At 72.5% G+C, this 225,645-nt stretch carries 200 protein-coding genes, 6 tRNA genes, 2 pseudogenes and 2 riboswitches (2 of these 210 only partly in view); of the genes and pseudogenes, 87 read left to right on the top strand and 121 right to left on the bottom strand.

From position 1 onward, the window contains the following. The 4 genes from OG309_RS12865 to OG309_RS12880 form a co-directional block, all read left to right on the top strand. On the top strand, positions 1-2,847 hold the 3' portion of the coding sequence (locus OG309_RS12865; RefSeq protein WP_329420671.1) for an ABC transporter permease. Its footprint begins 471 nt before the window's first position; 2,847 of the gene's 3,318 nt are visible here — the last part of the coding sequence; its start codon lies beyond the left edge, outside the window; it ends in the stop codon at positions 2,845-2,847. Next, on the top strand, positions 2,847-5,681 hold the full coding sequence (locus OG309_RS12870; protein ID WP_329420672.1) for an FtsX-like permease family protein: 2,835 nt from the start codon (positions 2,847-2,849) through the stop codon (positions 5,679-5,681). The genes OG309_RS12865 and OG309_RS12870 overlap by 1 nt, the downstream gene beginning before the upstream one ends. Beyond that, positions 5,678-6,625 (top strand): ABC transporter ATP-binding protein, encoded by a 948-nt coding sequence (locus tag OG309_RS12875; protein WP_329420674.1) that lies wholly within the window; start codon positions 5,678-5,680, stop codon positions 6,623-6,625. Before OG309_RS12870 ends, OG309_RS12875 begins: the two co-directional genes overlap by 4 nt. 71 nt (positions 6,626-6,696) lie before the next feature. After that, entirely contained in the window at positions 6,697-7,320 is a 624-nt protein-coding gene (locus tag OG309_RS12880; RefSeq protein WP_329420675.1) for a hypothetical protein, read from the top strand. Here the strand turns inward: OG309_RS12880 and OG309_RS12885 are convergent. The 8 genes from OG309_RS12885 to OG309_RS12920 all read right to left on the bottom strand — a co-directional run bounded on the left by OG309_RS12885 (position 7,292) and on the right by OG309_RS12920 (position 16,782). Then, positions 7,292-7,711 (bottom strand): GNAT family N-acetyltransferase, encoded by a 420-nt coding sequence (locus OG309_RS12885; RefSeq protein ID WP_329420676.1) that lies wholly within the window; start codon positions 7,709-7,711, stop codon positions 7,292-7,294. The two genes, OG309_RS12880 and OG309_RS12885, sit on opposite strands and share 29 nt — an antisense overlap. Next, positions 7,708-8,388 (bottom strand): hypothetical protein, encoded by a 681-nt coding sequence (locus OG309_RS12890; RefSeq protein ID WP_329420677.1) that lies wholly within the window; start codon positions 8,386-8,388, stop codon positions 7,708-7,710. The genes OG309_RS12885 and OG309_RS12890 overlap by 4 nt, the downstream gene beginning before the upstream one ends. Continuing rightward, positions 8,385-8,810 carry an acyl-CoA thioesterase gene (locus OG309_RS12895; RefSeq protein ID WP_329420678.1) on the bottom strand — a complete coding sequence of 142 codons (426 nt, stop codon included), beginning with the start codon at positions 8,808-8,810 and terminating at the stop codon, positions 8,385-8,387. The genes OG309_RS12890 and OG309_RS12895 overlap by 4 nt, the downstream gene beginning before the upstream one ends. Before the next feature lie 8 nt (positions 8,811-8,818). Further along, positions 8,819-10,483 carry an energy-dependent translational throttle protein EttA gene (gene ettA, locus OG309_RS12900; RefSeq protein ID WP_329420680.1) on the bottom strand — a complete coding sequence of 555 codons (1,665 nt, stop codon included), beginning with the start codon at positions 10,481-10,483 and terminating at the stop codon, positions 8,819-8,821. A 352-nt stretch (positions 10,484-10,835) separates the two neighbouring features. Next, complete coding sequence (locus OG309_RS12905) at positions 10,836-12,260, bottom strand: Cys-Gln thioester bond-forming surface protein (protein WP_329420682.1); 1,425 nt, start codon at positions 12,258-12,260, stop codon at positions 10,836-10,838. Positions 12,261-12,508: 248 nt separating this feature from the next. Further along, positions 12,509-13,021, bottom strand: a complete 513-nt coding sequence (locus OG309_RS12910) for a single-stranded DNA-binding protein (RefSeq protein WP_329420684.1) — start codon at positions 13,019-13,021, stop codon at positions 12,509-12,511. Positions 13,022-13,172: 151 nt separating this feature from the next. Further along, a complete protein-coding gene (locus tag OG309_RS12915) occupies positions 13,173-15,107 on the bottom strand; it encodes a GTPase (RefSeq protein ID WP_443067560.1) in 1,935 nt (644 codons plus the stop codon). A 4-nt stretch (positions 15,108-15,111) separates the two neighbouring features. Continuing rightward, positions 15,112-16,782, bottom strand: a complete 1,671-nt coding sequence (locus OG309_RS12920; RefSeq protein ID WP_329420686.1) for a dynamin family protein — start codon at positions 16,780-16,782, stop codon at positions 15,112-15,114. Between the two features lie 306 nt (positions 16,783-17,088). Here OG309_RS12920 and OG309_RS12925 point away from each other — a divergent pair. Next, positions 17,089-17,161: transfer RNA gene (locus tag OG309_RS12925), tRNA-Arg, on the top strand. Between the two features lie 250 nt (positions 17,162-17,411). Here the strand turns inward: OG309_RS12925 and OG309_RS12930 are convergent. Then, positions 17,412-17,948, bottom strand: coding sequence for a DUF5994 family protein (locus OG309_RS12930; RefSeq protein ID WP_329420687.1), 537 nt, complete (start codon positions 17,946-17,948; stop codon positions 17,412-17,414). A gap of 246 nt (positions 17,949-18,194) precedes the next feature. Between OG309_RS12930 and OG309_RS12935 the strand changes: the two genes are divergently transcribed. From OG309_RS12935 to OG309_RS12945, 3 genes are all read left to right on the top strand, one after another. Then, complete coding sequence (locus OG309_RS12935) at positions 18,195-18,461, top strand: hypothetical protein (protein ID WP_329420688.1); 267 nt, start codon at positions 18,195-18,197, stop codon at positions 18,459-18,461. A 140-nt stretch (positions 18,462-18,601) separates the two neighbouring features. Further along, a complete protein-coding gene (locus tag OG309_RS12940) occupies positions 18,602-19,810 on the top strand; it encodes a PP2C family protein-serine/threonine phosphatase (protein ID WP_329420690.1) in 1,209 nt (402 codons plus the stop codon). Positions 19,811-20,002: 192 nt separating this feature from the next. Beyond that, complete coding sequence (locus tag OG309_RS12945) at positions 20,003-20,560, top strand: DUF5994 family protein (RefSeq protein WP_329420691.1); 558 nt, start codon at positions 20,003-20,005, stop codon at positions 20,558-20,560. 368 nt (positions 20,561-20,928) lie between these two features. Here OG309_RS12945 and OG309_RS12950 read toward each other — a convergent pair whose 3' ends face one another. Continuing rightward, a complete protein-coding gene (locus OG309_RS12950; protein WP_329420693.1) occupies positions 20,929-22,998 on the bottom strand; it encodes an FG-GAP repeat domain-containing protein in 2,070 nt (689 codons plus the stop codon). A 469-nt stretch (positions 22,999-23,467) separates the two neighbouring features. On the opposite strand from OG309_RS12950, the gene OG309_RS12955 reads away from it, so the two are divergent. The 4 genes and pseudogenes from OG309_RS12955 to OG309_RS12970 all read left to right on the top strand — a co-directional run bounded on the left by OG309_RS12955 (position 23,468) and on the right by OG309_RS12970 (position 26,278). Further along, the gene (locus tag OG309_RS12955; protein WP_443067632.1) at positions 23,468-23,758 is read left to right on the top strand and encodes a bestrophin-like domain; all 291 of its coding nucleotides are present in this window, start codon (positions 23,468-23,470) and stop codon (positions 23,756-23,758) included. Beyond that, positions 23,716-24,093 (top strand): annotated as a pseudogene (locus tag OG309_RS12960) (hypothetical protein); the annotation flags it as partial. The gene OG309_RS12955 and the pseudogene OG309_RS12960, both read left to right, overlap by 43 nt. A gap of 65 nt (positions 24,094-24,158) precedes the next feature. Further along, positions 24,159-25,301, top strand: coding sequence for a serine hydrolase domain-containing protein (locus OG309_RS12965; RefSeq protein ID WP_329420695.1), 1,143 nt, complete (start codon positions 24,159-24,161; stop codon positions 25,299-25,301). A 68-nt stretch (positions 25,302-25,369) separates the two neighbouring features. Continuing rightward, positions 25,370-26,278 carry a hypothetical protein gene (locus tag OG309_RS12970; RefSeq protein WP_329420696.1) on the top strand — a complete coding sequence of 303 codons (909 nt, stop codon included), beginning with the start codon at positions 25,370-25,372 and terminating at the stop codon, positions 26,276-26,278. Here OG309_RS12970 and OG309_RS12975 read toward each other — a convergent pair. Beyond that, the gene (locus OG309_RS12975; protein ID WP_329420697.1) at positions 26,266-26,949 is read right to left on the bottom strand and encodes a TetR/AcrR family transcriptional regulator; all 684 of its coding nucleotides are present in this window, start codon (positions 26,947-26,949) and stop codon (positions 26,266-26,268) included. The genes OG309_RS12970 and OG309_RS12975 overlap by 13 nt on opposite strands. A gap of 140 nt (positions 26,950-27,089) precedes the next feature. Between OG309_RS12975 and OG309_RS12980 the strand changes: the two genes are divergently transcribed. The 3 genes from OG309_RS12980 (at position 27,090) to OG309_RS12990 (ending at position 30,398) form a co-directional block, all read left to right on the top strand. Beyond that, the gene (locus OG309_RS12980) at positions 27,090-27,746 is read left to right on the top strand and encodes an NADPH-dependent FMN reductase (protein WP_329420698.1); all 657 of its coding nucleotides are present in this window, start codon (positions 27,090-27,092) and stop codon (positions 27,744-27,746) included. Positions 27,747-27,762: 16 nt separating this feature from the next. Continuing rightward, the gene (locus tag OG309_RS12985) at positions 27,763-29,193 is read left to right on the top strand and encodes a DHA2 family efflux MFS transporter permease subunit (protein WP_329420699.1); all 1,431 of its coding nucleotides are present in this window, start codon (positions 27,763-27,765) and stop codon (positions 29,191-29,193) included. 131 nt (positions 29,194-29,324) lie between these two features. Beyond that, a complete protein-coding gene (locus tag OG309_RS12990; protein WP_329420701.1) occupies positions 29,325-30,398 on the top strand; it encodes a 4Fe-4S binding protein in 1,074 nt (357 codons plus the stop codon). Here the strand turns inward: OG309_RS12990 and OG309_RS12995 are convergent. The 7 genes and pseudogenes from OG309_RS12995 to crcB (OG309_RS13025) all read right to left on the bottom strand — a co-directional run bounded on the left by OG309_RS12995 (position 30,355) and on the right by crcB (OG309_RS13025) (position 36,426). After that, complete coding sequence (locus tag OG309_RS12995) at positions 30,355-31,044, bottom strand: potassium-transporting ATPase subunit C (protein WP_329420703.1); 690 nt, start codon at positions 31,042-31,044, stop codon at positions 30,355-30,357. The genes OG309_RS12990 and OG309_RS12995 overlap by 44 nt on opposite strands. Before the next feature lie 5 nt (positions 31,045-31,049). Continuing rightward, positions 31,050-33,155: a potassium-transporting ATPase subunit KdpB gene (gene kdpB / locus OG309_RS13000; protein WP_329420704.1), complete on the bottom strand. Its 2,106-nt coding sequence runs from the start codon at positions 33,153-33,155 to the stop codon at positions 31,050-31,052. Beyond that, positions 33,152-34,816: a potassium-transporting ATPase subunit KdpA gene (kdpA, locus tag OG309_RS13005; protein WP_329420706.1), complete on the bottom strand. Its 1,665-nt coding sequence runs from the start codon at positions 34,814-34,816 to the stop codon at positions 33,152-33,154. The genes kdpB and kdpA overlap by 4 nt, the downstream gene beginning before the upstream one ends. Positions 34,817-34,824: 8 nt before the next feature. Further along, positions 34,825-34,914, bottom strand: coding sequence for a K(+)-transporting ATPase subunit F (kdpF, locus tag OG309_RS13010; RefSeq protein ID WP_329420707.1), 90 nt, complete (start codon positions 34,912-34,914; stop codon positions 34,825-34,827). A gap of 245 nt (positions 34,915-35,159) precedes the next feature. Continuing rightward, positions 35,160-35,510, bottom strand: a complete 351-nt coding sequence (crcB, locus tag OG309_RS13015; protein WP_329420709.1) for a fluoride efflux transporter CrcB — start codon at positions 35,508-35,510, stop codon at positions 35,160-35,162. Positions 35,511-35,683: 173 nt separating this feature from the next. Next, positions 35,684-36,007, bottom strand: a pseudogene (locus OG309_RS13020) (DUF190 domain-containing protein); the annotation flags it as partial. Continuing rightward, positions 36,004-36,426: a fluoride efflux transporter CrcB gene (gene crcB, locus OG309_RS13025; protein WP_329420711.1), complete on the bottom strand. Its 423-nt coding sequence runs from the start codon at positions 36,424-36,426 to the stop codon at positions 36,004-36,006. The pseudogene OG309_RS13020 and the gene crcB (OG309_RS13025), both read right to left, overlap by 4 nt. A 352-nt stretch (positions 36,427-36,778) precedes the next feature. On the opposite strand from crcB (OG309_RS13025), the gene OG309_RS13030 reads away from it, so the two are divergent. Then, a complete protein-coding gene (locus OG309_RS13030; protein ID WP_329420712.1) occupies positions 36,779-38,005 on the top strand; it encodes an IS701 family transposase in 1,227 nt (408 codons plus the stop codon). 245 nt (positions 38,006-38,250) lie between these two features. Here the strand turns inward: OG309_RS13030 and OG309_RS13035 are convergent, their stop codons facing one another. The 5 genes from OG309_RS13035 to OG309_RS13055 form a co-directional block, all read right to left on the bottom strand. Continuing rightward, entirely contained in the window at positions 38,251-40,287 is a 2,037-nt protein-coding gene (locus tag OG309_RS13035; RefSeq protein WP_329420714.1) for a helix-turn-helix domain-containing protein, read from the bottom strand. 182 nt (positions 40,288-40,469) lie between these two features. Beyond that, positions 40,470-41,357 carry an AfsR/SARP family transcriptional regulator gene (locus OG309_RS13040; protein WP_329420716.1) on the bottom strand — a complete coding sequence of 296 codons (888 nt, stop codon included), beginning with the start codon at positions 41,355-41,357 and terminating at the stop codon, positions 40,470-40,472. 304 nt (positions 41,358-41,661) lie between these two features. Beyond that, positions 41,662-42,309 carry a ScbR family autoregulator-binding transcription factor gene (locus OG309_RS13045; RefSeq protein ID WP_329420717.1) on the bottom strand — a complete coding sequence of 216 codons (648 nt, stop codon included), beginning with the start codon at positions 42,307-42,309 and terminating at the stop codon, positions 41,662-41,664. Between the two features lie 311 nt (positions 42,310-42,620). Beyond that, positions 42,621-43,091, bottom strand: coding sequence for an anthrone oxygenase family protein (locus OG309_RS13050; protein WP_329420718.1), 471 nt, complete (start codon positions 43,089-43,091; stop codon positions 42,621-42,623). An 87-nt stretch (positions 43,092-43,178) separates the two neighbouring features. Continuing rightward, complete coding sequence (locus OG309_RS13055; RefSeq protein ID WP_402544249.1) at positions 43,179-44,693, bottom strand: vWA domain-containing protein; 1,515 nt, start codon at positions 44,691-44,693, stop codon at positions 43,179-43,181. A gap of 227 nt (positions 44,694-44,920) precedes the next feature. Between OG309_RS13055 and OG309_RS13060 the strand changes: the two genes are divergently transcribed. Continuing rightward, positions 44,921-45,631 carry a helix-turn-helix transcriptional regulator gene (locus OG309_RS13060; protein WP_329420720.1) on the top strand — a complete coding sequence of 237 codons (711 nt, stop codon included), beginning with the start codon at positions 44,921-44,923 and terminating at the stop codon, positions 45,629-45,631. Positions 45,632-45,648: 17 nt separating this feature from the next. Here the strand turns inward: OG309_RS13060 and OG309_RS13065 are convergent, their stop codons facing one another. The 7 genes from OG309_RS13065 to iolC all read right to left on the bottom strand — a co-directional run bounded on the left by OG309_RS13065 (position 45,649) and on the right by iolC (position 55,514). Further along, positions 45,649-46,497 (bottom strand): ABC transporter permease, encoded by an 849-nt coding sequence (locus OG309_RS13065; protein WP_329420721.1) that lies wholly within the window; start codon positions 46,495-46,497, stop codon positions 45,649-45,651. Further along, entirely contained in the window at positions 46,494-49,199 is a 2,706-nt protein-coding gene (locus tag OG309_RS13070) for an alpha/beta fold hydrolase (protein ID WP_329420722.1), read from the bottom strand. The genes OG309_RS13065 and OG309_RS13070 overlap by 4 nt, the downstream gene beginning before the upstream one ends. Before the next feature lie 150 nt (positions 49,200-49,349). Further along, positions 49,350-49,958 (bottom strand): DUF4291 domain-containing protein, encoded by a 609-nt coding sequence (locus OG309_RS13075; RefSeq protein WP_329420724.1) that lies wholly within the window; start codon positions 49,956-49,958, stop codon positions 49,350-49,352. 68 nt (positions 49,959-50,026) lie between these two features. Continuing rightward, a complete protein-coding gene (mmsA, locus tag OG309_RS13080; RefSeq protein WP_329420726.1) occupies positions 50,027-51,529 on the bottom strand; it encodes a CoA-acylating methylmalonate-semialdehyde dehydrogenase in 1,503 nt (500 codons plus the stop codon). A 22-nt stretch (positions 51,530-51,551) separates the two neighbouring features. Next, entirely contained in the window at positions 51,552-53,507 is a 1,956-nt protein-coding gene (gene iolD / locus OG309_RS13085; RefSeq protein WP_329420728.1) for a 3D-(3,5/4)-trihydroxycyclohexane-1,2-dione acylhydrolase (decyclizing), read from the bottom strand. Beyond that, positions 53,504-54,367 carry a 5-deoxy-glucuronate isomerase gene (iolB, locus tag OG309_RS13090; protein WP_329420730.1) on the bottom strand — a complete coding sequence of 288 codons (864 nt, stop codon included), beginning with the start codon at positions 54,365-54,367 and terminating at the stop codon, positions 53,504-53,506. The genes iolD and iolB overlap by 4 nt, the downstream gene beginning before the upstream one ends. 154 nt (positions 54,368-54,521) lie before the next feature. Continuing rightward, entirely contained in the window at positions 54,522-55,514 is a 993-nt protein-coding gene (iolC, locus tag OG309_RS13095; RefSeq protein WP_329420731.1) for a 5-dehydro-2-deoxygluconokinase, read from the bottom strand. A gap of 111 nt (positions 55,515-55,625) precedes the next feature. Between iolC and OG309_RS13100 the strand changes: the two genes are divergently transcribed. After that, on the top strand, positions 55,626-56,576 hold the full coding sequence (locus OG309_RS13100) for a sugar phosphate isomerase/epimerase family protein (protein WP_329420733.1): 951 nt from the start codon (positions 55,626-55,628) through the stop codon (positions 56,574-56,576). 214 nt (positions 56,577-56,790) lie between these two features. After that, a complete protein-coding gene (locus tag OG309_RS13105; RefSeq protein WP_329420734.1) occupies positions 56,791-56,988 on the top strand; it encodes a helix-turn-helix transcriptional regulator in 198 nt (65 codons plus the stop codon). Positions 56,989-57,077: 89 nt separating this feature from the next. Here OG309_RS13105 and OG309_RS13110 read toward each other — a convergent pair whose 3' ends face one another. After that, complete coding sequence (locus OG309_RS13110) at positions 57,078-59,333, bottom strand: MMPL family transporter (RefSeq protein WP_329420736.1); 2,256 nt, start codon at positions 59,331-59,333, stop codon at positions 57,078-57,080. A gap of 163 nt (positions 59,334-59,496) precedes the next feature. Here OG309_RS13110 and OG309_RS13115 point away from each other — a divergent pair, with 163 nt between their 5' ends. Further along, complete coding sequence (locus OG309_RS13115; protein ID WP_329420737.1) at positions 59,497-60,147, top strand: TetR/AcrR family transcriptional regulator; 651 nt, start codon at positions 59,497-59,499, stop codon at positions 60,145-60,147. Here OG309_RS13115 and OG309_RS13120 read toward each other — a convergent pair. Continuing rightward, a complete protein-coding gene (locus OG309_RS13120; protein ID WP_329420739.1) occupies positions 60,125-61,339 on the bottom strand; it encodes a cation:proton antiporter in 1,215 nt (404 codons plus the stop codon). The genes OG309_RS13115 and OG309_RS13120 overlap by 23 nt on opposite strands. Positions 61,340-61,448: 109 nt before the next feature. Here OG309_RS13120 and OG309_RS13125 point away from each other — a divergent pair, with 109 nt between their 5' ends. Both OG309_RS13125 and OG309_RS13130 read left to right on the top strand, forming a co-directional pair. Next, complete coding sequence (locus OG309_RS13125) at positions 61,449-61,748, top strand: heavy-metal-associated domain-containing protein (RefSeq protein WP_402544400.1); 300 nt, start codon at positions 61,449-61,451, stop codon at positions 61,746-61,748. Between the two features lie 75 nt (positions 61,749-61,823). Next, the gene (locus OG309_RS13130) at positions 61,824-64,031 is read left to right on the top strand and encodes a heavy metal translocating P-type ATPase (protein ID WP_329420741.1); all 2,208 of its coding nucleotides are present in this window, start codon (positions 61,824-61,826) and stop codon (positions 64,029-64,031) included. A gap of 380 nt (positions 64,032-64,411) precedes the next feature. Here OG309_RS13130 and OG309_RS13135 read toward each other — a convergent pair whose 3' ends face one another. After that, the gene (locus tag OG309_RS13135; RefSeq protein ID WP_329420743.1) at positions 64,412-65,701 is read right to left on the bottom strand and encodes a citrate synthase; all 1,290 of its coding nucleotides are present in this window, start codon (positions 65,699-65,701) and stop codon (positions 64,412-64,414) included. A 179-nt stretch (positions 65,702-65,880) separates the two neighbouring features. Next, positions 65,881-68,094 (bottom strand): SF1B family DNA helicase RecD2, encoded by a 2,214-nt coding sequence (gene recD2, locus OG309_RS13140; protein ID WP_329420745.1) that lies wholly within the window; start codon positions 68,092-68,094, stop codon positions 65,881-65,883. 134 nt (positions 68,095-68,228) lie between these two features. On the opposite strand from recD2, the gene OG309_RS13145 reads away from it, so the two are divergent. Further along, positions 68,229-68,687 carry a DUF937 domain-containing protein gene (locus OG309_RS13145; RefSeq protein ID WP_329420747.1) on the top strand — a complete coding sequence of 153 codons (459 nt, stop codon included), beginning with the start codon at positions 68,229-68,231 and terminating at the stop codon, positions 68,685-68,687. A 73-nt stretch (positions 68,688-68,760) separates the two neighbouring features. Here OG309_RS13145 and OG309_RS13150 read toward each other — a convergent pair whose 3' ends face one another. Genes OG309_RS13150 through OG309_RS13160 form a run of 3 tightly spaced genes read right to left on the bottom strand, consistent with a single transcriptional unit; the run spans position 68,761 to position 71,881 of the window. After that, positions 68,761-69,564 (bottom strand): sugar phosphate isomerase/epimerase family protein, encoded by an 804-nt coding sequence (locus OG309_RS13150; RefSeq protein WP_329420748.1) that lies wholly within the window; start codon positions 69,562-69,564, stop codon positions 68,761-68,763. Next, complete coding sequence (locus OG309_RS13155; protein WP_329420749.1) at positions 69,561-70,727, bottom strand: dihydrodipicolinate synthase family protein; 1,167 nt, start codon at positions 70,725-70,727, stop codon at positions 69,561-69,563. Before OG309_RS13155 ends, OG309_RS13150 begins: the two co-directional genes overlap by 4 nt. Next, the gene (locus OG309_RS13160; RefSeq protein ID WP_329420751.1) at positions 70,724-71,881 is read right to left on the bottom strand and encodes a Gfo/Idh/MocA family protein; all 1,158 of its coding nucleotides are present in this window, start codon (positions 71,879-71,881) and stop codon (positions 70,724-70,726) included. The genes OG309_RS13155 and OG309_RS13160 overlap by 4 nt, the downstream gene beginning before the upstream one ends. A 148-nt stretch (positions 71,882-72,029) precedes the next feature. Between OG309_RS13160 and OG309_RS13165 the strand changes: the two genes are divergently transcribed. Continuing rightward, positions 72,030-73,079 (top strand): LacI family DNA-binding transcriptional regulator, encoded by a 1,050-nt coding sequence (locus OG309_RS13165; protein ID WP_329420752.1) that lies wholly within the window; start codon positions 72,030-72,032, stop codon positions 73,077-73,079. A 316-nt stretch (positions 73,080-73,395) separates the two neighbouring features. On the opposite strand, the gene OG309_RS13170 is transcribed toward OG309_RS13165, so the two are convergent. Next, complete coding sequence (locus tag OG309_RS13170; protein ID WP_329420754.1) at positions 73,396-73,968, bottom strand: AAA family ATPase; 573 nt, start codon at positions 73,966-73,968, stop codon at positions 73,396-73,398. Then, the gene (locus OG309_RS13175) at positions 73,965-74,927 is read right to left on the bottom strand and encodes an EamA family transporter (protein WP_329420755.1); all 963 of its coding nucleotides are present in this window, start codon (positions 74,925-74,927) and stop codon (positions 73,965-73,967) included. Before OG309_RS13175 ends, OG309_RS13170 begins: the two co-directional genes overlap by 4 nt. 185 nt (positions 74,928-75,112) lie before the next feature. Between OG309_RS13175 and OG309_RS13180 the strand changes: the two genes are divergently transcribed. Together OG309_RS13180 and OG309_RS13185 are read left to right on the top strand one after the other, a co-directional pair. Next, positions 75,113-76,024 carry a LysR family transcriptional regulator gene (locus tag OG309_RS13180; protein ID WP_329420757.1) on the top strand — a complete coding sequence of 304 codons (912 nt, stop codon included), beginning with the start codon at positions 75,113-75,115 and terminating at the stop codon, positions 76,022-76,024. A 172-nt stretch (positions 76,025-76,196) separates the two neighbouring features. After that, entirely contained in the window at positions 76,197-78,044 is a 1,848-nt protein-coding gene (locus OG309_RS13185; protein WP_329420759.1) for a glycoside hydrolase family 3 protein, read from the top strand. A 96-nt stretch (positions 78,045-78,140) separates the two neighbouring features. Here OG309_RS13185 and OG309_RS13190 read toward each other — a convergent pair whose 3' ends face one another. The 7 genes from OG309_RS13190 to OG309_RS13220 all read right to left on the bottom strand — a co-directional run bounded on the left by OG309_RS13190 (position 78,141) and on the right by OG309_RS13220 (position 88,875). Next, the gene (locus OG309_RS13190; RefSeq protein ID WP_329420760.1) at positions 78,141-79,586 is read right to left on the bottom strand and encodes an aminopeptidase; all 1,446 of its coding nucleotides are present in this window, start codon (positions 79,584-79,586) and stop codon (positions 78,141-78,143) included. An 87-nt stretch (positions 79,587-79,673) separates the two neighbouring features. Continuing rightward, positions 79,674-80,099, bottom strand: a complete 426-nt coding sequence (locus tag OG309_RS13195; protein WP_329420761.1) for a hypothetical protein — start codon at positions 80,097-80,099, stop codon at positions 79,674-79,676. A 64-nt stretch (positions 80,100-80,163) separates the two neighbouring features. Continuing rightward, positions 80,164-80,493 carry a hypothetical protein gene (locus OG309_RS13200; RefSeq protein ID WP_329420762.1) on the bottom strand — a complete coding sequence of 110 codons (330 nt, stop codon included), beginning with the start codon at positions 80,491-80,493 and terminating at the stop codon, positions 80,164-80,166. A gap of 171 nt (positions 80,494-80,664) precedes the next feature. Continuing rightward, positions 80,665-84,438: an ABC transporter ATP-binding protein gene (locus OG309_RS13205; protein WP_329420763.1), complete on the bottom strand. Its 3,774-nt coding sequence runs from the start codon at positions 84,436-84,438 to the stop codon at positions 80,665-80,667. A 113-nt stretch (positions 84,439-84,551) separates the two neighbouring features. Beyond that, on the bottom strand, positions 84,552-86,234 hold the full coding sequence (locus OG309_RS13210) for a thiamine pyrophosphate-binding protein (protein ID WP_329420764.1): 1,683 nt from the start codon (positions 86,232-86,234) through the stop codon (positions 84,552-84,554). A 98-nt stretch (positions 86,235-86,332) separates the two neighbouring features. Then, complete coding sequence (gene speB / locus OG309_RS13215) at positions 86,333-87,310, bottom strand: agmatinase (RefSeq protein WP_329420765.1); 978 nt, start codon at positions 87,308-87,310, stop codon at positions 86,333-86,335. A gap of 83 nt (positions 87,311-87,393) precedes the next feature. Then, entirely contained in the window at positions 87,394-88,875 is a 1,482-nt protein-coding gene (locus OG309_RS13220; protein ID WP_329420767.1) for a sodium:solute symporter, read from the bottom strand. Between the two features lie 161 nt (positions 88,876-89,036). Between OG309_RS13220 and OG309_RS13225 the strand changes: the two genes are divergently transcribed. Further along, positions 89,037-90,629: a helix-turn-helix domain-containing protein gene (locus OG309_RS13225; protein ID WP_329428294.1), complete on the top strand. Its 1,593-nt coding sequence runs from the start codon at positions 89,037-89,039 to the stop codon at positions 90,627-90,629. Between the two features lie 9 nt (positions 90,630-90,638). Here OG309_RS13225 and OG309_RS13230 read toward each other — a convergent pair whose 3' ends face one another. Further along, positions 90,639-91,241, bottom strand: a complete 603-nt coding sequence (locus OG309_RS13230) for a hypothetical protein (protein WP_329420768.1) — start codon at positions 91,239-91,241, stop codon at positions 90,639-90,641. Between the two features lie 166 nt (positions 91,242-91,407). Between OG309_RS13230 and OG309_RS13235 the strand changes: the two genes are divergently transcribed. The 4 genes from OG309_RS13235 (at position 91,408) to OG309_RS13250 (ending at position 95,695) form a co-directional block, all read left to right on the top strand. Next, positions 91,408-92,613 carry a helix-turn-helix domain-containing protein gene (locus tag OG309_RS13235; RefSeq protein ID WP_329420769.1) on the top strand — a complete coding sequence of 402 codons (1,206 nt, stop codon included), beginning with the start codon at positions 91,408-91,410 and terminating at the stop codon, positions 92,611-92,613. 78 nt (positions 92,614-92,691) lie between these two features. Further along, complete coding sequence (locus OG309_RS13240; protein ID WP_329420770.1) at positions 92,692-93,849, top strand: acyl-CoA dehydrogenase family protein; 1,158 nt, start codon at positions 92,692-92,694, stop codon at positions 93,847-93,849. Next, positions 93,850-94,722, top strand: coding sequence for an acyl-CoA thioesterase (locus OG309_RS13245; RefSeq protein ID WP_329420771.1), 873 nt, complete (start codon positions 93,850-93,852; stop codon positions 94,720-94,722). A gap of 19 nt (positions 94,723-94,741) precedes the next feature. Next, positions 94,742-95,695, top strand: a complete 954-nt coding sequence (locus OG309_RS13250; protein ID WP_329420773.1) for a cation diffusion facilitator family transporter — start codon at positions 94,742-94,744, stop codon at positions 95,693-95,695. A gap of 105 nt (positions 95,696-95,800) precedes the next feature. Here OG309_RS13250 and OG309_RS13255 read toward each other — a convergent pair whose 3' ends face one another. Next, positions 95,801-96,583: a phosphatase gene (locus OG309_RS13255; RefSeq protein ID WP_329420774.1), complete on the bottom strand. Its 783-nt coding sequence runs from the start codon at positions 96,581-96,583 to the stop codon at positions 95,801-95,803. Positions 96,584-96,620: 37 nt separating this feature from the next. Beyond that, complete coding sequence (locus OG309_RS13260) at positions 96,621-97,229, bottom strand: SACE_7040 family transcriptional regulator (protein ID WP_329420775.1); 609 nt, start codon at positions 97,227-97,229, stop codon at positions 96,621-96,623. A gap of 123 nt (positions 97,230-97,352) precedes the next feature. Between OG309_RS13260 and OG309_RS13265 the strand changes: the two genes are divergently transcribed. The 10 genes from OG309_RS13265 to OG309_RS13310 all read left to right on the top strand — a co-directional run bounded on the left by OG309_RS13265 (position 97,353) and on the right by OG309_RS13310 (position 110,306). Next, positions 97,353-98,960, top strand: a complete 1,608-nt coding sequence (locus tag OG309_RS13265; protein ID WP_329420777.1) for a carboxyl transferase domain-containing protein — start codon at positions 97,353-97,355, stop codon at positions 98,958-98,960. 26 nt (positions 98,961-98,986) lie between these two features. Then, a complete protein-coding gene (locus tag OG309_RS13270; RefSeq protein ID WP_329428296.1) occupies positions 98,987-100,924 on the top strand; it encodes an ATP-binding protein in 1,938 nt (645 codons plus the stop codon). Further along, complete coding sequence (locus OG309_RS13275) at positions 100,921-101,856, top strand: hydroxymethylglutaryl-CoA lyase (RefSeq protein ID WP_329420779.1); 936 nt, start codon at positions 100,921-100,923, stop codon at positions 101,854-101,856. The genes OG309_RS13270 and OG309_RS13275 overlap by 4 nt, the downstream gene beginning before the upstream one ends. A 2-nt stretch (positions 101,857-101,858) precedes the next feature. Continuing rightward, positions 101,859-103,019, top strand: a complete 1,161-nt coding sequence (locus OG309_RS13280) for an acyl-CoA dehydrogenase family protein (protein ID WP_329420781.1) — start codon at positions 101,859-101,861, stop codon at positions 103,017-103,019. Positions 103,020-103,181: 162 nt separating this feature from the next. Then, a complete protein-coding gene (locus OG309_RS13285) occupies positions 103,182-104,234 on the top strand; it encodes an ABC transporter substrate-binding protein (RefSeq protein WP_329420782.1) in 1,053 nt (350 codons plus the stop codon). A gap of 3 nt (positions 104,235-104,237) precedes the next feature. Further along, on the top strand, positions 104,238-105,137 hold the full coding sequence (locus tag OG309_RS13290) for a siderophore-interacting protein (RefSeq protein ID WP_329420784.1): 900 nt from the start codon (positions 104,238-104,240) through the stop codon (positions 105,135-105,137). Positions 105,138-105,279: 142 nt separating this feature from the next. Next, the gene (locus OG309_RS13295) at positions 105,280-106,740 is read left to right on the top strand and encodes a pyridoxal phosphate-dependent decarboxylase family protein (protein ID WP_329420786.1); all 1,461 of its coding nucleotides are present in this window, start codon (positions 105,280-105,282) and stop codon (positions 106,738-106,740) included. Further along, complete coding sequence (locus tag OG309_RS13300; RefSeq protein ID WP_329420788.1) at positions 106,727-108,001, top strand: lysine N(6)-hydroxylase/L-ornithine N(5)-oxygenase family protein; 1,275 nt, start codon at positions 106,727-106,729, stop codon at positions 107,999-108,001. The genes OG309_RS13295 and OG309_RS13300 overlap by 14 nt, the downstream gene beginning before the upstream one ends. Beyond that, entirely contained in the window at positions 107,998-108,528 is a 531-nt protein-coding gene (locus OG309_RS13305; protein WP_329420789.1) for a GNAT family N-acetyltransferase, read from the top strand. The genes OG309_RS13300 and OG309_RS13305 overlap by 4 nt, the downstream gene beginning before the upstream one ends. Next, positions 108,525-110,306 carry an IucA/IucC family protein gene (locus OG309_RS13310; protein ID WP_329420790.1) on the top strand — a complete coding sequence of 594 codons (1,782 nt, stop codon included), beginning with the start codon at positions 108,525-108,527 and terminating at the stop codon, positions 110,304-110,306. Before OG309_RS13305 ends, OG309_RS13310 begins: the two co-directional genes overlap by 4 nt. A 62-nt stretch (positions 110,307-110,368) precedes the next feature. Here OG309_RS13310 and OG309_RS13315 read toward each other — a convergent pair whose 3' ends face one another. The 4 genes from OG309_RS13315 to OG309_RS13330 form a co-directional block, all read right to left on the bottom strand. Continuing rightward, complete coding sequence (locus OG309_RS13315; RefSeq protein WP_329420791.1) at positions 110,369-110,749, bottom strand: hypothetical protein; 381 nt, start codon at positions 110,747-110,749, stop codon at positions 110,369-110,371. After that, complete coding sequence (locus OG309_RS13320; RefSeq protein ID WP_329420793.1) at positions 110,746-111,630, bottom strand: JmjC domain-containing protein; 885 nt, start codon at positions 111,628-111,630, stop codon at positions 110,746-110,748. Before OG309_RS13320 ends, OG309_RS13315 begins: the two co-directional genes overlap by 4 nt. A gap of 66 nt (positions 111,631-111,696) precedes the next feature. Continuing rightward, complete coding sequence (locus tag OG309_RS13325) at positions 111,697-111,930, bottom strand: DUF397 domain-containing protein (RefSeq protein WP_329420794.1); 234 nt, start codon at positions 111,928-111,930, stop codon at positions 111,697-111,699. Positions 111,931-112,113: 183 nt separating this feature from the next. Further along, positions 112,114-112,548, bottom strand: coding sequence for a hypothetical protein (locus tag OG309_RS13330; protein WP_329420796.1), 435 nt, complete (start codon positions 112,546-112,548; stop codon positions 112,114-112,116). Positions 112,549-112,648: 100 nt separating this feature from the next. Between OG309_RS13330 and OG309_RS13335 the strand changes: the two genes are divergently transcribed. After that, the gene (locus tag OG309_RS13335; RefSeq protein ID WP_329420797.1) at positions 112,649-113,488 is read left to right on the top strand and encodes a helix-turn-helix domain-containing protein; all 840 of its coding nucleotides are present in this window, start codon (positions 112,649-112,651) and stop codon (positions 113,486-113,488) included. Further along, positions 113,485-113,694 carry a DUF397 domain-containing protein gene (locus OG309_RS13340; RefSeq protein ID WP_329420798.1) on the top strand — a complete coding sequence of 70 codons (210 nt, stop codon included), beginning with the start codon at positions 113,485-113,487 and terminating at the stop codon, positions 113,692-113,694. Before OG309_RS13335 ends, OG309_RS13340 begins: the two co-directional genes overlap by 4 nt. A 51-nt stretch (positions 113,695-113,745) precedes the next feature. Here OG309_RS13340 and OG309_RS13345 read toward each other — a convergent pair whose 3' ends face one another. Then, positions 113,746-115,359 (bottom strand): beta-N-acetylhexosaminidase, encoded by a 1,614-nt coding sequence (locus OG309_RS13345; protein WP_329420800.1) that lies wholly within the window; start codon positions 115,357-115,359, stop codon positions 113,746-113,748. Between the two features lie 184 nt (positions 115,360-115,543). Here OG309_RS13345 and OG309_RS13350 point away from each other — a divergent pair, with 184 nt between their 5' ends. Beyond that, positions 115,544-115,819, top strand: a complete 276-nt coding sequence (locus OG309_RS13350) for a hypothetical protein (protein ID WP_046907141.1) — start codon at positions 115,544-115,546, stop codon at positions 115,817-115,819. Between the two features lie 43 nt (positions 115,820-115,862). Further along, positions 115,863-117,680: a glutamine--fructose-6-phosphate transaminase (isomerizing) gene (gene glmS, locus OG309_RS13355; RefSeq protein ID WP_329420802.1), complete on the top strand. Its 1,818-nt coding sequence runs from the start codon at positions 115,863-115,865 to the stop codon at positions 117,678-117,680. 134 nt (positions 117,681-117,814) lie between these two features. Here the strand turns inward: glmS and OG309_RS13360 are convergent, their stop codons facing one another. Together OG309_RS13360 and OG309_RS13365 are read right to left on the bottom strand one after the other, a co-directional pair. After that, positions 117,815-118,378: a GPR1/FUN34/YaaH family transporter gene (locus tag OG309_RS13360; protein ID WP_329420803.1), complete on the bottom strand. Its 564-nt coding sequence runs from the start codon at positions 118,376-118,378 to the stop codon at positions 117,815-117,817. 152 nt (positions 118,379-118,530) lie between these two features. Next, positions 118,531-119,052, bottom strand: a complete 522-nt coding sequence (locus tag OG309_RS13365; protein ID WP_329420805.1) for a universal stress protein — start codon at positions 119,050-119,052, stop codon at positions 118,531-118,533. 318 nt (positions 119,053-119,370) lie between these two features. On the opposite strand from OG309_RS13365, the gene OG309_RS13370 reads away from it, so the two are divergent. The 5 genes from OG309_RS13370 to OG309_RS13390 all read left to right on the top strand — a co-directional run bounded on the left by OG309_RS13370 (position 119,371) and on the right by OG309_RS13390 (position 123,353). Further along, on the top strand, positions 119,371-119,712 hold the full coding sequence (locus OG309_RS13370; protein ID WP_329420806.1) for a hypothetical protein: 342 nt from the start codon (positions 119,371-119,373) through the stop codon (positions 119,710-119,712). Between the two features lie 307 nt (positions 119,713-120,019). Continuing rightward, a complete protein-coding gene (locus OG309_RS13375) occupies positions 120,020-121,192 on the top strand; it encodes a helix-turn-helix domain-containing protein (protein WP_329420808.1) in 1,173 nt (390 codons plus the stop codon). Between the two features lie 144 nt (positions 121,193-121,336). Continuing rightward, positions 121,337-121,939 carry an oligoribonuclease gene (orn, locus tag OG309_RS13380; protein WP_329420810.1) on the top strand — a complete coding sequence of 201 codons (603 nt, stop codon included), beginning with the start codon at positions 121,337-121,339 and terminating at the stop codon, positions 121,937-121,939. A gap of 105 nt (positions 121,940-122,044) precedes the next feature. Next, positions 122,045-122,117 (top strand) — tRNA-His (locus OG309_RS13385). Positions 122,118-122,603: 486 nt separating this feature from the next. Further along, positions 122,604-123,353, top strand: coding sequence for an alpha/beta fold hydrolase (locus OG309_RS13390; protein ID WP_329420811.1), 750 nt, complete (start codon positions 122,604-122,606; stop codon positions 123,351-123,353). Positions 123,354-123,506: 153 nt separating this feature from the next. Here OG309_RS13390 and OG309_RS13395 read toward each other — a convergent pair whose 3' ends face one another. The 3 genes from OG309_RS13395 to OG309_RS13405 all read right to left on the bottom strand — a co-directional run bounded on the left by OG309_RS13395 (position 123,507) and on the right by OG309_RS13405 (position 127,282). After that, positions 123,507-125,009 carry a cellulose binding domain-containing protein gene (locus OG309_RS13395; RefSeq protein ID WP_329420812.1) on the bottom strand — a complete coding sequence of 501 codons (1,503 nt, stop codon included), beginning with the start codon at positions 125,007-125,009 and terminating at the stop codon, positions 123,507-123,509. Positions 125,010-125,180: 171 nt separating this feature from the next. After that, the gene (locus OG309_RS13400) at positions 125,181-126,584 is read right to left on the bottom strand and encodes a HAMP domain-containing sensor histidine kinase (RefSeq protein ID WP_329420814.1); all 1,404 of its coding nucleotides are present in this window, start codon (positions 126,582-126,584) and stop codon (positions 125,181-125,183) included. Then, positions 126,581-127,282, bottom strand: coding sequence for a response regulator transcription factor (locus OG309_RS13405; RefSeq protein ID WP_329420816.1), 702 nt, complete (start codon positions 127,280-127,282; stop codon positions 126,581-126,583). Before OG309_RS13405 ends, OG309_RS13400 begins: the two co-directional genes overlap by 4 nt. Before the next feature lie 34 nt (positions 127,283-127,316). On the opposite strand from OG309_RS13405, the gene OG309_RS13410 reads away from it, so the two are divergent. Continuing rightward, complete coding sequence (locus OG309_RS13410) at positions 127,317-127,913, top strand: hypothetical protein (protein WP_329420817.1); 597 nt, start codon at positions 127,317-127,319, stop codon at positions 127,911-127,913. 203 nt (positions 127,914-128,116) lie between these two features. Here the strand turns inward: OG309_RS13410 and OG309_RS13415 are convergent, their stop codons facing one another. Both OG309_RS13415 and OG309_RS13420 read right to left on the bottom strand, forming a co-directional pair. After that, positions 128,117-128,992, bottom strand: coding sequence for a spermidine synthase (locus OG309_RS13415; RefSeq protein WP_329420818.1), 876 nt, complete (start codon positions 128,990-128,992; stop codon positions 128,117-128,119). A gap of 56 nt (positions 128,993-129,048) precedes the next feature. Then, positions 129,049-129,486, bottom strand: a complete 438-nt coding sequence (locus tag OG309_RS13420; protein WP_329420819.1) for a hypothetical protein — start codon at positions 129,484-129,486, stop codon at positions 129,049-129,051. A gap of 225 nt (positions 129,487-129,711) precedes the next feature. On the opposite strand from OG309_RS13420, the gene OG309_RS13425 reads away from it, so the two are divergent. Further along, positions 129,712-131,001: a tetratricopeptide repeat protein gene (locus OG309_RS13425; RefSeq protein ID WP_329420820.1), complete on the top strand. Its 1,290-nt coding sequence runs from the start codon at positions 129,712-129,714 to the stop codon at positions 130,999-131,001. 37 nt (positions 131,002-131,038) lie between these two features. Here the strand turns inward: OG309_RS13425 and OG309_RS13430 are convergent, their stop codons facing one another. After that, positions 131,039-131,632 carry a histidine phosphatase family protein gene (locus OG309_RS13430; RefSeq protein WP_329420821.1) on the bottom strand — a complete coding sequence of 198 codons (594 nt, stop codon included), beginning with the start codon at positions 131,630-131,632 and terminating at the stop codon, positions 131,039-131,041. Positions 131,633-131,772: 140 nt separating this feature from the next. Between OG309_RS13430 and OG309_RS13435 the strand changes: the two genes are divergently transcribed. From OG309_RS13435 to OG309_RS13465, 7 genes are all read left to right on the top strand, one after another. Continuing rightward, positions 131,773-132,654, top strand: a complete 882-nt coding sequence (locus OG309_RS13435; protein WP_329420823.1) for a phosphatase PAP2 family protein — start codon at positions 131,773-131,775, stop codon at positions 132,652-132,654. Beyond that, entirely contained in the window at positions 132,587-133,699 is a 1,113-nt protein-coding gene (locus OG309_RS13440; protein WP_329420825.1) for a hypothetical protein, read from the top strand. The genes OG309_RS13435 and OG309_RS13440 overlap by 68 nt, the downstream gene beginning before the upstream one ends. Next, positions 133,690-135,273 carry a hypothetical protein gene (locus OG309_RS13445; RefSeq protein WP_329420826.1) on the top strand — a complete coding sequence of 528 codons (1,584 nt, stop codon included), beginning with the start codon at positions 133,690-133,692 and terminating at the stop codon, positions 135,271-135,273. Before OG309_RS13440 ends, OG309_RS13445 begins: the two co-directional genes overlap by 10 nt. Continuing rightward, complete coding sequence (locus tag OG309_RS13450; protein ID WP_329420828.1) at positions 135,270-136,613, top strand: AAA domain-containing protein; 1,344 nt, start codon at positions 135,270-135,272, stop codon at positions 136,611-136,613. The genes OG309_RS13445 and OG309_RS13450 overlap by 4 nt, the downstream gene beginning before the upstream one ends. A gap of 169 nt (positions 136,614-136,782) precedes the next feature. Further along, complete coding sequence (locus OG309_RS13455; RefSeq protein WP_329420830.1) at positions 136,783-137,139, top strand: hypothetical protein; 357 nt, start codon at positions 136,783-136,785, stop codon at positions 137,137-137,139. Between the two features lie 155 nt (positions 137,140-137,294). Beyond that, the gene (locus OG309_RS13460) at positions 137,295-137,924 is read left to right on the top strand and encodes a bifunctional DNA primase/polymerase (protein ID WP_329420831.1); all 630 of its coding nucleotides are present in this window, start codon (positions 137,295-137,297) and stop codon (positions 137,922-137,924) included. Continuing rightward, positions 137,915-137,988 (top strand) — tRNA-Lys (locus tag OG309_RS13465). Before OG309_RS13460 ends, OG309_RS13465 begins: the two co-directional genes overlap by 10 nt. Before the next feature lie 56 nt (positions 137,989-138,044). On the opposite strand, the gene OG309_RS13470 is transcribed toward OG309_RS13465, so the two are convergent. Next, positions 138,045-139,322, bottom strand: a complete 1,278-nt coding sequence (locus tag OG309_RS13470) for a M6 family metalloprotease domain-containing protein (protein WP_329428297.1) — start codon at positions 139,320-139,322, stop codon at positions 138,045-138,047. A 355-nt stretch (positions 139,323-139,677) separates the two neighbouring features. Here OG309_RS13470 and OG309_RS13475 point away from each other — a divergent pair, with 355 nt between their 5' ends. Further along, the gene (locus OG309_RS13475) at positions 139,678-141,540 is read left to right on the top strand and encodes a putative bifunctional diguanylate cyclase/phosphodiesterase (protein ID WP_402544285.1); all 1,863 of its coding nucleotides are present in this window, start codon (positions 139,678-139,680) and stop codon (positions 141,538-141,540) included. A gap of 183 nt (positions 141,541-141,723) precedes the next feature. Here OG309_RS13475 and OG309_RS13480 read toward each other — a convergent pair whose 3' ends face one another. Beyond that, positions 141,724-143,433, bottom strand: a complete 1,710-nt coding sequence (locus OG309_RS13480; protein WP_329420833.1) for a glycosyl hydrolase family 18 protein — start codon at positions 143,431-143,433, stop codon at positions 141,724-141,726. A gap of 256 nt (positions 143,434-143,689) precedes the next feature. Continuing rightward, entirely contained in the window at positions 143,690-144,811 is a 1,122-nt protein-coding gene (locus tag OG309_RS13485; protein WP_329420834.1) for an LLM class flavin-dependent oxidoreductase, read from the bottom strand. A gap of 348 nt (positions 144,812-145,159) precedes the next feature. Between OG309_RS13485 and OG309_RS13490 the strand changes: the two genes are divergently transcribed. Then, complete coding sequence (locus tag OG309_RS13490) at positions 145,160-145,918, top strand: IclR family transcriptional regulator (protein WP_329420835.1); 759 nt, start codon at positions 145,160-145,162, stop codon at positions 145,916-145,918. Positions 145,919-146,006: 88 nt separating this feature from the next. Next, positions 146,007-146,080, top strand: a tRNA-Lys gene (locus OG309_RS13495). Between the two features lie 82 nt (positions 146,081-146,162). On the opposite strand, the gene OG309_RS13500 is transcribed toward OG309_RS13495, so the two are convergent. The 6 genes from OG309_RS13500 to OG309_RS13525 form a co-directional block, all read right to left on the bottom strand. Beyond that, a complete protein-coding gene (locus tag OG309_RS13500) occupies positions 146,163-146,816 on the bottom strand; it encodes a response regulator transcription factor (RefSeq protein ID WP_329420836.1) in 654 nt (217 codons plus the stop codon). After that, a complete protein-coding gene (locus tag OG309_RS13505; RefSeq protein ID WP_329420837.1) occupies positions 146,756-148,108 on the bottom strand; it encodes a sensor histidine kinase in 1,353 nt (450 codons plus the stop codon). The genes OG309_RS13500 and OG309_RS13505 overlap by 61 nt, the downstream gene beginning before the upstream one ends. Positions 148,109-148,342: 234 nt before the next feature. After that, positions 148,343-150,001: an AMP-binding protein gene (locus tag OG309_RS13510; RefSeq protein ID WP_329420838.1), complete on the bottom strand. Its 1,659-nt coding sequence runs from the start codon at positions 149,999-150,001 to the stop codon at positions 148,343-148,345. A gap of 26 nt (positions 150,002-150,027) precedes the next feature. Beyond that, positions 150,028-150,618, bottom strand: a complete 591-nt coding sequence (locus OG309_RS13515) for a lytic polysaccharide monooxygenase auxiliary activity family 9 protein (RefSeq protein WP_329420839.1) — start codon at positions 150,616-150,618, stop codon at positions 150,028-150,030. 131 nt (positions 150,619-150,749) lie between these two features. Next, positions 150,750-153,866, bottom strand: a complete 3,117-nt coding sequence (locus tag OG309_RS13520; RefSeq protein ID WP_329420840.1) for an SPFH domain-containing protein — start codon at positions 153,864-153,866, stop codon at positions 150,750-150,752. Positions 153,867-153,890: 24 nt separating this feature from the next. Then, positions 153,891-155,276 carry a peptidoglycan-binding protein gene (locus OG309_RS13525; protein WP_329420841.1) on the bottom strand — a complete coding sequence of 462 codons (1,386 nt, stop codon included), beginning with the start codon at positions 155,274-155,276 and terminating at the stop codon, positions 153,891-153,893. A 184-nt stretch (positions 155,277-155,460) separates the two neighbouring features. Here OG309_RS13525 and OG309_RS13530 point away from each other — a divergent pair. After that, positions 155,461-155,534: transfer RNA gene (locus OG309_RS13530), tRNA-Lys, on the top strand. 221 nt (positions 155,535-155,755) lie between these two features. Here the strand turns inward: OG309_RS13530 and OG309_RS13535 are convergent. The 13 genes from OG309_RS13535 to OG309_RS13595 all read right to left on the bottom strand — a co-directional run bounded on the left by OG309_RS13535 (position 155,756) and on the right by OG309_RS13595 (position 169,185). Beyond that, entirely contained in the window at positions 155,756-156,406 is a 651-nt protein-coding gene (locus OG309_RS13535; RefSeq protein WP_329420842.1) for a class F sortase, read from the bottom strand. A 4-nt stretch (positions 156,407-156,410) separates the two neighbouring features. Next, positions 156,411-157,034 carry a hypothetical protein gene (locus OG309_RS13540; protein WP_329420843.1) on the bottom strand — a complete coding sequence of 208 codons (624 nt, stop codon included), beginning with the start codon at positions 157,032-157,034 and terminating at the stop codon, positions 156,411-156,413. An 86-nt stretch (positions 157,035-157,120) separates the two neighbouring features. Beyond that, positions 157,121-157,900, bottom strand: coding sequence for an HAD-IIA family hydrolase (locus OG309_RS13545; protein ID WP_329420844.1), 780 nt, complete (start codon positions 157,898-157,900; stop codon positions 157,121-157,123). 82 nt (positions 157,901-157,982) lie between these two features. Then, entirely contained in the window at positions 157,983-159,554 is a 1,572-nt protein-coding gene (locus OG309_RS13550; protein ID WP_329420846.1) for an alkaline phosphatase family protein, read from the bottom strand. Positions 159,555-159,698: 144 nt separating this feature from the next. Beyond that, positions 159,699-160,766 carry a 2-aminoethylphosphonate ABC transporter substrate-binding protein gene (locus tag OG309_RS13555; RefSeq protein ID WP_329420848.1) on the bottom strand — a complete coding sequence of 356 codons (1,068 nt, stop codon included), beginning with the start codon at positions 160,764-160,766 and terminating at the stop codon, positions 159,699-159,701. Positions 160,767-160,780: 14 nt separating this feature from the next. Continuing rightward, positions 160,781-161,578: an ABC transporter permease gene (locus tag OG309_RS13560; RefSeq protein ID WP_329420849.1), complete on the bottom strand. Its 798-nt coding sequence runs from the start codon at positions 161,576-161,578 to the stop codon at positions 160,781-160,783. After that, a complete protein-coding gene (locus OG309_RS13565; RefSeq protein WP_329420850.1) occupies positions 161,565-162,500 on the bottom strand; it encodes a 2-aminoethylphosphonate ABC transporter permease subunit in 936 nt (311 codons plus the stop codon). The genes OG309_RS13560 and OG309_RS13565 overlap by 14 nt, the downstream gene beginning before the upstream one ends. Continuing rightward, the gene (locus tag OG309_RS13570; RefSeq protein ID WP_329420851.1) at positions 162,493-163,545 is read right to left on the bottom strand and encodes an ABC transporter ATP-binding protein; all 1,053 of its coding nucleotides are present in this window, start codon (positions 163,543-163,545) and stop codon (positions 162,493-162,495) included. The genes OG309_RS13565 and OG309_RS13570 overlap by 8 nt, the downstream gene beginning before the upstream one ends. Continuing rightward, on the bottom strand, positions 163,542-164,234 hold the full coding sequence (locus OG309_RS13575; RefSeq protein ID WP_329420853.1) for a phosphonatase-like hydrolase: 693 nt from the start codon (positions 164,232-164,234) through the stop codon (positions 163,542-163,544). The genes OG309_RS13570 and OG309_RS13575 overlap by 4 nt, the downstream gene beginning before the upstream one ends. A gap of 5 nt (positions 164,235-164,239) precedes the next feature. Beyond that, a complete protein-coding gene (locus OG309_RS13580) occupies positions 164,240-165,361 on the bottom strand; it encodes a TIGR03364 family FAD-dependent oxidoreductase (protein WP_329420854.1) in 1,122 nt (373 codons plus the stop codon). 155 nt (positions 165,362-165,516) lie between these two features. Then, positions 165,517-166,284, bottom strand: coding sequence for a GntR family transcriptional regulator (locus OG309_RS13585; RefSeq protein WP_329420855.1), 768 nt, complete (start codon positions 166,282-166,284; stop codon positions 165,517-165,519). Positions 166,285-166,509: 225 nt separating this feature from the next. Continuing rightward, entirely contained in the window at positions 166,510-167,496 is a 987-nt protein-coding gene (locus OG309_RS13590) for a hypothetical protein (RefSeq protein ID WP_329420856.1), read from the bottom strand. Positions 167,497-167,802: 306 nt separating this feature from the next. Continuing rightward, positions 167,803-169,185 (bottom strand): ROK family transcriptional regulator, encoded by a 1,383-nt coding sequence (locus tag OG309_RS13595; protein WP_443067561.1) that lies wholly within the window; start codon positions 169,183-169,185, stop codon positions 167,803-167,805. 56 nt (positions 169,186-169,241) lie between these two features. Here OG309_RS13595 and OG309_RS13600 point away from each other — a divergent pair, with 56 nt between their 5' ends. Continuing rightward, positions 169,242-170,324: a Gfo/Idh/MocA family protein gene (locus OG309_RS13600; protein WP_329420858.1), complete on the top strand. Its 1,083-nt coding sequence runs from the start codon at positions 169,242-169,244 to the stop codon at positions 170,322-170,324. A gap of 110 nt (positions 170,325-170,434) precedes the next feature. Further along, positions 170,435-170,902, top strand: coding sequence for a heme-degrading domain-containing protein (locus OG309_RS13605; protein WP_329428302.1), 468 nt, complete (start codon positions 170,435-170,437; stop codon positions 170,900-170,902). Here OG309_RS13605 and OG309_RS13610 read toward each other — a convergent pair. The 5 genes from OG309_RS13610 to OG309_RS13630 all read right to left on the bottom strand — a co-directional run bounded on the left by OG309_RS13610 (position 170,865) and on the right by OG309_RS13630 (position 175,284). Then, on the bottom strand, positions 170,865-172,343 hold the full coding sequence (locus OG309_RS13610; protein ID WP_329420859.1) for a choice-of-anchor A family protein: 1,479 nt from the start codon (positions 172,341-172,343) through the stop codon (positions 170,865-170,867). The genes OG309_RS13605 and OG309_RS13610 overlap by 38 nt on opposite strands. 124 nt (positions 172,344-172,467) lie before the next feature. Further along, complete coding sequence (locus tag OG309_RS13615) at positions 172,468-173,325, bottom strand: fumarylacetoacetate hydrolase family protein (RefSeq protein ID WP_329420861.1); 858 nt, start codon at positions 173,323-173,325, stop codon at positions 172,468-172,470. A 137-nt stretch (positions 173,326-173,462) separates the two neighbouring features. After that, the gene (locus OG309_RS13620; RefSeq protein ID WP_329420863.1) at positions 173,463-174,185 is read right to left on the bottom strand and encodes a YidC/Oxa1 family membrane protein insertase; all 723 of its coding nucleotides are present in this window, start codon (positions 174,183-174,185) and stop codon (positions 173,463-173,465) included. A gap of 124 nt (positions 174,186-174,309) precedes the next feature. Next, a complete protein-coding gene (locus OG309_RS13625; protein WP_329420865.1) occupies positions 174,310-174,612 on the bottom strand; it encodes a DUF6412 domain-containing protein in 303 nt (100 codons plus the stop codon). Positions 174,613-174,753: 141 nt separating this feature from the next. After that, positions 174,754-175,284: a winged helix-turn-helix transcriptional regulator gene (locus tag OG309_RS13630; protein ID WP_329420866.1), complete on the bottom strand. Its 531-nt coding sequence runs from the start codon at positions 175,282-175,284 to the stop codon at positions 174,754-174,756. Positions 175,285-175,388: 104 nt separating this feature from the next. Between OG309_RS13630 and OG309_RS13635 the strand changes: the two genes are divergently transcribed. After that, positions 175,389-176,783, top strand: a complete 1,395-nt coding sequence (locus OG309_RS13635; protein WP_329420867.1) for an MFS transporter — start codon at positions 175,389-175,391, stop codon at positions 176,781-176,783. A gap of 90 nt (positions 176,784-176,873) precedes the next feature. Here the strand turns inward: OG309_RS13635 and OG309_RS13640 are convergent, their stop codons facing one another. Genes OG309_RS13640 through OG309_RS38140 form a run of 3 tightly spaced genes read right to left on the bottom strand, consistent with a single transcriptional unit; the run spans position 176,874 to position 179,461 of the window. After that, positions 176,874-178,406 (bottom strand): sodium:solute symporter family protein, encoded by a 1,533-nt coding sequence (locus tag OG309_RS13640; RefSeq protein WP_329420868.1) that lies wholly within the window; start codon positions 178,404-178,406, stop codon positions 176,874-176,876. Then, positions 178,403-178,585, bottom strand: a complete 183-nt coding sequence (locus OG309_RS13645) for a hypothetical protein (RefSeq protein WP_329420869.1) — start codon at positions 178,583-178,585, stop codon at positions 178,403-178,405. The genes OG309_RS13640 and OG309_RS13645 overlap by 4 nt, the downstream gene beginning before the upstream one ends. Positions 178,586-178,594: 9 nt before the next feature. Beyond that, a complete protein-coding gene (locus OG309_RS38140) occupies positions 178,595-179,461 on the bottom strand; it encodes a class E sortase (RefSeq protein ID WP_443067562.1) in 867 nt (288 codons plus the stop codon). 63 nt (positions 179,462-179,524) lie between these two features. On the opposite strand from OG309_RS38140, the gene OG309_RS13655 reads away from it, so the two are divergent. From OG309_RS13655 to OG309_RS13670, 4 genes are all read left to right on the top strand, one after another. Further along, on the top strand, positions 179,525-180,541 hold the full coding sequence (locus OG309_RS13655) for an SEC-C domain-containing protein (RefSeq protein WP_329420871.1): 1,017 nt from the start codon (positions 179,525-179,527) through the stop codon (positions 180,539-180,541). Positions 180,542-180,632: 91 nt separating this feature from the next. After that, complete coding sequence (locus OG309_RS13660; protein WP_329420873.1) at positions 180,633-183,770, top strand: DUF3427 domain-containing protein; 3,138 nt, start codon at positions 180,633-180,635, stop codon at positions 183,768-183,770. 44 nt (positions 183,771-183,814) lie between these two features. Beyond that, entirely contained in the window at positions 183,815-185,032 is a 1,218-nt protein-coding gene (locus OG309_RS13665; RefSeq protein ID WP_329420874.1) for a DUF262 domain-containing protein, read from the top strand. 50 nt (positions 185,033-185,082) lie between these two features. After that, positions 185,083-185,664: a HEPN domain-containing protein gene (locus OG309_RS13670; protein ID WP_329420876.1), complete on the top strand. Its 582-nt coding sequence runs from the start codon at positions 185,083-185,085 to the stop codon at positions 185,662-185,664. A 62-nt stretch (positions 185,665-185,726) separates the two neighbouring features. On the opposite strand, the gene OG309_RS13675 is transcribed toward OG309_RS13670, so the two are convergent. Together OG309_RS13675 and OG309_RS13680 are read right to left on the bottom strand one after the other, a co-directional pair. After that, on the bottom strand, positions 185,727-186,194 hold the full coding sequence (locus tag OG309_RS13675) for an NUDIX hydrolase (protein ID WP_329420877.1): 468 nt from the start codon (positions 186,192-186,194) through the stop codon (positions 185,727-185,729). Between the two features lie 257 nt (positions 186,195-186,451). After that, positions 186,452-187,255, bottom strand: a complete 804-nt coding sequence (locus tag OG309_RS13680; RefSeq protein ID WP_329420879.1) for an ATP-binding protein — start codon at positions 187,253-187,255, stop codon at positions 186,452-186,454. Positions 187,256-187,509: 254 nt separating this feature from the next. On the opposite strand from OG309_RS13680, the gene OG309_RS13685 reads away from it, so the two are divergent. Next, positions 187,510-188,571: a Tat pathway signal protein gene (locus OG309_RS13685; protein ID WP_329420881.1), complete on the top strand. Its 1,062-nt coding sequence runs from the start codon at positions 187,510-187,512 to the stop codon at positions 188,569-188,571. 58 nt (positions 188,572-188,629) lie between these two features. Beyond that, a complete protein-coding gene (locus OG309_RS13690; RefSeq protein WP_329420882.1) occupies positions 188,630-189,115 on the top strand; it encodes a TrmO family methyltransferase domain-containing protein in 486 nt (161 codons plus the stop codon). A gap of 693 nt (positions 189,116-189,808) precedes the next feature. On the opposite strand, the gene OG309_RS13695 is transcribed toward OG309_RS13690, so the two are convergent. Further along, positions 189,809-190,540: an aspartate/glutamate racemase family protein gene (locus OG309_RS13695; protein ID WP_329428304.1), complete on the bottom strand. Its 732-nt coding sequence runs from the start codon at positions 190,538-190,540 to the stop codon at positions 189,809-189,811. 303 nt (positions 190,541-190,843) lie between these two features. Between OG309_RS13695 and OG309_RS13700 the strand changes: the two genes are divergently transcribed. Together OG309_RS13700 and OG309_RS13705 are read left to right on the top strand one after the other, a co-directional pair. Next, positions 190,844-191,695 (top strand): hypothetical protein, encoded by an 852-nt coding sequence (locus OG309_RS13700; protein WP_329420884.1) that lies wholly within the window; start codon positions 190,844-190,846, stop codon positions 191,693-191,695. Between the two features lie 77 nt (positions 191,696-191,772). Then, positions 191,773-192,075 carry a hypothetical protein gene (locus tag OG309_RS13705; protein WP_329420886.1) on the top strand — a complete coding sequence of 101 codons (303 nt, stop codon included), beginning with the start codon at positions 191,773-191,775 and terminating at the stop codon, positions 192,073-192,075. 11 nt (positions 192,076-192,086) lie between these two features. On the opposite strand, the gene OG309_RS13710 is transcribed toward OG309_RS13705, so the two are convergent. From OG309_RS13710 to OG309_RS13725, 4 genes are all read right to left on the bottom strand, one after another. After that, entirely contained in the window at positions 192,087-193,355 is a 1,269-nt protein-coding gene (locus OG309_RS13710) for a DUF445 domain-containing protein (RefSeq protein WP_329420887.1), read from the bottom strand. Positions 193,356-193,367: 12 nt separating this feature from the next. Then, positions 193,368-194,393 carry an ABC transporter ATP-binding protein gene (locus OG309_RS13715; RefSeq protein ID WP_329420889.1) on the bottom strand — a complete coding sequence of 342 codons (1,026 nt, stop codon included), beginning with the start codon at positions 194,391-194,393 and terminating at the stop codon, positions 193,368-193,370. Between the two features lie 9 nt (positions 194,394-194,402). Further along, positions 194,403-195,182: an ABC transporter permease gene (locus tag OG309_RS13720; RefSeq protein ID WP_329428306.1), complete on the bottom strand. Its 780-nt coding sequence runs from the start codon at positions 195,180-195,182 to the stop codon at positions 194,403-194,405. Between the two features lie 142 nt (positions 195,183-195,324). After that, a complete protein-coding gene (locus tag OG309_RS13725; RefSeq protein ID WP_329428307.1) occupies positions 195,325-196,125 on the bottom strand; it encodes an ABC transporter permease in 801 nt (266 codons plus the stop codon). A 114-nt stretch (positions 196,126-196,239) separates the two neighbouring features. On the opposite strand from OG309_RS13725, the gene OG309_RS13730 reads away from it, so the two are divergent. Beyond that, entirely contained in the window at positions 196,240-198,666 is a 2,427-nt protein-coding gene (locus tag OG309_RS13730) for a transglycosylase domain-containing protein (protein ID WP_329420891.1), read from the top strand. Here OG309_RS13730 and OG309_RS13735 read toward each other — a convergent pair. The 3 genes from OG309_RS13735 to OG309_RS13745 form a co-directional block, all read right to left on the bottom strand. After that, complete coding sequence (locus tag OG309_RS13735; protein ID WP_329420892.1) at positions 198,644-198,964, bottom strand: DMT family transporter; 321 nt, start codon at positions 198,962-198,964, stop codon at positions 198,644-198,646. The genes OG309_RS13730 and OG309_RS13735 overlap by 23 nt on opposite strands. Positions 198,965-198,998: 34 nt before the next feature. Beyond that, a riboswitch (guanidine-III (ykkC-III) riboswitch) is annotated at positions 198,999-199,070 on the bottom strand. Positions 199,071-199,137: 67 nt separating this feature from the next. Beyond that, entirely contained in the window at positions 199,138-199,476 is a 339-nt protein-coding gene (locus tag OG309_RS13740) for a GroES family chaperonin (RefSeq protein WP_046911984.1), read from the bottom strand. Between the two features lie 67 nt (positions 199,477-199,543). Further along, positions 199,544-199,864, bottom strand: a complete 321-nt coding sequence (locus tag OG309_RS13745) for a DUF3618 domain-containing protein (protein WP_329420894.1) — start codon at positions 199,862-199,864, stop codon at positions 199,544-199,546. A gap of 142 nt (positions 199,865-200,006) precedes the next feature. Here OG309_RS13745 and bcp point away from each other — a divergent pair, with 142 nt between their 5' ends. The 4 genes from bcp to OG309_RS13765 all read left to right on the top strand — a co-directional run bounded on the left by bcp (position 200,007) and on the right by OG309_RS13765 (position 201,858). Continuing rightward, entirely contained in the window at positions 200,007-200,474 is a 468-nt protein-coding gene (bcp, locus tag OG309_RS13750) for a thioredoxin-dependent thiol peroxidase (protein ID WP_329420895.1), read from the top strand. A gap of 139 nt (positions 200,475-200,613) precedes the next feature. Further along, positions 200,614-201,267, top strand: coding sequence for an HNH endonuclease signature motif containing protein (locus OG309_RS13755; protein ID WP_329420897.1), 654 nt, complete (start codon positions 200,614-200,616; stop codon positions 201,265-201,267). Further along, on the top strand, positions 201,264-201,770 hold the full coding sequence (locus tag OG309_RS13760) for an HNH endonuclease signature motif containing protein (RefSeq protein ID WP_329420899.1): 507 nt from the start codon (positions 201,264-201,266) through the stop codon (positions 201,768-201,770). Before OG309_RS13755 ends, OG309_RS13760 begins: the two co-directional genes overlap by 4 nt. Before the next feature lie 13 nt (positions 201,771-201,783). Then, a tRNA-Leu gene (locus OG309_RS13765) sits at positions 201,784-201,858 on the top strand. A 47-nt stretch (positions 201,859-201,905) separates the two neighbouring features. On the opposite strand, the gene rdgB is transcribed toward OG309_RS13765, so the two are convergent. From rdgB to OG309_RS13785, 4 genes are all read right to left on the bottom strand, one after another. After that, on the bottom strand, positions 201,906-202,508 hold the full coding sequence (gene rdgB, locus OG309_RS13770) for an RdgB/HAM1 family non-canonical purine NTP pyrophosphatase (RefSeq protein ID WP_329420901.1): 603 nt from the start codon (positions 202,506-202,508) through the stop codon (positions 201,906-201,908). A gap of 53 nt (positions 202,509-202,561) precedes the next feature. After that, positions 202,562-202,945: a hypothetical protein gene (locus OG309_RS13775; RefSeq protein WP_329420902.1), complete on the bottom strand. Its 384-nt coding sequence runs from the start codon at positions 202,943-202,945 to the stop codon at positions 202,562-202,564. 89 nt (positions 202,946-203,034) lie between these two features. Further along, entirely contained in the window at positions 203,035-203,766 is a 732-nt protein-coding gene (gene rph, locus OG309_RS13780) for a ribonuclease PH (protein WP_329420903.1), read from the bottom strand. An 87-nt stretch (positions 203,767-203,853) separates the two neighbouring features. Continuing rightward, positions 203,854-204,087: a glucose PTS transporter subunit EIIB gene (locus OG309_RS13785; RefSeq protein WP_018517946.1), complete on the bottom strand. Its 234-nt coding sequence runs from the start codon at positions 204,085-204,087 to the stop codon at positions 203,854-203,856. 246 nt (positions 204,088-204,333) lie between these two features. Between OG309_RS13785 and OG309_RS13790 the strand changes: the two genes are divergently transcribed. Together OG309_RS13790 and OG309_RS13795 are read left to right on the top strand one after the other, a co-directional pair. Then, positions 204,334-205,635, top strand: coding sequence for a PTS transporter subunit EIIC (locus OG309_RS13790; RefSeq protein WP_329420905.1), 1,302 nt, complete (start codon positions 204,334-204,336; stop codon positions 205,633-205,635). A 267-nt stretch (positions 205,636-205,902) separates the two neighbouring features. After that, positions 205,903-207,168 carry a PTS transporter subunit EIIC gene (locus OG309_RS13795; RefSeq protein ID WP_329420906.1) on the top strand — a complete coding sequence of 422 codons (1,266 nt, stop codon included), beginning with the start codon at positions 205,903-205,905 and terminating at the stop codon, positions 207,166-207,168. Positions 207,169-207,247: 79 nt separating this feature from the next. On the opposite strand, the gene OG309_RS13800 is transcribed toward OG309_RS13795, so the two are convergent. Next, on the bottom strand, positions 207,248-208,000 hold the full coding sequence (locus OG309_RS13800; RefSeq protein ID WP_329420908.1) for an MBL fold metallo-hydrolase: 753 nt from the start codon (positions 207,998-208,000) through the stop codon (positions 207,248-207,250). Between the two features lie 201 nt (positions 208,001-208,201). On the opposite strand from OG309_RS13800, the gene OG309_RS13805 reads away from it, so the two are divergent. After that, the gene (locus OG309_RS13805; RefSeq protein WP_329420910.1) at positions 208,202-208,720 is read left to right on the top strand and encodes a type II toxin-antitoxin system PemK/MazF family toxin; all 519 of its coding nucleotides are present in this window, start codon (positions 208,202-208,204) and stop codon (positions 208,718-208,720) included. Positions 208,721-208,744: 24 nt separating this feature from the next. Here the strand turns inward: OG309_RS13805 and OG309_RS13810 are convergent, their stop codons facing one another. The 7 genes from OG309_RS13810 to OG309_RS13840 all read right to left on the bottom strand — a co-directional run bounded on the left by OG309_RS13810 (position 208,745) and on the right by OG309_RS13840 (position 213,884). Further along, positions 208,745-209,695, bottom strand: a complete 951-nt coding sequence (locus tag OG309_RS13810) for a PLP-dependent cysteine synthase family protein (RefSeq protein ID WP_329420912.1) — start codon at positions 209,693-209,695, stop codon at positions 208,745-208,747. 5 nt (positions 209,696-209,700) lie between these two features. Next, entirely contained in the window at positions 209,701-209,979 is a 279-nt protein-coding gene (locus OG309_RS13815) for a MoaD/ThiS family protein (RefSeq protein WP_329420913.1), read from the bottom strand. Between the two features lie 110 nt (positions 209,980-210,089). Next, positions 210,090-210,206 carry a putative leader peptide gene (locus OG309_RS13820; protein ID WP_317852193.1) on the bottom strand — a complete coding sequence of 39 codons (117 nt, stop codon included), beginning with the start codon at positions 210,204-210,206 and terminating at the stop codon, positions 210,090-210,092. Between the two features lie 44 nt (positions 210,207-210,250). Further along, a complete protein-coding gene (locus OG309_RS13825) occupies positions 210,251-211,072 on the bottom strand; it encodes an ABC transporter ATP-binding protein (RefSeq protein ID WP_443067563.1) in 822 nt (273 codons plus the stop codon). Further along, positions 211,069-212,097 (bottom strand): FecCD family ABC transporter permease, encoded by a 1,029-nt coding sequence (locus tag OG309_RS13830; RefSeq protein ID WP_329420916.1) that lies wholly within the window; start codon positions 212,095-212,097, stop codon positions 211,069-211,071. Before OG309_RS13830 ends, OG309_RS13825 begins: the two co-directional genes overlap by 4 nt. Further along, positions 212,094-213,071, bottom strand: a complete 978-nt coding sequence (locus OG309_RS13835) for an ABC transporter substrate-binding protein (protein WP_329420917.1) — start codon at positions 213,069-213,071, stop codon at positions 212,094-212,096. Before OG309_RS13835 ends, OG309_RS13830 begins: the two co-directional genes overlap by 4 nt. Positions 213,072-213,129: 58 nt before the next feature. Then, positions 213,130-213,204: riboswitch (cobalamin riboswitch) on the bottom strand. Between the two features lie 41 nt (positions 213,205-213,245). Then, complete coding sequence (locus tag OG309_RS13840; protein ID WP_329420919.1) at positions 213,246-213,884, bottom strand: HD domain-containing protein; 639 nt, start codon at positions 213,882-213,884, stop codon at positions 213,246-213,248. A 72-nt stretch (positions 213,885-213,956) separates the two neighbouring features. Here OG309_RS13840 and OG309_RS13845 point away from each other — a divergent pair, with 72 nt between their 5' ends. Continuing rightward, positions 213,957-214,928 carry a GlxA family transcriptional regulator gene (locus OG309_RS13845; protein ID WP_329420920.1) on the top strand — a complete coding sequence of 324 codons (972 nt, stop codon included), beginning with the start codon at positions 213,957-213,959 and terminating at the stop codon, positions 214,926-214,928. Here OG309_RS13845 and OG309_RS13850 read toward each other — a convergent pair. From OG309_RS13850 to clpS, 4 genes are all read right to left on the bottom strand, one after another. Then, on the bottom strand, positions 214,919-215,344 hold the full coding sequence (locus OG309_RS13850; RefSeq protein ID WP_132914319.1) for a Mov34/MPN/PAD-1 family protein: 426 nt from the start codon (positions 215,342-215,344) through the stop codon (positions 214,919-214,921). The two genes, OG309_RS13845 and OG309_RS13850, sit on opposite strands and share 10 nt — an antisense overlap. Before the next feature lie 125 nt (positions 215,345-215,469). Next, positions 215,470-216,927: an amino acid permease gene (locus OG309_RS13855; RefSeq protein WP_329420922.1), complete on the bottom strand. Its 1,458-nt coding sequence runs from the start codon at positions 216,925-216,927 to the stop codon at positions 215,470-215,472. A 364-nt stretch (positions 216,928-217,291) separates the two neighbouring features. Next, a complete protein-coding gene (locus OG309_RS13860; protein ID WP_329420924.1) occupies positions 217,292-217,876 on the bottom strand; it encodes a DUF2017 domain-containing protein in 585 nt (194 codons plus the stop codon). Beyond that, complete coding sequence (gene clpS / locus OG309_RS13865) at positions 217,876-218,181, bottom strand: ATP-dependent Clp protease adapter ClpS (protein WP_329420925.1); 306 nt, start codon at positions 218,179-218,181, stop codon at positions 217,876-217,878. Before clpS ends, OG309_RS13860 begins: the two co-directional genes overlap by 1 nt. Positions 218,182-218,281: 100 nt before the next feature. On the opposite strand from clpS, the gene OG309_RS13870 reads away from it, so the two are divergent. Beyond that, on the top strand, positions 218,282-219,610 hold the full coding sequence (locus tag OG309_RS13870) for a nicotinate phosphoribosyltransferase (RefSeq protein WP_329420927.1): 1,329 nt from the start codon (positions 218,282-218,284) through the stop codon (positions 219,608-219,610). Between the two features lie 126 nt (positions 219,611-219,736). Next, positions 219,737-220,333: an isochorismatase family protein gene (locus tag OG309_RS13875; RefSeq protein ID WP_329420929.1), complete on the top strand. Its 597-nt coding sequence runs from the start codon at positions 219,737-219,739 to the stop codon at positions 220,331-220,333. Positions 220,334-220,384: 51 nt separating this feature from the next. Here the strand turns inward: OG309_RS13875 and OG309_RS13880 are convergent, their stop codons facing one another. Both OG309_RS13880 and OG309_RS13885 read right to left on the bottom strand, forming a co-directional pair. Continuing rightward, a complete protein-coding gene (locus OG309_RS13880; RefSeq protein WP_329420930.1) occupies positions 220,385-220,681 on the bottom strand; it encodes a hypothetical protein in 297 nt (98 codons plus the stop codon). Positions 220,682-220,825: 144 nt separating this feature from the next. Next, complete coding sequence (locus OG309_RS13885) at positions 220,826-223,243, bottom strand: immune inhibitor A domain-containing protein (RefSeq protein ID WP_329420931.1); 2,418 nt, start codon at positions 223,241-223,243, stop codon at positions 220,826-220,828. A gap of 338 nt (positions 223,244-223,581) precedes the next feature. Here OG309_RS13885 and OG309_RS13890 point away from each other — a divergent pair, with 338 nt between their 5' ends. Further along, positions 223,582-223,860, top strand: a complete 279-nt coding sequence (locus OG309_RS13890; RefSeq protein ID WP_329420932.1) for a hypothetical protein — start codon at positions 223,582-223,584, stop codon at positions 223,858-223,860. 21 nt (positions 223,861-223,881) lie between these two features. Here OG309_RS13890 and OG309_RS13895 read toward each other — a convergent pair whose 3' ends face one another. After that, positions 223,882-224,601, bottom strand: a complete 720-nt coding sequence (locus OG309_RS13895; RefSeq protein WP_329420933.1) for an RDD family protein — start codon at positions 224,599-224,601, stop codon at positions 223,882-223,884. A 182-nt stretch (positions 224,602-224,783) separates the two neighbouring features. On the opposite strand from OG309_RS13895, the gene OG309_RS13900 reads away from it, so the two are divergent. Continuing rightward, positions 224,784-225,645, top strand: partial view of a S1C family serine protease gene (locus OG309_RS13900; protein WP_329420934.1) — the 5' portion only. It continues 233 nt past the right edge of the window; only the first 862 of its 1,095 coding nucleotides appear in the window; the start codon lies at positions 224,784-224,786; the stop codon falls past the right edge of the window.

Consider the following 225,645-nt stretch of genomic DNA (forward strand, 5'->3'; position numbering starts at 1 on the left):
ATCCTCAAGATCGGCCCCGGCACCGTCCTCGACCTCACCGACCGGCTCGGCGGCAAGCCCCTCAAGGCCCGGATCAGCGGTATTTACCGGCCCGTCGACACCGCTGACCTGTACTGGCAGCTCGACGACGCCGCCGGCCGCGGCGTCAAGACGCTCGTCTTCACCACCTACGGCCCGCTGGTCGCCGACCCCGCCACCCTCGCCTCCGGCCGGCTCAGCACCGGCGGCGCCTCCTGGCTGGCCTCCGCCGACTTCACCGGCCTCACCACCGACCGGATGGCCTCGCTGCGCGCCGCCGCGTCCGTGACCCCCGACAAGCTGGCCGCCGACACCACCCCCTTCGGCACCAACGTCAGCGCCTACACGTCGCTGTCCCAGGTCCTGGAGCAGACCGACCGCGCCCTGCTGGTCTCCCGCTCCACCCTCAGCATCGTCGCCGTCCAGCTCGTGCTGCTCGCCGCCTACGCGCTGCTCCTCGTCGCCCGGCTGCTCAGCACCGAACGCTCCGGCGAGACCGACCTGCTGCGCGCCCGCGGCGGCTCCCGGCGCCGGATCGCCGGGCTCGCCGGCATCGAGGCGCTGCTCCTCGCCGTGCCCGCCGCCATCGCCGCCCCGCTGCTCTCCGGACCGCTCACCCGGCTCTTCGCCGACCGCTCCGCGCTCGACGCGCTCGGCGTCCGGCTCGACGCCACCGCCCCGCCCACCGTGTGGCTGGTCGCCGCCCTCGTCGCCCTGTGCTGCGCCGCCGCCGTCGTGGCGCCCGCGCTCGCCGCCGGCGACGGCGCCGCCGTCTCGCTGCGCAAGGGCCGGGCCGCCACCCTGCCCGGCTCCGTCCGCGCCGGAGCCGACCTCGGCCTGCTGCTCATCGCGGGCGTCGCCTACTGGCAGCTCGACCGGCAGACCGGCGAGGGCACCGGCGGCGCACTCACCGGCGAACGCTCCGGCGGGCTCGGCATCGACCCGCTGCTCGTCGCCGCGCCCGCCCTCGCCCTGCTCGCCGGCACCGTCCTGACGCTGCGGCTGCTGCCGCCCGCCGCCAAGCTGGCCGAACGGCGCGCCGCCGGCGGCCGGGGCCTGCCCTCCGCGCTCGCCGGCTGGCAGCTCAGCCGCCGCCCGCTGCGCGGCGCGGGCCCGGTGCTGCTGCTGGTGCTCGCCGTGGCGATGGGCATGCTGGCGATCGGCCAGAGCGCCTCCTGGGACCGCTCGCAGCACGACCAGGCCGACTTCCGCACCGGCGCGACCGTGCGGGTGCTCGGCGCGGGCCCCGGCGACCCGGCGCAGACCGAGCGGATCGCCGCCGTGCCCGGGGTGCGCGAGGCCGCGTCCGTGCACCGCGGCGGCGCCGACGTCGCCGGACACCTCGCCACCGTGCTCGCCATGGACACCCGGCGGGCCGGCGACGGGATGCTGTTCCGCTCCGACCTCACCGACGCCCCGGCCGCGAACCGGCTCGCCGCCCTCCAGCCCAAGGCGGGCCCCCGGCCCGGCCTCCCGCTGCCCGAGGGCGCCCGCACCCTGCTCGTCGACCTGCGGGACACCGCCCCCGCCGACGCCCCCGCCGCCCAGGTCACCGCCGTCCTGGAGGACCGCTACGGCGTCCCGTACCGGCGGCTGATCGGCAGCCTGCCCGGCGACGGACGCACCCACCGACTCACGCTGCCCCTCGCCGAACTCGGCGACCCCGAGAACTTCGGCCTGGCCGGCCTGGAGATCGGCACCCAGTCCGGGTGGGGCGAGGGCGGCGGTGGGCACCGACTCCTCGTCGAGCGCCTCTCCGTCGGGAACTCCGGCGGCGCCGAGCGGACCCTCGACGGCGGCACCTCCCTGACCGGCTGGGCCGGCGCGTACACGGCCGTGCTCGGCAACGGCCAGACCCAGAGCGTCCCGCTGCGCGGCCTGCCCGCGAAGAACGCCCTGCTCAGCCTCCCGTTCCACGTCGCCGCCGAGAACGAGGGCGAGACCGGCGGCACCAGGTCGTACACCCTCACGCTCACCGCCCCGCGCCCCGCGCCCCCCAGGACCGTCCCGGCGATCGTCACCGACGCCTTCCTCACCGCCGCCAAGGCCAAGCCGGGCGACCGCGTCGCCGTCACCTTCAGCGGCTCCACCCTGAACGTGACGATCGCCGAGGTCGTCCGCGAGCTGCCGACCACCGGCCCCGGCGCCCGGGCGGTCTCCGCGACCGCCCCCGCCGCCACCCCCGAGGACGGCGGCGCGGTCCTGGTGGACCTGTCCACCGCGAACCGGGCGCTGTCCGTCACGCCCACCGCGACCCTGCCGCCCACCGAGTGGTGGCTGACCACCGAACCCGGCCGCACCGCCGAGGTCGCCAAGACCCTCCGGGCGCGCCCCGACGCCGACCCCGCGCTCGTCCTCGTCCGGGACGAGGCCGCCGCCGACCTGCTCGGCGACCCGCTGGGCGCGGGCCCCAACTCGGCCCTGATGGCCGTGGCGGTGGCCGCCGCGACGCTCGCCGCCGTCGGCTTCGCGGTCGGCTCCGCCGGCTCCCTGCGGGAACGCCGGGCCGAGTTCGGGCTGCTGCGGGCGCTCGGCGCGCCCCGCCGCCAGCTGGCCCGGCTGGTCGCCGCCGAACAGGGCCTGCTCGTCGGCATCGGCCTGCTCGTCGGCGCCGCCCTGGGCACCGTCCTCACCCGGGCGGTCGTCCCGCTGATCGTCCTCACCGGCCAGGCGGAGCGGCCCGTGCCCGCGGTCCTCGTCGAACTCCCCGTCGGCCACGTGGCCCTGCTCCTCGCCGGAGTCGCCGCCCTGCCCCTGGCCGTCGTCGCCGCCATCGCCCTGCGCCGCGCCGACCCGGCCGTGACCCTGCGGACCCAGGGGGAGAACTGATGCCCTCCACCGCCCCGACCCGCGAAAAGGCGGACGTCATGCCCCGCAAGCCCGCCCGCGCCGTGGCCCCCTGGGTCCGCACCCGGCTGCGGACCGCCCCGGGCACGGCCCTCGCCTACGGGATGCTCGTGCTGGTGACGGCGTTCCTCGCGGCGGCGTTGCCGCGCGCGGTCGACACGTACGAGACCGAGGGGATGCGGCACGCGGTCGACTCGGCCCCGGCGCACCGCACCGTCGTCAGCCTCACCAACTCCGTGGCCAGCAGCCTGCCCCCGGCGCAGCAGCCCACCGCGTACCGCCCGGACCGGCTGAAGGCCACCCGCGACCAGCTCACCCCTCTGCTCCCCAAGCCGCTCCAGGCCGACCTCGCGAACTCCGCGTACGGCGCGCGCACCACCAAGCGGGTCCAGGGCCTGGACCGCTGGCTGCCGCAGCCCGACGGACTGCTGCCCGAGTTCGTCCTCGACGCGCTCTCCGACGTGCCCGCCCACTCCACCCTGGTGGCCGGGCGCGCGCCCAAGGTGGGGCCGGGCGGCGCGATGGAGGCGGCGGTCACCACGAAGACCGCCAAGGCCATGGGCCTGAAGCCCGGTTCCGTCGTCCACGTGCCGAGCAGCGACGGCGGCAGGACCCCCATCACGGTCACCGGCGTCATCGAGCCGCGCGAGCCCTCCGGCCCGTACTGGAACGTCGACCCGGTCACGCACACCCCGCTCTTCACCGCCCGCAGCGCCCTCGAGGTCAAGTGGTACTGGGTGGCCACCCTGCTGCTGGGCCCCGAGAGCGGGACCGCGCTGCCCCGCACCCTCGGCGAGCCCGAGCAGTACTGGCGCTACGCCCCCTCCGTCGGCCACCTCACCGCCCAGGACAGCGACACCCTGCGCGCCGCGCTCGACTCCGCCGACGCCGGCCCCGACCTCGTCGCGCTGCGGTCGGCCCTCGGCCCGAACGGACAGTTCGACACCGACCTCGACGAGGTCCTCGGCGAGTACGCCGGGATGCGGGACGCCATCGCCGCGGTCGTCGCCGTCGCCGCCGTCGGCGTCGGCGCCGTCGCCGCCGTCGTCCTCGGTATGACCGGCGGCCTGTTCACCGCCCGCCGGCACGCCGAACTCGCCCTGCTGCGCGCCCGCGGCGCCTCCCTGCCCGGCATCGGCCTGCGGCTGCTCGGCGAGACCACCGTCGTCTGCCTGCCCGCCGCCGCGCTCGGCCTGCTGCTCGCCGTGCCCCTCGTCGGCGACGCCGGCGGCGCCCGGATGGGGCCCGCCGTCATCGCCGCCGGGGCCTCCGCCCTGCTCGCCGCCCTCGTGCTGCCGCTGCGCGCGATGTTCCTGCACCGCCGCCCGCTGCTGCACGGCGGACGCGAGGACCTGGTCTCCGCACGGCCCTCCCGCCGCCGCACCATGGCCGAACTCACCCTGCTGGTCCTCGCGGTGGGCGCGGTCACCGCGCTGCGCCGGCGCGGCACCGGCGTCGGCGCCGGCGACTACCTGGTGAGCTGCGCGCCCGTGCTCGTCGGCGTGATCGCCGCCTTCGTCCTTATCCGGATCTACCCGGTGCCGCTGCGCTGGGCCGCCCGGCCCGCCCGCCGGCTGCGCGGCGCCATCGGCTTCCTGTCACTGGCCCGCGCGGGCCGCGCCTCGGCCTCCGGAACCCTCCCGCTGCTCGCCCTGCTGATGGCGCTGACCACGGCCGCGTTCGGCGGCTCCGTCCTCGCCGGCGTCTCCGACGCCCGGGACCGGGCCGCGTACCTGGCGACCGGCGCGGACGCCCGGATCACCCACGACGTGGGCTGGACGCCGCTGCCCGCCGGGCTCGCCGACACGGTACGGGGCTTCCGCGGGGTCCGCGAGGTGTCGCCGGTGCAGATCGAGTACGGCCTGGAGCTGCCGTCCCACCAGGGGACCACCGACAACGCCATGAGCGCCCCGCTGGTCGGCGTCGAGCCCTCCTCGTACGCCCGGCTCGCGGCCCGTACCGACTTCGGCCCCTTCCCCGAGACCCTGCTGAAGACCACCGGCAAGGGCGGCCCCGGCAGCGTCGGCGACACCTCCCGGGTCGTCCCGGCGATCGCCTCCCCGGACGTCGCCGAGCGGCTCGGCGACCGGCCCATCGAGATCCTCGCCGCCGCGGGCCGCTTCCACGTGAAGGTGGTCGCCGTGCGCACGATCACCCCCGCGCTGCCCGACGAGGACTTCCTGATCGTCAACGCGGCCGACCTGGTCAACCGGGCCCCCACCGCGCTGCTCGTCACCGGCGGCGGAGCCGGGGGCGGGGCGCTCGACGGCACGGCGCTGCGCGGCGAGATGACCGCCAAGGGCGGCAAGCTGCACGTGGCGCTGCGCCAGGAGGAGCGGTCCCGGTACGTCGACTCGCCCATGCAGACCGGCGCCGAGAACCTCTACCTCGCCGCCATCGGCGCGGGCGCGGGCTACGCGGTCCTGGCCGTACTGCTGTCGCTGCTCCAGGTCGCCCCCGAGCGCACCACGCTGCTGGCCAGGCTGCGCACCATGGGCCTGACCCGCGGGCAGGCCCGGCGGCTGCTGATCCTGGAGGCCCTCCCGCAGGCGCTGCTCGCCGCGGGCGGCGGTGCCCTGGTGGGCTGGGCGACGGTCCTGCTGCTCGCGCCCGGCGTCGATCTGGCCCGGCTCGCGCTGGCCGACGCCCCGGCGGAGACGCTGGCGCTCGGCGCGACGCTGCGGGCGGACGCCTGGTCGCTCGGACTCCCGGCGGCCGGGGTGGTGCTCCTCGCGGGCGCGGCGGCGACGGTACAGGCCTGGTGGGCCTCGCGCAGGGGCTCGATCAAGGAACTCAGGGCAGGAGACGCACGATGACGACAGCAGCCGAGACCTCTCTGGAAGAGCTGGAGCGGCGGGCGACGGCGCACCGCGACCGTCCCTCGTACGGTCATGACGCGCTGATCGCCTGCGACCGGCTGGTCCGCATCTTCACCACCGACGGGGTGGAGGTGCAGGCCCTCCAGGGCCTCGACCTGCTGGTCAAGGAGGGCGAGCTGATGGCCCTCGTCGGCGCCTCCGGATCCGGCAAGTCGACCCTGATGAACATCCTGGCCGGCCTCGACGTGCCCACCGCGGGCGCCGCGAAGGTCGCCGGCTGCGACCTGCTCGCCATGGACGGCAAGGCCCGGCTGCGCTACCGCCGCGAGGTCGTCGGCTTCGTCTGGCAGCAGACCTCACGCAACCTGCTCCCCTACCTGACGGCCGCCCAGAACGTGGCGCTGCCGATGCAGTTGGCGGGCCGCTCGAAGAAGAAGGCGCAGCGCGCCGAGGAGCTCCTCGCGATGCTCGGCATCACGGAGATCCGCGACCGGCGCCCGAACCAGCTGTCCGGCGGACAGCAGCAGCGCGTCGCCATCGCGGTCGCCCTCGCCAACAACCCCTCGGTCCTCCTCGCCGACGAGCCGACCGGTGAGCTGGACTCGGCCACCGGCGAGCAGGTCTTCGCCGCCTTCCGGCGGGCCAACGAGGAGCTGGGCACCACGATCGTGATCGTCACCCACGACCAGGCGGTCGCCACCGAGGTGCGCCGCACGGTCGCCATCCGCGACGGCCGCACCTCCTCGGAGGTGCTGCGGCGCACGGAGATCGACGCGGAGGGCCAGGAGTCGCTGGTGGCCCGCGAGTACGCGATGCTCGACCGGGCCGGGCGGCTCCAGCTGCCCGCGGAGTACACCGAGGCGCTGGGCATGGAGCACCGGGTGGCGCTGGAGCTGGAGCAGGACCACATCGGGGTGTGGCCGGACGACGCGGACCGCTGACGCGGACCTCTGTCGTCGTGCGGGGAAACCGTCCGGCCGTGGCGCGCGTCCCCCTACGGGGGTGATGACGGATGAGGAAGACCCTGCCGTACCTGGGCGCCGTGCTCGTACCCGTCGGCGCCGGGATCCTGCTGCACCTGTGGGCGGGCTGGAGCATGCACAGCCCGGTCCGCCTCCCGACCGTGCTGGCCCTGCTCGCCGGGCTCGGCCTGGCCGCCGCCGCCCTGTTCGCGCACAACGCCCTCTTCCACGAGGGCGGCACGATCAGCATCGTCGCCGCGCTGCTGCTCCTGGCGGGCCTGGGCTCGGTGTGGGTGGAGGCGCGGGACTCCCGGATCCGCGCCGAGGTCGTCGAGTGCCTGGTGTCGGGGCGGACCACGGTGACCCACCACCCGACCTTCGGCGAGGGCGCCCCCGGCGAGAAGACGCTGTACCACCACCCGCTGAGCTGCCCGGGCGGCTACCCGTCCGATTTCACGGCCGAACGCACGGTCGCGGAGCAGGGGAAGACGGTACGCATCGCCTACGACCCGGCGCACCGGATGGACCCGGTCCTGGAGAGCGACAACGTGGCGCACGGCTCGCTGGTGCTGCCGTCGGTCCTGCTGCTGCTCAGCGCGGCCCTGTCGGCCCTGGCGCTCGCGGCGGAGGACCGGGACGAGCAGGTCAGCCGTCCCCGTCGGCCAGCGCCATGAGTCCGGCGGCGGTGGGCCGGAAGCCGCACTCCTCGTAGAAGCGGGCGAGGTGCGGCTCGAAGTCGACGTGCAGCCAGTGCGCCCCGCGCTCCCGCGCGGCACCGGCGGCGGCCCGCACCAGCGCCACCCCGAGCCCCTTGCGGCGCTCGTCGGGATGGACGGTGGTGTCGAGCACGAAGGCGTGCGCGCCCCCGTCGCCGACGACGTTCACGTACCCGACGAGCCGCCCGTCCCGACGCGCGGTGACGTGCAGCAGCCGCCGGGCGAACACGGGACCGAAGTCGGTGTCCCGGTGGCCGGGCCAGGAGGCGTGGAAGAGCTCGTCGAGCTCCGCGGTGGGGAGGTCGGCGTCGATGGTGAGCTCGGCGTCCCCCGCGACCGCGGAGGTCACCGCGCCCCTCCGCCCGGAGTGACGCTCAGCGACATCGGCACGGTGCGCAGGGCGACCGAGCCGTACGGGGTGCGCAGGCGCAGCCAAGGGCCGGCGGCGAGCAGGGTGACCGGGAGGTCCCGGTCGGGCAGGTCGGGCAGGAAGCCGAGCGACTGGGCCGCGTGGACGGCCCTCAGCGGGAGCCCGGCGGGGGCCAATGTGCGGGACCAGATCTCGCGGCCGATGCGGTCGCGCTCGGCCCGGGTGCGCCGCTCCTCGCCGAGGGCCTCGTCGCGGGAGCGGAACTCGGCGACCGCCGCGGCGACCGCGCCCCGCAGGTCGGCGACGGACGGCACCCCGGCGACCGGCTCCCAGCCGGAGCGGGGCGGCAGGACGCCGGCCCACGGCGGGCCGGTGACGGCGTCGGGGACGACCGCCTTGCCCGCCGTCTCCTCGATGCCTTCGAGGAGTTCGCCCGCGGAGACGGTCACGTCCAGGTCGACGGCGTCGACCAGGCGCGCCGTACGGATCGCGAGCACCTCGAAGGAGGGCGGACGCCCGAAAACGGCGAGCGCGCCGGCGCCGGCCTGGAGGCGGACGGCGGCGGCGCGGTCGAAGTGCAGCAGCCGGCGCAGGAAGGCGGCGAGGCCCGCCGCCTCCCTGGCGTCGGCGAAATGCAGGGGCGCGAGGACGATCATGCGGCGGACGTCATCCCGTCGTCGACGTACTCCTGGAGGAACGAACGCTCCTCCTCGGTGATCCGGCGCGGTCGCTGCGCGGCCAGATCGAAGGGCACGACGACCGTCGAGGCCCGTACGTACGTGACGTCCGGGTCCTTGATCTCGTACGCGATCGTCAGCGACGCCGCGCCTATCTTCGTGACCCAGGACTCGACGGTCACCGGCTCGTGCCGGTGGACCAGCGGGCGTACGTAGTCGATCTCGTGCCGGGCCACGACGGACCCGCCGGAGAAGGACGGGCTCCCGTTCCCCGGCGCCAGCCGGAACATGAAGTCGATCCGCGCCTCTTCCAGGTACCGCAGGAAGACGACGTTGTTGACGTGCCCGAAGGCGTCCATGTCCGACCAGCGCAGGGGGCAGGAGTAGATGTGTCTCGCCATGGCGTCCGTCAGCCCCGGGTGAGCTTCTTGTACGTGGCGCGGTGCGGACGGGTGGCGTCCGGGCCGAGCCGCTCGACCTTGTTCTTCTCGTACGACTCGAAGTTGCCCTCGAACCAGAACCACTTGGAGTCGCCCTCGTAGGCGAGGATGTGCGTGGCCACCCGGTCCAGGAACCACCGGTCGTGGGAGACCACCACGGCGCAGCCGGGGAACTCGAGGAGCGCGTTCTCCAGGCTGCTCAGGGTCTCGACGTCGAGGTCGTTGGTCGGCTCGTCGAGGAGCAGCAGGTTGCCGCCCTGCTTGAGGGTGAGCGCGAGGTTGAGGCGGTTGCGCTCACCGCCGGAGAGCACGCCGGCCGGCTTCTGCTGGTCCGGGCCCTTGAAGCCGAACGCGGAGACGTAGGCGCGGGACGGCATCTCGACCTGGCCGACGTTGATGTAGTCCAGCTCGTCGGAGACGACGGCCCACAGCGTCTTCTTGGGGTCGATGTTGGCGCGGGTCTGGTCGACGTACGAGATCTTGACGGTCTCGCCGACCTTGATCTCGCCGGCGTCCGGCTCCTCGAGGCCCTGGAGCATCTTGAAGAGCGTGGTCTTGCCGGCGCCGTTCGGGCCGATGATGCCGACGATGCCGTTGCGCGGCAGGGTGAAGCTGAGGTCGTCGATCAGGACCTTCTCGCCGAAGGCCTTGGAGAGGTTGTTGACCTCGACGACGATGGAGCCCAGACGCGGGCCCGGCGGGATCTGGATCTCCTCGAAGTCCAGCTTCCGCATCTTGTCGGCCTCGGCGGCCATCTCCTCGTAGCGCGCCAGACGCGCCTTGGACTTGGCCTGACGCCCCTTGGCGTTGGACCGCACCCACTCGAGCTCTTCCTTGAGGCGCTTGGCGCGCTTCTCGTCCTTCTTGCCCTCGACCTTGAGCCGCTCGGACTTCTTGGTGAGGTAGGTCGAGTAGTTGCCCTCGTAGGGGATGGCGCGACCGCGGTCGAGCTCGAGGATCCACTCGGCGACGTTGTCGAGGAAGTACCGGTCGTGGGTGATGGCCACGACGGTGCCCTTGTACTGGGCCAGGTGCTGCTCCAGCCAGTTCACGGACTCGGCGTCGAGGTGGTTGGTGGGCTCGTCGAGGAGCAGCAGGTCGGGCGCCTCGAGCAGCAGCTTGCAGAGGGCGACGCGGCGCTTCTCACCACCGGAGAGGTTGTTGACCGGCCAGTCGGCGGGCGGGCAGCCCAGCGCGTCCATGGCCTGCTCCAGCTGGGCGTCCAGGTCCCACGCGTTGGCGTGGTCCAGGTCCTCCTGGAGCTTGCCCATCTCCTCCAGCAGCGCGTCGGAGTAGTCGGTCGCCATCAGCTCGGCGATCTCGTTGAACCGGTTGAGCTTGCCCTTGATCTCGGCGACGCCGTCCTCGACGTTCTCCAGGACCGTCTTGGACTCGTCCAGCTTCGGCTCCTGCATGAGGATGCCGACGGAGTAGCCGGGGGCCAGGAACGCGTCACCGTTGGAGGGCTGCTCCAGGCCGGCCATGATCTTCAGCACGGTGGACTTACCGGCACCGTTCGGGCCGACCACACCGATCTTCGCACCGGGCAGGAAGCTCAGCGTCACGTCATCGAGGATGACCTTGTCGCCGTGCGCCTTGCGCGTCTTGCGCATGGTGTAGATGTACTCAGCCAAGAGAAACCGTCCGGCAAGGAGTGAGTGGGCAGATACACCCCATCTTGCCTGACCGCCACCCTCTGACGGAAACCCGTTCCGCCGCAGGCCCGTGACCTGCCCCTTCGGACCGCCCCCCGCACGACCGCTCCGTCACCGTCCGTCGCCGACGGTCACCGGCAGGCGCCCCGACCGCTCGGAAATCGCCCGCTCCCGCCGGCGGCTCGACACCCCGCCCGGGTCACCCGGGAGCGGTCCGACGCGGCGGACGCAGAGGCCGACGGCGACGGCGGCCCCGGGCAACGGGACGGCCCCGCCGCGCGGTGCGCGGCGGGGCCGTCCGTCAGGTCACCCGTCGGGCGACCGTCGTGTCTTACTGACCGGCGGTCTTCTTCTTACGGAGGAAGAACACCGCGCCGCCGCCGACCACGACGAGCGCGGCGGCAACGCCGGCGATCATCGGGGTGGCGCTGGAGCCACCGGTCTCGGCGAGGTCGCCACCACCGGTGGTGGCGCCGGTGGTGCCGGTGCCGCCGGTGGCCGGGGTCTCGGACGGAGACGGGGTGCCGGAGGGGGTCTCAGAGGGCTTCGGGCCGGGGGTGGCCGTCTTGCAGTCGAGGACGCCCTCGATGACCTTCTTGAAGTCGTTCGGGCCCGTGATGGTGAAGTTGTACGTCTCGTCCTCGGCGACCGGGACGGTGATCGTCTCGGAGGCGCCGGGGGCGATCTTGTGGCTCTGGCCCTTCAGGTCGAAGGTCCAGTCCTCGTCACCCTTGTTGGAGACGGTGATGTCCACGCCGCCCTTGGCGCAGTTCTCCTTGAAGTCGACGGCCGGGACAGCACCCTGCTTGGCCCAGGTCGCGTCGATCTGAGCGGTGACGGTGGAGTCGCTGCTGCCCGCGAGGATCAGCGTCTGCTGACGCTTCTCGGTGGTGCTGGCGAACACGCGGCCGATGGAGACCTTGGTGGTGGACTGCAGGCTGACCTTGGCGGAACCGTCACCGGCACCGGCCGGCACGTCGACGTACAGCTCGTCGCCGTCGCTGACGGAGGTGATGGTCTTGCCCGCCTTGTCGACCACCTTGACGCCCTGGGGCGCGTCGGCGGACAGGGAGACCTTGGTGACGCCCGCGGCCGCGTTGGTGCTGACCTTCACGGGGCCGAGGCGGCTGCCGGACTTACCCGCGACGGAGGTCGGCGAGACGCTGAGGGAAGCCTTCGGCTCCTCCTGGTTCGGCGCCTTGTCGGCCTCGGCGACGAGGTACTTCGTCAGCGCGTTGGCGTCGGCGTCCTTGGGAGCCGTCTCGACGTTGTCCGAGAAGTGCCAGATCGCCGCCTGAGTGGCCGCCGCCGCGTCGTCCTTGGTCAGGCTCTTGGTGTCGGCCTTGTCGGCCAGCGCGACGAGGTCGTTCACCTCGGGGTACGAGTGCTGCAGGATCCAGCGGATCTTGCCGGCGTTCTTGTTGTTGTGGAGGGTCGACTCGTCCCAGCCGACCTCCTTGTAGGACGTGCCCGACTTGGTCTTGGTGAACAGGTCGATGCAGTAGGCCTTGAGCGAGCCGCCGCCCTTGACGTCGAGGTTGAACAGACCACCGTTGTAGGTCTCGGTCTTGTCCCCGACCTTGACGTCGATGCTGCCGCCGTCGACGACGGTGCCCAGCGTCGCCGCCGCGCCACCCGTGCTGATCTCTTCGGCCATCGCCGGACCGGCGATCGCTATGGTCCCGGCCGCGACGAGGCCGGAGACCAGAGTCGCGGCGGCAAGGCGGGCAACGCCGCGCCTCTGTACAGAAAACATGGATTTCCCCTCCGGGCAGGCGGCTCCGCGTCATCGATCGATACGCGTGGGGGGAGCACCTGCCAGCACACTCACTGACCCACTGAAAGCAAGCGCCTCATGAGTACTCGGAAATCCTAGGTAAGCGGAACCCCCCCGTGTCCACCCGTGCCATCTGATAACCATACCGACTCGAAATCGTTATCAGGGCCGGGAAGTTGACAGGGAAACCGCTGGTCACGGTATCGACATATCCCCACAACACAAGGTCAGGACGCCGTGACAAGATCGGCTGAAACCCCCTCAACCACGGCCTCCATGGAGGGCTCCAGCACCGGATCCACCGCCGGCTCCGGGGTCTGCCACAGGTCGGCCGGAGGTGACTGCGGAACCTTTGCTTCCGCTAGTGGGAGGTCAGGATTCTGGCGGGCCGTCCGGCGAAACGCCGCCGTGCCGCGGGTCAGATCGTGGCCCACGGCCACCGCGTCGATGTCCACGAAGGTCTTCCGGTGCCCGTCGCGCTCCTCCTCACGGACCTTCAGCCGGCCGTGTACCACCAGCGGTTCGCCCACCGAGACGGAGGCCGCCACGTTCATCCCCAAGGAGCGCCACGCGGAGACCGAATAGAAGCTGGTCGGACCGTCCGCCCAGAGCCCCCGCTCACGGTCCCAGCGACGGGCCGTCACCGCGAAGCGGAACCTGGCCACCCCGCCCGTCACCGTCTCCCGGTACTCCACGTTGGTCGCCACGTTGCCGACCAGCGTCACCGTCGTCTCGTTCATGTCCGTACCCCTCCCCCTTGCCGTTCGGCCGTGCCTCGGCCACGGAATCCATGCTGGCTCCCGGCGGCGAAATCCGCTGAAGCCTGTGGATAGGGGGAGGGTTGGGGACAACTCCGTCACTCGTGCGGGGGTGGCGGTCCGGGTCAGGGCGCTACCGCGCCCTCGCCACCCCCGCCTTCCTCGTCGGCCCCAGCCTCGTCGCCCCGATCCGCGTCCCGCCGATCCGGGCCGCCATCCGCGTCGCGCCCGACGCCGTGACGTACTGCTCGCGCACCTCCCGGTACCGCATCAGCTCCGCCGCGACGGGGTCGAGGACCCGGGCCCTGCCGCACGCGGCAGCCGCCTCGCGCAGGCGGCGTTCGGCGTCCTGGCCGTAGCGCCGGGCCGGGCCCCGTACCGCCGCCGCGCAGGCCCACTCGACCAGCGGGCCGCCGACGATCCCGGCGATCATGATCAGTACGGGCGGCCACAGCAACGGCTCCACCACGCCCACGATCTGGGCCACCAGCCACAGCGCGCCGAAGATCTGCAGGAACGTCATCACCACCTGCGCGAAGACCGCGGCCGGCCACCACGCGGGCCGCGGCGGCCGGGCCGCCGGGTCGCCCAGGGACACGGTCAGTTCGTCCAGCGCCTCCGGCAGTCCGCAGGCGCCCCGCAGCGCCGCCTCGCGCACGGCGTGCGCCCACGGTCCGGGCAGTCCGCGCGAGGCCTCGTCGGAGACGATCCGCACCGCCTGCTCCACCCGCTGGCGGGCGGTCAGCTCGTCCTCGACCGGGTTCTCCAGGCGGGGATCGGTACTGCCGTGCGCGCGGACCCGCTCGTACCAGCGGTACAGCCGCAGCCACGGCGTGCCGCAGGCGCGGATGGCGCCGCGCCGCCAGACGCGTTCGGCGGCCTCGCCCGCTGCCTGGGCGCCGACGGCGAGCGCGAGGCGGTCGGCGAACTCCTCCCGGGCCCGCTCCCCCAGACCGGGCCGGCCGTCCGCCACGTACACCGGCCGCAGCCGGGACGCCGCGGCGTCCACGTCGGCGGACAGGCGCCGTTCGGGCGCGGTGCGGTCCTGCACGAACCGTCCGAGGAGCTCGCGCAGTTCCGGCACGCCGTCCCCGGTGAGGGCGGACAGGGCGAGGACGGTCGCGCCGGGCTCGCCGTGCTCCCCGAGGGCCATGCCGTCCTCGTCGAGGAGGCGGCGCAGGTCGTCGAGGACGAGGTCGGCGGCCTCCGTGCCGAGCCGGTCGGTCTGGTTGAGGACCACGAAGGTGATCTCGGCGTGCCCGGCGAGCGGCCGCAGATAGCGCTCGTGCAGGGCGGCGTCCGCGTACTTCTCGGGGTCCACCACCCAGATCACCGCGTCCACCAGCCCGAGCAGCCGGTCGACCTGGTCGCGGTGGGCGGTGACGGCCGAGTCGTGGTCGGGCAGGTCGATGAGGACGAGGCCCTGGAGTTCGGCGTCGGCCGCGCCGCCCGCGAGCGGCCTGCGGCGCAGCCGCCCGGGGATGCCGAGCCGGTCGAGCAGGCCCGCGGAGCCCTCCGACCAGCTGAGGGCGATGGGCGCGGACGTGGTGGGGCGGCGCAGTCCGGTGTCGGACACGGGCACGCCTGCGAGCGCGTTGAAGAGGGTGGACTTGCCGCTGCCGGTGGCCCCGGCGATGGCGACGACGGTGTGGCGCGCGGAGAGCCGCTGCCGCGCGGCGGCCTCGTCGAGCACCCGGCCCGCCTCGGCGAGGGCGTCGTTCTCGACCCGGGTGCGGGAGAGGCCGACGAGTTCGTGGAGGGCGTCGAGCCGGGTGCGCAGGGCTCCGCCGTAGACCCCGCCGAGCACCGGGAGCCCGTCCGCGTCGTCGTCGCCGTCCCGCACCGCGCCGACGCCCTCCGCCCCCTTGGGAGCGGCCCGTTCGGCGGCCCGGCGCGCGATGAGCCCGTCGTCCCAGCGCGAGCCGCCGGGTCCGCGCCCGTCTCCGCGCTCCTGATCGGCACCGCGGGGCCCGTCGCTCCCAGGGGAGCCTCCGTTCCCGCCGCCCGCGCCCCGGTCCCCCGCCCCGTCGTCCACTCCACTTCCGGTGTCGCTCCCTGCGTCACTCACTGCGTCACTTCTCCTTCTGCAGTACGGAGAGCGCGGCGATCAGCTCGGCCTGCGGCTCGGGGGTCACGTCGAGGGCTTCGAGGGGGGCGAGGCGCCGGTCGCGTTCGGTGTGCAGGGCGCGGTCGAGGTACGTGCGGAGCAGTTCGCCGCCCTTGTCGCGGAGGAGCAGGGCGCCCTGGGCACCGAGGAGTTCGGCGAGGCGGTCGCCCGCGGCGCGGGTGCGGCGGCCGCCGAGGAGGACGGCGGCGAGGAGGGCGGTGAGGGTCTCGTTGTCGGGCGCGGAGGAGGAGGCGCCGCGGCCCCGGCCGGAGGTCCGTCCGGAGCCGCGTCCGGAGCCCCGGGTGGTGGCGGGGCGTTCCATCCCGCGCACCTCCTCCTCGACCGTCTCCTCCAGGACGCGCCGCCAGCGCCGTACGGTCATGGCGATCCGCTCGCCGGCGTCCTTGCCGGGGCCGGTCCGGTCGCCGGGGGCGAGCGCGCCGGCGGCGGGTTCGCGGTGCCAGGCGTCCCGTACCCGCTCGTCGGCGGCGGCGACGGCGCACTGGACGAGCGCGGCGAGGGACTCGACGAGGGCGTCGAGGAGCTCTTCGGCCGTGGTGTCGCGGGGGTAGCCGCGCCAGCGGGTGCGGGCGTCCCCGGCCAGGACGGCACCACGGCGCACCTGTTCGCGGACCCGCTTCCCCTGTTCCCCGTACGCGCCTTCGACGGCTCCGCCGAGGCGTACGGCCGCCGCGTACTGGGCGGCGACGGCGCCCGCGAGTTCGGGCATGCGGGTGTCGAGGGAGTCGATGACGCCGGCGGCGGTACGGCCCACCGCCTGCTGGCGGGCGGCCGGGTCCTGGGCACAGTGGGCGAGCCAGCCGCGCAGCGGCGCGACCGCGGTGTCGGGGAGCAGTCCGCTGCCGCCGCCCGTGGACTCGGGGAGCTCGGGGATGGTGAACCGGGGCAGGTGGCCGAGCCCGGCCTTGTCGAGGAGGGCCTCGTACTGGCGGGAGACCTCGCCGATGACCTGGTGGGGGACGCGGTCGAGGACGGTGACGAGGGTGGCGTCGTACTCCTTCGCCGTACGGAGCAGGTGCCAGGGGACGGCGTCGGCGTAGCGGGAGGCGGTGGTGACCATGACCCAGATGTCGGCGGCGCAGATCAACTCGGCGGCGAGGAGCCGGTTCTCCACGACGAGGGAGTCGATGTCGGGGGCGTCGAGGAGGGCGAGGCCGCGGGGCAGGGTGGCGGCGGTCTCGACGCGGAGGGAGTTCTCCTCCTCGGGTTCCTCGCGCTCCTCGATGGGGCGTTCCTCGTCCTGCTGGGGCAGCCAGACGCGGGTGAGCTGGGGCAGTACGCGCATCCCGGCGAACCAGTGGTGGTCCTCGGGGTGGCAGACCAGTACGGGGGTGCGGGTGGTCGGCCGCAGCACCCCGGCCTCGCTGACGCGGCGCCCCACCAGCGAGTTGACGAGCGTGGACTTGCCGGCCCCGGTGGACCCGCCGACGACGGCGAGCAGCGGGGCGTCGGGATCTCTGAGACGGGGCACCAGATAGTCGTCGAGCTGGGCGAGCAGTTCGGCGCGGGTCTGGCGGGCCCGGGGGGCGCCCGGGAGCGGGAGGGGAAGGCGCACGGCGGCGACACGGTCGCGCAGGGCGGAGAGTGCGTCGATCAGCTGAGGCCGTTCGTCCAAGGTCACCACATGTGAAGAATGCCCAATTTTGGAGGCTTTTTGAAGCGTATTGGGGCCCTACGCGCCGACCGAACGGATGTAGCCGGGAGACCTCAGGCATAACGAGTGCACAACACCCGGCCCGAGTGGCGCGAAAAGCGCTGCGCGAATCGCACCTGCCTGCGATTATCGGACCGCTTCACCGAACCTCCACATCGTGGCACGCAGGTGAAGCAACCGGGCCAGGGGGATCGGAGCCCTATCCTTGTCCCGTCAGGCCACACCCGCCCCACCCGCGGACCCCGGCCCACCACCGGGCCGCCGTCGGCCCCCGTAGCTCAGCGGATAGAGCAGGTGCCTTCTAAGCACTTGGCCGCAGGTTCGAGTCCTGCCGGGGGCGCATGGTTCAAGACCCTCCTTCGGGAGGGTCTTTTTGCCTGTCAGGGGCGGTTTCGGCCTACCGCGAGGGGATCAGGAAGGGGCGCCCCAGTGGCTGGATCCGTCCGGCTGGATCCGTCCGGCTGAAGCCGGTCGGAGGCGGCCCTGGTCTTCCCGAAGACTCCCGAAGCTTCAGGGCCGCCCGCAGCCCTGCCCCACTCCGGTCCGCGTGCAGACGTCATGCTCGGCCTCGACGTGAACGAAGCCCCAGGTCAGCGACCTGGAGCTTCGTCGGTCTCCAGGGTGGTACCGGCCGACGGGGCCGCGGGGTGGGGGAGTTCGGCGAGGAGGATCTCGGCGGCCTGGGTGACGTTGTCGGCGTGGACGGCGCGGGCCATGGCCGTGCGGGCGGCCTCGGACGCCGTGTCCGGCGGGACGACCATGAGGGAGAAGTGGTCGTTGTCGCCGCGGGTGATCAGGACGGTGTCGTCACCGACGGGGAAGGAGTCGAGGTGCACGACCCGGTCGTCGACGATGAGGCGGGCCGGGATGCCGTTCCAGGCGGAGGCGTCCAGGCCGACCCGGGTGACGGGCCCGAGGTGCTCGGTCAGGGCGGTGATCAGCGGCGGGATCTCCCGCTCGACGTCACGCGAGCGCGGCCACCACGCGCCGTCGAGGACGCTCTGCCGGGATCCTGTCGTCTCCAGCCGGAGCAGTGCGGCGCCCGGTCCGATGGCCCGGTGGACCTCGTCCGGCAGGAGGCGCGGAGGCGCGGGGACGCGGTGGGAGGTGGAGCCTGCATCGCTCATGATCGATCTGCCCATCCACGGGGTGCTTCCGCTGCCGTCCCCTCGGTGGCGCGGCGGGTCCGAGCCGACGGGCGGGACGACGGCCCCGTTCTTTCACCGTACTCCGGGTGGGCGCGGGTACGCGCCGCTCCCCGCTGTGGAGCCGCCCGGCACCGGGCTCGTCGGACGTACGGTGGACCCACCGGGGGCGCGCCCCCTCGGTCCACCCGCAGAAGCGTCCCCCGGTGCGGAGAGGGCGGTGCCGCCTTGGACCGCAACGAACCGGAAGCCCTGCGGCCACCGGGATACGCGGAGGTCAGCATCGTGGCCGCCTCCCCGGACGCCGCCCGTATGGTGGCCGGCATCCTCCGCCACAGCTTCGTCGGCGGTGAGCAGCGCAGCTACCCCACTCCGAGCGGCGGCACCCGCCTCCACCTCACCGTCGACACCGCGCACCCCGCGGAACCGGCCCGGTCCCGGCTGGCCACCAGCAGGCCCGCGAGCGGCACCGGGCCCCATGCCGAGGAATCCTGACCGGCTCTTCCCCCGGGCGGGCACGCGTGGCGGCTCCCGCTGCCGGGGAGCATCCTGGAAGCCGCACCGCTATGCCCCGGACCGGGCACACGCCGGCACCGGACCAGGCCGTCGGCCGGCCGACCGCTTGGAGGCTCCGGATGACCGTCGGACGCCATGAGGGCTCCCAGGGAGACGACCGCTCGGAGAGCTTCGGGGAGACGCTGCTGGGCGGGCTCCTGGACCACGCCCACGCGCTGCCGCCCGATGGGGTCGGACCCTTCGTCGCGGGTACGGTGGCCCGGATCGGGGGCCGGGACGTGCAGATCCTGCTCCAGGACTACGGGCAGCAGAAGCTGGTCCCCCTCACCGGGGAAGGGCTGAAGGACGGCGAGCCCCTGCCCATCGACGATTCGGAGGCCGGCCGGTGCTTCCTCACCGCCCGGTCGGTCGAGGTCGTGTCGACCGACGGGACGCGGCTCCACGTACCGTTGCTGGACGGCGGAGACCAGGCAGGCGTCCTGGCCGTCACCCTGGACACGGTCGACGACGACGACCGCCGCCTCCTGCACAGGATCGCCGGCGTGCTCGCCGGCGTGCTGCAGACCAAGAACGGCTGCACCGACCTCTTCTTCCGCACCCGCCGCGGCGAAGCGATGAGCGTCGCCGCCGAGATCCAGTGGTCGCTGCTGCCGCCGCTCGCCATGTCGATGCCCCGCGTCGCCGTCGCCGGGGTCTTGGAACCCGCCTACGACGTGGCCGGCGACAGCTTCGACTACGCCCTGAACGGGGACGTCCTCCACCTGGCCATGATCGACGCCATGGGCCACGGTCTGGACGCGGCGACCATGGCGACCGTCGCCATCGGCGCGTACCGGCACGCCCGCCGGACCAGCGTCGAGCTCTCCGAGATCTACCTCTTCATGGACCGGGCCATCGCCGAACAGTTCGCCCCCGACCATTTCGTCACCGCACAGATGCTGCGGCTCGACACCGACACCGGCCGCCTCCAGTGGGTCAACGCCGGCCACCCCGCCCCCATGCTGATCCGCGACCACCGCGTCGTACGCCGCCTGAACAGCCCCACCACCCTCCCCGTCGGATTCGGCGGAGACCAGCCGCAGATCAGCGAGGTGGCGCTCGCGCCCGGGGACCGGATCCTCTGCTTCACCGACGGCCTGGTCGAGGAACACGAAAGCGGGCAGGAGGAGTTCGGCGAGGGGCAGCTGATCGACTGGGTCCACCGACTGGACCAGGCCGACCGGAACGTACGGGCCGTGGCACGCGACCTGTCCCACACGCTCAGACGGGCCCGCGGCGAGACCACCACCGACGACGCGACCCTCATCCTCGTCGAGTGGCGCGGATGACGGCGCCTGTGCACGTCCGGCGGCACGGCCCACCGGAAGAACCGGCCCCGCCCGCCGCCCCTGTCCGGCCCCGGCGCGGAGTACGTTGGAGGGACCGGGAGCACCTCGTACACCCGCCCTCACGCGGACGTCGTTCCCGGCGCTCAATAGGCCGGGGCGCCCGCAGGCGCCCCGGGGACAGGTCACGGTCTCATGACCAGCCCCGCCGCTCCCACCCGCCAGGCACGCCTGGCGCTGACACCGCACACCTCCCTGGCCGGCCTGCTGGACGGCGCCTGGTGGCCGTACTCACGCGACCTCTCCGCTGAACTGCCCTCTCTGGTGGACACGTTGGAGGAACACTGCGGACGCATCACGCGCCTCACGGCGAACCCCGCCTCCTGGCCCGTCGTCCCGCGCGCGGTCCCCGTCCATGGGCACACCGTGCACGTCGGCTGGTTCACCGAACAGGACAGCGACACGATGATCCTGCTCTCGTCGTACAACCTCCACCGCTGCGACCTGCTGGTGATTCCCCCCGAGACCGAACCCACCTCCGCCACCCGCCTGATGGCCGCCGCGTCCACCCCTGGCAACCTGCACACCGCAGGCATCCTCATGTCCGACGAGGACGCGCCCGACCGCCACCTGCGGGAGGCCCGAGCCGGCGAGGACGCTTCGAAGACGGAAGGCGGGGCCGACGTACGCCCCCACTTCCGCCCCGTCGTCGGAGCACGCATGATCCCCTTGCCGCGGAACATGCGGAGGTGACGTCGGCCCCAAGTGCCGTCCCCGGCGCGTCGGGGTTGAGGAGCGCTATGAGTCCGGTGGAGGCCCGCCGGGCCCAGCAGCAGGTCTTTCCCGGGACTCCGAGTCGGTCGTCGCCCAGGGCGACGGCGATGCTCGTCTCCGGCTCGATCCGATCGGCCTGCGCCGCGGCCACTCGATCCGATCGGCCTGCGCCGCGGCCACTCGATCCGATGGGCCTGCGCCGCGGCCAGGAGGAATCCCTGCTTGGTGCGCCCGTCCCGGAGGTTGACCCACCGTGGTCCGCGCGGGGGCCGCGCGCTCGGCGGCCCCGGGGGTTCCGGGGCCGCCGAGCTGCGTGGACGTCGAGGGCGATGCGGGAGGCGGGCGCCTCAGCGGGCGCCCCAGCCCAGGTCGACCGGGGTGGCGGCGCCCAGGCCTCCGGAGCGGCCCGCGTACAGGCGGGCCGTGCCGTCGGCCCAGACCGCGAGGGTGTCCGGGAGGCCGTCGCCCGTCAGGTCGCCGGTGCCCGCCATGGTCCGCACGATGCCCCAGCCGGTCGAGACCTGGCTGCGGGCGCCGAGGCCGCCCGTGGTTCCCGGGTACAGCCACAGCGTTCCGGCGCCGTCCACTGCGAGGACGTCCGGCAGGGTGTCGCCGGTGAGGTCGCCCGCACCCGTCAGCAGACGCATCGAGTCCCAGGACGTCCCGATCTGCCTGCTCGCGCCCAGCCCTCCGGACCGGCCCGCGTAGAGGTGCGCCGTGCCGTCGTTCCATACGGCCATGACGTCCGGGACGCCGTCGCCGGTGAGGTCGCCCACGCCCGTCATGCGCTGGACGATGCCCCAGCCGGTCGACAGCTGGCTGCGGGCGCCGAGGCTGCCCGTGGTTCCCGGGTACAGCCACAGCGTTCCGGCACCGTCCACGGCGAGGACGTCCGGCAGGGTGTCGCCGGTGAGGTCGCCCGCACCCGTCAGCAGACGCATCGAGTCCCAGCCGGTCCCGATGGACTTCCGGCCGGCCACACCGCGGGCCGCCCCCGGGTACAGGGCGAGGTTGCCGTTGCCTTCGCCCGCCGTCGTCGAGGCCTTGGGGCGGACCGCGATCACGTCAGGGCGCCCGTCGCCCGTCAGATCGCCGCCGAGGCCGGTGAGCGAGCGCAGCGGGAGTTCGGGCCTGGGCCACGGGATGCTGAAGACGGCGCGGTCCGTCGTCGATTCGTTGAGCGTCCAGAGTTCGTCCGTGGCGGGCCAGTAGGCGACGTTCTCGTTGTTGACGCCCGTGCGGGTCCACAGGCGCACCGGCTCCCCCGGCCACGCGTGGTAGAGGCAGCTGGGGATGTTGGCGCCCCCTTCGACGAACTCGGGGCAGGGTGCGGAGACGACGAACCTGCCGCGGTTCATGGCGACGCCCTGCGCGCCGCTGACCGTGGAGGTGAACGCGGCGGTCGGGCGGGTCGCGACCTCGGTGCCGATCACGTTCCCGTTGCCGTCCTTGACCGGTTGCGCCGTGGTGCGGGGCAGGCCCGTGGCGGGGTCGAGCGGCCAGCGCACGATCACCCCCGGATCGAGGAACTTCTGCTGCTGCCCGCTGCCCACCCCGTTGATCTCGGTCGTGACGAGTGCGGGCTCCTCCCCGCTGAGGTCGAGCGAGGCGCCCGCGAAGCAGGGCGGCTTGGGGCCGCCCCGGTCCGCCGGAGTGAACGTTCCGCAGTCGCCCGGGTCGTCCTCCAGGTACTGGAGCTGGTCGACCTGCGGCAGGGCGTAGTCGTGGCCCGCCGCGTAGTACTTGCCGCCCGAGACGCCGACGGTGGTGCCGCTCGGGTCCGTGCGCCAGAACCGATCGAGGTCGAACAGGGCCATGCCGGAGGCGGTGGACACGTAGAGGCGGTTCTTGTACCAGGTCACGGAATCCGCGTGGCCCGTCAGCCCGGTGTAGCCCGCGGCGGTGGCCGTGGGGGTGACCAGCAGGACGTGCCGGTAGCGCATGGCCGCCGGGTCGGTGACGTCCGCGAGGGTGACGCGGATCGGACCCCCGCCGGACTTGTACCAGCTCGAGACCACGATCCGGCGGCCGCCCACGAGCTGGGCGTTCTCCGGCGCCTCGCCGGAACCCGTCAGGCCCTGCGGCACGTGGACCACCGTGCTGCTGTCCTCGCCAGCCTCCCAGCAGAAGCCCTTGGCCCCCGCCGCGCCGACCGGCTGGCACAGCGGGCGCGCGACCCGCGGCATGCCCCCGACGACCTGGCCGATGCCGACCTTCGGGACGCCTCTTCCGCCGTTCTCCACGGCGGCGATGTCCTGGGCGAACCGGGTCCGGCGCTCCGGCCGGACCCCGTTCTCGGATTCGGTCAGGGCCATCTTCCAGGCCGGGTCGACCGGCCTGGAAGTGATGGTCGCCGCGACGACCTCCCCGTTCGGCACCGTCGCCGCCGCGGCCTGCTGGGGCAGAAGTGCCACCATCAGCAGAGCCGCCGTCACATATCCCGTGGCATGACCGCCACGCCCCCACCTCGGCATCGGCATGCGACACCCTCCCCTTCTCCGGACGAGCCCCGCACATTAACCCGGCGCCGGAGCCGGGGACGTTCCGGCCGGTCGGATCGGCGGCCCGGCCGGATCGGCGGTCGGCCGGGGTCGCCACGCCTCGGCCGCCCGGCGCAAGCGCCGTCCCCCGTGCGAAGGCGAGCGAACGATTCTGCCGTTACGGCGGGGGCGGACCGCCGGGAAGGATCAACGCGCCCCTGGACGCGCCGGTCGCCCGGGGAGTGACCGGCGCGTCCCGGCGCGTCGCCGCGTACCGTCCCTGGAGGTGGCCCCCGTGGCCCCCGTGGCCCTCGTCATCACCGTCGCCGTCATCGCCCTGCTCGCGGGCCTGGCCGCGAACCGCTGGCTGCGGCCACGGCTGCTCAATGCCGACGACGACGAGGGGATGGCCGTCAAGGACCTCGTCGGCCCGCTGCTGACGCTGACCGTGCTGCTGCTCGCCTTCGTCCTCGTCACCGCCAACGGCTCGTACGGCAAGGCCGAGGTCGCCTCGCGGGGCGAGGCCCGCGCCCTGGACCAGCTCGTGGAGACTGCCGAGTACGCGCCGGTCCTCCAGCGGTCCAGGATCCAGGCCGACGCGGTCTGTTACGCCCGTGCCGTACGGGTCCAGGAGTGGCCGGCGATGGCTCGGAGTTCGACCCGGCCCGGCGCAAGGAGCGGGCGCGCTTCCTGCTGACCGTGAGCGGCGGCGACGGGCACCACACGGTGCTGTCCTGGGCGGAGATCGACGCCGACTTCGGCGACGCCCCGGTGCTCCTCGCGACCCGCATGGACGGCGAGGACCTCGACACGGCCGGCACCCAGCTGGTCGTCCCCTCGGACCGCTGCGGCGCGCGGTACGTGAGCGCCGTGACCGGGATCTGGGTCGGCACCCTGCCGGCGGGCGCGCTCTCCGGGGCGGGGTCGTGGGGGTCGTGGGGGTCGTGGGGGTCGTGGGGGTCGTGGGGGTCGTGGGGGTCGTGGGGGACACGGCGGACGGGTGCCGACGGGTCGGGGGCGGCAGGCGTGTGACGGCAGGCGTGTGACGGCGGGTCGGGAACCGCGGACGGGCGTCCCGAACGGGGTAGACACCCCGTGTGAACACGACGCCCGGGACTCCCCGTATCGAGCGGCTCCTCCAGGACGGGGTCCGCTCCCTCGCCTTCCCCGGAGCCGTCTGGGCCGTCGGTGACGCCGGCGGGACGACGGCGGGCGGGGCCGTCGGGCTGCTCGATCCCGCGCGGCCCGACGAGCCCACGCGGCCCGACACCCTCTTCGACCTGGCCAGTCTCACGAAGGTGATCGCCGTGTGGCCGGTGGTGGGCACGCTGGTCGAGGCCGGGAAGCTGCACCTGCACACGCCGCTCGGCGCGTTCTGGCCGGAGGTCGCCGGGCACCCGCTGGCCTCGGTCACCCCGCACCAGCTCCTCACGCACACGGCGGGGCTGCCGCTGCGGGCCAACCTGCGCCATCTGTACGGCACCGACCCCCAGGACGTACGGGACGGGGTGCTGCGCGAGGAGCTGCGGCGGCGGCCCGGCGAGGCCGTCGAGTACACGGACCGCGCGGCGCTCGTGCTCGGCTACCTCGCCGAGCACCTGACCGGGCGGCCGCTGCGGGAGCTGGCCGCCGACCGGATCTGGGGGCCGCTCGGCATGACGGAGACGCACTACGGGCCGCTGCCGGCGGCCGTGGCCGCGCGCTGTGCGCCGACGGAGTACGACGAGGAGACCGGCACCCGTCTGAAGGGCACCGTGCACGACTTCTCCAGCCGGCTGCTGGGAGGCGCGTGCGGGATAGCGGGCGCCTTCTCGACGGCGGAGGACCTGGGGCGATTCCTCGCGCACGTCCTGGGCGCGTCTGCCGCACCCATCGGTCCGTCCGGCCCGCCGGGTCCGTCCGGTCCGTCCGGTCCGTCCCGTCCCTCAAGCCCATTCGGTCCATCCGGTCCATCCGGTCCATCCGGTCCGTTCGGGGCCGGCTGGGTCGCGGAGTCGCTTCGTATCCGTACCGGTGAACTCGCCCCGCCGCGCGGTCTGTTCTGGCACGTCGCGCCGGGTACGGGGGTGCGGGAGGACGTCTGGACGCACACGGGCTTCACGGGCACCGGCATGTGGGTCAGCCCCGCGCGGGGGCGCTGGGCGGTGCTGCTCACCAACAAGCTCTACTTCACCCGGGAGACAGGCCCGGTGACGACGGTGCGCGACGCGTTCCGGGCAGCGGTCTTTTCGGCCACGTGACCGGAGGCCGGTGGAGTCGTTGCACGCCGTAAACGATCAGGTAGGCGAACGGCAGTGGAGGCGCGACAGTGGGTGACGATCGGACGGTGCTGGTCGGAGAGCTGGTCGGAGAGCTGATCGAGGAGCCGGTCAGGGAGCTGGTCCTGGGTGACGCCGAGGATGTGCTGCGGGCGGCCGAGGAGGTCGCCGGGGGGCGCGCGGTGGTGCACGGCTTCGCGAACTTCTACGCGGTGACCGCCCGCACCGACCGGGCGGTCGTGGAGCGGGTCAACCGGCTGAAGGGGCGCCCGGCCGGGCAGACCGGCAGCGTCACGACCGTGCCGTCCGCCGTTCCCGGCCTGTTCGACTGGACCCGGCTGCCCGAGGAGCTCCCCCGTCGCCAGGTCCGGTCGCTGCTTGAGGAGCTGTACGAGCTCGGCCCGTTCGGCTTCCGGGGACCGGCCGCGGAGCGGGTGCCCGGGCACCTGACGGCGGTCCTGGACGGGGTGCCGACCGTACAGGTCATCGCGCCGGGCCGGGGCTGCCCGTCGAACGCGTTCTTCGCCGCGGCCCTGGAGCGCACGGGCGCGGAGTTCCTGTTCATCACCTCGGCCAACCGGTCGCGGCAGCTGCCGCACTGGCGCGCCGAGGGGGTCGTCGCGGACTTCGGTCCCGAGCCGGGGATGCGGGTGCTCGCGCACGCGGACGACGCCGTGGCCCGGCGTGGGTATCCGCACCATGAGCCGGTGTCGACGAGTGTGGTGTCGTTCCACCGTCCGGCGGGGCGCGGTCGTTCGGGGCTGCCCGCGCTCACCCTGGAACGCCACGGCTCCCTGTCGGCCGACCACATCCGTTCGGTCGCCGCCAACCACGGCTTCGCCCTGGCCCTCGCCCCTGGGGCGGCGACCCGGCCGCGGGCCCGCGTCTATGTGCCGGTGCCGGGTGGCGGGCGGGACGGCGTGGCGGGGGTTCCGGGGGCGGGCGTTCAGGCGCGGTAGGCGCGCAGGAAGGCGGCCACTCCGCCGGTGAGGAGGCGGTCGGTCTCCTCCTTGGGGAGCGGCACCACGCCGTAGTGGGAGCGCTGGACGATCGTGGCGGAGCTGAGGGCCACGTAGTGGACGGCGGCGAGGGCGGCGTCGCCGTGCACGTCGAGCAGCCCGGCGTCGGCGAGCCCCGCGAGGGCCTCGGCGAGGGCCTCGGTGACGGGGGCGGGCCCGGCCTGCTGCCAGGCGCCCATGACGTCGGCGGGGACGTGGCCGGCCTCGGCGTGGATGTGCCGGACGAGCGCGAAGTGGTCCGGGTACTCGGCGATCAGGTCGGTGAACGCGTAGGCCAGGGCGACCAGATCGCGTTCCAGCAGGTCCGGGTGGGGCGGCCGGCCGGGGTCCAGGAGGGCGTGGAGCCGGGCGAGCTGGGCGTCCCGGACGGTGTTGGCGGTCCAGGTGATGACCGTGCGGAAGAGCTCGGCCTTGCCGCCGGGGAAGTGGTTGTAGAGCGTGCGCGTGGAGACGCCCGCGGCGGCGGCGAGCGAGTCGACGGAGGCCCGGGCGTAGCCGTCGCGGCCGAAGACGCCGCAGGCAGCGCGGACCATCGCGAGCTGCTTCTCCAGTTTGCGGGGCGGGATCTCGCGCCGGGCCCGCTCGATCCAGGCCTCGTTGCCGCTGCCCATGCACTCCTCCTCGTCGACACCGCAGCGTAACCGCCACAGCGAACTACAACGCCCGTTGCACTTTCTACAACGCTCGTTGTACTTTACCGGAGCGCACCGGACGCACCCCGCGTCCGCACCGCTCCGGAGGGGACACCGCCATGCCTGAGACCACCGCTGCCGCCACCGCCACCGAGATCACCGCCGAGGCCGACGGGGCCACCGCCGCCACCGCCCCCCTGCGCGTCGCCGTCCTCGTGGGCAGCGTCCGGGAGGGGCGCCAGGGCGGCGCCGTCGCCGACTGGTTCCTCGGCGTGGCCCGCCGCCACGGCGGCCTGGAGCTCGACGTCGTGGACCTGGCCGAGGTCGACCTGCCGCTCGCCATGCCCGGCTGGGGCGGCCAGCCGGACGCGCGGGCCGCCGCGGCGCTCGCCGAGGTCTCGCCGCGGCTGGCCGCCGCCGACGCCTTCGTGGTGGTGACGCCCGAGTACAACCACAGCTTCCCCGCCGCCCTGAAGAACCTCATCGACTGGCACCACGAGCAGTGGCACGCCAAGCCCGTCGGCTTCGTCTCCTACGGCGGCCTCGGCGGCGGCCTGCGCGCCGTGGAGCAGCTCCGGACGGTCTTCGCCGAGCTGCACGCCACCACCGTCCGCGACTCCGTCAGCCTGCACGGCCCCTGGTCCGGGCTCGGCCCTGACGGCACGCCGCGCGACACGGCCGTCGCCGAGGGCGCGGCGAAGGGCATGCTCGGCCAGCTCGGCTGGTGGGGCCGGGCCCTGCGCACGGCCCGCACCGCCCTCCCCTACCAGGCCTGAGGGGAGGGGCGTCCGCATGAGCACCACAGCGCCCCGCGCCGAGGAAGTCGCCACCACCGGCGAGCCCGGCACCGTGTCCGGCACCCCGCTGGGCCGGGTCCTCACGGTCGTCGTCATCGGCTCCGTGATGTCCGTCCTCGACGTCACCATCGTCAACGTCGCCCTGCGCAGGCTGTCCGAGGCCTTCGACGCCCCGCTGGCCACCATCCAGTGGACCGCGACCGCCTACTCGCTCGCCCTGGCCGCCGTCATCCCGACCGCCGCCTGGGCCATGGGCCGGATCGGTGCCAAGCGCACGTACCTCACCGCCCTCGCCCTCTTCACCCTCGGCTCCCTGCTCGCCGCGTTCGCCTGGGACGCGGGCAGCATGATCGCCTTCCGCGCGGTCCAGGGGCTCGGCGGCGGGCTGCTCATGCCGGTGGGCATGGCCATGGTGATGCGCGCCGCCGACCCCGAGCGCTTCGGGCGGGCGATGGCCCTGCTCGGACTGCCCATCCTGGTCGGTCCGGTGGCCGGCCCCGCGCTCGGCGGCTGGCTGCTCGACGCGGCCTCCTGGCACTGGATCTTCCTGGTCAACCTGCCCGTCGGCGCCGTCGCGCTGCTCCTCGCGGCACGGCTCCTGCGCCCCGACGCCCCGCGCGCCGGAGCCCCCGCGCCCCGGCTGGACGTTCCCGGCCTGATGACGCTCTCCCCCGGCCTCGCCCTGCTCCTGTACGGGCTCGCCCGGGGCGGCGAGACCGGCGCCTTCACCACGCCGGGGACCCTGGTGCCCACGCTCGCCGGCGCACTGCTCGTCGCCCTGTTCGTCCGGCGGGCCCTGACGGCCCGTGAGCCGCTCCTCGACCTGCACCTGCTGCGCGACCGCACCTTCGCGGTCGGCATCGGCACCCTGGCCCTGTTCACCTGCGGCTACTTCGGCTCCATGCTCCTCACCCCCATGTACTGGCAGGGCGTACGCGGCTTCAGCTCGACCACCGCCGGCCTGCTCGTGGCCCCCGTCGGGCTCACCGTCGGCGTGACCATGCAGATCGCCGCCCGCCGCATCGACAGCAGCTCCCCCCGGCGCCTCATCCCCGTCGGCGTCGCCCTCGCCGCCCTCGGCATGGGCCTGACGGCCCTGCAGACCGGGACGGCGGGCGTGGCGCCCTGGCGGGTCGTCGCGGCGGCGATGCTGATGGGCGTGGGCGCGGGCATGGTCCTGATGCCCACGATGACCACGGCCAGCCGCTCCCTCCCGAAGGACCGCATGGCCGCCGCGAGCACCTTCCTCGGCATCAACTCGCAGCTCGGCGCCTCCGTGGGCACGGCCCTGTGCTCGGTCGTCCTCGGCACGACCGGCACCGACCCGGCCGGCTTCCGCACGGCCTTCACCGTGGCGGCGGCCCTGCTGGCCGCGGCGGCGCTGCCGGCCCTACTGCTGCCGGGACGGCCGTCGCGTACGCCGTGAGCGGGACCGGATCCCTCCTCCGAGACCCCCTACTCCCCTACTCCACCCCCAGTCCGTCTTGTTTCCCAACCCACGCCCCCTATAGTGAGTCCAGAAATCAAACGGACCCACCATAGGGGGCGTGGCGTTCCATGACCGACAAGAAGCCGCTTCCGGCCCGCCTGGCCGGCCATCCGTCCGTACGCGCGGTGCTCGCGGCGCGCGAGGCGGAGCCGTCCGCCGCACGGCCGCCCGCCGTCGTGGACGCCGCGTGGCTGCGGGAGTTGTGTCTGCGGGCGGGGGCCGACGACGCGGCGGCCGTGAGCCTCGGCCATCCCGACCTGGCCGGCGAGCGGGAGCACGCGGAGGGCGCACTGCCCGGGACGCGGACGCTCGTCTCGCTCGTCGTGCGGATGAACCGGGACGACGTGCGGTCGGCGGCCCGGAGCGTGGCCAACCACGAGTTCCACCGCGCGGGGGAGCTCGTCAACGACGCGGCCCGTACGGTCGTGCGGGAGCTCCAGGACGCCGGGTACCGGGCGGTGAACCCGTCGGCGACCTTCCCCATGGAGATGGACGCGTTCCCGGGCCGGATCTGGGTGGTGGCCCACAAGACCGTCGCCGTGGCGGCGGGGCTCGGCGTGATGGGGCTGCACCGCAACGTCATCCACCCGAAGTTCGGCAGCTTCGTCCTGCTGGCCACCGTCCTCCTGGACGCCGAGGTCTCCTCGTACGGACAGCCCCTGGACTACAACCCCTGCGTGGAGTGCAAGCTGTGCGTCGCCGCCTGCCCGGTCGGGGCGCTCTCCAAGGACGGCGACTTCGACTTCCTGGCCTGCGCGACGCACAACTACCGCGAATTCATGGCCGGGTTCACCGACTACGTCCAGACGGTGGCCGACAGCACGGACGCCGCCGACTTCCGCTCCCGGGTGACGGACGCGGAGAACGCCTCCATGTGGCAGAGCCTCGCGTTCAAACCCAACTACAAGGCGGCTTACTGCCTTGCCGTCTGCCCGGCCGGCGAGGACGTCCTCGGACCGTACCTCGACGACCGCAAGGCCTTCATGGACACCGTCCTGCGCCCGCTCCGGGAGAAGAAGGAGACGCTGTACGTACTCCCGGGCTCGGCCGCCCAGGAGTACGCGCGGCGCCGCTTCCCGCACAAGCCGGTGAAGGAGGTCAGCGGGGGCTGGCGGAAGCCGGCGGCGCCACCAGCGCCCTGAGGGCGATGTTGAGCCGGAGGACGTTGACCCGGGGTTCGCCGATGAAGCCGAGGATGCGGCCGTCGGTGTGTTCGTCGACCAGTCGCTCGACCTTCGCGACGTCCAGCTTGTTGCGTTCGGCGACGCGGTGGACCTGGAGCTTCGCGTACTCCGGGGAGATGTGCGGGTCCAGGCCGGAGCCCGAGGAGGTGACGGCCTCGGCCGGCACGTCGGAGGGCTTCACCTTGTAGTCGGCCGTCGAGTTGTCCTTGACGACGGCGGCCTTGGCGTCGGTCACCCACTTGACCAGGTCCGCGTTGTCGCCGGAGCGGTTCGTGGCGCCGGACAGGATCAGCTCGTACCGGGTGTTGACGGAGTTGGAGCCCAGGCCGTTCGACGGGCGCGGCTGGAACCACTTGAGGTCCGGCGCCGCCGTCTCCTCGCCCTCCTTCATCGGGAGGTCGTAGGTCTGGCCGATGAGTTCCGAGCCGACGACCTTGCCGCTCGCGTCCTTGATCTCGGAGCCGTTCGCCTTGTCATGGAAGGCCAGTTGGGCGATGCCCGTGACGGCCAGGGGGTAGAGCACGCCGCACACGACGGTGAGGACGAGCAAGGCGCGCAGGCCCGCCCAGATCAGGCGTCCGGTGCTTCCTACGGAAGTGTTCATGGTCGTCAGCCGATTCCGGGGATGAGGGAGAGGAGCAGGTCGATGATCTTGATGCCGATGAACGGGGCGATCAGGCCGCCGAGTCCGTAGAGACCGAGGTTGCGGCGGAGCATCGAGTCGGCGCTGGAGGGGCGGTAGCGGACGCCCTTGAGGGCGAGCGGCACGAGCGCGATGATGATCAGCGCGTTGAAGATGACGGCGGACAGGATCGCGGACTCGGGCGAGGCCAGGCCCATGATGTTGAGCTTGTCGAGCGACGGGTAGGCGACGGCGAACATCGCGGGGATGATCGCGAAGTACTTGGCGACGTCGTTGGCGATGGAGAAGGTGGTCAGCGCGCCTCGGGTGATGAGGAGTTGCTTGCCGATCTCGACGATCTCGATGAGCTTGGTCGGGTTGGAGTCGAGGTCGACCATGTTGCCGGCCTCCTTCGCGGCCGACGTGCCCGTGTTCATCGCCACGCCGACGTCGGCCTGCGCGAGGGCGGGGGCGTCGTTGGTGCCGTCGCCGGTCATCGCGACGAGCTTCCCGCCGGCCTGCTCGCGCTTGATGAGGGCCATCTTGTCCTCGGGGGTGGCCTCGGCGAGGAAGTCGTCGACACCGGCCTCCTCGGCGATGGCCTTGGCGGTCAGCGGGTTGTCGCCCGTGATCATGATCGTCTTGATGCCCATGCGGCGCAGCTCGTCGAACCGCTCCCGCATGCCCTCCTTGACGACGTCCTTCAGGTGGATGACACCGAGGACACGCGCGCCCTGGTCGTCTTCCACAGCCACAAGGAGCGGCGTGCCGCCGGCCTGGGAGATCGCGTCGGTGAGCACCTGGGTGTCGTCGGCGACCGTGCCGCCCTGCTCCTTCACCCATGCGACGACCGAGCCGGTCGCGCCCTTGCGCACCCTCCTGCCGTCCAGGTCCACGCCCGACATGCGGGTCTGGGCGGTGAACTCGATCCACTCGGCGTCGGCCAGCTCACCCTGGTGCCGCTCGCGCAGCCCGTACTTCTCCTTGGCGAGGACGACGATGGAGCGCCCCTCGGGGGTCTCGTCGGCGAGCGAGGAGAGCTGGGCCGCGTCGGCCAGTTCGGCCTCCGTCGTCCCGGCCACGGGGGCGAACTCGGCGGCCTGGCGGTTGCCGAGGGTGATGGTGCCGGTCTTGTCGAGCAGCAGCGTCGACACGTCACCGGCGGCCTCGACCGCACGGCCCGACATCGCGAGGACGTTGCGCTGGACGAGCCGGTCCATGCCCGCGATGCCGATCGCGGAGAGCAGGGCGCCGATCGTCGTCGGGATGAGGCAGACCAGGAGCGCCGTCAGGACGATCATCGAGGTCTGCTTGTCGGCCCCCGCGTAGATCGCGAAGGGCTTGAGGGTGACCACGGCGAGCAGGAAGACGATGGTGAGGGACGCCAGCAGGATGTTGAGGGCGATCTCGTTCGGGGTCTTCTGACGGGCGGCACCCTCGACCAGGTTGATCATCCGGTCGATGAAGGTCTCGCCGGGCTTCGTCGTGATCTTGATGACGATCCGGTCGGACAGCACCTTCGTACCGCCGGTGACGGCCGACCGGTCGCCGCCGGACTCGCGGATGACGGGCGCCGACTCGCCGGTGATGGCGGACTCGTCGACGCTCGCGACACCCTCGACGACGTCGCCGTCGCCGGGGATGACGTCGCCGGCCTCGCAGACCACCAGGTCACCGATGCGCAGCTCGGTGCCCGGGACCCGCTCCTCGCTCGTGCCGGTGATCCGGCGGGCGACGGTGTCGGTCTTGGCCTTGCGCAGGGTGTCGGCCTGCGCCTTGCCGCGGCCCTCGGCCACCGCCTCCGCCAGGTTCGCGAAGACCGTGGTCAGCCACAGCCAGGCCGTGATCGCCCAGCCGAACCAGTCCCCCGGGTTCTTGATCGCGAGCCCGGTGGTGACCACCGAACCGACCAACACCACGAACATGACCGGCGACTTGACCATCACCCGCGGGTCGAGCTTCCTGATCGCGTCCGGGAAGGACTCGACCAGCTGCTTCGGATCGAACAGGCCCCCGCCGACACGTCCGGCCTCGGGCTTGTGCCCGGTGGGTGCGTCCGGGTGGGGTGCCCGGGTAGGAGTGAGGGTGCTCATGCTGCGAGTCCTTCGGCGAGCGGGCCAAGGGCCAGGGCCGGGAAGTAGGTGAGACCGGTGATGATCATGATCGTGCCGACGAGGAGGCCGGTGAACAGCGGCTTCTCGGTACGGAGCGTGCCCGCGGTCTCGGGGACGGGCGTCTGCTCGGCGAGCGAGCCGGCCAGCGCGAGGACGAACACCATGGGCAGGAACCGGCCGAGCAGCATCGCGATGCCGATGGTCGAGTTGAACCACTGGGTGTCGGCGTTGAGGCCGGCGAAGGCGGAGCCGTTGTTGTTGGCGCCCGAGGTGTACGCGTAGAGGATCTCGGAGAAGCCGTGCGCGCCCGAGTTGGTCATCGAGTGCGACGGGGTGTCCAGGACGAACGAGGCCGCCGTGAAGCACAGCACCAGCGCCGGCGTGATCAGGATGTAGCAGGCCGCGAACTTGATCTCCCGCGTGCCGATCTTCTTGCCCAGGTACTCCGGCGTCCGGCCGACCATCAGACCGGCGATGAACACCGCGATGACCGCCATGATCAGCATGCCGTACAGGCCGGAGCCCACACCGCCGGGCGCGATCTCGCCCAGCTGCATGCCCAGCATCGTGATCCCGCCACCGAAGCCGGTGTACGAGGAGTGGAAGGAGTTCACCGCACCGGTCGACGTGAGCGTGGTCGCCACCGCGAAGATCGACGAACCGCCGATCCCGAACCGGGTCTCCTTGCCCTCCATCGCCCCGCCCGCCAGGTCGAACGCCGGGCCGTGGTGCGCGAACTCGGTCCACATCATCAGGGCCGTGAAACCGACCCAGATCGTGGCCATCGTCGCCAGGATCGCGTACCCCTGCTTCAGGGAGCCGACCATCCGCCCGAAGGTCCGGGTCAGCGCGAACGGGATCACCAGGATCAGGTAGATCTCGAAGAGGTTGGAGAGCCCGTTGGGGTTCTCGAAGGGGTGGGCCGAGTTGGCGTTGAAGTAGCCGCCGCCGTTGGTGCCCAGCTCCTTGATGACCTCCTGCGAGGCGACCGCGCCGCCGTTCCACTGCTGCGAGCCGCCCATGAACTGCCCGACCTCGTGGATCCCGGCGAAGTTCTGGATCGCACCGCAGGCCACCAGGACGAGGGCGCCGATCACGGCGATCGGGAGCAGGATCCGGACGGTGCCGCGCACCAGGTCGGCCCAGAAGTTGCCCAGCTCACCCGTACGGGAACGGGCGAAACCACGGACCAGAGCCACCGCCACCGCGATGCCCACCGCGGCGGAGACGAAGTTCTGCACCGCCAGGCCGCCGGTCTGCACGACGTGCCCCATGGCCTGCTCGCCGTAGTACGACTGCCAGTTGGTGTTGGCGACGAAGGACGCGGCCGTGTTGAAGGCCTGGTCCGGGTCGATCGACACGAAGCCGAGCGAGCCCGGCAGGGAGCCCTGCACCCGCTGGAGCAGGTACAGGAACAGGACGCTCACCGCGGAGAAGGCGAGCACACCGCGCAGGTACGCGGGCCAGCGCATCTCCACGTTCGGGTTGGCGCCGATGGCCTTGTAGATCCACTTCTCGGGCTTGTAGTGCTTCTCCGAGGAGTAGACGCGCGCCATGTGGTCACCGAGCGGCCGGTAGGACAGGCCGAGGGCGACGACCAGGGCGAGGAGCTGGAGGGCGCCGGCGAGGACGGGAGACATGTCGGGGCTCAGAACCTCTCCGGCTTGACGAGGGCGAGGACCAGATACCCCAGGAGGGCGACGGCGACGATGAGGCCGACGACGTTCTCGGCACTCACAGCTTCGCCACCCCCTTGGCGATGAAGGCCACCACTGCGAAGACCGCGAGCGTGGTGACCACGAAGGCCAGGTCGGCCATCGTGAGCTCCTGACGGAGAGAGCGGATGTTGCTGACCTGCCGAGCAAACCTCTTTTCGGACAGGTCACAGCCGCCGTTGACGGGCCCCTAACGCCGCCGGGGGTGCTCTTGACGCATCCTCTACGCGACTTCCGGCCGGGCCCTGCGCATCGCGCTCGGCGCCGGTCAGCGCGCGGCGAGCTCCACGCCCAGCCAGGCTGCGCCGAGCCCGGCGGCGATGCTCCCGAGGACGTTGGCCACCGCGTAGAACCGGGCGCCCGACTCGTACAGCTTCACCGTCTCGTACGAGAAGGTCGAGTACGTCGTGAGCGCCCCGCACAGGCCCGTGCCGAGGAGCAGTCCCATGCGGGCGGACGCGACGCCGGCGAGGAGACCCAGGATGAGGGAGCCGACGACGTTGACGGCGAAGGTCCCCCAGGGGAAGACCGAGTCGTGACGGGCCTGGACGGCGCGGTCGGTGAGGTAGCGCAGGGGCGCGCCGACGGTGGCGCCCAGGACGACGAGCAGCCAGTTCACTCGCGCGGCTCCCGGGACGCCGAGTCGGAGTCGCAGTCGGAGTCGGCTTCGGGCTCGCGCCCGGGCTCGCGCTCGCGCTCAGGCTCGGGCTCGGGCTCGGGCTCGGGCTCGGGCTCGGGCTCGGGCAGCGGCTCCGGCGCACTGCCGGTCCCGGCCCCTCCCGTGCCGCTCGCGAAGTGCACGACCTCGCAGGCCTCCAGGAACACCAGGTCGTCCGAGACCAGCTCCTCCAGCCGCGGCAGGAAGCCCCGTACCCGTTCCTCGGTGTCCACGATCAGGACCGCCACCGGCAGGTCGTCGCCGAGCGAGAGGAGCCGGGTGGTGTGGACGAGGGAGGCGCCGCCGAAGCCCTCGATGCCGCGGAAGACGGAGGCGCCCGCGAGTCCGGCCTCGTGCGCTCGGTGGACGATCTCGCTGTAGAGCGGCCGGTGGTGCCAGGTGTCGCGTTCGCCGACGAGGACCGTCAGGCGCAGGGCGGGGCCCGCGAGCCGGGTCATCGCTGCCTCCCCGCCGGTACGACGCGGGCGGCGGCCCGGGCCGCGGTGACGCCCGCCCACACCGCGGCGAGCGCGGTCAGCGCGGTCGCGGCCATGTACAGCAGCCCGCGCGTGATGTCCCCGGCGGCCAGCAGGCGCTGGGTGTCCAGGGAGTAGGTGGAGAAGGTGGTGAAGCCACCGCAGACTCCGGTGCCGAGGAAGGGGCGCAGGAGCGGGTGCGGCGGGGTGAGGCTCTCGGTGGCGAACACCATGATCACGCCGAGGAGCGCGCAGCCGGCCGCGTTGACGGTGAGGATCGTCCAGGGAAACGCACCGGCCGGTGTCGGCCAGGCGAGCGTCGCCGCGTACCGGGCGGAGGCACCGAGCGCGCCGCCCGCGGCAACCACGCCGACGACCGGAAGCTGCGCGCGGAATCCCATGGGACCAGGTTAGGCGCTGAGGGCGCATGGACCCGGATGCGGGCGCGTCCGCGCAGCTCACGGCGGGTACGCAGGTCTGCGGATGAAGCGAGGCGCACAGGCACGGTCCCCGGCCTGGGGCATTAACCGGAGCCCGGCCCGTGCAGCCTCGGAAGTGATGGTCCGGGCCAGGCCGCGCACGGGTCAAAGGCGGTCCGGCGAGTCTGTCAGATCCCCCCGCGGGGTATGGCGGTGGTCCGGCCACCATCCGGCGGCCCAGACGGGTGCCGGGTACACCTCGTCCTGGCGGCGCCGAACCGCGACCTTTGAGGGGCAGCTGGAGGGAGCTGCGCAACCGTCGGTCAGGAGTGTCGTGAGTACATCCGTCGCAACCAGGTTCAGGACCGTCACCGCGCCCCGGGACGCGGCGGACGAGGACGTCTACGGCGAGTTGTGCGCCGCGCTCTTCTCCGCCTTCCCGCGCCGCGACCAGCGGATCAAGGCCGAGCAGTATCTGCGCGGGCTGCTGACCGCGCAGGGCCGCAAGTCCATCCGCAACATCGCCGCCCAGATCGGCGGACCGGCCGCGGAGCAGAGCCTGCACCACTTCATCTCCAGCTCCACGTGGGACTGGCGGCCGATGCGGGCCGAGCTGGCCCGGTTCCTGCAGCAGAACAACGGGCCGCAGGCATGGGTGGTGCGCCCGATGCCGATACCGAAGGCCGGCGACCACTCGGTCGGTGTCGACCGCCGCTTCGATCCGGAGCGCGGCCAGGTCTTCCGCGGACAGCAGGCCTTCGGAGTGTGGTTCGCCTCCGAGGAGCTGAGCGTCCCCGTCAACTGGCGTCTCTTCCTGCCGGACCCCTGGGTCAAGGACCGCACGCGGCGCGACCGTGCGGAGGTACCCGAGGGTGCGGCGGAGGAGACGCTGGAGGAGTGCGCGGTCAACGCGGCGCTCGACACAGCCCGCTGGCCGGAGGTGACCCGCAAGCCGCTGCTGCTCGACATCCGCGGCGGTGCGGGCCGGGCGGCCCTGCACCGGCTCGCCGTGGCCGGCGTGCCGGTGGTGGCCCGGATCGGCACCGGCTGCCGGCTGACCGTCGCGGACCGCTCGCTGCCCGGCTTCGGCGCGGGCCCGCTGACGGCGCAGCAGATCCTCGAGTCCCTCAAGGGGCTGCGGCGCCCGGTGAGCTGGGTGGACTCGGCGGCCGGGGTGCGCACCTCCCGGACCTCGCTCGCGACAGCGGTACGGGTCACGCTGCCCGTGCCGGCCGGGGAGCGGCAGCGCCCGCTGCTGCTGCTCGGCGAGTGGGACGACCCGCGGCGGGCCCCGGCCCGGCTGTGGATCACGGACCTGACCGGCTCGGCGGTCGGCCCGCTGCTGCGGCTGACGAAGCTGTCGCGCCGGGTGGAGCGGGACTTCCGCGCGGTCGGCGAGGGCGCGGGCCTGCGGGACTTCGTGGGCCGCTCGTTCCGCGGCTGGCACCGCCACATCACGCTCGCCTCCGCCGCCCACGCGGCGACCGTCCTCGCCCCCGGCTGGAACACGGCCGCCGCACCGACGGCGTACGGGCAGGTGCAGGGCCGCTCGGCGGGCTGACGGCGCGGGCCCGGGCGACTGCCCGGGCCCCGACGGCCGTCCGCCTCCCCGTCCGGCCGACCGCCTCCCCGTCCGGCGGCCCGGCACCCCGGGCGCGGGTCACCGGGCGGGGTGCGTTCCTCCGGGTCACCGGGCAGGGCGTCACGCGCCCCCGGCGCCACGGCCTCGGCACCACGCTCCCGCGCCGCGGCCTCGGCGTCACACCCCGGCCTCACGGCCTCGGCGCCACGCCCTCGGCCTCGTCCTCACGCCCCCGGCCGCTCACAGGACGGGGTCGTGCCGCGGGTGTCGCGGAGGTCGGCGCGCTGGCGGGCCAGGACGTCGCGGGTGCGCTGGAGGCGCAGCGCGAGTTGGACCTCCAGGACGTGGCCGGGTTTCTGCCACTCCGCGCCGAGGAGTTCGCCGATCCGTTCCAGGCGGCGCGAGACGGTGTTGGGGTGCACGTGCAGTGCCTCGGCCGCGTTGGTGGGGCTGCCTCCGGAGGCGAAGTACGCCTCCAGGGTGCGGGTCAGATCGGTGAACCGTTCGGCGTCGTAGTCGAGCACGGGCCCGATCGCCGACTCGATGAACCCGTCCACGTCGTGGTCGTCCGAGAGCAGCAGCCCGAGGAACCCCAGGTCCTGCACGGACGCCGCCGCACCCGAACCGCCCAGTGCGCCCATCGCGTCCAGGCAGCGCATGGCCTCCAGATAGAGCCGGCTCACGCTGTCCGGGCTCCAGCCGGGACCGGCCGCGCCCACCGAGACGGGGTGGCCGAGCAGCGGGGAGAGTTCGCCCGAGACGGCCTTCGCGGCGGCCGAGGCGTCCACGCCGGGCAGCAGCAGCACGATCGCACCGCCGTGCACGGTCTTCAGGCCGGACATGCGGTACGCGTACGAGGAGGCCCACACGACCGCGCGCCCCTGCTCGCCGCCCTCCGGGCGGGCCACCACGACGACGTGCGGCTTGCGCAGGTCGAGGCCGAGACGGCGGGCGCGCTGGGCGATCTGCTGCGGGGCGTGCTGCGGCTCGGAGAGCAGGTCGTCGAGGAGTTCGTCGCGGACGGGGCCCTCGGCGACGGCGGTGGAGCGCTGCATCAGGAGCAGGAACGCGACGGACTGGGCGGCGAGTTCGAGGAGTCGTTCGTCCTCGCCGGTGAGCGGGGTGGCGGCGCGGACGACGAGGACGCCGAGGTCCTCGGAGCCGGCGAGGACCGGTGCGACCCAGGTCTGGTCGCCGGCGCCGTCGAGGTGGCCGCGGTCCCCGGGCGGTCCCGGCGGTCCCGGTTCGCCCGCGGTGAGGACGGGGCGGCGGCCCGCGTGGGCGTCGAGCGACGCCTTGGCGACGGCGTCCTCGTCGAGGCCGGGCAGCTCCCCGGCCTGGACGAGGGTGCGCCCTCCGGGGTCGCGGACGAGGACCGCCCCGTCGAGGGCGTCACCGGCGGCGGTGGCGACGTTGCGCAGGTCGCCACCGGCCAGGATCAGGTTCATGATGCGGCTGTGCGCCTCGCCGATGTAGCGCATGCGGGTGAGGCGGGTGCGGGCGCGGGAGCTGTCCCGTTCGAGCTCGGTGACCTCGGCCCTGGTCTGGTCGAGGAGCCCGGACTTCTCGGTGGCGACGGCGGCGAGGTCGGCGAGCGCGGCGACGAGGGCGATCTCGTCGGCCGTGTACCGGCGGGTGCTGCGGTCGGCCCCGTAGAGCACGCCGAGGGTGGAGTCGCCGGTGCGCAGCGGCACGGCGAGGACGCCCCGGAGGCCTTCGGCCCGTACGAGGTCGTCTATGGCGGCGGAGTGCGCGAAACGCGGGTCGGCGAGGTAGTCCTCGGTCCAGGCGGGCTCGCCGAGCGCGTGCACCAGGCCGCCGAGTCCGTCCCCTTCGAAGAGGGTGGGACAGCCGGCCGGGTCGAGTGCGGTGAGGGCGCCTTCGGCGCTGTGCAGGAGGCGGCCGCCGTGCGGACCGCGCAGGGTGACGCAGGCCAGGTCGAGGCCGAGGACGCGCTTGGCGCGGCGGGTGACGACCCGCAGCAGGCCGTCCAGGTCGTACGGGAGGGTCAGGTCCCGCGTGGTGTCGAGGAGGGCGGCGAGTCCTTCCTCGCGCTGCTCGCGGCGGGCGAGGGAGCAGCTGACGCCGGTGGCGAGGTGAACGGCCTTTTCCAGGGCGCGGAGTTCACTCTCGGGGAGGCCTGCCACCCTTGCCTGGTCGAGCAGTTCGGCGAACCGGCCCGGTGGGGCCTGTCGGGCCAGCAGCTCCAGGACGGTGAGCGCGTCGGCGCCCCCGCCTCCGTCCGCGCTGTCGTAGGACATGCCTCAACTCCCTCCGCTGGCCGAAAGTAATTCGGTCGTCGACGTCGGTCAACGGTGAGATCGACCACTTCATTCCCCTTTGGGTCCGACAGCACGTCACAGGCCTGCCGGACGCCTGTCGGACGTCTGCCCGACTCCGTCGGAGTGCCGCCGGACGCCCGTCGGACTCCACCGGAAGCCCGTCAGGCCAGGCTCGCCGCCATGCCGGCCACGGCCGCAACGGGCCGCAGCCACAGGCCGCTCGCCTGGGTCGGGACGCGGGGCAGCCCGGCGTCCCGCACGGTCAGCACGGAGCGGTGCAGCCGGCGGAGCCGCGCCGAGGGCTCCCGGCCGCCGTCCCGCTGGAGGCCGACGCAGAGTCGGCGGTAGGCCTCCAGGGCGTCGTCGGCGCGCCCGGAGCGCAGCAGGGCGACCATGAACTGGCCGTGCAGCGACTCGTTGACGGGGTGCCGGGCGGCGAGGACGGCGAGTTCGGGGACCATCTCGACGTGCCGGCCGAGCCCGAGCTGCGCCTCGACCCACTGGTCGAGCACGCTGAGCCGGGAGGCTTCGAGCCGCTCGGTCTCCGCGCGGAGCCGGGGGCCCGCGTCGACGCCCGCGTACGGTTCGCCGCGCCACAGGGCGAGGGCTTCGCCGAGGCGGAGCGCGGCGCGCGGGAGGTCACCGGCCTCCATGGCGCGGTATCCGGCTCCTGCCGCGCGCTCGAACTGCCAGACGTCGTGGGAGCCGCCGCCGGTGTCGAGGCGGTAGCCGCCGGACTGCGCGGCGAGGACGGTCTCGGCGGTGCGCCCGTCGGCGTCCTCGCCCGCCCGGTCGCCGACGGCGGTCAGGCCCTCCGTGAGCGCGGCGGCGATGAGCGCCCGCAGCCCGAGGACGTGCGAGTGGAGCTCGACCCGGGCGCCGCGCGGCGCGCCGGACGGCCACACCTCCTCCATGAGGACGGTGACCGGAACGACCTGATCGGCACTGGCGGCGAGCAGGGCGAGCAGTTGTCGTGGCGCGGCGGCGGTCGGGGTGATCGACACCCCGTTCTCGCGTACCGACAGCCCTCCCAGGATCCGGACGTCCACTTTGCCCCCTCAGCGTCTGTGCACGGGATGACCCTCGATGATTAGAAAAGAGACCGCGATGCATGTCAATAAGAAACCGGACGGTATGGAATCGCCGGACCCCGAGGGCGGCGTTTTCGTCCCTTTTCTACCGATCCGCCCTCATCAACGCGACATCAAGGGCCGACGAAACGTACTCGCGAATCCAGATACTGGACCCACGGGTATGATTTGGGGATCGTTTTCAGGCAGCCGTGCAGGTGTCATCCGGCCAGCATCTCAAAGAAACCGCCATGGCGGTTTGATTTAACGTGTCGAAGACACCCTAGGGGCGCTCGTCCGGCACTCCGAGTGCCCGCGCACCCCGGCCGGGCTCCAGGTCGAGCATGGTCAGCACGGAGGGGACGACGATGCTGGGCAGGAGATGGTGGTAGAGCGCCGAGGCCCATCGCTCCATCGACGAGCGGTGCCCTTCGAGCGCGTGCGACATCAGATTCAGCCCCGCGTAGGAGCCGACGACCAGCGGGGCGACCTCCTCGGGATCGGCGTGCGGAAGCAGCTCGCCGCCCTCCTTCGCCGCGTTGAGCAGCCGCAGGTTGATCTCGGTCCACTCCCGGTAGGGGCCGCTCCGGTTGAGCTCGTGCCCGCCCTGGTCGAGAGTGAGCCGCACACTGCCGCTCAGCACCCGGTCGCAGGTCAGCCGGTGCGCGAACACCATGCCGACGTCGACGAACTCCTGCACCTTGGAGATCTGCGGCGGTGCCGTGGGCACGACCGACACCTGGGCGTCGATCACCGCGTGCGCGAGGTCTTCCTTGGAGTCGAAGTGGAAGTAGAGCGCACCCTTGGTCACCTGGGCGAGCTGGAGGATGTCGGAGAGCTTGGCGGCCTCGTAGCCCCGCTCGTCGAAGACGGCGGCGGCCGCTTCCAGGATCGCCTGACGGGTGCGGATCGCCCGATCCTGCTTCGCCATGGGAGTCACGTCCCTCTCATCGCCCGAACCGGCATCCCGGTGGCCCGAGAAAACAAACCTGGGGGTACCAATTTTCCGGCAGCAGGAAGATACCCGAAGCCTTGTTCGCAGTGAACCCAACCATCTCACGTATTGGACAGAAGCCGCTCCCACCTGCGAGGACGCCCGCACGGGCGGGGCACAGAACGTCAGGTCGCCCCAATCCCCGCACCGCCGCGCGCCCCTGACGCCCTTTCACCGTCACTCAGGGCGACGAAAAAACAGACCTTTCGGTCCGCGATCGACGGGTGGCATCGGCCGACGGCCTCGCCTCAGCCGATGACGGCGGACCCGGTGAGCAGTCCGAAGGACCCGAGCACGAACAGCGTGCGCACCCGGTGGAAACCGTTCCAGCGCTTCTCGAAGGCCGCCCGCACGTCACCCGCCGGCTCACCGCCCGACCCGGAGGCCGCCAAGGCGGAGTTGAGCGGGATGTTGCCGCCGACGGTGACCAGGTGGTTGGCCACGGCACACACGGCTCCGGCCAGGACCAGCCACTTCTGGGTGTCGGTCCGCCCGTCGACGGGGACGAACAGGGCGGCCGCGGGGAAGACCGCGACCCCCAGGAAGACGAGGAGGAACACCGGCCGCGGCACGTACTCGTTGATCCGCCGCATGGCCCGGACGAACTCCTCGTCGGGGAGCCGGGCGAGGGCGGGCATGACGCCGGTCTGGAAGATCAGCATGAATCCGGCGTAGAGCCCGGTGGAGACGACGGCGAGGGCGAGCATCAGGGCGGCCATGGGGCCATGATGGCGGACCGGCAGGGGGTACGGGAGGTGCGGGAGGGCGCAGAGTACACCCCCTGCGCCTCCCGCCACCACCCGGGATCAGCGGGCGTACGGATCCCCGCCCTCGGTCCCGCCCTCGGTCCCCTTCTCGTCCCCGCCCCGGGATCCGGCTCCCAGCGAGTCCGCCTGACGGATCGCCCGGGCGAGCTCCTGTACGGACGCCGAACGGGCCCGCTCGGCGAGCGCTTCCGCGCGGGAGGCGAGCCGCGGGAGGGCGGGAGCGCCCGGCAGCCGGCCACCGCGCAGCCGGTCGGCGAAGTAGGCGGCGATCGCGGTCAGTTGCAGGCTGTCGTGCCCGGCCCCCCACAGGGGTGCGGTGAGAGCGGCGGAGTCCACCGCGCCGGAGCGCTCGTGCGGGGCGCGGGTGACGGGGTCGAGCCAGCGGACGGTGGCGGTGGCGACCCGCCCGCTCCTCCCGGGCCTGAGCCTGACCGAGTACAGCGCGGTGACGGTGTGCCCGGCGCCGATCTCGCCGCCGTCGACGCGGTCGTCGCGGAAGTCCTCGTCGGCGACCTTGCGGTCGTCGTAGCCGACGAGCCGGAAGCTCTCGACGGTCTTCGGGTCGAAGGCGACCTGCGCCTTGGCGTCGCGGGCGCGCAGCTCGATGTGGCCGGGGAGCTGGTCGACGAAGACCTTGCGGGCCTGCTCGGGGGTGGCGACGTACGTGGTGTGCCCGTCCCCCTTGTCGGCGAGCCGCTCCATGAACGCGTCCCCGTACTCGCTCCCCACGCCGACCCCGAACAGGGTGATCCCGTGCTCCCGGCGCTCCTCGTCGATCCGCTCCAGGATCCCGTCGGCGTCGGTGTCACCGGTGTTGGCGAGGGCGTCGGAGAGCAGCACCACCCGGTTGGTGGCGCCCTTGCGGTGTCCTTCGACGGCGACGTCGTACCCGGTGCGGACACCGGCCTCGACGTTGGTCGAGGAGGACGTCTCCAGGGAGTCGACGGCCTCGCGGATGCGCTCGCGCGCGCCGCCGACCCGGGTCATGGGCAGCTCGGTCTCCGCCTCCGCGCTGAAGGTGACGAGGGCGATCGCGTCGTCGTCCCGGAGCCGGCCGACGAGCAGCCCGAGCGACTCCTTGACCAGGTCGAGCCGGCCGGGCTCGTCCATGGAGCCGGAGACGTCGACGACGAACGTGAGGGCGGCGGGAGGGCGTTCGACGTCACTCGCGCGGGTGGCGAGGCCGACACGGACGAGTGACCACCCGTCGGCGTCGGAGCGGGCACCGTCGAGGGTGACGCTGAAGCCGTTGTCCTTGGGGCGCGGGTAGTCGGGCCGGAAGCTGTTGACGAACTCCTCGGGCCGTACGCCCTTCGGTTCGGGCAGCCGTCCCTCGCCGAGCGTGCGGCGGGCGTAGCCGTAGGAGGCGGTGTCCACGTCGAGCGCGAAGGTGGAGAGCCCTGGCGCGGGTGCGGCACGGTCGGGCACGGGACGGTCGGGCGCGGCGTTGTCGCCCCGCGCGTGCGTGGTGCCGCCGTCCGACCCTCCGGAGCACCCGGCGAGCAGCAACACCCCGGCGAGCGCCCCTGCTGCGATTCTCCGCCTCATGACCATCTCCCCCTCGCATAGCCCCACTTGGCCGTGGGACGTCCTGTGAATGTGACGTCCGAGCCGGTGCGAAGGAGCAGACGAAGGAGTTGCGGAAGGATCTCAATGCGGCAACGGCGCCTGGGGCACACCGCAGTGGCAGGGACTCGCCACCTTTGTCAACAGGGGTTGTCACCGTACGCAGTCACGTGCGTACATGGAGTGGCACACCGAACGGGCGGGGGTGGTCAGCGGTGACAGAGACTGCGGGCTCCGTGATGCTCGCCCGCTCGGCGATGGGCCGGGCCGGTCCCGAGCTCCAGCGTCCTCCCGGGCGCCCGGTCCGCGGCACCCGCCGGGTCAGCGCGGCGTTGGCAGGCCTGGCCGCCTCGGCCCGGCACGAGCTGCTGACCTTCGACGACCCGGCCGCCTCCGCGTCGCGTGCGATCCCCGAGCCGTTCCTGGAGCTGGCAGGAGCGTGCATGCGGGCGGCGGCGGAGCGGGCCGGCGAGGTGCGGCGCATCGTCCCGCGCCACGCCCTCCCCCAACTCGCGGGCGCCTTGCGCATCCCCGGCCGGGCCAGGGTCACCGACGCGATCCCCTTCAAGATGATCGTCGTCGACCGCACGGTCGCGGCCGTCCCCCTGGACCTGGAGCTCCACTACAACGGCCTCCTCCTGATCCGCGACCCCGTCGTCGTCCAGGCCCTGGTCCGCGCCCACCACACCTCCTGGGACGGCGGCCAGGACCTCACGGGCCTCACCGCCCCCACCCGCGACCTCCCCCCACAACTCCGCCCCGTCCTCGAAGCCCTCCTTTCCGGCCTCACCGACGAGGCCGCCGCCACCCGCCTCGGCATGTCCCCCCGCACGTACAGCCGCCGCGTGGGCGAACTGATGGCGGCCCTGGGCACGACGAGCCGCTTCCGCGCGGGGGCGGAAGCGGCTCGGAGGGGGTGGGTGTGAGGGAGGGCCGAGGGCGGCTACGACACGATGTCCTTCCGCGCGAACCCGCGGAACGCCAGGGCGAACAGCACCACCGCGTACGTCACCGAGATCGCCGTGCCCTTCACCATGCCCGACCACTCCAGTTGGGGCTGGAGCGCGTCCGCCCAGGCGAACTGCCAGTGGGCCGGGAGGAAGGCGCGCCAGTCGCCGAGGGCGGTGACGGCGTCGAGGACGTTGCCGATGATGGTGAGGCCGACGGCGCCGCCGACCGCGCCCAGGGGGGCGTCGGTGCGGGTGGAGAGCCAGAAGGCGAGGGCGGCCGTGACCAGTTGGGAGACGTAGACGAAGGCCGTCGCCAGGGCCAGGCGGACGAGGGCGTCGCCGGCGGGGAGGGCGCCGCCGGTGGGGAGCTTCAGGGGGCCCCAGCCGTAGGCCACCGTGCCGGCGGCGAGGGCCACCAGGGGCAGGAGGAGCATCGCCGCCGCGCTGAAGGCCAGGGCGACGGTGAGTTTCGACCAGAGGAGGCGGGCGCGGGGGACGGGGGCCGCCAGGAGGTAGCGGAGGGACGACCAGCCGGCCTCCGACGCGACCGTGTCGCCGCAGAACAGGGCGACCGGGATGACGAGGAGGAAGCCGGCGGAGACGAAGAGGCAGGTCGCCGCGAAGTTGGCGCCCGAGGCCGTCGCCGTGTCCATCAGGGTGATCCGGTTGTTCGCCGAGCCGTCCGGGCCGCCGCCGATCGCGAACGCCGCGATCAGGACGAAGGGCAGGGCGGCCAGGATCAGGGCCATCACCAGCGTGCGGCGGCGCTTCAACTGCCGCAGGGCCTCCACCCGCAGGGGCAGGGTGCGGCCGGGCGCGTAGCCGAGAGCGGCGGCGGTCATGCGGTCTCTCCGATCAGGGTCAGGAACGCGTCCTCAAGACGCCGGTGCGGACCCACGCCCGTCACCGGCACCTCCAGGCGGACGAGTTCGGCGATCAGCGCGGTGGCCGTCGTGGCGGCGTCCAGGCGTACGAGCAGGCCCGCGTCGGTCCGTACCGCACCCAGCTTCTCCACCACCGCGTCCGGGACCGGGCCGCCCAGCGTGACCAGGAGCGTGTCGTCGGAGCCGGTGATCTCCCGCACCGGGCCCGCCTGCACCAGGCCGCCGCGGTCCATCACCACGAGGTGGGTGCAGGACTGTTCGACCTCGGCGAGGAGGTGGCTGGAGACGATGACGGTCCGGCCGCCCGCCGCGTACCGGATCATCACCTCCCGCATCTCCCGGATCTGCGGCGGGTCGAGGCCGTTCGTCGGCTCGTCCAGGATCAGCAGGTCGGGCAGGCCCAGCATGGCCTGCGCGATGGCGAGGCGCTGCCGCATGCCCTGCGAGTAGGTGCGGACGGCGCGTTCGAGGGCGCCGCCCAGGTTGGCGATGCGCAGCGCCTCGCCGAGGTGCGCGTCCTCGGCGGGGCGGCCGGTCGCCTGCCAGTACAGCTCCAGGTTCTCGCGGCCCGACAGGTGCGGCAGGAAGCCCGCGCCCTCCACGAACGCGCCGACCCGCGAGAGCACCGGCGCACCCGGCCGGATCGCCTGGCCGAAGACCCGGATCTCGCCCTCGTCGGGCGTGATCAGGCCCATCAGCATGCGCAGGGTCGTCGTCTTGCCCGCGCCGTTGGGACCCAGCAGGCCCAGGACCTGGCCCTGTTCGACACGGAAGGACAGGTCGCGGACGCTGTACCGGTCGCCGCCCTTGTACTTCTTGGACAGGCCGGTGATCTGGAGCGGGACCTCGGCGAGCGCCGGGTCCGGGGCGGGCGGGGTGACCTTGCGGCGGGCCGTCAGGAGCAGCGCCGCCGCGGCGAGGACGCCCAGCAGCGGCAGGCCCCACACCCACCACGGCAGCCCCGCCGCCTGCGTCGTCACGCCCGGCGCCGTCGGCACCGTCAGGGCGCTCTCGACCCCGACCGTGTACGTGGCGGGAGCGGCGGGCGAGGCGTAGCCGAGGTCCGTCGCGGCGAGCACCAGGCGCAGCCGGTGGCCGGACGCCACCTCGTGGTCGACGGCGGGCAGCGTCAGGTCGACGGTCCGCCCGCGCCCGGCGTCCGCGACCCGTACCGGGGTCACGAGCTGGGCGGGCAGCACCTGCTGCCGCCCGTCCGGTCCCACGTCGTACACCTTGGCGAAGAGGACCGCCGAGCCGTCGGGGGCGGTCGACGTCACCCGGACCCTGACCGTCGGCGAGCCGGTGATCCGGACCGCACGGGTCTGCGGACGGGCGTCGAAGGCGGCGAACTGGCCGGGGAAGTCCACGGACAGGCCGACGCCGAGCGAGGAGAGCTGCGAGAGTCCGCCGCCGAGGCCCGGGACCGCGGAGATCGCGGGCGGATTCGCGCCCGCCGGGTTGGCGAAGGAACGCGCCGGGCCCGAGAGCGCCACCGGGACCTGTCCCGCCGCGAGTCCCGGGTACGTGTCGGCCGTCGCGCCGCGGAGGGTCGCGCGCCCGTCGGTGGAGTCGACGCCCCCGGTACGGCTCACCCGGAAGGCGGGGCCGGTCGCGGCCGAGGCGTCCCGCTTGAGGTGGCGGTCGAACCAGGCCGAGATCCGCGCCTCGACGCGGTCCGTCTCCCGGTCGCCGCCGTCGTGGCCGCCCGCCGTCCAGTCCACCGCGACCGGGGCGCCGTTCGCGGCGATGGTCCGGGCCATGGCGTCGGACTGGGCGAGGGTGAAGAGGGAGTCGGACTGGCCCTGGACGATCAGCGCGGGCACCTTGATGCGGGCGCCGACGGCCGACGGGCTGCGCGCCTCCAGGAGGGCGCGGGCGGCCGCGTCGGGCTTCCCGGCGACGGCGACACGCTGGTACAGGGCGCACACCTCGGGGCTGAAGCGTCCGCAGGCCGCGGTGCCTGGGCCTGTGCCGGTGCCGGTGCCGGTGCCGGTGCCAGTGCCGGTTCCGGTGCCCCCCTTGGGTTCCCCCGCGCCACCGGAGAAGAAGATCCCGGACCACAGCTTCTTGAACACGCCGTTCGGGAAGAGGGCGTCGGCGAGGTTCCAGTACGTGATCTGCGGCGCGATGGCGTCCACGCGCGGGTCGTACCCGGCGGCCAGCAGCGAGATCGCCCCGCCGTACGAGGCTCCGGTGACGCCGACGCGCGGGTCGCCCGCCTTGTCGAGCAGCACCTCGGGCCGGCCGGCCAGCCAGTCGACCAGCCCGCGGACGTCCTTGACCTCGCGCTCCGGGTCGTTCAGGCCGATCTGCCCGGTGGACCCGCCGAAGCCGCGCGCGGACCAGGTCAGCACCGCGTACCCGCCGCGGGCGAGCCGCTCGGCCTGCTCGCGGACGTCGTCCTTGGAGCCGCCGAAGCCGTGCCCGAGGAGGACGGCGGGGCGCCGGCCGGAGCCGCCCGCGGTGAAGTACGAGGTGTCGATCCGCACCCCGTCGAGGTCGAGCATCCGGTCCGCGCGCTGCACGGGCGGCGGGTCGTCGGAGGCGACGGCGGTCCATGTGCCGGCGCCTCCCACGAGCACGGCGAGGACGGTGGCGACCGCCGCCCACCTCGGCAGACCGGGTCGAGGAAGGCCCCTCCGGGGAAGTCGCAGCTGCATGGTGTCGAGCCTAGGCGGCCGGACGACTCCGGCTCGGCTGCCCCGGGGCGGAACTCCGCCGCCTCCTCAGGTCGTACGCGGCGCCCTCCGCGTACACCAACCGCGGTATGCGGGGGCTCGCGGACGGAGTGCGCCCCTCGGCCTCCGCCGCTACGCGACGATCCGCGCGAGCAGCCCGTCCCCCGCCGGGTACGCCCGTTCCTCCGGCAGCAGGCGTCCGGCCTCCTCCAGGTGTCCGTCGCGGACCAGCGCGTGGATCTCGTGGGCGAGCGGGGTGACGTCGCGGATGCCGACCGTCCACTCGTCCGCGTACCGGCGGGAGGCCTCCCCGGCGAGGCCGAGCTGGAGGGAGCGGTACGGGAGGGGAGCCAGGCGCAGGTCGCGTTCGGGGTCCCACTGGACGCGGGCCGGGGATGTCCTCAGCTCGCGCCGCCAGGTGTCGTGGTCGGGGTGGAAGCCGTGCACGTAGTGCGAGAGGCACGCGTGGCGCAGGGCCCATTCGAAGCCCTCGCGGGTGATCTCGACGGCGAGGACGGTCTCCTGGCTGTCCTTCAGGCCCCAGCCGCAGCGGTACATCATCCACAGGAACGAGGGCTTGATCCAGGTCATCCGTTCGCGCTTCCAGGCGTCGGGGAAGCGCCCGTCGCGGGCGGCCGGCAGGCCCAGGGACGGGCTGTAGGCCTGGTAGACGGTCACCGTGGTGTCGGTGTGGAGCGCGCGGATCGCGTGCTTCGGCGGGACGGGGAGGGATACGGACATGGCCCCCAGGATGCGTTCCCACGCACCCTGGGGGCCAGTGCATTACCGACCGCGCCGGCTGACCGGGGTCAGTGGTTGCGCGGGAAGCCCAGGTCGACGCCGGACGGGGCCTCGGACGGGTCCGGCCAGCGGGTCGTGACGACCTTGCCGCGGGTGTAGAAGTGGATGCCGTCGTTGCCGTAGATGTGGTGGTCGCCGAAGAGCGAGTCCTTCCAGCCACCGAAGGAGTGGTAGCCCACCGGCACCGGGATCGGCACGTTCACGCCGACCATGCCGGCCTCGACCTCCATCTGGAAGCGGCGGGCGGCGCCGCCGTCGCGGGTGAAGATCGCGGTGCCGTTGCCGAACGGCGAGGCGTTGATGAGGGCCAGGCCCTCCTCGTAGGTGTCGGCGCGCAGCACGCACAGCACCGGGCCGAAGATCTCGTCCTGGTAGGCCTTGGCCGTGGTCGGCACGTGGTCCAGGAGGGACAGGCCGATCCAGTGGCCGTCCTCGAAGCCGTCGACGGTGTAGCCGGTGCCGTCGAGGACGACCTCGCAGCCCTCGGCCGCGGCGCCGTGCACGTAGGAGGCGACCTTGTCGCGGTGGACGGCCGTGATGAGCGGGCCCATCTCGGAGGCCGGGTCGTTGCCGGGGCCGATCTTGATCTTCTCGGCGCGCTCGCGGATCTTCTCCACGAGCTCGTCGCCGACCGCGCCGACCGCGACGACCGCGGAGATCGCCATGCAGCGCTCGCCGGCGGAGCCGTACGCCGCCGAGACCGCCGCGTCGGCGGCCGCGTCGAGGTCGGCGTCGGGCAGCACCAGCATGTGGTTCTTGGCGCCGCCGAGCGCCTGGACGCGCTTGCCGTTGGCGGCCGCGGTGGTGTGGATGTGGCGGGCGATCGGGGTCGAGCCGACGAAGGAGATCGCGGCGACGTCCGGGTGCTCCAGGAGGCGGTCCACGGCGACCTTGTCACCGTGCAGGACGTTGAAGACGCCGTCCGGCAGACCGGCCTCGGCGAGCAGCTCGGCGATCTTCATGGCCGCCGACGGGTCCTTCTCGCTCGGCTTGAGCACGAAGGTGTTGCCGCAGGCGATGGCGAGCGGGAACATCCACATCGGCACCATCGCCGGGAAGTTGAACGGGGTGATGCCGGCCACGACGCCGACGGCCTGGCGGATCGAGGCAACGTCCACGCGGCTGGAGACCTGGGTGGACAGCTCGCCCTTGAGCTGGGTGGTGATGCCGCAGGCCAGGTCGACGATCTCCAGGCCGCGGGCGACCTCGCCGAGCGCGTCGGAGTGCACCTTGCCGTGCTCGGCGACGATCCGCTCGGCGATCGCGTCGCGGTTGGCGTCGAGCAGGGCGCGGAAGCGGAAGAGGATCGTGGTGCGCTGGGCAAGCGAGGAGGTGCCCCAGGTCGCGAAGGCGTCCTTCGCGGCCGCGACGGCCGCGTCGACCTCCTCCACCGAGGCGAGGGCGACCTGGGTGGTCACGGCGCCGGTGGCCGGGTCGGTGACCGGGCCCCAGTTGCCCGACGTGCCCTCGACGCTCTTGCCACCGATCCAGTGGTTGACGGTCTTCGTCATGACGGAATGCTCCTTCTGGCTGCTACAGGTGGCGGCGTCGGGCGGTGACGTGCCGGTCGTACTCCTCGCGGGCCTTGACCGCCGACGGGCGGGTCGACGTCTCGGCCACGGGCACATCCCACCACGCCTGGGCGGAGGGCGGGCCCGACACACTGTCTGCCGTTTCGGTCTCGACGTAGACACATGTGGGAACCGCCGCCTCCCGTGCGTCCGCGAGGGCTTCTCGCAGGTCACGCATGGTGTGGGGGCGGAGCACCCGCATGCCGAGGGAGGCGGCGTTGGCCGCCAGGTCGATCGGGAGCGGCGGCCCGGTGAAGCCGCCGTCGGGGGCCCGCAGCCGGTAGTCGGTGCCGAAGCGCTCGGCGCCGACGGCCTCCGACAGGCCGCCGATCGAGGCGTAGCCGTGGTTCTGCAGGACGACCACCTTGATGGGCAGTCCTTCCTGGACGGCGGTGACGATCTCGGTGGGATTCATCAGGTACGTACCGTCGCCGACGAGCGCCCAGACGGGCCGGCCGGGCGCGGCGAGGGCGACGCCGAGGGCGGCGGGGATCTCGTAGCCCATGCACGAGTAGCCGTATTCGACGTGGTACTGGTCGGCGGAGCGGGCCCGCCACAGCTTGTGGAGGTCGCCGGGGAGTGACCCGGCCGCGTTGATCAGGATGTCGTCCCCGGTGACCAAGGTGTCGAGTGCGCCGAGGACCTGCGCCTGGGTGGGGCGGGCGTCCTCGCTGTCGGGGGTGTACGCGGCGTCGGTGCGCGCCTGCCAGGCGCGCTTGGACTCCGCCCAGGGGGCGTCCGTCCACACGTCCTTCGACGCGGCCTTCGACGGGTCCGTCGACGGGTCCGTCGACGCGGCCCTCCATGCGGCCGGGTTCCGGTCGGGGCCGCCGCCGGGCCCGGTGTGTCCGGCGAGCGCCTCGGTGAGGGCGGCGAGGCCCTCGCGGGCGTCGGCGACGAGGGGCAGGGCGGCCAGCTTGTGGGCGTCGAAGCCGGTGATGTTGAGGTTGAGGAAGCGGGCGTCGGGGTGGAAGAGGGTGCCGGAGGCGGTGGTGAAGTCGGTGTGGCGGGTGCCGACGCCGATGATCAGGTCGCTGGCCCGGGCGAGCTCGTTGGCGGTGGCGGTGCCGGTGTGGCCGATGCCGCCGACCTCGCAGGGGTGGGCGTACGGCAGGACGCCCTTGCCCGCCTGGGTGGTGGCGACGGGCAGGCCGGCCCGTTCGGCGAGGGTGCGCAGGGCGTCCTCGGCGCCGCTGTACTTCACGCCGCCGCCCGCGACGATCAGCGGCCGCTCGGCGCCGGCGACCGCCCGGACGGCCGCGTCGAGCTCGTCCCGGTCGGGGCGGGGGCGGCGCACCGTCCAGGTCCGCTCGGCGAGGAACTCCTCGGGCCAGTCGTACGCCTCGGCCTGTACGTCCTGGGGCAGGGCGAGGGTGACGGCGCCGGTCTCGGCGGGGTCGGTGAGGACCCGCACGGCGGCGAGGGCGGCCGGGATCAGCGCCTCGGGGCGGGTGATCCGGTCGAAGTACTTCGACACGGGGCGCAGGCAGTCGTTGACGGACACCTCGCCCGCGTAGGGGACTTCGAGCTGCTGGAGGACGGGGTCGGCGGGGCGGGTGGCGAAGGTGTCGCCGGGCAGCAGGAGCACGGGCAGCCGGTTGACGGTGGCGAGGGCGGCACCGGTGACGAGGTTGGTGGCGCCGGGGCCGATGGAGGTGGTGACGGCGTGCGCCTGGAGCCGGCGGGACTGGCGGGCGTAGCCGACGGCGGCGTGCACCATGGCCTGCTCGTTGCGGCCCTGGTGGTACGGCATGAGCTCGGGGTACTCGACGAGCGCCTGCCCGATCCCGGCGACGTTGCCGTGTCCGAAGATGCCCCAGGTGGCGGTGATCAGGCGCCGGCGCACGCCGTCGCGCTCGGTGTGCTGGGCGGCGAGGAAGCGCACCAGGGCCTGGGCGACGGTGAGCCGGACGCTCATGCGTATCCCTCCGTGTGGTCGGGGTGGAAGCAGATCTTCCATTCCCGTTCGGGGCCGGGTCCCGCCATGACGTTCAGGTAGTAGAGCGGATGGCCGGGCTGGGCAATGGACGGGCCGTGCCATCCGTCGGGCACCAGGACGGCGTCGCCGCCGCGGACCTCGGCGAGGAGCTCGGCGCCGCCGGGCCGGGAGGGGCTGATCCGCTGGTAGCCGTAGGCCCGGCCGGGGGCGCCGGAGGCCGCACCGGCGGGTTCTGCCGCCTCGTCGACCTCGTAGTAGTAGATCTCCTCCAGGACGGACTCCTCGCCCGGGCGGTGCTCGTCGTGCTTGTGGGGCGGATAGGAGGACCAGTTGCCGCCGGGGGTGATCACCTCGACGGCGATCAGCCGGTCGCAGGCGAAGGTGTCCGCGGCGGCGAAGTTGCGCACCTCGCGGCTGCGGTTGCCGCTGCCGCGGGTCTCCACGGGAACCTCCGGCGCGGGGCCGTAGCGGGCGGGGAGTCGTCGCTCGCACTTCGCTCCTGCCAAAGCGAAGCGGCCTCCCGCACCGGAGGCGATCTGGACGTGGGCGTCCCTGGGCACATAGGCGAAGTCCGAGACCCCGTCGAACACACTGGCGCGGCCTACGAGTTCGAGGATTTCCCCGTCGACGCGCACCGTACCGCCACCGGACAGCGGAAGCACCACCCATTCGCTGTTCCCTGTCTCGAACCGGTGGGTCCCGCCGGGCGGGAGGTCGAGGACGCGCAGCGCGCTGTGGGTCCAGCCGGCCCGCCCGGGGTCGATGTCGACGGCGTACGGGCCGCGGGCGGCGGCACCTGCGGGCAGGTGGAGGGAGCGCGGGGCGGGCGTGGTTTCCATGGTCAGCTCCCTACCCGCCGCGCGGGTCCGGGATCCCGCTCGGTCCGCCGTACGGGAGATCCGCCGGTCCCCCGTACGGGACGACGCGCGGGACACCCGCGGGTGCCGGGCCCGCGCCGCCCGGCGGCGGACTGTCCGAAAGCACCGCCGGGTGTCATGGCGTCCGCTCCGGGATCGAGCCGGTGCCGGTGGCCAGGGCGAGGGCGATCTCGTCCTCGTACGGCATCGCGGGCGAGCAGGCGAGCCGGCCGGCGACGATGGCGCCCGCCGCGTTGGCCTGGCGCAGGACGCCCTCCAGGTCCCGGCCGGCGAGCAGCCCGTGGGCGAGGGCCCCGCCGAACGCGTCGCCCGCGCCGAGGCCGTTGACCACCTCCACCGGCAGCGGCGGCACCTCGGCGGCGGTGCCGTCGGCGGCCATGGCCAGCACGCCCTTGGGTCCCTGCTTGACGACGGCCAGCCGCACGCCCGCGGCCAGCAGCGCGCGGGCGGCGGCGTGCGGCTCGCGCTCCCCGGTGGCGACCTCGCACTCGTCGAGGTTGCCGACGGCGACCGTGGCGTGCTTCAGGGCCTCCCGGTAGTACGGCGGCGCCTCGTCGGGCGTCTCCCACAGGGCGGGCCGCCAGTCCAGGTCGAGGACGGTGAGCGCGCTGCCCGGGTCGAGGCGTTCGGACCGCTCCCGCAGCGCCGCGAGGGTGGCGGTCCGGCTGGGCTCGGCGCTCAGCCCGGTCCCCGTCACCCAGAGGGCGCGGGCGGCGCGGAGCGCGGGCAGGTCCAGCTCGTGGGAGTGGATCTCCAGGTCGGGGGCCTTGGGACGGCGGTAGAAGTGGATCGGGAAGTGGTCGGGCGGGAAGATCTCGCAGAAGGTGACCGGGGTCGGGTACGCGGCGACGTCGGTGACCCAGCGGTCGTCCACCCCGAAGGCCCGCAGCTCGCGGTGGAGGTACTCGCCGAAGGGGTCGGCTCCGGTGCGGCTGACGAGCGCGGTCCGGCTGCCCAGGCGCGCGGCGGCGACGGCCACGTTCGCCGGGGAGCCGCCGAGGAACTTGCCGAAGCTGTCGACCCGGGCCAGCTCCACCCCGCTCTGCAGCGGATAGAGGTCCACTCCGATCCGGCCCATCGCGATCAGGTCGTACGGCTCCGACGTCATGCCACGTCACCTCTCGCCTCGGCGCCCCCGCCCGCACCCAGGTCTAGTCGCCGGTCCGGAAGGCTGTCAACGGCATGTCCTTACATTCGGACGTGTGTCATCGTGGCGGTCATGACGAAGCCGTCGCAGCCGTCGAGTCCGTCTCCGTCCGGTCCGCCGAGCCCGGCGCCGCTGTCCCGGATCCGGGTCGGCTCGGCCCCGGACTCCTGGGGCGTCTGGTTCCCCGACGATCCGCGGCAGGTGCCCTGGCAGCGCTTCCTCGACGAGGTGGCGGGGGCCGGTTACGGGTGGATCGAGCTCGGCCCGTACGGCTATCTGCCGACCGATCCGGCCGTCCTCGCCGAGGAGACCTCCCGCCGGGGTCTGAGGGTGTCCGCGGGGACCGTCTTCACCGGGCTCCACCACGGCCCGGAGGTCTGGGAGCGCACCTGGGCGCACGTGGCCGAGAACGCCGCCCTCGCCCAGGCGATGGGCGCACGGCATCTGGTGGTCATCCCCTCCTTCTGGCGCGACGACAAGACGGGCGAGGTCCTGGAGGACCGCACGCTCACCCCGGCGCAGTGGCGGCACCTCACCTCGCTGACCGAGCGGCTCGGCCACGAGGTCCGGGAGCGCTACGGACTGCGGGTGGTCGTCCATCCGCACGCGGACACCCATGTCGACACGGAGGAGAACGTCACCCGTCTGCTCGACGCCACCGACCCGGACCTGGTGGCGCTCTGCCTGGACACCGGCCACTACGCCTACTGCGGCGGTGACAGCGTCAAGCTGATCGAGACCTACGGCGAGCGGATCGGCTACCTGCATCTGAAGCAGGTCGACCCCGCGGTCCTGGCCGGGGTGGTCGCCGAGGAGCTGCCGTTCGGTCCCGCGGTGGCGCGGGGCGTGATGTGCGAGCCGCCCACCGGGGTGCCGGCCCTCGAACCGGTCCTGGCGGCAGCGCAGGCGCTGGACGTGGACCTGTTCGCCATCGTGGAGCAGGACATGTACCCGTGCGAGCCGGACCGGCCCTACCCCATCGCGCTGCGCACGCGCCGCTTTCTGCGCTCCTGTGGCGCCTGATGACTGTGCGTCACTTACGTCACATCCGTCGTCTCTTCGTCACACATGTCTCCGTTACACGGGTTTTCCGTCACAGGCAGTCGACAGGCGCTCTCCTCCCGTCAGAAGGGGTCGTTCACCGGGCACAGGCTCAGTGATCGCCAGTGCACACACCCGGCAGCTCCCCCGACGGCACCCCCGCCGCCGCTGCCGGGCACGCAGGGAGGTGCCACGCATGACGGACAAACGGCTCTGGTCGTACAAGGACATCGCCGCCCACATCAAGGTGCAGCCGGACACGGTCCGGTCCTACCGGAAGCACGGGCTGCTGCCGGCCCCCGACCGCGTCGAGTCGGGCAAGCCCTACTGGTACGCGGACACCATCCGTGCCTGGGTCGCGAACCGTCCCGGAAACCGGAGCCGCCGGGACTGACGCCCCCTCCCCGGCCTCCCGGGGCCTCCGGGCCTCCCCTCCCCCTTGCGGGCCCCGCACCCCCCCGAACCGTGGTGCGGGGCCCTCGCTCATCCGACGCGCTCCTTCTCCCGGGCGGCGTCCGGCCCGGGGCCCGGACTCCGGTCCTGCTCCGGCTCCGCCTCCGGCGCCGCGGGGGCGCCGCCCTCGCTGATCCCGAAGCGGTCGTGGAAGCGGCGCAGCGGTCCCGGTGCCCACCAGGTGAGGCGGCCGGTCAGCTTCATCACCGACGGGACGAGCAGGCTGCGCACCACCATGGCGTCCATGAGGACGGCCAGGGCGACGCCGAGGCCCAGCATCTTGGTGTTGGTGACCCGGGAGGTGCCGATGGCGACCATCACCACGGCGAGAATGACGGCGGCCGCGGTGATCAGCCCGCCGGTGCGCCGCAGTCCGAACCGGACCGCGTGCTCGTGGTCGCCGGTGGCGTCGTACTCCTCCTTGATCCGGGAGAGCAGGAACACCCCGTAGTCCATGGAGAGTCCGAAGGCGACGCAGAACATCAGCACGGGCAGGGTGGTCTCGATGTCCCCGGTGGACGTGAAGCCGAGGAGTCCGGAGAGGTGTCCGTCCTGGAAGACCCAGACGACCGCGCCGAACATCGCGGTGAGGCTGAGGGCGTTGAGCACGACGGCCTGGATCGGGATGAGCAGGCTGCCGGTGAGCAGGAAGACCAGGATCAGGGTGACGACGACGATGACGGCGGCGGCCCAGGGCAGGCGGTCGCCTATGGCGTCCTTGGAGTCGACGAGGACGGCGGCGGCGCCGGTCACGGAGGTGTCGAACGGGGCTTTCTCCGCGCGCAGTTCGCCGACCACGTGCTGGGCGTCGGTGCCGACGGTCTCGCCCTCGGGGACGACGGTGAAGTAGGCGTGGCCGCGCCCGCCGGCCGGGGAGGTCACCGGTCCCTCGACCCGCGCGACCCCGTCGATGGCCTTGATCCGGTCCCGGTACCCGGCGTACTGCCCGGGGGTGGCGGCGCCCTCGGCGAGGACGGTGATGCCGCCTCCGGGGTTGCCGGGGAAGGCGTCCCGCAGGTGGTCCTGGACCACGCGGGACTCGGCACTCGCCGGCAGCTGGCGGTCGTCGGCGGTACCGAACCTCACGCCGAGGAAGGGCAGCCCCAGGAGCACGAGTCCGGTGGCGGTGGCCACGGCGAAGAGCGGCGCCCGCCGCATCACCAGGGCCGCCGTGCGCGCCCAGCCCGCCCCGGCCTCCCGCTCCCCTCCCCCGGCACCGGACCTGCGCCGGAAGAGGCGCCGCAGGTCCAGGGCGTTGACCCGGTCGCCGAGCAGGACGAGCGCGGCCGGCAGCAGGATCAGGGCCGCCGCGGCGGCGAGCAGGACGACCGCGATGCCCGCGTAGGCGAAGGAGCGCAGGAAGTACTGCGGGAAGACCAGCATCGCGGCGAGCGAGACGGCGACGGTGAGGGCGGAGAAGAGCACGGTCCGCCCTGCGGTGCGCAGGGTCGTGGCGACGGCGGTCCTGGTGTCGGCGCCGGCGGCCAGCTCCTCGCGGAAGCGGCGGACCACGAACAGGGCGTAGTCGATGGCCAGCCCGAGACCGAGGGCGGTGGTGAGGTTCTGGGCGAAGACGGAGACGTCGGTGAGTTCGGTGATGCCGCGCAGCACGGCGTTGGTGCCGAGGATGGCGACGATGCCGATGCCGAGCGGGAGCAGGGCGGCGACGGCGCTGCCGAAGACCATGACGAGCAGGACGAGGGTGATGGGCAGGGCGATCATCTCGGCCCTGAGCAGGTCCTCCTGGATGGTCGTCTGCATCTCGTGGCGCACGGCGAGCGGGCCGCCGACGGAGACCTTCACGGGTCCGTGGGTGCCCCGGAACTCGGGGGCGACGCGCTCCAGGACCTCTCCGGCGGCCTTCTCCTCGCCGTCGATCCGGGCGGCGATCACGGCCTGGCGCCCGTCCTCGGAGCGCAGGGCCGGGGAGCCGGTCTGCCAGTAGGAGCCGACCCCTCCGACGCCGGGCTCGGCGTCGAGCCGCTCGGCGAGGCGGCGGGCCTCGGCGGCGACGGCCGGGGAGTCGACCCCGGCGGCGCCCGCGTCGACGAGCAGCAGCAGATTGGGCTGGGAGGCGGGGAACTCGCGCTCCAGGACCTCCAGTGCGTAGGTGGACTCGGCGTCCGGGTCCTCCCAGCCGCCGCTGCCCATCCGGTCGCCGACGCCGCTGCCCGCGAGGACGGCGAGCGCGGTGATCACGAGTGCGACCAGGAGCGAGAGGCGTGGCCGGGCCGTCACGAACCGGGTCCACCCCCCACCGGTGGACGGTTTCTTGACTTCGGCCATGACGCGGTGTCCCCTTCACCGTGACCCAGGCGCTCGCTTCCCGGCAGGTCGCATGGGTCGCCCATTGCCATAGACTGGCAAACACGAGTGATCACTCGCGTTCCACAAGAATGCGAGCGACCTCTCGCATTTGTCAAACGTGTTGAGAGAGCTGGGGACAGCCATGTCCGAAGAAGGGTCCGCGCCGAAGCCGCGTCGCCGTCAGGCCCGCGGCGAACGCCGCATAGCGCAGCTGCTGCAGGCCGCCGCCAACGTCTTCTGCGCCAGCGGCTACACGGCGGCCAGCACCAACGCGATCGCCCGCGAGGCCAGCGTCTCCCCCGGCACGCTCTACCAGTACTTCCCCAACAAGGAGGCCATCGCCATCGAGCTCGGCGAGCGGCTCCTCACCGAGATGCGCGAGGCCCACGGACAGGCCTTCACCCCCGAGAACCTGGCGCTGCCGCTGCCGCAGATGCTCGACGCCGTGCTCGACCCGATGATCGAGTTCAACTGCCAGAACCCGGCCTTCCTCGCCCTCATGCACGGCTCGGAGGTCCCCGGCCGGATCGCCGAGGAGCACGACGCCCTGCACGCCTCGCTGCTCGCCCGGGTCGGCGACCTGCTCGCCCACTACCTGCCGGACAGCGGGCCCGCCGAGCGCGCCCGGATGGCCGACATGACCTTCGCCGTCGTCAAGGCCGGCCTCGCCCTCGTGCTCGCGGCACCCGAGGGCCCCGAGCGGGACGCGGTGGTCGTCGAGCTGAAGAAGGCCGTGCGGCGCTACCTCGACCCGGTCGTCGGGGACGCGCTCACCACGATTCCGAGCCCGTGACCTGCTCGGCCGGCAGCGCCTTCCCGCCGGCCCGCGCCCGCAGCTTCAGGGCGAGCAGCGGGAAGACGAGCACCGAGACCATCCCGGCCCCCACCAGCGCCGCCGCCTCGCCCGCCGTCAGCGCCTCGTCGTCCACGCCGATGGTGGTGATGGCGACGACGAGCGGCAGCGCCGTGGAGCTGTAGAGGACCAGCGCGCCCCGGTCGGGCCGGGCGAGGTCGCGCGGGGCGAGGAGAGCGACCGGGCCGCCCCGCACCACCAGGAACAGGACCAGGAAGAGCGGCAGGAGCAGCAGCGTACGGCCACCTGCGAGCAGCGAGTCCAGGTCGAACTCGATGCCGGTGACGACGAAGAAGACCGGGACGAGGAAGCCGAAGCCGACCGCCTCGACCTTCTCCAGGACCTGCGGCCCGGATTCGGGCGCGGCCCCGGTCAGGACCAGACGGGTGATCAGCCCGGCCGCGAACGCGCCGAGCAGGACGTCGAGTCCGAGCGCCGTGGAGGCGCCCAGCATCAGCGCGAGCAGCAGGAAGACGAAGCGGACCGCGAACTGTCCGCTGCTGTGCAGGGTCCTGTCGATGATCCGGGAGAACCACGGCCGGCGCGGCTTCAGCGCCCAGTAGACGGCGCCCGCGGTGAGCGCGGCGAAGGCGGCGAGCAGGGCGGTCGACTCCGCGGGGCTGCGGCCGCTCAGCAGCAGCGCCATCGCGATGATCGGCCCGAACTCGCCGACCGCGCCGAAGGCCATGACCACCGATCCGAACCGGCCGTGCAGGTCGCCCGCGTCGCGCAGCACCGGCAGCACCGTGCCGAGCGCGGTGCTGGTCAGGGCCACGCCGATGAAGACGCCCTTGTCGTAGCCGTCGCCGAGCAGGACGCCGGCGCCGAGGCCGAGCACGAGGGCGGCCGGCCAGGCCCACACCGAGCGCCTCAGGGTGTCGCCGCGGACCTTGCCGAACTCGATCTCGTACCCGGCCAGGAAGATGAGCATGGCGAGGCCGAGTTGCGAGAGGCCGTCGATCAGCGCGTCGGGCTTCGCCCAGCCCAGGACGTCGGGTCCGATGACGATGCCCAGGAGGATCTCGAAGATGACGAGCGGCACGGGGAGCCAGCGGCCGGCCCCGTAGGCGAGCAGCGGCGCCAGGACGGCGATCGCCATGATCAGGATCAGCGTGGTCCCCGAATGCGACATATCGGGTATCTATCACAAGCTCCGCCGGGCGATCCGGTGCCGGCGACGGCGGCCGGACCTGAGCGGCCGAGGCCGCTCAAGGGATCCGGGCGGGGCGCTTCGCCAATTCATACCCCCTAGGGGTATAATATGTGCTAGTACGGCACAGGCGCCCCGAAGCGCACCACCACGGAACGAGGAGAACGTCATGGCCGAACTCACCACCGTCTACCAGGTCAAGGGCATGACCTGCGGGCACTGCGAGGGCGCGGTCTCCAGCGAGATCTCCGAGCTCTCCGGGGTCTCCTCGGTCAAGGCCGTCGCCGCCACCGGCGAGGTCACCGTGACCTCCGCCGGCCCGCTCGACCTGGAGGCCGTCCGCGCCGCCGTGGACGAGGCCGGCTACGAGCTGGTGGGCCCCGCCGCCTGACCCCCGCGCCACCCGTGCAGGGCCGTACCGTTGCGGTACGGCCCTGTACTCGTTCCACAAGCCCCGGGACCCCAGATGACCTCCACGACCACCGAGCTGACGATCGGCGGGATGACCTGCGCCTCCTGCGCGGCCCGGGTCGAGAAGAAGCTCAACCGGATGGACGGCGTGACCGCCACGGTCAACTACGCCACGGAGAAGGCGCGCGTCGAGCATCCCGCCGAGGTCACGGTCGACGAGCTGATCGCCACCGTCGTCAGGACCGGCTACACCGCCGAGGAACCGCTGCCGCCGGAACCCGAGCCCGACGCCGGGCGGGACGCCCCCGCCACGGACGAGGACCCCGCGCTCGCGGCGCTGCGCGAGCGGCTGACCGTCTCCGCGGTGCTGTCCCTGCCGGTCGTCCTGCTCGCGATGGTCCCGGCCCTCCAGTTCGACGACTGGCAGTGGCTCTCGCTCACCCTCGCCGCCCCCGTGGTCGTCTGGGGCGGGCTGCCCTTCCACCGCGCCGCCTGGACCAATCTCCGGCACGGCGCCGCCACCATGGACACCCTCGTCTCGGTCGGCACCCTCGCCGCCTTCGGCTGGTCTCTGTGGGCGCTCTTCCTGGGCGACGCCGGCATGCCCGGCATGCGGCACGGCTTCGACCTCACCGTCACCCGCGACCACGCCTCCTCCACGATCTACCTGGAGGTCGCCGCCGGGGTCGTCACCTTCATCCTCCTCGGCCGCTACCTGGAGGCCCGCGCCAAGCGGAAGGCGGGCGCCGCCCTGCACGCCCTGATGCGCCTCGGCGCCAAGGACGTCGGGGTCCTGCGCGGCGGGACGGAGGCCCGGATCCCGGTCGGCGCGCTGCGGACCGGCGACCGCTTCGTCGTACGCCCCGGGGAGAGGATCGCCACCGACGGCACCGTCGCCGAGGGCGCCTCGGCCGTCGACGCCTCGATGCTCACCGGCGAGTCCCTGCCCGTCGACGTCTCCGCCGGCGACCCCGTCACCGGTGGCTGCGTCAACGTCTCGGGCCGCCTCGTCGTCGAGGCCACCCGGGTCGGCGCCGACACCCGGCTCGCCCGGATGGCCAAGCTGGTCGAGGACGCCCAGAACGGCAAGGCGGAGGTACAGCGGCTCGCCGACCGGATCTCCGCCGTCTTCGTGCCCGTGGTGCTCCTGATCGCCCTGGGCACCCTGGTCGGCTGGCTGCTCGTCACCGGCGACACGACGGCCGCGTTCACCGCCGCCGTCGCCGTCCTGATCATCGCCTGCCCCTGCGCCCTCGGCCTCGCGACCCCGACCGCCCTCATGGTCGGCACCGGCCGCGGCGCCCAGCTCGGCATCCTCATCAAGGGTCCCGAGGTCCTGGAGTCCACCCGGCGGGTCGACACCGTCGTCCTCGACAAGACCGGCACGGTCACCACCGGCGTGATGCGCCTGACCGAGGTGTACGCGTACGAGGGCGTCGACGAGGCCGGGCTGCTGCGGATCGCGGGTGCCCTGGAGCACTCCTCCGAGCATCCGGTCGCCCGCGCCGTGGCGGCGGGCGCCGCCGAGAAGGTGGGCGAGCTCCCCGTACCGAAGTCCTTCGAGAACGTGCCGGGGCTCGGCGTGCGCGGCTCGGTCGACGGGCACCTGGTGCTCGTCGGGCGCGCCGCGCTGCTGGCGGCCGAGGAGATCGAGGTGCCGGAGGGGGCGGGCGGCCCGGGGGTCGTGCACGTCGCCTGGGACGGGCGGGCCCGCGGGACGCTGACGGTCGCCGACACGGTCAAGGAGACCAGCGCGGAGGCGGTCGCCCGGCTGCGCGGGCTCGGGCTCCGGCCGGTGCTGCTGACCGGGGACGGCCGGGAGGCGGCCCACCGGGTGGCGGCGGAGGTCGGCATCGACGAGGTGATCGCGGAGGTGCTGCCGCAGGACAAGGTCGACGTGGTGCGCGGGCTCCAGGAGCAGGGGCGCACGGTGGCGATGGTCGGCGACGGCGTGAACGACGCCGCGGCCCTGGCGACGGCCGATCTGGGCCTGGCGATGGGCACCGGCACGGACGCGGCGATCGAGGCGAGCGACCTCACCCTGGTGCGCGGGGACCTGCGGGTCGCGGCGGACGCCATCCGGCTCTCCCGGCGCACGCTGGCGACGATCAAGGGAAACCTGGGCTGGGCCTTCGGCTACAACGTCGCCGCGCTGCCGCTCGCGGCGGCGGGGCTGCTCAACCCGATGATCGCCGGCCTGGCCATGGCGTTTTCATCCGTTTTCGTCGTGACCAACAGCCTGCGGCTCCGTCGCTTCACGTGAATTCACCTACACGTGACGCACAGGACCTTCACAAAGAGATCTAGATCACAGATATTTGGGGGTAACCATCTGGGCTGTTCGCGAGTCTAAGTGGGCGATGCCGAGAACGTCTTGGGGGACGTTCATGGGATGTCTTGGGGGACGTCCCAGGCAAGCGCGGCCGGGGCACGTGCACGGGGAGCTTTGAGCGGCCCTCCCGTACGTTCCCCGGCAGACCGCGCGAGCAGACGCCCGGCCCGGATCCCGTGGGGGGAATCCGCACCGGGATATGGAAAGCGCCCCGACCGCCGACCCGTGGGGGGATCGGCGGCGGGGCGCTTTTCGCTCCGCGGGGACGCGCCTCCGCGAGGACGCGCGTCAGCGGGCGGGAGTCAACGCGCTCAGCGGGACTCGACCGGGACGAAGTCGCGCTCGACGACGCCGGTGTAGATCTGACGCGGGCGGCCGATGCGGGAGCCCGGCTCCTTGATCATCTCGTGCCACTGGGCGATCCAGCCCGGGAGGCGGCCGAGGGCGAACAGGACGGTGAACATCTCCGTCGGGAAGCCCATCGCGCGGTAGATCAGACCCGTGTAGAAGTCCACGTTCGGGTACAGGTTCCGCGAGACGAAGTAGTCGTCGGAGAGCGCGTGCTCCTCCAGCTTGAGCGCGATGTCCAGCAGCTCGTCGGACTTGCCGAGGGCCGAGAGGACGTCGTGCGCCGCAGCCTTGATGATCTTCGCGCGCGGGTCGAAGGACTTGTACACCCGGTGGCCGAAGCCCATCAGGCGGACGCCGTCCTCCTTGTTCTTCACCTTGCGGATGAAGGAGTCGACGTCGCCGCCGTTGGCCTTGATGCCCTCGAGCATCTCCAGGACCGACTGGTTGGCGCCACCGTGCAGCGGGCCCCACAGGGCCGAGATGCCGGCGGAGATCGAGGCGAACATGTTCGCCTGCGAGGAGCCGACCAGGCGGACGGTGGAGGTCGAACAGTTCTGCTCGTGGTCCGCGTGGAGGATCAACAGCTTGTCGAGCGCCGCGACCACGACCGGGTCGAGCTCGTACTCCTGCGCCGGGACCGAGAAGGTCATGCGCAGGAAGTTCTCCACGTAGCCGAGGTCGTTACGCGGGTAGACGAACGGGTGACCGATCGACTTCTTGTACGCGTAAGCGGCGATCGTCGGCAGCTTGGCGAGGAGCCGGATCGTGGAGAGGTGACGCTGCTGCTCGTCGAACGGGTTGTGGCTGTCCTGGTAGAAGGTGGACAGCGCCGAGACCACGGAGGACAGCATCGCCATCGGATGGGCGTCGCGCGGGAAGCCCTGGAAGAAGCGCTTGACGTCCTCGTGCAGCAGCGTGTGCTGGGTGATCTCGTTCTGGAAGGCCTCGAGCTCGTCGGCCTTCGGAAGCTCGCCGTTGATCAGCAGGGAGGCCACCTCAAGGAAGGTGGACTGCTCGGCCAGCTGCTCGATGGGGTAGCCGCGGTACCGCAGAATGCCCTGCTCACCATCGAGATAGGTGATGGCGGATTTATAGGCGGCGGTGTTGCCGTATCCGCTGTCCAGGGTGACCAGACCGGTCTGGGCTCGGAGCTTCCCGATGTCGAAGCCCTTGTCGCCGACGGTGCTCTCGACCACCGGGTAGGTGTATTCACCGTCCGCGTACCGCAGTACTACAGAGTTGTCGCTCACGTCATCCCTCACCGACGTAGTGCCTCTTCTTCGAGGTGCCCTGACTGTCTCTACCATCCCCCATTTGGCTCAGGAGAGTGCACTCGGGGTCGACCATTGGGCCAATCGGCGGCACTCAGTGCCGCCAACCTGCTTATCCTGCCCCCTTCGCCCCGGTTCCGGAAGTCCTCCGTGATCTTTCACACCAGACTGCCCCCTGTGAGCCGATGTGCGAGTGCGGTAAAGCGCCGTCCGGCCGAAACCGTACGCACCGCCTGCGTGATCGCGCGGCGCGAGCCGACCAGCACCACCAGCTTCCGGGCGCGGGTGACGGCCGTGTAGAGCAGATTCCGCTGGAGCATGGTCCAGGCACTCATGGTGACCGGGATCACCACCGCCGGGTACTCGCTGCCCTGGGAGCGGTGGATGGTCACAGCGTAGGCATGGGCGAGCTCGTCCAGCTCGTCGAAGTCGTACGGCACCTCCTCGTCCTCGTCCGTGCGCACCACGAGCCGCTGCTCCACCGGGTCGAGGGAGGCCACGACGCCGACCGTGCCGTTGAAGACGCCGTTGGCGCCCTTCTCGTAGTTGTTGCGGACCTGGGTGACCTTGTCGCCGACCCGGAACACCCGGCCGCCGAAGCGCTTCTCGGCCAGATCCGGGCGGGCCGGGGTGATGGCCTGTTGGAGCAGCCCGTTGAGCGCGCCGGCCCCGGCGGGGCCCCGGTGCATGGGCGCGAGGACCTGGACGTCCCGGCGCGGGTCGAGCCCGAACTTGGCGGGAATCCTGCGGGACGCGACCTCCACGGCCACCCGGGCGGCGTCCTCGGTCTCCTCCTCGGCGAACAGGAAGAAGTCCGGCAGGCCGGTCGTGACGGGCGGGAGGCCCTCGTTGATCCGGTGCGCGTTGGTGACCACGCCGGACTGCTGGGCCTGGCGGAAGATCCGGGTCAGCCGGACGGCCGGGACCGGGCTGCCCGGGGCCAGCAGATCGCCGAGGACCTCGCCCGCGCCGACCGAGGGCAGCTGGTCCACGTCGCCGACCAGGAGCAGATGGGCACCCGGTGCCACCGCCTTGACCAGCTTGTTCGCCAGCAGCAGGTCGAGCATGGAGGCCTCGTCGACCACCACCAGGTCGGCGTCGAGCGGGCGGTCCCGGTCGTAGGCCGCGTCGCCGCCCGGCTTCAGCTCCAGGAGCCGGTGGACCGTGGACGCCTCGGCCCCGGTCAGCTCGGCGAGCCGCTTGGCGGCCCGCCCGGTGGGGGCGGCGAGCACCACCTTGGCCCGCTTGGCGCGGGCCAGCTCCACGATCGAGCGGACCGTGAAGGACTTGCCGCAGCCGGGGCCGCCGGTCAGCACGGCGACCTTGCGGGTCAGGGCGAGCCGCACGGCCTCCTCCTGCTCGGGCGCCAGCGACGCCCCCGTCCGGTCCGCTAGCCAGGCCAGCGCCTTGTCCCAGGCCACGTCCCGGAAGGCCGGCAGCCGGTCCTCCGCCGCCCCGAGCAGCCGCCGGAGCTGCCCGGCCAGGGAGAGCTCCGCGCGGTGGAACGGGACCAGGAACACGGCGGTCACCGGCAGCCCCTCGGGCCCCGGCACCGTCTCGCGGACGACGCCCTCCGGGTCCTCGGCGAGCTCGCCCAGGCACTCGATGACCAGGCCCGTGTCGACCTGGAGCAGCTTCACCGCGTCCGCGATGAGCCGCTCCTCCGGGAGAAAGCAGTGGCCCTGGTCGGTGGACTGCGACAGCGCGTACTGCAGGCCGGCGCGGACCCGGTCGGGGCTGTCGTGCGGGATGCCGACGGCCTGCGCGATCCGGTCGGCGGTGAGGAAGCCGATGCCCCAGACGTCGGCGGCGAGCCGGTAGGGCTGGTTCCGCACGACGGAGATCGAGGAGTCGCCGTACTTCTTGTAGATCCGCACGGCGATGGAGGTCGAGACGCCGACGCCCTGGAGGAAGACCATCACCTCCTTGATGGCCTTCTGCTCCTCCCACGCCGCCGCGATGTTCTTCGTGCGCTTCGGGCCCAGGCCGGGGACCTCGATCAGGCGCTTGGGCGCCTCCTCCAGGACCTGCAGGGTGTCCAGGCCGAAGTGGGTCGTGATGCGGTCGGCGAAGACCGGCCCGATGCCCTTGACGAGGCCGGAGCCGAGATAGCGCCGGATGCCCTGGATGGTGGCCGGCAGGACGGTCGTGTAGTTCTCCACGGTGAACTGGCGCCCGTACTGCGGGTGGGAGCCCCAGCGGCCCTCCATCCGCAGCGACTCCCCCGGCTGGGCGCCGAGCAGCGCCCCGACGACCGTGAGCAGGTCGCCGGAGCCGCGGCCGGTGTCGACCCGCGCGACGGTGTAGCCGCTCTCCTCGTTCGCGTAGGTGATCCGCTCCAGGACCCCTTCGAGGACTGCCAGATGGGACATGCCCCGAAGGTAGCGAAGGCCTCGGACATCCCGCCGGGCCTGTGGACAAGACGGCTCCCCGGCCTGTGGACAACTCCCGCTCCCCGGACGGCTCCGGGATGCCGGGCCACGGGAGGAACCGTAGCGTTTCTGGCATGAGTGACGAATCATTCCAGGACGACGTCCTGAGCGAGCTCGGCGACGACCGGCTCCAGGAGATCGCCGGCCTGCTCGGCTCGGACGCCTCCGAGGCGCGCCGGCTCGCCGGCGACTCGGTGGCGGAGCTCTCCGGCGAGCTGCGCTCGGCCGCGGCGGAACCGGCCAGCGCGGACGAGGTCCGGGCCGCCGTCACCGAGGTCTCCACCGCCGAGCCGCCGCTCCAGGGCGTCGCCGCCTTCGGCGGCCTGGTGAGCGGCGGCCTGATGGCCGGCGTGCTCGCCAAGCTGGCCAAGCCCGCGGCCGACGCGGTCGCCAAGAAGACCGGCATCCCGGCCCCGACCGTCAACCGCGCGGTCGAACTCCTGGTGCCGGTGGTCCTGGCCGTGCTCACCAGGCGGGCGGCCGCCAAGAAGGGCGGCGGGCTCGGGGACATCCTGGGCGGCGGCCGGAAGTAGCGGGCGCGGGAGGGCGCCGGCGCCGGGAGCCGGCACCGAGCACCCCGGCCGCACGGCACCCCCCGCGCCTCCCTCACACCGCCAGGAACGCCTCCAGGGTCTCCTCCAGGACCTCCGCCCCGTCCCTCGCCCACAGCACGTCGTTGAAGAGCTCGACCTCCACCGGTCCGGTGTACCCGGCCTTCTCGACGAGGGCCGCCCAGCCGGGCAGGTCGATCGCGCCCGTGCCCAACTGCCCCCGTCCGTGCAGCACTCCGGCCGGCAGCGGGGTGGTCCAGTCGGCGAGCTGGAAGGAGTGGATGCGGCCGGCCGCTCCCGCGCGGGCCACGGCCGCCGGGGCGCGGTCGTCCCACCACAGGTGGTAGGTGTCGACGGTGACGCCCACCTGCGCGGCGGGGAAGCGCTCGGCGATCTCCAGGGCCTGGTCCAGGGTGGAGACGGCGCAGCGGTCGGAGGCGAACATCGGGTGCAGCGGCTCGATGGCCAGGCGCACGCCCCGCTCCCTGGCGTACGGGACGAGGGCACCGATCGCGTCGGCGATGCGCGCGCGGGCGCCGGGCAGGTCGCGGCTGCCCTCGGGGAGGCCGCCCGAGACGAGGACGAGGGTGTCGGTGCCGAGCGCCGCCGCCTCGTCGATCGCCGCGCGGTTGTCCTCCTCCCAGCCGTCGGTGGTGAAGAAGCCGCCCCGGCACAGGGTGGTGACGGCGAGCCCCGCGTCCCGCACGAGGGCGGCGGCGTCCTCGACCCCGTACGCCCGGACCGGCTCGCGCCACAGCCCGACGCCCGGGATGCCCAGCCGGACGCAGTGGGCGACGAGCTCGGGCAGCGGGAGCTGCTTGACCGTCATCTGGTTGACGGAGAGGCGGTCGAGGTTCATCGGGGGACTCCGTACACGGTGAGCAGGGAGCGCATCCGGGCGGCGGCGAGCTCCGGGTCGGGGAACAGCCCGAGGCCGTCGGCGAGTTCGTAGGCGCGGGCGAGGTGCGGCAGGGAGCGCGCCGACTGGAGACCGCCGACCATCGCGAAGTGGTCCTGGTGCCCGGCCAGCCAGGCGAGGAGGACGACGCCCGTCTTGTAGAAGCGGGTCGGGGCCTGGAAGAGGTGGCGGGAGAGCGCGACCGTGGGGTCGAGGAGGGCGCGGAAGCCCTCGGTGTCCCCGGTGTCGAGGATCCGGACCGCCTCGGCGGCCAGCGGGCCGAGCGGGTCGAAGACGCCGAGCAGGGCGTGGCTGAAGCCGTGCGCGTCGCCCGCGATCAGCTCGGGGTAGTGGAAGTCGTCCCCGGTGTAGCAGCGGACGCCCCGCGGCAGGCGGCGGCGCAGCTCGACCTCGCGGCGGGCGTCGAGGAGGGAGACCTTGATGCCGTCGACCTTGTCGGGGTGGGCGGCGATGACCGCCAGGAAGGTCTCGGTGGCGGTGTCGAGGTCGGCGGAGCCCCAGTAGGCGTCGAGGGCGGGGTCGAACATGGGGCCGAGCCAGTGCAGGATCACCGGCTCGCGCGCCTGCCGCAGCAGCCGCCCGTACACGTCCAGGTAGTCCTCGGCGGACCGGGCGGCCGAGGCGAGGGCGCGCGAGGCCATGAGGACGGCCTGCGCGCCGGCGTCCTCGACCAGGGCGAGCTGTTCCTCGTACGCCGCGAGGACCGCCGGGAGGCCGGCGGGACCGGTGAGCTGGTCGGTGCCGACGCCGCAGGCGATGCGGCCGCCGACGGCCCTGGCCTCGGCGGCGGAGCGGCGGATCAGCTCGGCCGCGCCCGCCCAGTCGAGGCCCATGCCGCGCTGGGCGGTGTCCATCGCCTCGGCTACGCCGAGGCCGTGCGCCCACAGGTGGCGGCGGAAGGCGAGGGTGGCGTCCCAGTCGACGGCGGCGGGGGAGTCGGGGGTGGTGTCGGCGTACGGGTCGGCGACGACGTGGGCGGCGGAGAGGACGGTACGGGAGACCAGGGGGCCGCCGGTGGTGCCGGGGCACGCGGGCTCGGCGCGCGGCCGGTACTCCCGTACGCCGCCGCCCACCTGGGGCAGCCGGATCGGGGCCGGGCTCACAGGGTCACCTCCGGGACGTCGAGGCGGCGGCCCTCGGCGGCCGAGCGGAGGCCGAGTTCGGCGAGCTGGACGCCTCGGGCGCCCGCGAGCAGGTCCCAGTGGTAGGGCTCGCCGAGGGCGACGTGGCGCAGGAAGAGCTCCCACTGGGCCTTGAAGCCGTTGTCGAACTCGGCGTTGTCGGGGACTTCGTTCCACTGCGAGCGGAAGGAATCGCCCGCGCCGAGCGGGAGGTCGGGGTTCCAGACCGGCTTGGGGGTGCCCGAGCGGTGCTGGACGCGGCAGCCGCGCAGTCCGGCGACGGCGGAACCGTGGGTGCCGTCGACCTGGAACTCGACGAGTTCGTCGCGGTGGACGCGGACCGCCCAGGAGGAGTTGATCTGGGCGACGGCGCCGCTCTCCAGCTGGAAGATGCCGTACGCGGCGTCGTCGGCGGTGGCCTCGTACGGCTTGCCCCGCTCGTCCCAGCGGCGCGGGACGTGGGTGGCGACGTGGGCGGTGACGGTGGTGACCCGGCCGAAGAGCTCGTGGAGCACGTACTCCCAGTGCGGGAACATGTCGACGACGATGCCGCCGCCGTCCTCGGCGCGGTAGTTCCAGCTGGGTCGCTGGGCCTCCTGCCAGTCGCCCTCGAAGACCCAGTAGCCGAACTCGCCCCGCACGGAGAGGATCTCGCCGAAGAAGCCGCCGTCGACGAGGCGCTTCAGCTTGCGCAGCCCGGGGAGGAACAGCTTGTCCTGGACGACGCCGTGGCGGATGCCGGCGTCGCGGGCGAGGCGGGCGAGTTCCAGCGCGCCGTCGAGGCCGGTGGCGGTGGGCTTCTCTGTGTAGACGTGCTTGCCGGCGGCGATGGCCTTCTTGAGGGCCTCGACGCGGGCGGAGGTGACCTGGGCGTCGAAGTAGACGTCGACGGTGGGGTCGGCGAGGACCGCGTCGAGGTCGGTGGACCACTCGGCGAGGCCGTGCCGCTCGGCGAGGGCGCGCAGGGCGGGCTCGCGGCGGCCGACGAGGACCGGCTCGGGCCACAGGGTCTCGCCGTCGCCGAGGTCGAGTCCGCCCTGCTCGCGCAGGGCGAGGATCGAGCGGACGAGGTGCTGGCGGTAGCCCATGCGTCCGGTGACGCCGTTCATGGCGATGCGGACCGTTCTGCGTGTCACGGAGCTCTTCCTCTCACCGGCCGGGTGCCGCGCCTCCGCACGGGAGGGAGGCGCGGGATGGAAAGCGCACGATAGAAAGCGCTTTCTACAGGCGGTGACGCTAGCCTGCCGACATCACCGCCGACAAGGCCCTGGAGGTACGTACGCGATGACCGTCACCCTGGCGGACGTGGCCACCCGCGCGGGGGTCTCCCCGGCGACCGTCTCGCGCGTCCTCAACGGCAACTACCCGGTCGCCGCCGCCACCCGGGAACGGGTGCTGCGCGCGGTCGGCGAGCTGGACTACGTCCCCAACGGCCCCGCGAGCTCGCTCGCCGCCGCCACGTCCGACCTGGTGGGGATCCTGGTCAACGACATCGCCGACCCCTTCTTCGGGATCATGGCGGGGGCCGCGCAGAGCGCGATCGGCGAAGGCGGACCGGGCCGTACCGGGGGCGGCGAGAAGCTCGCCGTCGTCTGCAACACCGGCGGCTCCCCCGAGCGCGAACTCACCTACCTCACCCTGCTCCAGCGGCAGCGGGCCGCCGCCGTGATCCTCACCGGCGGCTCCCTGGAGGACCCGGAGCACCTCGCGGCGACCGCGGCCAAGCTGGCGCGGCTCGCCGACGCGGGCACCCGGGTGGTGCTGTGCGGGCGGCCCCCGGTCCCCGGTGACGCGACGGCGGCCACGCTCGCCTTCGACAACCGGGCGGGCGCGCGCCGCCTCACCGAGCACCTGCTGGCCCTCGGCCACCGGCGGATCGGCTACGTGGCGGGGCCGGCCGACCGCACGACGACCCGGCACCGCCTGGAGGGCCACCGCGCGGCGCTCGCCGCCGCGGGGGTGCCCGAGGGCCCCGCCGTGCACGGCCGCTACGACCGCCCGTCCGGCTACGAGGCGACCGGCGAACTCCTGCGCCTCGATCCGGGGTTGACCGCCGTCGTCGCCGCCAACGACACGGTCGCCCTGGGCGTCTGCGCGGCCCTGCGGGACCGGGGCCTGAGCATCCCGGGCGACGTCTCCGTCGCGGGCTTCGACGACCTGCCCTTCTCGATCGACGCGGTCCCCGCGCTCACGACCGTACGGCTCCCCCTGCACGAGGCGGGCCTCCGCGCGGGCCGCCTGGCCCTCGGCGCGGAGGAGCCCCCGCCGGGCGGCCTGGCGACGATCCCGGCGGAGCTGGTGGTGCGGGGGTCGACGGGGACGCCGCGGACATGAGTCGGAGCTGACCCCGGCTCAAACCCCCCGCATGGCCGCGACACGCTCATGGCTTCGCACCACGGCAGTGGCAGACCGCGCAGGCCGCGACGGGCACGCCGCGGGCGTACGGGCCTCCGGCGGCGTACGGGCGGCCGACGCGCGGGCCGACGAACCAGGAACCGTCGTCACCTGGGGCGCAACAACGTCGGACAGCTGGGCATCGGTACGAACACCGACAGCAACGTGGGCTGAGCGGGTCAGGAGGAGCGGCGCATGCCGCCGGGCACCCAGGCGGGCCGGGTGACCGGGCCGCCTGGCTCGCCCCGGACGCCGCTCAAGCGGTGCGCGCGGCCGCGTCCAGCCCCGTAGCCGCCAGGACCGCGTCCACGGTCTCCTCGACCGTCTGTTCCGCGTTGTCGATCCAGACGCCCTCGCCGGTCAGCTCCTCGCGCATGGCCTCGTCGAGGAAGGCCCAGTTGGTCGTGAGCTTCTTGTGGCGCGCGTTGTTGCGCTCCCAGGCCTTCTCCGGGCCGGGGGCCAGGACCACCACGTGGAGCGGGCCGGCCGTCACGTGGGCGCGGTAGAAGTCGAGGTGGGAGCGGCGCACGACCACGTCGTCCAGGACGGGCAGGAAGCCCGCGGTGACGAAACTGTCCGCCAGCAGGCAGCCGTTGCGGGCACGCAGCAGGATCTGCCGGTCCGCCTCCGGGTCGCCGTCCGGGGTGGGCCAGTGGCAGCCCTGGACGATCAGCTCCTGGAGGTGGTCGACCTCGATGTGCGCGGACCGCTCGAACCGGGCCGCGAGGGCCGCCGCGACGGTGCTCTTGCCACTGCCCGGGATGCCGACGAGGAGGAGGGCTCCGGGGGCGGGGGCGGGGCTGTCGACGGTGACGTTCTCGAAGGTCATGCACGCTCTTTCGGTACGGAGGGGGCGAGGTCCTCGACTGAGGGCACGTGCACGTTACGTGCCGGAGCCCCCGCCGCACCAGCGGTTTGTGCGCCCGGCCGCCTTCCGGGGCTCACCGAGGCCAGGGCCACTCCCCCGACCAGGAGCGCCGCCGCGCACCACCGCAGCGGGCTCACCGACTCGCCCAGGAAGAGAGCGGCGGAGCTCATCCCGAAGACCGGGACCAGGAGGGAGAAGGGTGCCACCGAGGACGCCGGATGACGGCGGAGGAGCCAGCCCCAGGCCCCGAAGCCGAAGACGGTCGTGATCCAGGCGACGTAGACGATCACGCCCGCACCGGCCGGGTCCAGGGCGCGGAGCGCCGCCAGGTCCCGGTCCGGGCCTTCGAGGAGCAGGGAGAGGGCGAGCAGCGGCAGGACGGGCACGGTGCTGACCCAGACCATGAAGTTGAGGGCGTCGGGCGGGGCGGCCTTGCGGGTGAGGACGTTGGAGACGCCCCAGCACGCGGCGGCGGCGACGATCAGGGCGAAGCCCGTGAGGGAGGCGCCCGAGGCGCCCTCGTCGACGGCGGCGACGCCGATGCCGGCCAGGGCGACGCCCATGCCCAGCAGCTTGACCCGTCCCGGGCGTTCGCCGAGCGCGAGGAAGGCGAACAGGGCGGTGAAGACGGCCTGCACCTGGAGGACCAGGGAGGACAGGCCGGCCGGCGCGCCGAGGTCCATGCCGGTGAAGAGCAGTCCGAACTTGGCCACGCCGAGGACCAGGCCCACGCCCACGATCCACTTCCACGCCACCTTGGGGCGCCCGACGAAGAAGACCGCGGGGAGGGCGGCGACGAGGAAGCGGAGGGCGGAGAAGAGCAGCGGCGGGAAGTGGTCGAGGCCGATCTCGATGACGACGAAGTTGACTCCCCAGACGGCGGCGACCAGGGCGGCGAGGGCGAGGTGGGCAGGGCGCATACGGACGAGGATCACCCGGCCGGACCGTGTAGCACCAGCACGGATTCCTTCATGGTTGGATGAAGCATCGCTACATCCGGATGCGCCGCCCAGCCCACGGCCGGGTGGCGGTCGGCGGGAGCGCCCACGCTCCACGGCCCAGGTTCCACGCCATGCCCCACGCCCCACGCCCCACGGAGGCTCCCGTGCTCGATCTCGGACGTCTGCGCGCCCTGCACGCCGTCGCCGTCCACGGCAGCGTCGGCGCGGCCGCCGCGGCCCTCGGCTACACGCCCTCGGCCGTCTCGCAGCAGATCGCCAAGCTGGAGCGGGAGACCCGCACGACCCTGCTCGAACGCAGCGGCCGGGGCGTCCGGCTCACCGACGATGCCCGGCAACTGGCCGACACCGCACAGCAGTTGATGTCCCTGGTGGAGGAGGCCGAGGTCCGCCTGGAGGAGCGCCGGGGGCTGCCCGCCGGGCGGCTCACCATCGGCTGCTTCGCGAGCGCGGCGCGCGGTCTGATGCCCGGGGCGCTCGCCGATCTGGCCCGCCGCCACCCGGAGCTGGACGTGCGCCTGTCGGAGGTGGACCCGCACCTCTCCGTCGACCTGGTCGCGCGGGGCGTGATCGACCTGGCCGTCGCGCACGACTGGGACATCGCCCCGCTGCCCGTACCGCCCGGCGTGGAGCAGGCGGTGATCGGCGACGACCGGTGCGACGTCCTCGTGCCGCGGGAGCATCCGCTGGCGGCGCGGGAGTCGGTGCGCCGCGAGGACCTGACCCGGGAGCGGTGGATCACCCAGCCGCCGGGGACGGTGTGCCACGACTGGCTGATGCGGACGCTGCGGGCGACCGGCTGCGAGCCCCTGATCGCCCATCAGGCGGAGGAGAACCACACCCAGGTCGCCCTGGTGGCCGCCGGGCTCGGGGTAGCCCTCGTGCCGCGCCTGGGTCGCGGGGCGCTGCCTCCGGAGGTGGCCCCGGTGCACCTCGATCCGGTCCCGACGCGGCGGCTGCGGGCGCTGTGGCGGTCCGGGGCGGCGCGGCGGCCCGCGATCACCGAGACCGTCCGCACGCTCCAGGAGCTGTGGCCCGAGGTGGCGTCGGCGGCCTGAGCGCGCGCCGGGCGGGGCGGCACGGGGCGCGAAGGGCGGCATAAGCACTACAACCACACGCGTTTCTTGTGCGGGTCCTTGACCTGGCAGTTACTTTCCGGCTATCCGTGACTCCTTGGAAGTTTCCTTCACTCTTCCTCCCACCACCCCGCACGGCCGGAAGGAGCATCAGTTGCACCACCGCGCCCCCTCACCCGAGCCCTCCCCCGTCCCGTCCCGCCGGACCCTCCTCACGGTGACCGCCGCGGCCGCGGCCGCCGCCGTCACGGGCGTGACCGTCCCGGTCGCCCACGCCGACGAGCGGCGCCACGGCGACCGCGCCCTCCAGGGCCTGATCTCCCGGATGTCCCTGGAGGAGAAGGTCGGCCAGCTCTTCGTCATGAGGGTGTACGGGCACTCCGCCACCACCCCCGACCAGGCCGACGTCGACGCCAACCTCAAGGAGATCGGCGTCCGCACCGCCGCCGAGCTCGTCGAGCGCTACCACGTCGGCGGCATCATCTACTTCGCCTGGGCGCACAACACCCGCGACCCGCACCAGATCGCCGAGCTCTCCAACGGCATCCAGCGGGCCGCCCTCGCCCAGGACACCCCGGTCCCGCTCCTCCTGTCGACCGACCAGGAGCACGGGATCGTCGCCCGGATCGGCAAGCCCGCCACCCTGCTGCCCGGCGCCATGGCGCTCGGCGCGGGCGGCTCGCACGAGGACGCCCACTCGGCCGGCCGGATCGCGGGCGCCGAACTCGCCGCCCTCGGCATCCGGCAGGACTACGCGCCGGTCGCCGACGTCAACGTCAACCCGGCCAACCCGGTCATCGGCGTCCGCTCCTTCGGCGCCGACCCCGAAGCGGTCGCGGGCCTGGTCGCCGCCCAGGTCAAGGGCTACCAGCGGGCCGGGGTCGCGGCGACCTCGAAGCACTTCCCGGGCCACGGCGACACGGCCGTCGACAGCCACAACGGGCTGCCCGTCATCACCCACACCGCCGAGCAGTGGGCAGCCACGGACGCACCGCCGTTCCGGGCCGCGATCCGCGCCGGCATCGAGTCGATCATGACGGCCCACATCGTGGTCCCCGCGCTCGACCCGAGCGGCGACCCGGCGACCCTGTCCCGGCCGATCCTCACCGGCATCCTGCGCGAGCGGCTCGGCTTCGACGGCGTGGTGGTCACCGACTCCCTCAGCATGGAGGGCGTGCGCACCAAGTACGGCGACGAGCGCGTCCCCGTCCTCGCCCTCAAGGCGGGCGCCGACCAGCTGCTCAACCCGCCGAACCTGGACGTGGCCTGGAACGCGGTCCTGAAGGCCGTCCAGGACGGCGAGCTGACCGAGGCGCGGCTCGACGAATCGATCCTGCGGATCCTGCGGCTGAAGGCGCGGGTGGGTCTGCTCGACGACCCGTACGTCACCTCCACCGGGGTGGACCGGACCGTCGGCACCCGGGCCCACCTGGCCCGCGCCGACCGGATCGCGGAGCGCACCACGACCCTGGTGGTGAACGAGGAGGGCTTCCTCCCGCTGAGCCGCCGCACCCACCCGAAGGTGCTCGTCGTCGGCGCCGACCCGGCCTCGCCGTCCGCCAGCACCGGTCCGCCGACCGCCGTCCTCGCCGCCGCCTTCACCGAACTCGGCTACACGGCACGGGCGTTGTCCACCGGCAGCGCGCCGACCCCGGCGCTGATCGAGCAGGCGGTGGCGGCCGCGGCCGGACAGGACGTCGTCGTCGTCGGCACGTACAACCTCACCCCGACCACCAGCCAGCTCACCCTGCTGGCACGGCTCACGGCGACCGGGGTGCCGGTGGTGACGATCGCGCTCCGCAACCCGTACGACGCCGCCCGGAGCACCGGACAGCGCGCCGTCCTCGCCACGTACTCCTGGACGGACGTCGAACTCCGCGCCGCCGTACGGGTGATCACGGGCCGGGCGAAGCCGCGCGGGCGGCTGCCCGTCGCCGTGCAGAGCGCCCAGGATCCGTCCCAGGTGCTCTACCCGATCGGCCACGGGCTCACCTACCGCTGACGGCGGCGGACAGCGCCCGCCGGCCGGCCCGGAACGGGCGTGAGCCGGCACCCCCCGTACACGGCGGGGTGCCGGCTCAGGCCGTACGGCACGGGACTACGGGCGCAGGCCGTGCTCCCGGGTGGCGTCCTCGTCGACCGTCCGGTCGATGCGGGCGTCGAAGCGGGCCAGCGGCTTGGCCGCCTTCACGGCCGGGGCGTCGACACCGGCCCAGGCGAGGATGCGGGCGGTGGCGTTGGCCTTCTCGGCCTCGACCAGACCGGCCACGTTGGCACCGTGGTTGGCACCCGGCGCGACGTACACGTAGCTGTCGCGCGCACCCTTGCCGAGGTGGAAGGGCTCGGAGCCCCAGGGGTCGTTGCCGCCGTAGACGAACAGCATCTTGTTCGCGTTCTTGCGGACCCACTGGTCCACGTCCCGCATGACCCACGGCTTGAACTTCATGGGGATCTCGCGCGGCACGAAGTTGCGGGCGGGCTGGTAGCCGTAGCGGCTCAGACCGGCCAGGTGCGGCTGCTTGATGCTGGGCGAGCCGAGCTCGGTCGCCGCCTGGTAGTAGTACGGGGTGTACGTCTCCAGGCCCTGGTCGGTGTAGGCGGACCAGCCCGAGTAGGCGTCGATCGTCTCGTAGACGGTGTCGTCGCTCGCGGTCGCGGCGTCCGGGATCTGGTCGCAGACGTCCTGGCCGTAGTACTGCCAGAAGCCCCACACGAAGTCGAGGACGACGGCCTCGTAGGCCTTGTCGAGCGAGCCGATGGTGTCGAAGGTGGCGCCCTCGGACTTCGCCCAGGCCTCGTACTTCTTCTCCAGCGGCTCGCGGCGCACCAGCGCCTCGCGCTGGAGGTTGTTGAGGCGGTCGCGGCAGTCCTTGGTGCCGACCCGCTCGAAGAACCGGTCGTACGCCGAGTCCTCCTTGTCGACGACGTCGTTCGGGGCCACGTAGGCCACGACGCCGTCCATGTCACGCGGGTAGAAGCGCTCGTAGTAGGTGGCCGTCATGCCGCCCTTGGAGGCGCCGGTGGAGAGCCACTTCTTGCCGTAGACCGACTTCAGCGCGGTGAAGATGCGGTGCTGGTCGCTGGCGGCCTGCCAGATGTCCAGCTTCGACCAGTCGGCGGGCTGCGGCCGGGACGGCGTGAAGAACCGGTACTCCATGGAGATCTGGTTGCCGTCGATGATCCGGGTCGGCTCGGCCCGGCTCGGGGTGGTGCTGAGTCCGTAGCCGCTGGTGCGGAAGACGGTGGGGCGGTCCGTGTCCTTGTGCAGGACCGAGATCCGCTGCTGGAACGTGCCCGCCCAGGGGCGCCGGTGGTCGACCGGCTGCTCGTAGTTCAGGACGAAGAAGCGGTAGCCGGCGTACGGCTTCTCCTCGATCAGGCTCATCCCGGGTATCGCCAGGAGGCGGTCCTTGATGTCCGTGCTCTGCGCGTCGGCGACGGCGGTGCGGCCGGTCTCCGTGTCCGCGGCGGTGGCCACGCCCGTGGATCCGACGGTGCCTATGAGCACCGAAAGCGACACCAGCCATCTGAGCGACTTACGCATTCACCCTCCCCTTGGTTCACAACGGTGTCGTGAACCTAGCCGGGTCAACGTGCGGACCGCCAGACCTGGTTGGGCATTACATACGGTTCAGCACAGGATCCAGCCGGTCGCGACGGACCGGCCGTCGATGGTGGCGGAGGCCTGCACGCAGCGGTTGAGGGCGTGCACCGTGACCGGCCCCGCCTGCCGGGCGAACCGGCCCGAGTTCACGGCGGCCCGTCCGCCGCGCGGCCGGAGCGACACCGTCATGGTCCTCGGGGCACCGGGCCGCTTGGCCACCGCGACGGCGCAGACGTACTGCCGGGTCCGGTAGAGCCGGAGCTCGCCGGTCGCGAACGCGACCGTACGGGTGGGGCGCCCGTGGCAGACGGAGGCGGCCTCCGCCGGAGCGGCGGCGGGCCCGGCGAGCACCAGGCCGCCGGTGGCGAGCAGCAGGGCGAGGACGTACCCGACGCACCTGGGAGGCAGGGAGAGTCGCCGTCTCGTCCCGGTCTTCCGGACCTCACCGCGCATGCGCATCCCTTTCCCCTGCCCCTGTCGTACGTGCATACGACGCGGCGGGGGCCCGTTCGGTTGCCTACGCGAAGGTGGTGACGACCATCAGCAGGAAGACCAGCTCGGCGACGACCTGGGTGGCGAGGGCGGCCCGGCGGACCGGTTCCTTGGACGCGGCGAGCGCCACGACCAGGGCGACGACGGCGAGGCCGAGGCTTCCGGCGTACATCCAGCCGGGGTTGGAGCCGCAGTCCTCGGCATAGCCGACGCAACGGCCGGCGTGGTCCGCGCTGAGTGCGAGGATCCCGGCGAGAACGGTGGCGGGCACCAGCAGACCGGCCGAGACCAGGGCCCAGACGCGGACGCGACGGCTGGGGGCGGGGACGGGAGCGGCGGGGACGGAGTTGCTCATACCCCGCATCACATCGTGTCCCGGGCGCGTGCGCATGGGCACGGGTACTCATCTTGGGCCCGGAGGGGTACCCGGCCCGGGTCCGTGGGCCGCGCGACGGGGCCGACCGGCGACCGTCCCGGGGACGGCCAGCCGTCCCCGGGGGCCCTCAGCTCGGCTCCGCCCCCGCGCCTACACCCGCTCCGGCTCGGCCTCGTCCGTGCCCTCGGCAGGCTCGGTGTCCTCGCCGATGAAGGTGCGCCACAGTCCGGCGTACACCCCGTCGAGGGCCAGCAGCTCCTCGTGGGTGCCGTCCTCGGCGACCCGGCCGTGGTCCATCACGATCACCCGGTCGGCGCGGGCCGCCGTGGTGAGCCGGTGGGCGACCACCAGGGTGGTGCGGCGGCCGGCGAGGCGGTCGGTGGCCGCGTTGACCTGCGCCTCGGTCGCCAGGTCCAGGGCGGCGGTGGCCTCGTCGAGCAGCAGCACGTCGGGGTCGACCAGCTCGGCGCGGGCCAGGGCGATCAGCTGCCGCTGGCCCGCCGACAGGTTGCGGCCGCGCTCGGCGACCTCGTGGAGGTAGCCGCCGTCGAGCGTGGCGATCATGTCGTGGGCGCCGACCGCGCGGGCCGCGGCCTCCACCTGGGCGTCGGTGGCGTCCGGACGGCCGTAGGCGATGGCGTCGCGGACCGTTCCGGCAAACAGGTACGCCTCCTGCGGCACGACACCGAGCCGGTGCCGGTACGCGGTGAGGTCGAGGTCGCGCAGGTCGGTGCCGTCGGCGGTGACCCGGCCGCCCGTCGGGTCGTAGAACCGGGCGACCAGCTTGACCAGCGTGGACTTGCCCGCGCCGGTCTCGCCGACGAAGGCGACCGTCTGGCCGGCCGGTATCCGCAGGTCGATGCCGGTGAGCGCCTCCTCCTCGGCCCCGTAGGCGAAGGACACGTCCTCGAACGCGATCTCGCCGCGCAGCGAGAGCACGTCGAGCGGCGCGGGCGCGGCGGCGGTGGAGGTCGGTTCCTGGAGGAGCTCCTGCATCCGCTTCAGCGAGACGGCGGCCTGCTGGTAGCCGTCGAAGACCTGGGAGAGCTGCTGCACGGGCGCGAAGAACAGGTCGATGTAGAGCAGGTAGGCGACCAGGGCGCCGGTGGTCAGGGAGCCGGCCTCGATCCGGTTCGCCCCGACGATCAGGACGGCGGCGGCGGCCACCGAGGAGAGCAGGGTGACGAACGGGAAGTAGACCGATATCAGCCACTGGCCGTGCACCCGGGCCTCGCGGTACTCCTCGCTGCGGGCCGCGAAGCGCTCGGCGCCCGCCCGCTCGCGCCGGAAGGCCTGCACGATCCGCAGCCCGGCGACCGACTCCTGGAGGTCCGCGTTGACCCCGCTGATCCGCTCGCGGGCCAGCTCGTACGCCTTCACGCTGGCGCGGCGGAAGTAGTAGGTGGCGACGGCGAGCACCGGCAGGGTCGCGAAGACGACCAGCGCGAGCTGGACGTCCAGGACGAGCAGGGCGCCCATGATGCCGAAGAAGGTGACGACGGAGACGAAGGCGGTGACCAGGCCGGTCTGGAGGAAGGTCGACAGGGCGTCGACGTCCGTGGTCATCCGGGTCATGATCCGACCGGTGAGCTCGCGCTCGTAGTAGTCGAGGCCGAGCCGCTGGAGCTGGGCGAAGATCTTCAGCCGCAGCGCGTACAGGATCCGCTCGCCGGTGCGGCCGGTCATCCGGGTCTCGGCGGTCTGCGCGACCCACTGGACGAGGACGGTCAGCAGGGCGAGGGCGGAGGCCGCCCAGACGGCGCCGATGGCGAGCTCGTTGACGCCCTTGTCGATGCCGTGCCGGATGAGCACCGGCAGCAGCAGGCCGGCGCCCGCGTCGAGGGCGACCAGGCCGAGGCTGATCATCAGGGGCGCGCCGAAGCCGCGCAGCAGGCGCCGGAGGCCGTAGGACTCCTCGGGGGAGACGGCGCGGGCCTCGTCGATGTCCGGGGTGTCGGAGGCGGGCGGCAGGGCCTCGACGGCCGCCAGCAGCTCGGGGGTCGCGCCGGAGGCGCCGGGAACGGCCGCGTCCGGGTTGTCGGTCTCCTCGCGCACCCACAGGGTGGGCGTGATGCCCCGCTCGGCGTCGAACTCGGCGTCCAGCTCGGCCCGCAGCGTGCGGTCCTCCGGGACGGCGGCGGGCAGGGTGTGTCCGGGCGAGACGGCGCCCAGCTCGTCGGGGTCGGTGAGCAGGCGCCGGTAGAGCGCGGAGCGCTCCTCCAGCTCCTCGTGGGTGCCGATGTCGGCGAGCCGGCCCTCGTCGAGGACGGCGATCCGGTCGGCGAGGCCGAGGGTGGAGCGGCGGTGGGCGATGAGCAGGGTGGTGCGGCCCGCCATGACGGACTTCAGGGCCTCGTGGATCTCGTGCTCGACCTTGGCGTCGACGGCGGAGGTGGCGTCGTCGAGGAGGAGCAGCCGCGGGTCGGTGAGGATCGCGCGGGCCAGGGCGAGGCGCTGGCGCTGGCCGCCGGAGAGGGTGAGGCCATGCTCGCCGACCCTGGTGTCGTAGCCCTGGGGCAGCTCGGCGATGAAACGGTCCGCCTGGGCGGCGCGGGCGGCCGTCTCGATCTGCTCCTGGGTGGCGTCGGGCACGCCGTACGCGATGTTGGCGCGGACCGAGTCGGAGAACAGGAAGCTGTCCTCGGGGACCAGGCCGACGGCGGCGCGCAGCGAGTCGAGGGTGAGCTCGCGGACGTCGAGGCCGCCGACGAGGACGGCGCCGTGCGTCACGTCGTAGAAGCGGGGCAGCAGCAGCGAGACGGTGGACTTGCCGGAGCCGGAGGCGCCGACGACGGCGACGGTCTCGCCGGGCCGGATCTCCAGCGAGAAGCCCTCCAGGACGGGGCTGACCTTGCCGTTGGCCGTCTCGTACGCGAAGGAGACGTCGTCGAACTCGACGCTGGCGGGCGCGTCGGCCGGGAGCTCCTTGGTGCCGTCCCGCAGGCTCGGCTCGGTGTCGATGAGCTCCAGGACCCGCTCGACGCCGGCGCGGGCCTGCTGGCCGACGGTGAGCACCATGGCGAGCATGCGGACCGGCCCGACGAGCGAGGCGAGGTACGAGGAGAACGCGACGAAGGTGCCCAGGGTGATCTGGCCCTTGTAGGCCAGCCAGCCGCCGAGGGCGAGCACGGCGACCTGTCCGAGGGCGGGGACGGCCTGGAGGGCGGGGGTGTACTTCGCGTTGAGCCGGACGGTGCGCAGCCGGCCCGCGAAGAGCCGGCGTCCGGCCTCGCGGATCTTGCCGGTCTCCTGGTCCTCCTGCCCGAAGCCCTTCACGACCCGGACGCCGGTGACGGCGCCGTCGACGACGCCCGCGACCGTCGCGGCCTGCGCCTGGGCGTACCAGGTGGCGGGGTGGAGGCGGCTGCGGCTGCGCCGGGCTATCCACCACAGGGCGGGGGCGACGGCGAGGGCGACCAGGGTCAGGGGCAGCGAGAGCACCGCCATCACGGCGAGCGATATGAGGAACAGCAGGACGTTCCCGATGGTCATCGGGAGCATGAACAGCAGACCCTGGATGAGCTGGAGGTCGCTGGTGGCCCGGCCGACGACCTGCCCGGTGGACAGCTCGTCCTGCCGGCGCCCGTCGAGCCGGGTGATGGTCCCGAACATCTCGGTGCGCAGATCGTGCTGGACGTCGAGGGCGAGCCGGCCGCCGTAGTAGCGGCGCACGTAGGTGAGGCCGTAGACGACCACGGCGGAGGCGACGAGGAGACCGGTCCACAGCCCCAGGGAGCCGGTCTTCGCGCCGATGACGTCGTCGATGACCACCTTGGTGATCAGGGGGACGAGCGCGAGCACGGCCATGCCCGCCAGGGAGGACCCCAGCGCGAGCACGACGTTCGCCTTGTAGCGCCACGCGTACCCGGCGAGCCGGCGCGCCCAGCCCTGCTTCCCCGACTGTTCCTGCCCCACCGCCGCCACGTGGCGCCTCCCGTCCGTGCTGCTCTACCGGAAGGGCCAACGCGGGCGACGTGCGATTTCATCCCGCCGCAACAAAGCGGCCGGCGGGACCGCCGCCCCGCTGACGGATGTGACTACAGGTGCGTCGGCTCGAACATGCGCAGCAGGGCCGGGAGGACCACCACGGACGGGCCCGGCGTCCTCAGGGCCGCGGCGAGGTCCTCGGTGAGGGTGTCCGGGGAGCTCAGCACGGCCGGGACGCCGAAGGACCCGGCGAGGGCGACGAAGTCCGGGCGGGCCAGCTCGGTCGCGGTGGCCTCGCCGAACGCGTCGGTCATGTACTCGCGCAGGATGCCGTAGCCGCCGTCGTCGACGATCAGCCAGGTGACGTCGAAGCCGTACTGCTTCGCCGTCGCCAGCTCCGCGATCGAGTACATCGCGCCGCCGTCGCCCGACACCGCGAGCACGGGCCGGGTCGGGTCGGCGGCGGCCGCGCCGAGCGCCGCCGGGAAGCCGTAGCCCAGGCCGCCGGCGCCCTGGGCGGAGTGCATGGTGTTGGGGCGGCGGGGGTCGAAGGCGGACCAGGCCCAGTAGGCCAGGATCGTCATGTCCCAGAAGCTGGGCGCCGCGTCCGGCAGCGCCGCGCGGACCGCGTCCACGATCCGCCGCTCCAGGCCCAGGTCCTGGGCGTCGAGCCGGTCGCGGACCTTCGCCAGGACCGTGCGCACGCGCTCCGGCGCCGTCGGGTCGGGCCGCTCGGGCACCGTCTCCAGGAGGGCCTGGAGGGCGAGCCGGGCGTCGGCGTGGATGCCGAGGGCCGGGTGGTTGGACTCCAGCTTCCCGGCGTCGGCCTCGATCTGGATCACCCGGCCGCGCGGGGCGAAGGTGTGGTAGTTCGAGGAGAGCTCGCCGAGGCCGGAGCCGACCACGAGGAGGACGTCGGCGTCCTCCAGGAAGTCGGTGGTGTGCCGGTCCTCCAGCCAGGACTGGAGCGACAGCGGGTGCTCCCAGGGGAAGGCGCCCTTGCCGCCGAAGGTGGTGACCACCGGGGCGTTCAGGCGCTCCGCCAGGGCGAGCAGCTTGCCGGAGGCGTCGGCGCGGACGACCCCGCCGCCCGCGATGACCGCGGGCCGCTCGGCCCTGGCCAGCAGGTCGGCGGCGACCGCCGTCAGCTCGGGGCGCGGGGCGATCGCCTCGGGCGTCGCGTCCATCGCCGTGACGACCGGCAGGATGGTCTCGGCGAGGAGGACGTCCTGCGGGATCTCCACCCACACCGGCCCGTGCGGGGCGGTGAGCGCCGACTCCCACGCGGCGGCGATGGCGGACGGGATCTGGGACTGCGTACGGACCGTGTGCACGGACTTCACGATGTCCCGGAAGGAGGCCTGCTGGTCGCGCAGCTCGTGGAGGTAGCCGTGCCGGCCGCCGCCGAGCCCGGCCGCCGGGACCTGGCTGCCGATGGCGAGCACCGGCGCGGAGGCGGCCGCCGCCTCCTGGAGGGCGGCGAGCGACATCAGGGCGCCGGGCCCGGTGGAGAGCAGCAGCGGGGCCGCCTCGCCGGTGACCCGGCCGTACGCGTCGGCGGCGAAGCCCGCGTTGTTCTCGACGCGGAGGCCGACGTAGCGCAGCGAGGAACGGCGCAGGGCGTCGAACATGCCGAGGGCGTGCTGGCCGGGGAGGCCGAAGACGGTGGTGGCGCCGAGGCCGGCGAGGGTCTCGACGACGAGGTCGCCGCCGTTCCGCCCCGCGGGCGGGTCGAGGGCGGCCTCCGTCTGGGCGGCGGTGGGGCGCAGGACGAGGTCATGGTCGTGGGTCATGGGTCCCTCGGGCGTGGCGTGGTCGGTCGGGGGCGGCCGGTGGCCGGGGCGTGCCCGCCCTCCCGGGCCTGCGGGAAGGGTGGGCACGCCCGGCGGTACTACTGCGCCGCGCGGCTCGCCGCGATCTGGCGGGACATGATCGTGGTCAGCTCGTACGCCGTGTGCGAGGCGGCGACGGCGGTGATCTCGGCGTGATCGTACGCGGGGGCGACCTCGACGACGTCGGCGGAGACCAGGTTGCAGGAGGACAGGCCGCGCAGGATCTCCAGGAGCTCGCGCGAGGTCATGCCGCCGGCCTCGGGGGTGCCGGTGCCGGGGGCGTGGGCCGGGTCGAGGCAGTCGATGTCGATGGAGATGTAGAGCGGGCGGTCGCCGATGCGCTGGCGGAGCTGGTCGGCGACCTCGTCGGCGCCGCGGCGGTAGATGTCCGCCGAGGTGACGATGCCGAAGCCCATCTTCTCGTCGTCGGTGAGGTCCTGCTTGCCGTACAGCGGGCCGCGGGTGCCGACGTGGGAGAGGGCGGAGGTGTCGAGGATGCCCTCCTCGACGGCCCGGCGGAACGGGGTGCCGTGGGTGTACTCGGCGCCGAAGTAGGTGTCCCAGGTGTCGAGGTGGGCGTCGAAGTGGAGCAGGGCGACGGGGCCGTGCTTCTTGGCGACGGAGCGCAGCAGCGGCAGCGCGACGGTGTGGTCGCCGCCCAGGGTCATCATGCGGGCGCCGGTGGCGAGCAGGTCGTCGGCGGCGGCCTCGATGGTCTCGACGGCCTCGTTGATGTTGAACGGGTTGGCCGCGATGTCACCGGCGTCGGCGACCTGGGCGAGGGCGAACGGGGAGGCGTCTTGCGCCGGGTTGTAGGGGCGCAGCAGGCGGGAGGCCTCGCGGATGGCGTTGCCGCCGAAGCGGGCGCCGGGGCGGTAGGAGACGCCGCTGTCGAAGGGGATGCCGACCACGGCGACGTCGGCGGTGCCGACCTCGTCGAGCCGCGGCAGCCGGGCGAACGTCGCGGGACCGGCGTACCGCGGGATGCGGGACGAGTCGATCGGGCCGCGCGGGGTGTTCTGGTCGCTGCTGCTCATGGTCGGGTCCTCCTGGGGTGTATCGGTGGCTCCGGCCGGCCCCGGGTCGCGGGGCCCGCCGGACGTCTGCGGTGCGGCCGCCGTCAGGCGGTCGCGGGTGCCGGGACCGGGGGGTCGGGCTCGGCGGGGGTGTCCTGGCCTGCCAGCCGGGCGCGCCAGTTCGCGAGCACGGCGGCGTCCGTCGGGCGGGTCGCCAGGGAAACGATCACATACGCGGCGAGCGAGGCCAACAAACCATAGTAAACAGGCTCATTTGCCAAGATTCCGTAAGTCCACATCAGGCCGATCACGGCCAGGCCTCCGACGCCGACCGCGGCGAGCGCGCCCTGGACGGTGCCGCGGCGCCACAGCAGCCCGCCGAGGATCGGCACCAGCAGACCGGCGACCAGCAGGTTGTAGGCGACGGTGAGGGCCTGGACGACGTCGTTGAGGGCGATGGCGATGCCGATGACGGCGACGCCCATGACCAGGATGAAGAGGCGGTTGCCCTTCACCTCGTCGTGCCCGGCCCCCTCGGTCCCGCCGTCCTTCGTCACGGCGCCGCGCAGACGTGACCAGATGTCGTTGTTGGCGACGGTGGCGCAGGCGATGAGGGCGCCGGAGGAGGTGGACATCACGGCGGCGAGCGCGGCGGCGAGGACCAGGCCCCGCACGCCCATGGGCAGCTCGTCCTTGACGATGGTGGCGAAGGCGTCGTCGGCGCTGGGCAGCTTCGGGTACATCACCTTGGCCGCGGTGCCGATGACGGCGCCGGCCAGCGCGTACGCCAGACAGTAGGTGCCGGCGACGGTGCCGCCCCACCGGGCGACCTCGTCGGTGCGGGCGGTGAAGACCCGCTGCCAGATGTCCTGGCCGATCAGCATGCCGAAGGTGTAGATCAGCACGTAGGTGAAGATCGTCTCGCCGCCGATGCCGAGGGGCTCGAAGTACGAGGTGGGCAGCGCGGCCTTCATCTCGGCGAAGCCGCCGGCCTTGACGACGGCGATCGGCAGCAGCAGGAGCAGCACGCCGACGGTCTTCACGACGAACTGCACCATGTCGGTGAGGGTGATCGACCACATGCCGCCGAGCGTCGAGTAGGCCACGACGATGGTGCCGCCGAGGACGATCGCGACCGTGCGGGGCAGGTCGAAGAGGACGTCGAAGATGGTGGCGTACGCGATGGTCGAGGTGACCGCGAGCATCAGGGTGTACGCCCACATGACGACGCCGGAGATGACGCCGGCCCGGCCGCCGTAGCGCAGGTCGAGCATCTCGGAGACGGTGTAGACCTTCAGGCGCGCGATCCGCGCGGAGAAGAAGACGGAGAGGGCGAGCAGCCCGAGACCGATGGCGAAGACCATCCAGGCGCCGGAGAGCCCGTACGTGTAGCCGAGGCCGACACCGCCGATGGTGGAGGCGCCGCCGAGGACGATCGCGGCCATGGTGCCGGAGTACATCCAGGGCCCGAGGCGACGGCCCGCGACCAGGAACTCGCTCTTGGACCTGGCGCGGCGCATGCCCCACCAGCCCATCGCGAGCATGCCGGCCAGATACAGGACGATCACTGTGTAGTCGACGGCCATGGGCCCTCCTTCGGTCACCTCGGTGGCGTGTCGTGCGGGGGAAGCGACCGGAGGCTGGTCGCGGGGACATCCGCCCGTACCCGCGGCCTCCGGATGGCACGACAGTAGGTGGCCGGAATGCGACGCTGAAGTGTACGTTTCCTCCATTGTTCGCACGGCGGATGTACGAAGGGTCCACCCCCATGCCCGCTCCGGAGCCCGCCTCCACCCCACCCGCGCCGGCCGTCCCGCTGGCCGCGCTGCTCGCCCGCACCGAACTCGGCCTGCGGCTGCTCGCGGGCCCCCGGGACGTCTCGCTGCACTGGGTGCACACCTCCGAGATGGCCGACCCGTACCCCTACCTGCTGGGCGGCGAGCTGCTCATGACGGCGGGCGTGCAGCTGACGGACCCCGCGCGCTACGTGGCGCGGGTCGTGGCGGCGGGGGCGGCGGCGCTCGGCTTCGGGGTGACACCGGTGTACGACACGGTGCCGGCGGCGCTCGTCGAGGCCTGCGAGCGGCACGGCCTGCCACTGCTGGAGGTGCCGCCCGCGACCCCGTTCACCGCGGTGGCGCGGGCCCTGTGGCGCCTGATGGCCGAGGTCCGCACGAACGAGCTGCGCCGGGTGAGCGAGGCCCAGCAGTCGCTGGCCGCGGCCGCCGCCCGGCCGGCCCCGGTCCCGGCGGTGCTCGGCGCCCTCGCCGCGCGGCTCGGCGGACGGGCGGTCCTCTTCGCCCAGGACGGCACGGAGTCGGCGGCGGCCGGCCGGGCGGTCCCGGCCGAGGCGGCCCGGGCGCTCGCGGAGCTGGCCGGCGTGGTGGGCCCCCGCCCGGGCGGTCCGGCGACGGCCAGCGGCGACGGGGGCGGGCTTCGCCTCGCCGCGTACGCGCTGGGCGGCGGGGACGGGCCGACGCTGGGCGTGGCGACGGAGGCCCGCGAACCGGGCGACCACACGATCGCGGGCGTCGCGGTCGTCCTGCTCTCCCTCCTCACGGCCCCGCACCGGGCGGCCGACGTCACGGCCCGCGACACCGCCCTGGTCCGGCTGCTGCTCGGGGCCACCCCGGCGGCGGCGGCCGGGGCACTCGGCCCGGGACCCTGGACGGTGGTCCACGCCCGGGGCGGCGACGGCACCCCGTTCGCGGCGGCCTCCCTGGCGGCGGAGCTGGGCACGGCACTGGTGGACCCGGGCGGGCCCGCCGACGACGGCGGGGCGGGGTCCGGGGGCTCCGCGGGGGCGGGGGCGTCCGGACGCGGCGGCGCCCGTGCCGAGCGAGGCGCAGCGGAGGCCGCGGTCCGGACACCCCCGCCCCCGCGGAGCCCCCGGAACTCTCCGGACCACGCGACCCCCGTCCGCCTGGTCCTCCCCACCTCCGCTCCCCTCACCACCCAGCCCGGCTGGACCCTGGGCGCCAGCGCCCCCGCCGAGCCCGACGCGCTCGCCGCCGCCGACGCCCAGGCGGCCCGCGCCCTGCGCCGGGCGGAGGCCACCAGGACGCCGCTGGTGCGGCACCGGGCGTCCGGGCTGTCCGGACTGGTCGACCAGGACGAGGCCGCCGCGTACGCGCGCGAACTCCTCGCCCCGCTCACCCCGCCCCTCGTCGAGACCCTGCGCACCTGGCTGTCGCTGCACGGCAGCTGGGACCGGACGGCCGCGGCGACGGAGATCCACCGCAACACGGTCCGCCAGCGGATCGCCCGCTGCGCGGCGCTCCTCGGCAGGGACCTGGACGATCCGGACGTACGGATGGAGCTGTGGTTCGCGCTCAGGTGAGCCCCGGGGTCACCAGAGCTTGGCGACGGCGGTCTTCGCGGTCGTCCGGAAGCCGGCCAGCGGGGCGTCCTTCAGGTCGCCCATCTGCCCCCACCGGACGTAGGTGACGGTGCGCCCGTCGCGTCCGACGGCGAAGAGGTGGATGTCGGTGCTGCCGATCTGCGGGTCGGCGGTGTCGAGGCTGTAGACCCAGGCGCCCTCCTCGACGGCCAGCTTGCCGTGGGAGGCGCTGACGGCGTGCAGGCCCGGGTTCTGCCGCTCCAGCAGGGGGCCGCAGCCGGCGAGGGCCTTGCGGAGGGTGTCGACCAGCTTCACGGCGTCGGCCTCGGTGCGGGCGACGGTGGTGATCTGGACGCCGTTGGTGTCGAGCTCGGTGCTGAACTCGCGGTAGCGGGTGTTCTGCGCCGGGATCTTGTACGGGGCGCACAGGGCGCCACCGTTCTCCGGGACGCCGGTGAAGACCTGGGTGGCGGTCCACGGCGTCGACGACGGCGGCATCTGGGCGGCGGAGAGGAACGCGGGCTGCGCGGCGGCCTGCGCCGGGGCGACGGCGAGCGCCGCGAGCCCGAGGGCGGCGGCGGTGACGGCGAGCGCGGTACGGAACGTGGTCATGACGGTGGATCCCCCGTGGGTCGGTCGATCAGTGCTCCCACCAGCGTCGGGGCAGCGGGGGCCGGCGGCAACGGCAGCGCGCCTCCCACCCGTCCCGGAACCATTCCACCCCCTGTGACGTGGGAAAACGTGAGGGCATGGGATGGCGAGGCCGAGGGGGACACGGATGCCGAAGGACGCCGCAGTCGAGGAGTTCGCACGCCGCGTGCGCGCGCTGAAGACGCGGGACGGGCGCAGTTACGAGGCGCTGGGCCGGCGTCTGAACGTGAGCGCCTCGACCCTGCACCGCTACTGCTCGGGCGCGACCGTCCCGGAGGAGTTCGGCGTGCTCGACCGGCTGGCCGTGCTGGCCGGGGCGGACGAGGAGGAGCGGCGCGCCCTGGAGGAGGCCTGGACGACCGCGCTGAGCACCCGCCGCCCGGCGGAGCCGGAGCCCGAAGCCGCCCCGGCGGAGCCGGAGCCCGAAGCCGCCCCGGCGGAGCCGGAAGCGGCCTCGCCCGAGCCGGAGCCGGGGCCGGAAGCCGCCTCGGCTCCGGCTCGTGACGTCACTCCTTCGGCGCCGGGCCGCCCCCGCAACCGCAGCCGGCGCCCGGTCCTGGCCGCCGCCACCCTGGCGGCCGTCGCCGCGCTGACGCTCGGAGCCGTACTGCTCCCCCGCGGGAACCCGGAGCAGACCGCACCGACCACACCCCCCGCAGCGCCCCCTTCACCCCCGGCGTCACCCCCGCCGCTGACCGTGACCAGCGCCTCGCACATCTGGGAGAACGGCTGCGGGCACACGTACCTCGTGGCACGGGGACCCGACCGGGTGCCCGCTCCTCCGGTGGCCGCGGACGCGCGGCGGTGGGCGGCGGCGCAGGGGGCGGTGCACGGCGGGCAGACGCTGGTGCGCCTGTCGGTGCAGGGGAAGGGCGCCAAGGCCGTCGTGCTCCAAGGGCTGCACGTGCGGGTGGTGGAGCGGGGGACACCGCTGCCGTGGTCCGGCTACCGGATGGACGAGGGCTGCGGCGGGGCGGTCACCCCGCGCCTGCTCGCGGTGGAGCTGGACCGGCCGCGTCCGGTGGCCCGGCCGGTGGCCGGGTACGACGCGTCCGGGGCGGAGGGCCGGACGATCCCGGCGCTCTCGTTCCCGTACGCGGTCACCGCGGCCGACCCGGAGGAGTTGCTGGTCTCGGCGCGGACGGCGGGCTGCGACTGCCGCTGGTACCTGGAGCTGGAGTGGAGCGCGGAGGGGCGCACGGGAACGGTCCGGGTCGGCGACGAGTACGGGCGCCCCTTCCGTACGAGCGGGACGAAGGGACGTCCGGTGTACGGGTACGACTCCGCGGGGCGGGCCTGGATCACAGACCCAGAGTCTGGACAGGCCGGGTGACCGATGGGTAACTTCGAAGGTGACAGACTGAGCAAGCGCTTAGACAGCCGGCCGCCCGCACCCCGGAGGAGACGCACCGTGCGCCGTACCGTATTCAACGAGGACCACGAGGCGTTCCGGGAGACCATCCGCGCCTTCATCGAGGCCGAGGTCGTCCCGGTCTACGACGAGTGGTTCGCGGCCGGCCAGGCGCCCCGCGACTTCTACGACAAGCTGGGCGAGCTCGGCATCTTCGGCATCAACGTGCCCGAGGAGTTCGGCGGCGCCGGCCTGGACACCCACAAGTTCGAGGCCGTCCTCTACGAGGAGACCGCCCGCGCCGGCGTCCAGTTCGGCGGCTCCGGCGTGCACGTGCTGCTCGCGCTCCCCTACATCAAGATGCTCTCCACCGACGAGCAGAAGAAGCGCTACCTGCCGAAGTTCGTCACCGGCGAGGAGATGTGGGCGCTCGCCATGACCGAGCCGGGCACCGGCTCCGACGTCGCGGGCATGAAGACCACCGCCAAGCTGTCCGAGGACGGCACCCACTACGTCCTCAACGGCGCCAAGACCTTCATCACCGGCGGCGTCCACGCCGACCGCGTGATCGTCTGTGCCCGCACCTCCGCCCCGTCGGCCGAGGACCGCCGCTTCGGCATCTCCCTCTTCGCCGTCGACACCAAGTCCGAGGGCTACTCCATCGGCCGCAAGCTGGACAAGCTGGGCCTGCGCACCTCCGACACCGCCGAGCTGGCCTTCGTGGACGTGAAGGTCCCCGCCGAGGACCTGCTCGGCGAGGAGGGCAAGGGCTTCTCCTACCTCGGCCACAACCTGGCCTCCGAGCGCTGGGGCATCGCCTTCGGCGCCTACGCCCAGGCCAAGGCCGCGATCCGCTTCGCGCAGCAGTACGTCACGGACCGCACGGTCTTCGGCAAGACGGTCGCCTCCTTCCAGAACACCAAGTTCGAGCTGGCCGCCTGCCAGGCCGAGGTCGACGCGGCCGAGGCCGTCGCCGACCGCGCCCTGGAGGCCCTGGACGCGGGCGAGCTGTCCCCCGCCGAGGCCGCCAGCGCCAAGCTGTTCTGCACCGAGGTCGCGCACCGCGTCATCGACCGCTGCCTCCAGCTGCACGGCGGCTACGGCTACATGAACGAGTACCCGATCGCCCGCCTGTACGCCGACAACCGCGTCAACCGCATCTACGGCGGCACCAGCGAGATCATGAAGTCGATCATCGCCAAGTCGATGGGCCTGTAAGTGCCCGAAGCGCACACGGCACTGGATGACCTGCTCGATCTGCTCGACCTGGAGCGGATCGAGCAGGACATCTTCCGGGGCGAGTCCCGCCCCTCCATCGTCCCCCGCGTCTTCGGCGGCCAGGTGGCCGCCCAGGCGCTGGTGGCGGCCGGGCGAACCGTCCCCGGCGACCGCCTCGCCCACTCGCTCCACGCGTACTTCCTGCGCGCCGGGGACCCGGGCGCGCCGATCGTCTACACGGTCGACCGCATCCGCGACGGGCGCTCCTTCACCACCCGCCGGGTGGTGGCCGTCCAGCACGGGCAGCCGATCTTCCACCTCTCCGCCTCGTTCCAGACGTACGAGGAGGGCCTGGACCACCAGGCGGAGATGCCGGCCGCCCCGGACCCGGAGTTCCTGCCGACCCCGGCCGAGATGCTCCCCCGGCACCTCCCCCGCGAGGTCGCGGACCGCCTCATCGAGGCCCGCGCGGCCGTGGACCTCCGCTACGCCGAGGTCCCCCCGTGGGGCAGCGTCGGACAGCCGCGCGACCCCCGCTCCCAGGTCTGGTTCCGCACCAACGGCAAACTCGCGGACGACCCCCTGCTCCACATCGCCCTGGCGACCTACGTCTCGGACATGACGCTCCTCGACTCGATCCTCCTGGCCCACGGCCGGGGCGGCTGGGCGGTGGGCGACGTCGTCGGGGCGTCCCTGGACCACGCCATGTGGTTCCACCGCCCCTTCCGGGCCGACGAATGGCTCCTGTACGACCAGGAGTCGCCGACCGCCTCGGGCGGACGCGGCCTCGGCCAGGCGCGGATCTTCACCCAGGACGGACGGCTGGCGATCTCGGTCATCCAGGAGGGTGTCGTTCGCGTCCCGCGCCGATGACCGGACATACCGTCCGATCATGGCGGAGAACGGCGAGAGCACCTTCACAGTGATCGTGGCGGCGATGGCCAACCTGGGCATCGCCGCCGCCAAGGCCGTCGCCGGCGTCGTCAGCGGATCCAGCGCGATGCTCTCGGAGGCGGCCCACTCGCTCGCCGACACGGTCACCGAGTTCATGCTGCTCACGGCCCTCAAGCGCAGCGAGAAGCCGGCCGACGAGGACCACCCCCTGGGCTACGCGAACGAGCGCTACGTCTGGGCGATGCTCGCCGCGGTGGCCACGTTCGTGGGCGGCGCGGTCTTCTCCCTCTACGACGGCATCCACACCCTCGTGGCGGGCGAGGAACTGGGCGACCCCCTGATCTCGTACATCGTCCTGGGCGTCGCCTTCCTCCTGGAGGGCTTCAGCCTCCGCACGGCCGTCCGGCAGGTCCGGTCCGAGGCGGACCGCACGAAGACCCCCTTCAGCCGCTACCTGCGCCTCACCCCCGACACCACCGTGAAGGCCGTGGTGATGGAGGACTCGGCGGCCCTGGCCGGCCTGATGCTCGCGGCCGGCGGCCTGCTGGGCGTCCAGATCACCGGCTCGTCCGTCTGGGACGGCGTCGCCTCGATCCTCATCGGCCTGCTGCTCGTGTACGTGGCCTGGGTCCTGGGCCGCTCCAACGCGGAGCTCCTCATCGGCCGCCCGCTCCCCCGCACCATGCGGCAGGAGGTCCGCGAGGAACTCCTCGCCCTGGACCACGTGGTCGGCGTCCTGGACCTGACGACGCTGATCCAGGGCCCGGACGAGGTGATGATCGCGGCGAAGGTCGACTTCAGGGACATCTCCACGGCAGCCGAGGTGGAACGCGCCTGCGAAACCGCGGAAGCCCGCCTCCGCACCCGCTTCCCGGCCGTCCGCCGCGTCTACCTGGACCCGACACCGGGCCGGGACCGGACCGACGGCGCAAGGGGGCCGGAGCGGGGGTAGGGGGTGTCCGGACGTGGCGGCGCCCGGAACGAGCGAAGCGAAGTGGAGCTCGCAGTCCGGAGACCCCTACCCCCGCGAAGGCCCCGGCCCCCGACCCACCACCGGTCAGACGCCCAGCCCCGCCGCGTCCAGCAGATACGCCGTCAACGGCTCGTAGAACCGGGGATCCACCACGTGATCGTCCAGCGGCACGGTGACCTGCATCGTCCCCTCCGCCTCCGCGAGGAACAGCGCCGGGTCGTTGCAGTCCGCGTACCCCACCGCGTCCACGCCCCGCTGCGCCGCGCGCCCCGCCCACCCGTGGTCGGCGACCACCAGGTCCGGCGCGGCCTCGCCGAGCGCCGCCAGGCCGTCGAGGATCGCGTTCATGGGCTCCGGGGAGTGCGTGTGCCACAGGCTGGCGCCCCGCTCGAAGACGGCGACGTCGGCGAACTGCACGACGTACCCCTCGTCGGCGGTCAGCCCGCCGGGGATCCGCACGATGTCGCAGCCCCGGGCCCGCAGCGCGGCGGCGACCCGGCTGTGCGCGTCGATCAGCGCGCCGGGGTGCCCGGTCGCGAACAGCACCCGCTCCCTGCCCGCGGCGGCCTTGGCGAGCCGGGCGGCCATGCGGTCCAGGGCGCCGACGGTCAGCTCGGGGTCGATGGTGTCCTGCCCGGCCCGGTGCGCCGGGTCGTCGACGACCCCGCACCGCTCGGCCATGACCGCGAGCACGTCCTGCTCGTCGGTCCACCGGTCGCCGAACTCCAGGCCGAACCAGTAGTGCCGGTCGCCGTTGGCCAGCCGGCGGTAGTGCGCGAGGTTGTTGTCGCGCGGTGTGGCGACGTCCCCCGCGATACGGGTCCGGACGAGGTGCTCGACGAGGGCGGGGCGGCTGAGTATCGGCATGGGGGCCATTCTGCCCGGTGGTTCCGGGCCCCGGGGGTCAGACCCCGGGCGAGCCCAGCGCCCCGAAGGCCCCGTGGGCCAGGCTGCGCAGCAGGTTCTCCATGCCGGTCCGCCCCAGCGGCGCCCCCAGGTGCGGGGTCGAGTTGAGGAGGCCGAAGACGGCGTGGACGGAGGCGCGGGCCTCCGGTTCGGCCGCGGCCGGGTACAGGTCGCGGACGACGGCGACCCACAGTTCGACGTACTGCCGCTGGAGCTGCCGGACCCGCTTGCGGTCCTCGTCCTTGAGGCGGTCGAGCTCGCGGTCGTGGAGGGTGATCAGCGGCCGGTCGTCGAGGGCGAAGTCGATGTGCCCGTCGATGAGGGAGCCGAGCAGGGCGCGCGGGTCGCCGTCGGCCTCGGCGACCCGCAGCCGCCCGCCGTCGAGGAGCCGCTCGCTGATGCCGACGAGCAGCTCGGCGAGCATCGCGTCCTTGCCGGGGAAGTGGCGGTAGAGCCCGGGCCCGCTGATGCCGACGGCGGCTCCTATCTCGTCCACCCCCACCCCGTGGAAGCCGCGCTCGGCGAAGAGGCGGGCGGCCTCCTTGAGGATCTGCTGGCGTCGCGTCGGGGCGTCGGTCCGTCCGGTCGGAGTCGGCGTCGTGGTCATGGATTCGATTCTAGACAACCCCGTTAGCGGTCGTTAACCTGAAGCCCATACGTTAACGCTCACTAACCGAGCGGACGGCGTGGACCGAGTGAACCGAGTGAACCGAGCAAGGGAGCTCGACGGATGCAGCAGGCACCTGTGCTGACGAGCGCGGCGGACCCCGCCTCGCCGGCCTGGCAGGCCAACGAGGCGGCCCACCACGAGCTGGCCACGACCCTCCGCGCCAAGCTGGCCGCCGCCGCGCTCGGCGGCGGGGAGAAGTCCCGCGCCCGGCACGTCGCGCGCGGCAAGCTGCTGCCGCGGGACCGCGTGGACACGCTGCTCGACCCGGGCTCGCCGTTCCTGGAGCTGGCTCCGCTCGCGGCGAACGGGATGTACGGCGACCAGGCCCCCGCGGCCGGCGTCATCGCGGGCATCGGCCGGGTGAGCGGCCGCGAGTGCGTGATCGTCGCCAACGACGCGACCGTCAAGGGCGGCACGTACTACCCGATGACGGTGAAGAAGCACCTGCGGGCGCAGGAGGTGGCGCTGGAGAACCGTCTCCCCTGCCTCTACCTGGTCGACTCGGGCGGCGCCTTCCTGCCGATGCAGGACGAGGTCTTCCCGGACCGCGAGCACTTCGGCCGCATCTTCTACAACCAGGCCCGGATGTCCGGCGCCGGCATCCCGCAGATCGCGGCGGTCCTCGGCTCCTGCACGGCGGGCGGGGCGTACGTCCCGGCGATGAGCGACGAGGCCGTGATCGTCCGGAACCAGGGGACGATCTTCCTCGGCGGCCCGCCGCTGGTGAAGGCCGCGACCGGCGAGGTCGTCACGGCGGAGGAGCTCGGCGGCGGCGAGGTCCACTCGCGGATCTCGGGCGTCACCGACCACCTCGCGGAGGACGACGCGCACGCGCTGCGGATCGTCCGGAACATCGTCGCCACTCTCCCCGAGCGCGGCCCGCTGCCCTGGTCGGTGGAGCCGGCCGAGGAGCCGAAGGTGGACCCCGCGGGGCTGTACGGCGCGGTGCCGGTCGACTCGCGGACGCCGTACGACGTGCGCGAGGTGATCGCCCGGGTGGTGGACGCCTCCCGCTTCCAGGAGTTCAAGGCGGAGTACGGGCAGACGCTGATCACCGGCTTCGCCCGGATCCACGGCCACCCGGTCGGCATCGTCGCCAACAACGGCATCCTGTTCGCCGAGTCCGCCCAGAAGGGCGCGCACTTCATCGAGCTGTGCGACCAGCGCGGGATCCCGTTGGTCTTCCTGCAGAACATCACCGGCTTCATGGTCGGCAAGGCGTACGAGCACGGCGGCATCGCCAAGCACGGCGCGAAGATGGTGACGGCGGTGGCGACCACCCGGGTCCCGAAGCTGACGGTGGTCGTCGGCGGCTCCTTCGGCGCGGGCAACTACTCGATGTGCGGCCGGGCGTACTCCCCCCGCTTCCTGTGGATGTGGCCCAACGCCAAGATCTCCGTGATGGGCGGCGAGCAGGCCGCGTCCGTCCTCGCCACGGTCAAGCGCGACCAGCTCGGCGACGCGTGGAGCGCCGAGGAGGAAGAGGCCTTCAAGGACCCGATCCGCTCCCAGTACGAGACGCAGGGCAGCGCCTACTACGCGACGGCCCGGCTCTGGGACGACGGGGTCATCGACCCCATGGAGACCCGGCAGGTCCTCGGCCTCGCCCTGACCGCCTGTGCCAACGCGCCCCTGGGAGACCCCCAGTTCGGCGTCTTCCGGATGTGAGGGTTCCCCAGGAGATGCAGAGCGAGATGCAGCACATGTTCGACACCGTCCTCGTGGCCAACCGGGGCGAGATCGCCGTCCGTGTCATCCGCACCCTGCGGGAGATGGGCGTCCGCTCGGTGGCCGTGTACAGCGACGCGGACGCCGACGCCCGGCACGTACGGGAGGCGGACACGGCGGTACGGATCGGTCCGCCGCCGGCCGCCGAGTCGTACCTGTCCGTGCCGGCGCTGCTCGACGCCGCCCGGCGCACCGGCGCGCAGGCCGTCCACCCCGGCTACGGCTTCCTCGCGGAGAACGCCGGGTTCGCGCAGGCGTGCGCGGACGCGGGCCTGGTCTTCATCGGCCCGTCCGCCTCGGCGATCTCCCTGATGGGCGACAAGATCCGGGCGAAGGAGACCGTGAAGGCGGCGGGCGTCCCCGTCGTGCCGGGCGCGGCCGACCCCGACATCGTCGAGGCCGCCCGCGAGCTGGGCGCGCCCGTGCTGCTGAAGCCGAGCGCGGGCGGCGGCGGCAAGGGCATGCGCCTGGTGCGGGACCTGACGGTCCTGGAGGAGGAGATCGCGGCGGCGCGGCGCGAGGCGCGGTCCTCGTTCGGCGACGACACCCTGCTCGTGGAGCGGTGGATCGACCGGCCGCGGCACATCGAGATCCAGGTCCTCGCCGACGCGCACGGCAACGTCGTCCACCTCGGCGAGCGCGAGTGCTCGCTCCAGCGGCGGCACCAGAAGATCATCGAGGAGGCGCCCAGCGTCCTGCTGACCCCGGAGCTGCGGGCGTCGATGGGCGCGGCGGCGGTCGAGGCGGCGCGCTCCTGCGGGTACGTGGGCGCGGGCACGGTCGAGTTCATCGTGCCGGGCGGCGACCCGTCCGCGTACTGCTTCATGGAGATGAACACCCGCCTCCAGGTCGAGCACCCGGTGACCGAGCTGATCACCGGCCTGGACCTGGTGGAGTGGCAGCTGCGGGTCGCGGCGGGCGAGCCGCTGGGCTTCGCCCAGGAGGACGTGCGCCTGGACGGCTGGGCGATCGAGGCGCGCATCTGCGCCGAGGACCCGGCGCGCGGCTTCCTGCCCTCGGGCGGCACGGTCCTCGCGCTGCACGAGCCGCAGGGCGGAGGGGCGCGCACGGACTCGGGGCTGAGCGAGGGCGCCGAGGTCTCGTCCCTCTACGACCCGATGCTGTCGAAGGTCATCGTGCACGCGCCGGACCGCGCGACGGCCCTGCGCCGACTGCGCGCGGCCCTCGCCCGGACGGTGACCCTCGGCGTCCCGACCAACGCGGGCTTCCTGCGCCGTCTCCTCGCGCACCCGGACGTGGTGGCGGGCGACCTGGACACGGGCCTGGTGGAGCGGGACGCGGAGTCGCTGGTCCCGGAGGGCGTCCCCGAGGAGGTGTACGCGGCGGCGGCCGCGGTGCGCCTCGCGGGCTTGTCCCCGGCGCCCCGGGACGGCTGGACGGACCCCTTCTCGGTGCCGAGCGGCTGGCGCCTGGGCGGCACCCCCGCTCCGGCGGAGTTCCCGTTGCGCGTGGCGGGACTCGAACCCGTCGTGGTCGGCGCGCCCGCGGACGCCACGGTGGCGGAGCGTTCGGTCACCGTCGCGGTGGACGGGGTGACCCACCACTTCCACCGGGCCGGCGCCTGGTTGGGCCGCGACGGCGACTCCTGGCACGTCATGGACCACGACCCCGTGGCCGCGGCGCTCTCCGGCGCCCGGCACGGCGGGGCCGACACGCTGGCCGCGCCGATGCCCGGCACCGTGACGGTCGTGAAGGTGGCGGTCGGGGACGAGGTGGAGGCCGGGCAGAGCCTGCTGGTCGTCGAGGCGATGAAGATGGAGCACGTCATCTCCGCCCCGCACGCCGGCACCGTCACCGAGCTGGACGTCACCCCCGGCACGACCGTCGCCATGGACCAGGTCCTGGCCGTCGTCGCCCCGCGCGAGGAGAAGGAGGAGGCATGAGCGGTCTGCCGATGACCGTGGCCGATCCGGCGCTCCCGGCCCGGGTCAGGATCCACGAGGTGGGGCCCCGCGACGGGCTGCAGAACGAGAAGACGGTCGTCCCGACCGACGTGAAGGCCGAGTTCGTGCGGCGTCTGGCGGCGGCGGGTCTGTCGACCGTCGAGGCGACCAGTTTCGTGCACCCCAAGTGGGTTCCCCAACTGGCCGATGCAGAGGAGCTGTTCCCCCTCGTCGCCGACCTGCCGGCGCGGCTGCCGGTGCTGGTGCCGAACGAGCGCGGCCTGGACCGGGCACTCGCGCTGGGCGCCCGGCACGTCGCCGTGTTCGCCTCGGCCACCGAGTCCTTCGCCAAGGCCAACCTCAACCGGACCGTGGACGAGGCCCTCGCCATGTTCGAGCCGGTGGTGACCCGGGCGATAGAGCAGGGCCTGACGATCCGCGGCTATCTGTCGATGTGCTTCGGCGACCCGTGGGAGGGCGCCGTGCCGATCGAGCAGGTCGTCCGGGTCACCAAGGCGCTCGCCGAGATGGGCTGCGACGAGCTGAGCCTCGGCGACACGATCGGCGTGGCCACCCCGGGGCACGTCCAGGCGCTGCTGACGGCGCTGAACGAGGCCGGGGTGCCCACCTCCCGCATCGCCGTGCACTTCCACGACACCTACGGGCAGGCCCTGTCCAACACGCTCGCCGCGCTCCGGCACGGCGTGACCACGGTCGACGCCTCCGCGGGCGGCCTCGGCGGCTGCCCGTACGCGAAGAGCGCGACCGGCAACCTGGCCACCGAGGACCTCGTGTGGATGCTCGACGGCCTCGGCATCGAGACCGGGGTCGACCTGGCCGCCCTCACCGCCACCAGCGGGTGGATGGCCGAACAACTGGGCCGGCCGAGCCCGTCCCGTACCGTCCGCGCGCTCTCCCACAAGGAGTCCTGAGCATGTCCCTCGACCACCGGCTCTCCGAAGAGCACGAGCAACTCCGCCGCACTGTCGAGGAGTTCGCCCACGACGTCGTCGCCCCGAAGATCGGCGACCTCTACGAGCGTCACGAGTTCCCCTACGAGATCGTCCGCGAGATGGGCCGCATGGGCCTGTTCGGCCTGCCCTTCCCCGAGGAGTACGGCGGGATGGGCGGCGACTACCTGGCGCTCGGCATCGCCCTGGAGGAGCTCGCCCGGGTGGACTCCTCGGTGGCGATCACCCTGGAGGCGGGCGTCTCGCTGGGCGCCATGCCGGTCTTCCGTTTCGGCACGGAGGAGCAGAAGCGGGAGTGGCTGCCGAAGCTGTGCTCCGGCGAGATGCTCGGCGCGTTCGGCCTGACCGAGCCGGGCGCCGGCTCGGACGCGGGCGGCACGCGCACGACGGCCGTCCGGGACGGCGACGACTGGGTCATCAACGGCTCGAAGTGCTTCATCACCAACTCCGGTACGGACATCACGGGTCTGGTCACGGTCACCGCGGTGACCGGCCGGAAGCCGGACGGCCGCCCGCTGATCTCCTCGATCATCGTGCCCGCGGGCACGCCCGGCTTCACGGTCGCGGCGCCGTACTCGAAGGTCGGCTGGAACGCCTCGGACACCCGTGAGCTGTCCTTCCAGGACGTGCGCGTCCCGGCGGCGAACCTGCTGGGCGAGGAGGGCCGCGGCTACGCGCAGTTCCTGCGCATCCTGGACGAGGGCCGGGTCGCGATCTCGGCGCTGGCGACGGGTCTGGCGCAGGGCTGTGTGGACGAGTCGGTGAAGTACGCGAAGGAACGTCACGCCTTCGGCCGCCCGATCGGTGACAACCAGGCCATCCAGTTCAAGATCGCCGACATGGAGATGCGGGCGCACATGGCCCGGGTCGGCTGGCGCGACGCGGCGTCCCGGCTGGTCCTGGGCGAGCCGTTCAAGAAGGAGGCGGCGCTGGCGAAGCTGTACTCCTCGACGGTCGCGGTGGACAACGCGCGCGAGGCGACCCAGATCCACGGCGGCTACGGCTTCATGAACGAGTACCCGGTGGCGCGGATGTGGCGCGACTCGAAGATCCTGGAGATCGGCGAGGGCACCAGCGAGGTCCAGCGCATGCTGATCGCACGGGAGTTGGGCCTGTCCTCCTGACCCGGAGGAGTTCCCCGCAAGCCCGTCGCCCCTTGGGGGCGGCGGGCTTCTTCGTGCCCGGGCACTGCCCCGACCCCACCCCTGTTGATCCTGATGAGGTTAGGCTAACCTACCTTCGACTAGCCCAGGCCGACCCCGGCTCGTACCGAAAGCGACTTCGCCATGCCCAGCACCGCCCGAGCCACCCTCCTCACCCGCCGCGGCCTCCTCGCCGCCGGCGGCGCCCTCGGGCTCGTCGCCACGCTCACCGCCTGTGGCGGTGGCGACGGCAAGGCCGGCGACGCGCCCGCCAAGGCCGCCGAGAAGGCCGGCCCCTGGAAGTTCACCGACGACCGCGGCACCGCCGTCGAGGCGAAGACCACCCCGAAGAACATCGTGGCCTTCACCGGAACCGCCGCCGCCCTCAAGGACTTCGGCGTCGAGGTCAAGGGCGTCTTCGGCCCGACCACGGTCAAGGACCCGAAGACCGGCGCCGTGACGGCCGACGTCCAGGCCGGCGACCTGGACATCAACAAGGTCAAGGTCATCGGCAACGTCTGGGGCGAGTTCAAGATCGAGGAGTACCTCAAGCTGCAGCCCGAGCTCCTCATCACGGACATGTGGGAGAAGAACGACCTCTGGTACGTGCCGGCGGAGCAGAAGGACAAGATCGCCAAGATCGCGCCGAGCGTCGCCCTGTGGGCCGCCGACAAGTCCATGCCGGCCGTGCTGCAGCGCCACGCCGACCTCGCCGCCTCGCTCGGCGCCGACGTGAACACCGCGCAGATCAAGGCCGACAAGGCCCGCTTCGAGGCCGCCGCCGAGCGCGTCCGCAAGGCCGCCCAGGGCAAGAAGGACATCAAGGTCCTCATCGGCTCCGGCTCCCCGGACCTCTTCTACGTCTCCACCCCGGTCCGCCCGACCGACACGCTCTTCTTCAAGGAGCTCGGCGTCAACATCGTGACGCCCACCAAGCTGGACCAGGGCGGCTGGTTCGAGGGCCTGAGCTGGGAGAACGTCGACAAGTACAAGGCCGACGTCATCATGCTCGACAACCGCACCTCGGCCCTGCAGCCCGAGGCCCTGAAGGCCAAGCCCACCTGGGCCGCGCTGCCCGCCGTCAAGGCCGGCCAGGTCATCCCCCGCGTGACCGAGCCGATCTACTCGTACGCCAAGTGCGCCCCGCTCCTGGAGGACCTGGCCAAGGCCCTCGAGAACGCCAAGAAGGTGTCCTGACCCATGACGAACGCCGAGACCGCCCCGTTCCAGTTCTTCAGCCTCCAGGTCGACCGGACGCGGCGGCTCGGTCCGACCCTGGTCCGCGTCACCTTCACCGGTGAGGACCTGAAGGGCTTCGCCGCCGGGGGCCGCGACCAGTCGCTCTCCCTCTTCCTGCCGCACCCGGGACAGGCCGCCCCCGCCCTGCCGCCGCTGGACGAGCCGGACATGTACGCGATCCTGGGCGCCTGGCGGGCCATGCCGGACGACGAGCGGGCCGTCATGCGCTCGTACACCGTCCGCGAGCAGCGGCACTCCCCCGTGCCCGAGGTGGACATCGACTTCGCGGTGCACGAGGACGGCGGCCCCGCCTGCCGCTGGGCCCAGCACGCCCGGCCCGGCGACCGGGTGGTCGTGCTCGGCCCGGCGGTCGCGGAGAACACCGGAGTGCGCTTCCGGCTCCCCGAGGACGCCGACTCCGTGCTGATCTGGGGCGACGAGACGGCACTGCCCGCCGCCTCCGCGATCCTGGAGTGGCTGCCGGCCGAGACCCGCGCCCACGTCTACCTCGAAGTCCCCTACTCCGGCGACCGGATGGAGCTGGCCACCCAGGCCGACGCGACCATCACCTGGCTGGTACGGGAGGAGGGCGCACCGTCCGCCGTCGAGGCGATCGCGGGCGCCGATCTCCCGGGCGAGGCGCCGTACGTCTGGGTCGCGGGCGAGTCCGGCGCGGTGAAGGCGCTGCGCCGCCACTTCGTGCGCGAGCGCGGTCTCGACAGGCGCCGGGTCACCTTCGTCGGCTACTGGCGCAAGGGCCTCTCGGAGGACGCCCTGCGCGAGGTGCCGGACGAGACGGCGCAGGACGAGACCCAGGACGCGGCTCAGGACGCCTCCCAGGACGCGCGGGCGGTGGCGTAGCGCGGACCCGCAGACCCCCCACAGGGCCGACGGCCCCTCAACCCTTCCGGGTCGGGGGGCCGTTGTTGTGTTCGCAGATTAGGTTAGGCTAACCTTACTAAGCCTTGACCGACCGCGTCCCCCACACCCGGAAGGGCCCCACATGCGTTCCCACCTGCTCAACGACACGACGGCGGAGTCGTACCGACGCTCCGTCACCGAAGGAGTGGAGCGGGTGGCGAGGAAACTCGCCACGACGCGCGGCCCGTTCACCGGGGTCACGCCCGCCGAGCTCGCCCCCGTCGTCGACGCCGTGGACCTCGACCGGCCGCTCGGTGACGCCTCCGCCGCCCTCGACGAGCTGGAGGACGTCTACCTGCGCGACGCGGTCTACTTCCACCACCCGCGCTACCTGGGGCACCTCAACTGCCCGGTGGTCATCCCCGCCGTCCTCGGCGAGGCCGTCCTCTCGGCCGTCAACTCCTCCCTCGACACCTGGGACCAGAGCGCCGGCGGCACCCTGATCGAGCGCCGGCTGATCGACTGGACGACCGGCCGGATCGGCCTCGGCCCCTCCGCCGACGGCGTGTTCACCAGCGGCGGCACCCAGTCCAACCTCCAGGCGCTGCTGCTCGCCCGCGAGGAGGCGAAGGCGCCGGGCGGCTCGTCCGGCCCCGCCGACCTGGCGAAACTGCGCATCTTCTCCTCCGAGTGCAGCCACTTCAGCGTCCAGAAGTCGGCCACCCTCCTCGGCCTCGGCGCCGACGCCGTCATCTCCATCCCGGTCGACCGCACCAAGCGCATGCAGTCGGTCGTCCTCGCCGCCGAGCTGGAGGCCTGCCGCGCCGAGGGCCTGATCCCGATGGCGATCGTCGCCACCGCCGGCACCACCGACTTCGGCTCCATCGACCCGCTGCCCGAGGTCGCCGCCCTGGCCGACGAGTACGGCGCCTGGATGCACGTCGACGCCGCCTACGGCTGCGGACTGCTCGCCTCGCGCACCCGCCGGGACCTCCTGGACGGCATCGAGCTGGCCGACTCGGTCACCGTCGACTTCCACAAGTCCTTCTTCCAGCCGGTCAGTTCCTCGGCCCTGCTGGTCCGCGACGGCGCCACCCTGCGGCACGCGACCTACCACGCCGACTACCTCAACCCCCGGCGCGCGGTCACGGAGCTGATCCCCAACCAGGTCGACAAGTCCCTCCAGACCACCCGCCGCTTCGACGCCCTCAAGCTGTGGATGACCCTGCGCGTCATGGGCGCCGACGGCGTCGGCGAGCTCTTCGACGAGGTCTGCGACCTGGCCCGGGCCGGCTTCGCACTGCTCGCCGCCGACCCGCGCTACGACGTGGTCGTGCAGCCGCAGCTGTCCACCCTCGTCTACCGCTACATCCCCGAGGCCGTCACCTCGCCCGCCGAGATCGACCGCGCCAACCTCTACGCCCGCAAGGCGCTGTTCGCCTCCGGCGAGGCCGTGGTCGCGGGCACCAAGGTCGACGGCCGCCAGTACCTGAAGTTCACCCTGCTCAACCCCGAGACGACCGTGGCCGACATCGCCGCCGTCCTCGATCTGATAGCCGGCCACGCCGAGCAGTACCTGGGAGAGAACCTTGTCCACGCCTGAGACCCACGACTTCATCGGCATCGGGCTCGGTCCGTTCAACCTGGGACTCGCCTGCCTGACCGAGCCGATCGCCGAACTGAACGGCGTCTTCCTGGAGTCCAAGCCCGACTTCGCATGGCACTCGGGCATGTTCCTGGAGGGCGCGCACCTCCAGACGCCGTTCATGTCGGACCTGGTCACGATGGCCGACCCGACCTCCCCGTACTCCTTCCTGAACTACCTGAAGGAGAAGGGCCGGCTCTACTCCTTCTACATCCGCGAGAACTTCTATCCGCTGCGGACGGAATACAACGACTACTGCCGCTGGGCCGCCGCGAAGCTGTCCTCCGTGCGCTTCTCGACCACCGTCTCCGCCGTCTCGTACGACGAGGCCGCCGAGGAGTACGTGGTCGCCACCGAGGCCGGAGAAACGTTCCGCTCGCGCCGGATCGTGCTCGGCACCGGCACCCCGGCATACGTCCCCGAGTCCTGCGCGGACCTGGGCGGCGACGTCATCCACAACTCGCGCTACCTCCCGAACAAGGAAGCGCTGCAGAAGAAGAAGTCGATCACCCTGGTCGGCAGCGGCCAGAGCGCCGCCGAGATCTACTACGACCTCCTCTCGGAGATCGACGTCCACGGCTACCGCCTGAACTGGGTGACCCGCTCCCCGCGCTTCTTCCCGCTGGAGTACACCAAGCTCACCCTGGAGATGACCTCCCCCGAGTACGTGGACTACTTCCACGCGCTCCCGGAGGCGACCCGCTCCCGCCTGGAGACCGCGCAGAAGGGCCTGTTCAAGGGCATCGACGGCGAGCTGGTCGACGCGATCTTCGACCTGCTCTACCAGAAGAACCTGGCCGGGCCGGTCCCCACCCGCCTGCTCACCAACTCCGCGCTGCGCACCGCCGCGTACGACGAGACCGCCGGGAGCTACACGCTCGGCTTCCGCCAGGAGGAGCAGGAGAAGGACTTCACCGTCGAGACCGAGGGCCTGATCCTCGCGACCGGCTACAAGTACGCCGTCCCCGCCTTCCTGGAGCCGGTCCGCGACCGTCTCCGCTGGGACTCCCAGGGCCGCTTCGACGTGGCCCGCAACTACTCGATCGACACGACGGGCCACGGCGTCTTCCTGCAGAACGCCGCCGTGCACGCCCACTCCGTCACCTCGCCCGACCTGGGCATGGGCGCGTACCGCAACGCGTTCATCATCGGCGAGATGCTGGGTGCCGAGTACTACCCCGTCGAGAAGACCATCGCTTTCCAGGAGTTCGCGGTATGACCGTTGAGATACGCCCCCTCGACCCCCTCAAGGACGCGGAGCTGATCCACCCCTGGGTCACCGATCCCAAGGCCGCGTTCTGGATGATGCAGGACGCGAAGCTCCAGGACGTCGAGCGCGAGTACATGGCGATCGCCGCCCACGCGCACCACGACGCCTTCATCGGCCTCGTGGACGGCGAGCCCGCCTTCCTCATGGAGCGCTACGACCCGGCGAAGGCCGAGCTGGTCGGGCTCTACGAGCCGCAGCCCGGCGACGTCGGCATGCACTTCCTCGTCGCCCCCACCGACACCCCCGTGCACGGCTTCACCCGCCTGGTGATCACCGCCGTCATGCACGAGCTGTTCGCCGACCCGGCGACCGCCCGCGTGGTCGTCGAGCCGGACGTGCGCAACACGGCCGTGCACGCGCTCAACGCCGCCGTCGGATTCGTTCCGGAGCGGGAGATACAGAAGCCCGAGAAGACGGCCCTGCTGAGCTTCTGCACCCGCGCCCAGTTCGAGGCCGCCACGGGAGCCGCCGTATGAGCACCTTCACCGACCCCGTCGCCCACCTCACCCCCGAGCGGTGGGCCGACGCCAACCGGGCCCTGATCCGCAAGGGCCTCGCCGAGTTCACCCACGAGCGGCTGCTCGACCCGCAGGAGCTGGGCGAGGGCCGCTACCGGGTGCTGAGCGACGACGAGCGCACCGAGTACCGCTTCACCGCCGACCGCTTCGCCCTCGACCACTGGCAGGTCTACCCGGACTCGATCAGCTGCCACCAGGGCAGCGAGCAGCTCCCCCTCGACGCCCTCCGGTTCATCACCGGGTTGCGCGGCTCCCTCGGGCTGAGCGACGAGATCCTGCCGGTCTACCTGGAGGAGATCTCCTCCACCCTGGCCGGCACGGCGTTCAAGTCGACCAAGCCGCGGGTGACCGCCGCCGAGCTGGCCCGCTCGGACTTCCAAGCGATCGAGACCGGGATGACCGAGGGCCACCCGTGCTTCGTCGCCAACAACGGGCGGCTCGGCTTCGGCGTCGACGAGTACCGCGCCTACGCCCCCGAGGCGGCCGCCCCGATCCACCTCGTGTGGCTGGCCGCCCACCGCGACCGCACCACCTTCACCGCGGGCGCCGGGATCGACTACGACTCGTTCATCCGGGCCGAGCTCGGCGACCGGGCCGTCGACGCCTTCGCCGCCACCCTCGCGGCCCGCGGCCTGGACTTCGCCGACTACCTCCTCGTGCCGGTGCACCCCTGGCAGTGGTGGAACAAGCTGTCCGTCACCTTCGCCGCCGAGGTCGCCCAGCAGCGCCTGGTGTACCTGGGCGAGGGCGACGACGCCTACCTGGCGCAGCAGTCCATTCGCACCTTCTTCAACAGCTCCGACCCGGCCAAGCACTACGTGAAGACCGCCCTGTCGGTCCTCAACATGGGCTTCATGCGGGGCCTTTCGGCCGCCTACATGGAGGCCACCCCGGCCATCAACGACTGGCTGGCCGGCCTCGTCGCGTCCGACTCCGTCCTGAAGGCGGCCCGCTTCTCGATCATCCGCGAGCGCGCGGCGGTCGGCTACCGGCACCTGGAGTACGAGGCCGCCACCGACCGCTACTCGCCCTACCGCAAGATGCTCGCCGCGCTGTGGCGCGAGTCCCCGGTGCCGACCCTCGCCGAGGGCGAGAAGCCGGCGACGATGGCCTCCCTGCTCCACGTCGACCACGCGGGCGCGTCCTTCGCGGGCGCCCTGATCAAGGAGTCGGGGCTGTCCCCGGCCGACTGGCTGCGCGGCTACCTCGACGCCTACCTCCTGCCGGTCCTGCACTGCTTCTACGCGTACGACCTGGTCTACATGCCGCACGGCGAGAACGTGATCCTCGTCCTCGACGAGCGGGGCGCGGTCTCCCGGGCGATCTTCAAGGACATCGCCGAGGAGATCTGCGTCATGGACCCGGACGCGGTCCTGCCGCCGGCGGTGGAGCGCGTCCGCGCCGACGTCCCGGAGGACATGAAACTCCTCTCGGTCTTCACGGACGTCTTCGACTGCTTCTTCCGCTTCCTCGGCGCCACCCTGGCCGGCGAGGGGGTCGCGGACGAGGACGTCTTCTGGCGCGCGGTCGCCGACTGCGTGAAGCGCTACCAGGAGGCCAACCCGGCCCTCGCGGACCGCTTCGACCAGTACGACCTGTTCGCGGAGACCTTCGCGCTGTCCGCGCTCAACCGCCTGCAGCTGCGCAACAACCGCCAGATGGTGGACCTGGCCGACCCGTCGGCCGCGCTCCAGCTGGTCGGCGACCTGGTGAACCCGATCGCGCGGTTCGCCTGACGGGCCGCCCCACGGTCCGGTGCGGGCCCCGGCGGAGTACGGTCCTCCGCCGGGGCCCGCGCCTATGCCCCATAGGGACAGACGTCCCCCTCCCCGCGCGGGCAGGCGATGAGCGCCCGCGACACGTACTGCTGTGCCTTCGAGTAGTACCCCTGCACCACGTCGTCTCCCGCTGTCAGCCGGAGCGTCTCCCGGACGTACTGCAGCCGGTCCCAGACCGGGAAGTGCTGTTGATCCACCGGAGGGTTCTGCGTCAGCTCCCCCTCGATCCAGGCGACGGCCGCCTCCGCGTCGGCGTACGTGGCCACGACCTGGACGGCCGGCCTGCGCAGCCAGTCCTTGATCTCGATCGGTGGGTAGTCGGACGGCACCTCCCCCCGCCTGATCGCCGAGTCGGGAAAGGACCGGCCGGTGTACGCGTAGGCGTGCCAGTGCCGCGTCACGCGCGGGTGGCCTTCCTGGCGAGATCGGCCACGTCGCCGGGTTCCAGCAGCAGGAGCGCTCCGATCAGGTACTCCCGGGTCCACCGGATCGCGTCGCCCGGGTCTCCCAGGAGCTCCCCCGGAGGCACCTCGGCCCGCAACGCGGGGTCCACGAGCGCCTGGGACAGGATCTCGCGCGTCATCTCGGACGCGAGCCAGTGGAACGTGCGCTCCTTGAGCGCGAACGTCAGGTGCAGCGAGGGCTCGCCGTCCATGGCGTACGGCGAGTGGACGTAGCCGCGCGGCAGCCAGAACACGTCACCGGGTTCCAGGGTGAACGTCTGGACCGGAGCGGTATGGGCGAGGTGATGCCGCTCCTCCTGTGTGAATCCCCTCTCCAGGAAGTTCCCGTGCTCCGTCATCGGGTTCTCGACGAAGGGCGGGTGCAGAGGCCATGCCTTCCGCCCCGAGAGCTGCACGATCAGCGTGACGTACGGGTCGTAGTGGTACTTGAGCCCCTGCGCGCCCGGCGGAGTCAGGTACGCGTTCACGTGCACCGGGCATCCGGTCTCGCTCTGGATCTCGCGCCGCAGGACGCTCAGCGACGGCTTGACCGTCTGGAGCTGCCGTACGGAGACGGTGCCCCCGCTGTCGAGATGGGCGCGGATAGCGCCGGGGCGGGGCATCTCACCGTCGATGTACGTGTACCGCTCCAGGACCTTCCCGTCGTTCAGCAGGACGACGTTGCGGGCGGGGAGGCACTCGGCGTCGACCAGCGCGCCGACTTCGTCGAGGGACCACAGGCGGGCGAGGGCGCCGGGGTCGCGGTGGAACAGCAGCGGCTCGGTGGGCCAGTTCTTGAGGATCTCCGGGACGTCGTCCACGAGATCGGCCAGCGGCATTGCTGACTCCTTCGGTGTGGAGAGCCGAACGGGACCCGACGCCGGTGGCGTGGGTCCCGTCATGGATCAGTGGGCGGCGTCGATCTTGGCGATCCAGCTCCGCGCGAACGCGGTGATCTCGTCCGCGCTCATCCGCAGTTCGCGGCCCGCGCCCTCGGGCTTGTTGTCACCCAGTGCGTACCCGCCGCCGTGCAGCTCGGCCAGCGTGATGCAGCTCTCCATGTTCCCGTCGTTGTCCGTGCCGCCCCCGCAGAGCGCGGCGAACTCGCCGGACACTTCCCGCTCGTACAGATCACTCACTACCGTGGTCTCCTGTCTCTGTCTTCGATGGGGACTGGGTCCCGCCCTCGGACGGTCTTGCCGGACATCACCGAGGGCGGGACATGACCGCTCCCCCGTAACGAGGGAGCGGAGCCGTGAGGCATCGCCTGCGCGGGGGCGCGCAGAAGTGTTCGTGGATCGCCAGTGCTTCCGACGCGACCGTCACGGCCGCGTGATCCGCATCTTCGGCGGGTCGTGCGGGTGGTTCCGGATCTCCACGACGCAGTCCACTGCGGCCGATTCGTCGTGCTGCGGCCCCGTGCCCATGTACCGGTCGAACCACTCCACGAGATACGCGCACGGTGTGCAGTCCGGGACGGGCACGGGGCGGGGGCGGAGCTCGTGGTCGGCGGAGAGGACGAGCGTGTGGGCCACGGGGGTGGTGAGGACGCGGATGCGCAACCACTCCTCCTCGGTGGGCGCGCGCAGGTCCTCGGGCGCGGCGGCCCACTCGGCGCCGCCGCCGGGCGGGCTCACGTAGACGCGCCCGGCTTGGGTACGGACCACTTTGCCGAGCCGGGTTCCGTTGTTGGTGTCAGCTACGTAGGCGCCGACGGCGGGTGGGGGTAGGTCGGGGTCCGGGAGGATGCTCTGCACGGGCTCGACCGCTCCTCTCTGTAGCGAATCCACTACCAGGGGTGCCCAGGGTGACCTACAGTCGACTTGCCTTCAACTAGCCGGATCCGAAGGATGAGTTGTGGTCAATCGCAAGGAATTACGGCCTGACGCCAGCCCGCGAGCGGCCTACGGGGCGCATGTGCGCAGACTGCGGGAGGAGCGGGGCTGGACCCAGGAAGACCTGGCCAAACCCATGGGCTGCTCCAGCCAGCACATCTCCGCCGTCGAAACTTGCCGCAAAGCGCCGACCCTCCCGTTCTCACGCAAGGCCGACCAGGTCTTCGGCATCGTCGGGACCAGCGAATCCCTCGAACGCGAATGGCGGGACATGCGGCACGGTGTCCTGTTGGAGGGCTTCCCGGAGTACGTCGGCTACGAGGGCCGCGCGGTGGAGATCCGACTGTTCGAGATCGGGATCGTCCCGGGACTGTTGCAGACCCCGGAGTACGCACGGGTGCTGGCGAACAGTGCGGTGAAGCGAGGGGCCATCACGCCCGAGCAGGCGGATGAGCGCGTGGCGGTCGTGGCGGCCCGCCAAGCCGCCCTGGAGCGGGATCAGCGACCCATGGTCTTCCTGGTGATGGACGAGAGCTGCATCCGGCGACCCATCGGCGGCTCCAAGGTAATGGGCGCCCAACTGGAGCGGCTCATCGAGTTCGCGGACCGCCCCAACACTCTGCTCCAGATCGCCCCGTTCGCGATAGGAGAGCGCCGCACACTCAATCTGCCGGTCTACCTACTCACCCTCGCGGACCGGTCAATGGCTTGCTATGCAGAGTCGCAGGCCCAGGGGCATCTCGACCGCGAAATCACTTCTGTGGTGCCCATGTTGACGGCCTACCATCAGCTTCAGGCCGAATCGCTCTCCCGGGCGGAGTCAGTGGCCGTCATCCAAGAAGCACGAAAGGGCACCACGTGACGACCGAATCCCCCCGCTGGCACAAGTCCTCCTACAGCGACAACGGCGGTGCGTGCGTCGAGGTCGCCACCAACCTCACCGCCTCCCACGGCACCGTCCCCGTCCGTGACTCCAAGCGCCCCACCGGCCCCGCCCTCAACCTTGCCGCCACCGCCTTCTCCGCCTTCGTGGCGGGAGTCAAGGACAGCGGCTTCGGCGCCTTCTGACCGCCGCGGTCATGTGGGGTGCGGGCTCGCACCCCACATGACATCAGGCGGCTAAGCCGCCCACGGCACCTGCGGCGACCGGTAGTAGTCGATGCCCAGCGCGGTCAGCCGCGGCCCCTGCTGGGCGAGGCGGAGCCGGTAGTCCTCCCAGTCGTGGGTCGCGGACGGCGACCAGCCCAGTTCCGCGATGCCCGGCAGGCGCGGGAAGGCCATCTGGTCGATGTGGGCGCTCTCGGAGACCGTCTCGGTCCACAGCGGCGCCTCGACGCCCGCGACGGCCGTCGCGGGCAGGCCCGGCAGGAGGGTGGCCGGGTTCCAGTCGTACGCGCGCTGCACCTCGACGTATCCGGCCCACGCGAGGCCCAGCTTCGTCTCCTTCGTGTACTTCATGTCGAGGTAGGCGCGGTCGGCGGGCGACAGGATGATCCCGGTCCCGTTCCGTCCGGCCGCCGCGACCTGTTCCTTCTCGGCCGCCGAGCTGCGGTCCAGGCCCCAGTACTGGGCGAGCGCGCCCTCGGCGGGCCGGGCGCCGGTCAGCTGGTGCCAGCCGATGACGGTCTTGCCGTACTTCGCGACGAGCGGCTGCACCCGGTCCATGAAGGCCTGGTAGTCGGCGTGGCTGGTGGAGTGCGCCTCGTCGCCGCCGATGTGGAGGTAGCGGCCGGGGGTGAGGGCGGCCAGTTCGCGGAGCACGTCGTCGACGAAGTCGTACGTGATCTCCTTCGGCACGCACAGGGAGCTGAAGCCGACGCCGGTGCCGGTGTAGAGGGGCGGGGCGACGCCGTCGCAGTTGAGCTCGGCGTAGGAGGCGAGGGCCGCGTTGGTGTGGCCGGGGAGGTCGATCTCGGGGACGACCTCCTGGTAGCGGGAGGCGGCGTAGCGGACGATCTCGCGGTAGTCGTCCTTGGTGTAGAAGCCGCCGGGTCCGCCGCCGACCTGGGTGGAGCCGCCGTAGGTGGCGAGCCGGGGCCAGGAGTCGACGGCGATGCGCCAGCCCTGGTCGTCGCTGAGGTGCAGATGCAGCTTGTTGACCTTGTAGAGGGCGAGCTGGTCGATGTAGCGCTTGACCTGGTCGACGGTGAAGAAGTGGCGGGAGACGTCGAGCATGGCGCCCCGGTAGGCGTAGCGCGGGGTGTCGGTGACGGTGCCGCCGGCGATCTGCCAGGGCCCGGCCTGGACGGTGCGCTTCTCGACGGCGGCGGGCAGCTGCTGGCGCAGGGTCTGGACGCCGCGGAAGAGCCCGGCGGGCCGGTACGCGGTGAGGGTGACGCCGGTGCGCCCCGAGCGCAGCTCGTACCCCTCCTCGCCGAGCGCGGTGGCGCGCGGGGAGAGCCGGAGCAGGATGCCGCCGCGCGCCGCGTCGTCGTCGACGACGGGCAGCGGGTAGCCGGTGGAGGGGCGGAGCAGTCCGGCGAGGTAGCGGCCGATGTCGCGGGACTCCGGGTCCTCCGCGTCGACGCGGACGGCGGTGGTGCGGCCGAGGGTGTACGGGGCTCCGCCGGGGGTCACGGAGGCGGGCGCGGGCACGATCGCGCCGAGGGGCCGTAAGGCGGCCGGACGCGAGGCGCCGGACGCGCCGGTCGTGCCGAGGGCCGAGAGGCCGGCGGCGAGGAGGAGGAGTGGACCGAGGAGTCGCGGAACCGTTCTGCGCTGTCTCACGGGCATGTCCCTTTCGACGGGCGTGCGGCGAGCGGTGCGTATCCGAACAGTCACCATGCGTACCCCGGAGCCTCAGGAGCGGTCAAGGTGTAGACCAATTAGCCCATCTGGGGGCGTGATCATGTCGCCCGTTGCCCGATATCGGGCAGGATTCTTGCAATGCCCCTCGGGTACCCCTCAGTATTCACGGGTGCTCGAACGCCGACCGTCGCACGACGACCTCATCGACCATCTGGTCCGCAGCACCGCGCTCCAGCGCGGTGAGGCCGCCCGGGTGGTGCTCGACGTGCTGGCGTACTTCGACGAGTCGACCGAGGAGTTCGTGCGGCGCCGCCACCGCGAGCTGCAGTCCGGCGGTTCCGTCAACGCCGAGATCTTCGAGCGGATCGCGGGCGAACTCCCGCACCGCGCGGTGGCGCCTCCGGAGCTCTCCCTCCGGCAGCTGCGCCGCATCGTCTACGGCTGAGTCGGCCGGGCACACTCACTGACCTTGGAGGGTTGACACCTTTATGTGCGGAATCGTCGGTTACATCGGCAGGCGTGACGTGGCCCCCCTGCTGCTCGAAGGACTGCAGCGCCTGGAGTACCGGGGTTACGACTCCGCGGGCATCGTCATCACCAGCCCGAAGGCCGCCGGCCTGAAGATGGTGAAGGCCAAGGGCCGGGTCCGCGACCTGGAGGCCCGCGTCCCCAAGCGCTTCAACGGCACCACCGGCATCGCCCACACCCGCTGGGCCACCCACGGCGCGCCGAGCGACGTCAACTCGCACCCGCACCTGGACCCCGAGAACAAGGTCGCCGTCGTCCACAACGGCATCGTCGACAACGCCCAGGAGCTCCGCGCCAAGCTGGAGGCCGACGGCGTCGTCTTCGCCTCCGAGACGGACACCGAGGTCATCGTCCACCTGATCGCCCGCTCCCAGGCCGACTCGCTGGAGGAGAAGGTCCGCGAGGCGCTCAAGCACATCGAGGGCACCTACGGCATCGCCGTGATGCACGCCGACTTCAACGACCGCATCGTGGTGGCGCGCAACGGCTCCCCGGTCGTCCTCGGCATCGGCGAGAAGGAGATGTTCGTCGCCTCCGACGTCGCCGCCCTGATCGCCCACACCCGCCAGGTCGTCACCCTCGACGACGGCGAGATGGCCACCCTGAAGGCCGACGACTTCCGTACGTACACGACGACGGGCGCGTCCACCACCGCCACCCCGGAGACCGTGGAGTGGGAGGCCGCCTCGTACGACATGGGCGGCCACGACACGTACATGCACAAGGAGATCTCCGAGCAGCCCGACGCGGTCGACCGCGTGCTGCGCGGCCGGATCGACGACCGCTTCTCCACCGTGCACCTCGGCGGCCTCAACCTGGACGCCCGCGAGGCCCGCTCCATCCGGCGGATCAAGATCCTCGGCTGCGGCACCTCGTACCACGCCGGCCTCATCGGCGCGGGCCTCATCGAGTCGATGGCCCGCATCCCCGCCGACGCCGAGCCGGCCTCCGAGTTCCGCTACCGCAACCCGGTCGTGGACCCCGACACCCTGTACATCGCCGTCTCCCAGTCCGGTGAGACCTACGACGTGCTGGCCGCCGTCCAGGAGCTCAAGCGCAAGGGCGCCCGCGTCCTCGGCGTCGTCAACGTGGTCGGCTCCGCCATCGCCCGCGAGGCCGACGGCGGCGTGTACGTGCACGCCGGCCCCGAGGTCTGCGTCGTCTCCACCAAGTGCTTCACCAACACGGTGGTCGCCTTCGCGCTGCTCGCCCTGCACCTCGGCCGCATCCGCGACCTGTCCGTCACCGACGGCAAGCGGATCATCGAGGGCCTGCGCAGGCTGCCCGGCCAGATCGAGGAGATCCTCAAGAGCGAGGACGAGATCAAGAAGCTGGCCAAGGAGTACGCCGGCGCCCAGTCGATGATGTTCATCGGCCGCGTCCGGGGCTACCCGGTCGCCCTGGAGGCCTCCCTCAAGCTGAAGGAGATCTCCTACATCCACGCCGAGGCCTACCCCGCCTCCGAGCTGAAGCACGGCCCGCTCGCCCTCATCGAGCCGGCCCTGCCGACGGTCGCCATCGTCCCCGACGACGACCTCCTGGAGAAGAACCGCGCCGCCCTGGAGGAGATCAAGGCCCGCAGCGGCCGCATCCTCGCGGTCGCGCACCAGGTCCAGGAGAAGGCCGACCACACCATCGTCGTGCCGAAGAACGAGGACGAGCTCGACCCCATCCTGATGGGCATCCCGCTCCAGCTCCTCGCCTACCACACGGCGCTCGCCATGGGCCGCGACATCGACAAGCCGCGCAACCTGGCCAAGTCCGTCACGGTCGAGTAGCGGCGCCCCGGGCCTGTCCCCCGGAGCCCCGCACCTCGTGGGCCTGTCCCCCACGAGGCTCGGCCGGACACCACAGCGGTCCCCGTGCATCCCAGGTGCACGGGGACCGCTGCTTTCGTACTCCTGCCGGGTGCTCAGCTCGCGGCGGCCGCCCCGCGGCCCGCGCGGGCCACCGAGGTGGGCCAGCCCGCCACCGCGGCCGTGGCGCCGTACCAGGCCGCGAGTCCGGCGACCGCGGCCACCCAGCCGCCCGCCTTGCCGAGGCCCGCGTTGTCGGCGAGGGCACCGATGCCGAGGAGCAGCAGGGCGACGAACAGGAGCCCGTACACGCCCTGTCCGAAGAGCCCGCTGCCACCGGCGGCGAGGGTCAGGGTGAGCGCGAGCAGCGCCCACAGCAGCAGGAAGAGTCCTGCGGCCTCGGACGAGCCGTCGCCGCCGACGCCGGTGCCCCAGGTGAACCAGAAGGCGCCGAGCGCCGCGTACGCCGTGCCCGTACCGCCGTCGCCGGCGCGCAGGGCGAGCAGGCCGACGAGGAACAGGGCGACGCCGCCGACGAAGGTGGCGAGACCTGCGGCGTCGGCGGGGCCGACGTGGTCGAGCACGCCGGTGGAGCCGATCCCGAAGGCGAGGAGGGTCAGTCCGAGGGCGAGGTTTCCGAGCGTGGAGGTGGTGTTTCCCGCGGCGGCTTCATTGGACACGGCGGGCTCCCTTCAAGTGCGCAGTTGTGCTGCTTGGGCCACTTTGTTCCGGTGGCCTTTATCTACCCTTCACAAGCGCACAATTCACCTGAGGAAGGCCGAAATATTGGCCGGATCAAGGGAGTTGGGGGAGAGGCGGGTGGTACGGGCCGCTACGGGATCACGATGACCGGGCGCTGGGCCCGCCGGGCGAGCCGCCCCGCGACCGAGCCGAAGATCCGCCCCACGATGCCGTGCGTCGAGCCGACCACGATCGCGTCGGCCGAGTACTCCCGGCCGACCTCCTCCAGCTCGTGGCAGATGTCCCCGCCGCGCTCGACCAGGATCCAGGGCACCTCGGAGAGGTGCTCGGCGCAGGCGAGCTCCAGACCGAGGACCTCGGTGCGGTGGTCCGGCACGTCGACGAAGACCGGCGGTTCGCAGCCGGCCCACACCGTGGTGGGCAACCGGTTGGCGACGTGCACGATGATCAGGCCCGACGCCGAGCGGCGGGCCATGCCGATCGCGTAGGCGAGGGCGCGCTCACTGGACGTGGAGCCGTCGAAGCCGACGACGACGCCGTGCCGGAAGGCCGGATCGCAGGCGTGACGTGGCTGTTCCACCGCGAGGGGGTCGACCGTGGAGTCGGCGACGCGCTTGCGGTCCGCGGGTTCGGGGAATTCGTGACCGGCCATCGGTGTCTCGGCGAAGAGAGTCCTCTTGGGAGGGACGGAAGGGGAGAGCGGAACAACGGTTGGCGGCGGAGCTGTGTCCGGGAATCATCTTCCCAAGCCCATACCCCCAAGGGTACGGCGGCACTCCTCTCGTGCCCAGGTGTGCCACCGGGCGCCCGTAGGCGTTCCAGGGAGCATGCACGAGCCCCGCGCCGTAGCGCAATGCCGCTTGTGCCCTACAGGTGTCGGCACGGGGGCCAAACGGACGCCCCCCGCAGTGACCGGAACGTTCCGTTCCTCGTTCCCACAGGTCACGCCACCGTCGCAGGGAGTCCGCCCGTGCCCGCACCCTCAGCCGCCCGCCCAGCCGCCCCCGCCGACACCCCCTCCCGGGCCGCCCGGACCCCCGCCCCGCGCGGGCACCGGCGGGCGCCGGAGGAGGGGCCGGGCGGCCCGGGGCCGGACGCGGCGAGCGACGTGATGCGCTGGGCGGTCTTCTGCTGTGCCCTCGTCCCGGTCGTCCTGGTGGTCTACGGGACCTCGCTCGGCGGCGCCGCCGGCACCGCCCTGGGGCTCGCCGCCGTGACGGCGGCCTGCCGGGTGCTGCTCCGGCGCTCGGAAAATGGGTTGCGCGCCGAGCACGTACGCCCGCGTACTGACTCCGGACACCCTCGGAGTTGACAGGGTCGTACGGCGATTCCCATATGTTTTCAGCCAAGTTCCGGGTACCGGTGACCCTCTGGCCGAAGACCGCTCAACCCGTGTAGCGCTTGGCTGCACCGCTCTGGACTGGGTCGACCGATCGAACGCTTCACGCCAAGTGCCCATGTCGACAATCCGCCGGGCGGAGAACTTGTCACCCCGGCGCCACGGGACGCAGTAGATTCGATCATGGGTACCGAAGACTGGGGTCTTGTGCAAAACCGAGGGGAAACGTGGCACAGCGACACGACCAGGGAGACGCCAACACCGAGGGGGGCTTAGCGTCATGAGCCAGGACCACTCCGTCGCACCGGAGGCGGTACGGAAGCTGTCCGGACGCCGCCGTCGCGAAGTCGTCGCGGTACTGCTGTTCAGCGGTGGGCCCATCTTCGAGAGCTCCATCCCGCTCTCCGTGTTCGGCATCGACCGTCAGGACGCGGGGGTGCCACGCTACCGGCTCCTCGTGTGCGCCGGCGAGGACGGCCCCCTGCGGACCACAGGGGGACTCGAACTCACCGCGCCGTACGGCCTGGAGGCCATCAGCCGCGCCGGCACCGTCGTCGTGCCGGCCTGGCGCTCGATCACCTCGCCGCCGCCCCCGGAAGCGCTCGAAGCGCTCCGCCGGGCGCACGAGGAGGGCGCGCGCATCGTCGGCCTGTGCACGGGGGCGTTCGTCCTCGCCGCGGCCGGCCTGCTCGACGGCCGCCCGGCGACCACGCACTGGATGTACGCGCCGACGCTCGCCAAGCGCTATCCGTCGGTCCACGTGGACCCGCGGGAGCTCTTCGTCGACGACGGCGACGTGCTGACCTCCGCGGGCACGGCGGCCGGCATCGACCTCTGCCTGCACATCGTGCGGACCGACCACGGCACGGAGGCCGCGGGCGCCCTGGCGCGCCGACTGGTCGTCCCGCCGCGGCGCAGCGGCGGTCAGGAGCGCTACCTCGACAGGTCTTTACCTGAGGAGATCGGCGCCGACCCGCTGGCCGAGGTCGTCGCCTGGGCCCTGGAGCACCTCCACGAGCAGTTCGACGTGGAGACCCTGGCTGCCCGCGCGTACATGTCACGGCGGACCTTCGACCGCCGGTTCCGCTCGCTGACGGGCTCCGCCCCGCTGCAGTGGCTGATCACCCAGCGGGTGCTCCAGGCACAGCGGCTCCTGGAGACCTCCGACTACTCCGTCGACGAGGTCGCGGGCCGCTGCGGCTTCCGCTCCCCGGTGGCGCTGCGCGGCCACTTCCGGCGCCAGCTCGGCTCCTCGCCGGCCGCCTACCGGGCCGCGTACCGGGCCAGGCGTCCGCAGGGCGACGGCGGGACCTCGGTCCTCGACCCGGTCGTGCCGGCACAGGTCGCCGCCGGTCCGCGGCGCCCGCTGAGCCCGCTGGAGCCGGGCAAGCTGCCGGCGGACGCCTTCGCCCACGGCCGCCCGGCCCTGCCGGGTCAGCGCAGCGCGCCGTAGGCCGCCCCGTACCGCGCTGCCACGAGCCGCGCACCGAGAAGACCGACGGGCCCCCGGGACACCTCCCCGGGGGCCCGTCGGGCATGCCCCGGGCGCTCCCCGGGCATCCCCTTGATCCCCAGGACACCCCCTAAGGTAGGACGCATGAACGATCGCATGGTGTGGATCGACTGCGAGATGACCGGGCTCTCGCTGACGGACGACGCACTCATCGAGGTGGCCGCACTGGTCACCGACTCGGAACTGAACGTGCTCGGCGAAGGCGTGGACATCGTGATCCGCCCGCCGGACGCCGCCCTGGAGACGATGCCGGACATCGTGCGCGAGATGCACACGTCCTCCGGCCTCCTCGACGCGCTCGCCGGGGGCACCACCCTCGCCGACGCCGAGGCCCAGGTGCTCGCCTACATCCGCGAGCACGTGAAGGAGCCCGGCAAGGCCCCGCTGTGCGGGAACTCGGTCTCCACCGACCGCGGCTTCCTCGCCCGCGACATGGCGGCCCTGGAGAAGCACCTCCACTACCGGATCGTCGACGTCTCCTCGATCAAGGAGCTGGCCCGCCGCTGGTACCCGAGGGCGTACTTCAACAGTCCGGAGAAGAACGGCAACCACCGGGCGCTCGCCGACATCCGCGAGTCCATCGCGGAGCTGCGCTACTACCGCGAGGCGGTCTTCGTCCCGCAGCCCGGCCCCGACTCGGAGACCGCGAAGCAGATCGCCGCCAAGCACGTCGTACCCGCGGAATGAGCCCTGCTCGCGCCCTTCGAACAACGCGGGCGCGAGCACCCTCAAACACCCTGTAGACTTCTTCTCGGCCGGTCGGGGAAACCTTCGGGAAAACCGCCGGTCGTGGTGGGTATAGCTCAGCTGGTAGAGCACCTGGTTGTGGTCCAGGATGTCGCGGGTTCGAGTCCCGTTACTCACCCTGATACCGAAGGCCCCGGTTCGAAAGAACCGGGGCCTTCGGCGTTCCCCGCCGCGTCGTGCCCGGCGGGAAGGTCCGCCCACCCGTCCGGTCACCCCCACCCTCACCGTCGGCGTCTTCGGCGGTCACGGCCGATCACTCTTTCGGGCGAGGCGGCGGCTTCCGCGACGCCCCCACTGCCAACTTCCCCACATGTCCGACATCTTCATATGCATTCACCTGCGGCACAGCGGCTCGACCCGCTCCTCGAAGGCGCCCAGATGAAGATCGCCGACGACAGGGTGCGGGCCGCGTACGACACCGAACTCGACCTCCTCGCCGAGGCGGAGGCCGGGCGGCGGGGGCGTTGTCCACAGGGCGGAGACGGTTCTGTAGCGGGCGTTAGGGAATCTGATACGGTGAGGTCCTCGCTGATTCCATAGCGTTCGCTACGGATGTGCGGGCCCTGACCCGGCTCGCGCACGGCTCACCCACGGGGGGACTTCCATGACCGCGCACACCCTGCTCCTGGCCCACGGCTCCGGCGGCGGCACCGACTCCCACTTCGGCCCGATCCGCACCGCACTGGCCTCCGGCGGACGCCGGGTCGTCGGCTTCGACCTGCCCGGCACCGGCACCGCACCGCGCGCCACCGCCCCGCTCGACCTGGACGCGCTCGCCGACGGCCTGGTGGCGGAGGCAGACGCGGCGGGCGTCGAGCGCTTCGCCGTCGCGGGGTATTCACTGGGCACGACCGTCGCGGTCCGCGCCGCCACGCGCCACCCGGAGCGGGTGACCGGGCTGGCGCTCACCGCCCCCTTCGCCCGGGCCGACCACGCACTGCGGCAGGCCTCCTGCCTGTGGCGGGACCTCGCCGAGAGCGGGCAGCACGAGCTGGTGGCGCGTCTCCTGGTGACGCTCGTGTTCAGCCCGGCCATGCTCGACCCGATGAGCCCCGAGATCGTCGAGGGCGTCGTCCGGCTCGCCGCCGAGTCCCTCCCGGCGGGCACGCCGGACCACGCCGACCTGGTGACCCGGGCGGATGTGCGCGGGGACCTGCCCCGGGTGGGCGTGCCGACCCTCGTCATATCCACCACCGAGGACCGCCTCGTCTCCCCCGCCCTGCACCGCGCGGTGGCCGCGGGCATCCCGGGCGCCCGCCTGGCCGAACTGGCCACGGGACACGCCCCGTTCGCGGAGAACCCGGCGACGTGGGGAAAGCTGACGGTGGAGTTCCTGGAGGAGCTGGAGGGCTGATCCGTCGACGCCCCCGGGAAGGGGTGCGCGCCCCGGCCGGTGGTGGGGGTGGGATCCGGCCGGAGCGCGCGGTGTGGGGGAGCGTGGGGGCGTGGGGCCTTCGAGCCGGGTCCTGTGAGCTGGGGCGCTCTGGGGAACTCGGGGAACCCGGGGCTACTTGTAGGCGCCGAAGGCCTGGGTGAAGGCGTAGGGCTGCTGGAGGATCGAGGAGCAGGTGGGGTCGGCGTAGCCGACCGCCCCGGACGCGCACTGCTTGTCGCGGGTCGAGGACCACATCGACAGCCAGCCGATGCCCTTGGACCTCGCGAAGTCCACCAGCTGGGTGGCGTCGTCGACCTTGAACACCTCGGAGGCGACGTCGTTGACGCCGATCATCGGGGTGACGGCTACGGCCTTCCAGGCGGCCGTGTCCGACAGCCCGAGGACGCCCTTGATCTGGGCCTGGGTGGCGGTGGCCGCCGAGACGGCGTACTGGCCCATGTCGCCGCTGTAGGCCGGCCCGTAGTCCATCGCCATGATGTTGACGGCGTCGACGCGGACCCCGTTCCGCTTGGCGTCGGCCAGCAGGTCCACGCCGGGCTGGGTGAGGCCCTCCGGCATGACGGGCAGCGTGAAGGAGACGTTCAGGCCCGGGTGGGACTTCTGGAGCTGTGCGATGGCCTGCGAGCGGCGGGTGTTGGCGGCGGTGTCCGGGAGGGCCGCGCCTTCGATGTCGAAGTCGACCTTGGTGAGCTTGTACTGGTCGACGACCTTGCCGTACGCGGCGGCCAGCGCGGTGGACGAGGAGCAGTTCAGGGCGAGTTCGTGGCCGGCCGCGCCGCCGAAGGAGACCCGGACGTCACCACCCTTGGCCCGCAGGGCGCCGATCTGGGCGGCGACCTTGTCGGAAGCCAGGTCGGTGACGCCGCCCCACAGCGGCGCGCAGCTGCCGCCCGAGGTGACGAAGGCGAGGTTGAACTCCTTGACGCCGGTCTGGGCGACGGTGGCGAGCAGGTCGTACGAGGGGTAGAGGGAGGTGTCGACGTAGGGGGCGAACCGGGCGGCGCCCGTGCCGGGCGGGGTGGTGGCCGTCGCGGTGGGTGACGGGGTGACGGTGGCGGTCGCCGTGGGGGTGGCGCTCTGGGTGGGCGTTGCCGTCCTGGTGGGGGTCGCCGTGGCCGTGGGGGCGGCGGTGGCGGTGGGCTGTCCGGTGGGGCGGCCGCTCGGGGTGGGGGTGGCTCCTCCGGCGGAGCAGGCGGCCTTGTTGATGAGGCAGCCGACCGGGTCGCCGGCGGTGCCGGTGGCGGAGGTGACGAAGCCGACGGTGACGGACTGGCCGGGGGCGAGCTGCCGGTTCCAGCTCGCGGGCTTCACGGTGACGTGGCGGCCGGAGACGGTGTGGTCGCCGTTCCAGAGGGAGCCGATGACGGTCCCGGCGGGCAGGTCGAACTCCAGGGTCCAGTCGGACTGCGGGGCGGCGGTCTCGTTGGTGATGACGTACTGGCCGGTGTAGCCGCCGGTCCAGCCGCTGGTCCTGGTGTAGGCGGCGCCGACGGTGGCGGCCTGGGCGGTTCCGGTGAGCGCGAAGGCGGCACCGCCGATCACCGCGGCGGCGACGACCACGCCGACCGCCTTGGTCCTGCCGCTCGTCCTGCGCCGGTGCGAACTGGTGCCCATCGCGTGCCTGCCTCTGCGTGCCGGGGGTGGGGGTGTGGCGGGGGGTGCGGCAGCACGCTAGCGACAGGGAAACGGACAAAGGCCCACAAGGAGGCCAGGGTTGAGGATTCTTAGGCTCCGCTTAAGGGAGGCATCGGGAAGCCGAAAGGTTGGGGTCCCGCCCGCCGCCCGTCAGGCCTTCTGGCGCCGTCCGCGGCGCCCCGCGCCCGACTCGGCGCGGCGGCGGCCGCGGCTCCTGCCGTCGGCGGAGCGGCGGCCGTCGAGGCCGATCCAGATGCGCACCTCGGTGCCACCGAGCACCGAGTGCCCGATGCGTACGTCGCCGCCGGTGGACTCCGCCATGCGGCGCACGATGTCGAGGCCGAGGCCGGTGGAGCCGTCCCGGCCGCCGCTGTTGCCGCGGGCGAGCGCGGCGGCGGGGTCGGCGATGCCGGAGCCGGCGTCGGAGACCAGGATGATGACGGCGTCGTCCCCGTTGTGGACGTCGACCGAGAAGGCGGTGCCCACCCGGGTGTGCCGGAAGACGTTGCCGAGCAGCGCGTCGAGCGCGGCAACGAGTTCGGGCCGGGCGACCGGGATGCGGACGGGCCGCTCGATGCCCGCGACCCGCACCTTGCGGTCCTCGTCCTCGGCGAGCGCCGACCAGAAGTCCATCCGCTCGCGCACCACTTCGGAGGCGTCGCAGCCGGCCAGGGGCGCGCTCGGCTGGGTCTGCGGCTTGGCCTCGCGGGCGGTGCGGATGATCGTGTCGACCTCGCGCTCCAGCTGTTCGACGGCGGCCCGGGTCTGCTCGGCCGCGGGACCCGAGCCCAGCGAGGCCGCGTTGAGCCGGAGCACGGTCAGCGGGGTGCGCAGCCGGTGGGAGAGGTCGGCGGCGAGTTCGCGTTCGTTGGCGAGGAGCTGCACGACCTGGTCGGCCATCGAGTTGAAGGCCGTGGCGGCGGACTTGAGCTCCGGCGGGCCCTCCTCGGGGACCCGGGCGCCCAGCTTGCCCTCGCCCAGTTCGTGGGCGGCGCGCGCGAGGCGCTGGGCGGGCTGGACCATGCGCACGCCGAGCCGGTCGGCGACCGCGACGGAGCCGACGATGAGGGCGATCCCGACGGCGGCGAGGACCAGCCAGGCGGTGGCGACGCCGTTGCTGACCTCGCCCTCGGGGACGAAGAGTTCGACGATGGCGACCTGTCCGGAGCTGACCGCGGTGGGCTGGAGCAGCACGGAGCCGCCCGGCACCTCGGCGATGGTGGCCCGGCCCAGCGCCCGGGTGGTGGCCAGGCTCTCGTCGGTGGCGCGCCGGGTGCCGATCTCGACGCCCTCGGCGCCGGGTTCGCCGGGCGAGGGGAGGTGCACGGCGAGCCGGCCCTCGGCCCCGTCGTCGGTGGTGGCGACGGCCCGGTCCAGCTGTTCGCGGTCGGTGGTGATCGCGAGGACCGGCGCGAGTCCGGCGGCCCGGCGCTCGGCGTTGGAGAACGCCCGGTCCCTGGCCATCTCCTTGACGACCAGGCCGAGCGGCACGGCGAACGCGACGACGACCATGGCGGTGACGGCGAGCGACACCTTGACCAGTGCCCATCTCACGGCAGCGGCTCCAGCGGCGGTTCCAGCTTCACGCCCACCCCGCGCAGGGTGTGCAGATAGCGGGGCCGGGCGGCCGTTTCACCCAACTTACGTCGTAGCCATGACAAATGTACGTCAATGGTCTGATCGTCCCCGTAGGACTGCTGCCACACCTCCGCCAGCAGCTCCTTGCGTGGCACGACCACCCCCGGGCGGCCGGCCAGGAAGGCGAGCAGGTCGAACTCCCGCCGGGTCAGGTCGAGCGGGGTGCCGTCCAGGGCCGCCTGGCGGCGCAGCGGGTCGATGGCGAGCCCGCCGACCCGGATCTCCCGCGGGGGCGGCACCTCGCCCGCCGAGGACCGGGCCCGGCGCAGCACCGCCGCCATCCGGGCGGACAGGTGCTCCACGGAGAAGGGCTTGGTCAGGTAGTCGTCCGCGCCGTCGTTGAGCAGCCGGACGATCTCCGCCTCGTCGTCGCGCGCGGTCGCGATGATCACCGGTACGTCGGTGATGCCGCGCAGCATCTTCAGCGCCTCGGACCCGTCCAGATCGGGCAGTCCGAGGTCGAGGATGACCACGTCGAAACGGAAATGGGCGACCTCGCGCAGCGCCTCCAGGGCCGTGCCGACGCTGCGCACCAGGTGCGACGCCTCGGTCAGATGCCGGATGAGGGCGGAGCGCACGAACTGGTCGTCCTCGACCACGAGCACACTTGCCATGGCCCGCACCGTACGCCATCCGGGGGATGGCAGTATGAGCCGGATGCGAAGAGGTCTGGTTCACGCGCTGGCGTGGTCGCTCGCCACGGGCGGCGCGGTCACGCTCTCCTGGTGGGGCGTGCACACGGTGCTCGCCGGCACGGTCTACGACCCGCCGCGCGCCCTGCCGATCCCGACCGGTGTCAGCACGGCCGGCGGCTCCGACCCGCTCGCCTCCTCGACGCGCACCACCGGCTCCCCCACCACGCCCCCGCCGGCACCCCCGGCCACCTCCCGGCCGCCGTCCTCGCCGGCCACGCCCCCGTCGCACCGCCCCACCAGCCCGAGGACCGCGACGAGCGCCCCCGGTGGCACGGGCGGGACGAGCGGCGCGTCGGGCTCGGGCGGCGGCGCCGGGAGCACGGGGAACGTGAAGAGCTACGGCACCGACGGCGGCCGGGCCGTCTTCGACATCGGTGCGTCCTCGGCCGAGCTGGTCAACGCGACCCCCGAGTCGGGCTGGCAGATGCAGGTGTGGAAGCAGACGACGTGGATCCGGGTCACCTTCACCAAGGACGGCCGGGAGATCTCGGTCTTCTGCCTCTGGCACGACACCGCGCCCCGCGTGGAGATCGAGGAACGCGCCACCTAGGGCCTGTCGTCACACTCCCGTCGTCGCCCGAAGGGCGGCCCCGCGGCGTCTGCTGCGTGCTCTCGGCGTGCCGGGTGGAAGCCCTCGTACTGGACGTACTCGGACTTTCACCCGGTGCGGCGAGAGCACGTGCCAGGCGTCGCGGGGCAGGCGGGAGTTTGACGACAGGCCCTAGGGCGCCCTGGGGCGGTGGCCCCGAGGCCTCAGCGGAAGACGGACGCGGGCGGTACGGGCGAGGGCTTGGCGCTCGCGTCGGTGACCGGTGCGGCGCCGCCGGCGAAGTCGACGAGCGCCCGTCCGTGTTCGACCCGCCCGGGGTGCGGGTCGGTCGCGACCCGCCGGGTCAACTCGGCCACCGGCAGCTCCTGGTCGGAGGCGAGCAGCACGGCGTTGCCGAAGCGGCGGCCCCGCAGCACGGTCGGGTCCGCGGTGAGGGCGAGCTCGGGGAAGACGGTGGCGGCGGTCGCGACCTGGCCGCGCAGATGGGCCAGCGGCGGGCCGTCGGCGAGGTTGGCCGCGTAGAAGCCGCCGGGCCGCAGCACCCGCCGCACCTCGGCCAGGAACTCCGTACTGGTCAGATGCGCGGGCGTACGGGCCCCGCTGAACACGTCGGCGATGATCAGGTCCGCCCAGCCGTCCTGCACCTTGCCGAGCCCGGCCCGGGCGTCGGTGGAGCGGACCCGTATCCGGGCGGTGGTGTCGAGCGGCAGCTCACGGCGGACCAGCTGCACGAGGGGCCCGTCGAGCTCCACTATCTGCTGGGTGGAGCGGGGCCGGGTGGCCGCGATGTACCGGGCCAGGGTGAAGGCTCCGCCGCCGAGGTGCACGACCTGGACCGGCCGGTTCGGCGGGGCGACGAGATCCGCGATGTGCCCGAGGCGCCGCTGGTACTCGAAGGTGAGGTGCGCGGGATCGTCGAGGTCGACGTGCGACTGCGGGGCGCCGTCTATCAGCAGCGTCCAGCCGCGGGGCCGCTCCCGGTCGGGTATGAGTTCGGCGAGCCCGCCGTCGACGGTCTCGACGACGGCGACGGCCGCTGCCGCCCGTTCCCGCTGCTTGTTCCTGGCCACGTGCCCCATTATCGGCGCAGCCGGCCGGGCACCGCCCGACGAGCCCCGAGGGGGCCCGCTGCGGCTCAGCGGCAGCCGTCCGCCGCCTCGATCAGCCGGGCCGCCTGGCCGAGCGCCTCGCGGAGCATCGCCGGGTCGGTGACCTCGCCGCTGTCGCCGGGCGGCAGCAGCCAGTCCGCGGGGCGGGGGGTGACGCCGTCCGGGCCGGGCAGCTCCGGCAGCTCCGGCAGGCGCAGCCCCCGGCCGAGGGTCTCGGTACACGCGCTGCCCGGCATGTCCCAGCCCGCCGCCGTCCCCGGCGGGACCAGGAAGCCGAGCGTGTCGCAGGCGCCGTCGTGCAGTACCGGGCCGACGGCGGGAGCGCCGCCACGGCGCAGGATGTCCACGGCCTCCAGGCCCTGCCGGGCGGGCACGGTGACCAGGTCGCAGGGCTCGGCCGGGGACGCGCTCGCGTCCGGCGTGGGCGCGTGCATCGCGGTGGACTGTGATGCGGTCTCCGCCATGGGACCCCTCCTCACTCCATGTGGAGACACGTTCCGTCTCTCCACATGGTTCAACGCCCGTGGACGTCAACGGCTACGGCGGCACGCCGCCGCAAAGGATGGCAGTTCATGGCAGATCGCAGGCGAGATATCCGATTTGTTTGCAAACCCTGCGTGCGCACCCGGTCACAGCAGGTACGTTCTTGCCCCGCCGGACCACCGGCAGCACCAGGAGAGGGCTCGGCCATGGCGTTGTCACGGGCAGTTCCCAATCTCGCCTTCCGCAGACTCCGCGGCCGGCACTCGCCGGGGGAGTTCGCCGCGACGGTCCGCCGGGCCGCGCGGGAGATCGGCGAGCAGGTCGCATGCGACGCCCGCTACATCGGGCGCGTGGAGGCGGGCGAGATCCGCTGCCCCAACTACGCGTACGAGCGGGTGTTCCTGCACATGTTCCCCGGACTGAGCCTGGCGGACCTGGGGTTCTCGGCGCGGGAGGCCGTTCGCGGCCGGCGGCCGGCCGTCCCGGCCGGGGCACCGCCACCACCCCCCGCCATCACCACCCGGAACGATGAGGAGAGCGACGTGCTGCGTCGCGCATTCATGACCGGCGGCACCGCCACCGTGGCGGCCGCCTCGCTGGGACTCGGCGGCACCGCCGTCGCCATCCCCGCCCCCCGTGGCGTCCACCGTGTCGGCGACGCCGAGGTACGCGCCGTCGAGGACGCCGTGCGCCAGATCCGCCTGCTCGACGACCGGCACGGCGCCGACGGCCTCTACCAGCGGGCCACCCAGCCGCTCCGTACCGCCTACGCCCTGCTGGACGCGGGCGTCAGCGCCCGCCGCTCCACCGCCGACCGGCTGCACAACGGCGCCGGCGAGCTGGCCCTCTCCGTCGGCTGGCTCGCCCACGACTCCGGCCGGCTCGACGACGCCCGCTCCCACTACGCCGAGGCCCTCGCCACCGCCCGGGTCGCCGGGGACTCCGCCCTGGAGGCGCACGCCTTCTGCAACACCTCGTTCCTGGCCCGGGACGCCGGCCGGTACCGGGAGGCGGTACGGGCCGCCCAGGCCGGGCTGCGGGCCGCGCAGCCGCTCGCCTCGGCCCGGCTGCTGACCCTGCTGACCCTGCGGGAGGCCGGGGCGTGGGCCGGGCTCGGCGAGCGCGCCGCCTGCGTCCAGGCCCTCGGCCGCGCCCACGACCTGTTCGCGCGGGGCCCCGGCGACAGCGACCCGGAGTGGATGTCCTTCTTCGGCGAGCCCGAGCTGGAGGCGCTGGAGGCCCAGTGCTGGTCGATGCTGGGCGACTGGTCCCGCGCGGCCCGGCACGCCCATCGGGCGACCGTGCTGCAGAACCCGCACTTCGCCCGCAACCTCGCCCTCTACCGGGCCCAGCTCGCCGGCAACCTCGCCCGCGCGGGCCGCCCCGAGGAGGCCGCGGCCCAGGTGCAGCGGGTGGTGGACTCCCTGGACGGCGTCGACTCCGCCCGGATCCGCACCCTGCTCGCGGAGACCCGCCGGGTCCTCGCCGCCTACTGACGTCCGCCGGGCGCCGTGGGCGCGGGGCGCCGACCGCCTACTCCAGGTGCCCGGTGTCGTTCCAGCGCTCGATCGCGGGCGCCCCGTACGCCCAGCCGAGGACGGACAGGCTGGTCGGGTCGAGGCGGATGCACGAGGCGAAGGAGACGTCCTCCCCCAGCCAGCGCGCGCCGATCGACCGCAGGATGTGCCCGTGCGCGAAGACCAGCACGTCGCGGTCGGCCGAACGGGCCCACTCCACGATCCGGTCGGCCCGCGCGGACAGCTCCGCCAGCGTCTCGCCGTCCGGGACCGCGTCGCGCCAGATGAACCAGCCCGGCCGGACGGCCTGGATCTCGGCCGGGGTCATCCCCTCGTAGGCGCCGTAGTCCCACTCCATGAGCGCGTCCCAGTTCTCCGCGCGCTCACCGAACCCGGCGAGGTCGCAGGTCTCCCGCGCCCGCACCAGCGGGCTGGTGCGCACCTCGACCCCGTCGAGCCCGGCCCACGGGCCGCGGCTCAGCCGCTCGCCGAGCAGCTTGGCCCCGCGCCGGCCCTCGTCGAGCAGGGGGATGTCGGTCCTGCCGGTGTGCCGGCCCAGCAGCGACCATTCGGTCTGGCCGTGCCGGGCGAGCAGGATGCGCGGTGCCATGAGGTCTCTCCGGTGGTGTCACGGAACGGGATGGCTTCCATCATCCTCCACGTGAATTCCGGGTGGCCTGCGGGCAACCCCGCACCGCCGCCCGGCGTCCTCCCACGATCGGAGCACAAGCGGGGGGAGCGGGGACTCGAATGCGCAGACCACGGTGGTGGGCGGAGCTCGTACTGATCGGGGCGGTGTACGCGGCGTACTCCTGCGGGCGGTTGCTGGCCCGCGGCGACGTGGACACCGCCGTCGCCCACGGGCTCGCGATCCTGCGGATCGAGCAGAGCCTGGGGATCGACGCCGAGCATCCGCTCAACCGCCTGTTCACGGCGACGCCCGCGCTCGGCGTCCCCGCCGACTTCGCCTACGCCTCGCTGCACTACCTGGTCACCCCGGCCGTGCTGGTCTGGCTGTTCCGGCGCCGGCCCGCGCACTACCGGGCGGCCCGGGCCTGGCTGATGGTCTCCACCCTGCTCGGCCTGATCGGCTTCACCCTGCTGCCGACCTGCCCGCCCCGGCTGCTCGACGCCGGCCACGGCTTCGTCGACACCATGGCGCAGTTCAGCGCGTACGGCTGGTGGGGCGGGGAGGCGAGCGCGCCGCGCGGGATGGGCGCGCTCACCAACCAGTACGCGGCGATGCCCAGCCTGCACGTGGGGTGGGCGCTGTGGTGCGGGGTGATGCTGTGGCGGTACGGGCGGACGCCGCTGTTCAAGGCGCTCGGCGTCGCCTACCCGCTGCTGACCTCGCTCGTGGTCATGGGCACGGCCAACCACTACCTCCTGGACGCGGTCGCCGGGGCGGCGGTGATGGGGGCGGGGCTGCTGCTCGCCCCGTACGCCACGCGGCTCGCGGACCGGATCGCCGAGCGGGTCCCGGGCCGGGCCCCGGGTGGGGTGATCGGGGTCGAATCCCCCCGAAACCCCCCGCTTGTCAGTGGCGGATGGGAGACTTCCGCGGGTGAGCACATCCCTCGGCAACGGTCCGCAGCGACCGGGGCAGACGACCGTTCGACATCAGCTCGCTGAGCTGCGCGGACCGGCCACCGCGCCGCGCCCGCTTGACGCGCGGGCGCTGGCCGCGCTGGCGGCCAACCCGGGCTGCCGGCGACGTGCGCTGCTCGACGGCGCCGGGGTCGACAAGACGGCACTGGCCGAGAAGCTGGGCTCCCCCTCGGGCTTCGGCCAGTCGCAGTTCGCGATAGCGCGGGGCAACGCCTTCGAGGCGAAGGTCAAGGCGGACGGCGGGCGGGAGCTGCTGCGGCTGCTCGGCATCGAGGACCCGGCCGAGGTGGACCTGCCGGACCTGGCTGCGGCCGGGCCGCAGGGCCGGGCGGCGCGGACCGCGCTCGCGCTGCGGGAGGCGACCGGGGCGGGACGCTGGGCGCTGCTCGACCATCCGATGCTGGCCGTGGAGGTGGCGGGCGCCCCCGTCTACCTGGAGCCGGACGTGGTGGTGGTACACCCCGACGGACGGTGGACGGTCGTGGAGATCAAGTCCTTCCCGATGGTCGACGGTTCGGCCGACGCGGCGAAGGTGGGCGCCGCGGCCCGCCAGGCCGCGGTCTACGTGCTGGCCCTCGACCGGATCGCGGCCGTCACGCAGGGCGCGCGGGTGGCGCACTCGGTGCTGCTGGTCTGCCCGAAGGACTTCTCCAACCTGCCGACGGCCTCCGCGGTCGACGTGCGCAAGCAGCTGTCGGTGACCCGGCGCCAGTTGGAGCGGCTGACCCGCATCGAGGAGATCGTGGAGGCCCTACCCGAGGGCCTCTCCTTCGACGTCGCGGAGTGCTCGGCCGAGCAGCTGGCCGACGCGGTGGAGGCCGTGCCGCACGCGTACGCACCGGAGTGCCTGGCCGCCTGCGAGCTGGCCTTCCACTGCAGGGAGCGGGCCCGGGCCGCGGACGTGGTGGAGGCCCTGGGCCGTTCCGTGCGCGGCGAGCTGGGCGGTCTGACGACGATCGGCGAGGTCCTGGCGGCGGCGCGCGGTGAGGACGGCGACCCGGACGATCCGACGGTGGCGGCGCTGCGCCGGGCGCAGGCGCTGCGGACGGAGGCGCTGGCATGCCGCTGATCTCCACGCTGGCCCGGATGGAGGCCGTCGAGTCGGGCCGGGCCCGCCCGCTGGCCACGGTCCGCCACCGGCACCTGTCCGCACGGCCCCTCGTCCTCGTACCGCTGACGACGGCCGGTGAGGCGGGGGCGCCGCTGGGGGCCCTGGTCGGCACCGACCCCGAGGAGCCCAGGCTGCTGGTGGTGCCGCAGCCGCGCGACCGGGACCTGCGCTTCGCGTTCCTGGCCGAGCTGGCCGACGCCGTCCTGCCGTACGTCGACTCGTTCACGGACGTCGTGGAGGCGGCCGAGCGCTCCGAGACCGACCCGGAGACCGGCAAGAAGGTCAAGGTCGAGGTCGAACTGTGCGCGGACGCACCGCAGCTGGTGGTGCCGGGCCGGGCGGCCGTCGAGTACGTACGGCTGCTCGGGCGCTCGACGCGCTTCCGGCGGACGGCCGAGCAGGACCCGGAGACGCCGTTCCCGGCGCCGCCGCGGGTGCCGCTGCTCGGCCGCTGGCTGACGCACTACGGGGAGCGGGCCCGGGTGCCGGGCTCCTCGCTGCTGGTCGCGGCGACGGACCTGCTGAACCGGCACTGGGCGACGGGCCAGTCCTCCCTGGAGGACCAGCACCTGGGCGCGCTGCTGGCGTGGATCGACCCGCCGGACGGCGCGTCGGGGGCCGAGGCGGCCCTGCGGGCGGAGCTCGGGCGGGACGCGCGGGGGCAGTTGCTGTGCCCGCCGGCCGGTCCCGCGACCGACCCCGCCTTCGACAACCGGCTGCTCGCCCCCGCGATCGAGCGCTACGACCGTGCCCGGCAGGCGCTGGGCGCCGCCGAGGACGGCGAGGCGGCCGAGGCGGGTCTGGGGGAACTGCACGGGGCCGAGCGGGAGATCCGCCGGCTGCTCGCCACCCAGCTGAAGCCGACCTGGGACGCGGTGTGGCAGGCCCTCGGCCTGCTGCGGGAGCTTCCGGCGGGGGCGCGGGTCGGCGACCGCTGGACCCGCGACCGCTGGTCGTTCACGGGCCAGCGCGACCGGATCGCCGCGGGCGAGCCGCCGCAGCCGCGCCGGGACGACGCCGTGACCGCGGCGCAGAAGCTGGCGGCGCGCGAGCAGGCGCAGGGGCAGCTGGAGGCGCAGGAGGCGCTGGACGACCCGCTGGTCCTGGCGGGGCGGCGGCTGGCGGGCGAGGCGTTCGTCGGGGAGGTGGTGGAGGTGGCGATGACGCGCACGGAGAAGGGCCGTCCGCGCCCGCTGCTCACCGTCCGCACCGAGGACCTGCCCCAGCTGGACGAGGGCGTGAAGGTGTACCGCTCGCTCGACGGCAAGCCGCAGACGGCGGAATGCGTCCGGCGGGAGCCCGACGGCGCCGTGGTGCTGCGGGTCACGGACCGGATGGGCCGCGCGAAGGAGCCCGCGGAGGGTTCGGTGCCGGAGAAGGGCGAGCGGATCGCCTGGACCCTGTTCGAGCACGAGGCCCGGGTGGGCGCCAAGCTGCCGGACCCGGAGGAGACCCCGTGGACGCACGGCGGTCCCCCGCGCACGGACGCCGTGGAACTGCCCGATGCCGTGACGCCGGAGGACGTGCTGTGAGCCCGGGCCGAGACGGCTTCGACCCTTCCTCGGAGGCCGCGCGGGCCACCCGCGAGATCCTGGCCGACACGCTGCACGGGCAGTCCCGCGGCGTCGTCGTGGACTCGCCGCCGGGCGCGGGGAAGTCGACGCTCGTGGTGCGCGCCGCCCTCGAACTGGCCGAGGCGGGGCGCCCGTTGATGATCGTGGCGCAGACCAACGCGCAGGTGGACGACCTGGTCCTGCGGATCGCGGAGAAGCAGCCCGAACTGGCCGTGGGCCGGCTGCACTCCAACGACTCCGATCCGTACGACAAGGCCCTCGACGAGCTCGAACAGGTGCGGAAGTCGGCGAAGGCCGGGGAGCTCGTGGGGCTTCCGGTGGTCGTGTCGACGGCCGCGAAGTGGGCGCACGTGAAGAACGTCGAACCGTGGGCGCACGCGATCGTGGACGAGGCGTACCAGATGCGTTCGGACGCGCTGCTCGCCGTGGCGGGGCTGTTCGAGCGGGCGCTGTTCGTGGGAGATCCCGGGCAGCTGGACCCGTTCTCGGTGGTGGGCGCGGAGCAGTGGGCGGGCCTCTCGTACGACCCGTCGGCGAGCGCGGTCTCCACCCTGCTCGCGCACAATCCCGAGCTCCCGCAGCACCGCCTCCCGGTCTCCTGGCGCCTGCCCGCCTCCGCGGCCCCCCTGGTGTCGGACGCCTTCTACCCGTACACGCGGTTCCGCAGCGGCACGGACCACGGGGACCGGCGGCTCTCCTTCGGGGTGCCCTCGGACGGCTCCGGCCCCGACCGGGTCCTCGACGAGGCGGCGGAGTCCGGCTGGGGTCTGCTCGAACTCCCGGCCCGGCACACCCCGCGCACCGACCCGGAGGCGGTCCACGCGATCGGCGCGGTGGTCCGCCGCCTCCTGGAGCGCGGTGGCGCCGCGGTGTCGGAGCGCTCCCCGGCCCCCTCGCCCCTCACCGCCGACCGCATCGCCGTGGGCACCGCCCACCGCGACCAGGCAGCGGCGGTACGGGCGGAGCTCGCGCGGCTCGGTGTGACGGGCGTGACGGTGGACACGGCCAACCGCCTCCAGGGCCGGGAGTACGACGTGACGGTCGTCCTCCACCCGCTCTCCGGCCGCCCCGACGCGACCGCCTTCCACCTGGAGACCGGCCGCCTCTGCGTCCTGGCCTCCCGCCACCGCCACGCCTGCATCGTCGTCTGCCGCGCGGGCGTCGTCGACCTCCTGGACGAGCACCCGTCGACGGAGCCGGTCCAGCTGGGCGTGACGGTGAAGTTTCCGGACGGGTGGGAGGCGAACCACGCGGTGCTGTCGCATCTGGCGGAGCACCGGGTGAGCTGGGGGCCGTGACGGGCCGGGGGTGAGCCGGCGGCCGGTGCCGGGGTGCGCGGCTCGTGTGGTGGGCGCGTTTCACGCGTCGCGCGCCGGTGGGTGCGCCCTGGGGTGGTCTTGCCAGGCGCGGGAGAATGGATGGTGGCCCGGGTGTCCGGGCCACGTGTGTGCGAGGAGGAGAAGGACGATGGCGGAACCCGCGGAGCGGAGCGGACAGCGGAGGGTCAGGCCGGCCCCGTTGGTCTTCGAGCCTGCCGAGGCGACCGCCGACCCGGAGCACTTCTTCGACCTGGAGTCGATCGAGGACCCGCGGGAGCTGCTCGCCCGGGCGACGGAGCTGACCCTGGCGTTCCGGGCGGCGACGGACCGGGCGATCGAGTTCCAGGCGATCGCGGCGGCCCAGCTGGCCGATCCGCGTCGGTTCGACCGGCTCACGCCGGCGGCCGTCGCGGAGCGCGCGGAGTGGACCGAGGACTACGCCCGGAAGATGATCGAGTTCGGCGAGGGCCTGATCCGGACGAGCGGTCGCGACCCGGAGGAGTGAGCCGCCCGCCCGCCGTCGCCCGGACGGGTGAAAGCGGCCGCGGGCCTGGCCTTCTGGCATATGCCGGGGCGCAAGATACTCCCCCGGACCCCGCCGTGTCCGGGTTTCCGACAACCCGCTGAAACCGCACCGTCACGCCCGGTACACCTTCTCGCATGACCACGTGGCTGCGCGACGAGACGACCCCCTACGAGATCCTCCACGCCCTGCGGGATCTGGACGAGGGACGGCACCAGGCCGCGCGGGTCACCGAGGAGGGGGCCACGTGGCTCGCCTCGGCCATCGCCGAACCCCGGTCGCTGCTCGCGCTCTGGGAGGAGCACCCCGCCACTGCTGCCGTCCTGCCCTGCGGGACCGCCTTCGACGTGGTGAACGTGGAGCCGATCTTCGGGCGCCGGATGCTGGACCGGCTCTGGGCCGAGGGGCCCGGTTCCGGGCCGGTCGCCACCCACCGGGGCCGGATGCTGCTCTTCGCCGCGCCCGGCACCGCCCAGCGGCTGCCGTCCCTGCTCGACTGGGAGGAGTGGGGGCAGGCCGTGCCCCGGCCGCTCTGTCACGGCACCGGGGACGCCGTGACGATCCCGCCGCTCGCCCCGCGCGACTCCGCGGGTCCCCGCTGGCTGGTGGCCCCCGACACCCGCTCTCCGTGGCTGCCGGGGCCCGAGGTCCTGCTCTGGGCCTGCGTCCGGGCGGCCAGGGCGGCCTCCGCCGCCGACGTGCGCGTATCGATTTTTCCTTCCACGGATCCGGGTGCTAATGTCTACGACGTCAGCAGGCGCCGCTAGCTCAGTTGGTTAGAGCAGCTGACTCTTAATCAGCGGGTCCGGGGTTCGAGTCCCTGGCGGCGCACCGACAGAAGAAGCCCCTCGCGCGAGCGGGGGGCTTCTTCGTTTGCCGCGGGAGGGCTAGCGGGCGGCCTGGCGGCCCGTGACGCGGACCGTCCACACGCCCGCCTTCGAACGGTCGGCGACCTCCACCCGCACGCCCGTCCCCGGCACCGTGAAGGACTCCCCCTCCTCCAGGGGCGCGTCCGCGAGCGGCGGGTAGACCGAGCGGTCCCAGCAGGCCTCGGTGCCCGGGTGGGTGTCCACGACCTCGACCGGCCCGTCGCCGGAGGCCGCCTCGTTGCGGACCCGGTAGACGAGGACGCCCTCGGTGCAGGTGTCCCGGTCGTTGCCGGTCGCCGCGCGGGCCTCGATCGCGAGGACGCTGTCCTCACCCGTACGGACGACCGCGAGCCGGGTCCCGACCGAGCCGCCGGCCACGGGCGCCGCGCCGACCGGCTCCAGGCTCACCGTGCGGGTGCCGGGGCCGCTGACACAGGCCACCTGGGAGCGGTCGAGCCAGCCCAGCTTCCACTTGTGCCAGGCGAAGAGGTCAGGGGCCAGGCCGAACTGGCTGCCCATGACGTCCCAGTCGCCCACATAGGTGTCCCAGTCGCCCTTGCCGTCCACCGGCCGGTGGTACAGGTCGGGCAGGTCGAAGATGTGGCCCGTCTCGTGTGCGAGCACGTTCCGGTCCGGCGGATGGCGCTCGAAGACCGTGACGACCCGCTTGATCTCCGTGCCGTCCGCCTCCAGCGGGTGTTCCAGGTTGACCACCTTGGTGGCGTCCGAGTCCACCCCGGGGGCGTCGGGGTCGGCGACCAGATAGACGACGTCGTAGCGGGAGAAGTCGACGGAGGCGTCGGCCGCCTCGATCGCGTCGCGCAGATAGGCCGCACGGTGCTCGGCGTCCCAGTCCCGCCGTATCCGGTACGCGTCGGAGTCCCGCGGCATCCGGGTCCAGCTCGTCCGGGCGTCGGTGCGCAGGCGGAAGCGCCCGTACGAGGCGCGCTCGAAGAACGCGGCCGTGCCCGGGAAGTGGTCGGCGGTCAGCTCGGCCGGCCGGGTCAGCGGCGCGGAGTCCGGGAAGGACAGGAAGATCATGACCGCGTCGAGGGTCCGGGTGGGCTGCGGGTAGGCCCCGTTCCAGCTGTCGAGGCCGAGCGAGTGGTGCGCGGCGGTACGGGGCAGGGCGCAGGGTCCGGCCGAGGGCGCGGCGACGGCCGGCCCCGCCACGAGGCCGGTCGCGGCGAGCGCCGCGAGCGAGGTGAAGGCCGCCGCACCGGCCCGCAGGCGGGAGCGGGGCGGCCCTCCGGGCACTCCGTCGGGTACTCGCCCGGGTGGCTGCTGACCCCTCACGTGGACCTCCGGCTCCGGAATGCGGGACACCCCACCCACCTTGTGATGGTTTGCGGTGTTTCGCACCTTTCTGCTGCCCCGGTCGGGTGAGCCGGGCCCGCCGGGTCGACGCGACACGGACGCGCAGCGACTCACGGAAAGTCACATTCGGTCAGGACTGCGTCGACCCGTGTCAGACCCGCGCAGAAACGATCGAGCGGGGACACCGGGTGGGCAGCCTCACAAGCCGCGCGGGCCCCGCGCCGGGCCCAGGAGCTGGAACGGCCCCCCGGCCAGCCTCTATGATCGGCACACTTTCCTCGGCCGACCATGGCGACCAGATCTGTACGGCCCGAACGCACTACGGGAGCGAGCGGTGAGCGGATCCCCCGAAGAACCGGTGCCCCCGTCGGCCGAGCCCGCGCTCACGGAGCGTCACTCGTCCGAACTCCGGGACTGCTCCGCCGCCTTCCGCGCCGCCCGGCTCGCGATGGCCCTGGTCGACCAGGACGGCACCGTCGTCGCCGCCAACGACTCGCTCGGCACCCTGCTCGGCACCGAGCCCGCCGCCCTGCGCGAGCAGGCCGCCGCCGACCTCGTCGACCTCGCCTCCGACGGGCGCACCTGGCAGGCGTACCGCGAGGTGCTGGGCGGCCGCCGCTCCCGCTTCCGCTGCACCCGCCGGCTCAAGCACCCCGACGGGCGCTCCCTGTGGGCCGAGGTGACCGTCTCCCCGGTCCCGGACAGCCCGCGCGTGCTGCTCTCGGTCTCCGACATCAGCGACCGCCGCGAGCTCCAGGCCCGGCTGCGCCACCTCCAGATGCACGACCCGGTCACCCGGCTGCCCAACCGCGCCCTGTTCTTCGAGCGCCTCACCGCCGCGCTGGAGACCGCCGCCCTGGAGGCCCACGAGGAGGCCCCGCGGGACCGGACGTACGCGGCGCACCAGCCGCGCCAGGCGTACCGGTCACATCAGTCGTACGGGCATGGCGGAACAGGGCGGATCGGCATCTGCTACCTGGACCTGGACGGCTTCAAGGCGGTCAACGACACGCTCGGGCACCGGGTCGGCGACCGGCTGCTGGCCGCCGTCGCCGCCCGGCTCACCGAGTGCGCCGACAACTACGGCTACACCCGCAACGGCGGCCATCTCGTCGCCCGGCTCGGCGGCGACGAGTTCGCCATCCTGGTGGAGGAGTCCACCGGCACCGAGCAGCTGGCCGACCTGGCGCAGTCCGTACTGGCCTCGCTCCAGCGCCCCTTCGACCTGTCCGGGCAGCGCCTCTCGGTCTCCGCCTCCATCGGCGTCGTGGAACGGGCCGCCCACGGCTCGACCGCGACCTGTCTGATGCAGGCCGCCGACACCACGCTGTACTGGGCCAAGGCCGACGGGAAGAGCCGCTGGACGCTCTTCGACCCCGAGCGCAACGCGCACCGGATGACCCGGCAGGCGCTCAGCTCCACCCTGCGCCCGGCCGTGGAGCGGGGGGAGTTCGCGCTGGAGTACCAGCCGCTCGTGGACCTCTCCGACGGGGCGGTGCGCGGGGTCGAGGCGCTGGTGCGCTGGAACCACCCGCAGTTCGGCACGCTGGCGCCGAATCGGTTCGTCGGCATCGCCGAGGAGGACGGCTCGATCGTCGAGCTCGGGCGCTGGGTGCTGAACACCGCCTGCCGGCAGGCCCGGCAGTGGCAGAAGGACCACCCCGGCGACCGGCCGATCTTCGTGAGCGTCAACGTGGCGGTCCGGCAGGTGTGGGACTCGGACCTGGTGGCCGATGTCGCCGGCATCCTCGCCGAGACCGGGCTCGCGCCCCACCTGCTCCAGCTGGAGCTCACCGAGTCCGCGGTGATGGGCTCGGCGGGCCGGCCGCTCCAGGCGCTCCAGGCGCTGAGCGACATGGGCGTGCGGATCGCCATCGACGACTTCGGCACCGGCTACTCGAACCTGGCCTATCTGAGCCGGCTGCCCGTCTCCGTGCTGAAGCTGGACGGCTCGTTCGTCCGCGGCTTCCAGGACGAAGAGCACGCCAACCCGGCGGACGAGCTGATCGTGGAGGCGCTGGTCCAGCTCGCCCACCGACTGGGGCTCACGGTCACCGCCGAGTGCGTGGAGACCTCGGGGCAGGCCACCCGGCTGCGCCGGATCGGCTGCGACACCGGGCAGGGCTGGCTGTACTCGCGGCCGGTGGCCCCGGACCGTATCGCCCGACTGATCGGGGTCGCACCGCTGCCCGTCTGAGCGGGCGCGGGCGTGGACGGGGCTGCGGACGCGGACGCGGCTATGACGCGGGGCCGGCGCTCCCCTGCGCGGGTCCGGGCATGGAACTGCCCCCGGCCGGAGGGACATTCCGGGCGGGGGCAGTGGTTCATGCGGTGGAGCGAGGGGTCAGCGAGGGGTCAGTGAGGGATCAGCGGGGCCCGGTCAGCAGGCGCCCTGGTCCTTCCAGACGCCCCACTCGCCGGTCGTGCCCGGCTCCTCGTTCTGCGTCCACCACTGGGCGAGCCACGTGTGGCCCTTGTGGGAGACGACCGAGCCACCGGTGTAGACCGAGCCGGCCACGTACGCCGTGGCGGTGCAGCCGGTCGGCGGGGTGGTGGTGGGCGGCGTGGTCGGCGGGGTGGTCGGCGGCGTCGTGGGCGGGGTGGTCGGCGGCGTCGTGGTGGGCGGCGTCGTCGGGTTGGTCGGCGAGGAGCCGACGGCCGTCACGATCTGGTTGAAGAGCGTGGCGTTGGGGTCGAGACCGAGCAGCGAGTACATCATCGCGCCGGCGAGGCCGCGCTGGTGGGCGTAGTCGGCACGGGCCTGGATGGTGCGCTGGTCGAGGCCGGTGAAGAACTCGCCGTCCTTGTAGAAGTAGGCGGACTTCGCCTGGTCGTCCCAGAAGGTGGTGGCGGCGTTGTCGACGATGCCGCCGAGCTCCTTGTAGTACGCGATGCCGGCCGCCTGGCTGAGCGGGCGGGCGCCGGAGCCGCCGGTGGCGGTCTGGGCGAGGCCGTTGGTGGTGCCGGCGGGGACGCCCTTCCAGCCGCGGTAGTAGAACTCGTAGCCGAGGGTCAGCTTGCCGGCCGGGAAGCCACCGGTGATGCCGTAGGCGGGCTTGCCGTCGATCCAGGAGTCGATGGCGTTGTCGATCGAGTACTTCTCGGTGCCCGGCTTGATGGCGTCGGTCGGGTCGTTCGCACCGGAGTAGAGCGGGGACTGGTGGTACGTCGGCCCGTCGCCGTCCCAGGCGCCGTGCATGTCGTACGTCATGATGTTCGCGTAGTCGAGGTACGCGCCGATCTTGTCCGTCTCGATGTTCTTGATCTTGTCCTGGCCGGCCGGCAGGGCGGCGGTCAGCAGGTACTTCTTGCCGCCGTGGGCGGCGCCGTACTCGTCGAGCTGCTTGCGGAACTCGGCGAGCAGGAGGGTGAAGTTCTGCTTGTCCTCGGGCGCGTAGTGGTTGCCGAGGTGCCCGTCGGCCGAGCCCGGGTACTCCCAGTCGATGTCGATGCCGTCGAAGATGCCGGCCGCGGTGCCGGGGCCGCCGTAGCCGCCCTCGACCGGGAGGTCGCCCTGGATGTACTGCTTGATGCAGGAGGCGACCAGCTTCTTGCGGCTGGCGTCGGTCTTGGCCGCGTCCGAGAAGTACTTGGAGTAGCTCCAGCCGCCCAGCGAGATGTTGATCTTCAGGTTGGGGTGCTTCGCCTTCAGTTCCTTGAACTGGTTGAAGACGCCCACGATCGGCTGGTCCCACTTGTCGGCCACGCCGTCGACGCTGTCCGCGGCCGAGAAGGACTTCTGGTAGTCGGCGTACGAGTCGCCCGCACCGTCACCGGCGTTGGGGTTGTTGTCGTCGCCCGCGGCCTTGTTGGCCTCGAAACAGGTGAGGTCGGTCGGGTGGATGTTCCCGAACGAGTAGTTGATGATGTCCAGTTTGCCCGCGATGCCCCGGGTGTCGAGCTGCTTGGGGTAGAAGGCGTTGCCGTACACGCTCCACTGGTCGTAGTAGGCGATCTTGACGCCGCCCGTGGACGGGGCGGCGGCGGTGTCGGCTGCCTGGGCGGAGCCGATGCCGACGGTGGCGGCGAGCGCGCCGGCGGCGAGGGCGGAGCTGAGAACTGCGGCGATCAGTGGTCTGCGGGGGTGCACGTGCGGCCTCCGGAAGGGGTGGCGGTACGGAAGTTGGAGCAGTGATATCCGGCGCATGAACAGCGCGTCAATGGTCTGAACCAGATTGAGGACTAGACCAATTGGCGCGAGAAAGCCCTCGTCAGGGGCGTCCGGAGAGGTCGCAGCACAAAACGGAACCGCCCGCCACCACAGGTGACGAGCGGTTTAAGGTTCACTTAGGGAACGTCCGCCGGTTCGTTCAGGAGCGAACCAACGGCCCTGCGAGATCCAGGTTTTACTCCCCCGCGACCGGTGTCCCGGCCGAGTGCGCGGCCGGCGCCGCGGGCGCGTCGGACAGCTCGGGGAGCCCGTACGCGTCGGCGATCAGCTCGTAGCTGCGCACCCGCGCGTCCCCGCCGTGGGCGTTGCCCGTGATCATCAGCTCGTCCGCGCCGGTCCGCTTCCGCAGCCCGTCGAGCCCTTCGCGCACCTCGTCCGCCGAGCCGTACACGACGTTCGCCAGCCAGGACTCGACGAACTCCCGCTCGGCCGCGCTGTACGGGTACGCCTCGGCCTCCTCCGGCGTCGGGACGAGCCCGGGGCGGCCGGTGCGCAGCCGCAGCATCGACAGCGCGCCGGTCAGCACCTGCCGGCGGGCCTCCTTCGGGTCGTCGGCGGCGAGCGCGGCGACACCGATCAGCGCGTACGGCGCGTCGAGCACCGCCGAGGGCCGGAAGGAGTCCCGGTAGAGGTCGAGCGCGGGGATCGTGTTCTGCGCGGAGAAGTGGTGGGCGAAGGCGAAGGGCAGACCGAGCGTTCCGGCCAGCCGCGCGCTGAAGCCGGAGGAGCCCAGCAGCCAGACCGGCGGCCGGCCCTTCGGCCCCTGCACCGGTCCGGGCACGGCATGGATGCGGGCGTACGGGTGCCCGTCCGGGAAGTCGTCGTCCAGGAACCGGGTCAGCTCGGCGAGCTGCTGCGGGAAGTCCTCGGCACCCTCGTTCAGCCGGTCGCTGCGGCGCAGGGCCGCCGCGGTGGCGCCGTCGGTGCCGGGCGCGCGGCCCAGGCCCAGGTCGACCCGGCCCGGGGCCAGCGCCTCCAGGGTGCCGAACTGCTCGGCGATCACCAGCGGCGCGTGGTTGGGCAGCATCACGCCACCGGAGCCGAGCCGGATGCGGCGGGTGTGGGCGGCGAGGTGGGCCAGGATCACGGCCGGCGAGGAGGAGGCGACACCGGGCATGGAGTGGTGTTCGGCCACCCAGTGCCGGTGGAAGCCGCGCCGCTCGGCCAGCCGGCTGATCTCGACGCTGGTCGCCAGGGCCTGGCTCGCGGTGCGCCCGCTGCCGACGGTCACGAGATCCAGTACGGACAGCGGTACGGGCGCGGTCCCCCGCGCCTCTCCTCGAATCGCGTCGCTCACCGTGGACGGCCTTCCTGCGCTGTGACGTGTGTACAGCGGGCGACAACAGGAGGCAGGCTCCGCTTATTCCGCCGGCGCGCGCCGACGGCCGGTCGGCGTTCGCCGGGGCCCCGCACCGAAAAAATCTTCACGTCCGGAAGGCACCGAACGCCCGTGCGGGAACCGTCCCGCACGGCCCTGACCTCAGCCTCTGTCACAGGGCTGTGACTCTGGCATATGCCAGAGTGGCGCGCCCCAGCGTATGGCCCCTGAGGACCGAATCAATCTCGCCAACAGCCGCCCCGTATCGGGCCCTTGGCGGCTATCGTGGTACGGAAGCTAGCGGTCACAACCTGGTAGGGGGAAACCGTGGCGCTGAAGCCCGAGCCCACCGCGCCGTTCCACTCGGTGCAATACGCGCTGCGCGTGCTGGAGACCGTCTCACGGCACGGTGGCGGCGTGACGGACGTGCAGATAGCAAGGGAGACCGGCCTGCCCGTCGCCCATCTGTCGTCGCTGCTCCTGATGCTCAGGCGCGAGGGATACGTGGAGCAGGTCTCCGACGGCGCCTACACGATCGGCGACTCCCTCGTCCTCCTCGGCTCCGGCATGACCCGCCGCGAGGCCCTGGAGCTCAAGCTGCAGGAGACCCTGACCGAATTGCGCGACTCGGTCGGCGCGGCCGTCTACATCAGCCGGTACATCGACGGCGAGGTGAAGATCACCCAGTTCGCGGACGGCCCGCGCACCCCGAAGGTCAACGAGTGGGTGGACTTCCGCTCCGCCGCGCACGCCAGCGCCGTCGGCAAGTGCCTGCTCACCCAGCTCGACCAGAACGGGCGCCGCGACCACCTCTCCCGCCACAAGATCGCCCGGCTGACCTCCCGGACGATCACCAACGAGAAGGTGCTGTTCTCCAAGCTGGACAGCCAGCCGCCGACCGTCCCGGTGCTCGACCTCCAGGAGTACGCCGTGGGCACGGTCTGCGCCGCGGTCCCGCTGACGGCGGGCTCGGCCGTGGGCTGCCTCGCGCTCTCCCTGCCGATCGAGCACGCGCACCGGCTGCGCTCGGCGGCCGACACGCTGAACCGGCGGGCTGCGCCCGTGGTGCTGTCGCTGGCGATCTGAGGCGATCCGGCCGGTGCCGGACGGGGGCGGGTCCCGAGGGTGGTCGGAAGCACCCCTCGGGACCAGGTAATATTTTCTTCGTCAGCAGGCGCCGCTAGCTCAGTTGGTTAGAGCAGCTGACTCTTAATCAGCGGGTCCGGGGTTCGAGTCCCTGGCGGCGCACCGACAGAGGAAGCCCCTCGCGAAAGCGAGGGGCTTCCTTGTTGTGCGTGCGGGGCCCGCACGCCCTGGCCGGGCGCGCGCCCTACGCCCGCAGAAAGGCCAGCACCGCCAGGACCCGGCGGTGGGTGTCCTCCGCCGGCGGCAGGTCCAGCTTGGCCAGGATGTTGCCGATGTGCTTCCCGACCGCCGCCTCCGTGACGACCAGCCTGCGCGCGACGGCCCCGTTGGAATGCCCCTCCGCCACCAGGCCCAGGACCTCCCGCTCCCTCGGCGTCAGCGCCGCCAGCGGATCGCGGTGCCGGCGCAGCAGCTGCCGTACGACCTCCGGATCGACGACCGTGCCGCCGTCCGCGACCCGGACGAGCGCGTCCAGGAACTCCTCGACCTGGCCGACCCGGTCCTTGAGCAGGTACCCGACGCCCCTGCCGTCACCCGCGTCCAGCAGGTCGGCGGCGTAGCTGCGCTGCACGTACTGGCTGAGCACCAGCACCGGCAGCTCCGGGTGCTCCGCCCGCAGCGCGACCGCCGCGCGCAGCCCCTCGTCCCGGAAGTCCGGCGGCATGCGGACGTCCGTCACCACGATGTCCGGCGCGTGCGCGGCGACGGCGGCCGGCAGCGCTCCGGCGTCGCCGACCGCGGCGACCACCTCGTGGCCGAAACGCGCCAGGAGCCCGATCAGTCCCTCGCGGAGGAGGACGCTGTCCTCGGCGAGGACGACACGGAGCGAACGCCGCACGGGATCTCCACTCGTAGCACGGTCGGCCCGCCGGGCGGGCTGGTGATCGAAAGTGTGCCATCGAGGACGGCGAGCCGGTCGGCGAGCCCGGTCAGCCCGCTCCCCCGGGCCGGATCGGCCCCGCCCCGCCCGTCGTCCTCGACCGTCAGCCGGAGCAGCCCGCCGGTGTGGCGGGCGGTCACCCGGGCCCGGGTGGCACCACTGTGCCGGGCGAGGTTGGCGAGGGCCTCACGGGCGGCGAAGTAGGCGGCGCTCTCCACGGGGGCGGGGAGACGGGGCAGGCTCCCGTCCCCGTCCCGGTCCCCGTCCGCCTCTCCCTCCCCATCGGTCTCCCCGTCCACGTCCACGTCGACCGGGACCGTCGAGCGGTCCGCCGCGTCGGTCAGGGCCGCGGCGAGTCCGTAGTCGGCGAGGACCTGCGGGTGGATGCCGTGGATCAGCTCGCGCAGCTCGGTCAGCACCCGGCCCGCCTCCTCGTGCGCCTTCGCCAGCTGGTCGGCGAGCGGCCCCGGAGGCACGTCGTAACGGGCGAGGCCGAGGGTCATGGTGAGGGCCACGAGGCGCTGCTGCGCCCCGTCGTGGAGGTCCCGCTCGATCCGGCGCCGCTCGGCCTCGAAGGCGGCGGCGAGCCGGGCGCGGGAGGCGGTGACCTCGCCGATCCGGTCCCGTAGTTCGGCCTCGCGCGGGGCGAGCAGCGCCCGGCCGAGGGCGGCGCGGGCACCGGCGAGGGCGGTGAGCGGATAGAGCAGCAGCGGCAGGAGGGCCAGGCCGAGCAGGGCTGCGGCGAAGGCCTGCGGGTAGGAGGTGACCAGGTACGCCTTGACCACCTTCGCCTCCTCGCCGCCGGACGCCGCGAACTGGACGGGGGCGCTGAGCAGGGCGGCGGGCAGGCCGAGCGCGACGGCGAGCACGATGAGGTCGAGCGGCCAGAGCACGGTGGCGAGCAGCACGGCGTACGCGAGCTCCCGCCAGGTGGCCTGTTCCCGCGCGCGCACCCGCAGCCAGGCGGCGAGGCCGGGCGTCTCGGGGACGCGGTGCGGGTCGGCGGCCGGCTCCCGGTCGACGAGGCGGAGGCGGCGGCGCTCCAGGCCGCCGAGGGCGACGCCGGCGAGCGGCAGCAGGGGAAGGCCGACGAGGAGGACGGAGAAACCGACGAGCACGAGGAGGACGAACAGGGCGAGCGCCCCGACGGCCGCCCCGGACGCCAGGTAGACGACGGCCCGCCACGGCCAGGCGGTGCGCAGGAAGGGGCGCGGCCGGGCCAGCGCCTGCCAAGGGGTACGGGGCTCCATGGGCGATCACGTTATGCGGGGGCGCGGGGGTGGAGCCATGGGTGCAGGGGGCGTGCGGTGGGTAGGGCTGGGCCTACCCACCGGACGGGCGGACACCGGGCGGTGGACACCGGGCCGGTGGACACCGGGCCGGTGGACACCCCGACTGGTGGACCCCGGGCTGGTGGACACCCGGGCGGCGGGAGACGGGAACCGATCCCCTCCCCCCGGCTACCCGGCTACCCGGCTACCCGGCTACCCGGGAAACTCGCGCCCCCGTTCCTCGTATGCCGCGCGCAAGGTCGCGCGGGCGGTCGGGGTGAGGGGCTCGTAGGGGGCGGTGGGGGTCGGGCGCCACCAGGTGGGGTCGGGGGAGGCGAGGGCGGTGCGGCGGAGGGCCACGCGGTGGATCTTGTTGGTGGCGGTGAGGGGGAGCTCGGGCACGACACGGACGAAGCGTGGCGGCATCTTGGTGCCCAGGTCGGACTGGGCCGCGAGGAAGGCGCCGAAGGCGGCCGGGTCGAAGGTGGCTCCGGGGCGCAGGGCCAGGGCGGCCATCACCTGGTCGCCGGCGGCGGGGTCGGGGACCGCGTAGACGGCGACGCCGGCGGCGCGCTCCCAGCGGGCCAGGATGTTCTCGATCATCGCCGCCGCGAGGTTCTCGCTGTCGACGCGCAGCCGGTCGTCGGTGCGGCCCGCGAAGTAGAGGAAGCCGTCCGCGTCGCGGTAGAAGAGGTCGCCGGTCCAGTACCAGCCGTCGCGCAGCCGGGCGGCCTGCGCCTCGGGGTTGCGCCAGTAGCCCTCGAAGGGGCTGCGGCCGCGGTTGACGAGCTCGCCGACGGCCTCGTCGGCGTTGAGCAGGACCCCGGTCGCGGAGAACCGGGCCGGCGGGCATTCGCGGCGGGTCGTCTGGTCGACCACGGCCAGGTCGTCGGCGGGGGCGGCGCGGCCGATCGCGCCGGGCGGGGTGCCGGGGGTCCGCTGGATGGCGGCGCCGCCCTCGGAGGATCCGTACCCCTCGACGAGCCGGGCCCCGAACCGCGCCTGGAAGCGGGCCGCGTCCACCGCGCCGGCCTCGGTGCCGAAGCCGAGCCGGAGGCTGTGGTCGCGGTCGTGCGGGGTCTCGGGGGTGGCGAGGAGGTACTGGACGGCCCGGCCCACGTAGGTGAAGTAGGTGGCGCCGAAGCCGCGCACGTCGGGGAGGAAGCGGGAGGCCGAGAAGCGGGCCCGCAGGGCGATCCCGGCGCCGGCGACGAGGGCGGGGGCCCAGTCGGCGATCACGGCGTTGCCGTGGAACATCGGCATGCAGATGTAGTGGGTGTCCTCGGCGCGCATCCCGAAGTGGGAGACGAGCGAGGCGCCGGCCGCGGCGAGCCGGCCCTGGGAGCAGACGGCGGCCTTGGGCGCCCCGGTGGAGCCGGAGGTGAAGGAGAGCAGGAGGCGGCTGTCGGGGCCCACGGGCCGGACGGGGACGAGGTCGTCCGGGGCGGTGTCCGCGTAGGGGGCGAGGAGGGCCCGGTAGGCCTCGGTGTCGGTGACCAGGATGCGCAGGCCGGGGAGGGGGAGCCCGTCGAGGAGCGGGAGGTGGGCGCGCTGGGTGATCAGGACCCGGCAGTCGGTGTGCCGGATGTCGCGGGCGAGTTCGGCGCCGCGCCGGGTGGGGTTGATCCCGGCGACGGCGGCCCCCGCGAGGGCCGCCGCGCCGAGCCAGAGCGGGTACTCCGGTGTGTTGTCGAGCAGGAGGCCGAGGTGCGGCTCGCTCCCCGGCCGGTCGGGCATCAGCTCCGTGAGCAGTGCGGCGCGCGCGGCGGCGCCCGCGGCGACCTCGTGGTGGGTGAGGGTGGTGTGCTCGTCCCTCAGTCCGGTCCGGTGGTCGTCCCATTGGCGTCGTACGAGCTCCGCGACGGTCCCCATGGGCGCGGATGCTAACTGACGTTACGTCAGAACTGAACGTCCGAGCACGCGTAGAAGGCGTTCCCGGTGTCGGCGACCGTCCACACGGCCAGGACGACGGCTCGGCCGCTCTTGCCCGCCGGGAAGGTCCCGGAGTGCGAGAGCGTGGACGGCGGCTGCTGGTTGTTGTAGGGGACGACCAGGAAGGGCTGGGTGTCGAGGTCGGCCCGGGTGAGGGCCTTGGTCCCGGTCCAGCCGTTCTTGGTGATGTAGTAGCGGAAGTCCGTGGTCGCGTGGCGGGCCGTGAACTGCCAGCGGAAGGTGTAGCTCTGGCCCGCGGTGACCTTGGTGGTGGGCCAGGCGCCGCCGCGGGGGTCGTCGAGCTGCGAGAAGCGGGAGTTCCCGCCGGCGCAGATCCTTCCGTCGGCGGGGCCCGCGGCCGGGAAGCCCTTGAGCCCCTCGACCGACTGGGGCTCCCACTGGATGTCGCCGCAGTTCTTCACGGTGCCGTTGGCACAGAGCTTCTGGCGGCTGATCGGCGAGTCGGTGTAGCCGTGGCTGCTCGCGCTGGTGGTGGCGAAGAGGGAGGCGGCTGCGACGCCGAGCGCCACGGCCGCCACTCCTGTCTTTTTGCGCATGCTGTCGCTCCAGGAGAACGTGGGGGAGTTCTGTGGGTCGTGCTGCACGCGTGCGGTGACACTGATTCCGGTCTAGACCAAGTACCAAGGTATGGCCGGAAGTTGAGCATGTCCATACCAATGGGAGAAGGTCACGCGCCCTCCCCCGAGCTCGTCCGGCCCGTGTAGAACGCCACCGTCAGGTCCTTCACCAGGGCCTTGCGCTCGTAGTCGTCCAGCTCCACCAGACCACGGGAGGTCAACCGGTGGACCACGTCGTCCACCGCGTCCACGACCGAGGTCAGCACGCTGTCACGGTGCTTCGCGTCGATCGCGGCGATGCGACGGCGCTGCATCGCGGCGGCGACCTCGGGGGCGTACTCGATCCGCGTCGGCTGCGCCGAGAACACGTCGATCCCCACCGGCGCGCACTCCGCCGAGAGCATCCGGGTCAGCGCCTCGCCGACGGCCTCCGCGTCGCGCAGGGTCGGCGCGTCCTCGTGGAACGCGTCCGCCGGGAGCTGCGAGAGGACCCGGGCCATCGCCGCCTCCACCTGCTCCCGCAGGTACTCCTCGTGCCGGGCCACGCCCAGCGCGGCGCGGACCGTGTCCCGGATCCGCCACACGACCAGGACGACGACGTCCAGGGCCGTGCCCTTCGCGTCCACCGCGGGCAGCGGCTCGCTGCGCCAGTGCCGCAGGCGCACGTCCACCCGGCGGCGCTTGAGCAGGGGGCTCACCCAGAGCAGCCCGGTCCGGCGGACGGTCCCCCGGTAGTCGCCGAACAGCGTCAGGACCAGGGCGTAGCCGACCCGGCCGCGGCCGAGGCCACCGAGGAAGAACAGGGCCGCGAGGACCCCGAGCGCGAGCAGGCCCCACTGGCCGAGCGGGATCCCGTCGTACGGGCGCGAGGGCAGCCGCAGCATCCGCGCGGCCTCCTCGGGCACGACCCCCGCCCACCACACGACCGCCGCGCACCCCACCAGCGCGAACGCCCCGCCGGCCACCCCGACCCACCCCGGCAGCACCGGTCCCGGCCGCTCCACCAGCTTCGGATCGGCGGTCGGCGCGGGCCGCGCGGGCGTCCGGGCGGGAGCGGGGATCGCCCCCTTCCCCTTCTTCCGCACCGGCACGTTGGGCTTCGGCACGGGAACGGTGGCAGGCCCTCCGTCGTCACTCCCGTCACCCCCGCCCGCGTCCGGCTCCTCCCGGAACAGCAGGTGCACCGGGATGGACCCGGTCGTCTCCGCCCCGATGACGTTGCGACGCCGGGTGCCGGACGTACGGGACGGGGCGGCCACCGGGCCCGCCCCCGGGACGGACGGCGAGGTCGCCGCGGCCCCCGACACGGAAGCGGCCACCGGCACGGCGACGGACTGGACCCGCACCCCGGCGATCCAGCCGAAGTCGCCGGAGCCGCCGGGGGCGGCCCCGGCGCGAGGAGCGCCCGGAGTCACCGCTGCGGCGGCGGACGGGGAGACGGCCGAACCGCCCGCGCGCGTCTCCACGGTGGCGGGCGCCTGAGCCGAACCGCCCGTGTCCGCCACCGCTGAGGCGGACCGACCGGGCGGGGCACCGGCGGCGGGCCGCTCCGGCGCCGACGCGCGGCCGGACCTGGCGTCCACGGTCACCGGCCCGGAGGGCGAAGCGGGCTGCGCCTGCGGCGCGGCGGGCGCGGACGTACGGTCGGGGGTCGACGTGCCGTTCCGGCCGCCGGACGCGGGCGCCGGGGTCGGCTGGGCCGAGCGGACGGGCGCGGGCGCGGCGGGCTGCGCCGCCGGGGACCCGGCACCGGGCGCGGGGGGCGGAGCCGCCTGCGAGGAGCCGGCGGGCGAGGGAGCCTGCGGCGCAGCAGCACCTGCGGGAGCCGGCGGCCGGGCCGCCGAGAGCCCGACACCCGGCGCGGCGACCGGAGTCGGCTGCGCCGAGCGGACCGGCGCGGGAGCCGTGGGCCGCGCCGCCGAAGGCCCCGCGCCGGGCCGGGCCGCCTGGGACGCCGCTGCTGCGGCGGGCGTCGCCGGCGCCGCGTGCGGCGCGCCGGCGCCCGCCGGAGTGGTGCGCTGCGCCGCGGGCGTCGCGGCTGCGGTCGCGGGCTGGGCCGACGAGAGTCCGATGCTGGGCAGGCTGCCGCGCGTGCCCGCCCCGGCGGACGGCGCCGACGGGGCACCGGGCAGACCGGTACCCGGGGCAGTCCCGACACCCCGGTCCTGCCCGGCCGCCTGCGGCGGGGCGGAGCCGGCGGGCGTGGGCGCCACCGGAGACGTCGGGGTCGTGCGACCTGGGGCGGCCGATCCGGCGGCCCGGGGCTCCGTCGGCGACATCGGGCGGTCGAGGCCCGGGACCGCCGGTCCTGCGGGCGGCTGCGCGAGGCCGGGACGGGCGGATCCGGCCGCCGTGGCAACCGCACCCGCGCCCGCATCGGACGCGGCACCGCCGGACGCGGCACCGTCGAACGCGGCACCGTCGGGCGTGCCCACGGTCGGTGTCGCCGGCCGTGCGAGGCCGGTCCCGCCGGCATCCCGCTCCAGTCGGACCGGCTGCGGCCGGTCGAGGGGGCCGGTCCGCTGCTGCTCAGCCGTCCTCGGCGACCCGTCGCGGGTCACGGGACGGGTCGCCGAGGCCCGGTCCTCCCACACCTGCCCCAGGCTCGCGGCCTCGCCCCCCGGGCCTGCCGCCCTGGAGCCGTCACCCGCCACCGGGGCCACCGCCCTGGACCCTTCACCCGCCACCGGGGCCACCGCTCGGGACCCTTCACCCGCCACCGGGCCGGCCGCGCTGGGCCCGTCACCCATCACCGGCCCCGCCGCCCTGGACCCGCCACCCGCCACCGGGGCCACCGCCCCGGACCCATCCCCCGCCACCGGCCCCACCGCCCCGGACCCGTCGCCCTCGACCGGCCCCGCACCCGCGGGCCGGCCCTCGCGCGCCTGGGTGGCGTCCGCCTTCCCGGCTCCGTCGGGAGGCTCGGTGGCGGCCCGGTCGGCGAGGTCGGGAGTCGTGGCGGAGGCGGCCGGCACGGTGGACGTGCCGGGGTTGTCCGTCGTGCCCGCGAGCGGTCCCTCCCCGGGCGCCGTGCCCGGGGGCTCGCTCGGGGGCTCGCCCGGGGTGGCGGTCGCCGGGGGTGCGTCCGCGGCGGGCGGCATCGGTCCGCCCGCCCCCGGCGGCCCCGCGGGGCGTAGGCGGCCGTCGGTGAGGCGGCGGGCCGTGCGGGCCGCGTCTCGGGTGGCGGCCGGGCCGGAGTCCGGGGGGTTCGGGGTCGATGCCGTCATTCGGTCCACCTCATGCTCTCGGGGTCATCGGAACAAGCGCCGCCAGGTCTCCGGGCCCGGGTAGCCGTCGGCGGCGCCGCCGCGCCAGCCCTGGGCCTTCTGGAAGGCCTCGACATTGCGACGGTCCGCTTCCGTCCACCGCGGACCGGGGCCCGACGCGTAGTGCTTGCCGAAGCCCCGCTTCATCAGTTGTTTGCCCAGCTTCTCCACATATGCGTTGGATTGGCCCGGACGGAAGTAGCCACGCCCGGGGAACCCGTTCGCAGTTGCGCTCGACCCGCCCGAACCACTCGAACCGCCGATGTCCTTGCCCAGTCCGGACACCAGCAGCGTCCAGGTCCGCGGGCCCGGCAGGCCGTCCGCCGCGCCGCCCTTCCAGCCCTGGGCCTGCTGGAAGGCCTGGGTCGCCCGGCGGTCGGCCTCGCCCCAGCGGGGGCCGGGCCCCTGGGCGTAGAACCTCTTGCCGCCGCGCTCGACGAGCAGCTTCCCGAGCTGCGTGACGTACGCGTTGTTCGCGCCGGTGCCGAAGCTGGCGGTGCCGGGGAAGGGCGTCGCCGCGGCGCCGGAGCCGGCGTTCCCGCTGCCGCCGCTGACCACGCCCTTGTAGCGGTAGGCGAGGTAGCGGTCGGAGTTCTCCCAGTACGCGAGCGGGGTCGCCTGCTTCCGCGTGCGCGGTTTGGTCTGCTCGTACGCGATGTACGAGGTGTGGGTGTAGTCCGTCCACCCGCCGAAGATCGTCACGTGCGAGCCGCGCGTCGGGTCGGCCGGGTTGTGGAAGAGGAGGATGTCTCCGGGCTGGAGCTCCGTGCGGTCGACGCGGTCGGCGAAGCGGTCGAGGCTGCCGGTCCACTCGTTGCTGCGCAGGTTCCAGGCCATGGAGATGTAGCCGGAGCAGTCCTGGCGGTAACCGTCGCTCCAGTACCTGTCCATCGAGTACGGGACCTGCGCCGCCACCCAGGTCTTCGCGCGGTTGATGATGTCGGCCCTGGTCGTCTTCCGCAGGGCGGTGGTGGAGATCTGACTGGTCGTCGGGGTCGCGTCCGGGGACGGTGCCGAGCCGGGGCCGGGGGCGCCGTGCAGCGGCCCGGCGCCGCCCTGGGGGGTCTCGGGGCCGGGGCCCGTCGCACGGTCCTCCGCCGCCGGCCGGGCGAGGACGGCCGGGTCCGCCGCCACGGCTCCGGAGCCGGACGCGTCGGACTCCGTCAGCACGTCCGCGACGCCCGTGCCCGCGCCGCCCATGACCACCCCCGCCGCCGTCACGAGGACCAGCGCGCGACGGGCGCCGTGCGCGGCCGGGTGGCCGCCCGCCCGCACGGGGAGCCCCAGGGCGAGGTCGCGCCGCTGCCGGGCGCAGCCCGCGCAGCCGCAGTCCGACGCGGGTTCGATTTCTTCGAAGACCGGCACACTCATGCGTTCCCCTCCACACTCGTCAAGATCTTTTGGCGCTCCTGCACGGGCGCCAGTGTCTCAACTGTCTGGACAAATCGCATTTTGACGGATCGAAGGCTGGATACGACCATCCGACAGGCCGGGCGGGGGTCGTCAATGGTCAGGAGCAGGGTCAGGGGTCCTGTAGAGTTATCGATGTCAGCAGGCGCCGCTAGCTCAGTTGGTTAGAGCAGCTGACTCTTAATCAGCGGGTCCGGGGTTCGAGTCCCTGGCGGCGCACGCGAAGACTGAGGCCCTTCACCGGACGGTGAAGGGCCTCAGTCGTATGTGCGTGTCGTCCGGAGTCTGGGCCCCGGGTGGACGGGGCCTCTACAGTGAGCGGAAACCCCGACCTCCCGCGGTGGCGCCGGGCTCCTCCCGCGGCCCGTGAGCCCGCGGTCGAGGGCCGGTCCGGCCGGCGGCCGGCGGGAACCGGTCCGCCGGCCGGTGCCCGGTCGGCGTCACCCCCGGCCGCCCCGTACCGCCGTCAGGTACGCCGAGACCACGACGTTCGCGGTGTACGCGCCCGCCTCGCGGTCGAAGGTGCCGCCGCAGGTGATCAGGCGCAGCTCGGCCCGGTCCGCCCGGCGCTGCCCGTACGCCTTCCGGGGGTCGAAGCCCTCCCGGTCGAGGACCTGGACGTCCTCGATGGTGAATTCGGCGACGCTGCCGTCCGAACGGGTGACGTCGACGGTGGCGCCGGGGCGGGCCGCGCTCAGGCCGTAGAAGACGGCGGGGCGGGTCTCGGTGTCGACGTGGCCGACGAAGAGCGCGGCGCCCGAGGCGCCGGGCCGGGTGCCCGACCCGTACCAGCCGACCGTGTGCGGCATCTCGAACGGCGGCGGGTCGATCGCCCCCTCGCGGTCGAGTCCGCGGGCCACGACGGGGGCGGTGATCCCGACCGAGGGGATCTCGACCCGGCGCGGCTCGGCGGGCTCCACCGGGGTGTGCGCCGGGGGCAGCGGCAGTCCGAGGGGGCGCCCGACGGCGGCGATGTCGCCGGTGGCGGGCGCCGGGACGGCGGGCCCGTCGGCGGCGTCCCGGCCCCAGAGCCACAGGCCGCACAGCAGCAGTGCCCAGGCCGCCCCGGTCAGCGCCCGCCCGGACGACACGCGGTCAGTCCGCGCCGGGGCCCGCGCCCGCACCGCGGCGGCGGGCGCTGCGGAAGGCGACGGACACGGCGGCGACGGCGGCCAGGCCGAGGCCCAGGAGGGTGTACGGCGTCCCCAGGCCCTCCTCGCCGGCGGTCTGCGCCACGCCCGGTGCCGCGGGGGCGGCGAAGGCGGCCGCGCCACCGCCGCCGGCCCGGACCGGGGCGATCGGGGACGGGTGGTGGGTGGGCTGGTGAGTGGGCTGGTGGGTGGGCTGGTGAGTCGGCTGCTCGTGCCGCTTGACCTGCACGGTTCCGACGTCGGGGTGGTCGTGGCCGTCACAGGTCACGCTGACCTTGTACGTGCCCTCGTCGAGACCCGACTTGAGGGTGGTGTCGCCGAACAGCGGGTTCTTCCCGCCGTCCCGGCCGGTGAGCTCCGCCTCCGCGACGAACGCCTGGGACCTGGCGGCGCCGGTGGTGCCCTTGCAGCCGGTGACGCGGATGTCGACGTCGGCTCCGGGGCGGGCGCTGGAAGGGGTGACGGTGGCCTGGACCCCGTCGTGGGCCAGGGCGGTGCCCGCCGTGGGCGCGAGCACCAGAACCAGAGCCGCCCCTGCGGCACGGAGAGCGATGGGACCTGAACGCATGGTGACCTCCTGATACTGGCAGGGTCACCCGGTTCGGGCCGTTCCGCATCCGCAGGGGTCGGCCGGGGGGACGTGGGACCGGGTGGTCAGATGCGCTCGACGAGGTCCGCGATCGACTTGACGACCTTGGACGGGCGGAACGGGAAGCGGTCGATCTCCGCCTGCGTGGTCAGACCGGTCAGCACCAGGAAGGTCTGCATGCCCGCCTCCAGACCGGCCAGGATGTCGGTGTCCATCCGGTCGCCGATCATCGCGCTGGACTCGGAGTGGGCGCCGATGGCGTTCAGGCCGGTGCGCATCATCAGCGGGTTCGGCTTGCCCGCGAAGTACGGCTCCTTGCCCGTCGCCTTGGTGATCAGCGCGGCGACCGACCCGGTGGCGGGCAGCGGCCCCTCCAGGGACGGCCCGGTCTCGTCCGGGTTGGTGCAGATGAAGCGGGCGCCGGCGTTGATCAGCCGGACCGCCTTCGTCATCGCCTCGAAGGAGTACGTGCGGGTCTCGCCGAGGACCACGTAGTCCGGGTCGTGGTCGGTGAGCACGTAGCCGATGTCGTGCAGCGCCGTGGTGAGGCCGGCCTCGCCGATGACGTACGCGGTGCCGCCGGGGCGCTGGTCGTCCAGGAACTTCGCGGTGGCGAGCGCCGAGGTCCAGATGTTCTCGACGGGGACCTCCAGGCCCATGCGGGCCAGGCGGGCGTGCAGGTCGCGCGCGGTGTAGATCGAGTTGTTGGTGAGCACCAGGAAGGGCTTGCCGGTGTCCCGCAGCTTCGTGATGAACGCGTCGGCGCCGGGGATGGGCACGCCCTCGTGGATGAGGACGCCGTCCATGTCGGTGAGCCAGGATTCGATCGGCTTGCGTTCTGCCATGGGTGCGGGACTCCTGCCGTACAAGACTTTCCGGTGTACTGGGGGCGACGCGACAGCGCTGTGGCGACGCCCCCAGCCTAGGTCAGGAAGCGGTCACCCTGACCCCGTCGATCACCCAGTACCAGTTGTTGGACCCGGTGTAGCGGAAGCGGAAGCTCACGCTGCTCGCTCCGGCGGGCACGGCGACCGTGACCGACTGGGGCTGCGAGACGACGTCCGCCGTGTAGCTCTTCACCACGGTCGGCGTGCCGCCGTTGAACGAGGCCAGGATCTGGGCGGTCTGCGCGCCCTCCTGCCGGTAGAAGGTCGTGAAGTCCAGGGTCGCGCGGCTCGCGCCCGAGACCGCGAACGCCGGTGTGACCAGGGTCGAGTCGTACGTGCCCGAGAAGGACTTGTCGGCCCACTCGTCGGAGTCGGCGACCGCGAAGACGCCCCGGGCGCGCACGTTGAGCTCACGGGACTGGTCGCGCTGGGAGCGGGACCAGAACTCGTCGGTGGCGAAGGACCAGCCGCGCCACTCGGTCACGCCGCCGGTGCCCATGGCGTTGTTGATGACGGACCAGCCGCTGGGCGCGGTGCGGGTGAAACCGAGGACGCCCGCGGGGATGCCGGTCTCGTCGACGCGGCCGGTGAGCGACGGGTAGAGGGTGTCGAAGGGGTCGGCGGAGCGGTCCTGGACCGGCTTGCCGTCGAGGCCCCAGGAGGGGTCCGGGACGATGCCGAGCTGCCGGAAGACGGTGGCGGCGACGTCGACGAGCCGGGTGTCGACGGGCCGGGCGCCGGCCGCGATGCCGGGGCCCTGGGCGAGGACGAAGGTGCGCCGCTCCTCGATGCTGGAGCCGCCGTGGCCGCCGGCGTCGGTGTGGCCGTGGTCGGTGGCGACGAGGACGGTCCAGCGCTCGGTGGCGTAGGACGGGCGGGCCTGGATCGCGGCGAGGAGGCGCCCGAGGTAGGCGTCCTGGACGTCGATGGCGTCGGTGTACCTGGGGCTGGCGGCCCCGTGGTTGTGCCCGATCTCGTCGGTCTCGCCGAAGTAGACGAAGAGCACGTCGGGGTTCTGGTTGCGCAGCACGTCCTCGGTGACCTCGGTGATCGCGAGGTCGTTGACGGCATAGTCGTTGTCGTGGACGACCTTGGCGTCGGCGCCGGGGGTGACCGTGCCGTAAGTGTCGAGCTCGGGCCAGTCGACGGCGGCGAAGAGCGAGAGCTCGGGGCGGATCTGGTGCAGCCGGGCGAGGAACCCGGGGTAGCTGCCGTAGTTGCGGCCGGTGAAGGTGTTGTCCTTCACGCCGTGCTTGTCGGGCCACACGCCGGTGGAGATGGTCGACCAGCCGGGGCCGGAGGAGGTCGCGGCCATCGGGTTGGCGTAGAGCAGGGAACGGCCGTAGGTGCCGTTCGCCATCAGGGACTTGAGGTTCGGGGCCTTGGCGGCGTCGATGCGGTCGTACCGCAGGCCGTCCATGCCGACGAAGAGCACCTTGTCCTTGCTGGTGCCGTTCGGGAGCGTGGGGGCGGCCGGGGTGGCGGCCCGGGCCGCGGGCGCGGCGGCGAGGCCGGTGGCGGCGACGGCCGCGGTGGCGCCCGCGGCGGCGAGCACGGTGCGGCGGGACGGCCGGGACGGCTCGGCCGGGCTGGATATGCCGGTGATCGGCATGTCGGGAGTCCTCCATGATCGGGGGCGACTGGCGGCACACCAACGCCCCTGATTCCTCAGGGGCGTTGCGCGATCTGGCTGTGGTCCGTACCCGTTATCTTTCCGCGATACTTCTTCGGGACGGAAGAGGCGTGCGGTGAACTCTCAGCTGCCCGTGGCGGTCTTCCACGCGTCCACGTACGCGGTGAGGTTCTCGTCGATGTCGGCCCAGTCCGGCTCGAAGACCTCGACGCCGTTCATCAGCTCGGCCAGCTCGATGGCGTTGGCGTCGGTGGGCTTGACGTCCTGGCGGGCCGGGAAGCCGCCGCCGATGGCGCTGACCTCGCGCTGGGCCCGCTCGCCGAGCATGAAGTCGAGCAGCTTCTTGCCGTTCTCGCCGTGCGGGGCCTTGGCGACCAGACCGGCGGCGTACGGCAGGGCGAAGGTGGTCGGCTTGCCGCCGTCCTTGGCCGGGAACCAGATGTCCAGGTTCGGCATGGTCCTGGCCTGGGCGAAGTTCATCTGGACGTCGCCGTTGGCGACCAGGATCTCGCCCTTGTCGACCTTCGGGGCCAGCTTGGAGGTGGAGGAGGACGGGCCGACGTTGTTGGCCTGCAGCTTCTTCAGGTACGCCATGGCGGGCTCCTGGCCGCCGAAGTCGTGCAGGGCCTTGATGAGCACGGCGGTGCCGTCGCCCGCGACGCCCGGGGTGGAGTACTGGACCTTGTCCTTGAACTTCGGGTCCAGCAGCTCCTCCCAGGTCTTCGGGGCGGGGTTCGCCTGCTTCTTGTTGCGGATGAAGCCGAAGTAGTTGTTGACGACGGAGGTCCACTTGCCGTCGTCGGCCTTGTCGGCGCCGCTGACCTGGTCGGAGCCCTTCGGCGCGTACGCCGCCAGCAGGCCCTTGGAGTCGGCCTGCTGGATGAAGGGCGGGAGGGTGACGAGGACGTCGGCCTGGGTGTTGCTCTTCTCGCGGGCGGCGCGCTGCACCATCTCGCCGGAGCCACCCTCGACGTACTTCACCTTGATGCCGGTCTCCTTCTCGAAATCCTCGAAGACCTTGTCGTACCAGCCGTCGCCCGCCTCGCCCTTGAGGCCGTCGGCGCTGTAGACGGTGACGACCTTCTCCTCGGCGGCCGCGGACGCGCCGTCGCAGGCGGTGAGGGTGGCGGCGAGGGCCAGGCAGCCGGTGACGGCGGCGATCGGCTTGACGTACGGGAAGGGGGTAAGCATGACGTCGTTCTCTCCTAGCGGTACGAGGCTTTGGTGCGGATACGGGAGACGGCGAGCAGGACCAGCAGGGTCGCCGCCATGAGGACCACCGCGAGCGCGGAGCCCGTGAAGAGCGAACCGCGGTCGGTGGCCGTGAAGATGAGCACCGGCAGCGGCATCCAGTCCGGCGGGTAGAGCATCATCGTGGCGCTCAGCTCGCCCATGGAGAGGGCGAAGCAGAGCCCCGCCGCCGCGGTCAGCGACGGCAGCAGGAGCGGCAGCCGGACCCGGAGCAGGACGTACGAGGGGCGGGCGCCGAGGCTGGCCGCCGCCTGCTCGTAGACCGGGTCGAGCCGCAGGATGGCAGCGGAGACCGACTGGTGGGCGAACGCCGTGACAAGAACGGTGTGCGCGAGGATCACGATCCAGCGCGTGCCGTTCAGGAGCAGCGGCGGCTGCGAGAACGCGACCAGGACCGCGAGCCCGACCACCACCGACGGCACGGCCACCGGCAGCACGAACAGGGCGTCGACGATCCGGCGCCCGCGCTTGCGGAGCGCGGCGGCCGCGAGTGCGGCCCAGGTGCCGGCGATCAGCGCGAACGCGCTTGCCGCGAGGGCCGTCACCAGACTGGTGGTGAGCGCCGTCAGCGACTCGCCGCGCACGGCGGCGGCGTAGTGCGCGGTGGTCGACCCGGAGGGGAAGGCGCCGGACCAGTGGGTGGAGAACGAGGCCGCGAGGATGACGAGGAGGGGCAGGGCGAAGAGCGGGACGAAGAGGACCGCGAAGAGGATCCAGACCGCCCACCTCCCGGTTCGGCTATGCACCAGCACGACGGCTCACCACCCGGTAGACGGCGTAGAGACCCACGGAGATCGCCACGTTGACGACGGCGACGACGCAGGCCGCCGCGTAGTCGGATTCGAGGATGGCCTTGCCGTAGACGAGCATCGGGAGGGTCGTGACGCCCTTGGCCCCGGTGAACAGCACGATCCCGAACTCGTTGAGGCACATCACCAGGACGAGGCTGCCGCCGGCGGCGAGCGCGGGAAGCGCCTCGGGCAGGATCACCCGCCGCACGATCCGCAGCGGCCGGGCGCCGAGCGAGGAGGCCACCTCCAGCTGGCCGGTGTCCAGTTGGGAGAAGGCGGCGAGCAGGGGGCGCATCACGAAGGGCGTGAAGTACGTGATCTCGGCGAGCAGCACGCCCCACGGGGTGGACAGGAAGTGGAAGGGCCCCGTGGCGGCACCGGTGACGTCCGTCCACACCCCGTTCGCCATGCCGACGGTCCCGTAGAGGAACAGCAGGGCGAGGGTGATCAGGAAGGACGGGAAGGAGAGGAACACGTCGATGAACCGCGCCACCGCGCGCCCGCCCGGGAACGGTACGAACGCGACGACCAGCGCCAGCACGAACCCGAGGACCAGGCAGCCCACGGTGGCGGCGACGGCCAGCCACACGGTGGTGACCAGCGCGTCCTGGAACGACGCCGACGCGAACACCTGGGCGTACGCCCCGGGGGCCAGGGACTCCCGGACGACGAGGGCGAGGGGGTAGAGGAAGACGACGGCCAGGGCGAGGACGGGGGGCGCGGCCCAGAGCCAGGCGGGTGCGGCCGCTCGGGCGCCGCTCGCCGGCTGCGGGCGGTCGTCCCGCGGGGCGTCGGGGGTCCCCTCGGACGGGGATCGGCGGAGGGCGGGCGCGATCTCACCGGTGCGCTGCGCCTCCACGAGGCCCTCACCCCGGCTAGCCATCGTTCACCCCCGCGGCCAGCAGTACGGCGTCCTCCGGGGCGAAGTGCAGGGTCACCTCGGTGCCGAGCGCCGGCGTCTCCCGCAGTTCCCGCACGTCCGCCTTGACCCGCTCCCCGCCCACGTCGACGTACAGGCGGTGGGTGGAGCCGCGCCACTGGACCTCGCTGATCCGGCCCCGGAGCGCGTTCGGGCCCTCGCCGAGGCCGACGAGGTGGGGGCGGACGCAGAGGGTGGCGGCCGAGCCCGGGGCCACGCCGGAGACCGGGACCCGCAGGTCGACGCCCGCGAAGGCGACCCCGTCCGCGCCGACCCGCACCGGCAGCAGGTTCGCGTTGCCGACGAACGAGGCCGTGAACTCCGTGCGCGGCCGGCGGTACAGCTCCTGCGGCGTGCCGCAGTCGCGCAGCCGGGCCCGGTCCATGACGGCGATCCGGTCGGCGAGGGTGAGCGCCTCGACCTGGTCATGGGTGACGTAGAGGATGGAGACGTCCGGCAACTCCCGGTGCAGCCTCGCGAGTTCGGCGAGCATGTCGGAGCGCAGCCGGGCGTCGAGCGCGGACAGCGGCTCGTCGAGGAGGAGGACGTTCGGGCGGATGGCGAGGGCGCGGGCGATGGCGACGCGCTGCTGCTGACCGCCGGAGAGCTCGCGCGGGTAGCGCTTGGCGTAGGCCCCCATGCCGGTCATCTCCAGGGCCTCGGCGACCCGGCCGGGAATCTCGCTCTTGGGCGCCTTCCGCGCCTTCAGGCCGAAGGCCACGTTGTCCTCGACCCGCAGGTGCGGGAAGAGGGCGTACTGCTGGACGACCATGCCGATGCCGCGCTTGTGCGGCGGCAGCGCGGTGACGTCCCGGTCGCCGATGAAGACCCGTCCCGAGGCGGGCCGGACGAAGCCCGCGACGGCCCGCAGGGCGGTGGTCTTGCCGGAGCCGGAGGGCCCGAGCAGGGCCATCACCTCGCCGGGCTCGACGGTGAGGTCGAGGCGGTCGAGGACGGTGTGGTCGCCGTACCGCACGGAGACGGCGTCGAAGCGTATGCCGCTGGTCATGCCTCGTACTCCCGCAGCAGTCCCGGGAGTCCGGCGACGGAGGCGAGGACGTGGGTGGCGCCGTGCTCCTTGAGCGCGGCCTCGCCGTGCGCCCCGGTGAGCACGCCCGCGACGATCCCCGCGCCGGAGCGCACACCGCTGAGCATGTCGTACGAGGTGTCGCCGGCGACCACGACCCGGCGGACGTCGTCGACGGCGCCGGTGCGCAGGAAGGCGGCGAGCACCATGTCGGGGTAGGGGCGGCCGCGGCCGCCCGCGTCGGCGGGGCACAGGGTGAGGGCGACGAGCTCGCGCCAGCCGAGGGCGTCGAGGATGGCGTCCTGGGTGACGCGGGCGAACCCGGTGGTCAGGACGACGGTCCTGCCCTGCTCGCGGAGGGCGGCGACGGCCTCGGCGGCGCCGGGCAGGGGCGCGATCCGGCCGTCGGCGACGAGCTCCCCGTACGCCTCCTCGAAGGCGAGGTTGGCCTGCCGGGCGCGCTGCTCGTCGCCGCCGAAGAGGTGGCGGAAGACGGAGATCTTGGACTCGCCCATGGTGGCCCGGACGTAGTCGATCATCGTGGCGGGGTCCTCGCCGAGGCGTTCGGCGGCGACCGTGAAGGCCTGCTCGACGAGGCCGCCGTCGGCGACGGTGGTACCGGCCATGTCGAGGACGACGAGGCGGTGCTGCGGTGCGGTCGTGTCGGTCATCGTGGCTACCAGCCCAGTTCGTTCGCGGTGGTCTCGGCGATGGCGGGCGAGCAGGTCATGCCGCGTCCGCCCGGTCCGGTGACCAGCCACACGCCGTCGCGCACCCGCTGGCGGTGGACGACGCGGCTGGTGTCGGTGCACTGCGCGTACACGCCGGCCCAGCGGCGCCGGACGCGCGGCAGCGGGCGGCCGAGGAAGGACTCGACGACGCGGGTGAGGTGCTCGTAGGGGTCTTCGAGGGTGTCGAAGGCGAAGGGGTGCTCGTACTCGTGGGTGTCGCCGATGGTCAGCCCGCCATCGAGGCGCTGCACCATGAGCAGCTGCATCTTGTGGGCGGCGGCGGTCGGGTCCTGCGCCTGCCCCGCGTTGAGGGCGTCGAGCTCCGGGGAGGCGTACGCCGGGTAGTAGCGGAAGGAGTCGGCGTCGGCGACGGAGGTGGTGAGGGCTTCGCCGAGCGGGTCGGTCTGCATCATCTGGAGCCGGACCCGGCGGACCGGGATCTCGCCCGCGACCTCGCGGACCAGGCCCGAGAGCCAGGCGCCGGTGCACAGGACGACGGCGTCGCCGGTGTGCGTGTCGCCGTGGTCGTCGCGGACCGCGTTCTCGCCGACGACCTCGCGCACCTCGCGGTGCGGCAGGAAGGTGTAGCGGCCGGTGGCCAGGAGGGCCTCGCGCAGGGCCAGCTGGGCGGTGCGGGGCTCGACCGCGGCGTCCCGCTCGCACCACAGCGCGGCCTGGAACGCGCCGCGCAGGGCCGGGTTGACGGCCCGCGCCTCGTCCGCGGTGAGCAGCTTGTAGCCGCGGGCGGCGGCGTCGGGCCGGGCCACGGCGGCCTCGGCGACGCCGAGTTCGAGCTCGTTGCGCACGGGGGTGAGGGACCCGATGGCCCGGAAGCCGAGCCCGGGGACCCGGGCGCCGACGCCCTCCCAGAGTTCGCGGGCGCGCAGGGCGGTGTCGAGCTCCTCGCCGCCCGCCCGGCCGCTGACCCAGATCTGGCCGAAGTTGCGGAGCGAGGCGCCGCGCGCCTCCGCCTCGCGCTCGATGTGGACGACCTCATGGCCGCGTTCGACTGCCTGCCAGGCGTGCATGGTTCCCACCACGCCGGCTCCTACGACGATCACCTTCATGCCGTCCACGGTCCTGGCGGCGCGTGACCCGGACCGATCGGGTGGGCGACGGGACGGTGAACGGGCCGCCAAACTTGGACTAGACCCGTTACCGTCTCGTGATGTTCAGAGGGGGCGGGTGGTCGGAGGCCCCGTGGGCCCGGGGGCGAGTGGGCTCAGTCCTGGCGGCCCAGATGCGCCGTGAAGCTGAAGCGGTCACCCCGGTACAGGGTGCGCACGCGCTCCAGGGGCCGGCCCGCCGTGTCCCGCGAGACCCGGTGGATCAGCAGCATCGGCAGCGCGGGCGGGGTGCCGACGAGCAGGGCCTCGCGCGGGGTCGCCAGCACGGTCTCGATCCGCTCGTCGGCGTCCCCGAAGGAGATGCCGAGGCGGTCGTGGAGATAGGCGTAGAAGGAGGAGTCGGGGTCGAACTCCACGTCCAGGTGCGGGGCGCGCGCCTCGGAGACGTACGTGCTCTCCAGGCCGACCCGCTCGTCGTCGGCGAGCAGCACCCGTTCCATGTGCCAGACGGGCTCGCCGCGCACCACGCCGACCTCGGGAGCGAGGACGTCGGGGCACGGGAAGCGTTCCAGGGAGATCAGCGAACGCCCGGGGCGGCGCCCCTGGCGGCGCACGCCCTCGGTGTAGCTGGCGAGCGAGAGCGGCTGCTCCAGCTTGGGCCCGGCGACCACGGTGCCGCGCCCCTGCCGGCGCAGCCGCCCCTCCAGGAGCAGCTCCCGCAGCGCCTGCCGGACGGTCTCGCGCGAGACCTCGTAGCGGACCGCGAGGTCCCGCTCGGTGGGCAGCAGTCCGCCCTCACCCAACTCGGCGATGAGCGCGGCGACTTTGGCCTTGACGGCGTAGTACTTGGGGATGCGGCCGTGCTCGGGGATGCCGGAGCGGATGGGGGCGCCGGGGTCATCGGGGCTGTTCGGGTTCTCCACCTGGTGATCGTTGCAGATGCGAGTGAACGGGACGGTGTACGCGGGGTGGCCTAGGGCCTGTCGTCACACTCCCGTCGTCGCCCGAAGGGCGGCCCCGCGGCGTCTGGTGCGTGCTCTCGGCGTGCCGGGTGGAAGCCCTCGTACTGGACGTACTCGGACTTTCACCCGGTGCGGCGAGAGCGCGTGCCAGGCGTCGCGGGGCAGGCGGGAGTGTGACGACAGGCCCTAGGCGTGCCGTCGGCGGCGCCGGGCGAACAGCACCAGGACCGCCCCCACCCCCAGCAGCGCCGCCGAGACCAGCGCCGCCCGGAGCGCGGACTCGCGCCGCGAGGCGGGCACCGCGCGGTGCCCGGACTCGGGCCCGGTACGGGCGAGTTCGGGGCGGACCGGGACGGGGGCCGTGCCGGGCGAGGTGGGCCGCGCCGGATCGGCCGGGACCGGGGAACGCTCGGCGGCGGGGCCGGTCGGGTCGGCCGGGTCCGCCGGGTCCGCCGGGTCCGCCGGGTCCGCCGGAAGCACGGTCAGCGGATAGTCGCCCGACTCCCCGACCCAGTCGCCGTCGTCGCCCCGCCGCTGCACGACGGCGGCGTTGACGACCACCTCGTCCGGGACGGTGTCGGCGCGGAAGGCGAGCCGCACGGGGACGGTGAGGGTGCGGTGCGCGGGGACGGCGAAGCCGGTGAAGGCGGGGGGTGCGGTGGCGGCGCCGGTCGGGCCGTCCGGCCCGTCCGATGCGTCCGATGCATCCGGTGAACCCGTCGGACCGTCCGGCGCGTCCCCGCCGGTCCCGCCGGTCCCGCCGGTCCCGCCGGTCCCGCCGGTCCCGCCGAAGACACCCACGCTCTCCGACCGGTCCGTCCCCTCGAACGTCACGGGCCGCCACAGCCGTGCCCCGGCGTCGTAGAACTCGGCGCGGATCTGGGCGGGCCGCAGGGTCCGTTCGCGGTCGGTGAGGACGAGCACCGGGTGGATGTCCCGGCAGGGCCGGGCGGTGGTGTTGGTGAGGTCGAGGTTCCAGGTGAGGAAATCCCCGCCCGCCGCGTACGTGGCGGGCCCGTCCTCGATCCGGGTGGCGAGGGGGAAGTCCCGGGCGGCCGCCGCGCCGCACTCGGGCGGCGCCGCCACCGCCGGCACGGGGGCCAGGGCGTGGGCGACCGGGACGGCGGCGGCCGTGGTGAGGGCGGCGAGGGCGAGGGCGTTGCGCAGTCGCATGGGCGGGTGCCTTTGCTGCTCGCGGCGTACGGGTCGCCCGCGACGCTGCCACGCGCGGTACGGCGGAAGCGCGAACGACGCGGCCGCGCCGTCGAACACCCGGGGGATCCCGCCCGATCAGCCTATGGTCCGACTGTCAGGATGCCGGGCCGGGCAAGGGCGGGGGCCCACGGTCCGTCCCGCGGACCTCCCCGCCGAACCCCCACGGTCCGTCCGCGGACCTCCCCGCCGAACCCCCACGGTCCGTCCGCGGACCTCCCCGCCGAGCCCCCACGGTCCGTCCCGCGGGGCTCCACGCCGGGGGCCCTACGCCCCGACGGTCGGCGGCTCGCCCCCGAAGCCCGAGGGCCGGTTGCCGAAGACCGGCGCGAGGATCAGTTGGGCCGCGCCCTCCGCCACGGCGTGCGGGGCGGTCGCCACCGCCACGTCCGCCGGGAGGGCGAGGCCGGCCAGGACCTCGCGGGTGCCGCGCGCGAACACCTCGGGGGCCGCCAGGACCGCACGGCCGCCGAGCAGGACCCGGTCGACGTCCAGCAGCCGGACCAGGTTCGCCGCGCCGGTGCCGAGCACCCGGGCCGCGCCGTCGACGTCGCCGCGCGCGAGGGCCGTCAGGCACAGCACCTCCAGGCAGCCGCGCCCGCCGCAGTCGCAGGGCGGCCCGTCGAGCTGGACGGTCTGGTGCCCGAGCTCCCCCGCCCCGGTCCTGCCCCCGCGCAGCACCGCACCGCCGAGGACCAGGCCCGCGCCCAGACCCGTACCGAGGTGCACGTACGCGAAGGAGCCGGGGGCGCCGGGGCGCAGGGCGAGGCCCAGGGCGGCGGCGTTGGTGTCCTTGTCGAGCACGACGGGCAGTCCGAGCCCGCGCGCCAGCTCGTCCCGCAGCGGGAAACCGTCCCACTGCGGAAACCCGGTGACCCGCCCGGGCGTTCCGGCCCGGTGGTCCAGCGGCCCGGGCATGGCGACACCGACTCCGAGGACACCGGCCCCGAGCGCCGCGGCGCCCTCGCCTCCGCCACCTGCCCGGAGGGGCCCGCCGCCCTCGCCTTCGGCACCGGCCCGGGGGGCCGCGCCGCCCTCGCTCCCGATGCCCGGCCGGGCGCCCGCGCCGGCCCCGCCCGGCAGGAGCGCGGCCACCTCCGCCCGTACCGCCGCCAGGACCGGTTCCGCGCCCGCGCCCAGGTCCAGGGGGGCGCTGCGCTCGGCGACGCGTTCGCCCGCGAGGTCGAGCAGGACTGCGGTGAGCTCGTCGCGGTCGAGGTGGAGGCCGATCGCGTGGGCCGCCTCGGGGACGAGCCGCAGGACGGTGGCCGGCTTGCCGCCCGTGGAGGCCCGGCGCCCGGCGTCGGCGGCCAGGCCCTCGGCGCGCAGCCGGGCGGTGATCTTGCTGACCGCCTGCGGGGTCAGCCCGGTCCGCTCCGCCAGCTCCAGGCGGCTGATCCCCTCGCGCCCGGCCGTCCGCAGCAGGTCGAGCACCAGCGCCGCGTTGTGGCTGCGCAGCGCGGGGAGGTTCGCGCCGCCCGCTCCCGCACGCGTCCCCGCGGGGGTGTCCGTACGCGTCCCCGTACGGGGATCCGCGCCCGTCGCCCCCGTACCGGAATCCGCACGGGCTCCTGTACGGATTCCTGCCCGGGCTCCTGTGCCGGCGTCCTTCCCCGTCCCCACGTCCGTGCCCCTCTCCGTCCTCGCCACCCGCCCATTGTCCCCCCTGCTTGCACTTTGGCAACAGCGTTGCCAAAGTGGAGGGCATGACTGGCACCGCCCCCGCCCCCCTCCGCGTCGGACTCGTCGGCTACGGCCTCGCGGGCTCCGTCTTCCACGCCCCGCTGATCGCCGCCTCCCCCGACCTCGTCCTGGACACGGTCACCACCGGGAACCCGGAGCGCGCCGACCAGGCCCGCGCCGAGCACCCGGGCGTCACGGTCGCCGCCTCGCCCGAGGAGCTGTGGGCGCGGGCGGACGACCTGGACCTGGTCGTGGTCGCCTCCCCCAACAAGACCCACGTCCCGGTCGCCACCGCCGCCCTGGAGGCCGGGCTGCCCGTCGTCGTGGACAAGCCGCTCGCCGGGACCGCCGCCGAGGCCCGCGGGCTCGCCGGCCTCGCCGACGCGCGCGGACTGCTGCTCTCGGTGTTCCAGAACCGGCGCTGGGACAACGACTTCCTCACCCTCCGCGCCCTCCTCGCGGAGGGCGAACTCGGCGAGGTCCAGCGCTTCGAGTCCCGCTTCGAGCGCTGGCGGCCGCGGCCGAAGGGCGGCTGGCGCGAGTCCGGCGCCCCGGAGGAGATCGGCGGCCTGCTCTACGACCTCGGCAGCCATGTCGTCGACCAGGCCCTGGTGCTCTTCGGGCCGGCCCTCCGCGTGTACGCCGAGTCCGACGTGCGGCGCCCGGGCGCCGAGGCCGACGACGACACCTTCCTCGCGATCACCCACGCGAACGGCGTGCACTCGCACCTCTGGGTGAGCGCCACCACCGCGCAGCTCGGCCCCCGCTTCCGGGTGCTCGGGCAGCGCGCCGGCTACGTGAAGTACGGGCTCGACCCCCAGGAGGCCGCCCTGCGCGAAGGCCTGCGCCCGGAACCCGGCGCCCCCTGGGGCGTCGAGCCGGAACAGCTCTGGGGGCGGCTCGGCTCGGGCGAGTCGCCGCTGACCGGTGGCGGCACCCCCGTCGAGACCCTGCCGGGCGCCTACCCCGCCTACTACGCGGCCGTCGCCGCCGCCCTGCGCGGCACCGGGCCGAACCCGGTGACGGCGTACGAGGCGGCCGACGCCCTCGACGTCCTGGAGGCGGCGAGGCACTCCGCCCGCGACGGCGTGGCGGTGACGCTGTGAGCACGCCCGGGAAGAGCGGCACCACGGGAACGGCCGGCCCCGACGGAACGGCCGGAACCGTCGGAGCAGCCGGAACCGTCGGAGCGGCCGGCCCCGACGACCTCGCCGGGCTGGAGGCCCAGGAGGCGGCCCTGGTCCTGCCCCACTTCACGTACGAGGACGCCTGGACGCTCGGCACGATCCTGACCGGTCTGGCCCGCGAGCGGCGCGCGCCCGTCGCCATCGACGTCCGGCGCGGCGCGCAGCGGCTGTTCCACTGCGCGCTGCCCGGGTCGAGCGCCGACAACGACGCCTGGATCGAGCGCAAGCGTCGGGTGGTGGAGCGGTACGGCGTGAGCTCCTTCCTCGTCGGCGCCAGGTTCCGCGCGAAGGGGACCACCTTCGAGCTGTCCTCGCGCCTCGACCCCGACCGCTTCGCCGCGCACGGCGGCTCGTTCCCGCTCACGGTCGAGGGCGCGGGCGTCGTCGGCGCGGTCACCGTCTCGGGGCTGCCGCAGGCCGAGGACCACGCGCTCGTCGTCCTCGGCCTGGAACGCCTGCTCAGCTCGTACCGGTCGCGCGGCGACGCCGCCGGCTGACCGCGACGAGCGCGCCGCCGCTGAGCGCGAGCCCGGCGGCGGTCACGCCCATGACGACCTTTCCGGTGGTGGAACCGGAACCCGTGTCGGGGAGTTCACCGCCGCCGGTGCTGCCGCTGGTGCCGTGCCCGCCGGTCGTGTGACCGCCCGTGTCGCCGCCCGCGGCTCCGCCGGTGTCCGCACCGCCGTCGGTGGAACCGCCGTCACTCGCGCCGCCGTCCGACGATCCGCCGTCGGTGGAACCGCCGTCCGTGGAGCCCCCGTCGGTGGAGCCGCCGTCACTGGATCCGCCGTCCGTCCCGTTCGACTCCGTCGGAGTCGGGGTGGGGGTCGGCGTGGGCGTGGGCGTGGGCGTCGGGGTGGGGGTCGGCGTCGGTCCGAGCCCGTCGCACTTCGGCAGGTCGCCGTCGAACGGGTAGGCGTGCATCTCCTGCCCGCCGCCCCCGCTCGTCAGCGAGGTGTGGGTGAACGAACCGCTCGTGTAGAACCGCCCGTTCATGCCGGGCAGGGTCGCCGTCGCCATGCTCGCCGGCTGGGCGATGAGCACGCTTCCCTCCAGTTGCCCGCTGCCCTCGAAGGTCGCCCGGGTCGCGTCGGGGAAGTTCCACAGCAGCTTGTCCCGCAGGGAGTCCGGGACGTCACCGCTGTAGGTGTCGATGGTCCGGTCCGCGCCGTAGAGGTTGACGAGGACCGTCGCCCCGGCCGGGATGCCGGTGAAGCGGAAGCCCTGCGAGCCGCCGCTCTTCGACTCCAGGTCGAAGTCGACGTCGAAGATCTGGAGCGCCGACTTCCCGTCGCCGGTGAAGAGGGTCTCGCTGCCGCTGTTGACGGCGGTCCCGGTCGCCTTGCGCCGCTTGCCCTCCACGTACGCGTAGCAGCGGCTCGCGTCGGTGAGCCGCTCGCGCAGGGGCGCGAACGCGTCGACCGCGGCCGTGTCGTGCACGGATTTCGGGGAGACCGTGCCGCTGAGGGCGCCCGCGTACCGTACGACGCCGTGCACCCTCCCCTCCTCGGCGAGCAGGCGCTGGCCGGCGGCGATGGTGACGTTCCCGCCGGTGGAGAGGAAGTCGGTGCCGTCGTCCGGCGGGACGCGCGAACCGACGCCCGCGACGCCGACGTTGTAGACCTGCGAGACGCCCGCGCGCTTGTGCATGTCGAAGCGGCCGAGGACGACCACCTTGCCCTCGGCCTCGGCGGCCGCCTGCCGGACGAGGAAGTCGCCGCCGACGAAGATGTTGACGTTGTTGTCGCGCCCGGCGATCGCCCCGTTGCCGATGTCCGGGTACGGGGAGGGGCACGCGCCCGGCAGACAGGGGCCGAGGCCGCCCGGGAGCGGGTCGGCGAGGCTCGCGGTGGCGAGGCCGCCGACGAGGGCGACGGCGCCCGCCACCGCCACCGTCGCTCTCACCAGATGCCGACGATTCGTCACATGTGCACTCATATAGGCCAATATGCCGAATGGGACGGCCGAGGGCGGCGCCCGACGCGCAGGGGGCGCCCGAGGCATCGCCCGGACGACTCATGACCGGCCCGCGGTCGGGGCGGCGGGCCGGACCCGCCGGGACTCAGGCGCCCTTGAGCTCCTGGCGCTGGCGGCCCAGCCCCTCGATCTCCAGCTCGACGACGTCACCGGCCCGCAGGTACGGCTTGGGCTCGGGCTGCCCCAGGGCGACGCCCGCCGGGGTGCCGGTGTTGATGATGTCGCCGGGGTACAGGGTCATGAAGCGGCTGACGTAGCGGACCACCTCGGCGACCGGGAAGATCTGGTCGGAGGTGTGGCCGTCCTGCTTCAACTCGCCGTTGACCCACAGCTTCAGGCCGAGGTCCTGCGGGTCCGGCACCTCGTCGGCGGTGACCAGCCAGGGGCCCAGCGGGTTGAAGGTCTCGCAGTTCTTGCCCTTGTCCCAGGTGCCGCCGCGCTCGATCTGGAACTCGCGCTCGGAGACGTCGTGGGCGAGCGCGTACCCGGCGACGTGGGACAGGGCCTCCTCGTCGGTCTCCAGGTAGCGGGCGGTGCGGCCGATGACGATGGCCAGCTCGACCTCCCAGTCGGTCTTCACCGAGCCGCGCGGCACGAGGACGGTGTCGTCGGGGCCGACGACGGTGTCGGCGGCCTTGAGGAAGACGACGGGCTCCGCCGGCACCGCCGCGCCGACCTCCGCCGCGTGACCGTGGTAGTTCAGCCCGATGCACACGACCTTGCCGATCCGGCCGACCGGCGGACCGATCCGCAGCCCCGTCGCGTCGAGCGCGGGCAGCACGCCCGCGCCGGCCGCGGCGCGCACCCGGTCGAGCGCCGAGGCGTCACCGAGGAGACCGCCGTCGATGTCGTCGACCAGGGCGGACAGGTCGCGGAGCGTCCCGTTCTGGTCGAGGAGGGCGGGCCGCTCGGCCCCTGGCGGGCCGACACGCAGCAGCTTCATGGTCTTCTCCCTGTGGTCGAGGTGGCCCGGGGGCGGGCCGTCGTGAACCCCGGCCGATGGAGTGCGGCCATCGGAGGATTGGTCGATCCTCCAATGGAACGGGTCACCCCGCAAGCCCCCGTTCACACCCTGGACCCTTACGCGGGAGTAACCAGGGCACCCGCTGCGGGCATGTCCCGGTAGAGGAAGGCCCGCTCGACGGCGGTCCAGGTGGTGCTGGTGACGATGTAGAGCGCGGCGGCCAGCGGCACGACGGCGACCGAGAGCAGGGTCGCGAAGGAGAGCAGCGGCAGGTACCGGCCCATGGCCGCCGCCACGCCGGCGCCGGGCTGGCCGGGGTCGGCCGGGACGGGGACCGGCTGGCGCCGGGCCCGGAGGTAGTTGTACGTGGCGACGGCGGCGACGACCGCGAAGAGCACCAGGTAGACCAGGCCGGCCGGGCCGAACACGCCGCCGTTCGAGAGGGCGTCGGCGTAGTGGTCGCCGAGCGGGGCGGCGAAGAGGCTGTGGCCTGCCATCTGCCCACCGGAGAACAGGTGGAACATCAGGAAGAAGGCGGGCGCCTGGAGCAGGCTCGGCAGGCAGCCGGCGAACGGCGAGACCTTCTCCTCCGCGTGCAGCTCCATGATCGCCTTCTGCAGGCGCTCGGGGTTCTTGGCGTGCTTCTTGCGCAGCTCGGCGAGGCGCGGGGCGAGCCGGGTGCGGGCCTTCTGCCCCCGGGCGGCGGCCCGCGAGAGGGGGTGGACGGCGAGGCGAACGCACATCGTGAACAGGACGATGGCGGCGGCGGTGGCGCTCAGGCCGAAGAGCGGCTGGAGCAGGTCGGCGAGGTGCTCGACCAGGGAAGCGAAAACGGACATGGGGAGCCCTCCGAGGGGTCTCGTCGTGCCGGAAGAAGAGGAGATTCGGCAGGACGGAACGCGCGGAGAACCCAGGAGACCGGGGGATCAGCTGAGCTGGGAGCCCGGGGGGGGGGAGGTCCTGCTACGCGGCCGTCGGGAGGAGACGGCCGGGGGCCCGGGGCCTGCGACGGCCGGGGGCGTCGGGGTCGCGCTGGGGCAGGAAGGCGGTGCGCAGGGCCCGTTCGCGCAGGGCGGTGCGGACCCGGGTGGGCGGCACGGGCAGGACCGCGCCGGCGCCGATCAGGGCGCAGACGAAGGCGGTCGCGGCCATGGCGAAGGCGGCGGAGAGTCCGGCGCCGGTGGAGCCTTCGGAGAGGAGCAGGTCGGCGAGGGCGAGGAGGAAGAGGAGAGGCGCCAGGACGCGCAGCAACAGCCCGTTGCGCATACCGACCTCCCGTCCTGTCCCGACCACTACGGCCGCTACGGCCGCTACGGCCCTTTCGGCCACTACCGACTGCGACTCACGACGACCGGCCACTGTCGACTGTCGACCACTACCGACTACAACCCACCGGTCGTCCCACCGTTATACACGACCGGTCTCCAGCGGTACGAGGAGTCGGCGGGGCGCGAGGAGGGCGCGGGCGACCGGATCGGCGGGGTCCGGATCGAGTCCGGCGCCGGGCCGCATCTCGATGTCGGCGGGGTGGACGGGGGTCCGGCAGGCCGGGCACTCGCCGTACGGACCGACCTCGGTGCCGCAGTCGACGTGATGGAAATGACGCATGGGCACGGCACCGGGCTGCGCCTCGCGCCCCCACAGCCCGAGGGAGCGCAGGACGGGCCAGAGGGCGACACCGCGCTCGGTGAGCACGTACTCGTCACGCGGCGGCGCCTCCTGGTAGCGACAGCGGTCGAGCACCCCGGCCTCGACGAGGGCCTGGAGGCGGGCGGCGAGCACGGCGCGGGGGGCGCCGAGGTGGACGAGGAAGTCGTTGTAGCGGCGGACGCCGTAGAAGGCGTCGCGCACGACGAGGAGGGTCCAGCGCTCGCCGACGACTTCGAGGGCGCGGGCGATGGAGCACTGCTGGGTCGCGTAGTCCTTGCCGAGGGCCATGGGGACGAGTGTAAGGGAAAGGGTTCAGTGAATGAACCTTGACTGGTACGGTACGAGGACGCTCAAGGTTCATTGAACGAACCGACGGAAGCCGAGGTCCCGCCATGCCCCAGCCAGCCGCTCCGGTCACCACGGCCGATCGCCCCGCCGGTCAGGGCCGGGGCTCGGCACGGGGCCTCGCCCGCGGTCGCACGACCCTGGCCGTCACCAGCGCCGCGACCGCCCTGACGCTGATGAACTACACGGCCCCGATGCTCACCCTGCCCAGCACGGCCCGCGCCTTCGGCACCCCCGCCGCCGCCCAGGCCTGGCTGCTCAACGGCACGCCGCTCGGCCTCGCCGTCCTCCTCCTGGTGGCCGGCAGCCTGGCCGACGCCCACGGGCGGCGCCGGGTCTTCCTGCTCGGCACCCTCGGCCTCGGCCTCGCCACCGCGCTCGGCGGCTTCGCGAACTCCACGCTCACCTTCACCCTCGCCCGCGTCGCCCAGGGCGCGGCGAGCGCGGCCGTGCTCGCGGCCAGCCTCGGCCTGCTGGCCCACGCGTTCCCGACGGGCGCGGAGCGGATCAGGGCGACCGGCGTGTGGGGCGCGTTCGTCAGCGCGGGCATCGCACTGGGCCCGCTGCTCGCGGGCACCCTGAGCACGCTGGCCGACTGGCGCTGGACGTACGTGGCCCTGGGCGCCGCGACCCTCCTCGTGGCCGCGCTCGGCACCCGTACCCTCGCCGAGTCCCGCGCCCCGCGCGAGGGCCGGACGGACCTCGCCGGAGCCCTCGCGCTGGGCCTGGCCCTGGCCGCGCTGCTCACCGCGCTGACCCTGGGCCGGGACGGCTGGCTGCGCCCGTCGGTGGGCCTGCTCGCCCTCGCGGCCGTCGCCCTCGGCGCCCTGTTCGTCCGGGTCGAGCGGCGCGCCGCCGCGCCGATGATCGACCTGGCCCTGTTCCGCACCCCCGCGTTCCGCGCGGCGACGGCGGGGGCGCTGTTCACGGGCCTGGCGGTGATCGGCTTCTTCAGCGTGCTGCCGGCGCTGCTGCAGCGGGGCGCGGGGATGGCGGCGCTGACGACGGCGTGGCTCTTCCTTCTCTGGTCGGGTACGGCGTTCGTCGTCGCCCTGCAGTCCCGCCGCCTGTCCGGCCGGCTCTCCGCCACGCACCAGCTCGCCCTGGGCTTCGCGCTCTCGACGGCCGGAGTGCTCGCCCTGTACGGCGCCCTGGAGGGCGCGAGCTGGCCCCGCCTCCTGCCCGGCCTGATCGTGGCGGGCGCGGGCAGCGGCCTGCTGAACGCGGCGCTGCCGAGGCTCGCCGTGGACTCCGTACCCCGCGAGCGGGTGGCGATGGGCTCGGGCGCCAACAACACGGCCCGCTACATCGGCTCCTCGGCGGGCGTGGCCCTGGCCCTCGCCCTGGCGACGACGGGCCCGGACACGGCCCTGCTGACCTCGGCGGCGCTGGGACTGGCCGGGGCGGCCGTGACGCTGGGGGCGGGGCGGGTACGGGGGTGAGGGCGAGGGGCTGGGGGCTGGCGGCGAGGCGGTAGAGGGCAGGCGGAGGGGGCAGGCGACCGGCGACCGGCGACCGGCGACCGAGAGGGACTACCGGCGAGACACGGAAACCGGCCGGTCGTCCTCGTCGTCGAACCCCGGCAGCCGGGCGTCGGTGAACTCCTCGCGGGCGAGCACGTCCGCGTCCTCGCGCGGGTCGTCGGGGCCCGCGGGCCCGTACAGGCTGACGAGGACGGCGGCGGCGAGGTTGACGAGCAGCGCGAGGAGCCCGGCGTTCACGCCCCACACCGGGTCGTTGCCGGTGAAGACGAGGCAGCAGACGAGGGCGACGCCGACGGCGAGCCCGCAGACCCCGCCGTACAGGGTCATCCGCCGCCACACGAGCCCCAGCAGGAGCAGCGGCAGCAGCTGCGCCATCCCCTCGTACGAGATGAGGGAGAGGCGGACGAGGGTGTTGGGCGCGGTGTACGTCATGAGGAGGGCGAGCCCGCCGGCGACGACCACGACGAGCTGGGAGAGGCCCTTCTCGCGGTTCCGGAGCCGCGGCAGGAGGGAGAGCACGCTGCGCCCCCACATGGTGCCGATGACCAGCATGAAGACGGCCATCGGCACGATGGAGGAGAGCGCGGCGGCGACGCCGACGAGGCCGACGGCCCAGGGCGGGAGGGAGTCGGTGACGAGCTCGAAGAGGGCGAGGTTCGACCCGGCGCCGGTGAGGCCGGGGACGACGAACAGGGCGGCCATGCCGAGCAGCATGGGGACGAAGAGCAGCACGTTGTAGGCGGGCAGCCAGACGGCGTTGCGGCGCAGGGTGTCGGCGTCGCGGGCGCCGAGGTAGCCGGCGACGGTGGTCGGGAAGATGACGACGGTGAGGGAGTTGAGCAGGGTGGTGGAGGCGAACCAGCCGACCCCGTACCCGCTCCGCTCGCCGCCGTGCCCGGGCAGCGCGAGCCACTCCGCCTTCTCGTCGGCGAGCCGGCCGAGGAACTCCCCGTATCCGTCGAAGTAGTGCAGCGGCACGTACACGGCGAGGAAGCCGAGGGTGAGGATGACGAGGGCGTCCTTGAGGACGGAGACCCAGGCGCTGCCGCGCAGCCCGCTGACGACGACGAAACCGGTGGTGACGGCGAAGGCGAGGAAGTAGGCGGGATCGAGCCCGATCCGCCCGTACGAGACGGTCGAGAGCACGACACCCATGCCGGTGATCTGCAGCTGGATGTACGGCAGGAGGAAGACGGTCGCGAGGACGGCGACGGCCGCGCCGAGCCAGGGTCGGCGGTAGCGGTGGGCGGCCATGTCGCTGAGGGAGACGAGCCCGTGCTTGCGGGCGTACCCCCAGAGCATGGGGCCGACGACGTAGCCGAGGGCGTAGCCGCAGGACATGTAGGCGACGACGTAGAGGACCGGGGCGCCGTAGTTGTAGCCCCAGCCGGCGGCGCCGAGGTAGCTGAAGCTGGTGTAGCCCTCGCCCGCCATCAGCACCCAGATGAACACGGGCCCGAGCGAGCGCCCGCCGACGGACCAGTCGGCGAGCCCGCCGCTCTCCTGGCGCCGCACGGCGAGCAGCCCGAGGAGGACCGTGAGGACCAGGAAGCCGCCGAGGATCCAAAGCGCGGAACTCACGCCCGCCGCCCCGCCCGCCGGTCCCCGCGCCGCGCGAGGGCGACGGAGAAGGGGGTGAGGACGGTGGCCCCGAGGAGCCAGAAGAGCAGCAGCGGGACGTGGTTGACGAAGGGCGGGGCGGCGACGAAGAGGAGATAGGGCACGAGCAGCCACAGCAGATGGGGACGGCGCTTGATCACCGGTCGAGCCTAGGCCCTCGCCCGGCCCCCGCCGGGCACCAGCTTGGCCCAGACGATGAGCCGGTAGGTGGAGGTGTACTCGGGGGTGCAGGTGGTGAGGGTGAGGTAGGAGCCGAGGTCGTCGTACCCGTAGGACGGCTTGTAGAGGGACCGGGGTACGGGGGCGATGACGCCGACGTCGCGGGGCGAGGTCTGCGGGAGGACGAGGTCGACGCGGTAGCTGTACGAGCCCGCACGGGTCCGCACCTCGATGACGTCCCCCTTGCGCAGCCGGTTGACGTAACGGAAGGGCTCGCCGTGGGTGTTCCGGTGCCCGGCGAGCGCGAAGTTCCCGGCCCGGCCGGGCCCGGCGGTGCCGGGATAGTGCCCGACGAAGCCACGGTCGAGCACGCTGCGCTTGCCGACGCCGTCGGCGATGGGGACGGTGAGACCGAGCCGGGGGATGCGGAGGACGGCGTAGGCGGAGGAGGACCCCCCGCGGCCGCCACCCCCGGCCCCGGAACCGGAACCACCCCCGGACTCCACGGCACCGCCCCCGCCATCCCCCGAAGCCCCCCCGGGCTCAGCAGACCCACCAGACCCACCCGACCCACCAGGCTGAGCGCCCCCACCACCCCCGCCGACCTCCCCGACCTCCCCGACCTCCCCGACCTCCCCGACCTCCCCAGGTGACCTACCCCACTCCCTCTCCAGATCCCGCACCTGCTCGACGGCCTGGGCGCGGGCCTGCTCGTTCGTCCACCACATCTGGTGCAGGACAAAAAGAACGAGAACAACGCCGCAGGTGACGAAGACCTCGGCACCCACCCAGAGGGCACGGCCGACCCCGCCGCGCCGCGCGCGCCCCTGAACGACCACCGGAATTCGATCCCGCACGGCGGGCACGATAAGCGCTGAGGCACCAACTCTCCAGGGCCGTACAGCAGTACGGTGGTCGACATGCGCCCCGACATGTCTGCCGACCACACCACCGAAGCCGAGCGCCTGCTCCGCACCGCGGGGCAGTACCCGGAGGACCGCGAACCGCTCCTGCTGCGCGCGGCGGCCCACCTGGAACTGGCCGGCGAGCGCGAGCGGGCGACGTCCCTGTACGACGCGTTGCTGTCCGACTCCCCCGCCCCGGCCTCGCCCTTCCTGATCAGGTCGCTGAAGGCGGCGAACCTGTGGGAGTACGGCCACGAGGCGGAGGCCCGCGCGATCATCGAGGGCGTCCGCCGGGCCCGCCCGTCGGACCCGGCGCCGTGGGAGATCGCGGCGGAGACGCTGGAGTCCCACGACGAGCTGGAGGAGGCGGAGGCCACGTTCACGGAGGCGGCCGGGCTGCTCCTGCCGCAGCCGGCCTCGTCCGCCGACGACATCTCGTACGCCCTGCAGTCCCTCCTGGCGGCCCGCCACCGCGTCCGCCGGCTGCTGGCGCTGCCGCACGACCAGCACGACACCCTGGCGGACCGGCTCCACACCGGGGACGTCCCCCTGGACGAGCTGCACGACCCGAAGCGCCTGTGGTCCCTGGGCTCGTCGGACCCGGCCGAACTCCAGGCCGAGATCACCCGCCTCCGCTCGGAACTGGGCTCCTACCGCACCGCCCTGTCCCGCCCCTTCCCGGTAGCCGTCCTGCACTGGCCGGAAGCGGAACTGGACGAGCTCCTGGCGGCCTACCCGGAGCTGGAGGCGGAGTACCCGACCTACCGGGCGCACCTGACGGACATCGAGGCCTCCCTCCGCGAACTCGCGGCCGCGGGCACCCCGAACCTGGGCATCGTCCCCGCCACGGTCCCCTCCTACGAAGCCTTCGCCGCCTCGGAAGCCTCCACCCCCGCCAACCCGGACCTGCTGCCGCAGTACGCCACGACCTTGGCGGCCCGGGGACGGGCGACGGCTTGGCCGCCGCTGCGGGGGGCGGCTTGCTGGTGCGGGTCGGGGCGGGCTTACGGGGAGTGCCACGGGGTGGAGTGATCAGCTCGCCAGCTATCGGGTTCGCGCATCACCGAGAGATTGTCGGTGATGCCTGATAGCTATGGTGCGGTTGATCAGGGAGGGAATCACGATGAGCGAGCTATCGGACTCCAGCGGGCCGGTGTCGGGGCTCTACGAGCAGTTGGTAACCCTGCGACTCGAAGCACAGCTCAAGGAACTCGCAGGTCGGGGCGGCCATGCGATCGATGATGTCGTCGGCCCCGAGTCTTCCCCCCGCGTCCTTGCACGGCACGTGTCCGACACAGTGCGTCGCATCCTGGAACGGTTGCCCGCAACAGAACACGTACACGCGGCCAATCACATCCTCGAATCGATGAACACCATCGAGGGCGCTCGTGAATGGGTCGAGCTCGTCGCCGATGGCCCACGCCAGCTCCTTGCAGTCGCCGGGCAAGAAGACCAGGACGTCCACCGAACCCGACCTGCGACTCCGCTGTCGGAGGCTGCCCTCCTCACCAATGCACCTGAGGACCCCAGCCTTGGATTCGAGCTGCGGGCGGAGCTTGCCACGGCTGATCGGGTAGACCTGCTGTGCGCCTTCGTGAAGTGGCACGGTCTGCGGGTCATCGAGCAGTCGCTGGAAGCAGCTCACGCGCGAGGCGTCCCGATCCGAGTGATCACGACTACCTACATCGGGGCAACAGAGCGGCAAGCCCTCGACCGGCTCGTGAAGCGCTTCAACGCCGAGGTGAAGGTCAACTACGAGCTCCGCTCGACCCGCCTCCACGCCAAGGCCTGGCTGTTCCGCCGAGACAGCGGATACGACACGGCGTACGTCGGCAGCTCCAACCTGTCGAAGGCAGCGCTCCTCGACGGACTGGAGTGGAACGTTCGTCTGTCGTCCGTGGCGACACCGGACGCGGTCCGTAAGTTCGAGGCAACCTTCGATGCCTATTGGAGCGACCCGGCTTTCGAGGCGTACGACCCCGATCACGACGCCGAGCGACTCAGCGAGGCGCTCCGGGTAGCCGGCCAAGGCAAGAGCACAGCAGCGGACCAGCCGATCACGCTGTCAGGTCTGGAAGTACGACCGTACGCACACCAGCGGGACATGCTGGAACGGCTCCAGGTGGAGCGCGAGGTTCACGGCCGACACCGGAACCTCCTCGTGGCAGCAACAGGCACGGGCAAGACCGTCATGGCAGCGCTGGACTACAAGCAACTTCGGCAGCAGCACGGCCGTGACCTGCGACTTCTGTTCATCGCTCACCGACAGGAGATTCTGCGCCAGTCACTTCGCACGTATCAGGACGTGCTCGTAGACGCCAACTTCGGGGAGGAGCTACACAGCGGGCACGCACCTGCCCGGTGGCAGCACGTCTTCGCGAGCGTGCAGTCGCTGAAGCCACAAAGGCTGGAGCAGCTGCCGCCCGACCACTTCGACGTCATCGTCATTGACGAGTTCCACCACGGGGTCTCTTCGACCTACCAAAGGATCATTGACCACTTCCGCCCCGTGGAGTTCCTGGGACTCACCGCGACTCCGGAGCGTATGGATGGTCGCAACGTCCAGGACGAGTTCTTCGAAGGACGCATCGCCGCGGAGATGCGACTGTGGGAGGCGCTGGAGAACGACCTGCTGAGCCCGTTCCACTACTTCGGGATCACCGACACCACTGACATGAGCGCCGTTGCGTGGAAGCGCGGGGTCTACGACTCGACGGCGCTCAGCGCACTGTTCACGGGCAATGACGCCCGCGCGCGGCTCGTCGTGCAGGCTGTACGTGACAAGGTCGCCAACCCAGGGGCCATGCGTGCCCTCGGCTTCTGCGTCTCCGTTGCCCATGCCACCTTCATGGCGGAGTTCTTCCGACGCGCCGGTCTCAAGGCGCTTGCCCTGTCCGGCGAAAGTCCGCACGAGGAACGCAAGGCCGCGTTGGCTGCCCTTCGCGCCGGCGAGATCCAAGTGATCTTCTCGGTCGACCTGTTCAACGAAGGCTTGGACATCCCGGACGTCGACACCCTCCTCCTGCTGCGCCCGACGTCCAGCGCCACGGTCTTTCTTCAGCAACTGGGCCGCGGGCTCCGACGCACGCAGAACAAGGCGGTCCTCACGGTCCTGGACTTCATCGGACAGCACCGCAAGGAGTTCCGCTTCGAAGAGCAGTTCCGCGCGCTGACCAACCTGACGCGGAACCGTCTCCTCGCCAACATGGAGCACGACTTCCCCCAGTTGCCATCCGGCTGCCAGATCATCCTTGAGTCGAAGGCCAAGGAACTAATCATCGACAACATCCGCAGCCAGATCAGCGTCAACGTCACGCAGCTCGTGCAGGAGGTCAGGCGGTACGGGGTGCCGCAACTCTCGGCGTACCTGCACGAAAGCGGTCGGGAACTCAAGGAGATCTACCGCGGCAACGGCAACTCGTGGACGGGGCTCCTCCGCCGGTCCGGATTGCTGCCGAAGGAGGCTCCGGAAGGCGAGGAGGCACTCCTGAAGCGCGTGTCCGCATTCCACCACGCCGACGACCCCGAACGAATCGCCGCATACACCACGATCCTTGAGGACGACGCTCCTCGCTACAGCGACCTGAGCGAGCGCAACCAAGCGTTCGCCCGCATGCTCTACTTCTCGCTCTGGCCCCTCAGCGGCTTTACCAGCTACGAGGAAGGGCTGGAGTCACTTCGTCCCCAGTACGCCTTCCGAAGCGAACTCCGCCAGGTGTTGGCGTACGCACTGGACCGACTAGACCATGTCCCGATTGCCTTGCGGGGCTCACTCGCCGGCCTCTCATTGACCGTCCACGCGTCCTACAGCCGCGAGGAGATCCTCCCCGCCCTGGGCCAGTCCTTCGTGGACCGCGACGTACCTGGCCACTTCCGCGAGGGCGTCAAGTGGTGCGACCACACCAAGACGGATGCTCTGTTCATCACCCTCGAAAAGGATGAGAAGGACTTCTCTCCCCAAACGCGCTATCACGACTACGCCCTGAGCGAGATCCTCTTCCACTGGGAGTCCCAGAACCGAACGTCGGATACGTCAGCAACGGGTCGCCGCTACCAAACTCACAGAGAAGACGGCTCTCACATCCTCCTCTTCGTCCGCCGCTACAAGAAAACCGACATCGGCGGCCCCCAGCCGTGGATACTGCTTGGCCCGGCAGAGTACGTCAAACACAAGGGCAGCAAGCCTATGGGCATCACGTGGAAGCTGAAGCACGAGATCCCTGCAGACGTGTGGACCTACTCTGCGGTCGCAGCCGGATAGTCGAGAGAACCATTGAATATCCATCACCCCAAAAAGGAAAGAGAATGGCGCGTACACACGAAATCAATAACGACGCCTATGACGACCTGGACGGCGAGGAGAACGAGCCATCCAATGTCTCATCCACAGACGTCACTCGCGCTGTAGTCACCGATACAGACTGGACGACTGAAACGATCCTGAGCCAGCTTCGGCGAGGAAACATTCAGCTCAACCCGAAGTTCCAGCGCCGTGACGCCTGGGACAAGGCCAGGAAGAGCAAGTTTATTGAATCCCTCATCCTCGGGTTGCCGATCCCGCAGATCGTCTTGGCCGAGGACAAGAAGCAGCGGGGAAAATTTATCGTCCTCGACGGAAAGCAGCGGCTACTCGCGCTTCGACAATTCGCAGCTGGCTCATCATTCGCCGTATCGAAAGAGGAGCAAGACTTTAAGGGCTTCAATTTGACCAGCCTCGACGTGAGGGACGACTTGCGTCTGAAAACGCTGGAAAAAATGGAGAACGATAGCGAATTGGTCGACGATTTGAATGCGTTCCTCAATGAAACGATTCGGACTGTCGTAGTCCGCCGTTGGCCCAACGAGGAGTTCTTGAACCTCGTATTCCTTCGCCTCAACACGGGAAGCGTCAGACTCTCCCCCCAGGAGCTGCGACAGGCCCTCCACCCTGGCCCGTTCACCAATTACCTAGACGACGCGGCATCCGCCAGCACGTGGCTCCGCAGCGCACTGCGCATCAAGAAGCCTGACTTCCGAATGCGTGACGTGGAAATAATGCTGCGATTCTTCGCCTTCCGCTACCACCTCAAGGACTATACCGGAAACCTGAAGTCGTTCCTCGACGGGACGGTCAACACTCTCAACGATGCCTGGGAGCAACACGAAGACGAGATCAAGGAAGTCGGACAATCCTGCGAGAAGGCAATCCAGGTGACATTCGAGATCTTCGGCGATAATTCGTTCTACCGGTGGTCCGACGGCGACTATGAGGGGCGTTTCAATCGCGCCGTCTTTGACGTCATGACGCACTACTTTTCCGATGAGGGAATCGCCGCTGCTGCAATCGCCCATGGCGACGATGTCGAGGCCGCCTTCAAGAGGATCTGCGAACAGGATAGTAAGTTCGTGGAATCAATCCAGACCACAACGAAGACCCCCGTGGCGACCCATCGACGCTTGAGCACTTGGGGTACCGAACTGGCTTCCATCATTGGCATCCCCGTGCCAATTCCCGGGTTTAGCGGCAATCGAATCTTGACGTGAGAGGGAGGTTCCCCGTGCCTTCTTCACGTTACAGAACCCTGTCCCGCCGGGTGAACGAACTCAGACGACACCTCATACCCCGCACATTCGAACCGACCGGACTCTACTCCGACAGGGTCTACGAACACGCTCGCGCTTTCCGTGTACTCGCCCACGCAGAGTTTGAGTCGTACATAGAAGATAGGGCAATAGAGGTCGTACAGCGGGCGCACACCACCTGGGATGCGACAGGAAGAGTCCGGCCATGCCTCCTCGCCTTAATGTCGCACAGGGAATCAAAAATCGACATACCCGACACTCTCTCCGAAGTGAGGGATTCATCTACGAAGTATCCGACGCTCAAGGGTCGCATAGAAATCGCAAAGAAGCGATACAGCACCTACATCCGCCGAGAAAATCACGGAATAAAGGAGCGAAACCTTCTACTAATCCTACTCCCTATCGGAATATCAAGAGAAGAGATCAACTCTGAATGGCTGGAAACAACTGACGGTTGGGCCACGGCCCGAGGGGAGGTCGCCCACACTTCACCGAAGGTGCAGCATCAGATAAATCCCCAAATCGAACTACAAACCGTCAATACAATCCTGAAGGGATTCAAGGAAATCGACGTAATCCTTGACGAAAAATAACCTATTGAATCAACGAGGGTGCATCGTTTTCATCGGAGGTGAATTCTGGCTGCGCTGGCCGCTCAGCCGAGGTAGGGGTACGTGCCAACCAGGTAGTCGCCGATCTGCTGGCGCATGCTGGGGTGGATGTCGTACTGGTCGAGGTCGGCCGGCTGGACGAAGCAGACGCCATCGGCCTCGTCGTTGATCGTGGGTTCGCCCGCGACGGGCCTGCCGATGTACGTGTTCTCGTACTGCTGGCGGATCTCACCGTCGGTGTACGCCACGATGTGGCGGGGGTTCGTGTAGACGCCCAGGAAGCCCGTGATCTCGGCAGTGATCCCCGTCTCCTCCAGGCATTCACGCAACGCGCACTCAGCAGCCGTCTCCCCGATGTCCTGGGCGCCACCCGGCAGTGCCCACTGGCCGGTGTCGCGGCGGCGCTGGAGCAGGATGGCGCCGGCATCGTCGACGACCAGCAGGTTGCTGGCGGGGATGAGCGTGTTGGCCTTCGGGGCGTTGGGATCGTTGTAGTACTCAGTCCTGCCCATGGACGGCGGTCCCTCCTGATTGGGTGTGCAGTGTCGTGCGCCGGCCGAGACGGCTTCGGGTGCCTGAGCGTGGTGCTGCCCTCCACCGGCGGGCTCCGTCACCGTGAGCGTCTCAGGGTCCTCGGCCTCCCAAGGGTCGCCCCCGCCCCAGACGTGGCGCAGGACGTACACCGTGCCCCCTCGGACGTCAGTCACGATGGCTTTCCTGTTGGTGGCCTCGTCGTGTACCTGGTCGCCCACCCAGGGCTTGCCGTCCTTCACGCTTCGTCCTCTTTCAGCTCAGCCCAGACCTGCTTGCCCCATCGGTACAGCTCGGTGCCCCACTCCTCAGTGAGCATGTCGATCAGTACCAGACCCCGTCCCCGAGGTCGGTCAGCTTCGGATTCCACCCTCAGGATCGGGAGGGTCCTGGAGCGGTCGACGACGCCCACGCGAACCCCATTCACGGAAGGCCGGGAGACAATCACGCGGATCGACGAGAGTCGACTGTGGTCGACCGCGTTGGAGACCAGCTCAGTGATCACAAGCGTGGCGTCCTCGGTCAACGAACCCAGGCCCCAGACAGTCAGAGCCGTTCGGACCAGCCGGCGAGCGACTGCTGCGCTCCGCGCTTCGCGCGGAAGGCTCTGCGAGTAGGCAGGGTGACCTGTCGCACAAGACGTGACAGCCGCGACGCCAACGACTCCGACAGGAGGGGGAGCGAGCTGCTCGCGTCCTCGCATGTCTTTGCCGTCACACCGCTCTACGACAAGCGGCTTGAGACGCGGAGAGAAGGAGGGCGGCGTCGCAGACGGTTTCACCGCGGCCACCTGACCTTCCTCGTCACCCACGTGGCTGAAAGTCACCAGTTGCCCTCCTGTCGTTGCCGGTTGGTGGTTTCGTGTTCTCTCAGCGAACCGTGATTGGCGATGGGTAGGCATCCCCGTTGAGGCCTCGATGCCGTCAAACCCGTCAAGGATTGCTCTCTTGTGAACAGGGGCGCAGCGTGGCGCACAGAAACGACGAACTAGCCGCAGTGATCGCGGAGACGGGCTGGTCGCAGCCTGTGGTAGCTGCCGCATTAGTACGGGTAGCAGCGGAGGCCGGAGTCGACGAACTCCTCACCGTCAAGCGCTCGCACATCGCCATGTGGGTCGCTGGAACCCGGCCTCGGGGCCGGGCAGCCGACGTCCTGCGAGAAACTCTCGCACGCCGATTGGGACGTCCCCTCACACTCGCGGAGATCGGCCTCGCTGGGAACTCGTCGGATACGGTCACCGGGTCCGAGTGGGACACCGACACGCTGGCGATTCTGGTCGACTTGGGGAGAAAAAGCATGGATCGCGAACGCCGCCGACTCCTCACCGGTGCCGCCGTCTACTCCGTCGGCGGACTGGTCCTCCCCAGGGATCAGTGGTGGGATGAAGCTCCCCAGCGGGCGCGCTCCCGAGCGGTCGGCCCGAACCGTAGAGTCGGCGAGATCGAAGTGCGGGCTGTTCGCGAAATGACGGAATTCTTTGCCCGTCGCGATCAACGGCACGGCGGTGTCGACGGTCGAACCGCCCTCTACCAGTACATCGTCGACGACGTCGCCCGGTACGTCAGCGGAGTCTTCAGCAGTGAGACCTCACGCCGTTCTCTGTACTCGGCGGCAGCCGAGGCTGTGTACGTGGCCGGTTGGATGACTTTCGACGCCTCTCAACACGAGTCCGCACGACGCTACTTCACGCTCGCGCTCAAGCTTGCTGCCGAAGCCGACGACGCTCCTCTTGCCGGGCACATCCTGCGGGCGATGGCCCATCAGGCCATAGACCTTGGACACACCAGGGCTGCCTTGGACCTGGCCACCGCCTCCATCGAACGCAAGAGGTATGCCCATGCCACTCCACGCGAACGAGCCCTGATCGGCGTCGTGCGTGCGCGGGCGCTGGCCATGGACGGCCAGAAGGGCAACGCTATCGCCGCGATCCATCAGGCCGAAACCGACCTTGGCCAATCCGTCGCGGGAGACGGCGAACCTCAGCGGGTCTGGTTCTTCCAAGAAGCGTCCCTCGCGCATGAGACCGCCCGCACACTATGGGCCCTGGGTGATCTCAATGGCGCCTTGCGCCATTTCCGTGCCAGCGTTCGGCACCGTAGAGCGGACGCCTTCAGCCGGACCCACGCTGTCACGCTCGGCTACATGGGTGCCGTCCAGGCCGGACAGGGCCAGATCGATGCGGCGTGCGAGACCTGGTCCCGAGCCCTGGACGCCATGGACTGCGTTCAGTCCGGCAGGACGCGGGAAGCGGCTGTCACCATGCGGACAACCCTGTCCCCCTTCCGCAGTCGCGGAATCCCCGCAGCCTCCGAGGTGGACGAGCGAGCCCGGGTCGCACTTCGCCGACGAGTAGTCTGACGGCGTCGAAGCCGCAGTACCCCATAAGTGGCGCTGCCAATAAGGAAGAAGGGAAACCGTGCCTGCACAGTTCATCGAGGTGCCGGTCATCGCCGACGTCGTCGGAGGTCATACCGGACGCCTCGACGACTTCAAGGGCGGCGTGGAATCGGTCATCCGCCTGCGGCCGGAGTTCCCCGTGGAGACCCTGCAAGGCATCGAGCAGTTCTCCCACCTCCAGGTCACGTGGTTCTTCAACCTCGGATCCCCGGACGATGTCGCGCTTCATGCACGCAGCCCCCGAGGCAACCCCGCATGGCCGGCGACCGGCACCTTCGTTCACCACAACCATCGGCGTCCGGCGCGGCTGGCTACTTCCTTCCCGAGACTGCTCAAGGTCGACGGGCGCGACCTACACGTCGCGGACCTCGACGCCGACGACGGCACTCAGGTCGTCGATCTCGTGGCGGTCTTCCAAGAAATGCTCCCTCGTGGGGCCATCACTCAGCCGACGTGGCCAGGCGAAATGCTCGCGGACTATTGGCGAGACGCCTCTGAACGTTGAGGACCAATCGTGCTGCCAGCACGACATCTGACCTCAGGGGGGTGACGACAGGCCGGTAAGTGGGGGCTCGGTTTGTGGCCGGGGTGGGTGAGCCCGGTTCCGTCGGATCTCGGTGCGCGGTCGTTGGATGGGGCGGTTGGACGGTGCTTAGCGGCGGTCCGCCATCCGTCGGTTGGGCGTCATGCCCCGCTGGTCACTGCCGGTGGGTGGGAGGCGCGAACAAGTCCGCTCCACTCCTGGTAAGGGCCTCCCAGGAGGGCCCCAAAGTGCGCCACCTGATCAGTCCGAGTTACTGCGGGAGACCCACACACAGCGACCAGCGGGGCCTGAAGCCCGGCCCGAGACGACCGCAACCCGCTGAGCGCCGCCGGGCCGCCCCATTCCACTGCCGCGCACCCCGAGCCGAGGGGACCCGGTCCCACCCACCCCGGCCATGAACCCAGCCCCGCCCCACCGGCCTGTCAGGCGCTCTCCAGCCCCGGGTACTGCCCGGGCCCCCGCGCGGCCCCGCCCCCGGCCGCCCTCCGAGTGTGAAATGGCGGGCTCCGCCGCCGGGTCAAGGGTGGCGCAGCCCATCGGCGAAGCCGACGCGACGAAGGAGCGCCCTTGACGCGGTGGTGGAGGCCGCCACACTCGGAAAGAGGGCGGCCGCACCCGCACCCTCGAAGCCGGGTCACGCCGAGAAGCCCATCGTTACGCTCGCGTCGCCGGTGCCTCGCCTGAGGCGTTCTGGGTGCCGGACAGTGCTGCGTGCACGGCAGCCGCAGCGTGGAGTCGTGCAGTGGGGAAGACCGGGACAGGACAGTCCTCAGTACCGATGAGAAGCTCGATTTCGGTGCAGCCCAAGATGATGCCTTCCGCGCCGGCAGCGACCAAGTCCGTGATGACCTTCTGATAGGCGGCACGTGACTCCTCCCGCACAACGCCCAGGCAGAGTTCCTCGTAGATCACGCGGTGAACGATCGCGCGCCCGTCGGCGTCCGGGATGCGCACATCGAGTCCGCCGGCCTCGAGACGGCCTCGGTAGAACTCCTCCTCCATGGTGAATGCGGTGCCCAGCAGGCCGACTCGGTGCAGGCCCGACGCCCGTACGGCCTCCGCGGTGGCGTCGGCCAGGTGCAGCAGAGGGATGGAGACCGCCGCCTCGACGTGATCGGCGACCTTGTGCATGGTGTTGGTGCAGATCAGCACCATGTCAGCGCCTGCCGCCTCAAGAGCTTGAGCAGCCGCAGCCAGGATCTCGCCTGCCTCCGTCCAGCGGCCCTGGACCTGCAACTGCTCGATCTCCGCGAAGTCCACCGAGTAGAGCACGCACCGCGCCGAGTGGAGTCCGCCGAGGCGGTCACGGATGAACTCGTTCAACAGCCGGTAGTACTCCGCTGTCGACTCCCAGCTCATCCCGCCGATCAGCCCGATCGTCTTCATCGCCACGCTCCTCACATCGACACCGAGCGGCATCGCGTTCGCCACCGGACGCTTCTGTATAAGGAGTTGAGCATGGCAGGCCACAACGCATAAGCCCCGCTTGGAGTCAGTCGAGCTTCCGCATGTGCTGACCGTTCGCCGCATGCCGTTGAAGCGTGCGCCTCAAGGTCACCCACACGAGTCATCTTCACTCACCGTGCCCACCCAGGCGCTTTGCGTACGTTACGGTCGCGCAAAACGGCCCTCGCAGATGGTTGGCGCCATCGGCGAGGGCCTGAACCACTAGTGGAATCGGACTCCACCGTGATCTACCGGCACTTTAACGCGCCCGCGCGCGCCTTCAGTCAGTTCTCGCACGAGCTCATTCGCCATCCTCGGCTCAGCTCCGACGCCGTTCGGCTTCTGACCTGGCAGCTCTCTCTCCCCCAGGGCGCCCGCGAGTCACTCTCCCGCACCGCCGAACGTGCCCGGATCGGGGCATGCGCCTTCACCCGCGCCAAGCGCCAGCTCAAGGAGGAAGGGTTCGTCCACGAGCGGCGCGTACAGATCGCCGGAGGGCGGTGGGTGACCCAACAGCTCGTCTCCAGTTCTCCGTTGAGCGCCGAGCAGGCCGCCAAGCTGCTCGCCGGGACACCGGTCGCATTCGTGCAGGTCGCACCGAGCCCTCCGAAACCGGCCGTCGGTCAGCCGGTGACCCCGCCGACCGACGGTCATCCAAAGAAAGACCCCGAGGAAGACACCTCCAACCTTCCGCCGGAGAAGGCCGTCGTGGAATCCCCTCGGCTGGAAGACGCCCGCGCCCTCATCGGTGCCCTGCCCATCCTCTCCCCCGCCCTCCGGCACATCCCGCCCGGCATGCGCGACGAGCTCGCCCGGCTCGCCGCCCGCTGGCTGGACGCCGGCCACACGCCCACCGACGTCCACGAACACATCCTGCGCTCCCTGCCCGGCACCGGGACGTCCGTACACCGGCCCGGCGGCCTCGTCCGCTACCTTCTGCGTGACGTGCCGCCCCGGACCCTGCCACCCCAGCGCACATCCGGAGAGTCGGTCTCCGCGCGGCTCCGCGGGACCCGCGAGTGTGCGGGCGACCACACTCAAGTCATGTTGTTCCGGCCGGTCGGCGACGAGACCCGCTGTGCCCAGTGCACCTGACCGTAGGCCCCCTTGGTGGCACAGCGCCCGCACCTCGTACGCTCGGAGGGCGCCCCATCGACCAGGAAGGCCCCGCCATGCCCCGCATCCCCTCCCCCGCCGTCGCCGCCGCCGGTCTCGTCGGTGGTTATGCCGTTGCTCGATGGACCAAGAAGCGACCCCTTGGGGGTGTCGTGCTGGCCGCTGCTGGTGGGGTGGCGGCTCGGGAGTGGCAGCAGGTGGGTGGGGCGAAGGTGGCCGGCGGGCTGACGGCCGCGTACGTGGCCGCCTTCGCCGGGTCGCATCCGCTCGCTAAGAAGATCGGGGCCTGGCCCGCGGTGTTCTCCGTGGCCGGGGCGATGGCCGGTGCCGCCTACGTCGTGACGCGCAAGGCCGGCTGAGGTCCGTTCGGTCAGCCGCCCACCGCGTGGCTGACCGTGTAGATCAGCAGGCCCGCCAGCGCGCCCACCACCGTGCCGTTGATGCGGATGAACTGGAGGTCGCGGCCGATGTTGGCCTCGATCTTCTTCGAGGTCTGGGTGGCGTCCCAGCCGGCGACCGTGTCGGTGATCAGGGAGGTGATCTCGGTGCGGTAGGTGGTGACGACGTAGGCCGCGGCGTCCTCGGCCCAGCCTTCGACCTTGGCCTGGAGGCGGTCGTCGGTGGCCAGGCGGGTGCCCAGGGAGATCAGGGACGCGCGGGCGCGGCGGCGGAGCTGGCTCTGGTCGTCCTCGGCGGCGGCCAGGATCAGGGCGCGGACCGAGGACCAGGCCGAGGCGATGACGTCCTGGACCTCGGGGCGGGCCAGCAGGTCGGTCTTCAGGCGTTCCACGCGGGCGCGGGTGTCCGTGTCGCCCTGGAGGTCGGCGGCGAAGTCGGTGAGGAAACGGTCGATCGCGCCGCGCGCCGGGTGGCCCGGCATGTCCCGCATCTCCGTCACGAAGCGGAGCAGCTCCTTGTAGACGCGCTCGCCGATGCGCCGGTCCACGAAGCGCGGGGTCCAGCCCGGCGCCCCGCCCTGGACCGCGTCCATCACCGAGTCGCCGTGCGTCACCAGCCAGTCGTGGGCCCGGGTGCAGACCAGGTCCACCGCCCGGTGGTGGGAGCCGTCGGCGACCATGCGTTCCAGGGTCTTGCCCAGGCCCGGGGCGACCTCCACGGACTCCGCCCGGCGGGTGATCGCCTCTCCGACGACCGCCTGCACGTCCGCGTCGCGGAGGACCGTGAGCGCGCCCCGCAGCGCTGCCGCCAGTTCGGAGGTGACGCGGTCCGCGTGGGCCGGGTCCGCCAGCCACGCGCCGAGGCGGCGGGCGATGCCGAAGCCGCGCAGCCTGCCCCGTACGACGTCGGCGGAGAGGAAGTTCTCCCCGACGAAGGTGCCCAGCGACGCGCCCAGCTGGTCCTTCTTGGTCGGGATGATCGCCGTGTGGGGGATGGGGAGGCCCAGCGGGCGGCGGAACAGGGCCGTCACCGCGAACCAGTCGGCCAACGCGCCGACCATGCCCGCCTCCGCCGCCGCGGCCACGTAGCCCGCCCAAGCCCCGGCACCCGCGTTCTTCGCCCACGTGGCCAGGGCGAAGACCAGCGCCACGCACGCGAGCAGGCCCGTCGCCAGCAGTTTCATCCGCCGGACGCCCTTGCTCTTCTCCTCGTCCGCCGCCGTGTACGTGAAACTCACCATCACCCCACCTCCTTACCTCAGTGACTCCTGGGACGCACCCGGAGTTCCCCCGTACATCTTCGCGATCACCGCCTCGATGTCCGGCTCCCGCACGGAGAGGTCCACCAGCGGGTACGCGGCCGCCACCGCCGCCACCACCGGCGCCGCCGACGAGGCGGCCGGGATCGCCAGCCACTGGCGGGGTCCCTCCGCCCGTACGAAACGGGCGCCCGGCACCTCGATCGGCGCCGATTCCCGCGCCAGGTCCACCACCAGCAGGCGCTCGCTGTCGCCGACCGCGTGCAGGCCGGCGAGCTCGCCGTCGTACATCAGGCGCCCGTGGTCGATCACCATCACCCGGCTGCAGAGCTGTTCGATGTCGGTCAGGTCGTGGGTGGTGAGCAGGACCGTCGTGCCGCGGGTCGCGTTCAGCTCGCGCAGGAAGCCGCGGACCTTCGCCTTCGACACCACGTCCAGGCCGATCGTCGGCTCGTCCAGGTACAGCACGTCCGGGTCGTGCAGCAGCGCCGCCGCGATGTCCCCGCGCATCCGCTGGCCGAGGGACAGCTGCCGCACCGGTACGTCGAGCAGGTCGCCGAGGTCGAGGAGTTCGACGCAGCGGGCGAGGTTCTCGGCGTAGCGGGCGTCGGGGATCCGGTACATGCGGTGGACCAGGGTGTACGAGTCGCGCAGCGGCAGGTCCCACCAGAGGGTCGTGCGCTGCCCGAAGACCACCCCGATGCGGCGGGCGAGCCGGGTGCGCTCGCGCGAGGGGTCGATCCCGGCCACCCTCAGCCGGCCACCGCTCGGGGTGAGGATGCCGGTCAGCATCTTGATCGTGGTGGATTTCCCGGCACCGTTGGGGCCGATGTAGCCGACCATCTCCCCCTTCCCGACCGTGAAGGAGATGCCGTCTACCGCCCGGACCTCACGCTTCTCGCGGCGGAGGAGGCCCGCCCTGCGGCGGACCGTGAAGACCTTCTCCAGGGAGTCGAGTTCGATGAAGGGGGTGGTGGGGGTGGTGGGGGTGATGGGGGTGTCGGGGGTGGAGGGGGCCATTCGGATACCTCAGCTTCCTGTCGATCGGTAGCTGCGCAGGCCCGTCCGCCACGCGAGCCCCGCCACCGCGCAGCACACCACCGCGATCACGGGTGACAGGAACGCCGTCCAGCCCGGCACCCCCGCCGGCGGCGTCCTCCCCAGGACGTAGAGGGCGGGCAGCCAGTTGACGAAGGCGAGCGGTACGACGAAGACGACGCCCCGCACCAGGTCCTGGGCGAAGATCGTCGGCGGGTACTGGAGCATCGTGTTGCCGCCGTACGTGAACGAGCTGGTCACCTCCGCCGCGTCCTGCAGCCAGAACAGGGTGGAGGCGCCCAGCACCATCAGCGCGGCGAAGATCAGCGCGCCGCTCAGCAGCATCACCGGCACCAGGAGCACCTTCAGCGGCGTCCACTCCACGCCGTCCAGGAGCACCAGGCCCCAGACCAGGACGAGCAGCCCCTGGGCGATCCGCCCGAGCCGCCGCAGCGCGAAACGGTCGGCCGCGACCTGCGCGAGGACCGGCGCGGGGCGCAGCAGGAACGTGTCGAGGGAGCCGTCGCGCACCCGCTTGCCCATCCGCGGCAGCGAGCCCATCACCAGGTCGGCGAGACCGAACGAGGTGCCGGCCGTCCCGTACAGGAACGCGACCTCCGCAAAGGAGAAGCCGCCGAGTCCACTGACCTGGCCGAACATCAGGAGGATGACGACGAAGTCGAAGAAGGTGACGAGGAGGGAGGAGAGGAGGGTCAGGGCGAAGGAGGAGCGGTACGTGAGGGTGGACCGGATCCACATCCCCGCCACCATGCGGTACGTCCGCCACGACTCGGCCACCCCGCCGCCCGGAGGCCAGGACTCGGCCGCCCACTCGCCCCGCTCCACCCGCTCGCTCCGATCGGCCCGCTCCACCCGCTCCACCCGCTCGCTCCGATCGGCCCGCTCCACCCGCTCACCCACCCTGCACCACCACCTTCCGCGTCGCCGCCGCCTGCACCGCGCGGCCCGTCGCGAGGAGGACGACCGCCCAGCAGCCCTGGAACGCGTACGCCCCCAGCACGCCCCAGCCCTCGTACCGCCCCAGGTACACGTCGGCCGGCACCTGGAGCATCGAGGCCCAGGGGAGCACGCGCGCGAGCTCGCCCAGGGCGCCGGGGAAGACGTTGAGGGGGAGCAGCATCCCGGAGAAGAACAGGCCGCCCAGCCAGGCCACCTGGAGGACGCCCTGGCCGTCGAGCAGCCAGAAGGCGCTCATCGCCACCAGGTACCAGACGGCGAAGCTGACGATCGCGCCGAGCGTCACCGAGCCGAGGAAGGCGAGCCAGGTCCAGGGGCTGCTCGGCAGGGTCAGGTCGAAGACGAGGGCGCCGAAGAGCATGGGGGCGATGCCGCGGCCGAGCAGCTGGTAGGCCGCCCGGCCCAGGTTCGCGGCGAACCACCAGGCCTGGAGGTCGGCGGGGCGGTAGAGGTCGACCGCGATGTCGCCGGTCCTGATCCGCTCGATCAGCTCCTCCTCGAACCCGCCGCCCATCAGCCCGCACACGGTGATGAGGGCCTGGCCGATCCACACATAGGCGAGGGCGTCCGCCATGTCGTACCCGCCGAGCGTGGGGCGCACGTCCCAGAGGGCGATGTAGGTGTACGACAGGATGAAGCCGAAGACGGTGTTGGTGAACACCCCCGCCGCCGTGGCCACCCGGTAGGTGGCGTGGCGCCTGAACCCACCGGCGGCGACGGTCGCGTAGAGCCGCAGCATGCCTCCTGCTCCCTCCGGTCCCGGTCCCACCGCACAAAGGGCCCGACCTTAGGGGGACTTCCCGTGCCGTCGCGACCGGTTTTCCGGACCTTGCGGGCAGGATGTACTGTTATGTCCCCTTCATCCGGTAGGTCATCCGGTAGATCATCCAGTACGCCGCCCGGCGCGGGCGAGACCCGGTCCGCCGAGTCCTCCTGGGAGCCCAGGGACCCGACCGTCCCCGCCCCGCCCCCGTCCCGGGGGCGTCGCCCCCGCCGCCTCCTGCGGCGGCTGCTCGGGCTCTTCGTCCTCGGCGGCCTGCTGCTGCTCGGCTGCTTCGCCGCCGGCTACCTCCTCGTGGACATCCCGCCCGCCAACGCCACGGCGGTCGCCCAGTCCAACCTGTTCCTGTACCGCGACGGCAGCCAGATCGCCCGCGACGGCGAGGTCGACCGGGAGAACGTGAGCCTGGCGCGGGTCCCGGCCGCGGTCCAGCACGCCGTGCTGGCCGCCGAGGACCGCGACTTCCACACCTCGCCCGCGGTGGACCCCCGGGCCATGGTCCGCGCCACCTGGAACACCCTCACCGGCAAGGGCCGCCAGTCCGGCTCGACCATCACCCAGCAGTACGTCAAGAACTACTACCTGGGCCAGGAGCAGACCCTCACCCGCAAGGCGAAGGAGTTCTTCATCGCGATCAAGCTGGGCCGCGAGAAGAGCAAGGGGGAGATCCTGGAGGGGTACCTGAACACCAGCTACTTCGGGCGCAACGCCTACGGGATCCAGGCCGCCGCCCGGGCCTACTACGGCAAGGACGCCAAGGACCTGGACGCCTCCGAGGGCGCGTACCTCGCCTCGCTGCTCAACGCGCCCAACGCGTACGACGTCGCGGCCCACCCCGAGAACCGGCCGCGCGCGCTCGCCCGCTGGCGGTACGTCCTGGACGGCATGGTCAAGGAGGGCTGGCTGCCCCCCGGCGCCCGCGCCACCGCCGCCTTCCCCACCCCGCAGCCGGTCCGGCCCTCGGCCGGTCTCTCCGGGCAGCGCGGCTACCTCGTGCAGGCGGTGGAGCAGTACCTGACCGAGCGCGGGATCGTCGACGAGAAGACCCTGGCCGCCGGCGGCTTCCGGATCACCACCACCCTGGACCGGGACAAGCAGGACGCCTTCGTGCAGGCCGTCGACGAGCACGTGAACACGAAGCTGGACCCGGCGCGCAACCCGGCCGACCGGTACGTACGGGTCGGGGGCGCGGCCGTCGAACCGGCGAGCGGCCGGGTCGTCGCCCTCTACGGGGGCATCGACTACACCCGGCAGTTCGTCAACAACGCCACCCGCCGCGACTACCAGGTCGGCTCCACCTTCAAGCCCTTCGTCCTCGCCGCGGCACTCCAGCACGGCGCGCTGACCCAGGAGGGTGAACGGATCACGCCGAACACCTACTACGACGGCGACAACCGGCGGCCCGTGCAGGGGTGGAACGGGACCTTCTACGACCCGGCCAACGAGGACGACACCAGCTACGGCGACATCACCGTGCGGTCCGCCACCGACCGTTCGGTGAACGCCGTGTACGCGCAGATGGCCGTGGACGTCGGCCCGGGGCGGGTCCGCGAGGCCGCGGTCGCGCTCGGCCTGCCGGGGAACACCCCGGACCTCACCTCCTCCCCCTCCATCGCGCTCGGCCCGGCCACGGCGAGCGTCCTGGACCTGGCGCAGGCGTACGCGACGCTCGCCAACCACGGCTCCCACGGCACGTACACCCTGGTCGAGCGGGTCGCCCGGGACGGGGAGGAGCTGGAGCTGCCCGGCGCGGCGGGTCCGGAAGGGGCGCGCGTGGCGATCGGCCGCGAGGCGGCCGACACGACGACGTCCGTGCTGCGGAGCGTCGTCCAGGGCGGCACCGGCACGGCGGCCCTCGCGGCCGGGCGGCCGGCGGCGGGCAAGACGGGCACGGCGGAGGACGACAAGGCGGCCTGGTTCGCCGGCTACACCCCCGAGCTCGCGACGGTGGTGGCGATGATGGGCCAGGACCCGGAGTCGGGCCGGCAGGAACCGCTGTACGGGGCGCTGGGCCAGCCCCGGATCAACGGGGGCGGGGCGCCCGCCGAGATCTGGGGCCAGTTCACCCGGGAGGCGCTCGCGGACGTCGCGCCGAAGGAGTTCGACCTGCGCCTCCTGGAGGGCGCGGAGGAGCTGCCGGCGGTGCCGCCGGCGCCGGACCTCCCGGACGGTGCGCAAGGCTTCGAGGGGCCGGGCGCGGCCGACCGCAGGCACCCGCGCTGGCCCGCGGCGCCGAGGGGCGGGGCGGGGCAGGGGCGGGAGCCGGTGCGGGAGTCCTTGCGGGAGTCCGTACGGGAGACGATGCGGGAGTCCGTACGGGAGCCTCTGAGCGAGCCGGTACGGGAGCCCGCGCGGGCGCCCGTACCGGAGCCCGCGCGCGAGCCGGTACGGGAACCCGTACCGCTTCCCGTACGGGAGGCGGACCCGGTGCCGACCGGCCCGGGGGCCGTGCCGGAACCGGCTCCGCCGCGGGTCAGTGACCCGAGGTGGCCTTGAGGCCCACCACGGCCACCAGCAGCAGACAGACGAAGAAGATGCGGGCGGCGGTCGCCGGTTCACCGAGCACCACCATGCCGAACACCGCCGCGCCGGCCGCGCCGATGCCCACCCAGACGCCGTACGCCGTGCCGATCGGCAGGGTCTTGGCGGCCTGCGAGAGCAGCAGCATCGAGGCGACGATCCCGGCGCCCGTGAAGACGCTCGGCCAGAGACGGGTGAAGCCCTCGGTGTACTTCATGCCGATCGACCAGCCGACCTCGATAAGACCGGCGACGATGAGAAGGACCCAGGCCATGACGACGAACACCTCCGCGAGACGGATCAACAGGGGTGCGTCGTCTTGTCGTGTAACCCGGTACGGCGCGTCTCGTCGGGTGCCCTCAGCTTAGCAAAGGGAAGGCAAAAGGCCTGGTGACACCGGTCACCAGGCCTCGGGGCGGAACTACCGGCCGACGCGGCGGGCCACGGCTACAGGTACAGCCCCGTCGAGTCGGACTGCCCCTGGAAGCGGTCGGCGGCGACCGCGTGCAGGTCCCGCTCGCGCATCAGGACGTACGCGACGCCCCGCACCTCGACCTCGGCGCGGTCCTCGGGGTCGTACAGGACCCGGTCGCCGATCTCGACGGTCCGGACGTTCTGTCCGACCGCGACCACCTCGGCCCAGGCCAGCCGGCGGCCGACGGCCGCGGTCGCCGGAATGAGGATGCCGCCGCCCGAGCGCCGTTCCCCTTCTGGGGTGTCGGTACGGACCAGGACCCGGTCGTGGAGCATCCGGATGGGCAGCTTGTCGTGGGTGTTGTCGCTCACGACTCGAACCTACCTGCCCCGGCGTGTCGCCCGTACCCGGGCCGGGCCGGCCGGGGCGCTCCCGCCCTCAGTGCCGGCCCTTGCGGGCGGACGCGGCGATCAGTCCGACGACCGCGACGGCCACCAGCGCCACCGGCACCACGCGCTCCAGTCGGGGCGCGCCGTCCTCGTCGGTGAAGCGGGCCTTCACGTCGGACACGACGCGGTTGACCGCGACGAAGGCGCGCCCGGCGGTGTGGTCGACCGTGGCGGCGACCTTCGCCTTCGCGTCGCCGATGATCGTCTTCGGGTGCACCCGAATGCCGATCTCGTCGAGGGTGACGGCGAGCTGCTCGCGTCGGCGGACGATGTCCGCCTCGATCTGCGCAGGGGTCCTGGCGTCCGACACTGCGCTGCCTCCGTAGTCGTGTACCGGCGAGTACCGGCGTGTTCCGGTCGTCGACGGACAGTCTGTCAGCTTCCTTGCCCGCGGGTCGTCCCCGACCCCCATTAGGCTCTGAACGCGTACGCGAACATTCCCGAGGAGAGCCATGAGCGAGCGACTGCAGCCCGGCGACACCGCCCCCGCCTTCACCCTTCCCGACGCGGACGGCAACGAGGTCTCCCTCGCGGACCACAAGGGCCGCAAGGTCATCGTCTACTTCTACCCGGCCGCCCTGACCCCCGGCTGCACCAAGCAGGCCTGCGACTTCACGGACAACCTGGAGCTGCTGGCCGGTGCGGGCTACGACGTCATCGGCGTGTCCCCGGACAAGCCGGAGAAGCTGGCGAAGTTCCGCGACAAGGAGAACCTGAAGGTCACACTGGTCGGCGACCCGGAGAAGCAGGTCCTGGAGGCGTACGGCGCCTTCGGCGAGAAGAAGCTGTACGGCAAGGTCGTGACCGGCGTGATCCGGTCGACCGTCGTCGTCGACGAGGAGGGCAAGGTCGAGCGCGCCCTCTACAACGTGAAGGCGACCGGCCACGTCGCCAAGATCATCAAGGACCTGGGGATCTGAACCCGGCCCTGGACCACGGAACGGCCCGCACAGCTTCCCGTCCGGAAGCGGTGCGGGCCGTTCCGTATCTCGCACGCGACATGACGTGACCGTCCGATGAGCGGTTCGTTGACCTGTGCGAGACCAGAAGGGGGGCTCGATGGGCACGAGCGCGTTTCCGAAGGAACGGCTGGAGGCGGCGGCACAGGGGGCACGCACGCTGTCAGAGGCGCTGAGGCGACTGGGCCTGGATCCGCAGAGCCCGACGCGGAGGTACGTGCGCGAGCGGCTGCGGAGGCTGGGGGTGGACGTGTCGCACTTCGAGCGGGAGGGGGTGCGGTGGACGCGGGAGGTGCTGGAGCCCGTCGTGGCCCTGTCCACGAGCGTGAACGACGTCGTCCGCCGGCTTGGCCTCGACTCGGTCGGCGGCCATCAGGCCCACATCGCGCGCCGCATCGAGGTCTGCGGCATCGACACCTCGCACTTCAGACCCGCGGCCCGGGCAAAGGGCGCGGGGTCCGCTCCGCGCCGCAGGACCGCGGCGGAGATCCTCGTGAGGGACGTGTCACCGCATCCGACACGGGTGCCGAGCTCCCGGCTCAAGCGGGCGATGCGCGAGGCGGGCCTGGAGGAACGCTGCGCGCTCTGCGGAGTCGAGGCGGTCTGGATGGGCGAACCGCTTCCCTTGGAGGTCGACCACATCGACGGCGACTGGCGGGACAACCGGCGCGGTAACCTGCGGCTGCTCTGCCCGAACTGCCACTCCACGACGGACACCTACCGGGGGCGCGGCAAGAGGCGGCGGGCTTCATGACGGGCGGCAGGCTCTCCGCCCGAGAGCGCCCGAGCGCCCGCGAGGTGGAGGCGGCGGTCGCCGCGTCGCTCTCCGTCAGAGAGACGCTGGGCCGCCTGGGCCGTGCGGACAACGGCGCCCAGCGGGCGAACCTGCGCCGCTGGATCGCCGACGACCGCGTCTCGACCGCACACTTCCTCGGACAGGCGCATCAGCGGGCGAAGCCGAGTCCTGCCGCCAAGCGGCCGGAGGAGGTGCTGGTGCGCCACGGTGCCACGTATCGGACCACCACCGCGCGTCTTCGTCGCGCGCTTCGGTGCATCGGCGTGCCCGAGGAGTGCGCCCGGTGTGGTGTCGGCCCCGAGTGGCTCGGCAGGCCCATGACCCTGGAGGTCGATCACGTCAACGGCGACCGAAACGACGACCGGCGCGAGAACCTGCGGCTGCTCTGTCCCAACTGCCATGCCATCACGAGCACCTGGTGCAGGGGAGGCAAGCGCCGGGCCGGCCGGCCGGGCCAGTAAGGTAAGGAGCCTTGGGCCCGTACCCCAGCTGGCTAGAGGGCGCCGGTTTAGGTCCGGTGTGTCGTGGGTTCGAGTCCCACCGGGCCCACAGGGAAGGCGCGTCACCCACCGGGTGGCGCGCCTTTGCCGTTCTCCTCAGCCCAGCAGTTCCCGCACCACCGGCGCCAGGGCCCGGAAGGCCTTGCCGCGGTGGCTGATCGCGTTCTTCTGTGCCGGTGTCAGCTCGGCGCAGGTGACCTCGTGGCCCTCCGGCTGGAGGATCGGGTCGTAGCCGAAGCCGTTGGTGCCGACGGGGGCGTGGCGCAGGGTGCCCGGCATGCGGCCCTCGACGACGCGCTCGGTGCCGTCGGGCAGGGCGAGGGCGGCGGCGCAGGCGAAGTGGGCGGCGCGGTGGGCGTCGTCGATGTCGGAGAGCTGGGCGAGCAGCAGTTCCAGGTTGGCCCGGTCGTCGCCGTGCCGGCCGGCCCAGCGGGCCGAGAAGATGCCGGGGGCGCCGTTCAGGACGTCGACACAGAGTCCGGAGTCGTCGGCGACGGCGGGCAGGCCGGTGGCCTGGGCCAGGGCGTGGGCCTTGAGGAGCGCGTTCTCGGCGAAGGTGACGCCGGTCTCCTTGACATCGGGGATCTCGGGGTAGGCGTCGGCGCCGACGAGCTCGTGGTCGAGTCCGGCGTCGGCGAGGATCGCGTGCAGTTCGGTGATCTTGCCCGCGTTGCGGGTGGCGAGGATCAGACGGGTCATGTCCCGATTATCGGGGCCGCCGCGGTGGTGGTCCGCGGCGGCCCCGGGTCCGGCTAGCCCGGTGTGCAGACCTTGCCGACCTCAGCGGCCGCGTCCGTGATCGGCTTGATGTCGGGGGTCGCGTCGCCGTTCTTGACGGCCGTGCGGACGGAGTCGACGCCCTTGGTGAGGTCGTCGACCGCCTTGGACAGGTCCGCGTTGTCCGTCGTGTTCTTGAGGTTGCCCAGCTCGGTGTCGATGCTGTTCAGGGCCTCCTCGATCTGGGTCGGGTCGTTGGAGGCGCTGGAGACGGCCTGCGACAACTTGTCGACCGAGGTGGCGATGGCGTCGGCGGTCTTGACGCAGTCCATGGCCTTGTCGAGCGCACCGCAGCCGACCAGGCCGGTGAGTGCGGCGGCGGTGGCGACGGCGAGCGCTATGGAGCGGCGGCGCTTCAAGAGTTGGGTCCTCCCCCTCGTACCTGCGTGTCTGGACGGGGCGCACGGTTCGACCCGTGCGCCCGTATCCAGACAGACGCCGGGGACCCTCAGAGAGTTCCTTCGAGCGCCTTGCGCTGGATCTCGGCCAGGTCGGCGCAGCCGCCGGAGGCCAGGTCGAGGAGGGCGTTGAGCTCCTTGCGGTCGAAGGGCTCGGCCTCGGCGGTGCCCTGGACCTCGACGAAGCGGCCGTCGCCGGTGCAGACGACGTTCATGTCGGTGTCGGCGCGGACGTCCTCCTCGTAGCAGAGGTCGAGGAGCGGGACGCCGTCGACGATTCCGACGGAGACGGCGGAGACGGTGCCGGTGAGGGGCTTGCGGCCGGCCTTCACCAGCTTCTTGCCCTGTGCCCAGGCGACGGCGTCGGCGAGGGCGACGTAGGCGCCGGTGATGGCGGCCGTGCGGGTGCCGCCGTCGGCCTGGAGGACGTCGCAGTCGAGGACGATGGTGTTCTCGCCGAGCGCCTTGTAGTCGATGACGGCGCGCAGCGAGCGTCCGATGAGGCGGGAGATCTCGTGGGTGCGGCCGCCGATCTTGCCGCGCACGGACTCGCGGTCGCCGCGGGTGTTGGTGGCGCGGGGCAGCATCGAGTACTCGCCGGTGACCCAGCCCTCGCCGCTGCCCTTGCGCCAGCGCGGGACGCCCTCGGTGACGGAGGCGGTGCAGAAGACCTTCGTGTCGCCGAAGGAGACGAGGACGGAGCCCTCGGCGTGCTTGCTCCAACCGCGTTCGATGGTGACGGGGCGGAGCTGTTCGGGGGTACGGCCGTCGATACGAGACATGGGACGAGCGTAGCCGTACCTGACGAAGGGCCCGTTCCCCTGCCGGAACGGGCCCTTCGTCGATGTGTCAGTCGCGGGGGCGACCGCTCACATCATGTCTTCGATGTCCGCGGCGATCGGGTCCGCGTCGGTGCCGATGACGACCTGGATGGCGGTGCCCATCTTCACGACGCCGTGGGCGCCGGCGGCCTTGAGGGCGGCCTCGTCGACCTTGGACGGGTCGATGACCTCGGTGCGGAGGCGGGTGATGCAGCCCTCGACCTCTTCGATGTTCTCGATCCCACCGAGCCCGGCGACGATCTTCTCAGCCTTGCTGGCCATGTGTTTCTCCCTGTCCGTTCCGTTCAAAGAACGTGAGTCTCGGCGCACCGGTGGTCCGCTTTGTCACGGTAACCCACGGTTGGACCAGTCTCGCGAGCGAAGTCCGCCGTTCTGCCGAATGATGACGATCACCGGCGGCCTGCCCTCGATCGGCCCCGGGGAGCCTATCGCAACTGGTCTACACCAGTGTGAACGAGAGCCGGATCCGGATCGTTCCGGAGCCGAGTCGGGTCAGGGAGGACGCCGATGAGCAGTACGAGCGCCGCAGCCGTACCGAAGAAGTCACCCTGGGGCGGCTTCTTCCAGGGGCTGCAGAAGATGGGCCGCAGCCTGCAGCTGCCCATCGCCGTCCTCCCCGCGGCCGGCATCATCGGCCGGCTCGGCCAGCCGGACGTCTTCGGCGCCGAGGGCCTGGGCTGGACCGACGTGGCCCGGGTGATGGCGGGAGCGGGTGGCGCGCTGCTCGACGCCGACCTCGGCCTTCCTCTTCTTTTCTGCATCGGCGTCGCGATCGGCATGGCGAAGAAGGCGGACGGCTCCACCGCCCTCGCCGCCGTGGCCGGTTTCCTCGTCTACCGGGGCGTGCTGCGCGCCTTCCCCAAGCCCTGCCCGGCCGGCACCAAGGACATCGACGGCGGCTGCCTCGGCGCCGGCGACACCTTCGCCGGGTACACGTACCAGAACCCCGGCGTCTTCGGCGGCATCATCATGGGCCTGCTGGCCGCCTACCTCTGGCAGCGCTACCACCGGGTGAAGCTGGTCGACTGGCTCGGCTTCTTCAACGGGCGCCGGCTCGTCCCGATCATCATGGCCTTCGTCGGCATCGCCTTCGCCGCCCTCTGCCTCTGGATCTGGCCGCCGATCGGCGACGCCCTGGAGAGCTTCAGCGACTGGCTGGTCGGGCTCGGCTCCTGGGGCTCGGGCATCTTCGGCGTGGCCAACCGCGCGCTGCTGGTCATCGGCCTGCACCAGTTCCTCAACGTGCCGGTCTGGTTCCAGTTCGGCTCGTACACCAAGCCGGACGGCACGGTGGTCCACGGTGACATCAGCATGTTCCTGGCGGGCGACCCCGCGGCCGGTCAGTTCACCTCCGGCTTCTTCCCCATCATGATGTTCGCCCTGCCGGCCGCCGCGCTGGCCATCGCCCACTGCGCCAAGCCGCACCGGCGCAAGGAGATCGGCGGCATGATGCTCTCGGTCGGCCTGACCTCGTTCGTCACCGGCATCACCGAGCCGATCGAGTACTCGTTCCTCTTCATCGCGCCGGTGCTGTACGCGATCCACGCATTGCTGACCGGTGTGTCGATGGCGGTGACCTGGGCGTTCGGCGTCCACGACGGCTTCAGCTTCTCGGCCGGCCTGATCGACTACGTCATCAACTGGGGCCTGGCGACCAAGCCGTGGCTGATCATCCCGATCGGCCTGTGCTTCGCCGTCGTCTATTACGCGATCTTCCGCTTCGCGATCACCAAGTTCAACCTGCCCACCCCCGGCCGCGAGCCGGACGAGGTGGGGGACGAATTCGAGCGGGACAACACGAAGGCGTAACCCCTCTCCCCCAGGCCCTCCCACGGGCCTTCGGCCCGCCCACCAGGCCCTCGGACCCCCCGGTCCGGGGGCCTTATGTCGTCGGTTGTCCGGCTATGGCTGAGCCCACAAAATTCGAAGGTTCCTTATCTAAGTCACACGTGCTACAACTGGTCTACACCATTAATTGGTGTAGACCACGCGGTCCAGACCACCGCGTTCCCCGAGACGCCGCCGTCACCCCCTTTCACTGTCCTCTGGCGGCGCCTTGCCTACTGGAGGAAGTTGATGAGTACGGCCACCGCCCAGGCCGCCGCTCCCGCGAAGAAGCGCGGATCCGGCCTGTTCCAGGGCCTGCAGAAGGTCGGTCGCAGCCTGCAGCTGCCGATCGCCGTGCTGCCGGCCGCGGGTATTCTGCTCCGCCTCGGTCAGCCCGACGTGTTCGGCAAGGACGGGCTCGGTTGGGACAAGGTCGCCTCCGTGTTCGCCACGGCCGGCGGTGCTGTCTTCGACAACCTGCCGCTGCTCTTCTGCATCGGCGTCGCCATCGGTTTCGCCAAGAAGGCCGACGGCTCGACCGCCCTCGCCGCCCTCGTCGGCTTCCTGGTCTACAGCAACGTCCTCAAGGCCTTCCCGGTCACCGACGCCGTGATCAACACGACCGCCAACAAGGGTGTCGACGTCGCCGCGACGTACAACAACCCGGGCGTGCTCGGCGGCATCCTCATGGGTCTGCTCTCCGCGGTCCTGTGGCAGCGCTTCCACCGCACCAAGCTGGTCGACTGGCTCGGCTTCTTCAACGGCCGCCGCCTGGTCCCGATCATCATGGCCTTCGTCGGCACCGCCGTCGGCGTGATCTTCGGCCTGGTCTGGGAGCCGATCGGTGAGGGCATCTCCAACTTCGGCGAGTGGATGACCGGCCTCGGCGCCGGTGGCGCCGGCCTCTTCGGTCTCATCAACCGCGCGCTGATCCCGGTCGGCATGCACCAGTTCGTGAACACCGTCTCCTGGTTCCAGATCGGCGACTTCACCAACGCCGCGGGCGAGGTCGTCCACGGTGACCTGAACCGCTTCTTCGCCGGTGACCCGAGCGCCGGAATCTTCATGTCCGGCTTCTTCCCGATCATGATGTTCGGCCTCCCGGCCGCCGCCATCGCCATCGCCCACGCCGCTCGCCCCGAGCGCCGCAAGGCCGTGATGGGCATGATGGTCTCCCTCGCGCTGACCTCCTTCGTCACCGGTATCACCGAGCCGATCGAGTTCACCTTCATGTTCATCGCGCCGGTCCTGTACGCGATCCACGCCGTCCTGACCGCCGTCTCGATGGCCGTCACCTGGGCGTTCGGTGTCCACGCCGGCTTCACCTTCTCCGCCGGTGGCATCGACTACCTGCTGAACTGGAACCTGGCGACCAAGCCGTGGCTGATCATCCCGATCGGTCTCGTCTTCGCGGCGATCTACTACGTGGTCTTCCGCTTCGCCATCACCAAGTTCAACCTCCCCACCCCGGGCCGCGAGCCCGAGGAGGAGATCGAGGACCTCACCAAGGCGTGAGCCCACTCCCGCACCCCGTGCGACGGAAGGCCCCGGAACCCTCAGGGTTCCGGGGCCTTCCCCGTGCGCGCCGGGCGGCTCAGACCTCGTACACCGCGCCCGCGTACGCCAGCTCCGCCGGCCCCGCGTACACCTCGCGCGCGTCCGCCAGGTTCCGCCCGCCGTCGGTCCACGGGGGGATGTGGGTCAGCACCAGGCGCCCGACCTCGGCCCGGGCGGCCTGGGCACCGGCCTCGCGGCCGTTGAGGTGGAGCGCCGGGATGTCCTCCTTGCCGTGGGTGAAGGAGGCCTCGCACAGGAAGAGGTCCGCCCCGCGCGCCAGCTCGTCCAGCGCGTCGCACACCCCGGTGTCGCCGGAGTAGGTGAGCGTTCGGCCGCCGTGCTCGATGCGGATGGCGTACGCCTCGACCGGATGGCACACCTTCTCCGTGCGCACGGAGAACGGGCCGATCTCGAAGGCGGCCGACTTCAGCGTGTGGAAGTCGAAGACCTCGCTCATCGCGGTCGGCGACGGCGTGTCCGCGTACGCCGTGGTCAGCCGCTGCTCCGCGCCCTCCGGGGCGTACACGGGCAGGGCCCCGCAGCGGCCGCCCTCGTGGCGGTAGTACCGCGCGACGAAGTAGCCGCACATGTCGATGCAGTGGTCGGCGTGCAGATGGCTGAGGAAGATCGCGTCCAGGTCGTACAGACCGATGTGGCGCTGCAGCTCGCCCAGGGCACCGTTGCCCATGTCGAGGAGCAGCCGGAAGCCGTCGGCCTCTACGAGGTAGCTCGAACAGGCCGAATCCGCGGACGGGAACGACCCTGAGCAGCCGACGACGGTGAGCTTCATGGAGCGTGAACCTCCGTGGACGGGTGCGGGGAAGCGCGCGAAGAGGGGAGGTCGTGCGATCTGTCGAGCGTACGGCTCGCTACGGCCCGTCGCTCCTCCGTGGCGGCCCGTTGTGGGCGAACTCACGGGCTCTGTCACCGGTTCGGATGGATGGTGGGGCGCCCGGGCGGGGCGGAGGCCTCGACGGTACGGTCTTGAGCTATGGACACGTCATGGTGGCCCGCGCTGGTCGCGGTCGTGGTGATCGCACTGGTCGTGGCGCTCGCCGACGGGCGGCGCCGCTCCGGCCGCCGTCGTCCCATGGGCCGGACCCGACCGCCCGCCCGGCCGACCCGTCCGGCCCCGCGCGGGAAGGCGCCGCGAGGTGAGGCACCCGTCGGACGGCCCCCGACGGGCCGGGCCCCGGCGCGGGCGCCGCGGCCGGGTGAGATCTGGTGGGCGGAGGTGCCGTTCGAGGACGGCCCGGGGGCGAAGGACCGGCCGTGCCTGGTCCTGGGGCTGCGCGGGGACAGCGCGCTGGTCGCCAAGATCACCAGCAAGTACCACGACGAGCGCCCCGGGGTGATCGCGCTGCCGCCGGGCTCGGTGGGCGACGCGCAGGGCCGGCCCAGCTTCCTGGAGACGGACGAGCTGCGGGACGTGCCGGTGGCGGACTTCCGCCGCAGGGTGGGGACGGCGGACCCGGTGGTCTGGGACCAGGTCCGCCATCTGGCGCACTGAGCGGCTCGGACGGCCGCGCGGGCGCTACGCCCAGAGCTGGTCCTGCACCGCCGCGATCGCCTCTTCGGTGGTCGCCGCCGTGTAGAGGCCGGTGGACAGGTACTTCCAGCCGCCGTCCGCGACGACGAAGACGATGTCGGCGCTCTCGCCGGCCTTGACCGCCTTGTTGCCGACGCCGATGGCCGCGTGCAGGGCCGCGCCGGTGGAGACGCCCGCGAAGATGCCCTCCTGCTGGAGCAGGTCGCGGGTGCGGGTGACCGCGTCGGCCGAGCCGACGGAGAAGCGGGTGGTGAGGACGGAGGCGTCGTACAGCTCGGGGACGAAGCCCTCGTCGAGGTTGCGCAGGCCGTAGACCAGGTCGTCGTAGCGCGGTTCGGCGGCGACGATCTTGACGTCGGGCTTGTGCTCGCGCAGGTAGCGGCCGACGCCCATGAGGGTGCCGGTGGTGCCGAGGCCCGCCACGAAGTGGGTGATCGACGGCAGGTCGGCCAGGATCTCGGGGCCGGTGCCGGCGTAGTGCGCGCCGGCGTTGTCCGGGTTGCCGTACTGGTAGAGCATCACCCAGGACGGGTTCTCGGCGGCGAGCTCCTTGGCGACGCGGACCGCCGTGTTGGAGCCGCCCGCCGCGGGGGACGAGACGATCTCGGCTCCCCACATGGCGAGCAGCTGGCGGCGCTCCTCGCTGGTGTTCTCCGGCATGACGCAGACGATGCGGTAGCCCTTGAGCTTGGCCGCCATGGCGAGCGAGATGCCGGTGTTGCCGCTGGTGGGCTCCAGGATCGTGCAGCCCGGGGTGAGCCGGCCGTCCTTCTCCGCCTGCTCGATCATGTGGAGCGCGGGGCGGTCCTTGACCGAGCCGGTGGGGTTGCGGTCCTCCAGCTTGGCCCAGATCCGGACGTCGTCCGAGGGGGACAGCCGCGGCAGCCGGACCAGGGGCGTGTTGCCGACCGCCGCCAGCGGGGAGTCGTAGCGCATGTGGATCAGACCATGCCACCCGCGACCGCGGGCAGGATCGTGACGTTGTCGCCGTCGGTGAGCTTGGTGTCGATGCCGTCGAGGAAGCGGACGTCCTCGTCGTTCAGGTACACGTTGACGAAGCGGCGCAGCTTGCCGCCGTCGACGATGCGGGCCTCGATCCCGGTGTGGCGGGACTCCAGGTCGGCGAAGAGCTCGGCGAGGGTCTCACCGCTGCCCTCGACGGCCTTGGCGCCGTCGGTGTAGGTGCGGAGGATGGTCGGGACGCGGACCTCGATGGCCATGGGGTGGGCTCCTGTCGGAACAAGCTCGGAAGGGCGGGGTGGCGTGCTGGCGCGGCTCGGGCCCCCGCGCGGGGGGTCTTGCAGGTGTGAGGTGCGCTCGGCCCGGTCGTTCAGAGCGCGGCGCGCGACGTACACATCGCGCTGGCGAGGCGGCACAGGTCGACGTGCAGGCGCGCGACGAGCAGGGGTGTGCCCGGCGTCTCTTCGCTCACGTCGTGGGAAACCATGCGCTCATCGTATCGATTCCCGGTCCGGGTTCCGGAATGTGATCTCACATGACGGACAGATTCTGACCAACCGGCGGACGGGGCAGGTAGACCACGAGCGGCGTGCCGGTGGTCGGATGCGGGATGACCTCGGCTTCCACCCCGTAGACCGCCGCGAGCAGGGCCGGTGTCAGGACCTCCGCCGGCGGCCCCTCGGCGACCACCCTCCCCCGGTCCAGGACGTAGAGCCGGTCGCAGTAGGCGGCGGCGAGGGTCAGGTCGTGCAGGGCCAGGAGGTTGGTGGTGCCCAAGTGGCGCATGAGGGAGAGGACTTCCAGCTGGTAGCGGATGTCCAGGTGGTTGGTGGGCTCGTCGAGGACCAGCAGTTCCGGGTCCTGGACGAGCGCCCGGGCGACGAGGGCGCGCTGGCGTTCGCCGCCGGAGAGCCCGGGGTACGGGCGGTCGGCGAGGTCCAGGATGCCGACCCGGTCCAGCGCCGCGTCCGCCCGCTCCCGGTCCCGCTCGGTGTCGCCCTCCCAGAAGCGCTTGTGCGGGGAGCGGCCGAGGGCGACCAGCTCGCGGACGGTCAGCTCGAACTCCAGGGCGCTCTCCTGCGGCACGGTCGCCACCCGGCGGGCCCGCGCCCGGGGCCCGAGCGCGTGGAGGTCGTCGCCGTCGAGGAGGGCGCGGCCGGAGGTGGCGGTGAGGGTGCCGTAGATACAACGGAGCAGGGTGGTCTTGCCGCTGCCGTTGGGGCCGACGAGGCCGATCGTCTCGCCGGGGCGGGCGACGAGACCGGCCTCGTGCAGCCGCCCCTCGTACGAGAGGGCCTCGACGCGGAGCTCGGCCGGGCGGCGGTCGCGGGGATCGGGCGGGCCGGGGGTCACAGGGTCGCTCCGTCCGCGCGGCGGCGCATCAGCCAGAGGAAGAAGGGGCCGCCGGTGAGGGCGGTGAGGACGCCGACGGGGATGTCCTGCGGCGCGGCGACGGTGCGGGCGGCCAGGTCGGCGAGGACCAGGGCGAGTGCCCCGCCGAGGGCGGCGACGGGCAGCAGGCGCCGGTGCGGGGCGCCGACGGCCATGCGGGCGGCGTGCGGGACCATCAGGCCGATGAAGCCGACGGCTCCGCTGGCCGCGACCATGACGGCGGTGACCAGGGAGGCGAGGACGAAGACGGCCGCGCGGAAGCGGGCGGTGTCCAGGCCGAGGACGGTGGCGCCCTCCTCGCCGACCAGCAGCAGGTCGAGCGGGCGGGCGAGGGTGAGCAGGGCTCCGATGCCGAGCGCGAGGACGGCGGCGGGCAGCACGAGGCTGTCCCAGCGGGCGCTGCCGAGTCCGCCGAGGGACCAGAAGAGGGCTTCCTGGAACTGCTCGGGCCGCCCGGCGAGCACGAGCAGCAGGGTGGTCAGGGCGGACAGGATGTACGAGACGGCCACCCCGGCGAGGACGAGCCGGGCGCCGGTCATGGTGCCGCCGCGCCGGGCCAGGGCGTAGACGAGGACGAGGGCGAGCAGGGCGCCCGCGAAGGCCCCGGCGGGCAGCGCGACGGTGGTGGTGACGCCCCCGACGAGGCCGGCGCCGCCGCCCAGGACCAGGACGAACACCGCTCCGGCGGAGGCGCCGGAGGAGATGCCGAGCAGGAACGGGTCGGCGAGCCGGTTGCGTACCAGCGCCTGGAGCACGGCGCCGACGACGGCGAGCCCGGCGCCGACGACCGCCCCGAGCAGCACCCGGGGCAGCCGGACGTCGAGCACGATCGTCCGGTACGGGGAGGGCCCGGCCCGGCCGGTCAGGGCGTCGAGCACCTGACCGGGCGGGATGCGGACGGAGCCGAGCGCGAGGGCGGCGACGACGGCCGCGGCGAGCGCCACGAGGAGCCCGGCGACGACGGAGGCGTGGCGGAGCCGGGTCATCGGGCCGCGGCCGCGGGGTGCAGCTGGGCGGCCAGCTTCCCGACGGCGGCGGGTGCGCGGACGCCGAGGACCGCGTCGGAGAGCGGCAGCACGGCGAAGCGGCGGTTCTTGACGGCCGGGACCTCGCGCAGCGCCGGGTCGTCGAGGAGGCGGCGCTTCTTCTGTTCGACGGTGGTGGAGCCGTAGTCGTAGATGACGATCACGTCGGGCTTGCGGGCGACGACCTGTTCCCAGGTGGCGTCGCCGAAGGTCTTGTCGAGGTCGGCGAAGACGTTGCGGCCGCCGGCGCGGGTGATCAGCTCGTTGCCGATGCCCTTGCCGCCGGCGGTGAACGCGGTCTTGTCGCCGCTGTCGTAGACGAAGACGGAGACGGGGGCGGTGCCCTTCAGGCGCCGCTCGGCCGCGGTGACCCCGGCCTGCGCGTCGCGGGTCCAGGCCGCGGCCCGGTCGGGGACGCCGAAGGTGCGGCCCACCTCGGCGACCTCGCGGTAGACGTCGTCGAGGCCGGTGGCGCCGGAGGGGCAGTACTCGGTGTTGAGGCGGGAGGCGATGCCGGAGCGCTCGAGGTCGTCGCGGCTCCGGCCGGCCTTGGCGTCGAAGGCGGAGGCGTAACCGCCGTACACGAAGTCGGGGTTCGCGGCGAGCAGCGCCTCCTTGGAGGGGTACTCCTTGGCGAGGACGGGGACGCCGTCGTAGGCCTTCTTGTACGCGGGGAGGACGGCGTCGTCGAGGTAGGCCGTGCCGACCAGGGACTTCTGCAGGCCGAGGGCGAGCATGACCTCGGTGACGTGCTGGTTCATGGTCACCGCGCGCTTCGGCGGCGCCTGGTAGGTGGTCGTGACACCGCAGTTGACGACGGTGTACGGGAAGCCGGGCGCGGCCTTGCCGCCGGCGGGGGTGCTCGCGGGGGCCGCGCAGGCGGCGAGCAGGGGTATGAGGACGGCGGCGGGCAGCAGCGGGCGGCGCCAGGACATGGGGAGGCCTCCAGACGGGGATCTCCGCGTCCCCGGTCGGTGCTGGCAGGCGGCAGGTCAGTTCCTGGCTTCCGGCCCTGGTCGGGGGCCGGTCACAGTGGCGGGACCGTGCCGGATTCGCACCGGCTTCCTGGGTCCTGCCGCCCTCGTTTCCCGACAGTCTCTCACCCGTCGTCAGGCGGGCCAGGCGGAGGTGCGGATGGTCGCCACGAAGTCGCCGGGCTCGAATCCGGGCACGAAGTGGCGCAGGACGTCGGCCTTGACGTTGCCGAACGTGGTCTCCGGCTTGGGGGCGATGCCCTCCGCGAAGGCGGCCAGGATGCGGTTCTTGAAGTCGGGGCGCGGGTGGGCGTCGACGATCGCGGCCCGCTCCCCGGGCGTGACGAGGGTCGGGTCGTCGTAGCCGATGCCGAGGACGTCGTACTCGACGCCGGCGGTCACCAGGGCGATCTCGGGCTCCATGAACTCCGGGACGCCGGGGGTGGTGTGGAGCGCGATGGCGGTCCACACCCGGCGGACGGCGTCCTCGCCGACCCCGTGGGAGCGCAGGAACGCGGCGGCCTCCTCGGCTCCGTCGACCTCGAAGCGGCGGCCGGAGGCGTGGTGCTTCCCGCCGAGCCCGAGGTCGTGGAACATCGCGCCGACGTAGAGGAGTTCGGGGTCGTAGGCGAGGCCTCGGGCGCGGCCCTGGAGGGCGCCGAAGAGGTGGACGCGGCGGGAGTGGTGGTAGATCAGCTCGCCCGCGGTGTCGCGGACGAGCGCGGTGGCGGCGGTGGCGAGGGCGGTGTCGGGGATCAGCTCCAGCGGGTTCATGGCTCAAGACTCGCTCCGGCGACACCGCCCCCGCCATGTCCCTGGGGACAGGCATCCCACAGAATCGGACACATGACGAGTACGCGATCGCATCGGGCGCCGGCGGCGCCGCACGACGTGTGGGTGTTCGCCTTCGACGGGGTCCGCCTCCTCGACGTCTCCGCGCCCCTGGAGGTGTTCGCCACGGCCGGCACCCCCTACCGGGTGCGGGTCTGCACGCCCGACGGGCGCGATGTGCGCACCTCGTGCGGGCTGCGGATCGGCGCGGACGGGGCGGCCGGGGAGGTCGCGGCGGCGGGCACGCTGATCGTGCCGGGGGCCGTGGAGCCGGCCCGCTGCGTGGCGGCGGGCCCGCCGGTGGCGGAGCTCGCGGCGCGCTCGGCGCGGGTGGCCTCGGTCTGCACGGGCGCGTTCGCGCTGGCGGCGGCCGGGCTCCTGGACGGGCGGCGGGCGACGACGCACTGGGAGCACGCGGCGGAGCTGGCCCGGCGCCATCCGGCGGTGGAGGTGCTCCCGGACGCGATCCACGTACGGGACGGGGAGGTGTGGTCGTCGGCCGGGGTGACGGCCGGGATCGACCTGTGCCTGGCCCTGCTGGAGGAGGATCGCGGGGCGGCGGCGGCCCGGGCGGTGGCGCGGGACCTGGTGGTGTTCCTGCAGCGGCCGGGCGGCCAGTCGCAGTTCTCGGCGGTCTCCCGCACCCCCCCGACGGGCCATCCGGTGGTGCGGCCGCTGCTCGACGCGGTGGCGGCGGATCCGGCGGCGGATCACAGCGCGCCGGTGCTCGCGCGCCGGGCCGGGGTGAGCGTCCGGCATCTGGCGCGCCTGTTCCGGGAGCAGACGGGGGCGACCCCGGCAGCGTACGTGGAGCGGGTGCGGGTGGAGGCGGCCCGGCTGCTTCTGGAGGGCGGGGCGAGCGTGACGGGCGCGGCGGCCCGCAGCGGTCTCGGCAGCGACGAGAGCCTGCGGCGGGCGTTCGCCCGGCACTTCGGGGTCACGCCCTCCGCCTACCTGGCCCGGTTCCGGACGTCGGCCTACTCGTAGGCCTCGACGACCTTGACCTCCTCCTCCGTCACGACGCCCTCGACGATCGTGTAGGAGCGGAACTGGAAGGGGCCGGCGCCGTCGGTGTCGGCGGTGGAGACCAGGACGTAGTGGGCCTGCGGCTCGTTGGCGTAGGAGATGTCCGTACGGGACGGGTACGCCTCGGTCGCGGTGTGCGAGTGGTAGACGATCACGGGCTCCTCGTCCCGGTCGTCCATCTCGCGGTACAGCTTGAGCAGGTCGGCGGAGTCGAACTCGTAGAAGGTGGGCGAGCGGGCCGCGTTCAGCATCGGGATGAAGCGCTCGGGGCGGCCGCTGCCGGCCGGACCGGCAACCACGCCGCAGGCCTCGTCGGGATGGTCCGCGCGGGAGTGTTCCACGATCTGGTCGTACAGGGCCCGGGTGATGGTCAGCATGCCGACAGGATAAGCAGACGGGCCGTTCCGTACCGGGTGGTGGTACGGAACGGCCCGCATGCTGAGACGTGCCTGGTCGGGCCGGGTCGGTCCTGGTCGGTCCGGGTCAGGCCGGGTCGGGTCGGTCAGGACTCGACGGACTCCCGGTCGGACCGCTTGGCGAAGGCGGCGCCCTCGGGGTTGCGGGCCTTGAGGACCAGGTAGGAGACGGCGAGGACCAGGCCCCAGACCGGCGCGCCGTACAGCGCGACCCGGTTGTCGGCGTCCATGGCCATGGTCACGACGACCATGGCGATGAAGGCGAGCGAGAAGACGCTGAACCAGATGCCGCCCGGCGCCTTGAAGGTGGACTGCGGGAGCTCGCCCCGGTCGGCCTTGAGGCGGTAGCGGATCTGGCAGATCAGGATGACGATCCAGGCCCACATGCCGGAGATGGTGGCGAAGGAGACGACGTAGTTGAACGCCTCGCCGGGCCACTGGTAGTTGACCCAGACGCCGACCATCATCAGCGCGGCCGAGACGGTGGTGCCGACCAGCGGGGTGCCGGACTTGGTCAGGCGGGTGAAGACCTTCGGGCCCTGGCCGTTGAGCGCGAGGTCGCGCAGCATGCGGCCGGTGGAGTACATGCCCGAGTTGCAGGAGGACAGGGCCGCCGTCAGGACGACGAAGTTGACGATCGCGGCGCCGATGCCGAGGCCCATGCGCTCGAAGGCCTCGACGAAGGGGCTGACGCCCGGCTTGAACGCGGTCCACGGGACGACCGAGAGGATCATGATCAGCGCGCCGACGTAGAAGACGGCGATGCGCCACGGCACGGTGTTGATCGCCTTCGGCAGGACCGTCTTCGGGTCCTTCGACTCGCCGGCGGTGACGCCGACCAGCTCGACCGCGAGGAAGGCGAACATGACCATCTGGAGGGTCATGAGGGTGGAGAAGATGCCGTCCTTGCCGGCGAAGAAGCCGCCGAGGTCCCACAGGTGGGTGACGGAGGCGGTGTCGCCGGCGTCGGAGAAGCCGAGGGTCAGGATGCCGGCGCAGATCAGGATCATGCCGACGATCGCGGTGACCTTGACCATGGAGAACCAGAACTCCAGCTCACCGAAGAGCTTCACGGAGATCAGGTTGGCGCCGTAGAGGATCACGGTGAAGACCAGCGCGGAGAGCCACTGCGGGATGTCCCACCAGTACGTCATGTAGGTCGCCGCGGCGGTGACCTCGGTGATGCCGGTGACCACCCAGAAGAGCCAGTACGTCCAGCCCGTCGCGAAGCCCGCGAAGGGGCCGATGAACTCGCGGGCGTACTCCGAGAAGGAGCCCGACACCGGGCGGTACATGAGGAGCTCACCGAGCGCCCGCATGATGAAGAAGATGACGAGGCCCGCGATGGCGTACGCGAGGATCAGGCTGGGTCCCGCGATGGAGATGCCCTTGCCCGCGCCGAGGAAGAGTCCGGTGCCGATGGCACCGCCGATCGCGATCATCTGGATCTGACGGGCGCCGAGTGCCCGGTGATAACCCTCGCCCGAGGCGGAGTCCGCGGCCTCATTGCCGTCGTGCTGCTTGTCGACCTGCACTGAGGTCATGGTGGTGCGCCTTTCTCCATGCCGATCCGCGCGACTGCCAGAGCGTCTGCTGCGGATCAGGTCCTGATCCCCCCGGATATGGATGGAGTGCTACCGGCGGTCAGCCGGCCAAAGCGCCCCCGGGAACAGGGGTGGCGTCCCCGGGTGGTCGTGAAGATTTATCACGGGCTTAACCGTGATCGGCCGGGACACCTGTGGCGCGCGCCACACAAAAAGACGGACAAAAGGGACTCAATGGAGCAAACATGGACGCTTGGATAACGTATTCGTTATCCGGATTTGAGCGTCCGCTGAGCGAACACCCCCGATGCGCCACCCCCACGCCGCCGCGCGCCGCCCGGACACCGCCCGGGCGGAGGCCCCGCTACGGCAGCAGCGTCTCGACGAGCGACTCCTGGAGCGCCCCGAGCCACAGATAGGCCATCACCATCGGCTTGCGCGGGTCGGAGTCTGGCAGCCGGTAGAGCTGCTCGCTCTCGTCGTCGTCCGTGACCTCCAGACGGGTGCCGATGGTCAGCCGCAGGTCGTTGAGCGTGCCGAGCCAGGCCCGGGACTGGTCGAGGGTCAGCTTGAGGACCGCGCCGCTCTCGCCGGCCGCGTCGGCGGCGAGCGAGTCGAGGCTGCGGACCATGGCCAGCGCGTCCTCGCGCTTGCGGGTGCGCATGTCGTTCTCGGTGTACCGCCGGAAGTCGGCGGCGGCCTGGCGCAGCTCTTCGCTGTCGTCCCCGTACGCGTCCGGGAAGAGCCGGCGCAGCGCCGGGTCGGACGGCGGCTCGCTCGGCCCCTCGGCGAAGAGCGCGGCCAGCGGGTCCTCGCCCTCGACCGGCTCGTCGCCCGGACCGATCAGCTCCATGAGCTGGACGGCCAGCGAGCGGAGGATGGAGATCTCGACCTCGTCGAGCGCGATGGCGGCACCGCCGCCGGGGAGCACCTCGAAGCGGCCGGCCATCAGCCGCGGTCCTGGGTGAGGGTCGCCCACAGGCCGTAGCCGTGCATCGCCTGCACGTCCCGTTCCATCTCCTCGCGGGTGCCGCTGGAGACCACCGCGCGGCCCTTGTTGTGCACGTCGAGCATCAGCTTGTGCGCCTTGTCCTTGGAGTAGCCGAAGTACGCCTGGAAGACGTAGGTGACATAGCTCATCAGGTTGACCGGGTCGTTGTGCACGAGGGTCACCCAGGGCACGTCGGGTTCGACGACGGCGGAGACCTCCTCGGCCGATTCGGTCCGTTCGATCTCGATAGGCGCAACGCTCACTTACCCCATGCTGCCACCCTGACCGGCCCACCGCACAAACGGGTCGCCCTCGGCGCGCCCCTATTCGTCAGAGTGACGAATACTGCGGTAGCATCCTCACATGAACGCTGCGGACCTTGGGCTGCCGGTGGACGTGCCGTCGACCGCGCTCTTCACCGATCAGTACGAGCTGACGATGCTCCAGGCGGCCCTGCGGGCCGGCACCGCGGACCGCCGGTCCGTCTTCGAGGTCTTCACCCGTCGCCTGCCCGAAGGACGCCGCTACGGCGTGGTGGCGGGCATCGGGCGGGTGCTCGACGCCGTCGAGAACTTCCGCTTCGACGCGGACGTGCTCGGCTTCCTCCGCGAGCGCGGGATCGTCGACGAGCCGACCCTCCAGTGGCTCGCCGGATACCGCTTCTCCGGCGACGTCTGGGGCTACCCGGAGGGCGAGGTGTACTTCCCCGGCTCGCCGCTGCTGCGGGTCGAGGGCTCCTTCGCCGAGTGCGTGCTCCTGGAGACCGTGATCCTGTCGATCCTCAACCACGACTCCGCCATCGCGGCCGCCGCCTCCCGCATGTCGGCCGCGGCGGGCGGCCGACGGCTCATCGAGATGGGCGCCCGGCGCACCCACGAGCTCGCCGCCGTCGCCTCCTCGCGCGCCGCCTACGTGGGCGGCTTCGACTCCACCTCCGACCTGGCGGCCGGCTTCCGCTACGGCATCCCGACCGTCGGCACCTCCGCCCACGCCTTCACCCTGCTGCACGACAGCGAGCGCGACGCCTTCCGGGCGCAGGTCGACTCGCTGGGCAGCGGCACCACCCTCCTGGTCGACACCTACGACGTGGCCGAGGCCGTCCGTACCGCCGTCGAGGTCGCCGGCACCGGGCTCGGGGCGGTCCGGATCGACTCCGGCGACCTGCTGCTGGTCGCCCACCGGGTGCGGGCGCAGCTCGACGAGCTGGGTGCGCGGGACACCAAGATCGTGGTCACCTCGGACCTCGACGAGTACGCCATCGCCTCCCTCGCGGCGGCGCCGGTCGACGCGTACGGGGTGGGCACCCAGTTGGTCACCGGCAGCGGGCACCCGACCTGCTCGATGGTCTACAAGCTGGTCGCCCGGGCCACCTCGGCCGACCCCAAGGCGCCGCTGGCGCCGGTCGCCAAGAAGTCCGTGGGCGGCAAGGCCTCCATCGGCGGCCGCAAGTGGGCCGCCCGCAGGACCGACGCCGCCGGGATCGCCGAGGCCGAGGTCGTCGGCACCGGGCCGGTCCCGGCCGAGCTGGTCGACCGGCAGCTCCTGGTGCAGCTGGTGAAGGGCGGCACCGTGGTGGCCCGCGAGCCGCTGGAGGCGGCGCGCTCCCGGCACATCGCGGCCCGGGCCGGGCTGCCGATGTCCGCGATCCAGCTGTCCCGCGGCGAGCCGGTGCTGCCCACGGAGTACGTGTAAGCGGCCGGTGGCCTCGCGCGCGCCCCTCGGGGGCGCGCGAACGCCGGGGAGATGCCCCCTCCCCTCCGGAGGGGGAAGTCTCTAGGCTCACAACCCACCCCATCCCACGCGCTAAGGACACCCGCCATGCACCGCGCATTGATCGTCGTGGACGTTCAGAACGACTTCTGCGAGGGCGGCAGCCTCGCCGTGGCGGGGGGCGCGGACGTCGCCGCCGCCGTCACCGACCTGGTCGGCCAGACGGCGGGCGCCGCCTACCGGCACGTGGTCGCCACCCGCGACCACCACATCGACCCGGGCGCCCACTTCTCCGAGCACCCGGACTACGTCGACTCCTGGCCCAGACACTGCGTCGCCGGCACGGAGGGCGTGGGCTTCCACCCGAACTTCGCGCCGGCGGTCGCCTCCGGGGCGGTCGACGCCGTCTTCGACAAGGGCGCCTACGAGGCCGCGTACAGCGGATTCGAGGGCCGGGACGAGAACGGCGAGACCCTCGCGCAGTGGCTGCGGGAGCGGCAGGTCACCGAGGTCGACGTGGTCGGCATCGCCACCGACCACTGCGTACGGGCGACCGCCCTGGACGCGGCCCGGGAGGGCTTCCGCACGCAGGTGCTGCTCGACCTGACCGCCGGGGTGGCCGAGGAGACCACCGAGCGCGCCCTGGAGGAGCTGCGGGCCGCGGGCGTGGAGCTCACCGGCAAGCCCGTCGTCGCCGGGGCCTAGGCCCCGGCCGTCGGAGGCCGCCCCGGACGGCTTGGACGGCCCGGACGGCGCCTAGACGGCCTTCGGGAGCGAGCGTATGGGGTGCCAGAGCTCGTGGGCGGTGATCCGCCACAGCATCCCGTCCGGGTGGTGCAGGACGGCCGTGATCTCGTCCGGCGTCGGCGGCTCGGTGTTGCCCCGCAGATAGACCGCCCGCAGTCCCAGGTTCCGCAGCCGGGTCAGGGCGCGGGCACGGTTCGCGGCGTGCACCAGGAAGCGGACCGTGGCTCCGTCCCCGGCCGGACTGGGCAGTCCTATGGCGACGACGACACTGCCTCCCGGCAGTCTGCAGAACCCTCCATTGGGCATGCGGAACCACTCCCCCGTGGATCGACTGTCAATAAGGTCGTACGGCCGGAGCCGTAAGACGCACCTAAACACGATCGGCCGCCGCCCGCTAGGGGGCGACGGCCGATCATGCTTTGACCTGCGACGATTCAGAAAACCTCGTCGTTACTTGGTCGAGGGACCCACCTGGACCGTGATCGTGGAGCCGTCCTTGGCCTCCTTGACGACCTGGATCTTGGTGTTGGTGTCAGTTACCTGGACACCGGAGCGCTCGGTCTCCTTGAACCAGTAGACGCCCTTGCGGTCGTCGAAGGTCGGGTTGCCGGCCTGGGACGGGACCCAGGTGCCGACGCCGGCCTTGTGGAGCGCGAAGCCGTCCGTGCGGGAGATGCTGAACGGCGAGTCGTACGCCTGGACGCGACCGCGCATCAGGGTGCCGTCGCTCCACTTCAGCGGGCTCGGGTGGGCGTCGATCGGGAGGATGCGACCCACACCCGGGTGCTGGGAGGTGTTGTTGTCCTTCTGGGACAGGTCCCACTTCCAGATCAGCAGACCGTTCTGGTACGGGTAGTGCTCGACCCAGCTGGCCTTGTCGCCGGTGAAGCCGAAGTTGTACGGGCCGACCTTGAGGGTCTGGTCGTACGAGACGTACTGGCGGTTCTCCGCGATGTAGTACTGCTCGTAGTCCTTCGTGAACCCGTTGCCGATGCGCGAGAAGCCCTTGGCGACCCAGCCGTTGTCACCGTTCTCGGCGTTGTCCGAGAAGACGGGGGCACCGTCGGCGGTCAGCGTGATGGCGTCGGCCGTGAAGCCCTTGCCGCCGGCGCCGCCGTCCGTCTGGTAGCGGAAGCGCAGGTCGAACTTCTTGCCCGCGTAGGCGTCCAGGCCGTAGACAAGCTTCTGGTGCTTCTCCGAGGCGCCGGTCAGGGCCGGGGCGCCGGAGGCGTCCTTCTGGAGCGGCTTGCCGTCGGCGGTGCCGTCGAGGGCGGTCCAGTTGGCGCCGCCGTCGGTGGAGACCTCGGCGTACAGGTAGTCGTAGTCCTGCTCGATGTCGTACCAGCCCTGGAGCTCCAGGGAGGCCGACGTCTTGCCGGTCAGGTCGACGGGGCGCGTCAGGGTGTTCTTGAGGTCGTCACCCATGTTGCTCCACCACTGCGAGGCACCCTCGGCGGGGGCCACGACGTCGGTGGGGACCGTCTTCTTCGGCAGCTCGACGACGAGCGCCTGCGGGTTCTTGGTGTTGTACTCCGAGACGCCCAGCTTGTGGGTGGTCTTGGTGCCACGCTGCCAGTCGTTGACCTTGGCGTAGTTCAGCCAGCCGAGCTGCAGCTTGTCCCAGGCGTTCATGTCGCCGGGGAGGTCGCCGATGGAGTCCTTGCCGGTGCCGAGCCACGAGCCGGAGGACATGAGGGTCCAGAAGCCCGTGGAGTTCTCGCCGCCGGAGGTGTCGTAGTGGTCCGGCAGACCGAGGTCGTGACCGTACTCGTGGGCGTAGACGCCGAGGCCGCCGTTCTCGGGCTGCATCGTGTAGTCGCCGACCCAGATGCCCGAGGTGCCGACCTGCGTGCCACCGGACTTGTTGTTCGCCGGGCCGGTCTTGCCCGCGTCGGTGCCGTAGGCGTACCAGCGGTGCGCCCACAGGGCGTTGGTGCCCTCGGCGCCGCCGCCGGCCGACTCGTCCTCGCCCGCGTGGACGATCTGGAAGTGGTCGATGTAGCCGTCGGGCTCGTTGAAGTTGCCGTCGGCGTCGAAGTCGTAGCGGTCCCACTGGTCGTACTGCGCCAGGGTCGCCTTGATCTCGGCGTCGGTCTTGCCCTTGGCCTTCTGGTCGGCGTTCCAGGCCACGAGGCCGTCACGCACGGTGTCCCAGACGTTGGCGCAGTTGGTCTGACCGCAGTAGTTCGAGCCGTAACGGGCCTCGTTGTACGGGACCTTGACCCAGTCGGAGACGGCACCGTCGACCGAGTAGCGGCCGGACGAGGTCTTCTCGTAGTAGGTCTTCAGGGACTGCTTCGGCTGGCCCTTCTTGTCCTTGCCGGTGCCGAAGTACAGGTCCTGGAAGTGCTGCTGGTTGTAGTCCGCCTGCCAGGCCGTGGAGTTGTCGTTCGCACGGTCCGGCTTGGCTATGCGGTTGTGCAGCGGGCCGGGCGTGCCGCCGAACTTCGGCTTCAGCTCGTCCGTGTCGTCGTCCTTGCGGTCGACCAGGGTGGTGTTGTCGACCTGGTCACCGAACTCGACCAGGATCGTGAAGATCTTGTCGGTCTTCTCGCGGCCCAGCTCGACGTACTTCTTGCTGTCCAGCTTGACGACCTTCGAGCCGCCACGGCTCTCGATCTTGCTCTCGCCGCTCAGCACCTGCTCCAGGGCAGCCTTGCGCTGCTGCTCCTGCTGCTTGCTGAACGGACCGTCGAGGTCGTGGTCGACCGTGGTCTTGTCCACGGAGCGCGCCCCGGGCGCGGCCGCGGACGGCGCGCTGACGTGGTTGTCGGCCCACGCGGTGGTGAAGGTCGAGGCGGTGGCGGCGGTGGCCGCGAGCGCCACGACGACTGCGGACGCTCGGATCGCCCGTCGTCTGTTGGTCACTTGGATTTGTCCTCCCCGGCGCTCCTCGCCGCGGACCGGTGTGGGGTATCCGCTCGGCGGGTTCGCGCGTCACAAGTGACGACATTCGACCGGAGTTGGAGGAGAAAAGACAGATCTTGACTTGAACATACCAAGTGCACTATGCAGGAGCGGGCTTCCGATAATCGAACGCACGCCAAACACCGGGCGATGCTCTGACGGCGAATCGTGCGCCCCTGCGCCCCCTGTGCATCTGCACCGTGGGTTAGGTCACGCTTACTTCCGGTTCCCCTCGGGCATCCACCGTCATAGAGTCGCCCATTGCCACGCGCACGCTCGCCCGAGGGACGGTACCCGTCATGCAGCGTCCGACCGCCGCACAGTCCGCCTACGGTTCGGCCACCGTCGTACTCGCGACCGTCGCCCTGCTGTTGCTCTCCGGCACGACCACAACGCTCGGCATCGCGGCGATCTGTGCCGCGGGGCTGATCCTCGGGGTGCTGGTGGCGGTGACGATGCCGGTACGCAGGCGGCCCGTCAACCCCTCCGTCGTCACCGCGCGGACCCCCGCGGACGACGGGATCCGAGTACCGGCCGCGCGGGTGGGCGCGGGGGCCGATACCCGGATCCGTTCGTAACTCCTCGCCCCTTTCACCCCGTTACGGGGCGACCTGCACCACCACGGTCTTGGCGGCCTTGTCGTGCAGGCCCTGCTTGTAGGGCTTGTCGACCAGGATCAGGATCAGCAGGAGCAGCGGCCACAGGCAGGCGCAGCAGATCAGCGCGGGCAGCCACAGCACGATCGCGCGGATGAGGGAGCTGTTCATCGACGGGGTGGAGCCGTCGTTGAGCATCGCGACCCGCAGCTTCAGCCACTTCTTGCCGAGGGTCCGCCCCATCTTGGCGTTCATCAGGGTGTCGTACCCGACGTACGCGACGATGGTGATGAGCTGGAAGACGAGCTGCCCGCCGCCGTTGAAGCTGTTGACCGTGTCGCTGAAGTCGTTGCCGTCGTCGGTGGCCCGCTGGTACACGTCGAACGGGATGCCGATGATCGCGAGCGGCACGGCGACGATCAGCCAGTCGATGATCCGCGCCGCGATGCGCCGCCCCGACTCGGCCAGCGGCGGCATGCCGGCGAGCGGATCGGTACCGCCGTAACCGCCGCCGTAGCCGCCGTAGGGCGGGGGCGGGGGCGGCGCGCTGTCGTACGGGTTCCCCGGCGGCGGCCCGCCCGGCGGGGGTCCGCCGGGTGGCGGCCCGCCGGGCGGAGGTCCGCCCGGCGGAGGGCCCGGCGGAGTGGGGTCCGGTGGGCGCTTGGCGAACGGATCGTCATCGGACGGCTGGCCCGGAGGCGGCGGCGGCTGATCGTTGCTCATGGGGGCAGTGCACCCCGGGGCCGGGACCCCCGCAATCGATCGCCCCCCGTTCGGGGGACGGCTCCCGTGACCGCCGCTCCGGGATGCTTGCCCGTTCAATCCTTGATCGCTGCACAAGACCGCTTCCCGGGCCCGACCTAGCCTGAAGAGGGGGCATCCGTCGCGGGAAAGGCGGCGAGCTGATGAAGGTACGGGCCAGAAGCGCCGCGGTCGCGGCTGCCGCGCTGGTACTGGGACTGACGGCCGGCCGCGCGTCGGCGTACGGGACCGACCTGGACCCCAAGGAGATCTACGAGCGGTCCGCACCCAGCACCGTCCACGTGCTGGGCAAGACCGGGTCCGGCACCGGGTTCGTCTACGACGCCGACAAGGGACTCATCGCCACGGCCGCCCATGTGGTGCAGGGCGAGGCATCGCTGAAGGCCGTCGTCGGTGACCGGCCGGCGGCGCCGGTGCGGGTGGTCGGCATCGACCCCTGCGAGGACCTCGCCGTGCTGGCCTTCACCTCGCCGCAGTCGGACCTGAAGGCGATGGAGTTCGGCGACAGCAAGGACCTCCAGGCCGCCGACACGGTCGTCGCGCTCGGCTACCCGGCCTCCCTCGGCAGCGAGGGCGACACGCAGAAGCCCGCGTTCACCAGTGGCAGCGTGCAGAACCCGAGCGTCCACGACGCGGAGCCGTCCGACTCGCTCCCCCGCTACCCCGCCACGATCCAGCACTCGGCCACCATCAACCCGGGAAACTCCGGCGGCCCCCTGCTCGACGCCGACGACAAGGTGGTCGGGATCAACGTGCTGAGCGTGACCGGCGACACGCAGGGGCAGTTCTACTCGATCAGCTCGGACCACGCCCGCCCGATCCTCGACTCCCTGGCGGCCGGCCAGGTCAAGAACGACCCCGGCTGGCGCCTCAAGGCCGTGGACGACCCGACGGTGCCCGACGACTTCGTGACCGAGGACCAGGCCCAGGTCGAGGCGATCCAGAAGCGGCTGAGCGCGGACCAGGTCGCCGGGGTGCTCGTCGTCGGCGTGACCAGCAACTCGC

It is taken from the genome of Streptomyces sp. NBC_01268 (assembly GCF_036240795.1).
Classification (GTDB): domain Bacteria; phylum Actinomycetota; class Actinomycetes; order Streptomycetales; family Streptomycetaceae; genus Streptomyces.

Bases quoted from the DNA above. Each gene is read 5' to 3' on its own strand.
- OG309_RS13320 (WP_329420793.1), bottom strand. From the start codon at position 111,630: ATGCCGCTGGCCGATCTCGTGGACGACGTCCCGGAGATCCTCAAGAAC.
- OG309_RS13615 (WP_329420861.1), bottom strand. From the start codon at position 173,325: ATGAAGCTGCTGCGTGTCGGCCCGCCAGGGGCCGAGCGGCCCGCCCTC.
- OG309_RS13665 (WP_329420874.1), top strand. From the start codon at position 183,815: ATGGCGCGTACACACGAAATCAATAACGACGCCTATGACGACCTGGAC.
- OG309_RS13460 (WP_329420831.1), top strand. From the start codon at position 137,295: ATGACCACGTGGCTGCGCGACGAGACGACCCCCTACGAGATCCTCCAC.
- OG309_RS13145 (WP_329420747.1), top strand. From the start codon at position 68,229: ATGAGTGACGAATCATTCCAGGACGACGTCCTGAGCGAGCTCGGCGAC.
- OG309_RS13110 (WP_329420736.1), bottom strand. From the start codon at position 59,333: ATGGCCGAAGTCAAGAAACCGTCCACCGGTGGGGGGTGGACCCGGTTC.
- OG309_RS13705 (WP_329420886.1), top strand. From the start codon at position 191,773: ATGCCCCGCATCCCCTCCCCCGCCGTCGCCGCCGCCGGTCTCGTCGGT.
- bcp (WP_329420895.1), top strand. From the start codon at position 200,007: ATGAGCGAGCGACTGCAGCCCGGCGACACCGCCCCCGCCTTCACCCTT.
- iolC (WP_329420731.1), bottom strand. From the start codon at position 55,514: ATGACGTCGGAGCCGTACGACCTGATCGCGATGGGCCGGATCGGAGTG.
- OG309_RS12945 (WP_329420691.1), top strand. From the start codon at position 20,003: ATGACCAGCCCCGCCGCTCCCACCCGCCAGGCACGCCTGGCGCTGACA.
- OG309_RS13795 (WP_329420906.1), top strand. From the start codon at position 205,903: ATGAGTACGGCCACCGCCCAGGCCGCCGCTCCCGCGAAGAAGCGCGGA.
- OG309_RS13510 (WP_329420838.1), bottom strand. From the start codon at position 150,001: ATGGGGACCGTCGCGGAGCTCGTACGACGCCAATGGGACGACCACCGG.
- OG309_RS12905 (WP_329420682.1), bottom strand. From the start codon at position 12,260: ATGTTTTCTGTACAGAGGCGCGGCGTTGCCCGCCTTGCCGCCGCGACT.
- speB (WP_329420765.1), bottom strand. From the start codon at position 87,310: ATGAGCAGCAGCGACCAGAACACCCCGCGCGGCCCGATCGACTCGTCC.
- OG309_RS13710 (WP_329420887.1), bottom strand. From the start codon at position 193,355: ATGGTGAGTTTCACGTACACGGCGGCGGACGAGGAGAAGAGCAAGGGC.
- OG309_RS13265 (WP_329420777.1), top strand. From the start codon at position 97,353: ATGCAGCAGGCACCTGTGCTGACGAGCGCGGCGGACCCCGCCTCGCCG.
- OG309_RS13620 (WP_329420863.1), bottom strand. From the start codon at position 174,185: ATGTCCGTTTTCGCTTCCCTGGTCGAGCACCTCGCCGACCTGCTCCAG.
- OG309_RS13200 (WP_329420762.1), bottom strand. From the start codon at position 80,493: ATGAGCAACTCCGTCCCCGCCGCTCCCGTCCCCGCCCCCAGCCGTCGC.
- OG309_RS13100 (WP_329420733.1), top strand. From the start codon at position 55,626: ATGACGAAGCCGTCGCAGCCGTCGAGTCCGTCTCCGTCCGGTCCGCCG.
- OG309_RS13225 (WP_329428294.1), top strand. From the start codon at position 89,037: ATGTACGAAGGGTCCACCCCCATGCCCGCTCCGGAGCCCGCCTCCACC.
- OG309_RS13555 (WP_329420848.1), bottom strand. From the start codon at position 160,766: ATGCTTACCCCCTTCCCGTACGTCAAGCCGATCGCCGCCGTCACCGGC.
- OG309_RS13075 (WP_329420724.1), bottom strand. From the start codon at position 49,958: ATGTCCGTATCCCTCCCCGTCCCGCCGAAGCACGCGATCCGCGCGCTC.
- OG309_RS12985 (WP_329420699.1), top strand. From the start codon at position 27,763: ATGAGCACCACAGCGCCCCGCGCCGAGGAAGTCGCCACCACCGGCGAG.
- OG309_RS13545 (WP_329420844.1), bottom strand. From the start codon at position 157,900: ATGGCAGAACGCAAGCCGATCGAATCCTGGCTCACCGACATGGACGGC.
- OG309_RS13695 (WP_329428304.1), bottom strand. From the start codon at position 190,540: ATGAAGACGATCGGGCTGATCGGCGGGATGAGCTGGGAGTCGACAGCG.
- OG309_RS13365 (WP_329420805.1), bottom strand. From the start codon at position 119,052: ATGGCCGGTCACGAATTCCCCGAACCCGCGGACCGCAAGCGCGTCGCC.
- OG309_RS13445 (WP_329420826.1), top strand. From the start codon at position 133,690: ATGCCGCTGATCTCCACGCTGGCCCGGATGGAGGCCGTCGAGTCGGGC.
- OG309_RS13625 (WP_329420865.1), bottom strand. From the start codon at position 174,612: ATGCGCAACGGGCTGTTGCTGCGCGTCCTGGCGCCTCTCCTCTTCCTC.
- OG309_RS13305 (WP_329420789.1), top strand. From the start codon at position 107,998: ATGACCGTTGAGATACGCCCCCTCGACCCCCTCAAGGACGCGGAGCTG.
- OG309_RS13310 (WP_329420790.1), top strand. From the start codon at position 108,525: ATGAGCACCTTCACCGACCCCGTCGCCCACCTCACCCCCGAGCGGTGG.
- OG309_RS13525 (WP_329420841.1), bottom strand. From the start codon at position 155,276: ATGAGTGTGCCGGTCTTCGAAGAAATCGAACCCGCGTCGGACTGCGGC.
- OG309_RS13730 (WP_329420891.1), top strand. From the start codon at position 196,240: ATGTCCCCTTCATCCGGTAGGTCATCCGGTAGATCATCCAGTACGCCG.
- kdpA (WP_329420706.1), bottom strand. From the start codon at position 34,816: ATGTCTCCCGTCCTCGCCGGCGCCCTCCAGCTCCTCGCCCTGGTCGTC.
- OG309_RS13285 (WP_329420782.1), top strand. From the start codon at position 103,182: ATGCCCAGCACCGCCCGAGCCACCCTCCTCACCCGCCGCGGCCTCCTC.
- OG309_RS13610 (WP_329420859.1), bottom strand. From the start codon at position 172,343: ATGAGTGCACATGTGACGAATCGTCGGCATCTGGTGAGAGCGACGGTG.
- OG309_RS13220 (WP_329420767.1), bottom strand. From the start codon at position 88,875: ATGGCCGTCGACTACACAGTGATCGTCCTGTATCTGGCCGGCATGCTC.
- OG309_RS13845 (WP_329420920.1), top strand. From the start codon at position 213,957: ATGACGAGTACGCGATCGCATCGGGCGCCGGCGGCGCCGCACGACGTG.
- OG309_RS13070 (WP_329420722.1), bottom strand. From the start codon at position 49,199: ATGCAGCTGCGACTTCCCCGGAGGGGCCTTCCTCGACCCGGTCTGCCG.
- OG309_RS13405 (WP_329420816.1), bottom strand. From the start codon at position 127,282: ATGGCAAGTGTGCTCGTGGTCGAGGACGACCAGTTCGTGCGCTCCGCC.
- OG309_RS13520 (WP_329420840.1), bottom strand. From the start codon at position 153,866: ATGACGGCATCGACCCCGAACCCCCCGGACTCCGGCCCGGCCGCCACC.
- OG309_RS12895 (WP_329420678.1), bottom strand. From the start codon at position 8,810: ATGGCGAGACACATCTACTCCTGCCCCCTGCGCTGGTCGGACATGGAC.
- crcB (WP_329420711.1), bottom strand. From the start codon at position 36,426: ATGGGATTCCGCGCGCAGCTTCCGGTCGTCGGCGTGGTTGCCGCGGGC.
- OG309_RS13425 (WP_329420820.1), top strand. From the start codon at position 129,712: ATGGCGTTGTCACGGGCAGTTCCCAATCTCGCCTTCCGCAGACTCCGC.
- OG309_RS13410 (WP_329420817.1), top strand. From the start codon at position 127,317: ATGAGCCGGATGCGAAGAGGTCTGGTTCACGCGCTGGCGTGGTCGCTC.
- OG309_RS12930 (WP_329420687.1), bottom strand. From the start codon at position 17,948: ATGAGCGATGCAGGCTCCACCTCCCACCGCGTCCCCGCGCCTCCGCGC.
- OG309_RS13830 (WP_329420916.1), bottom strand. From the start codon at position 212,097: ATGACCCGGCTCCGCCACGCCTCCGTCGTCGCCGGGCTCCTCGTGGCG.
- OG309_RS13115 (WP_329420737.1), top strand. From the start codon at position 59,497: ATGTCCGAAGAAGGGTCCGCGCCGAAGCCGCGTCGCCGTCAGGCCCGC.
- OG309_RS13890 (WP_329420932.1), top strand. From the start codon at position 223,582: ATGCAGCGTCCGACCGCCGCACAGTCCGCCTACGGTTCGGCCACCGTC.
- OG309_RS13435 (WP_329420823.1), top strand. From the start codon at position 131,773: ATGCGCAGACCACGGTGGTGGGCGGAGCTCGTACTGATCGGGGCGGTG.
- OG309_RS13755 (WP_329420897.1), top strand. From the start codon at position 200,614: ATGGGCACGAGCGCGTTTCCGAAGGAACGGCTGGAGGCGGCGGCACAG.
- OG309_RS13675 (WP_329420877.1), bottom strand. From the start codon at position 186,194: ATGGGCAGGACTGAGTACTACAACGATCCCAACGCCCCGAAGGCCAAC.
- OG309_RS13785 (WP_018517946.1), bottom strand. From the start codon at position 204,087: ATGGCCAGCAAGGCTGAGAAGATCGTCGCCGGGCTCGGTGGGATCGAG.
- OG309_RS13065 (WP_329420721.1), bottom strand. From the start codon at position 46,497: ATGACCGCCGCCGCTCTCGGCTACGCGCCCGGCCGCACCCTGCCCCTG.
- OG309_RS13045 (WP_329420717.1), bottom strand. From the start codon at position 42,309: ATGGCGAAGCAGGATCGGGCGATCCGCACCCGTCAGGCGATCCTGGAA.
- OG309_RS13255 (WP_329420774.1), bottom strand. From the start codon at position 96,583: ATGCCGATACTCAGCCGCCCCGCCCTCGTCGAGCACCTCGTCCGGACC.
- OG309_RS12910 (WP_329420684.1), bottom strand. From the start codon at position 13,021: ATGAACGAGACGACGGTGACGCTGGTCGGCAACGTGGCGACCAACGTG.
- OG309_RS13895 (WP_329420933.1), bottom strand. From the start codon at position 224,601: ATGAGCAACGATCAGCCGCCGCCGCCTCCGGGCCAGCCGTCCGATGAC.
- OG309_RS13580 (WP_329420854.1), bottom strand. From the start codon at position 165,361: ATGAAGGTGATCGTCGTAGGAGCCGGCGTGGTGGGAACCATGCACGCC.
- OG309_RS13715 (WP_329420889.1), bottom strand. From the start codon at position 194,393: ATGGCCCCCTCCACCCCCGACACCCCCATCACCCCCACCACCCCCACC.
- OG309_RS13055 (WP_402544249.1), bottom strand. From the start codon at position 44,693: ATGGTCATGAGGCGGAGAATCGCAGCAGGGGCGCTCGCCGGGGTGTTG.
- mmsA (WP_329420726.1), bottom strand. From the start codon at position 51,529: ATGACGAAGACCGTCAACCACTGGATCGGTGGCAAGAGCGTCGAGGGC.
- OG309_RS13190 (WP_329420760.1), bottom strand. From the start codon at position 79,586: ATGCGTAAGTCGCTCAGATGGCTGGTGTCGCTTTCGGTGCTCATAGGC.
- OG309_RS12990 (WP_329420701.1), top strand. From the start codon at position 29,325: ATGACCGACAAGAAGCCGCTTCCGGCCCGCCTGGCCGGCCATCCGTCC.
- OG309_RS12995 (WP_329420703.1), bottom strand. From the start codon at position 31,044: ATGAACACTTCCGTAGGAAGCACCGGACGCCTGATCTGGGCGGGCCTG.
- OG309_RS13250 (WP_329420773.1), top strand. From the start codon at position 94,742: ATGGCGGAGAACGGCGAGAGCACCTTCACAGTGATCGTGGCGGCGATG.
- OG309_RS13565 (WP_329420850.1), bottom strand. From the start codon at position 162,500: ATGGCTAGCCGGGGTGAGGGCCTCGTGGAGGCGCAGCGCACCGGTGAG.
- OG309_RS13840 (WP_329420919.1), bottom strand. From the start codon at position 213,884: ATGAACCCGCTGGAGCTGATCCCCGACACCGCCCTCGCCACCGCCGCC.
- OG309_RS13275 (WP_329420779.1), top strand. From the start codon at position 100,921: ATGAGCGGTCTGCCGATGACCGTGGCCGATCCGGCGCTCCCGGCCCGG.
- OG309_RS13035 (WP_329420714.1), bottom strand. From the start codon at position 40,287: ATGTCCTACGACAGCGCGGACGGAGGCGGGGGCGCCGACGCGCTCACC.
- OG309_RS13210 (WP_329420764.1), bottom strand. From the start codon at position 86,234: ATGACCCACGACCATGACCTCGTCCTGCGCCCCACCGCCGCCCAGACG.
- OG309_RS12880 (WP_329420675.1), top strand. From the start codon at position 6,697: ATGAGGAAGACCCTGCCGTACCTGGGCGCCGTGCTCGTACCCGTCGGC.
- OG309_RS12890 (WP_329420677.1), bottom strand. From the start codon at position 8,388: ATGATCGTCCTCGCGCCCCTGCATTTCGCCGACGCCAGGGAGGCGGCG.
- OG309_RS13290 (WP_329420784.1), top strand. From the start codon at position 104,238: ATGACGAACGCCGAGACCGCCCCGTTCCAGTTCTTCAGCCTCCAGGTC.
- OG309_RS12955 (WP_443067632.1), top strand. From the start codon at position 23,468: ATGGCCGTCAAGGACCTCGTCGGCCCGCTGCTGACGCTGACCGTGCTG.
- OG309_RS13430 (WP_329420821.1), bottom strand. From the start codon at position 131,632: ATGGCACCGCGCATCCTGCTCGCCCGGCACGGCCAGACCGAATGGTCG.
- OG309_RS12975 (WP_329420697.1), bottom strand. From the start codon at position 26,949: ATGGGCAGCGGCAACGAGGCCTGGATCGAGCGGGCCCGGCGCGAGATC.
- iolD (WP_329420728.1), bottom strand. From the start codon at position 53,507: ATGAGCGTCCGGCTCACCGTCGCCCAGGCCCTGGTGCGCTTCCTCGCC.
- OG309_RS13800 (WP_329420908.1), bottom strand. From the start codon at position 208,000: ATGAAGCTCACCGTCGTCGGCTGCTCAGGGTCGTTCCCGTCCGCGGAT.
- OG309_RS13505 (WP_329420837.1), bottom strand. From the start codon at position 148,108: ATGGAGCCCCGTACCCCTTGGCAGGCGCTGGCCCGGCCGCGCCCCTTC.
- OG309_RS13680 (WP_329420879.1), bottom strand. From the start codon at position 187,255: ATGCGGCAGCTACCACAGGCTGCGACCAGCCCGTCTCCGCGATCACTG.
- OG309_RS13805 (WP_329420910.1), top strand. From the start codon at position 208,202: ATGGACACGTCATGGTGGCCCGCGCTGGTCGCGGTCGTGGTGATCGCA.
- OG309_RS13790 (WP_329420905.1), top strand. From the start codon at position 204,334: ATGAGCAGTACGAGCGCCGCAGCCGTACCGAAGAAGTCACCCTGGGGC.
- OG309_RS13600 (WP_329420858.1), top strand. From the start codon at position 169,242: ATGACTGGCACCGCCCCCGCCCCCCTCCGCGTCGGACTCGTCGGCTAC.
- OG309_RS13815 (WP_329420913.1), bottom strand. From the start codon at position 209,979: ATGGCCATCGAGGTCCGCGTCCCGACCATCCTCCGCACCTACACCGAC.
- OG309_RS13130 (WP_329420741.1), top strand. From the start codon at position 61,824: ATGACCTCCACGACCACCGAGCTGACGATCGGCGGGATGACCTGCGCC.
- OG309_RS13395 (WP_329420812.1), bottom strand. From the start codon at position 125,009: ATGGGCACCAGTTCGCACCGGCGCAGGACGAGCGGCAGGACCAAGGCG.
- OG309_RS13760 (WP_329420899.1), top strand. From the start codon at position 201,264: ATGACGGGCGGCAGGCTCTCCGCCCGAGAGCGCCCGAGCGCCCGCGAG.
- OG309_RS13860 (WP_329420924.1), bottom strand. From the start codon at position 217,876: ATGGCCGGCCGCTTCGAGGTGCTCCCCGGCGGCGGTGCCGCCATCGCG.
- OG309_RS13420 (WP_329420819.1), bottom strand. From the start codon at position 129,486: ATGGCGGAGACCGCATCACAGTCCACCGCGATGCACGCGCCCACGCCG.
- OG309_RS13540 (WP_329420843.1), bottom strand. From the start codon at position 157,034: ATGCGTTCAGGTCCCATCGCTCTCCGTGCCGCAGGGGCGGCTCTGGTT.
- OG309_RS13720 (WP_329428306.1), bottom strand. From the start codon at position 195,182: ATGGTGGCGGGGATGTGGATCCGGTCCACCCTCACGTACCGCTCCTCC.
- OG309_RS13575 (WP_329420853.1), bottom strand. From the start codon at position 164,234: ATGACCGACACGACCGCACCGCAGCACCGCCTCGTCGTCCTCGACATG.
- OG309_RS13165 (WP_329420752.1), top strand. From the start codon at position 72,030: ATGACCGTCACCCTGGCGGACGTGGCCACCCGCGCGGGGGTCTCCCCG.
- OG309_RS13050 (WP_329420718.1), bottom strand. From the start codon at position 43,091: ATGGCCGCCCTGATGCTCGCCCTCGCCGTCGTCTCCACCGGGCTCTAC.
- OG309_RS13295 (WP_329420786.1), top strand. From the start codon at position 105,280: ATGCGTTCCCACCTGCTCAACGACACGACGGCGGAGTCGTACCGACGC.
- OG309_RS13195 (WP_329420761.1), bottom strand. From the start codon at position 80,099: ATGCGCGGTGAGGTCCGGAAGACCGGGACGAGACGGCGACTCTCCCTG.
- OG309_RS13390 (WP_329420811.1), top strand. From the start codon at position 122,604: ATGACCGCGCACACCCTGCTCCTGGCCCACGGCTCCGGCGGCGGCACC.
- OG309_RS12940 (WP_329420690.1), top strand. From the start codon at position 18,602: ATGACCGTCGGACGCCATGAGGGCTCCCAGGGAGACGACCGCTCGGAG.
- OG309_RS12870 (WP_329420672.1), top strand. From the start codon at position 2,847: ATGCCCTCCACCGCCCCGACCCGCGAAAAGGCGGACGTCATGCCCCGC.
- rph (WP_329420903.1), bottom strand. From the start codon at position 203,766: ATGTCTCGTATCGACGGCCGTACCCCCGAACAGCTCCGCCCCGTCACC.
- OG309_RS13280 (WP_329420781.1), top strand. From the start codon at position 101,859: ATGTCCCTCGACCACCGGCTCTCCGAAGAGCACGAGCAACTCCGCCGC.
- OG309_RS13455 (WP_329420830.1), top strand. From the start codon at position 136,783: ATGGCGGAACCCGCGGAGCGGAGCGGACAGCGGAGGGTCAGGCCGGCC.
- rdgB (WP_329420901.1), bottom strand. From the start codon at position 202,508: ATGACCCGTCTGATCCTCGCCACCCGCAACGCGGGCAAGATCACCGAA.
- glmS (WP_329420802.1), top strand. From the start codon at position 115,863: ATGTGCGGAATCGTCGGTTACATCGGCAGGCGTGACGTGGCCCCCCTG.
- OG309_RS13875 (WP_329420929.1), top strand. From the start codon at position 219,737: ATGCACCGCGCATTGATCGTCGTGGACGTTCAGAACGACTTCTGCGAG.
- OG309_RS13375 (WP_329420808.1), top strand. From the start codon at position 120,020: ATGAGCCAGGACCACTCCGTCGCACCGGAGGCGGTACGGAAGCTGTCC.
- recD2 (WP_329420745.1), bottom strand. From the start codon at position 68,094: ATGTCCCATCTGGCAGTCCTCGAAGGGGTCCTGGAGCGGATCACCTAC.
- OG309_RS13735 (WP_329420892.1), bottom strand. From the start codon at position 198,964: ATGGCCTGGGTCCTTCTCATCGTCGCCGGTCTTATCGAGGTCGGCTGG.
- OG309_RS12980 (WP_329420698.1), top strand. From the start codon at position 27,090: ATGCCTGAGACCACCGCTGCCGCCACCGCCACCGAGATCACCGCCGAG.
- OG309_RS12950 (WP_329420693.1), bottom strand. From the start codon at position 22,998: ATGGTGGCACTTCTGCCCCAGCAGGCCGCGGCGGCGACGGTGCCGAAC.
- OG309_RS12875 (WP_329420674.1), top strand. From the start codon at position 5,678: ATGACGACAGCAGCCGAGACCTCTCTGGAAGAGCTGGAGCGGCGGGCG.
- orn (WP_329420810.1), top strand. From the start codon at position 121,337: ATGAACGATCGCATGGTGTGGATCGACTGCGAGATGACCGGGCTCTCG.
- OG309_RS13550 (WP_329420846.1), bottom strand. From the start codon at position 159,554: ATGCCGATCACCGGCATATCCAGCCCGGCCGAGCCGTCCCGGCCGTCC.
- OG309_RS13630 (WP_329420866.1), bottom strand. From the start codon at position 175,284: ATGGCCCTCGGCAAGGACTACGCGACCCAGCAGTGCTCCATCGCCCGC.
- OG309_RS13590 (WP_329420856.1), bottom strand. From the start codon at position 167,496: ATGCGACTGCGCAACGCCCTCGCCCTCGCCGCCCTCACCACGGCCGCC.
- OG309_RS13230 (WP_329420768.1), bottom strand. From the start codon at position 91,241: ATGACCACGTTCCGTACCGCGCTCGCCGTCACCGCCGCCGCCCTCGGG.
- OG309_RS13635 (WP_329420867.1), top strand. From the start codon at position 175,389: ATGCCCCAGCCAGCCGCTCCGGTCACCACGGCCGATCGCCCCGCCGGT.
- OG309_RS13120 (WP_329420739.1), bottom strand. From the start codon at position 61,339: ATGTCGCATTCGGGGACCACGCTGATCCTGATCATGGCGATCGCCGTC.
- OG309_RS13175 (WP_329420755.1), bottom strand. From the start codon at position 74,927: ATGCGCCCTGCCCACCTCGCCCTCGCCGCCCTGGTCGCCGCCGTCTGG.
- OG309_RS13685 (WP_329420881.1), top strand. From the start codon at position 187,510: ATGGATCGCGAACGCCGCCGACTCCTCACCGGTGCCGCCGTCTACTCC.
- iolB (WP_329420730.1), bottom strand. From the start codon at position 54,367: ATGGAAACCACGCCCGCCCCGCGCTCCCTCCACCTGCCCGCAGGTGCC.
- OG309_RS13810 (WP_329420912.1), bottom strand. From the start codon at position 209,695: ATGCGCTACGACTCCCCGCTGGCGGCGGTCGGCAACACGCCCCTGGTC.
- OG309_RS13835 (WP_329420917.1), bottom strand. From the start codon at position 213,071: ATGTCCTGGCGCCGCCCGCTGCTGCCCGCCGCCGTCCTCATACCCCTG.
- OG309_RS13345 (WP_329420800.1), bottom strand. From the start codon at position 115,359: ATGCCCGTGAGACAGCGCAGAACGGTTCCGCGACTCCTCGGTCCACTC.
- OG309_RS13515 (WP_329420839.1), bottom strand. From the start codon at position 150,618: ATGCGCAAAAAGACAGGAGTGGCGGCCGTGGCGCTCGGCGTCGCAGCC.
- OG309_RS13660 (WP_329420873.1), top strand. From the start codon at position 180,633: ATGAGCGAGCTATCGGACTCCAGCGGGCCGGTGTCGGGGCTCTACGAG.
- OG309_RS13415 (WP_329420818.1), bottom strand. From the start codon at position 128,992: ATGGGGCACGTGGCCAGGAACAAGCAGCGGGAACGGGCGGCAGCGGCC.
- OG309_RS13270 (WP_329428296.1), top strand. From the start codon at position 98,987: ATGCAGCACATGTTCGACACCGTCCTCGTGGCCAACCGGGGCGAGATC.
- OG309_RS13850 (WP_132914319.1), bottom strand. From the start codon at position 215,344: ATGCTGACCATCACCCGGGCCCTGTACGACCAGATCGTGGAACACTCC.
- OG309_RS13820 (WP_317852193.1), bottom strand. From the start codon at position 210,206: ATGGTTTCCCACGACGTGAGCGAAGAGACGCCGGGCACACCCCTGCTC.
- OG309_RS13105 (WP_329420734.1), top strand. From the start codon at position 56,791: ATGACGGACAAACGGCTCTGGTCGTACAAGGACATCGCCGCCCACATC.
- OG309_RS13655 (WP_329420871.1), top strand. From the start codon at position 179,525: ATGCGCCCCGACATGTCTGCCGACCACACCACCGAAGCCGAGCGCCTG.
- OG309_RS13235 (WP_329420769.1), top strand. From the start codon at position 91,408: ATGCCGAAGGACGCCGCAGTCGAGGAGTTCGCACGCCGCGTGCGCGCG.
- OG309_RS13855 (WP_329420922.1), bottom strand. From the start codon at position 216,927: ATGACCTCAGTGCAGGTCGACAAGCAGCACGACGGCAATGAGGCCGCG.
- kdpB (WP_329420704.1), bottom strand. From the start codon at position 33,155: ATGAGCACCCTCACTCCTACCCGGGCACCCCACCCGGACGCACCCACC.
- OG309_RS13870 (WP_329420927.1), top strand. From the start codon at position 218,282: ATGAACGCTGCGGACCTTGGGCTGCCGGTGGACGTGCCGTCGACCGCG.
- OG309_RS13150 (WP_329420748.1), bottom strand. From the start codon at position 69,564: ATGAACCTCGACCGCCTCTCCGTCAACCAGATGACGGTCAAGCAGCTC.
- OG309_RS13170 (WP_329420754.1), bottom strand. From the start codon at position 73,968: ATGACCTTCGAGAACGTCACCGTCGACAGCCCCGCCCCCGCCCCCGGA.
- OG309_RS13880 (WP_329420930.1), bottom strand. From the start codon at position 220,681: ATGCCCAATGGAGGGTTCTGCAGACTGCCGGGAGGCAGTGTCGTCGTC.
- OG309_RS13570 (WP_329420851.1), bottom strand. From the start codon at position 163,545: ATGACCAGCGGCATACGCTTCGACGCCGTCTCCGTGCGGTACGGCGAC.
- OG309_RS13260 (WP_329420775.1), bottom strand. From the start codon at position 97,229: ATGACCACGACGCCGACTCCGACCGGACGGACCGACGCCCCGACGCGA.